The following is a 228,813-nucleotide window of genomic DNA, read 5'->3' as shown; positions in this document are numbered from 1 at the left end:
AATAATCTGGGCGCCACTTTCCACGTTAATACGCGCGGCATCTGCCATCTCTTCAGGCACGCTTCCGGCAATTTGCACGGTGCGGATACCTGGTTCATCAATGTGCACCATCCGTAGGCGGGACTTATCGCTTTCCCAAACCTGCGGGTTAGACGACATCATCTCGGAAACGGTCAGGCCTGCTCCCATCTCGTAACACAGCGTCCTGAACGGCCGGTCGGTAATACCTGCCATTGGGGCTGCGATCAGGCGATTTCTGAGCTGGTGGTGTCCGATGCGCATGAGTTAAGAAATGACCATACTGTGACTGCAAGGCGGCGTATATTACGCATTTTTTGCACGAGATGAAAGGCCAAACTTTGAACAATCCTCTGTTGTAGATCAAGGAATCGCCAGTCATTCTTTTTGGATAAGATTATTCGCTATTTAAATCATTGTGTTATGAATAAATGAACATTTTGTGGGCGCTTACAATTTCCCGTAACTTCTCATCATTTCTGAATAAATGAATCAATTGTCCGGGATAATCTGCTGCTATAAGCAGCAGATTATGGCGCTTCTTTGCGATCTGCGTCGCATTTCAGCACAGGATATCAGCGTAAAAAAATCGACTTATTCAACAACCAGACGGCCATGAAGCGGTTGAACCGGGCGGCTGTTTTCATGGTGCATGGTGTGAGTGAATTTTTGCAGCTGTTCAGCAGAGACGGTCAGCGGGTGCTTGAGCACCAGCCATGTCACCCCTTCTGAACATGGTGGCGTGGTCAGAGAGCCGCTAAAACGCCAGTAGGTTTTATCCGTGGGCAGTAATTTATTCATATCGAGGGTTGGCTTAATCGTGACGTTCTGGTCAACCTGTCCAGGCATCACGCCCCAGAGTTTATCCAGTTCAGTGTTTGCCGCGCCCTGATCGAACATAACGGCAACGACCGTCAGTTCGCCGTCAGCGTTTTTATGGACCAGATGCATTTCCATTGCGTATTTTTTACCGTGCACCGTGTTTTCGGATGGCGCATGGAAATGGAACTGCTGTAACGTCCAGCGCTGTTTATCAAGCGTGATGCTGTCGCGTGTATCGGCATTTTCACTTGCCTGGATAGTATGGCCGTTGTTTGTCAGAATGACCGGGCCGTCGATATAGTGCGTTTCCAGCGGAGAGATGTGGGCTTTGACCGTGTTATCTATGTTGACCGGCGACTGATACATTCCGCTTTTACACGTCTTGTACGCCTCGTCCAGTTCGCCCCAGTGTTCCGGTGCGCCTTCTCCCTGATAGCTCCAGTGTGATGCGTAAGCCGTAGCCGAAATCATGCTCAGCGCCAGCAGCGCTGCCTTGCCTGAAATGTGTTTCATCATATTCTTCCTGTGAATTTTATTATCCAAATCAACAATTAACATTATGATTTGTGCGGTTATTTTATCGAAGAAAGCAAGAAGGCGGGAGAAAAAACCGAAGGGAAAAGGCGTGGTCAGACGACCACGCCAAACGCTTATTTTTTACGGCCGGTGATGCGACACCACTCTTCTTTTTCGACCACCGGGTCGAGCGCGAAGAGATCGGCGTAGGCTTCACAGACGCTGTCTGCCTGGCTGGCAAGGATACCGGACAGGCCCAGCAGACCGCCTTCAACCGGCAGCACGCTGATTAACGGCGCCAGCTCGCGTAACGGGCCAGCCAGGATATTCGCGACCACAACATCGGCTTTCATCGCCTCTGGCTGTGCATCGGGCAAATACAGTTCAAGGCGATCGGAAACGCCATTACGCTCGGCGTTATCACGGCTGGCCTGAATCGCCTGCGGATCGATGTCGATCCCGATGGCTTTTGCCGCGCCCAGTTTCAGCGCCGCGATAGCAAGGATCCCGGATCCGCAACCGAAGTCGATCACGGTTTTGCCTTCCAGATCCAGGCCATCCAGCCATTGCAGGCACAGGGAGGTTGTCGGGTGGGTGCCGGTGCCGAACGCCAGACCCGGATCCAGCATCACGTTGACGGCGTTTTTATCGGGAACTTCACGCCAGCTTGGGCAGATCCACAGACGCTGACCAAACTGCATCGGATGGAAGTTGTCCATCCACTCGCGTTCCCAGTCTTTGTCTTCCAGCTGTTCAATTTTATGCGCGAAACCCACGCCCAGCAGCGGATGGTTTTCCAGAATCGCCACGACCTCTTTCATGTCGGTTTCTGCATCGAACAGGCCGATAACGTCCGTATCACCCCACAGGCGCGTTTCGCCTGGCAGCGGCTCAAAGACCGGCGTGTCATGCGTGTCCTGGAAGGTGATAGAGACCGAACCGGCCTCCATCAGCGCATCACTCAGTTCTTCGGCGTTCGCGCCGGTTGTGTTCAGTTTTAATTGGATCCACGGCATGGCAAAACTCTTTATTTATCAGTAGAAATCAGGGCAGTTTGTGGCACCGGTCGACCAAAACGGTTTCCCACCACAAACGCCAGTAAACTTACCAGTAACGAAGGCACGATCGGATGGAAGCCCAGATACTGAATTTTAAACGTGGCGAGAACGGCATACAGGACGCCCCCGACAATCATGCCGCTTAATGCACCCGCGGCATTCGCGCGTTCCCAGTAGAGCCCCAGCACCAGCGGCCACAGGAAAACGGCCTCCAGCCCACCAAAGGCGAGCAGGTTCAACCAGATGATCATCTCCGGTGGACGCCACGCGGCCAGCAGCAGCAACGCCCCCAGCACCAGGGTAATCACCGCCGACATGCGCTTGAGGCGTCGCTCATTTTCGACCTGTTCAGGACGCAAATTCAGATAGAGATCTTTAATGATCGTAGCGGAACTTTGCAGCAACTGAGCGTTGATGGTCGACATAATGGCCGCCATGGGTGCGGCGAGGAAAATCCCGGCGGCAAACGGCGGAAGCACTTTCACCATCAGGGTCGGAATGACCAGATCCGGTACGGTAAGGTCAGGGATCACCGCGCGTCCCAGCGCGCCCGCCAGATGCATACCGAACATCAGGATCGCCACCACAATTGTCCCGATAATGATCCCGCGGTGCACCGCTTTGCTGTCTTTATATGAGATGCAGCGCACGGCAGTATGGGGCAGGCCAATCACGCCAAAGCACACCAGTACCCAGAACGAGGTCATAAAGGTTGGAGAGAGGATGTCATCCGCCCCCTGCGGTGAGACCAGTTTCGGATCGATCGCTTCCAGGGTTTCAACCGCATGGCTCAGGCCTCCTGCGGCATGCACGATACCTACCAGCAGAACGAGGGTGCCAATGAGCATCACCATCCCCTGCATTGTGTCGTTGAGTACGCTGGCGCGGAACCCGCCAAACGCGGTATACAGCGCGATACTCACACCGAAAATGACCAGACCTGTTTCATAGGGGATACCGGCTGCCGTCTCCAGCAGACGTGCGCCGCCGATAAACTGCACCGTCATTGCGCCAATAAACGCCACCAGCAGACTCAGGCTTGCCAGCCATACCAGCAAGCGACTCTGATAGCGGGCAAACAGCATATCGTTCAGCGTTACGGCATTGTAGCGACGGGCCAGAATGGCAAACTTTTTACCCAGTATGCCCAGAGAGAGCCAGATGGCAGGCAGCTGGATCATTGCCAGCAGTACCCAACCCAGCCCGTACTTATAAGCGGCGCCGGGGCCACCAATAAACGAACTGGCGCTGATGTACGTGGCGGTCAGCGTCATGGCCAGCACGACGCCACCCATAGAGCGGCTCCCGAGGAAATACTCGTTCAGAAAGGTGCCGGTCGAACGTTTACGCATCGCATAAACCGACAGGCCAAACACCAGGAACAGGTAAGCGATAAGGGGCAGAATGACTTCAAGCTGCATCATCGTCCTCCAGTGATATATCGCGATAGATGAATTTCACCATCGCCCAGCACAGCAGGATAAACACCAGCGGCAGCAGCAGGCAGGCCATTTCAAACCAGTGCGGGAGGCCGGTAATGCCAATCGCCGAATCAGGTAAGTAAGCAGTTACTAACCACGCGGCGAGATAGAGAAGGGTCAGCCACAGCGCCCAGCGCGCTTCTTTATGGGCCTGAACAAAACGTTTGTCCATTTTTTGTCCCTTGTGGATGAAGAAAGCGGGGATTGTACATGATGGGGCTTAGCGATCCCCAGAAATAAAAAAGGCCGGATAATCCGGCCTTTTAGCAACACTGGTCTCTTACTTCTCGTTTAGACCGAGTTTTTTCTCCAGGTAGTGGATGTTAGTCCCACCATTCTGGAAGTGCTCGTCGCTCATAATGCGCATCTGGAGATCAACGTTGGTTTTGATCCCGTCGATGATCAGCTCCTGAAGGGCGTTCTTCATGCGGGCAATGGCCACGTCACGGTTTTCGCCGTAGCAGATCAGCTTACCGATCATTGAGTCATAATACGGCGGTACGGTGTAACCGGCGTAGATATGGGACTCCCAGCGCACACCAAAGCCACCCGGCGCGTGGAAACGCGTGATTTTACCCGGGCTTGGCAGGAAGGTATTCGGGTCTTCGGCGTTGATACGGCACTCTACCGCATGGCCTTTAACCACAACTTCTTCCTGTTTGATGGACAGCGGCTGACCGGCTGCGATACGCAGCTGTTCTTTGATCAGGTCAACGCCGGTGATCATTTCGGTAACCGGGTGTTCAACCTGAATACGGGTGTTCATCTCGATGAAATAGAACTCGCCGTTTTCGAACAGGAACTCAAAGGTACCCGCCCCGCGATAGCCGATATCGACACACGCTTTGGCGCAACGCTCGCCGATGTAGCGACGCAGTTCCGGCGTAATGCCCGGCGCTGGCGCTTCTTCGACCACTTTCTGGTGACGACGCTGCATGGAGCAGTCACGTTCTGCCAGATAGATCGCGTTGCCCTGACCGTCAGCCAGCACCTGAATTTCGATGTGGCGTGGGTTTTCCAGGTATTTTTCCATGTACACCATGTCATTACTGAAAGCCGCTTTCGCTTCCGCTTTGGTCATGGAGATGGACTGCGCCAGTTCAGCATCGCTGCGTACAACGCGCATACCGCGACCGCCGCCGCCGCCGGACGCTTTGATGATCACCGGATAGCCAATGCGTTTAGCATGGGCGCGGTTAGCATCCATATCGTCGGTCAGCGGGCCGTCAGAGCCCGGTACGGTTGGCACGCCGGCTTTTTTCATCGCGGTGATGGCAGACACTTTGTCACCCATCAGGCGAATGGTGTCGGCTTTCGGGCCAATGAAGATAAAGCCAGAGCGTTCAACCTGCTCAGCAAAGTTGGCGTTCTCAGAGAGGAAACCATAACCCGGGTGAATCGCGACCGCGCCAGTGATTTCGGCGGCGCTGATGATCGCCGGGATGTTCAGATAGCTTTTTACGGACGGAGCCGGACCGATACAGACCGTCTCATCCGCCAGCAATACGTGTTTTAAATCGCGATCCGCGCTTGAGTGCACGGCCACGGTCTTGATGCCCAGTTCTTTACAGGCACGAAGAATACGCAGTGCAATCTCGCCACGGTTGGCGATAACAATTTTATCCAGCATGTTCGCCTCGTTACTCGATGACGACCAGCGGCTCGTCAAATTCTACCGGCTGACCACTTTCGACCAGGATCGCTTTCACAGTACCTGATTTGTCTGCTTCGATCTGGTTCATCATTTTCATGGCTTCAACGATGCACAGGGTATCGCCTACGTTGACTTTCTGACCCACTTCGATGAACGCCTTCGCGTCCGGGCTCGGGGTGCGGTAGAAAGTACCAACCATTGGGGAACGTACGATGTGACCACTGATTTCTGTTGCAGCCGCAGGTGCCGCTTCTGCTGCCACTGGTGCAACGGCTGCGGAGAGCGCAGGCTGCTGCACTGGCGCAGCGTAAGCTTGCTGCATTACCGGGAAGCTAGCGGCCGGAGCTGCACGGCTGATGCGTACAGACTCTTCGCCTTCAGAAATTTCCAGTTCGGAGATGCCTGATTCTTCAACCAGCTCGATCAGTTTTTTAATCTTACGAATATCCATGAGTGGGTTCCGTACTCTTGTTTAGTGTGATTGTGACAAGCGTTTTACCGCTGTCTGTAAAGCGTATGAATAGCCGTCTGCACCCAGCCCACAAATCACGCCAGCGGCGATATCTGACAGGTAGGAATGGTGGCGGAACGGCTCTCGGGCGTGCACGTTACTCAGGTGGATCTCGATAAACGGGATACTCACCGCGAGCAGTGCGTCGCGTATAGCAACACTGGTGTGCGTAAACGCGGCCGGATTGATCAGGATATAGTCCACAGTGTCTTTAGCCTGATGAATACGGTCGATGATTGCGTACTCCGCGTTTGACTGAAAATGGTCCAAATCCACATTCAGCGGGGCTGCTTCCGTACTCAGACGGTTAACAATTTCGCTCAATGTCAGCGTGCCGTACTTCTCTGGCTCACGGGTGCCGAGCATGTTCAGGTTCGGACCGTTCAATACTAAAATTTGGAATTTGTCAGGCATTGTGCCGCTATCTCCTGCGATTTTCGGGTAAAAAACAACATATACCCTCAAAGCGCAATTGTCACCCTTTCAGAGGCCTAAAACCCCTGTCCGGAAAACCGAAGTCGCACATTATAACGATTTCGTAGCATTTGGCAGCTAAATACTGGTCTTATCAGGGAAGATTATCAACCGCTATCCGAAAAAGATTCGCGGTTGATAAATAATCTGCGGGAAAACGCACAGTTTCGTGAACTATCGCAACCACTGGCGGAACTTCTTGTAACGCCACGCTAAAAGGGCCAGGGCCAGCAGGGCGTAGATGACCGGCTGAGGGGATAAAATCTTCACCGACCACAGGTAATGAATCGGGGCGAGGATCGCGACAAGATAGACGAAGTTGTGCAGCAGTTGCCAGCGTCGACCCAGTTTTCGCTGCGCATACTGCGTGGATGTCAGCGTCAGCGCCAGTAAAACCAGCCAGCTTACGATACCCAGCGTCAGATAGGGACGCGTCACCAGTTCGCTGCCAAGGAGTGCCAGGTTGTTAATGCCCAGTTCCAGCAGGGCATAACTGGTGAGATGCAGCGTCGCCCAGGCAAAACACCATAGCCCTAAAAGCCGACGGGTGCGTATCAATAATGGCTGTTTAGCGTAGCGCGCCAGCGGTGAGACGAGCAAGGTCGCCAGCAAAAATTTCAGAGCCATCCGACCCGTAAAATGCTGAATATCTTTCGCCGGATCGGCACTGAACTGTCCCTGGCTAGCTGCCCAGAAGAGCCAGATAAAGGGGAGCAATCCTGCTAAATGCAGGAGTACCTTCAGCCAGGTTATCTGCTTTGCCGTTAAACGCACTTAGAAGTTCTCCCGTAAATTCAGCCCACGGTAGAGGGATGCCACCTCATCCGCATAGCCGTTAAACAGCAGCGTTGGCTGGCGTTTAACATCCAGCGCGCCGCCGGAGCCGATAAAACGTTCCGTTGCCTGCGACCAGCGCGGATGGTCAACGTGCGGGTTAACGTTGGCAAAAAAACCATACTCGTCAGGCGCTGCCAGGTTCCAGGTGGTGGGGGGGCGTTCACGGGTGAGCTTAATGCTGACGATCGATTTGATGCCCTTGAAACCGTATTTCCACGGTACGGTCAGGCGAATGGGCGCCCCGTTTTGCGGCGGTAGCGCTTTGCCATAAACCCCGACGGTGAGCAGCGTAAGCGGATGCATGGCTTCGTCGAGACGTAAACCTTCAACGTAGGGATACTCCAGCCCGCCGCCGATAAACCGATCCTTCTGGCCTGGCATCTCGTCCGGGGCGTAGCGCGTCTGGAAGGAAACATACTTCGCGTTGCTGTTGGGCTCAACCAGCGCCAGCAGTTTATGCAAAGGGAAACCTACCCACGGCACCACCATCGACCAGGCTTCCACACAGCGCATACGGTAAATGCGTTCTTCAAGTGGGAAGCGGGTGGTGAGGTCATGATGATCCAGCGTCAGCGGTTTTGCCACCTCGCCATCTATCTTCAGCGTCCAGGGATCGGTTTTCATGCTCCCGGCGTTGGCGGCAGGATCGGCCTTATCGAGACCAAACTCATAGAAGTTGTTATAGCCGGTGACTTTATCTTCCGGCGTCAGCGCCAGTTTATTCTGCCACTGCGCCGGTTTGGTGAAGTTAAGCGGTGCGCCGGAGGGGGCTTTCGGGCGATCGTTGCCCTTAAACCAGTCGAGCAGATCGGCATGGGCCGCAGGGGTGAGCGTCAGGGCGGTGGCGCTGATGCCAAGCATTTTCAGGATCTGGCGGCGCTGTAGCATAAAGACAGATTCAGACGTTACGTCGGCTTCCGTCAGTTTTCGGGTTTTCATGGCATCCTCCGTCAGGCGTTTTTCTAAGCATGACGGAGGAGGAGGGTTAGCGCGAATATGTCACGAAAATTTGAAGATTAGGCGATTTTAACCAGCGCACGACCGTGGAACTGGTTGTCCATGATTTTACTGGCGAACTCTGGCGCCTGGCTCAGGGTAATCTCAGTGGCGCTCTGGTCAAAGAATGAGGCTGGCAGATCCTGCACCAGACGTTCCCAGGCCTCAGCTCGCCGCTCGGCTGGGGTCATGACCGAATCGACACCCTGAAGACGCACGTTACGCAGAATAAATGGCATCACCGTCGTCGGCAGGGCAAAACCGCCCGCCAGACCACAGGCCGCCACGCAGCCGCCGTAATTCATTTGCGCCAGCACCTTCGCCAGCACTTTGTCGCCGACGGTATCTACTGCGCCAGCCCAGACCTGTTTTTCCAGCGGGCGGGTCTCGGCAAATTCGTCGCGGCTCAGAATGCGGCTTGCGCCCAATTGACGTAGATAATCATGCGTACTTTCGCGGCCTGAGACGGCAGCAACCTGATACCCCAGCTTGTGCAGCAGCGTGACGGCCGTGCTGCCCACGCCGCCGCTGGCGCCGGTGACGACAATTTCGCCAGAGTCAGGGCGGATCCCGGCCTCTTCCAGCGCCATCACGCACAGCATGGCGGTGAAACCTGCCGTGCCGATGATCATCGCCTTACGACCGTCCAGGCCTTTCGGCATCGGGACCAGCCAGTCACCTTTTACGCGCGCCTGCGCTGCCAGTCCGCCCCAGTGGTTTTCACCTACGCCCCAGCCGGTGAGCAGCACCTGCTGTCCGGCGTGAAAACGTGGATCTTCACTGGTATGTACGCGGCCTGCAAAGTCGATTCCTGGCACCATCGGGAAATTTCGGATGATTTTACCTTTTCCCGTAATGGCCAGCGCATCCTTATAGTTCAGGCTGGACCAGTCGATATCTACGGTCACGTCGCCCTCCGGCAGGCGGCTCTCCTCGATGGCTTGCACTGAGGCAACGGTTTTGCCGTCCTGCTGTTCTAAGATCAAAGCCTGCATACTGGGTCCTCACTAGGTTTGATGATGGGAAAATATGTTCTGATGACTATACTCGCTCAATGAAACGCAGTGCCGATTTAACGCAATAAATTGCCAGATACGCCAGGTTTGGTAGTATGCCGCATTTGAAATGCAAGTTAGTGCTCACTTGCACCCCCCTTCAACCCACGGAGTAATCTCAAGGATGCGATTAACGACGAAGTTCTCAGCTTTTATCACCTTGCTGACGGGGCTGACCATATTTGTCACGCTAATCGGCTGCTCGCTGAGCTTTTACAATGCCATCCAGGATAAGCTGGTTAACCGGGTTGAATCGGTTGCATCGGTTATCGACACTCGCCTGATTGCAACCTCCTTCCCGGCGCTTTCGCGTGAGCTGGATGAGTTAATGGTGCCTGTGGATATCGTGCAGATCGACATTAAACAGGGGAAGCAGACCGTTTTCAGCCATACCCGCCAGGGCAGCTATCGTCCTGCCGGCACGGTAGATCAGTATCGGAACGTCACGGTTAATTCACTTAAACATCCGGGTATGACAATTCATCTGATGTACCAGGATCCGATGAGCAACTATTTACGCTCGCTTATGACCACCGCGCCCTTAACCATCGCCGTTGCCTTTATCGTACTGCTGATTTTCCTCGCCGTTCGCTGGCAGCGTCGTCAACTTTCCGGCCAGGAACTGCTGGAAACACGCTCCGTGCGGATACTGAATGGCGAACGGGGTCCACAGGTGCGGGGATCGGTTTATGAATGGCCATCACGCACCAGTAGCGCCCTGGACGTGCTGCTCTCCGAAATCCAGTTTGCCAGCGATCAGCGTAGCCGTATGGACACATTGATTCGCTCTTACGCCGCGCAGGATAACAAAACGGGCCTCAACAACCGTCTCTTCTTTGATAATCAGCTGGCTACCCTTCTTGATGACCCCGAAAAGGTGGGTACGCATGGCGTGGTAATGATGATTCGCCTGCCCGACTTCGATCTGCTCCGTGATACCTGGGGTCAGCGCGTGGCGGAAGAGAACCTCTTTACGCTGATTAACCTGCTGTCCACCTTTATTATGCGCTACCCCGGCGCGTTACTGGCACGCTACCACCGCAGCGATTTTGCCGTCTTGCTGCCGCATCGCACCTTAAAGGAGTCCGAGAGTATCGCCAGCCAGCTGCTGAAAGCCGTCGATGCGCTGCCCCAGAGCAAAATGCTCGACAGAGACGATATGGTGCATATGGGCATCTGTGCCTGGCGCGGCGGTCAGTCGACGGAGCAGGTGATGGAACATGCGGAAGCGGCCACGCGTAACGCCGTATTGCAGGGGGCGAACGGCTGGGCAGTCTATGATGATACGCTGCCGGAGAAAGGGCGCGGCAACGTGCGCTGGCGAACCCTGATTGAACAGATGCTGAGCCGGGGCGGACCGCGCATCTATCAAAAACCGGCGGTCATGAAGAATGGTCATGTTCATCATCGTGAGCTGATGTGCCGTATTTTTGATGGCACTGAAGAGGTTATCTCCGCGGAATATCTGCCCATGGTGTTGCAATTCGGATTGTCCGAAGAGTATGACCGTCAGCAAATCACCCGTCTCATTCCGTTTTTATCGTACTGGCCTGAAGAAAATCTGGCTTTACAGGTGACCGTCGAATCGCTGATCCGTCCGCGTTTCCAGCGCTGGTTACGTGACACGTTAATGCAATGCGAAAAATCGCAACGCAAACGCATTATTTTTGAACTTGCAGAGGCAGATGTAGGTCAACACATCAGCCGGTTGCGCCCGGTAGTGCGTTTAATCAATGCGCTTGGGGCTCGCGTGGCGGTAACCCAGGCGGGTTTGACGCTGGTGAGCACCCGCTGGATCAAAGAGCTGGATGTTGAATTATTGAAGCTGCATCCGGGTCTGGTAAGGAATATTGAAAAACGCACGGAAAACCAGCTGCTGGTACAAAGCCTGGTGGAAGCGTGCAAAGGAACGCAAACGCAAGTATTTGCCACAGGCGTACGTTCACGTAGTGAATGGCAGATGTTGACAGAGCGCGGCGTGACGGGCGGTCAGGGGGATTTTTTTGCCGCCTCTCAGCCGCTTGACACCAATGTGAAAAAATATTTGCAAAGATACTCTGTTTGACCTGCCGTTTACTTTGTTTTCACGTAGAATATCGCGCCTGTAGCTTTGAGTAAGACGAGCATAAAAGCCAGTGAACGACCTTTAGTGGGTTACAAGTGAAAGTGAGGGACGCTGCTGTTTACTCAGCCCTGAGGGATTCAGGGGATGAATTTGTAACAAAGGAAACGTGCTGCACTAATTTTCACCGTAGCAGACGATTTTTGCGCCTTGTCGCTGCTGCGTGTGGTTGGTAAAGTAAGCGGATTTTGTTTTCCGCCCCAGCTTTCAGGATTATCCCTTAGTATGTTGAAAAAATTTCGTGGCATGTTTTCCAATGACCTGTCCATTGACCTGGGTACCGCGAATACCCTTATTTATGTAAAAGGACAAGGCATCGTATTGAATGAGCCTTCCGTTGTGGCCATTCGTCAGGATCGTGCCGGCTCGCCAAAAAGCGTGGCCGCAGTAGGTCATGATGCGAAGCAGATGCTGGGCCGTACGCCGGGCAACATCGCCGCGATCCGCCCAATGAAAGACGGCGTTATTGCTGACTTCTTCGTGACCGAAAAAATGCTTCAGCACTTCATTAAGCAGGTTCACAGCAACAGCTTCATGCGCCCAAGCCCGCGCGTGCTGGTGTGTGTGCCGGTTGGCGCGACCCAGGTTGAACGTCGTGCGATCCGTGAATCCGCTCAGGGCGCCGGTGCGCGTGAAGTGTTCCTGATTGAAGAACCGATGGCTGCGGCAATTGGTGCGGGTCTGCCGGTTTCTGAAGCTACCGGTTCTATGGTGGTGGATATCGGTGGCGGTACCACTGAAGTGGCCGTTATCTCCCTGAACGGTGTGGTCTACTCCTCTTCCGTGCGTATCGGCGGCGACCGTTTCGACGAAGCCATCATCAACTACGTTCGTCGTAACTACGGCTCTCTGATCGGTGAAGCAACCGCAGAGCGCATCAAGCATGAAATCGGTTCTGCCTATCCGGGTGATGAAGTACGCGAGATCGAAGTTCGCGGTCGTAACCTGGCTGAAGGCGTGCCACGCGGATTCACCCTGAACTCCAACGAAATCCTGGAAGCGTTGCAGGAGCCGCTGACCGGCATCGTGAGCGCGGTGATGGTTGCGCTGGAACAGTGCCCGCCAGAGCTGGCTTCCGATATCTCCGAGCGCGGTATGGTTCTGACCGGTGGTGGTGCGCTGCTGCGTAACCTCGACCGCCTGTTAATGGAAGAGACAGGTATTCCTGTCGTAGTTGCAGAAGATCCACTGACTTGCGTCGCCCGTGGTGGTGGCAAGGCGCTGGAAATGATCGACATGCACGGCGGCGACTTGTTTAGCGAAGAGTAGTCGGGTGTGAGAGGGTAGCAATTCGCTACCCTTTCTCTCTGACGCGAGAATACGCATAGCCTATGAAGCCAATTTTTAGCCGTGGCCCGTCGCTACAGTTTCGCCTGATCCTGGCGGTTCTGGTTGCGCTCGGGGTCATTATTGCCGATAGCCGCCTCGGTACGTTCAGCCAGATCCGAACGTACATGGATACCGCCGTCAGTCCTTTCTACTTTATTTCAAATGGTCCCCGTGAACTGCTCGACTCCGTGTCGCAAACGCTCTCATCGCGTGACCAGCTCGAACTCGAAAACCGTGCGTTACGCCAGGAACTGCTGCTGAAAAATAGCGAGCTGCTGATGCTGGGGCAATATAAGCAGGAAAACGCCCGTCTGCGCGAACTGCTCGGCTCGCCGCTGCGCCAGGATGAACAGAAAATGGTCACCCAGGTGATCTCCACCGTAAACGATCCGTACAGCGATCAGGTGGTGATTGATAAAGGCAGCGTGAACGGCGTATACGAAGGTCAGCCTGTCATCAGCGATAAGGGCGTCGTGGGCCAGGTTGTGGCGGTTGCCAAACTGACCAGCCGCGTGTTGCTGATTTGCGATGCCACCCATGCACTGCCGATTCAGGTGCTGCGTAACGATATTCGCGTGATTGCCGCCGGTAATGGCTGCACGGACGATCTGCAACTGGAACACCTGCCTGCCAACACGGATATCCGCGTGGGCGACGTGCTGGTGACGTCCGGTCTGGGCGGTCGTTTCCCTGAGGGCTACCCGGTTGCGGTTGTCTCTTCCGTGAAGCTCGACACTCAGCGTGCCTACACCGTGATTCAGGCGCGTCCAACGGCCGGCTTGCAGCGTTTGCGCTACCTGTTGCTGCTGTGGGGCGCCGATCGTAACGGCGCTAACCCGATGACCCCGGAAGATGTGCATCGCGTGGCCAACGAACGCCTGATGCAGATGATGCCGCAGGTGCTGCCTGCGCCGGATGCGATGGGACCACCTGCACCCGTACCGGCTCCGGCGACGGGGTTAACGCAGCCGCTGCCGGATGCGCCCCCACCGCCGCAAGTCTCGGGTGGAGGGCAGTAGTGGCCAGTTATCGTAGCCAGGGGCGCTGGGTAATCTGGCTCTCATTCCTCGTTGCACTGTTGCTGCAAATTATGCCCTGGCCGGACGACATTCTTGTTTTCCGGCCAAACTGGGTATTGCTCATTTTGCTCTACTGGATCCTTGCCCTGCCGCACCGCGTAAATGTCGGCACAGGTTTTGTGATGGGTGCCATACTGGATCTTATCAGTGGCTCTACGCTTGGCGTCCGTGCCTTATCCATGAGCATTATTGCGTATCTCGTCGCACTCAAATTCCAGCTCTTTCGTAACCTTGCGCTCTGGCAACAGGCGCTGGTAGTGATGTTGTTGTCGCTCGCTGCGGATATCGTTGTTTTCTGGGCAGAGTTTTTAGTGATCAACGTCTCTTTCCGACCGGAAGTGTTCTGGAGTAGTGTAGTAAACGGTGTGCTCTGGCCGTGGCTGTTCCTGCTGATGCGTAAAATTCGCCAGCAGTTTGCCGTGCAATAAAAGGTTTCTATGACGTCTTTGTATCTTGCCTCCGGTTCTCCGCGTCGCCAGGAACTGCTCGCGCAGTTGGGTGTCTCCTTCGAACGCATCGTTACCGGTATCGAAGAAAAACGTGCTGAGGGTGAAAGCGCTCAGCAGTATGTCTCTCGTCTGGCGCGTGAAAAAGCGCAGGCGGGCGTTGCATGCGTGCCGCGTGACTTACCGGTGCTGGGTGCGGATACCATCGTTATTCTCAATGGTGAGGTGCTTGAGAAACCCCGCGACGCAGACCATGCGGCGCGGATGCTGCGTAATATGTCCGGACAAACCCATCAGGTGATGACGGCGGTAGCGCTGGCAGATAGCCAGTACGTTCTGGATTGCCTTGTGGTAACGGAAGTGACGTTCAGAGTCCTCACCGACGAGGAGATCGCCGGCTATATCGCCAGCGGTGAACCTATGGATAAAGCAGGTGCATACGGTATTCAAGGGTTGGGTGGCTGTTTTGTCAGGAAGATAAATGGCAGCTATCACGCCGTAGTCGGCTTACCGCTGGTGGAAACGTATGAGTTGCTGAGCAATTTTAACTCACTGCGTGAGGGAAGGGATAATTATGACGGCTGAATTGTTGGTAAACGTAACGCCATCGGAAACCCGTGTGGCCTACATTGATGGTGGCATTCTCCAGGAAATTCATATTGAGCGTGAAGCGCGACGCGGAATCGTAGGCAATATCTACAAAGGTCGTGTCAGTCGTGTCCTGCCGGGTATGCAGGCGGCTTTTGTAGATATTGGGCTCGATAAGGCGGCGTTTTTACATGCCTCCGATATCATGCCGCACACCGAATGTGTGGCAGGCGAAGAGCAAAAGCAATTTGCCGTGCGCGACATCTCTGAGCTGGTGCGTCAGGGCCAGGATCTGATGGTACAGGTGGTAAAAGATCCGCTTGGCACCAAAGGCGCGCGTCTGACCACCGACATCACCCTGCCTTCACGCTATCTGGTCTTTATGCCGGGGGCGTCGCACGTCGGCGTGTCACAGCGTATTGAGAGCGAAAGCGAGCGTGAGCGCCTGAAAAAAGTGGTCAGCGCCTACTGCGACGAGCAGGGCGGGTTTATTATCCGTACCGCGGCGGAAGGGATCAGCGAAGAAGATCTGGCCTCGGATGCGGCCTACCTGAAGCGCGTCTGGACCAAAGTGATGGAGCGTAAAAAACGCAACCAGACCCGCTACCGGCTGTACGGTGAGCTGGCGCTCGCTCAGCGCGTATTACGTGATTTCGCCGACGCCCAGCTTGACCGCATCCGCGTGGACTCCCGTCTGACGTACGAAGCCTTACTGGAGTTCACCGCCGAATACATCCCGGAAATGCCGGGTCTGCTGGAGCATTACACCGGACGCCAGCCAATATTTGACCTCTATGACGTTGAAAACGAAATCCAGCGTGCGCTGGAGCGTAAGGTTGAGCTGAAATCGGGTGGCTATCTGATCATCGATCAAACCGAAGCGATGACCACCGTCGACATCAACACCGGCGCGTTTGTCGGACATCGCAACCTCGATGACACCATCTTCAACACCAACATAGAAGCGACGCAGGCCATCGCGCGTCAGCTTCGTCTGCGTAATCTGGGCGGCATTATCATCATCGACTTTATCGATATGAACAATGAAGATCACCGCCGTCGCGTGCTGCACTCACTGGAGCAGGCGCTGAGTAAGGACCGCGTGAAAACCAGCATCAATGGCTTCTCGCAGCTCGGTCTGGTGGAAATGACCCGGAAACGGACCCGCGAAAGCGTGGAACATGTCCTGTGTAATGAGTGTCCAACCTGCCATGGACGCGGAACGGTAAAGACGGTGGAGACGGTCTGCTACGAGATCATGCGTGAGATTGTCCGTGTCCATCATGCCTACGACTCAGACCGTTTTCTGGTCTATGCTTCCCCTGCGGTGGCGGAGGCCCTGAAAGGGGAAGAGTCGCACGCGCTGGCAGAAGTGGAAATCTTTGTCGGCAAACAGGTAAAAGTGCAAATTGAGCCGCTCTATAACCAGGAGCAGTTCGACGTCGTCATGATGTAAACGCAGTTCGCTGCGAGTTTTAAGGCTGACAAGGAGAGACGCGTGAGGCGATTGCCGGGGATTTTACTGCTTACAGGGGCAACGCTGGTCGTGATTGTCGCGTTGCTCGTGAGCGGGCTGCGTCTCGCCTTGCCGCATCTGGACAGCTGGCGTCCGCAGATCCTGGCAAAAATCGAATCCGCCACTGGCCTGCCGGTGGACGTGAGTCATATCGAGGCAAGCTGGCAGAACTTTGGCCCGACGCTAGATGCCCGGGATATCAGCGCCGGCCTGAAAGATGGCGGCCACCTCAAAATCAAACGCGTCACCCTGGCGCTGGATGTCTGGCAAAGCCTGCTGCATCTGCGCTGGCAGTTTCGCGATCTCACCTTCTGGCAACTTCAGCTGATGACTAACACGCCGCTGCGAAGCGGCGACAGCGATCGGGGGCTGGAAACCAGCCGTATCAGCGATCTGTTCCTGCGGCAGTTCGATCATTTCGATCTGCGCGACAGCGAAGTGAGCTTTATTACTCTTTCCGGCCAGCGCGCTGAGCTGGCGATCCCACAGCTGACATGGTTAAACGGGAAAGATCGCCACCGCGCCGAGGGGAAGGTGAATCTCTCCAGCCTGAACGGGCAGCACGGCGTTATGCATGTGCGGATGGATCTGCGTGACGACAATGGCTTGCTGAACAACGGCAGGGTGTGGCTACAGGCGGACGACGTGGACGTGAAGCCGTGGCTCGGTGAGTGGCTACAGCAGAACATGCAGCTGGAGACCGCGCGCTTCAGCCTGGAAGGCTGGATGACCCTGACGAACGGGACGTTCGCCAGCGGCGATATCTGGCTTAAGCAGGGGGGCGCGAGCTGGAAAGGGGAAAACCATCAGCATCAACTTTCCGTCGATAACCTCACCGCACACGTGACGCAGGATAAAGGCGGCTGGCAGTTCGCTATTCCGGATACGCGCATCTCCATGGATAACAAACCCTGGCCGCGCGGCGCGCTGACGCTGGCGTGGATGCCGGAGCAGGACGTCGGCGGGATAAACGGTAAACGCAGCGACGAGCTGCGTATCCGCGCCAGTAACCTGGATCTGACGGCGATCGAAGGGCTGCGTTCAATGGCCGCAAAACTCTCCCCGGAGCTGGGCGAAATCTGGCTGGCGACGCAGCCGAGCGGGCAGATAAACCGGCTGGCGCTGGATATTCCGCTCCAGGCTACGGAAAAGACGCGTTTTCAGGCGGCATGGAAAAATCTCGCATGGAAACAGTGGAAACTGCTGCCGGGTGCCGAGCACTTCAGCGGTAAACTGGAAGGAAGCGTGGAAAACGGCAGGCTGACGGCAGAAATGCAGGACGCGAAAATGCCGTACGAAACGGTCTTCCGTGCGCCACTGGAGATCGAAAAGGGAAATGCCACCCTCAACTGGCTGAAAAATGACAAAGGTTTTCAGCTCGATGGCCGCGATATCGATGTGAAAGCCAAAGCGGTACATGCCCGCGGTAATTTCCGTTATCTACAGCCTGAAGGCGATGAGCCGTGGTTGGGTATTCTGGCGGGCATCAGCACGGATGACGGTTCGCAGGCGTGGCGCTACTTCCCGGAAAACCTGATGGGGAAAGCGCTGGTGGACTATCTCAGCGGCGCTATTCAGGGCGGCCAGGCGGATAACGCCACGCTGGTCTACGGCGGCAACCCGCACCTGTTCCCGTATAAGCACAACGAAGGCCAGTTCCAGGTTCTGGTGCCTCTGCGCAACGCCACCTATGCCTTCCAGCCGGACTGGCCGGCGCTGAAGAATCTGGATATTGAACTCAACTTCCTGAATGACGGCCTGTGGATGAAGACGGACAGCGTTGCGCTGGGCGGCGTAACGGCAAGCAACCTGACGGCAAACATCCCGGATTACTCCAAAGAGAAACTGCTGATTGATGCGGATATTAAGGGGCCAGGTAAAGCGGTTGGCCCGTACTTTGTAGATACGCCGCTGAATGACTCCCTGGCAGCCACCCTTCAGCAGTTGCAGTTAGATGGCGATGTGAATGCTCGCTTACATCTGGATATCCCGCTGGACGGTGAAATGACCACCGCCAAAGGCGACGTTAGCCTTAATAACAACAGCCTCTATATCAAGCCGCTGGACAGCACGCTGAAAAACCTCAGCGGTCAGTTCAGCTTTGTTAACGGCACGCTGAAAAGTGAGCCGCTGAAAGCGACCTGGTTCAATCAACCCGTCAATATCGATTTCTCCACCACCGAGGGCGATAAAGCCTACCAGGTGGCGGTCAATATGGACGCGAACTGGCAGCCGTCACGCATGGATGTTCTGCCGAAGCCGATTGAGAATGCGGTGGACGGCGCGGTGTCATGGAATGGCAAGGTCGCCATCGACCTGCCTTATCATGCCGGTGCGCGCTATAACGTCGACATTACGGGCGATCTGAAAAACCTCAGCAGCCAACTTCCCGCGCCGCTGAATAAGAAAAGCGGTGAAGCATTGCCCGTCAATGTTAAGGTTGCGGGCAACCTTAACAGCTTCGATTTAACCGGAAACGCTGGTGGAACAAACCACTTCAACAGCCGCTGGCTGCTTAACCGCAAGCTGACGCTGGACAGAGCGATCTGGACGACGGACAGCCGTACCACGCCGCCGCTGCCGGAGCAGGCGGGCGTTGAACTGAATCTCCCGCCGATGGATGGCGCAGAGTGGCTGGCACTGTTCCAGAAAGGTGTCGGGCAAAACGTCGACCAAACGGCGCAGTTCCCGCAGTCCATTACCTTGCGCACGCCTGCGCTGACGCTGGGCGGGCAGCAGTGGAACAACCTGAGTATTGTCTCCCGGCCGACGGTAAACGGCTCAAAGGTCGAGGCGCAGGGGCGTGAGATCAACGGTTCGTTGACCATGCGCGATCACGCGCCATGGCAGGCGGCTATCCGTTACCTCTATTACAATCCGACCTTTACGGCGTCTAAAGCAGAGTCGACAAGCGCTTCTCCTGTCAGTGGCAGTGGGACGTCGCGCGTGGATTTCAGCGGCTGGCCCGATCTCCAGTTGCGCTGTGCGGAATGCTGGCTGTGGGGGCAAAAATATGGCCGTATCGACGGTGATTTTGCTATTCAGGGCAATACGCTGAGCCTCTCTGGTGGGCTGGTGGATACCGGCTTTGGCCGCATGACTGCCGCTGGCGAATGGGTGAACAAACCGGGTGAACAGCGCACCTCGCTGAAAGGCGATATTAAAGGCAACAAGCTGGACGCCGCAGCTAACTTCTTCGGCATTAGCACGCCGCTTCGCGGATCGTCCTTCGATGTGAATTACGATCTGCACTGGCGCGCAGCGCCATGGACACCCGATGAAGCTTCGCTTAACGGCATCCTGAAAACCCACTTCGGTAAGGGTGAGATTGCCGATGTGAGCACGGGGCGCGCCGGGCAGATCCTGCGTCTGCTGAGTTTTGACGCGCTGCTGCGCAAGCTGCGCTTCGACTTTAGCGACACCTTCAGCGAAGGTTTCTACTACGATTCCATTCGCAGCACGGCGTGGATCAAAGACGGCGTTCTGCACACCGACGACACGCTGGTGGACGGCCTGGAAGCGGATATCGCGATGAAAGGGTCAGTGGATCTCGTGCGCCGCGAGTTGGATATGGAAGCCGTGGTGGCGCCGGAGATTTCCGCAAGCGTGGGCGTTGCGGCAGCCTTTGTGGTCAATCCGATCGTCGGGGCGGCGGTGTTTGCGGCCAGTAAAGTGCTGGGACCGCTCTGGAGCAAAGTCTCGATTCTGCGCTATCGCATCACCGGGCCGGTTGATAAACCACAGATTAATGAGGTGCTGCGCCAGCCGCGCAAAGAAGCACAGCAATGATTTGACGTGGGCAGGTAATTGCCTCACTCTCAATAAATACGATCTTTATACCGCCACAGGCGGCAACGAACGAGTAGCAATAGATGAGTCTGAACCTGGTAAGTGAACATTTGCTCGCAGCGAACGGCCTGAGCCATCAGGACCTGTTCTCCATTCTTGGTCAACTGACCGAACGCCGCCTCGACTACGGCGATCTCTATTTCCAGTCGAGCTATCACGAATCCTGGGTTTTAGAAGACAGCATCATTAAAGATGGCTCTTATAACATTGACCAGGGCGTCGGCGTGCGCGCCGTCAGCGGCGAAAAAACCGGTTTTGCCTATGCAGACCAGATAAGCCTGGCCGCGCTGGAGCAGAGCGCGCAGGCGGCGCGAACCATTGTGCGCGATACGGGCGACGGACGGGTGAAAACGCTGGGTGAAGTGCAGCACGCTGCGCTCTATACCAGCATCGACCCGCTGCAAAGCATGAGCCGCGAAGAGAAGCTGGACATCCTGCGTCGCGTGGACAAAGTGGCTCGCGCGGCGGATAAACGCGTGCAGGAAGTCTCTGCCAGCCTGACCGGTGTTTATGAACTGATCCTGGTGGCGGCGACGGACGGTACCCTGGCGGCGGATGTTCGCCCGCTGGTGCGTCTCTCTATCAGCGTGCAGGTTGAAGACGACGGTAAGCGCGAGCGCGGCTCCAGCGGTGGCGGCGGTCGTTTTGGTTATGACTGGTTCCTGGGTGATGTCGACGGCGAAGCCCGTGCGGATGCATGGGCAAAAGAAGCCGTGCGCATGGCGCTGGTCAACCTGTCTGCCGTGGCTGCACCCGCCGGTACGTTGCCGGTGGTACTGGGCGCAGGCTGGCCGGGCGTGCTGCTGCACGAAGCGGTCGGTCACGGCCTGGAAGGTGATTTCAACCGTCGCGGGACGTCCGTATTCAGCGGTCAGATGGGGCAGCTTGTCTCCTCAGAGCTGTGTACCGTGGTGGATGATGGCACCATGCTCGACCGTCGCGGCTCGATTTCTATCGACGATGAAGGTACGCCGGGTCAGTACAACGTGCTGATCGAAAACGGCGTACTGAAAGGCTACATGCAGGACAAGCTTAACGCGCGCCTGATGGGCGTTGCGCCGACGGGTAACGGCCGTCGTGAATCCTACGCACATCTGCCGATGCCGCGCATGACCAATACTTACATGCTGCCGGGCCAGTCCACGCCGCAGGAGATTATCGAATCCGTTGATTACGGTATCTTTGCGCCAAACTTTGGCGGCGGTCAGGTGGATATCACCTCCGGCAAATTTGTCTTCTCTACCTCAGAGGCGTATCTGATTGAGAAGGGCAAAGTGACCAAAGCGGTGAAGGGCGCAACCCTGATTGGCTCCGGCATTGAGGCCATGCAGCAGATTTCCATGGTCGGTAACGACCTGAAACTGGATAACGGCGTGGGCGTTTGCGGCAAAGAGGGCCAGAGCCTGCCTGTGGGCGTCGGTCAGCCTACGTTGAAAGTGGATAATCTGACGGTGGGCGGCACGGCGTAAATTTTCCCCCGCACTCTAACCCTCTCCCCAACGGGGAGAGGGGAAAAGCCTACTCTTTCCTTCTACCTCGCATGCCCTGAAACAGCTCCGCCACTTCCACAAAATAGTCCGTCAGATAGTTAATACAGACCTGCACCTTCAGCGGCAGCTTGTCCTTTTCGGTATAGAGCGCGTACACCGGACGCGGATCGGACTGGTAGCGCGGGAAGAGGATCTCCAGCACGCCACTGTTGATCTCGTTGATCACCCACATCAGCGGTACGTAGGCGATCCCGGCCCCGGCCACCAGCCAGCGTGAGATGGTCATCGGATCGTTGGTCACGAAGCGGCCTTCAGGCAGCAGTTTAGTGGAAAGCCCTTCCGGCGCGATCAGTTCAAATTCGTTATCTGGCCGAACGCTGTATTCCAGCCACGAGTGGTTGCTCAGGTCGGCAGGTTTTTCCGGCACGCCATACTGTGCCAGATAGCTTTTCGAAGCGCAGACCACCATCGGCATGCTGCCCAGTCGACGCGAGAATAGGCTCGAGTCCTGCAACGCGCCAACGCGGATCACCACGTCTAACCCATCGGCAATCAGGTCCGGTGCCGGAATGCCCGTTACCAGATTAACGGTTAAACCGGGATACTCTTTCAGCATTTCCGCCGTCATGGCAGCGAGAACATTTTGTGCCATAGTTGAAGAACAACCGATACGCAGCGTGCCGATAGGCGTGTTGTTAAAGGCATAGAGCTGCTCGTGAACATCCTGCACCTCATGCAGCATTCGACGGCAGCCCTGATAGTAAATTTTACCCGCTTCCGTCAGCCCAATGCTGCGGGTGCTGCGGTTGAGCAGCTTCACCTGGAGCTCATCTTCCAGTTTTGACACTGTCTGGCTAATGGATGAGACGCTCATTTGTAGCTGACGTGCTGCGGCGGTAAAAGAGCCTTGCTCAACCACTTTCGCAAAGACGGACATGCGTTTTAGACGTTCCATTATTCACTCTGGCTTAAAAGTGATTTAGATCACATATGATAGATAACAGCATAACAGTTACGTTAATATATTATTAATTACATAACGGCTGCGCCACTCTCGCCCGGCAATTCTTGCTCTCCTGCGGCGGCGCGAGCTTAAAAATCCAGTAACCTGCACTCTCTTTAATCAAGGTCAACATGAGTCTGTTTCCCGTTATCGTGGTGTTCGGTTTGTCGTTCCCACCGATATTTTTCGAGCTTCTTTTATCACTGGCGATCTTCTGGCTGGTGCGCAAGGTGCTGGTCCCTACCGGGATTTATGATTTCGTCTGGCATCCTGCATTGTTCAATACCGCGCTGTATTGCTGCCTGTTCTATTTAATATCGCGCATGTTTGTCTGAGGTTGATGTGAAAACGCTAACAAGAAAAATCTCCCGCACTGCCATCACTATGGCGCTGGTCATCCTGGCGTTCATCGCTATTTTTCGCGCCTGGGTTTATTACACCGAATCCCCGTGGACGCGCGATGCGCGTTTCAGCGCGGAGGTGGTCGCGATAGCGCCCGATGTCGCCGGTCTCATTACGGCGGTCAACGTCCACGATAACCAACTGGTGAAAAAAGATCAGGTGCTGTTCACCATCGACCAGCCGCGCTATCAAAAAGCGCTGGAAGAAGCGGAAGCCGACGTGGCGTATTACAACGCGCTGGCCGCTGAAAAACGCCGTGAAGCAGGTCGCCGTAACAAGCTGGGCATCCAGGCTATGTCCCGGGAAGAGATTGACCAGTCTAATAACGTGCTGCAAACCGTGCTGCATCAGCTGGCAAAAGCGCAGGCGACGCGCGATCTGGCGAAGCTCGATCTGGAACGTACCGTTATCCGCGCGCCGTCCGATGGCTGGGTGACCAACCTCAACGTCTATGCGGGTGAGTTTATCACGCGCGGCTCAACTGCCGTGGCGCTGGTGAAACAGAACTCCTTCTACGTCCTCGCCTATATGGAAGAGACCAAGCTGGAAGGCGTGCGTCCGGGCTATCGCGCCGAAATCACGCCGCTCGGCAGCAACCGGGTCCTGAAGGGAACCGTGGACAGCGTGGCCGCGGGGGTGACCAACTCCAGCAGTACCAATGATACAAAAGGGATGGCGACCGTCGATTCTAACCTCGAGTGGGTTCGCCTGGCGCAGCGCGTACCGGTACGCATTCGTCTGGATGAGCAGCAGAGCAACCTCTGGCCCGCAGGCACCACCGCGACGGTGGTGATCACGGGTGAAAAAGACCGTGATGCCAGCCAGGATTCTATCTTCCGTCAAATCGCCCATCGCCTGCGCGAGTTTGGTTGATCGCTATGGGCATTTTTTCCATCGCCAGCCAGCACATCCGCTTCGCCGTGAAGCTGGCATGCGCCATTGTGCTGGCGCTGTTTGTTGGCTTCCATTTCCAGCTTGAAACACCGCGCTGGGCCGTTCTGACCGCCGCGATCGTCGCCGCCGGTCCTGCCTTCGCGGCGGGTGGCGAACCTTACTCCGGGGCAATTCGCTATCGCGGGATGCTGCGTATTATCGGCACCTTTATCGGCTGTATCGCCGCTCTGACCATTATCATCCTGATGATCCGTACGCCGCTGCTGATGCTGATTGTGTGCTGTATCTGGGCGGGTTTTTGCACCTGGGTCTCTTCGCTGGTGAAGGTGGAGAACTCGTACGCCTGGGGCCTGGCGGGATATACCGCGCTGATTATTATCATCACCATTCAGAGTGAACCGCTGCTTGCTCCGCAGTTCGCCGTCGAACGTTGTAGCGAGATTGTCATTGGTATCGTCTGCGCGATTGTCGCAGATCTGCTCTTCTCTCCGCGATCCATCAAGCAGGAAGTCGATCGTGAGCTGGACGCGCTGATTGTTGCTCAGTACCAGCTTATGCAGCTGTGCATTAAGCACGGCGACAGCGAAGAGGTCGACAAGGCCTGGAGCGCGCTGGTGCGCCGCACGCAGGCGCTGGAAGGGATGCGCAGTAATCTCAACATGGAGTCTTCCCGCTGGGAGCGGGCCAATCGTCGTCTGAAAGCGATCAATACCGTCTCGTTAACGCTGATCACCCAGGCGTGTGAAACCTACCTGATTCAGAACACCCGCCCCGAAGTGGTAACGGATACTTTCCGCGAACTGTTTGATGAGCCCGTGGAGACGGTGCAGGACGTGCATCGACAGCTTAAACGCATGCGTCGTGTGATTGCCTGGACAGGAGAACGGGATACGCCAGTCACCATTTATACCTGGGTAGGCGCCGCAACGCGCTACCTGCTCCTGAAACGCGGCGTGATTAGCAACACCAAAATCAGTGCGGCGGAAGAAGAGGTATTGCAGGGCGAAGTGGTGATCAAACCGGAGTCCGCCGAGCGCCACCATGCGATGGTTAATTTCTGGCGTACCACCCTGGCTTGTATACTCGGCACGCTGTTCTGGCTGTGGACCGGCTGGACGTCCGGCAGCGGCGCGATGGTGATGATTGCCGTCGTCACCGCGCTGGCGATGCGTCTGCCCAACCCGCGCATGGTCGCGATCGATTTTCTGTACGGCACCATTGCGGCGTTACCCATTGGTGCGCTCTACTTCCTGGTGATTATTCCCTCGACGCAGCAAAGCATGCTTTTGCTCTGCATCAGCCTGGCGGTGATGGCGTTCTTTATCGGGATTGAGGTACAAAAACGCCGTCTGGGATCGTTGGGTGCGCTGGCGAGCACGATTAACATCATCGTGCTGGATAACCCGATGACCTTCCATTTCAGCCAGTTCCTGGATAGCGCATTAGGTCAGCTGGTGGGCTGTTTCCTGGCGATGATGGTGATCCTGCTGGTGCGGGATAACTCTCAGGCGCGGACAGGGCGTGTGCTGCTGAATCAGTTTGTGTCGGCCGCCGTATCGTCATTGACTACCAACACCGCGCGGCGCAAGGAGAACCACCTGCCGGCGCTCTATCAACAGCTGTTCCTGTTGCTGAATAAATTCCCGGGCGATGTCGCCCGCTTCCGCCTGGCGTTAACCATGATTATCGCGCACCAGCGTCTGCGGAACGCGCCAGTGCCGATCAACGACGATTTGTCCGCCTACCACCGCCAGCTACGGCGAACGGCGGACCATGTGATATCGGCATCCAGTGATGACAAACGTCGCCGCTACTTTAAGCAACTGCTGGAGGAACTGGATATCTACCAGGAGAAACTGCGGATCTGGGAAGCGCCGCCGCAGGTTACCGAGCCGGTAGAGCGGCTGGTGTTTATGCTGCACCGCTACCAGAATGCGCTGACAGACAGCTAACGAAGAGAAAACCGACGCCAAAAGCGTCGGTTTTTTTGTGGCTATACTTATTCTTGCAGGTTCAAACATTCAGGAAGGGAGGACACATGACAACCCAGGCTCTTCAGGACAGTATCCTTTTTCAGACCGGGTATCTGGTTAACGGTATCTGGAAAACACTCGACACCACGTTTGATGTGCTAAACCCGGCCACGGGCGAGGTGGTCGCGAAAGTGGCGAAAGCAGGGAAAGCCGAAACCGAAGAGGCCATTGCGGCCGCGACGAAGGCCTTTCCCGCATGGCGCGCAAAAACGGCAAAAGAGCGCTCCACGATCCTCTATCGCTGGTATGAACTGATTATCGAGAATAAAAGCTGGCTCGGGCGACTGATGACTACCGAGCAGGGCAAGCCGCTGAAAGAGGCTGAAGGTGAGGTGGACTACGCTGCCAGCTTCATTCAGTGGTTTGCCGAGCAGGCCAAGCGCGCCAACGGTGAAATCATTCCTCCGGTTAAACCCGGCTCCCGTATTCTGGCCACTCGTGAACCTGTCGGGGTGGTTGCTGCTATCACGCCATGGAATTTCCCGATGGCCATGCTCACCCGTAAGCTCGGCCCGGCGCTGGCAGCAGGATGTACCGGCGTCATCAAGCCTGCAAACAACACGCCGCTGAGCGCCTTTGCGCTGCTGACGCTGGCGAAGCAGGCCGGTGTGCCGGATGGTGTGCTGAATGCGGTCGCGGGGAGCACCTCAGAAATTAGTGACGCCATTATGGCCAGCCATGACGTGCGCAAAATCTCGTTTACCGGATCAACCGCCGTCGGGAAAACGCTGGTTCGCAATTCCGCAGAGACCATGAAAAAGGTATCGATGGAGCTGGGCGGTAATGCGCCATATATCGTTTTCGAGGACGCGGATATTGAGGCCGCCGTCAAAGGCGCGATCGCCAATAAGTTCCGTAACGCTGGGCAGGTCTGCGTCAGCGTAAACCGTTTCTATATTCAGGAGACGGTCTATGACAAGTTTGTCAATCAACTTGCCGATGCGGTGAAGGCGCTGAAGGTGGGGAACGGTCTGGACGAGGGCGTCGTTGTCGGCCCGCTGATTGAGCCTTCGGCTGTCGAAAAAGTCCGTGAGCACGTCGAAGATGCGGTAGCGAAGGGCGCCACGGTGCTGGCTGGGGGTAAACCGCACGAACTTGGCGGCAACTTCTGGATGCCAACCGTACTCGGTGACTGCCATGAAGGCATGAAGCTGGCAGAAGAGGAGACCTTTGGTCCCGTTGCCGCCTGCTTCCGCTTCACGTCGGAAGACGAAGTGGTTATGCGCGCTAACAATACGCCTTACGGGCTGGCAGCCTACTTTTATACCCAGAATCTCTCGCGCGTGTTCCGCGTCTCGCAGGCCATTGAGAGCGGCATGATCGGAATTAATGAATGTGCGGTCTCGACCGAGCTGGGTCCGTTTGGGGGCGTAAAAGAGTCCGGGCTGGGCCGCGAAGGGTCCGTGCTGGGGCTGGAGGAGTTTCTGGAAGTCAAAACCCTGCATATCGGGGGATTATAATAGACAGGGCGGCATTTGCCGCCCGCCTGTACCGGGTGGCTGGCAATGAAAATTTATACCTTTGATTTTGACGAAATTGAGAGTCAGGAAGACTTCTATCGCGAGTTTATTCGGGCGTTCGACCTGGAGCGGGGCAGCGTAAGCAATCTTGATATGCTGTGGGATGTGGTTACCGGCGATCGTCTGCCGTTACCGCTGGAAATCGAATTTACCCATCTGCCTGAAAAACTACGCAGACGCTTTGGTGCATTGATTTTATTGTTTGATGAAGCGGAGGAGGAGCTGGAAGGGCAACTGCGTTTCAACGTGCGCCAGTGATAAAAAAGCCCCTGACCGGGAGGTCAGGGGCAAGTCGTATGATGAGATACGACGAGGGTTTATTTGTACAGTTCTGCGGTAGCGTGCCAGTGGTCGCCACTGCGCGCTTCGATGATGCGATAGGATGACGCACCCTGTTCTTCCGCTTTTTTGTTCAGCATTTCGTGCATGTCCATCGGAGACGTACCGATGGCGCCAACAGAAACAGTCCCGATAGCCTGACGGGATTGTGCCTGTTCAGCATTGATGGTGTCGGCTGCAAACGCACCGAATGACAGGACTGACAGTACGCTCAGGGCAGCTACAGTGGTTTTAATTTTCATGATTATTTACCTCGTCAATTATTTTACTGGGGTCTTTGTTCTGTGACCCTCATCACAAAATCAAGTATACACTAATCACGCAAAAAATTAATACCAGACTAATGGTTTCGTCTGTTATTACGCGTTAAAAAATTCATTTTTTATAACGAGAATGCATAAAAAAGGGCGTCACAATGCGAGGTTTGTGGTTTTTTCTTATTTAAATCAAATGGGTATGGTAATTTGATTTTTTGTGCGATTTTGCGGCAGATCATTAACTGAATGAATGTTAACAGGCGGTAAAAAGCACTATTTGCAAAAGTAGCAGGCAGAGAAAAGCAGGGTAAAACGCGGTAAAAGCAGAATGATCCCCGCAGCCAGGCGCTACGGGGCAGACAATTACAGCTCCTGTTCGAACAGGACCAGAATCGCTTCGTAGAGGTCTTTCACCGAGAAACCATTTGCCGGGGTGGTAAAAATGGTGTCATCGCCGGCGATGGTCCCGAGGATCCCCTCTGCTTTACCCAGCGAGTCCAGCAGGCGGGCAATCAGCTGGGCTGCGCCCGGGCTGGTGTGGATCACGACCACGGCATCGTTATAGTCGATGTCCAGAACCAGGTTTTTCAGCGGGCTGGAGGTCGTTGGCACGCCAAGTTCAGCAGGCAGGCAATAAACCATTTCCATTTTGGCGTTGCGCGTACGCACCGCACCAAACTTGGTTAACATGCGAGAGACCTTCGACTGGTTGATGTTGTCGAAGCCTTGTTCCTGCAACGCCTGAACAATTTCTCCCTGAGAACTGAATTTCTCTTCTTTGAGTAGCGCTTTAAACGCCTTCACTAATTCTTCTTGCTTAGACGAGCTTCGCATAAGTCACCCGGAATATGACGATAGAAACAACATTATTATGCATGTGGATGAATTTTTATGCAAATTATCTACCTGGCACCAGGCTGAAATAATGTTATGAAAGGGAGAGATTTTATCAGATTTCGTTATCGGAAAACATGCCTGGGTCACGCCGCGCAAATAAGCTTAAAAGTAAATTAAATGTTATCAAAATGATGTTGTTTTGGTGGCGTGGCAGGGTGTATTGTAACCCCCTCTTAATTCGTTGTTGCCTGCATCCCGATAGTATTCAGGTGAAGGCGAAAGACGTGCGACCTCAAATTCTTTAGCGATGAAAATTGTAATTAATGACGTGCTGAATTATGGTCGCCGCAACGGAGTTACAGATACTTAAGTTAACCATAATAAGGAGTTTAGGATGAAAGTCGCAGTCCTCGGCGCTGCTGGTGGTATCGGCCAGGCGCTTGCCCTACTACTGAAAACCCAACTGCCTTCAGGCTCAGAACTCTCCCTGTACGATATTGCTCCGGTAACCCCAGGTGTGGCGGTTGACCTGAGCCACATCCCGACAGCTGTGAAAATCAAAGGCTTCTCCGGTGAAGATGCGCGTCCTGCGTTGCAGGGTGCCGACGTGGTGCTGATCTCCGCGGGTGTTGCGCGTAAACCGGGTATGGATCGTTCAGACCTGTTCAACGTCAACGCGGGCATCGTGAAAAACCTGGTTCAGCAGATTGCTGAAACCTGCCCGAAAGCGTGCATCGGGATCATCACCAACCCGGTGAACACCACCGTTGCTATCGCAGCAGAAGTGCTGAAGAAAGCGGGCGTTTACGACAAGAACAAACTGTTCGGCGTAACTACGCTGGATATCATCCGCTCCAATACCTTCGTGGCTGAGCTGAAAGGCAAGCAGCCAACGGAAGTGGAAGTGCCGGTTATCGGCGGTCATTCTGGCGTGACCATCCTGCCTCTGCTGTCGCAGATCCCGGGCGTGAGCTTCACCGAGCAGGAAGTGGCTGACCTGACCAAACGTATTCAGAACGCAGGCACCGAAGTGGTGGAAGCGAAGGCGGGTGGCGGTTCTGCAACCCTGTCTATGGGCCAGGCGGCGGCACGTTTCGGCCTGTCTCTGGTTCGCGCGTTGCAGGGCGAAAAAGGCGTTGTTGAATGCGCCTATGTTGAAGGCGACGGTGAACACGCGCGCTTCTTCTCTCAGCCGCTGCTGCTGGGTAAAAACGGTGTTGAAGAGCGTAAGTCTATCGGCACGCTGAGCGCGTTTGAGCAAAACGCGATGGAAGGCATGCTGGATACGCTGAAGAAAGACATTACGCTGGGCGAAGAGTTCGTTAACAAGTGATCTTATCCCGGTAAAAAAAACGGAGCGTTAAGCTCCGTTTTTTTATGCCCGTCAGTTAGTGGCCGGGTATTCCTGGATGGTGACCTGAATCGTCAGCTTCTTGTCATTACGCATGACTTCAACAGGGATGATGGAGCCCGGGCGAATCTCAGCCACCTGGTCCATGGTTTCCAGCGCAGAGACCGCTGGCGTACCGTTGACGGAAAGGATAACGTCGTTCACCTGGATACCTGCGTTGGCCGCCGGGCCGCCAGGCGCCACTTCGTTGACCACAATCCCCTGGATCTGATCGATACCACCGCCCTGCGTATGCATCGGCGCGATTTCACGCCCGCCAATACCGATGTAGCCACGGATCACGCGGCCATCACGGATCAGCTTGTCCATGATCTTGGTCGCCAGCTGGAACGGAATGGCAAAGCCAATCCCTTCCGGCGTTTCGCCGTCGTTGCTCTTGTCGAAGGAGAGGGTGTTAATGCCCATCAGTTCGCCCAGAGAGTTCACCAGCGCACCGCCGGAGTTACCGTGGTTGATCGAGGCATCGGTTTGCAGGAAGTTCTGCCGCCCTGACGGGTTCAGGCCGATACGACCGGTCGCGCTGATGATCCCCTGAGTGATGGTCTGGCCCAGGTTGTACGGGTTACCGATCGCCAGCACCACATCGCCGATGTGCGGCGTGCGTTTGCGATTAATCGGGATTGTCGGCAGACCGCCCGTGGCGTTGATCTTCAGCACCGCCAGGTCGGTAAGGCTGTCCGACCCCACCAGCAGGGCTTCAAACACGCGGCCATCCTGTAAGGCGACGATAATCTGGTCGGCATCGTTAATGACGTGTTTATTGGTGATGATGTAGCCCCGGTCATCCATGATCACACCGGAACCGAGCGTGCGGATCTCCAGCTGGTTATGAGCGGAACTGTTAAGCCCGCGGTTATAGACGTTAACCACGGCGGGGGCGGCACGGCGTACCGCCTGATTGTACGTCGCAGGCGTTTCATCCGTGCTGTCGAACTGAGGAGCCGACAGTTTGTTGAACTGGCGTAAAGATGGCATAGCCACCAGCAGCAGACCGGCAACGATCAAACCAATGACAATTGAACGAAAGAGCTTTAAAAGCATGATGCGTGTGTCGTTAAAAAAGGAACGGTTTGCAGCATAACATGAGTTATCCGGACATCACACGCAGCGGCGATGTCCGGAGTCGCAAATGGTTAACGCAGTAAAATGTAGAGGGTGTCGTTGCCACGGATAATTTGCAGGGCAATGACCGCCGGTTTACTCTCCAGCACCTTACGCATTTCGGCAATAGACTGCACGCGAGTGCGGTTCACGCCCACGATCACGTCGTCCTGATGTAAACCTGCCTGCGCGGCCGGGCTGCTCTTCTCAACGGTAGTGACAGAAATGCCTTTCGTGCCGTTTTTAAGCTGACCGTCGCTCAGCGTAGCGCCCTGTAGAGCCGGGGAGATCTGTTCTGCGCTGGCGGAAGAGGAGGTGCTCTTGTCCAGCGTCACTTCCACAGTCAGCGGTTTGCCCTCACGGATCAGGCCCAGCTTCACTTTAGCGCCCGGCTCCGTGGTGGCAATACGTGATCGTAATTCAGCGAAGCTGCTCAGCGGTTTATCGTTCAGGCTGACAATAATGTCGCCGGATTTCACGCCCGCTTTCGCAGAGCCTGAGTTGGGCAGCACTTCGCTGACAAACGCCCCGCGCTGGACGTTGAGCTTAAAGGCTTTGGCGATATCGGCGCTCATCTCCATGCCTTTGATGCCCAGCAGACCGCGCTTAACCTCGCCAAATTGAATCAGCTGTTGAGACAGGGTTTTCGCCATGTTACTCGGAATGGCAAAACCAATCCCGATGCTGCCGCCGCCTGGCGCGAGGATAGCGGTGTTGATGCCGATCAGCTCGCCGTTCAGATTAAGCAGCGCACCGCCGGAGTTGCCCCGGTTGATGGAGGCATCGGTCTGGATGAAGTTTTCCAGCCCTTCGAGATTCAGGCCGCTGCGCCCCAGGGCGGAGACAATCCCGGAGGTGGCGGTCTGGCCTAAACCGAACGGGTTACCGACCGCGACGGCAAAATCACCGACGCGCAGCTTATCGGAATCTGCAATGGCGATCTGGGTCAGGTTGCTGGGGTTTTGCACCTGTAGCAGGGCGATATCACTCTGATCGTCACCGCCGATCAGTTTGGCGTCAAACTCCCGACCATCGTTCAGCTGAACGCTGATTTTATCGGCCTGGCTGATCACGTGGTTATTGGTCAGGATATAGCCCTTAGCCGCGTCGATAATCACCCCTGAGCCCAGGCCTTCAAACGGCTGAGCCTGCTGATCCGGCGCATCTTCGCCAAAATATTTCTTCAGCTCTTCAGGAATACGCTGGCTTTGGCGTGCCGTCCCTTCCACCTGAACGCTGACTACCGCAGGCAGGACTTTTTCAAGCATCGGCGCAAGGCTGGGAATGGCTTCTTGTCCAGGCACCTGCGAAGGCAGTGCCGCACTGGCGGGGAAGGACGCCGAGAGAGATAACCCGACACTTAACGCTAAGGCGCTCAACAGCTGGTTTTTTTTCTTCATTGATGCTGACTCTCGTATCCTGGAATGAAAAAGAACGGCCCCAAAAACATCTTGATGTTATTGAATTTTCAACCGCTGAACAATGAGGTGTTTGACTAAATAATAGCTGGGGACGGGAAGAAAGGATGGGCGCATAAGGTGCGCCCGTAAAATTTATTCAGGTTGTGCGATTAATCGCGTTTTACGCCACCGCGCAGCAGGCCGGACGCGCCGTCTGAATAGTCGCGTGGCATCTGAACCGGAGCCTGATCGTTACCGGCTTCAGAATCAGCCAGACGATTGCGGAAGGGGTTGGTCTCCGCGGTCATTTCCGGCAGCAGGCTGCTGGAGCTTTTCGCCATGTGCTGGTAGAGCTGGCGATAATCTGTCGCCATGTTGTCCAGCAGCTCAGCGCTACGGGCAAAGTGGCTGACCAGCTCTTCGCGATATTCTTCCAGTTCGGCTTTGTTCTTTTCCAGTTCGTATTGCAGTGACTGCTGCTGACGCAATTTGCGGTTACCGAAACGCATGGCCACAGCACCAATGATGATGCCGACGACTAAACCGATTAGCGCATATTCCCAGGTCATGAACTTCTCCCGTTGTCTTGTTGTTCCGTAGGGTGTTGGCTCGGCTCCTGCCTGTGCCTGATTATGCCACTATAACCGCTATTTCCGCAGAAGTGGAATCCTGACGTATCATCGCGTAGTGTAGAACGGCCTTTTTTTCATCAGCCACGCGCGCTGGTGAGGTTTAACTAAAGGAATAACAACAACATCATGCAAAACCTGTCCCCTTCATCGCGTTACCAACTGGCCCTGAGCGAGGGCACACACCAGCCGGATGATGTCCAGCGTGAAGCGGTTAACCGCCTGGACACGATTTATCAGGAACTTCTGGCGAAACCCGCCGATGCGGTGCAGAGCAGTGGGCTGAAGGCGGCATTCGGCCGTTTACTGGGCAAAAAAGAGCCCACGGTAAACGCACCGGTTCGTGGCTTATATATGTGGGGCGGCGTTGGGCGGGGTAAGACCTGGCTGATGGACATGTTCTACCAGAGCCTGCCCGGCACGCGTAAGCAGCGCCTGCACTTTCACCGTTTTATGCTGCGGGTCCATGAAGAGCTGACGGCGCTCCAGGGCGAAACCGACCCGCTGGACATTGTGGCCGATCGCTTTAAGGCGGAAACGGACGTGCTCTGCTTCGACGAGTTCTTTGTTTCCGATATTACGGATGCCATGCTGTTGGGGGGCCTCATGAAAGCGCTGTTTGCGCGTGGGATCACTCTGGTGGCGACCTCCAATATCCCGCCGGATGAGCTTTATCGCAATGGTCTCCAGCGGGCGCGTTTCCTGCCGGCCATTGATGCTATCAAACAGCACTGCGACATCATGAACGTCGATGCCGGCGTCGATTATCGACTGCGCACATTAACGCAGGCACACCTGTGGCTTTCGCCGTTGAACGCCGACACAGCCCGCGAGATGGATAAACTGTGGCTGGCGCTGGCGGGAGCGCCGCGGGATAACGCGCCAGCGCTGGAGATTAATCATCGTCCGTTGCCGACGCTTGGCGTAGAAAACCAGACGCTAGCCGTCTCGTTTGCAACGCTCTGCGTGGACGCCCGCAGCCAGCATGACTACATTGCGCTTTCGCGTCTGTTCCATACCGTTATGTTGTGGGATGTGCCCGTTATGACCCCACTCATGGAGAGCGAAGCGCGCCGCTTCATCGCGCTGGTAGATGAGTTTTACGAGCGCCACGTTAAGCTGGTGGTCAGCGCCGAGGTGCCTTTATATGAGGTTTATCAGGGCGAGCGCCTGAAGTTTGAGTTCCAGCGCTGCCTGTCGCGCCTGCAAGAGATGCAGAGCGAAGAGTACCTCAAGCGTGAGCATATGCCGTAATAAATGCTCCCCTCTCCCCGTGGGAGAGGGGCTGGGGGTGAGGGCACCAGACCGCACAATACCTGACCCCGAAAAACCCATTCCAAATCACATTTAAGGGTCGATCTTTGACCTCAACTTCTCTATAATCTTGCGACCCCACGTTACGAGAAGGTTTTTTTCCCGAAACTTTCTATGTGTCGGCATGTGCTATTCGAAGGGGTAGGTTTGCCGGACTTTGTCGTGTGAACCTCAACTGACTAAACGTTTGGGTGTTCACCAACGTGTAACTTATTATTTGGGTAAGCTTTTAATGAAAACTTTTACAGCTAAACCAGAAACCGTACAGCGCGACTGGTATGTTGTTGACGCGACCGGTAAAACTCTGGGCCGTCTGGCTACTGAACTGGCTCGTCGCCTGCGCGGTAAGCATAAAGCGGAATACACTCCGCACGTTGATACCGGTGATTACATCATCGTTCTGAACGCTGACAAAGTTGCTGTTACCGGCAACAAGCGTACTGACAAAATGTACTACCACCACACCGGCCACATCGGTGGTATCAAAGAAGCGACCTTTGAAGAGATGATTGCCCGCCGTCCTGAGCGTGTGATTGAAATCGCGGTTAAAGGCATGCTGCCAAAAGGCCCGCTGGGTCGTGCTATGTTCCGTAAACTGAAAGTTTACGCAGGCAACGAGCACAACCACGCGGCACAGCAACCGCAAGTTCTTGACATCTAATCGGGATTATAGGCAATGGCTGAAAATCAATACTACGGCACTGGTCGCCGCAAAAGTTCCGCAGCTCGCGTTTTCATCAAACCGGGCAGTGGTAAAATCGTAATCAACCAGCGTTCTCTGGAACAATACTTCGGTCGCGAAACTGCCCGCATGGTAGTTCGCCAGCCGCTGGAACTGGTTGATATGGTAGAAAAACTGGATCTGTACATCACCGTTAAAGGTGGTGGTATCTCCGGTCAGGCAGGTGCGATCCGTCACGGTATCACCCGCGCGCTGATGGAGTACGACGAATCCCTGCGTTCTGAACTGCGTAAAGCTGGCTTCGTTACTCGTGACGCTCGTCAGGTTGAACGTAAGAAAGTGGGTCTGCGTAAAGCACGTCGTCGTCCACAGTTCTCCAAACGTTGATCCATTCTGCTTACGCAGAACGATTGGCGAAAAACCCGCTTCGGCGGGTTTTTTTATGGATAATGCGCAGGTTATCCACAGTAACATTTCATATATCTTCTCTTTTTCCACATTTCCGGAATCCCCTCACCACAAAGCCATCAAAATCTGGTAAACTATCATCCAATTTTCTGCCCAAATATCGGTGAATACTCGATTTTTGTTCGATTCTTGAACAATGTGTCTTCTCTGGGATGGGCGATACATCATCTGGCTGGCCCCGTTGGGCTGGTAGCAGTAAAAATTCTGAATATACCTGGAGGTTTTCATGGCTGTCGCTGCCAACAAACGTTCGGTAATGACGCTGTTTTCTGGTCCTACTGACATTTATAGCCATCAGGTTCGTATCGTGCTGGCCGAGAAGGGTGTCAGTTTTGAGATCGAGCATGTGGAAAAGGATAACCCGCCTCAGGATCTGATCGATCTCAACCCGAGCCAAAGCGTACCGACGCTGGTGGATCGCGAGCTGACCCTGTGGGAATCCCGTATCATTATGGAATACCTGGATGAGCGTTTCCCGCATCCGCCGCTGATGCCTGTTTATCCTGTTGCGCGTGGTGAAAGCCGCCTGTACATGCAGCGTATCGAGAAAGACTGGTACTCGCTGATGAACGTTATCGTCAACGGTTCCTCTTCTGAAGCGGATGCTGCACGTAAACAGCTGCGTGAAGAGCTGCTGGCGATTGCGCCGGTATTTGGTCAAAAGCCTTTCTTCCTGAGCGACGAGTTCAGCCTGGTGGATTGCTACCTGGCTCCGTTGCTGTGGCGTCTGCCAACCCTGGGCGTAGAGTTCAGCGGCCCTGGCGCGAAAGAGCTGAAAGGCTACATGACTCGCGTCTTTGAGCGCGACTCTTTCCTGGCATCTTTAACTGAACCGGAACGTGAAATGCGTCTCGGCCGAGGCTAATGACTGTGGAAATGTCACAACTTTCACCACGCCGTCCGTATCTGCTGCGCGCCTTCTATGAATGGCTGCTGGATAACCAGCTCACGCCGCACCTGGTTGTGGATGTGACGTTGCCGGGCGTGCTGGTTCCAATGGAATACGCGCGCGACGGACAGATTGTACTGAATATTGCGCCACGCGCAGTGGGTAACCTGGAGCTGGCGAACGACGAAGTGCGCTTTAATGCGCGCTTCGGCGGCGTGCCGCGTCAGGTTTCCGTGCCGCTGGCAGCTGTGCTGGCTATCTACGCCCGTGAAAACGGTGCGGGCACCATGTTTGAGCCGGAAGCGGCTTATGATGAAGAGGTTGCCAGCCTGAATGATGATGAGGCATCCGATGAACGCGAAAGCGACACGGTAATGTCTGTCATCGATGGCGATAAGCCCGATCATAATGACGACACCGATCCGGATGACGAGCCACCACCACGCGGTGGTCGTCCTGCACTGCGCGTTGTGAAATAAACAAACAGGCCCGACGGGCCTGTTTTGCTTTCGGTCCCTTTTCGCCCCCTCTAATTTCCTGTGTTATGATGAACTGTTTTCCTTCAATGGCACCGGACTGCAATGAAACCGACTGATCTTAAAGCTGAAAACTCTGATGAAACCATTGGTCGCAGCCTGCGCCGTCGGCCGCTGGCGCGCAAAAAACTGTCTGATATGGTGGAAGAAGAGCTGGAGCAGATGATCCGTCGGAAGGAATTTGCCCAGGGAGAGCAGTTACCCTCCGAGCGCGAACTGATGGAGTTCTTCAACGTGGGTCGCCCCTCGGTGCGCGAAGCGCTGGCGGCGCTAAAGCGTAAAGGGCTGGTGCAGATTAACAACGGTGAACGTGCCCGCGTAACCATGCCGTCTGCCGATACCATCATCAGTGAATTGTCGGGAATGGCGAAAGACTTTCTGACCCAGCCCGGCGGTATTGCCCATTTCGAGCAGCTTCGCCTGTTCTTTGAATCCAGCCTTGTTCGTTATGCCGCAGAATATGCCACTGACGATCAGATTGCGCAGCTCACGAAAGCCCTGGAGATCAACAGCCAGTCCCTGGATGACAACACGCTATTTATTCGTTCCGATGTCGATTTTCACCGCGTGCTGGCGGAGATCCCCGGCAATCCGATCTTCAATGCGATCCACGTTGCGCTGCTTGACTGGTTAATTGCGGCGCGTCCTAAAGTGCCGGACGCAGAGCTTTATCAGCATAATGAAGTCAGCTATCGCCAGCATATCGCAATTGTGGATGCGATCCGCCGCCGCGATCCCGATGAAGCGGATCGGGCGTTGCAAACTCACCTTAACAGCGTCTCCGCCACCTGGCACGCTTTCGGCCAGCATTCAAAAGCCAAAAAATAACGATCCTTTAGTGAAGCAGATCGCAATATAAGCGTTCTGTATTCTACTGCTGCTTAATTGATCTGGTATAACAGGTATAAAGGTATGTCGTTATAACAAACACACGATCGATTGAGGTAACTATGGCAACGCAATTACGCGGCGTAATGGCCGCACTCCTGACCCCGTTTAACTCTGAGCAGATGCTGGATAAAGAAAGCCTGCGCCGTCTGGTGCGGTTCAATATTGAACAGGGTATCGATGGGCTGTACGTCGGCGGTTCAACGGGAGAGGCCTTTGTACAGAGCCTTTCGGAACGAGAGCAGGTGATGGAGATTGTGGCGGAAGAGGCGAAGGGGAAAATCACGCTCATCGCCCATGTTGGCTGCGTCAGCACGGCGGAAAGCCAGCAGTTAGCCATGGCCGCCGCCCGCGTCGGTTTTGACGCTGTATCCGCCGTCACACCGTTTTACTATCCCTTTAGCTTTGAAGAACATTGCGACCACTATCGTGCAATTATTGACTCCGCGGAGGGGTTGCCGATGGTGGTTTATAACATCCCTGCGCTAAGCGGCGTTAAGTTAACGCTGGATCAGATCAACACGCTGGTAACGCTGCCTGGCGTCGGCGCGCTGAAGCAAACCTCCGGCGATCTCTTCCAGATGGAGCAGATCCGTCGTGAACATCCGGATCTGGTGCTCTACAACGGCTATGACGAGATCTTCGCCTCCGGCCTGCTGGCCGGCGCGGACGGGGGGATCGGCAGCACCTACAACATTATGGGCTGGCGCTACCAGGCGATCGCTAAAGCGGTTCGTGAAGGGGATAACGCCACCGCACAGCGCCTGCAAAGCGAATGCAACACGGTGATCGATCTGCTGATTAAAGCCGGGGTGTTCCGTGGTCTGAAAACGGTTCTGCACTATATGGACGTGGTATCCGTGCCGCTGTGCCGTAAGCCGTTTGCCCCTGTGGATGAAAAATTCGTGCCAGCGCTGAAAGCGCTGGCGGAGCAGCTAATGGCGGAAAAACGCTAACGCATAGCCGGGGGCGCTTCGCCTTATCCGGCCTACAAAAACATGCTACGTAGGCCGGATAAGGCGCAGCCGCCATCCGGCAAAACGACAGAGAAATCGTCGGGAGAGTGAAATGAGTAAGTCTACCCAAAGCATCCCGTGGTACCGCCATCTTACCCGTCCTCAGTGGCGCGCCTTCTCCGCCGCCTGGCTGGGATATCTGCTTGATGGCTTCGATTTTGTATTGATAGCCTTAGTCCTGACAGAAATAAAAAGCGAGTTTGCCCTGACGACAGTGGAAGCGGCGAGCCTGATTTCGGCGGCCTTTATATCGCGCTGGTTCGGCGGCCTGCTGCTGGGCGCCATGGGCGACCGCTATGGCCGCAAGCTGGCGATGATCACCAGCATCGTGCTCTTTTCCTGCGGTACGCTGGCCTGCGGTTTTGCGCCGGGTTACGTCACCCTGTTTATCGCCCGCATGGTGATAGGCATGGGGATGGCGGGGGAATATGGCTCCAGCGCAACCTATGTGATTGAAAGCTGGCCAAAGCACCTGCGCAACAAGGCGAGTGGTTTTCTGATTTCCGGTTTCTCCGTCGGCGCCGTGGTTGCGGCCCAGGTCTACAGCCTTGTCGTGCCCGTCTGGGGCTGGCGGGCGCTGTTCTTTATCGGCATTCTGCCCATCGTCTTTGCCCTGTGGCTGCGGAAAAATATTCCGGAAGCTGAGGACTGGAAAGCGAAGCACGAAGGCAAAGCCCCGGTGCGCACCATGGTTGATATTCTGTATCGCGGCAAATACCGCGTCATCAATATGGCGATGACGCTGTTTGCCGGTACGGCGCTGTGGTTCTGTTTTGCAGGCGAACTCAACAACGCGGGGCTGGTCGTTATTCTCGGCCTGCTGTGCGCCATCGTCTTTATCAGCTTTATGGTGCAAAGCAGCGGTAAACGCTGGCCGACGGGCGTCACGTTGATGGTTGTCGTGCTCTTCGCCTTTCTCTACTCCTGGCCGATTCAGGCGCTATTACCCACTTATCTGAAAACCGACCTGGCCTATGATCCGTCAACGGTGGCGAAGGTGCTGTTCTTTAGCGGCTTCGGTGCGGCGGTAGGCTGCTGCGTGGGTGGTTTTCTCGGTGACTGGCTTGGCACCCGCAAGGCCTATGTCTGTAGCCTGTTGGCCTCACAGCTCCTGATTGTTCCCGTCTTTGCGATCGGCGGCGCCAATGTCTGGGTGTTGGGCTTGTTACTCTTTTTCCAGCAGATGCTGGGGCAGGGGATCTCCGGGATCTTACCCAAACTCATCGGCGGCTATTTCGATACCGACCAGCGTGCGGCGGGTCTGGGCTTTACCTACAACGTTGGCGCGTTGGGCGGCGCGATTGCCCCGGTGATTGGCGCGCTGCTGTCGCAGGATATGGCGCTGGGCACGGCCCTGGGATCGCTCTCTTTTGGCCTGACGTTTGTGGTGATCTTGCTTATTGGTCTGGATATGCCCTCCCGCGTTCAGCGCTGGATCAGGCCAGAAGCCCTGCGTACGCATGACGCTATTGACGGTAAACCTTTCAGCGGAGCCGTCCCGTTTGGCGGCGATAAAAGCGCTTTAGCGAAAAGCAAAAGTTAATCCGCTTGCCCGGACCTGTACCGGGCACATTCGTAAGGGATGAGGTATGTCACAACGGGATAAAAACATTTCCGAGCGGGGCGGTGCTATGACGACACTGGCGATAGACATAGGTGGAACTAAACTTGCCGCCGCCCTGGTGGATGACGGTTTACAGATCCACGCGCGACGCGAATGCCCTACGCCCGCCAGTAAGACGCCTGACGCACTGCGTGAGGCGCTGGCTGAGCTGGTCAAGCCGTTACAGACCCAGGCAACGCGTGCGGCCATTGCCTCAACCGGAATCATTCAGGACGGCAATCTGCTGGCGATTAACCCGCAAAATCTCGGAGGATTGCACCATTTTCCGCTGGTGCAGACGCTCGAAGACATTGCTGGTTTGCCGACCCTGGCGATCAATGATGCTCAGGCTGCGGCATGGGCGGAATATCACGTTAGTGCGAAGGAAATTAAAGACATGGTATTCCTGACTGTTTCAACGGGCGTGGGGGGCGGCGTAGTCAGTAACGGGAAACTCGTGACCGGAAGCGGCGGACTGGCTGGGCATCTTGGGCATACGCTCGCCGATCCAAACGGCCCGCAATGCGGCTGTGGTCGCGTGGGGTGCGTGGAAGCCATCGCGTCTGGTCGCGGTATTGCCGCCGCAGCCAGGGGAGAGCTTGCAGGATGCGATGCAAAAACGATTTTTGCGCGCGCGGCAGAGGGAAATAAACAGGCGGCGGAACTGGTCCAGCGTTCTGCACAGGTACTGGCGCGGCTTATTGCCGACACGAAAGCGGTGATGGACTGCCAGCGCGTGGTGATTGGCGGCAGCATCGGGCTGGCAGGAGGGTATCTGGCGCGGGTCCGCGCGTATCTTGAGGAGCATCCTTCTGTTTATCACGTTGAATTAACCGCCGCGCACTATCGACACGATGCGGGCTTACTGGGCGCGGCGCTGTTGGCTCAGGGAGAAAGATGATGTTTTTTGGTGAGATTCGGACGCTTCCCTCCACGGGGTTGCATCCCGTTCTTCTGGAGGCGCTAACCCTCGCGCTGGCTGCCCGTCCGCTGGAAAAAGCGGCAGGACGTTATGAGCTTCGCGGTGAGGATATCTTCATGAACGTGATGACGTTTGCCACGCAGTTTCCAGACCAGAAGAAAGCGGAACTGCATGAGCAATATATTGATATCCAGGTGTTATTGACGGGAGAAGAGCGCATCCTCTTTGGCGTGACGGGCTCGGCACGCCAGCGTGAAGATTTTCATCCTGAAGAAGATTATCAGTTGTGCAGTGAGATTGCAGGTGAACAGTGTGTCACCCTCCGGCCGGGGATGTGCGCCGTATTTATGCCGGGAGAGCCACATAAGCCAGGATGCGCAATCCTTGAGCCAGGCGAGATAAAGAAAGTCGTGGTGAAGGTACGCGCCCGCTTGCTGGATACGTAGTTTATAGGCCTGATGGCGCTTCGCTTATCAGGCCTGCGGGCATAACGTAATTTGCAGGCCGGATAAGGCGCAGCCGCCATCCGGCAATGTTATTCGATATTCTGGCGCTTAAACGTCACCGCTTCCGGCTGCGTCAGGTGCAAGGTTGTCTGGCTGGGCACCGTCTCGGCAATCACCTTGCCGTGGCGAACAGAGTATCGTGCCGGCGTCTGGCGACGAACTGCATCAAACCCATTCTCTGCCGGGAGAATCACCAGGTTTGCTGTATTCCCAACGCGCACGCCATAGTCCTGCAAATCGAGCGTTTTCGCGCTGTGGGTAGTGATCAGGTTAAGCCCATCATTTATTTGCCCGTAACCCATCAGTTGGCAAACGTGCAGCCCCATATGCAGAACCTGAAGCATATTCGCGGTTCCCAGCGGATACCACGGATCGAAAACGTCGTCATGACCAAAGCAGACGTTGATCTCCGCTTCCAGCATTTCTTTGACGCGTGTGATGCCTCGGCGTTTGGGATAGGTATCGAAACGGCCCTGCAAATGCGTGTTAACCAGCGGGTTTGCCACGAAGTTAATGCCTGACATTTTTAACAGGCGGAACAGTCGGGACGTATACGCGCCATTATAGGAGTGCATCGCCGTGGTATGGCTGGCGGTCACGCGTGAACCCATTCCGTCACGATGTGCCAGTGCGGCAACGGTTTCAACGAAGCGCGATTGTTCATCATCAATTTCATCACAGTGGACATCGATCAGTCGGTCGTACTTTCTGGCCAGGGAAAACGTTTTATGCAGCGACTCAACGCCATATTCACGCGTAAATTCAAAGTGGGGGATTGCGCCGATGACATCCGCCCCTAAACGCACGGCTTCCTCAAGCAGTTCTTCACCGTTCGGATAAGAAAGAATGCCTTCCTGCGGGAATGCCACAATTTGCATATCGACCCACGGGGCGACTTCCTGCTTCACCTCCAGCATGGCTTTCAGTGCCGTAAGGGTGGGGTCCGAGACGTCAACGTGTGTACGTACGTACTGAATGCCGTTGGCGATTTGCCACTTCAGGGTCTGCATCGCGCGAGTTTTAACGTCTTCGTGGGTAAGCATCGCCTTGCGTTCGGCCCAGCGCTCGATTCCCTCGAAAAGCGTGCCGGACTGGTTCCAGTTCGGTTCACCCGCCGTTTGCGTTGTATCCAGATGGATATGCGGCTCGATGAAAGGAGGGATAACCAGCCCGCATTCGGCGTCCAGCACCTGACCGACTGGCGCAGAGGCGGTTTCCTGAGGATCGATACGGCTGAAGCGTCCGTCCTCAATCGTGATTTGCCATAAACCCTCTTGCCCCTGCAAACGGGCCTGACGGATAGTGAGGGAATTATTCTGCATGGGAAACCTCCGAAGGATTAGCAAGGGTACGTTTGGCGAATGGGTTTAACACCAAATAGCTGAAGACGCCACCCAATACTGCGTTAACGGGGACAATTCCCGGAATGTAGTGCCCGGCAGCAACACCCAGGGCGACCGAGAAAATGGCAATCCAGTTAACGGACACAAATTTTGCGTGGTCGAAGCTGGCATAGCGGCGGCGATTAATCAGGTAGTCGGCGATAATCACCCCGCCAACCGGCGGAATCGCTGCCGACAAAAAGGTCAGCCAGCCAACGAAGTTGTTGTATAGCCACAGCGCGCACAGCGTACCGATAATGCCATTAACCACCGACAGCGTACGGCTGGAAAGACCAGTAATATTGGCGAAACCCAGACCAGAGGCGTACAACGCGTTGTCATTGGTGGTCCAGATATTCAGGCCAAGAACGACAATGGCCGGCAGCAGCAGTCCCTGGGCGATCATCACGTCAGAAATATCGGCCTGTCCTACGGCGGCAGCGCCTGCCGCACCGAAGATAAACATCAGCGAGTTGCCAAGGAAAAATGCCACCATCGCCACCAGAACGGCACCTTTGGCATTGCGGCCAAAGCGGACGAAGTCGGCGGTCAGCGTGCCTGCGCTGATAAACGAGCCTACGACCAGCGCCAGCGCGCTGGAAAAGTTGAGCGGCGTCTGCGGCACAATGGATTTGAGGTGGTCCAATCCTCCCACGCCGTCCACCGCCAGCCAGACGGAGTAGCTACCCAGGATGACGATAGCGGGTACGGCGATGATGGATAAAATCGTCAGTGCCGAGATGCCAAAAAAAATGGTTAACGTCATCAACAGGCCGGAAACTGCAATCAGGATGTTCACGTCGATGCCCGTGGCTTTACTCACCGGGATGGCAAACATCGCTACGCCGACGCCAAACCACCCTACCTGCGTACCGCCTAAAAGCATGGAGGGAAGCCAGGAACCTTTTATACCGAACGAGTAACGCGCAAGAAGATGGGTTGAGAGGCCGGTTTTTGCGCCAATGTAGCCAAGAAAAGCAGTGTAAATACCGAGGAGGAGATTGCCGAAGAGAACTGCGAGGAAGAAATCATTATAGGAAAGACCGGTACCGAGCGTGCCTCCGGTCCACATACTGGCGGAAAAAAACGTTAACCCTAACATCACAAAAGTGAGTGGAACCACGCCTTTCCGCGCCGCCAGAGGGACGGGGCCCTGGCTATAATTGTTATCTTGCGACACAACGCCTCCTTGAATTTTGGCCAAAAAATCCGCCGCATAATATACATTTTTTTCACGAAAGCAAACGTTTACGTCGGGATTTACGCTGCTTTTTTGCTTAAAAAGGCACCATTAACTTAAGGGTAGGCTACTGAAAACAGGCTCCCCAGCGTTCCGCTTTATGCTTCTGCCGGGGAGTCAGAGGGGCTTACACTTCCAGGAAGTTCATGATCCCGTCAGCCGCTTTACGGCCTTCGGCAATCGCCGTGACCACCAGGTCAGAGCCGCGAACGATGTCGCCACCGGCGAAGATTTTCGGGTTGCTGGTCTGGAACGCGTTATCGCTGCCTTCTGGCGCAATGATGCGGCCCTGAGAGTCCAGCTCTACGCTGTGCTTCGCCAGCCACTCCATGCTGTGAGGACGGAAACCAAACGCCATCACCACGGCGTCAGCCGGGATCACGTGTTCAGAACCGGCCACGATCTCCGCGCGACGACGGCCTTTCGCATCTGGCGCACCCATCTCCGTGCGCGCCATCTTCACGCCGCTCACTTTACCGTTGGCATTCACTTCAATACCCAGAGGCTGGATGTTGAACTGGAACTCGACGCCCTCTTCACGTGCGTTTTTCACTTCGCGCTTAGAGCCCGGCATGTTCTCTTCGTCACGACGGTAGGCACAGATGACATGCGCCGCATTCTGGCGAATGGAGGTACGCACGCAGTCCATCGCGGTATCACCGCCGCCCAGCACCACCACGCGTTTGCCTTCCATGCTGACGAACGGCTCATCGGCGGTCTCGCCGTAGCCCATTAGCTGTTTGGTATTCGCAATCAGGAACGGCAGCGCGTCGTACACGCCTGGCGCATCTTCGTTCTCCAGACCACCGCGCATGGACTGATAAGTGCCTACGCCCAGGAACACGGCGTCGTAATCTTTCAGCAGGTCGTCGAGCTGCACGTCGCGGCCCACTTCGGTGTTGAGTTTGAACTCAATGCCCATGCCGGTGAAGATTTCGCGGCGGCGGGTCATCACCTCTTTCTCCAGCTTGAAGGCCGGGATACCGAAGGTCAGCAGGCCGCCAATCTCCGGGTGGCGATCAAAGACCACCGCCTTCACGCCGTTACGGGTCAGCACGTCCGCACAGGCCAGGCCTGCCGGGCCCGCGCCGATAATCGCTACGCGCTTGTCGGTTTGACGCACACCGGTCATATCCGGGCGCCAGCCCATCTCGAACGCTTTATCGTTGATATAGCGTTCGATGTTGCCGATGGTTACCGCGCCAAACTCGTCGTTCAGCGTACAGGAGCCTTCACACAGGCGATCCTGAGGGCACACGCGGCCGCACACTTCCGGCAGGGTGTTGGTCTGATGAGACAGCTCGGCGGCTTCAAAAATACGCCCTTCGTTGGCCAGCTTCAGCCAGTTCGGGATGTAGTTATGGACCGGACACTTCCATTCGCAGTAAGGGTTACCGCAGGACAGGCAGCGGTCTGCCTGTGCTTTGGCCTGGCCTTCTGAAAACGGCTCATAGATTTCAACAAATTCAATTTTACGGATCTTCAGCGGTTTCTTTGGCGGATCAACACGCTGAAGGTCGATAAACTGGTAAACGTTCTGGCTCATCTGAATTCCTTACTGCGCCTGCACGCGCAGCTCTGCTGCGCTACGACTACGGTGACCCAACAGGGCTTTAACATCGCTGGACTTCGGCTTCACCAGCGCGAATTTCGCAGAGAACGCCGGCCAGTTGGCCAGGATCTCTTCGCCGCGCGAAGAACCGGTATGCTGCACGTGTTCGGTAATTAAACCGCGCAGGTGTTCTTCGTGGATGGCCAGCGTATCAACGTCCAGCACTTCCACCAGCTCCGGGTTCACGCGTTTGCGGAACTCACCGTCTTCATCCAGGACGTAGGCAAAACCGCCCGTCATGCCCGCGCCAAAGTTCACGCCGGTTTTACCCAGGACGCACACAATTCCGCCCGTCATGTATTCACAGCCGTTATCGCCGATGCCTTCCACCACGGTGATGGCGCCGGAGTTACGCACCGCAAAACGTTCGCCCGCACGGCCCGCGGCAAACAGACGACCGCCGGTTGCGCCGTACAGACAGGTATTGCCGATGATGCTCGCTTCATGGCTGCGGAAGGCTGAACCAACCGGAGGACGCACCGCCAGCAGACCGCCCGCCATGCCTTTTCCGACGTAGTCGTTGGCATCGCCGGTCAGGTATAACTCAACTCCGCCTGCGTTCCACACGCCGAAGCTCTGACCCGCGGTACCGCTGAAATGCGCGGTAATCGGATCCGACGCCAGACCCTGGTCACCGTGCGTTTGCGCGATGTAACCGGAGAGGGACGCACCCACGGAACGGTCGGTGTTGCGGATATCAAACCAGAACGTTTTGCTCTGCTTCTCATCCACATACGGCTTCGCCTGTTGCAGCAGCTGTGCGTTCAGCACGCCGTTGTCGAACGGCGGGTTGTTCTCGGTACAGTAAACTGCTTTGCCAGGATGCGGCTGAGCGGTTTCCAGCAGCTTAGACAGCTCCAGCTTCTGCTGCTTGGCCGTGAAGCCCTCAAGCTCTTTCAGCAGGTCGGTACGGCCAATCAGGTCTACCAGACGCTTCACGCCCAGCTGCGCCATCAGCTCGCGGGTTTCACGGGCGATGAAGTCAAAGTAGTTGGTCACTTTGAACGGCAGGCCGTGGTAGTGATTTTTACGCAGCTTTTCGTCCTGGGTAGCAACGCCCGTTGCACAGTTGTTCAGGTGGCAAATACGCAGGTATTTACAGCCGAGCGCAACCATCGGGCCGGTACCAAAGCCGAAGCTTTCCGCTCCCAGAATCGCCGCTTTGATGATGTCGAGGCCAGTTTTCAGTCCGCCGTCCACCTGCAAACGGATCTTGTGACGCAGGCCGTTAGCGACCAGCGCCTGCTGGGTTTCCACCAGGCCAAGCTCCCACGGACAACCCGCGTATTTCACGGAGGAGAGCGGGCTTGCGCCGGTGCCGCCGTCGTAACCGGCGATGGTGATCAGATCCGCATAAGCTTTCGCCACGCCGGTGGCAATGGTGCCAACGCCCGGTTCGGAAACCAGCTTCACGGAGATCATCGCTTTCGGGTTGACCTGTTTCAGGTCGAAAATCAGCTGCGCCAGATCCTCGATAGAGTAGATATCGTGGTGCGGCGGCGGGGAGATCAGCGTCACGCCCGGCACTGAATAACGAAGCTTAGCGATGTATGGGGTGACTTTATCACCCGGCAGCTGACCGCCTTCACCCGGTTTCGCACCCTGCGCGACTTTAATCTGAATCACGTCGGCGTTAACCAGGTACGCAGGCGTTACGCCAAAGCGACCAGACGCCACCTGCTTAATACGGGACACTTTATTGGTGCCATAGCGGGCCGGATCTTCACCGCCTTCCCCGGAGTTGGAGTTGCCGCCGATGCTGTTCATGGCTTCCGCCAGCGCTTCGTGCGCTTCCGGGCTCAGCGCGCCGATAGACATCGCCGCGGTGTCGAAACGTTTGAACAGCTCAGACGCGGGTTCAACCTCGTCAATGCTGACCGCTTCATCACCCGGATTGAGGGCAATGAGATCGCGCAGCGTCGCTGCCGGACGGTTGTTCACCAGCTCTGCATACTGCTGATAATCGCTGTACTCGCCGCTCTGCACCGCCTGTTGCAGCGTGCGCACCACGTCCGGGTTATAAGCGTGATACTCACCCCCGTGGACATATTTCAGCAGACCGCCCTGTTCCAGCGGCTTACGTGCCAGCCAGGCGCGCTTCGAGAGGTTCACCAGATCCTGCTGGAAGTCAGCAAAACCGGCACCGCCGATACGGCTGACCACGCCCTGGAAGCAGAGATTCGCGACCTCGTCATGCAGACCGACCGCTTCAAACAGCTTCGAGCAGCGGTAAGAGGCGATGGTCGAGATGCCCATTTTGGACATGATTTTGTACAGACCTTTGTTGATGCCGTTACGGTAGTTCAGCATCACGGCGCGGTAGTCTTTGTCGATCGCGCGGGTATCTACCAGGCGGGCCAGCGTTTCGTAGGCCAGATACGGGTAGATTGCCGTGGCGCCAAAGCCTAACAGCACCGCAAAGTGGTGCGGGTCGCGCGCGCTCGCGGTTTCAACGATGATGTTGGCGTCGCAGCGCAGGCTCTTGTCCACCAGACGCGTCTGGATAGCCCCCACCGCCATGGGTGCAGGCACCGGCAGACGGTTTTTCGCGATGTTGCGGTCAGACAGCACCAGCAGAACGGTGCCGTTACGCACCATCTGCTCGGCTTTATCGCACAGCGCGTTCACCGTCTCTTCGAGGCTCGTTTCGGTCACGTCGAAGGTGATATCGAGCGTGTCGGCGCGATAGTGCTCCTCGGTCATGGTGGTGAGCTGTTTGAAATCGGAGTACAGCAGGATCGGTGATTTAAAGGTCAGACGGTGCGCCTGGCCTTCAGCTTCACAGAAGACGTTCATCTCACGGCCGATGCTGGTGGCCAGCGACATGACGTGGGCTTCGCGCAGCGGATCGATTGGCGGGTTAGTGACCTGCGCAAACTGCTGACGGAAGTAGTCATAAATAATGCGTGGCTGGCTGGAGAGCACGGCAAACGGGGTATCGTCACCCATTGAGCCGACCGCTTCCTGGCCGTTTTCGCCGAGCACGCGGATAACCGAGTCCAGCTCTTCCGCGCTGTAGTTAAACTGCTTCTGGAAGCTCGCGAGGGTGTCATCGTCCAGCTCGCGGCTGCCCACTTCTTCGTCCGACAGATCTTCAAACGGCACCAGACGACGCACGTTTTTCTCCATCCACTCTTTGTACGGATGGCGGCTCTTCAGATCGTTGTCGGTTTCGGCGGAATGCAGAATACGCCCACCGCGGGTGTCGATCACCATCAGCTCGCCCGGACCGACGCGGCCTTTCTCGACCACTTCGTCAGGCTGGTAATCCCAGATCCCGACTTCAGAGGCACAGGTGATGAGCTTGTCTTTGGTAATGACGTAGCGTGCCGGACGCAGACCGTTACGGTCCAGGTTACAGGCGGCAAAACGACCGTCGGACATAACGATGCCCGCCGGGCCGTCCCACGGCTCCATGTGCATGGAGTTAAAGTCGAAGAACGCGCGCAGCTCAGGGTCCATATCCGGGTTGTTCTGCCAGGCCGGTGGCACGAGCAGACGCATGGCGCGCACAATATCCATCCCGCCCGCCAGCAGCAGTTCCAGCATGTTATCCATGGAGCTGGAGTCCGAGCCGGTTTCGTTCACGAACGGCGCGGCATCGTGCAGGTCCGGGATCAGCGGTGTCTGGAATTTATAGGTACGGGCGCGGGCCCACTGGCGGTTGCCGGTGATGGTGTTGATCTCGCCGTTATGCGCCAGGTAGCGGAACGGCTGCGCCAGCGGCCAGCGTGGAACGGTGTTGGTGGAGAAGCGCTGGTGGAACAGGCAAATGGCCGATTCCAGACGCAGGTCCGCCAGGTCCAGGTAGAAGCGCGGCAGGTCAGCCGGCATACACAGACCTTTATAGATGTTCACCAGGTTAGAGAGGCTACAGACGTAGAACTCTTTATCGTCCTGAAGACGTTTTTCAATGCGGCGGCGGGCGATAAACAGACGGCGTTCCATATCACGCGGACGCCAGCCCGCAGGCGCGTTGACAAAAATCTGTTCAATACGAGGCAGCGAGGAGAGGGCGATTTCACCGAGCACCCCTTCGTTGGTTGGCACATCGCGCCAGCCGACGATCGACAGGGTTTCACGCTGAAGTTCTTCTTCAACGATGCGGCGTGAGGCGGCAGCTTTTTCAGGATCCTGATTCAGGAACAGCATACCGACAGCGTAGTTTTTGGCTAAACGCCAGCCGCGCTCTTCCGCTACGATACGGAAGAAACGATCCGGTTTTTGCAGCAGCAGGCCGCAACCGTCGCCGGTTTTACCATCGGCAAGGATGGCGCCACGGTGCTGCATACGGGCCAGTGCGTGAATAGCAGTACGCACTACCTTGTGGCTAGGTTCGCCTTCTATGTGGGCGATCAGGCCGAAACCACAGTTATCCTTCTCAAGGGATTTATCGTACAACATATCAGTGAACCTCCCCAGGCTCGTCGGGCTTCCCACTGAACTTTACCGTGGCGCACAGGCGCAGAAAGAGCATGGCGACGGGGTTAGCGTTTCATACGCGGACCTCGCATTCGCCCTCTTTTTCATCCTTTCGCGCAGGTAAACAAGTTTGAGGACTTGCTTCAGAGGGAATCTCAATTACTGCATAAATATGATGAGCAGGCCGCTCATCCAGAAAGCTTCCAGCGGATTTCCAACTTATCGGGAATTGGTACACAGGTCAAATGGCAATCTTATTTATACAAAAATGTGCTAAAGCGTAGTTATCTTTTTGTTTTTAATATGTATTTAACTATTTTTACAACCACTTAAAGCACCGGGGAGGTGCAGGGGAGTGTGATCTGACTCACTATATGAAAGCGGTATTATCGATGCAGCGTGCTGAAATGCAGATTTATAGCAGAATATTAATCTGGTGTTGCATTCAAACCCGCATAAAATCACTGTTTTTCAGTCCTGGCGCTATAAATGAAAAAAACCATCAGAACATAAGGAAAAGTAATTACGTACAGGGTGAATGAAATCTCGGTAATCGTGATTATTTATTCAAACAGATAAAGGCCGTCCAGGGCGATTGATCCAGGTCATCGCCGACAGAGGCTAAAAATGGCAGGCTTGTCCCCTTTCTTCGGGACGGTCTATCAGATTATGCAGTTACAGAAATTAGTCAATATGTTTGGTGGGGATCTTTTGCAGCGCTACGGACAAAAGGTTCACAAACTGACGCTGCACGGCGGCTTTAGCTGCCCGAATCGCGATGGCACCATCGGGCGTGGTGGCTGCACTTTCTGTAACGTGGCCTCGTTTGCTGACGAGGCCCAGCAGCATAAATCTATCGCTGAACAGCTCGCCCATCAGGCGAGTCTGGTGAACCGCGCGAAGCAATATCTGGCCTATTTCCAGGCCTACACCAGCACGTGGGCTGAGGTGCAGGTGCTGCGCTCGATGTATCAGCAGGCGGTTGCTCAAGCGAACATTGTCGGGCTGTGCGTGGGGACGCGTCCGGACTGCGTGCCGGAGGCCGTGCTGGATTTACTTAGTGAGTACAAAGAGAAGGGCTACGAGATCTGGCTGGAGCTGGGCTTGCAGACCGCGCATGACAAAACCCTGCACCGTATCAATCGCGGGCATGATTTCGCCTGCTACCAGCGCACCACGCGTCTCGCCCGTGAGCGTGGATTAAAAGTCTGCTCGCATCTGATTGTCGGCTTGCCAGGAGAAGGGCAGCAGCACGGGCTGGAAACGCTGGAAAAAGTCGTCGAGACCGGCGTGGATGGCATTAAGCTGCATCCGCTGCATATCGTGAAGGGCAGCATAATGGCGAAAGCATGGGAAGCGGGGCGGTTAAGTGGTATCGAACTCGACGACTATACGGTGACGGCGGGGGAGATGATTCGCCACACGCCTCCGGAGATTGTTTACCACCGCATCTCGGCCAGCGCCCGCCGCCCAACGCTTCTGGCACCGCTCTGGTGTGAGAACCGCTGGACGGGGATGCTGGAAATCGACCGCTATCTACAGGAGAACGGCGTACAGGGGTCGGCGCTTGGCCGCCCGTGGGTTCCCCCGCTACCGGCGACGGCCGCCTAGCAGACTTCCCAGCATGCCGCGTACTATCTGGTTGGTAATCTGACGCGTCGCACTTTTTGCCATGGTCTGAACCACGCCATCGCGTTTGCCGCCGCGTGGCCCGGTGCTGCCGAACAGAATATCTTTCAGCCCGCCGAGAATGCCGTCGTCCACGGCAACAGATTGCCCTTTTGCGGCAGGGGCATCCTGCGATTCGGCAGCCGCCTGCACCCCTTTTTGCAGCATCTCGAACGCGGATTCGCGATCCACCTCGTCTTCATACTTCCCGTACACCGGGGAGTGATTAATCAGGGCGTTGCGTTCATCGTCCGTTACCGGCCCCATGCGCGAGCAGGGCGCAATCACCATCGCACGCTCGACAACTGTCGGGCTGCCTTTTGCATCGAGGAACGAAATCAGCGCTTCACCGGTACCCAGCGCCTGAATGGCGGTTTCGGTATCAAAGGCCGGATTGGCGCGCATGGTTTGCGCCGCGGCTTTCACCGCTTTCTGATCTTTCGGGGTAAAGGCGCGCAGGGCGTGCTGCACGCGGTTACCCAACTGCCCCAGTACGTTGTCCGGAATATCCGACGGGTTTTGCGACACAAACCAGACCCCGACGCCTTTGGAGCGGATCAGGCGGATAACCTGTTCAATTTTATCCAGCAGCACCTGCGGCGCGTCGTTAAACAACAGGTGCGCTTCGTCAAAGAAGAACACCAGTTTGGGTTTTTCCAGATCGCCTGCTTCCGGCAGTTGTTCGTACAGTTCAGAGAGCATCCACAGCAGGCTGGCGGCGTAAAGCTTCGGCATCTGGTAGAGCTTCTCTGCGCTCAGAATGTTGATGATGCCTTTGCCGCTGCTGTCGGTACGCATCCAGTCTTTGATATCCAGCATTGGCTCGCCGAAGAAGTGTTCGGCACCCTGTTGCTCCAGCGTCAGGAGCCCACGCTGAATGGCGCCCACCGAGGCGCTGCTGATATTGCCGTACTGGTTCTGGAAGGATTTGGCGTTATCGCCAATGTACTGGGTGATGGCGCGCAGATCTTTGAAGTCGAGCAGCAGTAGCCCCTGATCGTCGGCGATACGGAAGATAATGTTCAGTACCCCGGACTGCACGTCGTTGAGGTTAAGCAGACGGGCCAGCAGCAGCGGGCCGAGGTCGGAGACGGTGGCGCGCACCGGATGGCCTTTTTCGCCGAAGATATCCCAGGCCACCACCGGATTACCGTGCGGCGTCCAGTCGGTGATGCCGATATTTTTCAGGCGCTCGAGGAGTTTTTCTGACGCTGCACCTTCCTGAGCCACCCCGGTTAAATCGCCCTTCACGTCAGCCATAAAAACCGGCACGCCAGTCTCTGACAACGACTCAGCCAGCTTTTGCAGGGTGACGGTTTTTCCCGTCCCGGTCGCGCCGGTGATCAGGCCATGACGGTTCGCCATCGCGGGCAGTAAAAACAGCTCTTTTTCCAGCGTCCTGGCGATTAACAATGGTGTACTCATGATGCACGTCCTCTCGTAGTCCTGGGTGGAGTATAGGCAACCTGACGGCAAAATGTCTGCGTAAATTCCTCACTTTGCGGCGCATTATCCAGTGCGGACTATGCTTTTGCATACGGTAAACAAAATTTTGGGAAACTATGTCCAGATTCTTTTTTAACGACCGCAAACAGCTTGTCAACGATGCCATTGAAGGCATACTTCTCTCCGCGCCGCACGGTAATCTCGTCAAACTGGATATCGATCCGGCCATCCGCGTGGTGGCTCGCGGCGACTGGGATAAAAGCCGCGTGGCGGTGATCTCCGGTGGCGGCTCCGGCCATGAACCGGCACATGCCGGGTTCGTCGGTAAAGGCATGCTTACCGCAGCGGTGTGTGGCGATCTGTTCGCTTCCCCAAGCGTCGATGCGGTCCTCAATGCCATTGTGGCGGTGACGGGCGATCGTGGCTGCCTGCTGATTGTGAAAAACTACACCGGTGACCGGCTTAACTTTGGCCTGGCGGCGGAAAAAGCCAAACGCTACGGCCTGAAGGTCGAGATGGTTATCGTGGCGGATGATATCGCCCTACCGGATAACAAGCAGCCGCGTGGTATCGCGGGAACGGCGCTGGTGCATAAGATTGCGGGATATGCGGCAGAACAGGGGAAATCGCTAAACGACGTGCGGGATATTGCGCAACAGGCCTGCGATAACCTCTGGAGCCTGGGGGTTGCGATGCAAACCTGTAACCTGCCGGGTAGCGATGATGAAGAAGGACGCATCAGGCAAGGCCACGTGGAGCTGGGGCTCGGGATTCACGGCGAGCCGGGGGCATCGGTGGTGGATACGCAGAACAGCAGGGCGATTATCGATACGCTGGTGACGCCGCTAAAAGCCCAGGCGGGTGACGGGCGCTTTGCGGTGCTGATCAACAACCTCGGCGGCGTGTCAGCGCTGGAGATGGCTCTGCTCACCAAAGAGCTGGCGCATTCGGCGTTGAAAGAGAACATTGCGTATCTGATTGGCCCGGCGCCGCTGGTGAGTGCTCTGGATATGAAAGGCTTTTCGCTAACGCTGTTAAAGCTCAACGATTTCTTCGAGAAGGCGATTCACGCCGAGGTCGAGACGCTGGGCTGGCAGAAGCCCGTCGCGTTCGCGCCCCTGCGTACCGTCCCCCATAGCGCCCTTCATGATCGCGTGGAATATACCCCGTCGGACAATCCGCAGGTGAGCGAGGCCGTCGCCTCGGTAACGAAAACATTGATCCAGCTGGAAAATCGCCTTAACGCGCTGGATGCCAAAGTAGGCGATGGCGATACGGGCTCCACCTTTGCGCAAGGGGCGCGGGATATTGCGCAGCGACTTGAGGAGAACAACCTGCCCCTTAACGACGTGCCGACATTACTCCTGCTGGTGGGGGAGCGGCTGGCAACGGTGATGGGCGGATCGAGCGGCGTATTGATGTCGATCTTCTTCACGGCGGCAGGACAAAAGCTTCACGATGGACAGTCGCTACCTGAAGCATTGCTGAGCGGACTGGCGCAGATGAAGCAGTATGGCGGTGCAGATCTCGGCGATCGTACGCTGATCGATGCCCTGCAACCGGCGCTGGAGGCGTTACAGAAAGGCAATATTCAGGCGGCAGCGCAGGCCGCGCAGCAAGGGGCTGAAGCAACGGCGAAAATGGCGAAAGCCGGCGCGGGACGCTCGTCGTACGTGAATAAAGAGAATCTGGACGGGGTGATGGATCCGGGGGCGGTCGCGGTGGCGGAAGTGTTTAAGACCATGGTAGATGCAAAACGGTAACAACCGTTACCGTTTTTAGTGTTTGCGCCCTCTCCCTGTGGGAGAGGGTTGGGGTGAGGGCATCAGGCCGCACATTCCCCGGCAATCTCACATCAGAAATCCGCTTTCAACACCACGCGGTAGCGGGCTTTGCCGTCGCGCACGTGCTGGATCGCTTCGTTGATTTTTGACATCGGATACAGCTCGGTGGTGGGTGCCACTTTTGTGCGTCCGGCAAACTTCATCAGCTTGCGCAGCTCGTACGGTGTACCGGTCGCGGAGCCTGACACGCTGCGATCCCCGCCGATCAGGGTAAACGCCGGAACCGGCAGCGGCTTCATCACCGCACCCACGGTGTGGAAGTTACCGCCGTAGGCCAGGGCTTCAAAGTACGGCTGCCAGTCGAGATCGACGTTCACGGTGTTGATGATCAGGTCAAACTGGCCTGCCAGAGCGGTGAGCGCCTGGGGATCGCGACTGTTCACCACTTTATCCGCACCCATCGCCAGCACTTCCTGCTCTTTCGCCGGGTTAGAGCTAAACGCCGTGACTTCACAGCCCATCGCGTGCAGCAGCTTGATGGCGATATGGCCCAGACCGCCAATCCCGATCACGCCCACGCGGCTGGTGGCGGTGACGTGATGCATCAGCAGCGGTTTAAAGACGGTGATACCGCCACACAGCAGCGGACCGGCGGATTCGATATCAATGCTGTCCGGCAGCGGGATAACCCATTGCCAGTCGGCGCGCAGCTTATCGGCGAAACCTCCCTTGTTCAGGATGGTCGGCGTTGCGCCCTCAAGGCAGTTGATCTGGTTGCCGCTGATACAGGCGTCGCAGTGGCCGCAGCTGCGTGCCGTCCAGCCGATACCCACGCGCTGGCCCACTTTCAGCCCTTTGTCCTGCGCGGCGCTGCCGAGCGCCACGACGCGGCCAATGACTTCGTGCCCGGCCACCAGCGGATAGCTGGAGAAGCCCCATTCGTTATCGATCATCGAGAGATCTGAGTGGCAGATCCCGCAGTAATCAACCTGTACTTCGACGTCTTCCGCTTTTAGTTCGCCCGCATCGTACTCGTACAGCTCAAGTTCTGCACCCGCCTGCGGTGCGGCGTAGCTTTTTATCTTCGACATCGCATTTCCCCTGTTTTGGTGTGAACTGTGAGTGTAGAGCATTCAGTTTACAGACGCTTAACAGAAGACGGCAGGAACAAAACTTACAGACTTTTCAGCATCCTGACTTCGCAGTCCACGTGGCCCGTGCAGCCCAGTGGCGCATCGATATGCTCAAAGCCGAGATGTTCATACAGGCCAATGGCCTCTTTAAGGAAAGCGGTGGTTTCAAGGTAGCAACGTTTAAAGCCCTGTGAGCGTGCATGTTCCAGGGCGACCAGCGCCAGCTTTTTCGCCAGGCCTTGTCCGCGTATCGTTGGCAGGAAATACATTTTCTGGAGTTCACAGATATCCGGCTCGCTGCAAAGCAGTGGGGCAATGCCGCCGCCGCCCACGACCTGGCCGTCCTGCTCGATGACCCAGTAGGCATGACCCGGCTGGCTGTACAGCTGAAAAAGTTCGTCCAGATTTGGGTCGGCCACGGTGTAGCCTTTGTCGGCGGTCAGGCCATATTCGGCAGAAACCGTGCGGATAACGGCGGCGATAGCCGGGTTGTCCTGCTCAGTGATCCGACGCATTGTCGTCGCGACGGGGGTAATCACGCTCATAGCATTACTCATGACAAAAATTGACACACAACTGCTGTTAATAGCACCGCAGAAAGGGGAGTGCAAGCGAGGAGTTTTCAGGAAGGATACCCCTTACGCCCTGAAGCGTAAGGGGTAAAAGCATTACAGCGCCGCGATAACCGCCTGCTGCTCGATCAGTTTGGTCTTCGCATCGGCGAAGGCAACCAGACGCTCACGCTCTTTGGCGATGACCGCTTCCGGCGCGCGGGCCACAAAGCCCTCGTTCGCCAGTTTGCTTTCGATTTTGCCAATTTCCACGTCGACTTTCGCCACTTCTTTCGCCAGACGCGCCAGCTCCGCATCTTTGTCGATCAGGCCCGCCATCGGGATCAGCAGCTCCGCGCCGTCGATGATTTTGGTCACGGAAACCGGACCTTTGTCATCGGCAGGCAGCACGGTGATGCTTTCCAGACGCGCCATGGTTTTCAGGAAGGTGTTGTTCTCGGTGACGCGACGAACGGCAGCTTCGCTGCAACCGCGCAGCAGCAGCTCCAGTGGTTTACCCGGAGCGATGTTCATTTCCGCGCGGATGTTACGTACCGCAACGATCGCCTGCTTCAGCCACTCGGTATCCGCAGACGCGGCTTCATCCACTTTCGCGGCGTCGAATGCCGGGAACGGCTGGAGCATGATGGTATCGGCATTAATACCGGCAATCACCTTCACGCGCTGCCAGATGGTTTCGGTGATGAACGGAATGATCGGGTGCGCAAGGCGCAGCAGACCTTCCAGAACGGTAATCAGCGTATTACGCGTGCCGCGCAGTTCCGCTTCAGAACCGCCGTTCATGACCGGCTTCGCCAGCTCCAGGTACCAGTCGCAGAACTGGTTCCAGGTGAATTCGTACAGAATGCCTGCCGCGATGTCGAAGCGGTAGCTGTCCAGCGCGTCGCGGAATGCTTTCACCGTCTGGTTAAATTCCGCCAGGATCCAGCGGTCTGCCAGAGACAGGGTCATTTCGCCGCCGTTAAAGCCGCAATCCTGATCTTCGGTGTTCATCAGCACGAAGCGGCTGGCGTTCCACAGCTTGTTACAGAAGTTACGGTAACCTTCCAGACGCTTCATATCCCAGTTGATGTCACGACCGGTGGAGGCCAGCGCCGCCAGGGTGAAGCGCAGGGCGTCGGTACCGTGAGATTCGATCCCGTTCGGGAACTGCTTCTCGGTACGCTTGCGGATTTTCTCCGCCAGCTGCGGCTGCATCATGTTGCCGGTACGTTTTTCCAGCAGCTCTTCCAGAGAGATACCGTCCACCATATCCAGCGGGTCGATAACGTTACCCTTGGATTTGGACATCTTCTGGCCTTCGTCGTCGCGGATCAGGCCGGTCATGTAGACGGTATGGAACGGAACCTGCGGCTTGCCGTCTTCGTCTTTGATGAAGTGCATGGTCATCATGATCATGCGGGCGATCCAGAAGAAGATGATGTCGAAGCCGGATACCATCACGCTGGTTGGATGGAACTGACGCAGCGCGTCGGTGTTTTCCGGCCAGCCGAGGGTAGAGAAGGTCCACAGTGCGGAGGAGAACCAGGTATCCAGCACGTCTTCGTCCTGGCGCAGGGCAACGTCAGCGCCCAGGTTGTTTTCCTGACGCACTTCCTCTTCGGTGCGGCCAACGTAGACATTGCCTTCGTTGTCGTACCACGCCGGGATACGGTGACCCCACCACAGCTGACGGGAAATACACCAGTCCTGAATATCGCGCATCCAGGAGAAGTACATGTTTTCGTACTGCTTAGGCACGAACTGAATGCTGCCGTTTTCAACCGCTTCCACAGCCGGTTTCGCCAGCACGTCGGCACGCACGTACCACTGGTCGGTCAGCATTGGCTCGATAACCACGCCGCCACGGTCGCCGTACGGCACGGTCAGATCGTGAGGTTTAATCTCTTCCAGCAGGCCGAGTGCGTCAACGGCGGCTACGATGGCTTTACGCGCGGCAAAGCGCTCCAGCTTCTGGAACTCAGCCGGGATGTCGCTGGAATAAACGTCGGATTCGTTGCCTTTGGTGTCATACACTTCTGCGCTTTCGCGGATATCGCCGTCGAAGGTCAGAATGTTGATCATCGGAAGTTGATGACGACGACCGACTTCATAGTCGTTGAAGTCATGCGCCGGGGTGATTTTCACGCAGCCGGTGCCTTTTTCCATGTCGGCGTGTTCGTCGCCCACAATCGGAATACGGCGGTTCACCAGCGGCAGCACCACGAATTTGCCGATCAGATCTTTATAACGCGGATCTTCCGGGTTAACGGCCACGCCGGTATCGCCCAGCAGGGTTTCCGGACGGGTGGTCGCCACCACCAGGTAATCTTTACCGTCGGCGGTTTTTGCGCCGTCGGCCAGCGGATAGCGGATGTGCCACATGGAGCCTTTAGACTCGCGGTTTTCCACTTCCAGGTCAGAGATGGCGGTGCGCAGTTTCGGGTCCCAGTTGACCAGGCGCTTGCCACGATAAATCAGGTCTTCTTTGTACAGGCGCACAAAGACTTCTTTCACGGCGTTGGACAGGCCTTCATCCATGGTGAAGCGCTCGCGCTCCCAGTCTACGGAGTTGCCGAGACGGCGCATCTGACGGGTAATGGTGCCGCCGGATTCTGCCTTCCACTGCCAGATTTTGTCGATGAACGCGTCGCGACCGTAGTCGTGGCGGGTTTTACCCTCTTCAGCGGCAATTTTACGCTCAACCACCATCTGGGTCGCGATACCCGCGTGGTCAGTCCCCGCCTGCCACAGGGTATTTTTGCCCTGCATGCGCTGGTAGCGGATCATGGTATCCATGATGGTCTGCTGGAAAGCATGCCCCATATGCAAACTGCCGGTGACGTTCGGCGGCGGGATCATGATGCAGAAGGACTCTTTGCTTTCGTCGCCGTTAGGCTTGAAATAGCCCTGCTGTTCCCAGTGCTCGTAAAGCGGCTGTTCGATATCGCGTGGGTTATATGTCTTTTCCATTATTTCCAGGTTGCCGTATTCAGGTTAAAACCGGCCAGGCGGTACGCTTTGTAGCGTTCGCGCGCCAGTTGTTTCAAGGATTCTTCGTAAGGGACAAAGTCTACCACTTCTGTGAAAGCGGTGGCAAAATCTGCAAAGTCTGTCCGCAGGCTAATGAGAATGTCGCGCGCGCTGCTGTTGCGTTTTTGCGGCCAGGCAATCTCCACCGGTGCCCCGCCGCGTGGACCTTCGCCCGACAGGTTATGCGGAACAAAACTCTCCGGCGGGCGCGCCCATAGCGCTTCATCCAGGCGAATCGCCTGCTGCTCATCTTCACAGGCAATCAGGACGCGTTTACCTGCGCGCCAACGTTCTGCGGCAATTTCACACACCAGCTGTTCAACGGCGCTGAGGCCATCCTGATGGGTGTCATTGTCCAGAAGGTAGAACGTTGCATTCTTCATAATATATGGGGCTTCTTGTCGTGGATTTAAATGCAAAGCCGGGTGGCGCTTCGCTTACCCGGCCTACGGTTGAGTGGCGTGTAGGCCGGGTAAGGCGTAGCCGCCACCCGGCGTTTTACATCACTCGTCGCCGTTAAAACCCGCACGATTGAGCAGGAACTGCGACAGCAGCGCCACCGGACGTCCGGTCGCGCCTTTGGCTTTACCGGAGCGCCATGCGGTCCCCGCGATGTCCAGGTGCGCCCAGTTGTACTTGCGGGTAAAGCGCGCCAGGAAGCAGCCCGCGGTAATTGCTCCGCCAGGACGACCGCCGATGTTCGCCATGTCTGCGAAGTTAGACTCCAGCTGTTCCTGGAACTCGTCCCCCAGCGGCAGACGCCACGCGCGGTCGCCGGCCTGCTCGGACGCGCCGATCAGCTCATGCGCCAGCGGGTTGTGGTTCGACATCAGGCCGGTGATGTGGTGGCCCAGCGCAATCACGCAGGCGCCGGTCAGCGTTGCCACGTCGATCACCGCTTCAGGTTCGAAGCGCTCAACGTAGGTCAGCACGTCGCACAGCACCAGACGGCCTTCGGCGTCGGTGTTCAGCACCTCAACGGTCTGGCCGGACATGGTGGTCAGCACATCACCCGGACGATAAGCGCGGCCGCCAGGCATGTTTTCGCAGCCCGCCAGCACGCCGATCACGTTGATGGGCAACTGAAGTTCCGCGACCATGCGCATGACGCCGTAAACCGCCGCCGCGCCGCACATGTCGTATTTCATCTCATCCATGCCTTCTGAAGGCTTGATGGAGATACCGCCGGAGTCGAAGGTCAGCCCTTTACCGACGAGCACGATGGGACGCGCATCTTCAGACGGATTACCCTTGTACTCAATGACCGACATCAGGGATTCGTTCTGGGAGCCGTTACCGACCGCCAGATAAGAGTGCATCCCCAGCTCTTTCATCTGCTGTTCGCCGATAACGCGGGTGATGACGTTCTTGCTGTAGGCGTCAGCCAGCTGGCGCGCCTGAGATGCCAGGTACGCGGCGTTACAGATGTTTGGCGGCATATTGCCAAGATCTTTTGCCGCTTTAATACCGGCGGCAATGGCCAGACCGTGCTGAATAGCGCGCTCGCCGCTGGTCAGCTCGCGACGGGTTGGCACGTTAAAGACCATTTTACGCAGCGGGCGACGCGGCTCGCTTTTGGTGGTCTTCAGCTGATCAAAGCTGTAGAGGCTCTCTTTTGCGGTTTCGACGGCCTGACGCACTTTCCAGTACGTGTTGCGGCCCTTAACGTGCAGCTCCGTCAGGAAGCAGACGGCTTCCATCGAACCAGTATCATTCAGTGTATTAATGGTTTTCTGAATAACCTGCTTGTACTGGCGCTCATCAAGCTCACGTTCTTTACCACAGCCAATCAGCAGAATACGCTCGGACAGGACGTTCGGAACATGGTGCAGCAACAGGGTCTGCCCTGGTTTGCCTTCCAGTTCGCCACGGCGCAGCAGGGCGCTGATATAGCCGTCGCTGATTTTATCGAGTTGCTCGGCGATCGGGGAGAGTCGGCGTGGTTCAAAGACGCCCACAACGATGCAGGCACTCCGCTGTTTCTCCGGGCTACCGCTTTTTACACTGAACTCCATGCACTACGCTCCTGAATCTTAAAGACAACGGCGGCGGCTACGGATAGAATTGAAACCTTTCGTAACTCATGTCCGCCGTTGTGGTGACTTCGTGTTAATCTTACGTTACTACGGTTTCGACACGTCAATAAATGTCATGAAGCGCGAATCCGCCGGGTTTTTTAATCTTAGCGATGATTTCGACGACTCAAGAGAATAAATGACGTTTAAGCCATGAAACAAGCTAAATTCCTGCATAAGACGAGTTTTAACGGGCGTATTTAAAGTGATAATCATAAGATATCTGGTTCGGGAGACGCTGAAGAGCCAACTGGCGATCCTCTTTATCCTCCTTCTGATCTTTTTCTGTCAGAAGCTGGTCAGGATCCTCGGCGCGGCGGTTGATGGCGAAATCCCAACGAATCTGGTGCTTTCCCTGCTCGGGCTTGGCGTGCCGGAAATGGCGCAGCTTATCCTGCCGTTAAGCCTGTTCCTTGGTCTGCTGATGACCCTGGGTAAGCTCTATACCGAAAGTGAAATCACCGTGATGCATGCCTGCGGCCTCAGTAAAGCCGTACTGGTAAAAGCAGCCATGGTGCTGGCGCTGTTTACGGGCATTGTTGCCGCGGTTAACGTCATGTGGGCGGGGCCGACCTCCTCTCGTCATCAGGATGAGGTGCTGGCGGAAGCAAAAGCTAACCCGGGGCTGGCGGCGCTGGCGCAGGGGCAGTTCCAGCAGGCTACCGACGGTAACTCCGTGCTGTTTATCGAAAGCGTCGATGGCAACCGCTTCAATGACGTGTTTCTTGCTCAACTGCGCCCGAAAGGTAACGCTCGGCCTTCTGTGGTGGTGGCGGACTCCGGTCAGCTGTCTCAGCGTAAAGACGGCTCTCAGGTTGTCACGCTGAACAAAGGAACGCGTTTCGAAGGCACGGCTATGCTGCGCGACTTCCGTATTACCGATTTTCAGAACTACCAGGCCATCATTGGCCATCAGGCCGTCGCGCTCGATCCCACGGATACTGAGCAGATGGATATGCGCACCTTAATGAATACCGATACCGATCGTGCGCGTGCTGAACTGCACTGGCGTATCACGCTGGTATTCACCGTATTTATGATGGCGCTGATGGTGGTTCCGCTGAGCGTGGTAAACCCGCGCCAGGGCCGCGTGCTGTCGATGCTGCCAGCGATGCTGCTGTATCTGGTGTTCTTCCTGCTGCAAACCTCAATCAAGTCTAACGGCGGGAAAGGAAAAATTGACCCGATGATCTGGACCTGGGTCGTGAATGGTTTGTATCTGCTGCTGGCAGTCGGACTCAACTTGTGGGACACGGTGCCTGTGCGTCGTCTTCGTGCCCGGTTTACGCGTAAAGGAGCCATCTAATGCAGGCGTTTGGCGTACTTGACCGCTATATCGGTAAAACGATTTTCACCACCATCATGATGACCCTGTTCATGCTGGTGTCGCTCTCGGGCATTATCAAATTTGTCGACCAGCTGAAAAAAGCCGGGCAGGGGAGTTATGACGCGTTGGGCGCCGGGATGTATACCCTGCTCAGCGTACCAAAAGATGTGCAGATCTTCTTCCCGATGGCGGCCCTGTTGGGGGCGCTGCTGGGCCTGGGGATGCTGGCTCAGCGTAGCGAGCTGGTGGTGATGCAGGCATCGGGTTTTACCCGTATGCAGGTTGCGCTGTCGGTGATGAAAACCGCGATCCCGCTGGTGCTGTTGACCATGGCGATTGGCGAATGGGTCGCGCCGCAGGGCGAACAGATGGCGCGTAACTACCGTGCTCAGGCTATGTACGGCGGTTCACTGCTCTCCACGCAGCAGGGATTATGGGCGAAAGATGGTCAGAACTTTGTCTATATCGAACGCGTGAAAGGGGACGATGAACTGGGCGGCGTGAGTATCTATGCCTTCAATAACGATCGTCGTTTACAGTCGGTGCGTTATGCCGCCTCCGCTAAATTTGATGCGAACAACAAGCTGTGGCGGTTATCCCAGGTTGATGAATCTGACCTGACGAACCCGAAACAGATCACCGGTTCGCAGACCGTTAGCGGTACCTGGAAAACCAACCTGACGCCGGACAAGCTTGGGGTGGTAGCGCTCGATCCCGATGCGCTCTCCATCAGCGGTCTGCATAATTACGTGAAGTATCTGAAATCGAGCGGACAGGATGCGGGGCGTTACCAGCTCAACATGTGGAGCAAAATCTTCCAGCCGCTGTCCGTGGCCGTGATGATGCTGATGGCGCTATCGTTCATCTTTGGACCGCTGCGTAGCGTGCCGATGGGGGTTCGCGTGGTAACCGGTATCAGCTTTGGTTTTGTGTTCTACGTCCTCGATCAGATTTTCGGTCCGCTGACGCTGGTGTATGGCATTCCGCCAATTATCGGCGCACTGTTGCCGAGCGCCAGTTTCTTCCTGATCAGCCTCTGGATGCTGCTAAAACGCTCCTGATAAACCTTCTTCCTCGCTCCCGGTTGCCCGGGGGCGAGGCTAATCTCCTGTTTCACCCCGCACTTTTTCTCACAACCTTCAACGCCTCGCCGTGAATTTGAGTATTATTGAGCGATAAAGTCGTGAAGGGATCCTCTATGAAGCAAATTCGAATGCTGGCCCAGTACTACGTCGACCTGATGATGAAGCTCGGGCTGGTGCGTTTTTCCATGCTGCTGGCGCTGGCGCTGGTCGTTCTGGCCATCGTCGTGCAAATGGCCGTGACCATGGTTCTGCATGGTCAGGTCGAGAGCATCGACGTGATCCGCTCTATTTTCTTTGGCCTGCTGATTACCCCATGGGCGGTCTATTTTCTCTCCGTGGTGGTTGAGCAGCTGGAGGAGTCCCGACAGCGTTTATCGAAACTGGTGGATAAGCTGGAAGAGATGCGCGAGCGCGATCTCAAACTCAACGTCCAGCTCAAGGACAACATTGCCCAGCTGAATCAGGAAATTTCAGACCGTGAGAAGGCGGAAGCCGAGCGTCAGACCACGCTTGAGCAGCTAAAAGTTGAGATGAAAGAGCGTGAAGTGACGCAGATCCAGCTTGAACAGCAATCCTCTTTCCTGCGCTCGTTCCTCGATGCGTCGCCGGATCTGGTGTTCTACCGTAATGAAGATAAAGAGTTCTCCGGCTGTAACCGGGCCATGGAACTGTTGACCGGGAAAAGCGAAAAGCAGCTGATCCACCTGAAACCTCAGGATGTCTATTCCGAAGAGGCGGCAGCAAAAGTGATGGAGACGGATGAAAAGGTCTTCCGCCATAACGTTTCGCTGACCTATGAGCAGTGGCTGGACTATCCTGACGGGCGCAAAGCCTGCTTTGAGATCCGCAAAGTGCCTTATTACGACCGGGTGGGGAAACGTCATGGTCTGATGGGCTTTGGCCGCGATATCACCGAGCGTAAGCGCTATCAGGATGCGCTGGAGCGCGCCAGCCGGGATAAAACAACCTTCATCTCCACCATCAGCCATGAACTGCGCACCCCGCTGAATGGCATTGTGGGGCTGAGCCGCATTCTGCTGGATACCGAGCTGACCAGCGAGCAGGAAAAATACCTGAAAACGATCCACGTCTCGGCGGTCACGCTGGGCAATATCTTCAATGATATTATCGACATGGATAAGATGGAACGCCGTAAAGTTCAGCTCGACAACCAGCCGGTTGATTTTACCGGTTTCCTCGCGGACCTGGAAAACCTGTCAGGTTTACAGGCTCAGCAAAAAGGGTTGAGCTTTGTGATGGAGCCAACGCTGCCATTGCCGCATAAAGTGGTGACGGACGGCACACGTCTGCGGCAGATCTTGTGGAACCTCATCAGCAACGCCGTGAAGTTTACCCAGAAGGGGCAGGTTGCGGTGCGCATTCGCTATGACGAAGGCGACATGCTGCACTTTGAAGTTGAGGACTCGGGTATCGGCATTCCTCAGGAGGAGCAGGATAAGATCTTCGCCATGTATTATCAGGTTAAAGACAGCCACGGCGGTAAACCGGCGACCGGTACGGGCATTGGACTGGCGGTGTCGAAACGTCTGGCGAAAAGTATGGGCGGGGATATCACCGTTGCCAGCCAGCCGGGTAAAGGCTCCACCTTTACGCTTACCGTCCACGCGCCTGCCGTGGCGGAAGAGGTGGAAGATACGTTTGAGAACGACGATATGCCGCTGCCAGCCCTGCACGTCCTGCTGGTGGAAGATATTGAGCTGAACGTCATTGTCGCCCGGTCGGTACTGGAAAAACTCGGTAACAGCGTGGATGTGGCGATGACCGGCAAAGCCGCGCTGGAGATGTTCACGCCGGGCGAGTATGACCTGGTGCTGCTCGATATTCAGCTACCGGACATGACCGGGCTGGATATCTCCCGCGAGCTGACGCGTAAATATGCTCCTGACGAGCTGCCGCCGCTGGTGGCGTTGACCGCAAACGTGTTGAAAGATAAAAAAGAGTATCTCGAGGCCGGTATGGACGATGTGCTCAGCAAGCCGCTGGCGGTACCCGCCCTGACGGCGATGATCAAGAAGTTCTGGGATACCTGTGATGAAGAGGAGAGCACCATGACGTCTGTTGATAGCGCTAAAGCCCAAACGATACTGGATACCGCCATGCTGGAGCAGTATATCGATCTGGTGGGACCAAAACTGATCACCGATGGCCTCGCCGTGTTCGAAAAAATGATGCCGGGCTATCTGAACGTGCTCGAATCCAACCTGACGGCGCGTGACCAGAAGGGCATCGTCGAAGAGGGACATAAAATCAAAGGCGCGGCAGGATCTGTCGGGTTACGCCATCTCCAGCAGCTGGGCCAACAGATTCAGTCTCCTGATTTACCTGCCTGGGAAGATAACGTAGGTGATTGGGTCGAAGAGATGAAACAAGAGTGGCAAAACGATGTGGCAGTGCTGAAAGCCTGGGTGGATGCCAGAAAAAAATGACCCCGGCTATACCGGGGTGCGCGAATACTGCGCCAACACCAGGGAAATCGTGGCTGCGCCTGATTTTTATGGGTTGTTTTCGCATGGACGCCGCCTGAAAATTGAGGCCGCACGCAGATAAGATAGCAAATCTTAAACAGTTTGTTACATGAATCAGTGAAATGTGTGAAGCATAGCGTTTTAATCAGAATTTTTAATGTGCTTCAGCGAGTTGCATAGAAGGATCGTCAGAATGAAAAAGATTGGTGTCGTGCTGAGCGGATGTGGTGTTTACGATGGTTCAGAGATACATGAAACCGTATTAACGCTGCTGGCATTATCGCGCCAGGGGGCAGACGTTATCTGCTTCGCCCCGGATAAAACCCAGGCAGACGTGATTAATCATCTCACCGGCGAGCCAATGGCGGAAAGCCGTAACGTGCTGATTGAAGCGGCGCGTATTGTGCGCGGCGATATTCACCCGCTGGCACAGGCCGATGCCGCTGAGCTTGATGCGCTCATCGTGCCGGGCGGTTTTGGCGCGGCGAAAAACCTGAGCACGTTTGCAACGGAAGGCACGGCGTGTCATGTCGATCCCGATTTGAAAGCGCTATCGCTGGCGATGCATGCGGCAGGTAAGCCGCAGGGCTTTATCTGCATTGCGCCGGCCATGCTGCCGAAAATTTTTGATTTCCCGCTGCGGCTCACGATCGGAACCGACATTGATACCGCTGAGATTGTCGAGGATATGGGCGGCGAACACGTGCCATGTCCGGTAGACGACATTGTGGTGGACGAGGACAACAAGATCATCACCACGCCAGCGTATATGCTGGCGCAGAACATCGCCGAGGCTGCCGCAGGCATTGAAAAGCTGGTGGACAGAGTGCTGGTCCTGACCGAATGAGTCGTAAATTCTCCCCCGGCGGGTGGTTAAAACGGATCCTGCTGCGTATTGTGCTGGTCCTGGCCGTGTTCTGGGGCGGCGGTATTGCGCTGTTCAGCATCCTGCCCGTCCCGTTCTCGGCCGTGATGGCAGAGCGGCAGATTAGCGCCTGGCTCTCTGGGGATTTTGGCTATGTTGCCCATTCTGACTGGGTCAGCATGGATGCAATCTCGCCGTGGATGGGGCTGGCGGTCATTGCGGCAGAAGATCAGAAATTCCCGGAGCACTGGGGTTTTGACGTGGCGGCTATCGAGAAGGCGCTGGATCATAATGAACGTCATGAAAACCGCGTCCGCGGCGCATCGACGCTTTCTCAGCAGACGGTAAAAAACCTGTTCTTATGGGACGGTCGCAGCTGGGTGAGAAAAGGGCTGGAGGCCGGGCTGACGCTGGGCGTCGAGACGGTGTGGAGCAAAAAACGCATTTTAACCGTCTACCTGAATATCGCGGAATTTGGTGACGGCGTATTTGGTGTCGAAGCGGCATCGCAGCGCTATTTTGGCAAGCCCGCCAGCAGGCTGACTATGTCCGAAGCGGCACTGCTTGCCGCCGTGCTGCCGAACCCGCTGCGTTTTAAGGCCAGCGCCCCGTCAGGCTACGTGCGAAGCCGCCAGGCGTGGATTATGCGCCAGATGCGTCAGCTGGGTGGGGAAGGGTTTATGGAGCGAAATAATCTTAGGTAGGGCGGGTAAGCGCAGCGCTACCCGCCGACATGGCGAACGTTAGTCTTCGTCAAACCCGGCGTTGAACAGGGCAATCACTGCCGCCAGCGCTTCTTCTTCCTGCGGGCCGGTGGCTTCAACTTCAATCTGACGGCCTTTGGCAGAATCCAGCATCAGTAGCGCAATCACGCTGTTGGCTTCTGCCTCGGTTCCCTCGTCGTTGCGCAGCAGCACCTCAGCATCAAAACCCTGCATCAGTTCAAACAGCTTCATCGCCGGGCGCGCATGCATGCCCAGCTTGTTGGTGATTTCGACGGTCTGTTTTACGGTCATGTTTTGCGTTTTTCCAGCGTGCGATGACGGGACTGAACGTTCTTCCCGCGTGAGCGGAAGTAATCGGCCAGCTGTTCGGCAATGTAGACCGAACGATGTTTACCGCCGGTACAGCCAATCGCCACCGTCAGGTAGCTGCGATTGTTTGTTTCCAGCATAGGTAACCATAGCTCAAGGTAGCTTCGCGTCTGGTAGATAAAATTGTGTACTTCTGTGTGTCTGTCGAGGAACGCTGCCACCGGCTTATCCAGACCGGTCATCGGACGCAGTTTCGGATCCCAGTGTGGGTTCGGCAGGAAACGCACATCAAAAACGTAATCCGCATCGATAGGTATGCCGTGCTTAAAGCCGAAGGATTCAAACACCATCGTCAGTTCGCGCTCGCGCTTGCCGAGTAAGCGCGTACGCAGCATTTCCGCCAGCTCGTGGACGGACATTTCGGAAGTGTCGACAATCAGGTCGGCCCGGGAACGCAGCGGCTCAAGCAGATCGCTCTCTTTATCGATGGCGCTTTCCAGCGAAAGATTTTTACTGGAGAGCGGATGCAAACGACGTGTATCGCTGTAGCGACGGATCAGCGTGTTGCGGTCAGCATCCAGGAACAAGAGCTGAGGCGAGAAGCATTCCGGCAGGCTGTTCATTGCCTGCTCGAAGATTTCCGGCGATTCCGGCATGTTACGCACGTCGATACTGACGGCGGCAGAGATTTGCCTGTCCGCCAGCGTCCGCGCCAGATCGGGTAACAACACTACCGGCAGGTTATCTACACAGTAAAATCCCATGTCTTCCAGCGCGCGCAGGGCCACGGACTTCCCGGACCCCGAACGACCGCTGACGATCATCAGCACCATGTTCCGTTTCTCCTCAGGGCAGCCGTACTGAAGGCCCTTTCCCGATTATGCCTCATCCTGATTGCCTTCTGCTTCAGTGATAATTTGATAAAGCTCTTCATCACTTTGGGCTGAGCGCAGTCGACGACAAATGGTTTTATCCGCCAGACGTTTGGCAACCAGCGACAGCGTGTGCAGGTGGGTTTTGGTCTGATCGGCAGGAACCAGCAGCGCGAAAAGCAGATCCACAGGCTGGTTATCGATGGCGTCAAAAGCGATAGGCGTTTCCAGTTGCACAAACACCCCCACGGCACGCAGCGTATCTTCTTCCAGCTTGCCATGCGGGATCGCAATGCCATTGCCGATGCCGGTACTGCCCATTTTTTCACGGGTCAGAATGGCTTCAAACACGATCTGCGGCGGCAGACCCAGCTGTTTTGCGGCCAGCTCACTGATGATTTCCAGCGCACGTTTTTTGCTCTGGCAGTGAACGCCACTGCGGGTACAATCCTGGTTAAGGACATTGCTCAGTTGAAGAGCGGAATCGTTGTTTATCATAATTTCACCTAAGCGCTAACTGTACAAATGGCCTGTTGTGTTTCACAACAGGCCGTCCTGCACCCGTTAACTGCCCGGACAATTAGTGTTGTTTCAGTTTATCTTTATGTTTATTGAGCTGTCTCGCAAGCTTATCAATCAAGCCGTCGATAGCCGCGTACATGTCTTGCCCTTCCGCACTGGCATGGAGTTCCCCTCCGTTGACGTGCAGGGTCGCATCCGAGATATGCGTCACTTTCTCCACTTTCAACACAACATAGACCTGGTTGATCCTCTCGAAATACTGCTCGAGTTTCGCAAACTTAGTGTTTACAAAATCGCGTAAAGCCTCAGTAATCTCGACGTTATGTCCGGTGATATTGAGCTGCATAGTGTCTTCCTTATCGGTTGTGTCAAACCAGTTGTTTACGCTGGTTAGACGGCGGAATGGATAAAGACTCTCGATACTTCGCGACAGTACGACGTGCCACCATAATACCCTGATCGGACAGCATGGTGGTTAACTTACTGTCACTGAGTGGCTTCGCGGGGTTCTCCGCGGCGATCAACTTCTTCACCAGTGCGCGAATAGCCGTTGACGAGGCTTCGCCGCCGCCTTCGGTGTTCACGTGGCTGGAGAAGAAATACTTAAGCTCAAAAATACCGCGTGGGCTGTGCAGATATTTCTGCGTGGTCACGCGGGAAATGGTTGATTCATGCATCTCGACGGCCTGGGCGATGTCTGCCAGCACCATCGGTTTCATAAACTCTTCGCCCTGCTCAAAGAACGCCTGCTGCTGTTCGACAATACAGCGGCTGACGCGCAGCAGCGTGTCATTACGGCTCTCCAGGCTCTTGATCAACCAGCGTGCTTCCTGAAGGTTGCTGCGAATGTATTGATTATCAGCGTCGTTACGGGCGCTGGTGCACATGGAGGCGTATTGCTGGTTGATTTGCAGGCGAGGAATGCTGTCGGCGTTCAGTTCAACGACCCAGCGGCCATTGTGTTTTCTCACCAGCACATCAGGAATGACATATTCCGGTTCGCTGGTCTGGATCGACTGCCCCGGACGCGGATCGAGCGACTGGATCAGATTCACCGCTTCCTTCAGCACCTCTTCTTTCAGGCGTGTGACGCGCATCAGGGTGCGGAAGTCGTGATTCGCCAGCAGATCCAGATGATCGCTGATGATGAGCCGGGCTTCGTCAATCCACGGTGTCTCTTTGGCAAACTGCGAAAGCTGGATCAGAAGGCAGTCGCGCAGATCTTTCGCGGCGACACCTATCGGGTCGAAACGCTGAACGCGTTTCAGAACGGCTTCGATCTCTTCCAGTTCAATCTCGTCATCGCCGATGCTTTCAAGAATCTCGTCCAGCGTCACGGTCAAATAGCCCGTGTCGTCAACGGCATCGACAATCGAGGTGGCAATGGCGCGATCGGTATCGGAGAAAGGAGTCAGCTCTACCTGCCACATCAGGTAGTCCTGAAGCGACTGGGTGGTTTCGCCCTGGTAGACCGGGAGTTCATCGTCCTGGTAGTCTGCGCGCGTCCCGGAAGGGGTACCCGCGGTGTAGATTTCGTCCCAGCTGGCATCCAGCGGCAGTTCGTCCGGCATCTCTTTCTGTTCGAGCGCATCTACGGAGTCGAGCGTTTCTGTGTCCTGCGTCTGCTGGGCGTCTACCTCGTCATGAAGATCGGTTTGCTCCAGCAGCGGATTGCTGTCCAGCGCCTGCTGGAGCTCCTGCTGGAGTTCTAACGTGGACAGCTGCAACAGACGGATTGCCTGCTGTAGCTGCGGCGTCATGGCCAGTTGCTGGCTGAGCCGTAATTGCAAACCTTGCTTCATGTTCAGAGCGTTTTTCTCCGGTTCGGCGTGACTTAACCTCTACCCTATCAGAGTCTGAAGTCTTCCCCAAGGTACACGCGCTTAACATGCTCATCTTCGAGGATTTGCTGCGGCGTACCGTGGGCAATCAGATGGCCCTGGCTCACTATGTAGGCGCGCTCACACACGGCCAGCGTTTCACGAACGTTGTGGTCCGTGATCAGTACGCCAAGCCCGCTGTCGCGCAGGTGCTCAATGATACGTTTGATATCGATAACGGAGATGGGGTCAACGCCCGCAAACGGTTCATCCAGCAGGATGAATTTTGGGTTTGCTGCCAGCGCGCGCGCAATCTCAACGCGGCGGCGTTCACCACCGGACAGCGCCTGGCCGAGGCTGTCACGCAGATGTTCGATATGAAACTCTTCCATCAGCTCGTTCGCACGGTCAGAGCGCTGCTCGCTGGTCAGATCGTCACGGATCTGGAGCACGGCCATCAGGTTGTCGAACACGCTTAAGCGGCGGAAAATAGACGCTTCCTGCGGCAAATAGCCGATGCCACGACGCGCGCGGGCATGCAGCGGCAGCAGGCTGATATCTTCATCATCGATGATGATGTTGCCGGCGTCACGCGGGACGATGCCCACCACCATGTAGAAGGTCGTGGTTTTACCCGCCCCGTTAGGGCCAAGCAAACCCACGATTTCGCCGGAGTTGACGGTCAGACTGACATCTTCGACGACGCGGCGGCCCTTATACGCTTTCGCGAGGTTTTTTGCAGTTAAAGTTGCCATAACGAATTAGTTACTCTTTTTCTGTGCCGGAGCCTGACCGTTGTTCTTGTCCTGCAACTGCGAAGGCACAAGCACGGTCGTGACGCGTTTGCCTTTTTCGCTGGAGGCCTGCATTTTCTGCTCTTTCACCAGATAGGTGATCTTGTCGCCTTTGATATTGCTGTCCAGCTGTTCCAGGTAAGCATTACCGGTCAGGATGACCAGATCCTTCGCCAGTTCATAGTGCATATGCGAGGCATGGCCTTTCACCGGCTTGCCGTTGTCCTGCATCTGGTAGAAGGTGGCCGGGTTGCCATAACCATCGATAATCTCTTTGCCCTGCTCGCCGCCCGGACGGGTAACGACCACTTTGTCGGCGTTGATTTTAATGGTGCCCTGGGTCATGACGACGTTGCCGGTAAAGGTGACGACGTTACCCTGCATATCCAGAGACTGGGTATCGGATTCAATATGAATCGGCTGTTCGGTGTCGCCAGTCACAGCAAGCGCGGGAAGACTGGCCGCCAGCAGCGCGCTGGCGATAACAACTTTAAGGCTGAGTTTGTTTGTTTTGAATTTCATAGGAGGTTCTAACCTTTTCAATCAGCTCGGCGTTTTTGCTGCGTAAGTTCCCGCGCATTCTTAAACCGCTGGAATTAAATGTTGTGCCATACAGGGTGACTAGATCCTGCGACGTGACATCCTGGGTGACCAGGTTGATCTGGGCGTTATCCGTCGTAATTTTTCGCAGTTGCGCGTCAGCGGTCAGGGCGTTGACTTCAACGTGACCATACAGGTAAAGCATACGGTCATTTGTCAGTTTTGCCCGGTCAGACTTGATAGACCACGTCGGCACTTTGTCCGTATCAAAGGTGGTCATGACCGGTTGGGTAAACCACGAGGTACCGTCATCTGAAAAATATTCTACATGCTGAGCAACGAGGCGATAGTTCAGCGCGCCTTCCGGGCTATAGACCACGGTGTCGCTGTGATCGCTTTTGTAGGTCGGGTCGCTCGTGTTAACCACTTCCGCTTGCGTATCATCGCGGTCAGCGAGGTTGACGCCAATCAGTACCAGGGCGACAAGCGCAAGCAGAATGATAACCCAACGTCTGGTTTTACTCATATCGATTGCCCTTTCGCCTCATCAAGCTTGCCCTGCGACAGCAGAAGCAGATCGCAGACTTCACGGACGGCGCCGCGGCCACCGTGAATATGGGTAACGTAATCAGCACGCGGGATCAGCAGCGGGTGCGCGTCAGCCACGGCGATGCTCAGACCCACCTCCGCCATCACTGGCCAGTCGATCAAATCATCCCCGACGTATGCCACATTCTCTGGTGCAATGGCCAGTTTTCCCAGCAGATCCCGGAAAGCTACCATCTTATCAGACTGCCCCTGATAGAGATGGGTAATGCCCAGCGTTTCACACCGATCTTCTACCAGTTTAGCTTTCCGCCCGGTGATGATAGCAACTTCAATACCGGACGTGAGCGCACAGCGGATACCGTAACCGTCGCGAACGTTAAAGGCTTTCAGCTCTTCGCCGTTATTGCCCATATAAATCAGACCGTCGGAGAGCACACCATCCACATCGAGGATCAACAGGCGGATATTTTCCGCCTTTGCCATCATGTGGGCGCTCACCGGGCCATAACAGGTTGCAAGGGATGCACCCGCATTACTCATTGTCTTATCCTTCATTACACTACGCCAGCGCGCAGCAGATCATGCATATGTACCACACCCAGCAGTTGGTCGCCATCGGCAACCATCACTGAGGTAATATGACGGGACTGCATCAGGTTCAGCACATCTACCGCCAGCGTGCCCGGACGGACGCGGATCCCGCCTGGCGTCATCACATCAGCAATGCCCAGCGTTCGGACATCCACACCCATATCGAATACCCGGCGCAGGTCGCCGTCGGTGAAAATGCCCTGAATCTTCATCAGATCGTCGCAGATAACCGTCATGCCCAGGTTTTTACGGGTGATCTCCAGTAACGCGTCGCGCAAAGAGGCCTCTTTGCTCACGTGCGGGATCTCATCTCCGGTGTGCATAATATCGTTAACCCGCAGCAGCAGTTTGCGCCCGAGCGCGCCGCCGGGATGAGACAGGGCAAAATCTTCAGGCGTAAAACCGCGGGCTTCCAGCAGCGCAACGGCAAGGGCATCGCCCATCACCAGCGCGGCGGTTGTGCTGGAGGTCGGCGCCAGCCCCAGCGGACAGGCTTCTTTAGGCACTTTCACGCACAGGTGAATATCCGCCGCACGCGCCATGCTGCTTTCCGGTCGGCTGGTCATGCAAATCAGCGGTACGTGCAGACGCTTCAGCACCGGGATCAACGCCAGGATTTCATTCGATTCCCCGGAGTTGGACAGCGCAATAACCACGTCCTGCGGCGTAACCATGCCGAGGTCACCGTGCGCGGCTTCACCGGGATGAACGAAGAATGACGACGTGCCGGTACTGGCAAAGGTCGCCGCCATTTTGCGTCCGATATGGCCGGATTTGCCCATCCCCATCACCACGACTTTGCCGGCACAGTAGAACATCTTCTCACAGGCCAGACTAAAATCCTGATTAATGTACTGATCTAACTGCGCCAGACCTTCACGTTCAATCTCCAGAACGTCTTTGCCTGCTTTCTGAAAGTCAAAACCCGGCTGCAATTCTATTTGCGACATAATGCGTTTCCGTTTACCCAGAGAGAAGAGGCGAAAGCCAGTACAGCATCGCCAGCCATACGATAAATCCACCCGTCAGCAGCGCGCCTGCGCCTTTGCCGATCTGCTCTTTTCGCCGCCAGCAGAGCAGGGCGAAAATCACGCTGACCAGCAGCATCACACCGTAATCGCGCGTGAAAACCATAGGGTTAAACGGCCCCGGCGAGATTAGCGCCGGCAGCCCCGTCACGATTGCGATATTGAAAATATTCGAGCCGATGATATTGCCGATGGCGATATCATCTTCCCCTTTACGCGCCCCGGCGATGGCGGTGGCCAGCTCTGGCAGGCTGGTGCCGATGGCGATTACCGTCAGACCGATTGTCAGTTCGCTCATCGCAAACGCGTTCGCCAGCACCGTCGCGTTATCGACCACCATCCGCGTGGCCATTGGCATGATGATTAGCGCGACGCCCAACCACAGCAGGGCGACGGGTAAGGTTCCTTCCCGGGGCAGCTCGGCGAGATGCTCACGCGTGAGGCTATCGTTACCCTGTTTTTCCGCCAGACGTGCGATCTTCACGCTGTAAAGCAACCAGATCACGGCCAGGGCGAGCAGGAATATACCGTCACCGACGCTCAGCACCCCGTCATAAAGTACGTAGCCTGCCAGCAGACTGACGACTAACATTAACGGCAATTCCCGGCGCAAAACATCAGAATGCACGCGAAATGGATGCAGTAATGCGGCTAAGCCTAAAATCAGTAAGATATTGACGATGTTAGAGCCAATCGCGGTGCCGATAGCGAGGTCGACCTGCCCATGCAGCGAGGCTGAAACAGAAACGATGATTTCAGGAAGCGATGTGCCTACACTGACCACCGTCATGCCGATAATGATGGGCGGCATGCCAATGAGTCGACAGAGAATGGATGCGGCAAAGACCAAACGGTCAGCACTGTAGACCACCAACAGTAAACCAATTATTAACAGTGCTGTTGCTAAAAGCATCAAAAGTCCTTTCTTCAGGTATACTCGCTGGTCCACTGCGCACGAATGTTGGCGCCAGATGAAGTCTGAGACGTAACGAATTCCTAATTTTGACTTTATGCGCCGGAAAAGTAAAACAAATGCCAGCTTTCGCTAACCCCAATAGTGAATATTCTGTAAAAATGCGGGGTTTAGGGCTGATTTACGCTTCATGCCAGCCGTGAAGCAAGGTAAGTAAGGAACCATAAATGAGCCAAACGATGGCGAATATAGTCGATGTCCGGGGCGTCAGTTTTTCTCGCGGCAACCGGTTAATATTTGATGATATTTCGCTGACCGTGCCGCGCGGTAAAATCACCGCCATCATGGGGCCGTCAGGGATCGGTAAAACCACGTTGCTGCGTCTTATCGGCGGGCAAATCCCCCCTGACAGCGGCGAAATTCTCTTCGACGGCGAAAATGTCCCGGCGATGTCTCGCTCGCGCCTCTACACGGTTCGCAAACGGATGAGCATGCTCTTTCAGTCGGGCGCGCTGTTCACGGATATGAACGTTTTTGACAACGTGGCCTATCCGTTGCGTGAGCACACCCATCTTCCTCCTGAGCTGTTGCACAGTACGGTGATGATGAAGCTTGAAGCCGTGGGGCTGCGGGGGGCTGCGAAACTCATGCCGTCCGAACTCTCGGGTGGGATGGCGCGCCGCGCCGCGCTGGCGCGTGCTATTGCCCTGGAACCCGATTTAATCATGTTCGATGAACCGTTCGTCGGGCAGGACCCCATCACCATGGGCGTGCTGGTGAAGTTAATTTCGGAGCTGAACAGCGCCCTTGGCGTCACCTGCGTGGTGGTTTCCCACGACGTGCCGGAAGTGCTGAGTATCGCTGATTACGCCTATATTGTGGCTGACAAAAAGATCGTCGCCCACGGCAGCGCGCAGGCGTTGCAGGAGAATGGCGATCCGCGCGTGCGGCAGTTCCTGGACGGTATCGCAGATGGGCCGGTGCCTTTCCGCTATCCGGCGGGCGACTATCATGACGATTTACTCGGAATAGGGAGTTAAGCCACTCATGCTGTTAAATGCGTTGGCGGGTCTTGGACACCGTGGCCTAAAAACCATCAGTACGTTCGGGCGTGCCGGATTAATGTTGTTCAACGCGCTGGTCGGCAAACCGGAGTTCCGCAAGCATGCGCCGTTACTGGTACGGCAGCTTTATAACGTCGGCGTGCTGTCGATGCTTATCATCATCGTGTCGGGTCTGTTTATTGGCATGGTGCTGGGGTTGCAGGGGTATCTGGTGCTGACAACCTACAGCGCGGAAACCAGCCTTGGCATGCTGGTGGCGCTCTCGCTGCTGCGTGAACTCGGGCCGGTGGTTGCCGCGCTGCTGTTCGCCGGGCGTGCCGGGTCAGCGTTGACGGCGGAAATTGGCCTGATGCGCGCCACCGAGCAGCTCTCCAGTATGGAGATGATGGCAGTCGATCCGCTGCGCCGGGTAATCTCGCCGCGCTTCTGGGCCGGGGTTATCTCCTTGCCGTTACTGACTATCCTCTTTGTGGCGGTAGGTATCTGGGGAGGCGCGCTGGTTGGCGTTAACTGGAAAGGCATTGATGCCGGATTCTTCTGGTCTGCCATGCAGGACGCCATCGATCTGCGGATGGATCTAGTGAACTGTCTGATCAAGAGCGTGGTTTTCGCTGTGACGGTTACCTGGATTGCGTTGTTTAATGGTTACGATGCCATTCCGACGTCGGCGGGCATTAGCCGTGCAACGACGCGTACTGTCGTACATTCGTCGCTGGCCGTTTTAGGTCTGGATTTTGTGCTCACCGCACTGATGTTTGGGAATTGAGTTCATGCAAACGAGAAAAAATGAAATTTGGGTTGGCGTGTTTCTGCTTCTGGCGCTGCTGGCCGCGCTGTTCATCTGCCTGCGAGCGGCGGACATCACCTCTGTTCGCGCCGAGCCGACGTATCGTGTCTACGCGACTTTCGATAACATCGGCGGCCTGAAAGCGCGCTCACCGGTGCGTATTGGTGGCGTCGTTATCGGACGTGTCGCTGACATTACGCTTGATGAGAAAACCTATCTGCCGCGCGTCGCGATGGATATCGAAGAGCGCTATAACCACATTCCGGACACCAGCTCGCTTTCTATCCGCACCTCTGGCCTGCTGGGGGAGCAATATCTGGCCCTTAACGTTGGTTTTGAAGATCCTGAGCTGGGAACGACTATCCTTAAAGACGGTAGCGTAATCCAGGATACCAAGTCAGCGATGGTGCTGGAAGATATGATTGGTCAGTTCCTTTACAACAGTAAAGGGGATGATAAAAAGTCTGACGATGCCCCTGCGCAGAGTGAAGACCACACCAACGTCGAACCGACGCCAGGCGCGACGAATTAATTTCAGGAGAAGTCATTCATGTTTAAACGACTGTTAATGGTTGCCATGCTGGTCATTGCCCCTCTTACCGCGGCGCACGCTGCGGATCAGAGTAACCCGTACAAACTGATGGATGAGGCCGCGAAGAAAACCTTCGACCGTCTTAAAAACGAACAGCCAAAAATCCGTTCTAACCCTGATTATCTGCGTGATGTGGTGGATCAGGAACTGCTGCCGTATGTGCAGATCAAGTATGCGGGCGCACTGGTGCTGGGCCGTTACTACAAAGATGCGACCCCTGCACAGCGCGAGGCTTACTTTGCGGCGTTCCGTGAATACCTGAAACAGGCTTACGGCCAGGCGCTGGCGATGTACCACGGGCAGACCTATCAGATTGCCCCTGAACAGCCGCTGGGCGATGCCACTATCATTCCTATTCGCGTGACGATTATCGATCCAAACGGTCGTCCACCGGTTCGTCTGGACTTCCAGTGGCGTAAAAACAGCCAGACCGGAAACTGGCAGGCGTACGACATGATCGCTGAAGGCGTCAGCATGATCACCACTAAACAGAACGAGTGGAGCGATCTGCTGCGCACTAAAGGCATCGATGGCCTGACGGCTCAGCTTCAGTCCATCTCTCGTCAGAAAATTACCCTGGACGAGAAGAAGTAATGTCACAGCAGCTTAGCTGGGCGCGTGACGGCGAGACGTTGACGCTGACGGGAGAGCTGGATCAGGATCTGCTTAACCCGCTGTGGGACGCTCGCCATAACGCGATGCAGGGCGTGACGCTGATTGATCTCCATGGCGTTACGCGGGTAGATACCGCCGGTATCGCCCTGCTGGCGCACCTGGTGGCCACGGGCAAAAAGCAGGGGAGTGGCGTTACCCTGACGGGGGTAAGCGATAACGTGATTACCCTTGCACAGCTTTACAATTTGCCCGAAGACGTATTACCTCGCTAATTTTTTCAGTACGTTACTTCTGAAAGCCCCGACAGTTTACGCGTCGGGGCTTTTTGCTTGTTTAAGACCGCGCCACTTTGCTCTAAGATGTTGAGCTTGTTTTCACTATCAGATGATGTAGACCCCATGGAAAATAATGAAATCCAGACTGTGCTGATGAATGCACTCTCCCTTCAGGAAGCCCACGTCTCTGGCGATGGCAGTCACTTCCAGGTTATTGCTGTGGGTGAGATGTTCGACGGAATGAGTCGCGTGAAGAAACAGCAGGCTGTGTACGCGCCGCTGATGGAATACATTGCGGATAACCGCATCCACGCCCTGTCGATTAAAGCGTTCACCCCACAGGAGTGGGCACGCGATCGCAAACTAAACGGTTTTTGAGCTGAGGGCGAAACGCCCGCAGCACGGTTGAATTTATAAGAGAGCAAACGATGGATAAATTTCGTGTACAGGGACCCACGCGTCTCCAGGGCGAAGTCACAATTTCTGGCGCTAAAAACGCCGCGCTGCCCATTCTTTTCGCTGCGCTGCTCGCAGAAGAGCCGGTAGAGATCCAGAACGTACCGAAGCTGAAAGATATCGACACGACCATGAAGTTGCTCGGCCAGTTGGGCACCAAAGTGGAGCGTAACGGTTCCGTCTGGATCGATGCCAGCAACGTGAACAACTTCTCAGCGCCGTATGAGCTGGTGAAAACCATGCGTGCTTCCATCTGGGCGCTTGGTCCGCTGGTGGCGCGTTTCGGTCAGGGACAGGTTTCACTGCCGGGCGGATGCGCTATCGGCGCGCGTCCCGTTGACCTGCATATCTTCGGCCTGGAAAAACTCGGCGCGGAGATCAAGCTGGAAGAGGGTTACGTTAAAGCGTCCGTCAATGGTCGTCTGAAAGGCGCGCACATTGTCATGGACAAAGTGAGCGTGGGCGCAACGGTCACCATCATGTCGGCTGCTACGCTGGCAGAAGGCACTACCATCATCGAAAACGCCGCCCGTGAGCCGGAGATCGTGGATACCGCGAACTTCCTGGTCGCGCTGGGAGCGAAGATCAGCGGGCAGGGCACAGACCGTATCACCATCGAAGGCGTTGAACGTCTGGGTGGTGGTGTGTATCGCGTACTGCCAGATCGTATCGAAACCGGTACTTTCCTGGTGGCCGCGGCCATTTCTGGCGGTAAGATTGTCTGCCGTAACGCCCAGCCAGATACCCTGGATGCGGTGCTGGCGAAACTGCGCGATGCGGGTGCGGATATCGAAATCGGTGAAGACTGGATCAGCCTCGATATGCACGGGCAGCGTCCTAAAGCCGTTAACGTGCGTACTGCGCCACATCCGGCATTCCCGACGGATATGCAGGCACAGTTCACGCTGTTGAACCTGGTGGCCGAAGGCACGGGCTTCATCACGGAAACTATCTTCGAAAACCGTTTCATGCACGTACCGGAACTGATCCGTATGGGTGCGCATGCTGAGATTGAAAGCAACACGGTAATTTGCCACGGCGTTGAAAAACTGTCCGGTGCGCAGGTGATGGCGACCGATCTGCGCGCGTCTGCGAGCCTCGTATTGGCAGGTTGTATTGCGGAAGGGACTACCGTTGTCGATCGTATCTACCACATCGATCGTGGTTACGAGCGTATTGAGGACAAACTGCGCGCGCTGGGTGCAAATATCGAGCGTGTGAAGGGCGAGTAATCGTTCCGGCACCCCCCTGCCATAACAGGCCGGGGGATTGCTGTTCCTGTCAATCCTGGTGCATCAGTCCTGATGTGCTTTCTTCGTTTTGCCCTGGCGCATCATGCGCGTTCTGTCGATAAATTCATGGGTAATAGGATCGTGGTAGCGTGACGGCCATATCACCCACGGATGCGTATCCAGCGCCGTCGCGATAATCAGTTCCCCCTTCGGCCATGGGCGGGTCAGGGCGTTTGCCAGCGTCGACGAGCTTAGCCCATGACGACGTGATTCGGCAGCCAGCGATGTTCCTTTTTTACGCAGTGCCGCAATAATGTCAGCAGAATGCCAGTCGATGAATTTTGTATCCATAATGCTGTCCTTGTGTTCGTTATCGTCCACGTCGTTTCGTGTGAAAAGACAGCATTACTATACTCACTTCGAACATGTGTTCTAAAAAGTTCATGTTACGAGAGGCAATATTCAGAATAAGGCACGGCTTTATACATGCGGCCTGTAACCCGACGGGCTTACGCGGAAATGTAATTTATTGGTGTGTACTGGAATCTCCCTGCGTGGGCGCAGGGAGATGAGGAGGGGATTATCGGTCGCGCTGGACGGCGATGTGCGCGAGGCCGATTAGCGCATCACGCCATGGGCTGTCGGGAATGACCTGAATGGCGGCGATGGCTTTGTCCGCTTCTTCTTCAGCGCGCTGACGCGTCCATTCCAGGGAGCCGCAGATAGCCATTGTTTCCAGTACCGGTTCCAGAAGATGGCGTCCATTTCCCTGCTCGATAGCCTCCCGGATCATTTTCGCCTGCTCTGGTGTGCCATTGCGCATCGCGTGGAGCAGCGGCAGCGTTGGCTTGCCTTCGTTCAGGTCATCGCCGACGTTTTTACCGAGCGTTTCGCCATCCGCGCTGTAGTCCAGCAAATCATCAATCAGCTGGAACGCGGTGCCGAGGTAACGGCCATAGTCCTGAAGGCCCTTTTCCTGAGCTTCGCTACAGCCTGCCAGAATGCCGGAGCATTGCGCGGCGGCTTCGAACAGACGTGCGGTCTTGCTATAAATCACCCGCATATAGTTTTCTTCGGTGATGTCCGGGTCGTTGACGTTCATCAGCTGTAGGACTTCACCTTCAGCGATAACGTTCACGGCTTCTGACATCACTTCCAGCACCTTCAGCGAGCCAAGGCTGGTCATCATCTGGAAGGCTCGGGTATAGATAAAATCGCCTACCAGAACGCTTGCCGCATTACCAAACGCGGCGTTGGCGGTGGCTTTACCACGACGCATGTCTGATTCATCCACAACATCGTCGTGAAGCAGGGTGGCGGTGTGGATAAATTCGATCAGCGCCGCGATCGTGACGTGGGCATTTCCCTGATAGCCAACCGCGCGTGCGGCCAGAATGGCAATCATCGGACGAATACGTTTACCGCCGCCGCTGACGATGTAATAGCCCAACTGATTGATCAGCTGAACGTCAGAGTTGAGTTGCTCCAGGATTGCTGCATTCACACCCGCCATATCTTGCGCGGTTAACTCATTGATTTTTTCTAAATTCATCGCAAAAGCCGGGCTTTTTATCCTGTTTATCCCACACGAGATGGGTACACAAAGGGTTTCGGTTTATAAATAGTATTGCTGATTGTACTGAAAAAACGGCTCAGATAAACGTTACCGTACGTGTTGTGTTTTTTTTCTTCATGTATTGATGGTAGCACTTGTCAAAGGCTCGCGTTTTGCGTAATATTCGCGCCCTATTGTGAATATTTATAGCGCACTCTGAATCATACGAGGATGTGCGCGGAAGCGGAGTTTATATGTACGCGGTTTTCCAAAGTGGTGGTAAACAACACCGAGTAAGCGAAGGTCAGACCGTTCGCCTGGAAAAGCTGGACATCGCAACTGGCGAATCTGTTGAGTTCGCTGAAGTTCTGATGATCGCAAACGGTGAAGAAGTCAAAATCGGCGTTCCTTTCGTTGATGGCGGCGTTATCAAAGCTGAAGTTGTTGCTCACGGTCGTGGCGAGAAAGTTAAAATCGTTAAGTTTCGTCGTCGTAAACACTATCGTAAGCAGCAGGGCCACCGTCAGTGGTTCACTGATGTGAAAATTACTGGCATCAGCGCCTAAGACCTGAGGAGAGATTTAAATGGCACATAAAAAGGCTGGCGGCTCCACACGTAACGGTCGCGATTCAGAAGCTAAACGCCTGGGCGTTAAGCGTTTCGGTGGCGAATCCGTTCTGGCGGGTAGCATCATCGTTCGTCAGCGTGGCACCAAGTTCCACGCGGGTACCAACGTAGGTTGCGGTCGTGACCACACTCTGTTTGCTAAAGCAGACGGTAAAGTGAAATTTGAAGTTAAAGGCCCGAACAACCGTAAATACATCAGCATCGTTGCTGAGTAAGGTTTTCTCGGTCCGGTAACGGATTAAAGCCCCGCAACGTGTTGCGGGGCTTTTTACATTGGAAACCCGGAAAATTTTCTGTAGGGAAAACGGGCATGAAGCAGCAGGCCGGCATGGGTATTCTTTTGGCGCTCACTACCGCAATGTGCTGGGGTGCGCTGCCAATTGCAATGAAGCAGGTACTGGAAGTCATGGAGCCACCGACGGTGGTGTTTTATCGCTTCCTGATGGCAAGCATAGGCTTGGGCGCCATTCTGGCCGTCAAAGGTAAGCTGCCACCGCTGCGCATCTTCCGAAAACCGCGTTGGCTGGTGTTACTGGCTATCGCGACGGGCGGTCTGTTCGGTAACTTCATTCTGTTCAGCTCTTCCCTGCAATATCTTAGCCCTACAGCGTCGCAGGTGATTGGTCAGCTTTCACCGGTCGGCATGATGGTCGCCAGCGTATTCATCCTCAAGGAGAAGATGCGCGGCACGCAGATCATCGGGGCAAGCATGCTGCTTTGCGGGCTGGTGATGTTCTTTAACACCAGCCTGATTGAGATTTTTACCCGCCTGACGGATTACACCTGGGGTGTCATTTTTGGGGTGGGTGCAGCAACGGTCTGGGTGAGTTATGGCGTCGCGCAAAAGGTGTTATTGCGCCGTCTTGCCTCACAGCAGATCCTCTTTTTGCTGTACACTTTGTGTACACTGGCATTATTGCCTTTAGCGAAGCCGGGTGTAATTACCCAGCTCAGCGACTGGCAACTGGCGTGCCTCATTTTTTGTGGGCTGAATACGCTGGTCGGTTATGGCGCTCTGGCTGAAGCCATGGCGCGCTGGCAGGCAGCACAGGTGAGCGCCTTAATCACGCTTACCCCGCTGTTTACGCTGTTATTTTCAGATTTGTTATCAATGGCCTGGCCCGATGTCTTCGTCAAGCCGATGCTCAACCTGTTGGGTTATCTCGGTGCGTTTGTCGTGGTTGCGGGCGCGATGTATTCCGCCATTGGTCATCGTCTCTGGGGGCGTTGGCGCAAAAATGAAGCGGTTGTAATAGTCCCCCGCTCAGGCGAATGAGTTACGGAGAGTAAAATGAAGTTTGTTGATGAAGCGACGATTTTGGTCGTGGCAGGTGATGGCGGTAACGGTTGTGTAAGCTTCCGCCGTGAAAAATATATTCCTCGTGGCGGTCCTGACGGCGGTGACGGTGGGGACGGTGGCGACGTGTGGCTGGAGGCGGATGAAAACCTCAACACGCTGATCGACTACCGTTTCGAAAAATCTTTCCGCGCCGAGCGTGGCCAGAACGGCCAGAGCCGCGACTGTACCGGTAAACGCGGTAAAGACGTGACGATCAAAGTGCCGGTGGGTACGCGTGTCATCGATCAGGGCACGGGCGAAACCATGGGTGATATGACCAAACACGGTCAGCGCCTGATGGTGGCGAAAGGCGGCTGGCATGGTCTGGGTAACAGCCGTTTCAAATCTTCCGTTAACCGTACCCCGCGTCAGAAAACCATGGGTACCCCGGGTGATAAGCGCGACCTGCAACTGGAACTGATGCTGCTGGCGGATGTGGGGATGCTGGGTATGCCAAACGCCGGTAAATCGACGTTTATCCGTGCGGTCTCTGCGGCGAAACCCAAAGTAGCGGATTATCCGTTTACGACGCTGGTGCCGAGCCTGGGCGTTGTCCGTATGGATAACGAGAAGAGCTTTGTGGTCGCTGACATCCCGGGTCTGATTGAAGGGGCAGCAGAAGGCGCCGGTCTGGGTATTCGCTTCCTGAAGCACCTTGAGCGTTGTCGCGTACTGTTGCACCTCATCGACATCGATCCAATCGACGGTTCCGATCCGGTTGAAAACGCCCGTATTATTATCGGCGAGCTGGAGAAATACAGTGAAAAACTGGCGCAAAAACCGCGCTGGCTGGTATTCAACAAGATCGACCTGATGGACAAAGCGGAAGCTGAAGCGAAAGCTAAAGCGATTGCCGAAGCGATGGGTTGGGAAGATAAGTACTATCTGATCTCTGCCGCCAGCCAGGTTGGCGTGAAAGATCTCTGCTGGGATGTGATGACCTTTATCATCGAGAATCCGGTTGTTCAGGCAGAAGAGGCGAAACAGCCTGAAAAAGTCGAATTCATGTGGGATGACTACCACCGCCAGCAGCTCGAAGAGCTGGAAGCGGAAGAAGATGATGAAGACTGGGACGATGACTGGGATGAAGACGACGAAGAAGGCGTCGAGTTCATCTACAAGCACTAACCCCTGTATAAAGCCCCTAAACGGGGCTTTTTTTTATCCTATTTTCGCCGGTAACCAACAGCTGGCGATGAGGCCGCTCTCAGCGCAGTTCTCCAGCGTTAAATGGCCATGATGGAGCTGTACGATACGCTGTACGATGCTCAGCCCAAGGCCGCTGCCGCCGTAGCGCTGGTCGAGACGTCGGAAAGGTTCGGTGATCGACTGGCGGTGCGCCTCATCAATACCCGGCCCCTGATCGGTAACGCTCACCCGGGTACCGCCCTCCGTCGCTGTTAATGCCACTTCAATGGTTGTGCCTGCCGGGCTGTAGCGGGCGGCATTCTCCAGAAGGTTCCTTAGCATCAGACGTAACAGGACGGCGTCCCCCTGAACCGTCAGCGCGCTGTGGGCCGGCCATATTACCGTATGCTCGTTGGCTTCATGCTCCAGGCTGAGCGGAGCAATGATCGTCTCTGTCCAGTTCACGGTATCGTAATGGCCGCTGGCCATCGCCTGCCCGGCACGCGCCAGCATCAGCAGCTGTTCCACCGTGTGCATCAACTGATCGATACGGCTTATCAGTGGCGTGGCCTGCGGGGAACCGGACTGAGCCATCAGTTCCAGATGGAGCCTGATCCCCGCAAGCGGCGTACGTAACTCGTGTGCCGCATCGGCGGTAAACAGGCGTTCCTGTTGAATAGTGTGGTCCAGCCGGGCGAGGAGTTGATTGAGCGAGGTGGTCACAGCGCCTATCTCTTCCATATCGGAATACATCGGCAGGGGAGTCAGATTATCCGCCGAACGGTTCGCAAGGCTGGCGCGAAGTTTGTTGAGTGGTCGGGTGATCCAGGTGACGGCCCAGAATGAGAAGAGCAAGGTAAAACCGACCATCACCAGAGAAGGGACCAGCAGGGAGGCAATGGCTTCGCGGATCTCTTTTTCGACATGGTTGTTGCGCGCTTTGGCGGACAATGTTTCGTTCACCAGAAAACCGATTTGCTCGCGGCTCTCATGCCACAGCCAGACTACGCTAATGAGTTGAAAAAATAGCAGAATAACCGCCAGCAACACCATTAATCGCCGGCGCATACTGTTCATTTCTGGCTCTCCAGACGGTAACCCACGCCGCGTACGGTTTTGATGCGATCTTTACCGAGCTTGCGCCGCAGATTATGAATGTGAACTTCAAGCGTGTTTGATCCTGGATCGTCCTGCCAGGAGTAGATGTCCTGTTGCAGCGTTTCGCGGTGCACGGTCTGCCCGCTGCGCATGATCAGGCGCGTCAGCAGAGCGAACTCTTTTGGCGTCACTTCCACAGGCTGAGACTGGCGCAGCACCTGCTGAGTTTGCAGATTGAGGGTGATATCTCCGTCCGTCAGCAGGTTGTCGCTGTGGCCCTGATAGCGGCGGATCAACGCCCGTACGCGAGCCTGTAGCTCGGCAAGGGCGAAGGGTTTTACCAGATAATCATCAGCGCCAGAATCCAGCCCGTTAATTCTGTCTTCAATGGCATCGCGGGCGGTGAGAATCAATACGGGATTCTCAACCCCGCGACGACGCCACTGGCAGAGCAGCGTCGCGCCGTCTTTATCCGGCAGCCCTAAATCCAGGATCACGAGGCTGTATTCACCGCTCTGGATCAGGGCATCTGCTTCAGCGGCCGTGGTGGCACAATCCAGGGCGTAGCCTTCATTCCCCAGCGCCAGCGCTAACCCTTCCTGCAATAACAGATCGTCTTCAACTATCAGTAGTTTCATCGCTAGTTATTCTGGTAGATGTCCTTATAGAGCCTGCTTTCGAAACGCACCAGTGGAATACGGCGATTGCGCTGGTCAGCCGGTTCGACGGCATAGCCGGAAAGATACTGCACAAATGCCATGCGTTGTCCGCTGGCGGTAGTGATAAAACCGGCAAGGTTGTAAACGCCTTGCAGGGAACCCGTTTTGGCTGACACTTTGCCATCCACGCCCGCAGCGTGAAGGCCCGCGCGGTACTGAAGAGAGCCGTCGTGTCCGGCAAGCGGCAGCATCGTAATAAAGTTTAGCTCAGCGTCATGCTGAGCAATGTACTGCAACACCTGCATCATGGTGGCCGGCGAGATCAGGTTATGACGCGATAAACCGGAACCATCAACGGCGATCGTATTGCCCAGATCGATACCCGCCTGCTGGCGCAGGATCTGACGTACGGCATCAGAACCGGCCCGCCAGGTGCCCGGCACACCAAATCGCGCGTGCCCAATCATGCGGAACACCGTGTCGGCAATCATGTTATCCGACTTTTTCAGCATAATCTTAAGCAAATCATGCAGTGGCGCGGACTGTTTGCTGGCGATCACCGTGCCTGGCTCATTCACCTGCGTCTGGCGCAGCAGCGTTCCGGTGTAGGTTATGCCCGCCTGCTTCAGTTCATCTTTAAAAATGGCACCGGCATAGCCCGCGCCATCCTGAATGGCAAAGGCCAGCGGGAGGGGATCGGACCGCTGGGTCAGGCAGCCGGTGAGCGTATAGCGATTGAGATCGCCCGGTACCACGTCCAGCTCGCAATACTGCGCCTCCGGGGAGCCTTTCGCCAGCGTCCGCACCTGGCTGAACATCGTGACCGGGTAGTATGAGGCCACGCGGATAAAAGCTAAGTCATTTGGTTTTGGCGCGCTGTAAAGCGATACGGAGAAGCAGTTACGGTCAACGATGGCGGCGGCTGGCGGGGCGCTAAAGCACTGCGTCATGTCGTTCCACGGCCAGCCAGGCGCTTTATCGTGGCTGGCGAAAATGGAGGTGTCGATCAGCACGTTGCCATCAATTTTTGTTACGCCGGATTTTTTCAGTACCGCCACCATATTGCGGACATCCTGGCGCTTAAAGGTGGGATCGCCACCAAAACGGGCGATAAGATCGCCTTTCAGTTCGCCACCCTCAACGTTACCTCTGGTTTCAAGGGTGGTAGTAAAACGGAAGTCAGGCCCGAGCTGGAGCAGGGCGGCGAGGGCAGTGATCACCTTCTGGGTACTGGCAGGCAGCGCCATCTGTTGACTGTGATAGTCAATCTCGGGAGCCTGCGCGCCAACCTTCTGCACCATCAGGGCAAGGTTCGCGCCGGCGGGCAGTTGATTAATGTACTCATCAACATTCGCGGCCTGAACGGTGAACGTTATACTGGTAGTCAATCCGATGATAAAACTGGAAAATCGCATAATCTCGCGCTAACAACCCGAAAACAAACCGTCATACTACGGTGCATGGCACTGTAAAGTAAACGATGACCCATAGTGAACTTCGCGGTAAAATACGTATCAAATTGAAAAATTGCTGCTGACCTGGGGCGTTGCTCCCGGGTCGGTTTTCTTTTTGCTTCTGGCCTGTTCAGGTGGGCTGGAGCAGGGAACACTGCTCCCAACAGGAATGTTTAAGAGGTATAACAAATGCAAGCTATTCCGATGACCTTACGTGGTGCCGAAAAACTGCGCGAAGAGCTGGATTTTCTCAAATCCGTGCGTCGCCCTGAAATCATCGCCGCTATCGCGGAAGCGCGTGAGCATGGCGACCTGAAAGAGAATGCTGAATACCACGCGGCGCGTGAGCAGCAGGGTTTCTGTGAGGGGCGCATTAAAGATATCGAGGCGAAACTGTCTAACGCGCAGGTTATCGATATCACCAAAATGCCAAATAATGGCCGTGTGATCTTCGGCTCTACCGTCAGCGTCCTGAATCTGGACAACGACGAAGAGCAGACCTATCGCATCGTGGGTGATGATGAAGCGGACTTCAAACAGAACCTGATTTCGGTGAACTCGCCGATTGCTCGTGGCCTGATTGGCAAAGAGCAGGACGATGTGGTCACCATCCGCACCCCTGGTGGTGAAGTGGAATACGAAATTATTAAGGTTGAATACCTGTAATTCGCTTCTCTACTAAGATGTTGATACATTGTAAAGAAAAGAAAAAGGCCGCATAGCGGCCTTTTATCAACTCAAGGAGCATGGCATTTTGCTCGCCTGCTGAAAGAAATCCCTCGTTTCACACACAAAATGTGTTCGATTCAGGATATCCTTAACGTGGCAGCGAGATTTTGCGCTCTTTTGATGGGCGATAGAGCACCAGCGTTTTACCGATGACCTGTACATTACAGGCGCCGGTTTCGCGCACGATGGCTTCCACGATCAGGTTTTTAGTGTCTCTGTCTTCAGAGGCGATTTTCACCTTGATCAGCTCGTGGTGTTCCAGCGCTTGTTCAATCTCGGCAAGCACCCCTTCGGTCAAACCATTGTTGCCAAGCATCACTACAGGCTTGAGCGGATGTGCCAGACCTTTAAGGTGCTGTTTTTGTTTAGTACTCAGATTCATCGTATATTTTTGCTTACGTTGGGATTGAAAACGGTTCATTCTACCGCCATCTCCCTAATATCGCCAAATAGCTGCGTAGAAATTTACGTCACAGGCAAGCAACGATGAACCAGGACGGAAATGTTAAATGACAGGTAAAAAGCGTTCTGCCAGCTCCAGCCGCTGGCTTCAGGAACACTTTAGCGATAAATATGTTCAACAGGCGCAGAAAAAGGGGTTGCGTTCCCGCGCCTGGTTTAAACTTGATGAAATACAGCAAAGTGACAAACTTTTTAAACCGGGAATGACGGTGGTCGACCTCGGTGCGGCACCTGGCGGATGGTCCCAGTATGCGGTTACGCAGATCGGCGGAACGGGCCGAATCATCGCATGCGATCTTTTACCAATGGATCCCATCGTCGGTGTCGACTTCCTTCAGGGCGACTTTCGTGATGAATTAGTGCTTAAAGCACTACTTGATCGTGTAGGTGACAGTAAGGTCCAGGTTGTCATGTCGGATATGGCGCCAAATATGTGTGGAACACCGGCGGTGGATATCCCCCGCGCCATGTATCTGGTGGAACTAGCGTTAGAAATGTGTCGTGATGTACTAGCGCCTGGTGGTAGTTTTGTTGTGAAGGTGTTTCAGGGCGAAGGTTTCGAGGAGTATCTTAAGGAAATTCGCTCCCTGTTTGCGAAGGTCAAAGTTCGTAAGCCGGACTCTTCCCGGGCCCGTTCCCGTGAAGTGTATATTGTAGCGACCGGGCGAAAATGATAACCGGTAGATTTCAGGCGAAAGTTTGAATGAAACTGGATATAGAGTATCCTGACGCTGTTTTTAACACAGTTGTAATATGAGGTTAATCCCTTGAGTGACATGGCGAAAAACCTAATACTCTGGCTGGTCATTGCCGTTGTGCTGATGTCAGTATTCCAGAGCTTTGGGCCCAGCGAGTCGAATGGCCGCAAGGTGGATTATTCTACCTTCCTGCAAGAGGTCAATCAGGACCAGGTTCGCGAAGCGCGTATCAACGGACGTGAGATCAACGTTACCAAGAAAGATAGTAACCGTTACACGACTTACATCCCGGTGAACGATCCTAAGCTGCTTGATAACCTTCTGACCAAAAACGTCAAAGTGGTAGGCGAGCCGCCGGAAGAACCAAGCCTGCTGGCTTCTATCTTCATTTCCTGGTTCCCGATGCTGCTTCTTATCGGCGTCTGGATCTTCTTTATGCGCCAGATGCAGGGCGGTGGTGGCAAAGGTGCCATGTCGTTCGGTAAGAGCAAGGCGCGTATGCTGACGGAAGACCAGATCAAGACCACGTTTGCTGACGTAGCAGGTTGTGACGAAGCAAAAGAAGAGGTGGGTGAACTGGTTGAATACCTGCGCGAGCCGAGCCGTTTCCAAAAACTGGGCGGTAAGATCCCGAAAGGCGTCCTGATGGTCGGCCCTCCGGGTACCGGTAAAACCCTGCTGGCAAAAGCCATCGCGGGTGAAGCGAAGGTGCCGTTCTTTACTATTTCAGGTTCTGACTTCGTTGAAATGTTCGTGGGTGTCGGTGCATCTCGTGTGCGTGACATGTTCGAGCAGGCTAAGAAGGCAGCACCGTGCATCATCTTCATCGATGAAATCGACGCCGTAGGCCGCCAGCGTGGCGCAGGCCTGGGTGGTGGTCACGATGAACGTGAGCAGACGCTGAACCAGATGCTGGTTGAGATGGACGGCTTCGAAGGTAACGAAGGTATCATCGTTATCGCGGCAACTAACCGTCCGGACGTACTCGACCCTGCGCTGCTGCGTCCAGGCCGTTTTGACCGTCAGGTTGTGGTCGGTCTGCCGGATGTTCGCGGTCGTGAACAGATTCTGAAAGTGCATATGCGACGCGTACCGCTGGCGCCAGATATCGACGCGGCAATCATTGCGCGTGGTACTCCAGGCTTCTCCGGTGCGGATCTGGCTAACCTGGTCAACGAAGCAGCACTGTTTGCCGCTCGCGGTAACAAGCGCGTGGTGTCCATGGTGGAATTCGAGAAAGCGAAAGACAAAATCATGATGGGGGCGGAACGTCGCTCCATGGTGATGACGGAAGCGCAGAAAGAGTCCACGGCATATCACGAAGCGGGCCACGCGATTATCGGTCGTCTGGTGCCGGAACACGATCCCGTACACAAGGTGACGATTATTCCGCGCGGTCGTGCGCTGGGTGTGACCTTCTTCCTGCCTGAAGGCGACGCGATCAGCGCCAGCCGTCAGAAGCTGGAAAGCCAGATTTCAACCCTGTACGGCGGTCGTCTGGCTGAAGAGATTATCTACGGTGCGGAACATGTTTCCACCGGTGCGTCGAACGATATTAAAGTGGCGACAAACCTGGCGCGTAACATGGTGACTCAGTGGGGCTTCTCCGACAAACTCGGTCCGCTGCTGTATGCAGAGGAAGAGGGCGAAGTATTCCTGGGCCGCTCTGTGGCAAAAGCGAAACATATGTCCGATGAAACGGCACGTATCATCGACCAGGAAGTGAAAGCGCTGATTGAACGTAACTACGCTCGCGCCCGTCAGATCCTGAACGACAATATGGACATCCTGCATTCGATGAAAGATGCACTCATGAAATATGAGACCATCGATGCACCGCAGATTGACGACCTGATGGCGCGCCGCGAAGTGCGTCCGCCGGCAGGCTGGGAAGACCCAGGCGCGTCTAACAATTCTGACAACAATGGCACCCCGCGTGCGCCGCGTCCGGTCGATGAACCGCGTACGCCAAACCCGGGCAACACCATGTCAGAGCAGTTGGGCGACAAGTAAGTCACTGCTGTTGAAGCGTTTGTCTGTATCTCAAACCCTGGAGCTTGCTCCGGGGTTTTTCTTATCTGTTTAACCACATTAATCCCAGGGACTTCACCATGAAACTATTCGCCCAGGACTCGCATCTCGACCTTTCACATCCCCATGTGATGGGTATCCTGAATGTCACGCCTGATTCCTTCTCTGACGGCGGCACGCATAATTCGCTTATCGACGCGGTTAAACACGCGAATTTAATGATTAACGCGGGTGCCACCATCATTGACGTTGGAGGGGAGTCAACGCGGCCTGGCGCGGCGGAGGTTTCGGTGGAAGAAGAGCTGGCGCGCGTGGTGCCGGTGGTAGAGGCTATCGCCCGGCGCTTTGAAGTGTGGATCTCCGTTGATACCTCCAAACCCGAAGTGATCCGTGAAGTGGCGAGAGTGGGTGCTCACATTATCAATGATATCCGCTCGCTGACCGAGCCGGGCGCGATTGAAGCCGCCGCAGAAACCGGGCTACCGGTGTGTCTGATGCATATGCAGGGTCAGCCTAAGACAATGCAGGAGGCGCCAAAATATGAAGATGTGTTTGCCGACGTCACCCGCTTCTTTATTGAGCATATCGAACGCTGTGAACGTGCGGGTATCGCAAAAGAGAAATTGCTGCTCGACCCGGGCTTCGGTTTCGGTAAAAATCTCTCACACAATTACGCGTTGCTTGCGCGCTTATCAGAGTTTCATCAGTTCGGCCTGCCACTGCTGGTGGGAATGTCGAGAAAATCGATGATTGGTCAGTTGTTGAATGTCGGGCCGAGCGAACGTCTGAGCGGCAGTCTGGCCTGCGCGGTGATTGCCGCGATGCAAGGTGCACACATCATTCGCGTCCATGACGTAAAAGAAACAGTAGAAGCCATGCGTGTGGTGGAAGCCACACTGGCAGCGAAGGAAAACAAACGCTATGAGTAATCGTAAATATTTTGGTACCGATGGCATCCGTGGGCGCGTAGGCGATGCGCCAATTACCCCTGACTTTGTCCTGAAGCTGGGCTGGGCAGCGGGGAAAGTGCTGGCGCGTCATGGCTCCCGTAAGATCATTATTGGGAAAGATACCCGTATTTCGGGTTATATGCTGGAGTCCGCGCTGGAAGCCGGGCTGGCGGCGGCGGGGCTTTCAGCTTCCTTTACGGGGCCAATGCCGACCCCTGCTGTTGCCTATCTGACCCGCACCTTCCGTGCGGAAGCGGGCATCGTCATTTCAGCTTCCCATAATCCGTTCTATGACAACGGTATCAAATTCTTCTCCATCGACGGCACCAAACTGCCGGATGACGTGGAAGAGGCGATTGAAGCGGAAATGGAAAAAGAGATCACCTGTGTTGACTCCGCTGAGCTGGGTAAAGCAAACCGTATTGTCGATGCCGCAGGCCGCTACATTGAATTCTGCAAAGGCACTTTCCCGAATGAGCTGAGCCTGGCACACCTCAAAATTGTGGTGGACTGTGCCAACGGTGCGACTTACCACATTGCGCCGAATGTGTTCCGCGAGCTGGGTGCGAAAGTGATCACTATCGGCTGCGAGCCGGACGGTCTGAACATCAACGAAGAAGTTGGCGCGACAGACGTGCGTGCCTTGCAGGCGCGTGTGCTGGCTGAAAAGGCCGATCTGGGTATTGCCCTGGATGGCGATGGTGACCGTGTGATCATGGTTGACCACGAAGGTAACAAGGTCGATGGCGATCAGATCCTCTACATCATTGCGCGTGAAGGCCTGCGTCAGGGGCAGCTGCGCGGTGGCGCGGTCGGTACGCTTATGAGCAACATGGGACTCGAACTGGCGCTGAAACAGCTGGGCATCCCGTTTGTTCGTGCGAAAGTGGGTGACCGCTACGTGCTGGAAAAACTTCAGGAGAAAGGCTGGCGTATTGGCGCGGAAAACTCCGGCCACGTGATCCTGCTTGATAAAACCACCACCGGTGACGGTATTGTGGCGGCGCTTCAGGTTGTTGCCGCGATGGCGCGTAACCATATGAGCCTGCACGATCTGTGCAGCGGCATGAAAATGTTCCCGCAGATTCTGGTTAATGTGCGTTTCACCGCGGGTAAAGGCGACCCGCTGGAAAATGATAACGTGAAAGCGGTGATGGCAGAGGTGGAAGCGACTCTTGGCAGCCGTGGGCGCGTCCTGCTGCGTAAGTCGGGTACCGAGCCGCTGATCCGCGTGATGGTGGAAGGCGAAGACGAAGCGCAGGTAACTGAATTTGCGCACCGCATTGCGGATGCAGTCAAAGCTGCATAATCTTTCAGAATAAGTGTTTAAAAAGGCGGCGTTTGCCGCCTTTGTTTTAAGCAATGAATGGCTTTTTGCTGTTTTTTTCCGCAGTTGATACAATGCCTCGAAAATGCCCTTGCGAAGGTGATTCGCTTTGGTTAGTATTCACACCCGCTTCAGTGGGAAACAAAATCCTGCTAATTGGTCGAAGCATTGGTATGCGGCAAATCCGCAAGGAACAGGTTGATTATGTACGAAGCTCTTTTAGTTATTTTCCTTATTGTAGCCATCGCTCTCGTAGCGCTGATTATGCTACAGCAAGGTAAAGGCGCTGATATGGGAGCCTCCTTCGGAGCAGGCGCTTCCGGTACGCTGTTCGGTTCAAGTGGTTCTGCGAACTTCATGACCCGTACGACGGCGATTCTGGCTACGCTGTTCTTCATCATCAGTCTGGTGCTGGGCAATATCAACAGCAACAAGACCAGTAAAGGAAGCGAGTGGGAAAATCTGAGCGCGCCAGCAAAAACTGAGCAAACTCAGCCAGCTGCACCGGCTAAGCCAACCAGCGATATCCCGCAGTAAGTATTCCGTACCGAGGTGGTGGAATTGGTAGACACGCTACCTTGAGGTGGTAGTGCCCTAACGGGCTTGTGGGTTCGAGTCCCATCCTCGGTACCAATATTCCAGAAGAAAGACGTCGCAAGACGTCTTTTTTTTCGTCTGTACATTCTGTGTATCCGATCTTTTGTAGGGCGGGTAAGCGCAGCGCCACCCGCCGTTTTGCCCGGTGGCGCTGCGCTTACCGGGCCTACGAAGAGCATAAAAAAGGCGCCCAATGGGCGCCTTTTGCATGACTTGCTGTCGATTATTTCTTATCGCTGTGTTCCAGGTTCTCAACCTGAGGGAGGCCATTACCGGAACTGGCGGAGAGCAGGCCATTCTCAACATAGTTGAACAGCTTCTCACGGGTATCGGTGATGTCCAGGTTACGCATGGTCAGCTGGCCAATACGATCGTCCGGAGAGAACACTGACTCACCTTTCTCCATGGTCAGACGCTCTGCTTTATAGGTCAGGTTGTCAGACACGGTATTGAGGATGGAGTAATCATTGCCGCGACGCAGTTCCAGCGTCACTTCGCCGGTGATTGCGCTTGCCACCCAACGTTGCAGGGCGTCACGCAGCATCAGCGCCTGTGGATCAAACCAGCGACCCTGATACAGCAGTTTGCCCAGCTGACGGCCATGAGAGTGATACTGCTCGATGGTGTCTTCGTTGTGAATACCGGTCAGCAGACGCTCGTAAGCGATGTGCAGCAGCGCCATCCCCGGCGCTTCGTAAATGCCACGGCTTTTCGCTTCGATGATACGGTTTTCGATCTGATCGCTCATACCCAGACCGTGACGACCGCCGATGCGGTTTGCTTCCAGCATCAGTTCAACATCGTCGGAGAAGGTTTTACCGTTCAGGGCAACCGGATGACCACGTTCGAAACGCACGGTCACTTCTTCCGCCGGGATCTTCACGTTCTCATCCCAGAACTTCACGCCCATGATCGGGTTAACAATTTTTACGCTGGAGTTCAGGAATTCCAGGTCTTTCGCTTCGTGCGTCGCACCCAGCATGTTGGAGTCGGTAGAGTAGGCTTTCTCAACGGACATCTTGTAGTCAAAGCCGCAGGCAATCATAAACTCAGACATTTCATGACGGCCACCCAGCTCGTCGATGAAGTCGGTATCCAGCCACGGTTTGTAGATCTGCAACTCGGCGTTGGTCAGCAGGCCATAACGATAGAAACGTTCAATATCGTTGCCTTTATAGGTGCTACCGTCCCCCCAGATGTTCACGCCATCTTCTTTCATGGCGGCAACCAGCATAGTGCCGGTGACGGCACGACCCAGCGGGGTGGTATTGAAATAGGTCAGGCCGCCGGTCGTATTATGGAAAGCACCGCACTGGATTGCGGCAATCCCTTCGGCAACCAGCTGCTTACGGCAGTCGATCAGACGTGCGTTCTCTGCGCCATATTCCATGGCACGACGAGGGATCGCGTCATAATCTTCCTCGTCCGGCTGACCCAGGTTCGCAGTATATGCATAAGGAACCGCTCCCTTCTGGCGCATCCACAGCAGTGCAGCGCTGGTATCCAGGCCGCCAGAAAAAGCGATGCCAATACGTTGTCCTACCGGGAGATGCTTGAGAATCGTCGTCATATAATAAAACCCTGCTTGATTGACTGATTAGAGACCGCTTTCGCTCTCGATGCATGTTTATGCAAAATAAGTGAGTATTCATTTAATCATCTTTTATCGACGACCGAAAGAGACGTGTGCGTTTTTTGTAAAAATTTCCCTTTTATTGCCCTGGCTGAAGTTGGGTTGACAGGTGGGGTCAACTATCAATATACTGAACGCCGATTTTACGTCCCGTCTTCGGTACCAAATCCCAGCATTATTTGCAAATTCTGTCCAAAACGCGTAGAATTTGCCACGTTTCAGGCGCGGGGTGGAGCAGCCTGGTAGCTCGTCGGGCTCATAACCCGAAGGTCGTCGGTTCAAATCCGGCCCCCGCAACCACTTTCCCATAAAGTTCTTTTTCAAATATACTGTGAAGACTTAGAGCCTTCGTAGCTGGATTTGAAAAAATGCTTTCGGAGAGTGCTCCAGGCCACAGTTGTGGCTATAGGGTTCAGTTATCTAAAGCCCCGATTTATCGGGGTTTTTTGTTATCTGACTACAGAATAACTGGGCTTTACGCCCTTTTTTTATGTCTTGGGGGTGGGCTTGTCCACATTAGAGCAAAAATTAACAGAGATGATTACTGCGCCGGTCGAAGCACTGGGCTACGAACTGGTCGGCATCGAATTCGTTCGCGGCCGTACATCCACACTGCGCATCTATATTGATAGTGAAGATGGCATCAATGTTGATGATTGTGCTGATGTCAGCCACCAGGTGAGTGCGGTTCTTGATGTTGAAGATCCGATTACCGTTGCGTACAACCTGGAAGTTTCCTCACCTGGCCTCGATCGTCCGATGTTCACGGCCGAGCACTACGTGCGCTTTACCGGTGAAGAAGTGGCTCTCGTTCTGCGTATGGCCGTACAGAACCGCCGTAAATGGCAGGGAATTATCAAAGCCGTTGATGGTGAAATGATCACGGTGACAGTCGAAGGCAAAGATGAAGTGTTCGCGCTGAGTAATATCCAGAAGGCGAACCTGGTTCCCCACTTTTAACAGTCTGGATTGAGGTGAAAAGCCCGCGATGAACAAAGAAATTTTGGCTGTTGTTGAAGCCGTCTCCAACGAGAAATCACTGCCGCGTGAGAAGATTTTCGAAGCGCTGGAAAGTGCACTGGCTACAGCAACCAAGAAAAAATACGAACAAGAGATCGATGTTCGCGTAGAAATCGATCGTAAAAGCGGTGACTTCGATACATTCCGTCGTTGGGTAATCGTAGAAGAAGTGACCCAACCGACCAAAGAGATCACGCTGGAAGCGGCACGTTTTGAAGACGAAAGTCTGAACGTGGGTGACTACGTTGAAGATCAGATTGAATCTGTTACCTTCGACCGTATCACCACCCAGACCGCGAAGCAGGTTATCGTGCAGAAAGTTCGCGAAGCCGAGCGCGCGCTGGTTGTCGATCAGTTCCGCGATCAGGAAGGCGAAATCATCACTGGTGTGGTGAAGAAAGTGAACCGCGACAACATCTCTCTGGAGATCAAATCCGAAGGGCTGCCGGGTAACGCTGAAGCCGTGATCCTGCGTGAAGACATGCTGCCGCGTGAAAACTTCCGCCCAGGCGACCGTATTCGTGGTGTGCTGTATGCCGTACGTCCTGAAGCGCGTGGTGCACAGCTGTTCGTGACGCGTTCTAAACCAGAAATGCTGGTTGAACTGTTCCGTATCGAAGTGCCGGAAATCGGCGAAGAAGTTATCGAAATCAAAGCGGCGGCCCGCGATCCGGGTTCCCGTGCGAAAATTGCGGTGAAAACCAACGACAAGCGTATCGACCCGGTCGGTGCTTGCGTCGGTATGCGTGGCGCACGTGTTCAGGCGGTTTCTACCGAACTGGGCGGCGAGCGCATTGATATCGTTCTGTGGGACGATAACCCGGCGCAGTTCGTGATCAACGCAATGGCACCGGCTGATGTGGCGTCTATCGTTGTTGACGAAGACAAACACACCATGGATATCGCTGTAGAAGCGGGCAACCTGGCGCAGGCGATTGGCCGTAACGGTCAGAACGTACGTCTGGCGTCACAGCTGAGCGGCTGGGAACTCAACGTGATGACCGTTGATGACCTTCAGGCCAAGCATCAGGCTGAAGCCCACGCGGCGATCGATACCTTCACCAAATACCTGGACATTGACGAAGACTTCGCCACTGTGCTGGTTGAAGAAGGTTTCTCTACGCTGGAAGAACTGGCCTACGTGCCAATGAAAGAGCTGCTGGAAATTGACGGTCTGGATGAACCAACCGTTGAAGCCCTGCGTGAACGCGCTAAAAACGCACTGACCACCCTGGCGCTGGCTCAGGAAGAAAGCCTTGGCGATAAGAAGCCGGCTGATGACCTGCTGAATCTGGAAGGTCTTGATCGTGCGATTGCGTTCAAGCTGGCTGCCCGTGGTGTTTGTACGCTGGAAGATCTCGCTGAGCAAGGCGTTGATGACCTGGCCGATATCGAAGGTTTAACCGACGAGAAAGCCGGCGAACTCATCATGGCCGCACGTAATATTTGCTGGTTCGGCGACGAAGCGTAATAAACTGTAGCAGGAAGGAACAGCATGACTGATGTAACTGTAAAATCGCTGGCTGCTGAGATTCAGACCTCCGTGGACCGCCTGGTACAGCAATTTGCTGATGCAGGGATCCCGAAGTCCGCTGATGACTCGGTGACCGCGCAAGAAAAACAAACCTTGTTAGCGCACCTGAACCGTGAACACGGCTCTACGCCTGACAAGTTAACGCTACAGCGTAAAACGCGTAGCACGTTGAACATCCCTGGTACCGGTGGCAAAAGCAAGTCGGTACAAATTGAAGTCCGCAAGACGCGCACCTTTGTAAAACGTGATCCGCAAGAGGCAGAACGCCTTGCCGCGGAAGAGCAGGCACAGCGTGAAGCGGAAGAACAAGCTCAGCGTGAGGCAGAAGCCACTGCCAAACGTGAAGCAGAATTAAAAGCTGAACGTGAGGCCGCAGAAAAAGCGAAACGCGACGCCGGTGAAAAAGCGAAGCGTGACGCTGCGGAAAAAGACAAAGTGAGCAATCAACAGACTGACGAAATGACCAAAACTGCCCAGGCTGAAAAAGCCCGCCGTGAAAATGAAGCTGCCGAGCTGAAGCGTAAAGCGGAAGAAGAAGCCCGCCGCAAGCTTGAAGAAGAAGCTCGCCGCGTCGCCGAAGAAGCGCGTCGCATGGCAGAAGAAAACGAGAAGAACGGTGTGAATACCGCTGAACCAACTGAAGATACCAGCGATTATCACGTCACCACGTCTCAGCATGCGCGTCAGGCAGAAGACGACAACGACCGCGAAGTTGAAGGTGGTCGTGGCCGTACTCGCAGTGCAAAAGCTGCGCGTCCTGCGAAAAAAGGTAACAAACACGCTGAATCAAAAGCTGACCGTGAAGAAGCGCGTGCAGCGGTTCGCGGCGGTAAAGGCGGCAAGCGTAAAGGTTCCGCTCTCCAGCAGGGCTTCCAGAAGCCTGCTCAGGCCGTTAACCGTGACGTTGTGATCGGCGAAACCATCACCGTTGGCGAACTGGCTAACAAGATGGCGGTGAAAGGCTCTCAGGTCATCAAAGCGATGATGAAACTGGGCGCAATGGCCACCATCAACCAGGTCATCGACCAGGAAACCGCACAGCTGGTTGCCGAAGAGATGGGTCACAAAGTTATCCTGCGTCGTGAAAACGAGCTGGAAGAAGCAGTAATGAGCGACCGTGATACGGGCGCAGCGGCTGAACCGCGCGCACCGGTCGTGACCATCATGGGTCACGTTGACCACGGTAAAACCTCTCTGCTTGACTACATTCGTTCTACTAAGGTTGCCTCCGGCGAAGCGGGTGGTATTACCCAGCACATCGGTGCTTACCACGTAGAAACCGAAAACGGCATGATCACCTTCCTGGATACCCCAGGCCACGCAGCGTTTACTTCAATGCGTGCTCGTGGTGCTCAGGCAACGGATATCGTTGTTCTGGTTGTTGCTGCCGACGATGGCGTGATGCCACAGACCATTGAAGCTATCCAGCACGCGAAAGCGGCGCAGGTGCCTCTGGTTGTCGCAGTTAACAAAATCGATAAGCCAGAAGCCGATATGGATCGCGTGAAGAACGAACTGTCCCAGTACGGCGTTATGCCGGAAGAGTGGGGCGGTGAAGCGCAGTTCATCCCTGTATCTGCAAAAGCAGGTACCGGTATCGACGACCTGCTGAACGCTATCCTGCTTCAGGCTGAAGTTCTGGAGCTGAAAGCGGTTCGTAAAGGTATGGCGAGCGGCGCGGTAATCGAATCCTTCCTGGATAAAGGTCGTGGTCCGGTTGCAACCGTTCTGGTTCGCGAAGGTACTCTGCACAAGGGCGACATCGTTCTGTGTGGTTTCGAATACGGTCGCGTTCGTGCGATGCGTAACGAACTGGGTCAGGAAGTGCTGGAAGCGGGTCCGTCCATTCCAGTGGAAATTCTCGGCCTGTCCGGTGTTCCGGCTGCCGGTGACGAAGTCACCGTGGTACGTGACGAGAAGAAAGCGCGTGAAGTCGCTCTGTATCGTCAGGGTAAATTCCGTGAAGTGAAGCTGGCTCGTCAGCAGAAATCTAAACTCGAGAACATGTTTGCCAACATGACCGAAGGCGAAGTTCACGAAGTGAACATCGTTCTGAAAGCGGACGTTCAGGGTTCTGTGGAAGCGATCTCCGACTCCTTGCTGAAACTGTCTACCGACGAAGTGAAAGTGAAGATCATCGGTTCTGGCGTAGGTGGTATCACCGAAACCGACGCAACCCTGGCAGCAGCGTCTAACGCGATCCTGGTTGGCTTCAACGTTCGTGCTGACGCATCTGCGCGTAAAGTGATTGATGCTGAAAGCCTGGATCTGCGTTACTACTCCGTCATCTATAACCTGATTGACGAAGTGAAAGCAGCGATGAGCGGCATGCTGTCTCCTGAGCTGAAACAGCAGATCATCGGTCTGGCTGAAGTACGTGACGTGTTCAAATCACCGAAATTCGGTGCGATCGCGGGCTGTATGGTTACCGAAGGGATCATCAAGCGTCACAACCCAATCCGCGTACTGCGTGACAACGTGGTTATCTACGAAGGTGAGCTGGAATCCCTGCGCCGCTTCAAAGATGACGTTAACGAAGTCCGTAACGGCATGGAATGTGGTATCGGCGTGAAGAACTACAACGACGTTCGCGTTGGCGATATGATCGAAGTGTTCGAGATCATCGAAATTCAGCGTACCATCGCGTAATCTTCGTCAACTGAAGATTAATTAGCGTAGGCCGGGTAAGCGAAGCGCCACCCGGCAGTAATTTTAAAAAGGGGCTTAAGCCCCTTTTTTGTCTGGAGAATTTATTATGGCGAAAGAATTTGGTCGCCCACAGCGCGTCGCGCAGGAGATGCAGAAAGAGATCGCTCTCATTCTGCAACGTGAAATCAAAGATCCACGCGTGGGTATGATGACCACCGTGTCTGGCGTGGAAATGTCCCGCGACCTGGCGTACGCCAAAGTGTTTGTTACTTTCCTGAATGACCAGGATGAAGACGCCGTGAAGAACGGCATTAAAGCGTTGCAGGAAGCCTCTGGTTTCATCCGCTCTCTGCTTGGCAAAGCAATGCGCCTGCGTATCGTGCCAGAGCTGACCTTCTTCTACGACAACTCGCTGGTTGAAGGTATGCGTATGTCCAACCTGGTGACCAGCGTGGTGAAACATGACGATGAGCGTCGTGTTAACCCGGCGGACGACAGCAAGGAGGACTGATGAGTCGTCCTCGTCGTCGCGGTCGTGACGTGCATGGCGTGCTGTTGCTGGATAAACCACAGGGCGCATCCAGCAACGACGTGCTGCAAAAAGTGAAGCGTATTTATAACGCCAACCGTGCAGGGCACACTGGCGCGCTGGATCCGCTGGCAACTGGCATGCTGCCGATCTGCCTGGGGGAAGCGACAAAGTTTTCCCAGTACCTGCTGGATTCGGATAAGCGCTACCGCGTGATTGCCAAACTGGGCCAGCGCACGGATACCTCCGATGCAGATGGCCTGGTGGTGGAAGAGCGCCCGGTGACCTTCAGCGCGGAGCAACTTGATGCGGCGCTGGACAGCTTCCGTGGTGATACGCTACAGGTGCCGTCGATGTATTCGGCGCTGAAATATCAGGGCAAAAAGCTCTACGAATATGCGCGTCAGGGCATTGAGGTTCCGCGTGAAGCTCGTCCGATTACCGTGTATGAGTTGCTGTTCATTCGCCACGAAGGTGATGAACTCGAGCTGGAAGTACACTGTTCGAAAGGGACCTATATCCGCACCATCATTGATGACCTCGGTGAAAAGCTGGGCTGCGGCGCGCATGTGATTTATCTGCGTCGTCTGGCGGTCAGCAAATATCCGGTCGAACGCATGGTGACGCTTGAGCATCTGCACGCCCTGGTTGAGCAGGCGCAAGCGCAGGGCGTTGCGCCAGCCGATCTGCTGGACCCGCTGCTGATGCCAATGGACAGTCCGGCAGTGGACTTCCCGGTTGTTAATCTTCCTTTAACATCGTCCGTTTACTTTAAGAACGGAAACCCGGTTCGCACATCGGGGGCGCCGCTTGAGGGCCTGGTACGCGTGACGGAAGGTGACGAAGGGAAATTCATCGGTATGGGCGAAATGGACGGCGAAGGGCGTGTGGCGCCGCGTCGTCTGGTCGTCGAATATCCGGTCGAAGCGTGACGGTGATAACGCCTCACCTTGCGATAAGCAGGGGAGACGAGTAGAATATCGCCGCTTAACGCCTGGTAAATTGTTTAACAATCTGCGGGGCGTACATGGGATAGCTGAATTAGAGATCGGCATCCTTACATTCTTTATACTTTGGAGTTTGAAAATGTCTCTAAGCGTTGAAGCTAAAGCTAAAATCGTTTCTGAGTTTGGTCGTGGTACTAACGACAGCGGTTCTACCGAAGTTCAGGTTGCACTGCTGACTGCACAGATTAACCACCTGCAAGGTCACTTTGCAGAGCACAAAAAAGATCACCACAGCCGTCGTGGTCTGCTGCGTATGGTTTCTCAGCGTCGTAAACTGCTCGACTACCTGAAGCGTAAAGATGTTGCACGCTACACCGCGCTGATCGAGCGTCTGGGCCTGCGTCGCTAATTCTTGCGAGTTTCAGAAAAGGGGGCCTGATGGCCCCTTTTTTCAACCAGACGGCAGCAATTCAATGGAAACTATTGTATTGTTGCTATAAATGATCTTCATTGCAGAGGTTCGCGCGGCTAATGAGAGGCTTCACCCATGGGGGTGTCGGTTGTCATTAGTCGCGAGGATGCGAAGAAGGTCGGGTTAAATCGTCAGCACACCTGAGGTGTGCTTTCAAACATTTAAGAAAGGACAGAATTTTGCTGAATCCGATCGTTCGTAAATTCCAGTATGGTCAGCATACCGTCACGCTGGAAACCGGCATGATGGCGCGTCAGGCTACTGCTGCCGTTATGGTAAGCATGGATGACACCGCTGTATTCGTTACCGTAGTTGGCCAGAAAAAAGCTAAACCAGGTCAGGACTTCTTCCCACTGACCGTTAACTACCAGGAGCGTACCTACGCTGCCGGTAAAATCCCGGGTGGCTTCTTCCGTCGTGAAGGCCGTCCAAGCGAAGGCGAAACCCTGATCGCGCGTCTGATTGACCGCCCGGTTCGTCCGCTGTTCCCGGAAGGCTTCGTAAACGAAGTTCAGGTTATTGCGACCGTTGTTTCCGTTAACCCACAGGTTAACCCGGACATCGTTGCTATGATCGGCGCATCTGCGGCCCTGTCACTGTCTGGTATTCCATTCAATGGCCCAATCGGTTCCGCGCGCGTTGGCTACATCAACGACCAGTACGTACTGAACCCAACTCAGGAAGAGCTGAAAGAGAGTAAGCTGGACCTGGTTGTTGCCGGTACTGAAGCAGCGGTTCTGATGGTTGAATCCGAAGCTGAACTGCTGAGCGAAGATCAGATGCTGGGCGCTGTGGTATTTGGCCACGAGCAGCAGCAGGTTGTTATCCAGAACATCAACGATCTGGTGAAAGAAGCCGGTAAACCACGTTGGGACTGGCAGCCAGAAGCGGTGAACGAGGCGCTGAACGCACGCGTTGCTGCACTGGCAGAATCTCGTCTGAGCGACGCATACCGCATCACCGACAAACAGGAGCGCTATGCTCAGGTTGATGTGATCAAATCTGAAGTGACCGCGACCCTGGTTGCCGAAGACGAAACGCTGGACGCTAACGAGATTGGCGAAATCCTGCACGCCATTGAGAAAAACGTTGTTCGTAGCCGCGTCCTGGCAGGCGAGCCGCGTATCGATGGCCGTGAAAAAGACATGATCCGTGGTCTGGACGTGCGTACTGGCGTACTGCCACGTACTCACGGTTCTGCGCTGTTCACCCGTGGTGAAACGCAGGCGCTGGTAACCGCGACCCTGGGTACCGCACGTGACGCACAGATCATCGACGAACTGATGGGCGAGCGTACTGACAGCTTCCTGTTCCACTACAACTTCCCTCCGTACTCTGTGGGCGAAACCGGTATGGTTGGCTCACCGAAGCGTCGTGAAATTGGTCACGGTCGTCTGGCGAAGCGCGGCGTGCTGGCAGTGATGCCAGAAGCAGACAAATTCCCGTACACCGTACGTGTGGTGTCTGAAATCACCGAATCCAACGGTTCCTCTTCTATGGCTTCCGTGTGTGGTGCCTCTCTGGCGCTGATGGATGCAGGCGTGCCAATTAAAGCCGCCGTTGCGGGTATCGCAATGGGTCTGGTGAAAGAGGGCGACAACTACGTTGTTCTGTCTGACATTCTGGGCGACGAAGACCACCTGGGCGATATGGACTTCAAAGTAGCGGGTTCCCGTGACGGTATCTCTGCCTTGCAGATGGATATCAAAATTGAAGGTATCACCAAAGAGATCATGCAGGTTGCTCTGAACCAGGCTAAAGGTGCGCGTCTGCACATCCTGGGCGTGATGGAACAGGCGATTAATGCGCCGCGTGGCGACATTTCTCAGTTCGCTCCACGTATCCACACCATCAAGATCAATCCAGACAAGATCAAAGATGTTATCGGTAAGGGCGGTTCTGTTATCCGTGCACTGACCGAAGAAACGGGCACCACCATCGAAATCGAAGATGACGGTACTGTGAAAATCGCAGCAACCGACGGCGAGAAAGCGAAATACGCTATCCGTCGTATCGAAGAGATCACGGCAGAAATCGAAGTGGGCCGTATCTACAATGGTAAAGTGACCCGTATCGTTGACTTTGGCGCATTCGTTGCCATCGGTGGCGGTAAAGAAGGTCTGGTACACATCTCTCAGATCGCTGACAAGCGCGTTGAGAAAGTGACCGATTACCTGCAAATGGGTCAGGAAGTACCGGTGAAAGTTCTGGAAGTTGACCGCCAGGGCCGTATCCGTCTGAGCATTAAAGAAGCAACCGAGCAGTCTCAGCCTGCTGCGGCACCGGAAGCCCCGGCTGCTGAACAGCAAGGCGAGTAAGGTTGCCATTTGCCCTCCGCGCAGGCGGAGGGCTTATTATCAGGCAGGACGCCTTGTTAAGCCGCCGGGGGACAGGACGTTCATCAATAGTTGTCTTCGGGAGTGGGAAATGAAGCCTTTTTGGCGCTGGTGTTTCGTTGCGACAGCTTTAACGCTGGCAGGATGCAGCAACTCTGCCTGGCGTAAGAGCGAAGTCCTCGCAGTGCCATTGCAACCGACTTTGCAGCAGGAAGTCATTCTGGCACGCATGGAACAAATACTTGCCAGTCGGGCTTTAACCGATGACGAACGCGCACAGCTTTTATATGAGCGCGGAGTGTTGTATGATAGTCTCGGTCTGAGGGCACTGGCGCGAAATGATTTTTCACAAGCGCTGGCGATTCGACCTGATATGCCTGAAGTATTCAATTACTTAGGCATTTATTTAACGCAGGCAGGCAATTTTGATGCTGCCTATGAAGCGTTTGATTCTGTACTTGAGCTTGATCCAACTTACAACTACGCGCACTTGAATCGCGGTATCGCATTGTATTACGGCGGTCGTGATAAGTTAGCGCAAGATGATCTGCTGGCGTTTTATCAAGACGATCCTAATGATCCTTTCCGCAGCCTGTGGCTTTACATCGTTGAGCAGAAGCTCGATGAGAAGCAGGCCAAAGAAGCACTGAAACAGCGCTTCGAGAAATCGGACAAGGAACAGTGGGGATGGAACATTGTCGAGTTCTACCTAGGCAACATTAGCGAAGCAACGCTGATGGAACGCCTCAAGGCGGACGCAACGGATAACACCTCGCTCGCTGAGCATCTCAGTGAAACCAACTTCTATTTAGGTAAGTACTACCTAAGTCTGGGGGATATGGACAGCGCTACGGCACTGTTCAAATTAGCGGTTGCTAACAACGTACATAACTTCGTTGAGCACCGTTATGCATTGTTGGAATTATCGCTCTTGGGCCAGGAGCAAGACGACCTGGCAGAATCGGACCAGCAATAGCTGACGACATAAACATCAGCCCGTAATCTTTTGATTGCCATCACCTTCACTGGTGAGGGCGTTGTTGTTCGTCAATACACCTAATTTGAGCCGGTTCACACTTTTCAATGAAAATTGCTAATCATTTTCACGATGAGCTAAGTAGACTGGCCGCCATTAATATCGAGGCACTTGTACTACATGGCTGAATTCGAAACCACTTTTGCAGATCTGGGCCTGAAGGCTCCTATCCTTGAAGCCCTTAACGATCTGGGTTACGAAAAACCATCTCCGATCCAGGCTGAGTGTATCCCACACCTGCTTTCTGGTCGTGACGTGCTGGGCATGGCCCAGACTGGTAGCGGTAAAACCGCAGCATTCTCGCTGCCGCTGCTGAACAACATTGATCCGGACCTGCGCGCGCCGCAGATCCTCGTCCTGGCTCCAACCCGTGAACTGGCTGTTCAGGTTGCTGAAGCTATGACGGAATTCTCTAAACATATGCGCGGCGTAAACGTGGTAGCCCTGTACGGCGGCCAGCGTTATGACGTGCAGTTACGCGCCCTGCGCCAGGGCCCACAGATTGTTGTCGGTACGCCGGGCCGTCTGCTGGATCACCTGAAGCGCGGTACCCTGGATCTCTCTAAACTGAGCGGCCTGGTACTGGACGAAGCCGATGAAATGCTGCGTATGGGCTTCATCGAAGACGTAGAAACCATCATGGCGCAGATCCCGGAAGGTCATCAGACCGCTCTGTTCTCTGCAACTATGCCAGAAGCGATCCGTCGCATTACCCGCCGCTTCATGAAAGAGCCGCAGGAAGTGCGCATTCAGTCCAGCGTGACCACTCGTCCGGACATCAGCCAGAGCTACTGGTCTGTATACGGCATGCGCAAAAACGAAGCGCTGGTGCGTTTCCTGGAAGCAGAAGATTTTGATGCGGCGATTATCTTTGTTCGTACCAAAAACGCGACCCTGGAAGTGGCTGAAGCCCTGGAGCGTAGCGGCTACAACAGCGCAGCGCTGAACGGCGACATGAACCAGGCCCTGCGTGAGCAGACTCTGGAGCGTCTGAAAGACGGTCGTCTGGATATCCTGATTGCAACCGACGTGGCAGCACGTGGCCTGGACGTTGAGCGTATCAGCCTGGTTGTGAACTACGATATCCCGATGGACTCCGAGTCTTACGTTCACCGTATCGGCCGTACCGGTCGTGCGGGTCGCGCGGGTCGTGCGCTGCTGTTCGTTGAGAACCGCGAGCGTCGTCTGCTGCGTAACATTGAACGCACCATGAAGCTGACCATTCCAGAAGCCGAGCTGCCAAACGCAGAACTGCTGGGCAAACGCCGTCTGGAAAAATTTGCCGCGAAAGTACAGCAGCAGCTGGAAAGCAGCGATCTGGATCAGTACCGTGCGCTGCTGTCCCAGATCCAGCCTGTCGCTGAAGGCGAAGAGCTGGACATGGAAACCCTGGCCGCAGCACTGCTGAAAATGGCTCAGGGCGAACGTAGCCTGATCGTGCCACCTGATGCGCCGATGCGTCCTAAGCGTGAGTTCCGTGACCGTGACGATCGTTTCGAACGTCGTGGCGACCGTAACGATCGTGGTCCACGCGGTGACCGTCCAGAGCGTGGTGGTGAAGACCGTCCACGTCGCGAGCGTCGTGACGCTGGCGAAATGGAACTGTATCGCATTGAAGTGGGCCGTGATGATGGTGTTGAAGTTCGTCACATCGTTGGCGCGATCGCTAACGAAGGCGACATCAGCAGCCGTTACATTGGTAACATCAAGCTGTTCGGTTCCCACTCCACCATCGAGCTGCCAAAAGGCATGCCGGGCGAAGTACTGCAACACTTTACTCGCACCCGCATCCTGAACAAGCCGATGAACATGCAGCTGCTGGGCGATGCACAGCCACGTCCTGACCGTGGCGGCGAACGTCGTGGCGGTGGTCGCGGTTTCGGTGGCGAGCGTCGTGAAGGCGGTCGCAGCGAAGGTCGCGGGGGTGAAGGCCGTCGTTTCTCCGGTGAGCGCCGCGAAAACCGTGGTCCACGCCGTGAAGAAGGCGCCAGCCGTCGTCGTTTCGGTGACGCGTAAGCCTTTCGCTTCTGACGTAAAGTAAAATATACAGCCCCGATAGTTGCTATCGGGGCTTTTTTTATTCCTTTTGTACTCTTGTACTGGTACAGTGCAGCACACTAAAATGCAGAACCACATTTTTCACTGGAGATAAGGCCGCATGGCAACACTAACCACCACCCAAACGTCACCTTCGCTGCTTGGCGGCGTGGTGATCATCGGCGGAACCATCATTGGTGCCGGGATGTTTTCCCTGCCTGTGGTCATGTCCGGTGCGTGGTTCTTCTGGTCGCTGGCGGCGCTGGTTTTCACCTGGTTCTGCATGCTCCATTCCGGGCTGATGATCCTTGAAGCAAACCTGAACTACCGCATTGGCTCCAGCTTCGACACCATCACCCGGGATCTGTTGGGCAAAGGCTGGAACCTGGTGAACGGGCTGTCCATCGCGTTTGTACTCTATATCCTGACCTACGCGTACATTTCAGCGAGCGGGTCGATTCTGCATCACACCTTCTCAGAGATGTCGCTGAACGTTCCGGCGCGTCTGGCGGGTCTCTGCTTCGCGCTGGGCGTGGCGTTTATCGTCTGGATGAGCACCAAAGCGGTCAGCCGCATGACGGCGATCGTGCTGGGCGCAAAGGTCATCACCTTCTTTCTGACCTTCGGCAGCCTGCTGGGGCACGTCACGCCAGCCACGTTGTTTAACGTTGCCGAAGTGAACACCTCCTACACGCCGTACCTGCTGATGACGCTGCCATTCTGTCTGGCGTCGTTCGGCTACCACGGCAACGTACCGAGCCTGATGAAGTACTACGGCAAGGATCCGCGCACCATCGTGAAATGCCTGGTTTACGGCACGCTGCTGGCGCTGGGGCTGTATGTTATCTGGCTGCTGGGAACGATGGGTAACATCCCGCGTCCGGAATTTATCGGCATTGCGCAGAAGGGTGGTAACATTGATGTGCTGGTACAGGCGCTGAGCGGCGTGCTGAACAGCCGCAGTCTGGATCTGCTTCTGGTGGTCTTCTCGAACTTTGCGGTGGCGAGTTCATTCCTCGGCGTGACGCTGGGCCTGTTTGACTATCTGGCGGATCTGTTTGGTTTTGATGACTCTGCGATGGGGCGCTTCAAAACCGCGCTGTTGACCTTCCTGCCGCCGATTGTGGGCGGCCTGCTGTGGCCGAACGGCTTCCTGTACGCCATCGGCTATGCAGGACTGGCGGCCACCATCTGGGCGGCGATTGTACCGGCGCTGCTGGCGCGCAAATCACGTAAGCGCTTCGGCAGCCCGAAATTCCGCGTCTGGGGCGGAAAACCGATGATTGCGCTGATTCTGGTATTTGGTATCGGCAACGCGGTGGTCCACGTGCTGTCGAGTTTTAATCTGTTGCCGGTATATCAGTAAGTTTTTGTGCCGGATGGCGGCTACGCCTTATCCGGCCTACGCGATCCCGTAGGCCCGGTAAGCGAAGCGCCACCGGGCAAAGCAAAAAACTACCCCACCAACTCCTCTTTCACCTGCATCGCCAAATCAAACGAATGCAGACGCGCCTGGTGATCGAAAATCTGGCCGTTAACCATAATCTCATCCGCCTGCGTTTCACGCAGCACCGCCTCCAGCCCGTGACGCACTTTCGCCTTATCACCCACCAGCGACATACTCAGAGCCTGCTGCACGCCATACTGCTCGGAGGCCGACCACAGCTGATGCATATTCTCTACCGGCGGTGGAAGCTGGCCCGTCTCACCGCGACGCAGCTTCACAAATGCCTGCTGCATAGAGGTAAACAGGAATTCCGCGTCGCGGTTGCTGTCGGCGGCAATGATATTGATACACACCATCGCATACGGCTTCTCCAGACGTTCAGACGGTTTGAAGTGCGTACGATAAAGATGCAGCGCCTGATGCAGCATATCCGGCGCGAAGTGGGAAGCGAACGCGAACGGCAGCCCCAGCTGAGCGGCGAGCTGCGCGCTGTACAGGCTTGAGCCTAACAGCCATACCGGGATCTTTTCCCCGTACCCCGGCACAGGACGCACGTGCGGGTTCGGATCCCGCGCATCAAACCAGTCCACCAGCTCGGCCACATCGCGCGGGAAGTTATCGATATCGCCGCTCATATGGCGACGCAGGGCGCGCATGGTCGGCTGGTCGCTGCCCGGCGCGCGGCCAAGCCCTAGATCAATACGGCCCGGATAAAGGGTATTCAGCGTCCCGAACTGCTCGGCAATCACCAGCGGGGCGTGGTTCGGCAGCATCACACCGCCGGAGCCCAGGTGCAGAGTGGTGGTATTCGCCGCCAGATAGCCAATCAGCACCGAGGTGGCGGCGCTGGCGATGCCCACCATATTGTGGTGCTCCGCCAGCCAGTAGCGGTGATAGCCGCGCTTTTCGGCAAGCTGAGCAAGATCGAGAGAGTGCGTGAAGGCTTCTCTGGCCGAGGAGCCTTGTGGGATCGGCGCCAGATCCAGCACCGAAAACGGAATGGTTTTGTCAGTCATAACAGCTCACTTTGTCGACGGTCAATCTTTAATACTGCATTAAAAAATGATAACCGTTGTTAACAAAGTGAGCCTTTTTTACGCCTGCAATTCCAGCCCGGCGAGACGTCGCCAGTAACCGTTGCAGTCGCTGTTTGCGGTCAACGGTAGCGGCGAGGCGCCGTTTTCGTTGGCGCGGAAGGCGTCCAGCATCGCGAAAACACCGGTATCAAGCGGCGAAAGACGCACCATATCCACCAGCCCGTGCATTGACGCCAGTTCGTTGCCGAGGTTATAGACGTAACCGCTCATGGTCTGAATGCCGTTGAGGACAAACACCTGCTGGTTCTCCTGCGACAGCATACTGCGGCCGTTCGGGTACTTAATGCAGCAGGTTTCGCACTCGTCTTTCGGGCGATCTTCGGAACGTGCGGTGAAGCAGCGGGCAGAGTAGGCCAGCGGCAGATGCCCATAGCTCAGGACTTCCACTTCAAACTTGTTGCGAATGCCCAGCTCTTCGCACTGTGTGAGCAGGTTGGCCAGCCAGTCGCGGGAGAGCTCAACCGGCATGCACCAGCGGGTCATCCCCTGTTTGAGCAACAGGCGCAGGGTCACGGCGTTATAGCAGTTCAGCGCATGTCCGGCGACAAACGGCAGCTTACGCTCGGCGCACAGGTTTACCACGCCCAGGTCGCTCGCCTCCAGCAGGAACTCACCGTTTTCGACGTAGCGCTTCAGCTCGCCCAGTTCAGAGGACGCCTGCACCAGCGCCAGCGTCGAGAGCACCACCTGCTTGCCGCTGCCGGCCAGGTTTTTCGCCATATCCAGCCAGTCGCCCACTTTGGTGGCGCGGCGCTTGCTGCACACCGCTTCGCCGAGGTAAATCACATCGGCGCTGCTGTTAGCCGCCTGCTGGTAAAAATCTTCCAGCGTCTCTTTTGGCCAGTAGTAAAGCACCGGCCCTAATGAATATTTCATGATTATCTCACTGCCATTTACGGTGGTACGCGCCGAGCGTAGTTTGGGTGCCTTCAGACATCGCGCCGAGCGTCTCCATCCAGGCCGCTTGTGGAGCATAGTTTTGCGGGTCCGCCATGCAGCGGTCGATGGCCTGACGCCACACCTTCGCCACCTGGCTCACGTAGGCCGGGCTGCGCTGGCGGCCTTCGATTTTCACCGAGGCAATATTGGCGGCCAGCAGTTCCGGCAGCAATTCCAGCGTGTTGAGGCTTGTGGGCTCCTCCAGCGCGTGGTAGCGCTCGCCGTCCACCAGATAGCGGCCCTTACACAGTGTCGGATACCCCGCGTTTTCACCGTCCTGATAGCGGTCAATTAACACGTCATTCAGGCGTGACTCCAGTCCCTGCGGCGTTTGCTGCCAGCGAACGAAGCGGGCAGGCGAGCAGGCGCCGACGGTATTTGGCGATTCCCCGGTGAGATAGGAAGAAAGATAGCAGCGGCCTTCGGCCATGATGCACAGGCTGCCGAAGGCAAAAACCTCCAGCGGCACTGGCGTGACGCGCGCCAGTTGCTTAACCTGATGAATAGAGAGCACGCGCGGCAGCACCACGCGGGCTACGTCAAAGTGTCGATGATAAAAACGCACGGCCTCTTCATTGGTGGCCGATGCCTGAACAGAGACGTGGCGCTCAATATGCGGATAACGTTCTGCCGCATACTCAAGCATGGCGAGGTCGGCCAGGATCAGCGCATCGGCGCCCAGCTGGGCCGCCATATCCACGGCGCGCTGCCAGCGGGCATAGCCATCAGGATGGGCAAAGGTATTGATGGCGATGTGCAGTTTGCGCCGGTGCTGGTGAACGAAGTTAACGGCTTCCTGAAGCTTTTTCTCCGTAAAGTTAAGACCCGCAAAATGGCGGGCGTTGGTATCATCTTTCAGCCCGATATAGACCGCATCGGCCCCATTTTCGATGGCCGCCTTAAGCGCCGGAAGGTTTCCGGCAGGGCAGAGCAGCTCCATAATTTATCCCGATGTTGTCGATCGCAGGGATCGTAAAAAATGTTAACGAGCTGGGATTTTAATTAACCCATACGCGACAATTTTTGATTTAAGGCAGCTAATGGCGTATTGATGGCACCAATAATGAGGTATACCGGACAACGGTTTGTTGATTTACGCCGCTATCTTCTTGTCGGGATATGGCAAAATAGCAGGACTATAGCTATCAGGGAGTAAAGCTCGTGCTGGATAAACTGCGTTCACGTCTCGTACAATTTGGTCCATCAATGCTGAGCGTGCCGGTAAAACTGGCGCCGTTCGCGCTTAAACGCCAGGTGCTGGAACAGGTACTGAGCTGGCAGTTCCGCCAGGCGCTACAGGACGGTGAGCTGGAGTTTCTGGAAGGCCGCTGGTTAAAGATTGAAGTGCGCGATATCGGGTTGCGCTGGTTTACTTCCGTTGAGAACGATCGGCTGATCGTCCGTGAAACCGCCGAGGCGGATGTCAGCTTTAGCGCGGATGCCAGCGATCTGCTGATGATCGCCGCGCGCAAACAGGATCCGGACACCCTCTTCTTCCAGCGTCGTCTGGTGATTGAAGGCGACACGGAGCTCGGTCTGTACGTCAAAAATTTAATGGATGCCATTGAGCTGGAGCAGATGCCGAAAGCGCTGCGTATGATGTTGATGCAAATGGCAGATTTCGTTGAGGCCGGGCTAAAAACCCCGCCGGACAGTAAACACACTTCAGTAGGTGAGCCATGCTGATTCGAGTCGAAATTGGGATTGATGCGCCGGGTATCGATGCGTTGTTACGCCGCTCTTTTGCAGGCGACGCCGAAGCCCAACTGGTTCACGATCTTCGCGAAGATGGCCTGATTACGCTGGGCCTGGTTGCCACCGACGATGAAGGGCAGGTGGTCGGCTACGTGGCCTTCAGCCCGGTGATTGTGCAGGGTGAAGAGTTACAGTGGGTCGGCATGGCGCCGCTGGCGGTGGATGAAAACTACCGTGGCCAGGGCCTGGCGCGCCAGCTGGTCTATGAAGGGCTGGATTCACTGAATGAATTTGGCTATGCCGCTGTCGTCGTTCTGGGCGATCCGGCGTTCTACGAACGTTTAGGTTTTGAGCCAGCGTCCAGATACGATCTGCGCTGCCACTGGCCGGGCACGGAAACGTCTTTCCTGGTGCATCCTCTGGCGGATGATGCGCTCGACGGCGTTACCGGTCTGGTGGAGTACCACGATCATTTCAATCGTTTTTAAGCAGGCTTTCGCGTAGCGCCTCGAAAGAGCCGTCCCCGTTGACGAGACGCTCTTTCTGGCGCTTCGTCAGCTGCTTGATGCGGTATTCCAGCCTGAGCGCCAGGGATCTGTCGCCCACGGCGGCTGAAAACGCTAACTGAAGTTCACCTTTCCCCCGCAGCGCCTTCGCCCCTTTCCCCGTTTGATGTTGTAAAAAACGCCGTGCCACATCGGTAGTGATCCCGGTGTAGAGTGCGTTATCAGCGGTTCGGACAAGATAGAGAAACCAGCACACGGTAAACAGATTCAGTATGTTAAGGTGAACGCACCATAGCATGAGAGAGAGCGAAAATGGAAACACTGGCCGCCATTAACCGCTGGCTGGCAAAGCAGCATGTCGTGACCTGGTGCGTCTGTAAAGACGAGGAGATGTGGTGCGCAAATGCCTTTTATTACTACGATCCCGAGCGCGTGGCCTTTTACGTGATGAGCGAAGATAAAACGCGGCATGCGCAGATGACGGGCCAGCGGGCAAAAGTGGCGGGCACGGTAAACGGTCAGCCTAAAACCGTTGCGCTGATCCGCGGGGTCCAGTTTAAAGGCGAAATTCGTCGCCTGGAAGGTGAGGAGAGCGACGCGCAACGTAAACGCTATACGCGCCGCTTCCCGGTGGCCGCGGCACTAAAAGCCCCGGTGTGGGAAATCCGCCTTGATGAGCTGAAATTTACCGACAACACCCTGGGCTTTGGCAAGAAGCTGCACTGGTTACGCGCCGAGCAGGCGTAGCGCTTCACGGTTAAACGCTGGCAGATCGTCCGGTGTACGGCTGGTGATCAGCTGATCGTTATCGTTCACCACTTCCTGATCGTAGAACTCGGCTCCCGCGTTTTTCAGATCGATAACGATCGGCTTCACCGCGGTGAGCTTACGCCCGCGTACCACCTCGGCGCTGATCAGCAGCTGCGGACCGTGGCAAATGGCAAATACCGGTTTACCGGTGCCGACGAAGTCACGGGTAAAGGTGACGAAACGCTCGTCTCCGCGCAGGGAATCCGGTGAATGACCGCCCGGTAACAGCAGGGCGTCGAAATCCGACGGGCTGACGTTATCAATGGATTCGTCAATGGTCACGCTGGCTTCGCCCTTATGGCCCTTCACGGTTTTACCCGCTTCTTTCTCGATGGTGACCACCTCGTGGCCCGCCTTGCGGAATGCCTCTGCTGGCGACGTAAATTCTGAATCTTCAAACTCGTCGGTAATCAAGACTGCGATTTTTTTACCCATGCTTCCTCCGTTGTTTTCGCTTCAGACTGTTTTTTTCCCGTTTGTGGTAAATACTTACCGGTAACAGACTTTTAAGTGTGGTAGAGCAGGCCCAGAACGCAAACGGACAATTCTGTAAAGGGGATAAGATGAGTCAGGTACTGATTACCGGCGCAACCGGGCTGGTGGGTGGACATCTGCTGCGGCTGCTGATCCAGGATCGGCATATCAATTATATCGCCGCCCCGACGCGTCGCCCGCTGTTGGATATCACCGGCGTCTATAACCCGCACGATCCACAGCTCACCGACGCGCTGGCGCAGGTGCAGGATCCCATTGATATCGCCTTTTGCTGCCTTGGCACCACCCGACGGGAAGCGGGTAGTAAAGAAGCTTTTGTCCATGCGGATTACACACTGGTGGTGGATACCGCCCTGACGGCGAAAAAGCTGGGCGCAAAACATTTCCTGGTGGTCAGCGCGCACGGCGCGAACGCAGGCTCGCCGTTTTTTTACAACCAGGTGAAGGGCAAAATGGAAGAGGCGTTAATCGCGCAGAAATGGGAGCGCCTGACCATCGCGCGACCTTCCATGCTGATGGGGCACCGTGACGAACGTCGTTTTAACGAGTCTTTTTTCGCTCCGCTGTTTCGCATTCTGCCGGGTAACTGGAAGTCCATCGAGGCACGGGATGTCGCGCTGGCGATGCTAAAAGAGGCGCTGGCTCCGTCGCAGGAGGGGGTTAATATTATCCCTTCGGCAAAACTGCGTGAAATCGCGCAGGGCGAGGCGTAAACTTCCCCGGCTTATTAAATAACACCTTCCGGGGAATGGTATGACTGGTCAGTCTTCATCTCAGGCGGCAACACCTGTTCAGTGGTGGAAGCCCGCACTCTTCTTTCTCGTGGTCATCATTGGCCTCTGGTATGTGAAATGGCAGCCGTACTACGGTAAAGCCTTCACCGCCGCCGACACCCACAGCATCGGTAAATCGATTCTCGCGCAGGCCGATTCCAGCCCGCTACGCGCGGCGTGGGATTACGCCATGGTCTATTTTCTTGCCGTCTGGAAAGCGGCGGTATTGGGCGTATTGCTGGGCTCGCTGATTCAGGTACTTATCCCGCGTAACTGGCTGGTGAAAACCCTGGGACAGCCGCGCTTGCAGGGCACGCTGCTGGGGACGATTTTCTCCCTGCCGGGCATGATGTGCTCCTGCTGCGCCGCACCGGTGGCGGCGGGTATGCGCCGACAGCGTGTGTCGATGGGCGGCGCGCTTGCCTTCTGGATGGGTAACCCCCTGCTGAACCCGGCAACGCTGGTGTTTATGGGCTTCGTTCTCGGCTGGCATTTTGCGTTTATCCGTCTGGCGGCTGGCCTGCTGACGGTGGTGCTTGTCGCTACGCTGGTGCAGCACCTGGTGAAAGACAACGAGGCCGGGCCTGCCTCCGTTGAGCTGGACGTCAGCGAGCCGCAGGGCAGTTTCTTAGCTCGCTGGGGCAAAGCGCTGTGGCAGCTTTTCTGGAGCACCATTCCGGTCTATATCCTGGCCGTACTGGTGCTGGGGGCAGCGCGTGTCTGGCTGTTCCCGCATGCGGATGGCGCTATCGACAACACGCTGATGTGGGTGATTGCGATGGCGGTGGCCGGGTGCCTGTTTGTGATCCCAACCGCGGCGGAGATCCCGATTATTCAGACCATGATGATGGCCGGTATGGGGACCGCACCGGCGCTGGCGCTGCTCATCACGCTGCCGGCGGTGAGCCTGCCGTCGCTTATCATGCTGCGTAAGTCATTCCCGGCGAAAGCGCTGTGGCTGACTGCGGGGCTGGTGGCGTTAAGCGGAGTGATTGTGGGGAGTATGGCGCTTGTGTGAAAAAAAGCCCGGTGGCGCTAGCGCTTACCGGGCCTGTAGCCAGGTGGGAATTACTTAATGTAAGTAAAGGCGGTGGTGACGTGTTTCACGCCGCTCACCCGGCTGGCGATATCCGCTGCCGCTTTCCCTTCACGTTCCGTCACCAGACCCAGCAGGAACACTTCGCCGTTCTCCGTGGTCACTTTCACGTTTGAGGATTTTACCTGGTCGGTACCCAGCAGTTGGGAACGCACTTTGGTGGTGATCCAGGTATCAGATGACGCGGTGCCGAGACCAATCGGCTGGCCTTGGCGGATCTCGTTAAACACTTCCGCCGTGCCTTCCACACCCATCGCGATCTGTTTGGCGCGCGAGGCGAGTTCAGGATTTGGCGCCTGGCCTGCCAGCAGCACTTTGCCCTGATAAGCCGTCACGTTGATGCGTGCTTCCTTCTTGATCTGTTCGTCTTTCGACAGCGCACTGTTTACGCGCAGCTCAAGCGTACCGTCATCCACCTGCGTCCCAACGGTGCGCGGATCGGTCGCTGCTTTGGTGCCGACCGCTGCGGTGCCGACTACAGCGGCAGCGATGCATCCCTGAAGCAGTAATGCAGACATCACGACTGCAAGGGCCGATAAAACCTTCATGAGAACTCCTTAATCATCCTGGTGAGGGAAAAGCGTGTTATCGATCAGATCGCATAAGCAGTTCACCGTGAGCATATGCATCTCCTGGATGCGGGCGCTACGGTGCGAAGGAATGCGGATCTCCACATCCTGCGGCCCCAGCAGGCCAGCCAGCTCTCCGCCGTCGTAACCGGTCAGGGCGACAATCGTCATATCCCGGGTCACGGCCGCTTCAACCGCTTTAACGATATCCCGGCTGTTACCGCGCGTGGAGATCGCCAGCAGCACGTCTCCGGCATGGCCTAAGGCGCGCACCTGCTTGGCGTAGATTTCGTCATGCAGACGATCGTTGGCAATCGCAGTTAAGACCACGTTATCGGTGTTTAGTGCAATGGCAGGTAAACTCGGGCGCTCGGTTTCGAAGCGATTGATCATGCTGGCAGCAAAATGCTGTGCGTTGGCGGCGGACGTGCCATTGCCACAACAGAGGATTTTGTTGCCGTTGAGCAGCGACTGAACCAGCGTCATCGCTGCACGCGAGATCGCGTCCGGGAGGGCTTCCGCCGCGGCAATCTGCGTTTGAATGCTTTCTGTGAAGCACACTTTAATTCGTTCGAGCACGGTATCCCTTTAAAATCTTATTTATGCGTCTTCGCCAAACGCGTTTTTAAGCCAGTCGATCGCATTTCCGGTGAAGGCTACCACATCGAAACGGCAATCCACAGTATCAAAACTCCCATTATGGCGGGCAAGCCACAAGTGGGCAGTCTGTAATAATTTTTGTTGTTTGGCGAGCGTCACGCTGGCGGCAGCACCGCCAAAACGGGACGACTGTCGGAAGCGAACTTCAACAAACACGATGGTCTGACCGTCTTTCATGATCAGGTCAATCTCGCCGCCGCGCCCGCGAACGTTGGCGGCGACAAAGCGCAGTCCTTTGCCTTCAAGCCAGCGTCGCGCCTTTAACTCCCACGCGTCGCCGGTCTGTTTACGGCTTAACTGGCCGGGACAATCTGCCCCTGCTGGTATTTGAGCCATGATAACTTCCTGTTAATCACACAATCCTGATCGGCGGTCAGATCGCCGGTATTCCCGTTAAGCTCGAAGCCCGGTACCTGACGCATCTGGGTGAAGTGGTTTGCCAGCGCCCAGGCATCGACGCCCATCGCGTACAGACGCGCCAGGGAATAGTCATTGCGCACCGCGCCCAGCGCCTGCTGCATCAACTGCGGGTTGCTGCCTGCCAGCATGGGGATCTCGCTGTATTGCAGTCCTTCCATTTCCAGACGGAAATCCGGGCCTGCGGTACCCTGTGCGCTGCGTGAGCTGGCGTAGAGCGTTGCACCGCTCTGGCTGCCGTTACGCATGGCGATCATCGGTTTGATAAAGGCGATCTCTTCCGGCGTAGCGACGATGTACGCCGAATCCACTTTACCGCCGCCGCTGATTTGCGCGTCGGTAGGTGGTGCCGGGATCGTCAGACCGCCGATGGTGACGCTCTGCTGCTGCGGCAGGCTGGCGGATACCGGGCTACCGTTGAGGGCAATACCTGCCCCGCCGTTCACGCCCGCTCTCAGTTCGGAAGCTGAGCCAAATTTCTGCTGCAACACCACGCCACCGCCAAGGGTCTGCCACTCTTGCGCAAACGCGTTGGCAACGCGATCGCCCAGCGTGCTGCGTGGGATCAGCAGCAGCGGCGCCTGCTTGCCCTGCTCGTGAATATGGCGGGCCGCATCGCGGGCTTCATCCTCCGGAGAGAGGGCGAAGTAACAGATATTGGCGCGGTTCTGAACCTGCTCAGGCTGATTAAGCGCCAGCACGTTCAGCGTGGTGTTGCTCTTCATCAGCGCTTCCACGTTGTTTTTCAACAGCGGGCCGACAACGATGCTGGCCCCGTCCTGCTGAACCTGCGCCAGCACCTGGTCAAGCGGCTGGGCGCTGGTGTCGTAGATTTTCAACTCTGCACCAGGATTAGCGCTGGTGGTGGCCACAGCCTGCGGCTGGGTTGCTGGCTGCTGTTCCGGCTGCGCGGTTTGCGGCTGAGGTTGTTCTGCCGTCGCGGGCGCCGGTGTTTCAGCCGGGGCCTGTGTTGCCGCAGGCGCTGGGGTAGCAGGCTGCGTCGTTGGGGCGGTAACCGGATTCTGCATGGTGCCCTGCGCAGGGGTTTGCGCGGTGGTCAGGTCGCTGGTTTCGGCGGCGGACGGGCTGACAACGTCATTCACATTCGCCGCCTGTGCAGCCTGCGCCGGAACCGCGCTGCCGCTGACGGCGGTGGTGCCGTTTTTCGCGGCTTCAAAACCTTGCTGAATGGCGCGACCAAACACCGCAGCCTGACCGTTTAACGGCAGCAGCAGGGCGATTTTGCTGGTGGAGGCGGGCTTAAAGTTTTGCACGTTCACCAGCTGCGTTGGCAGCATTTTCGCTCCCGGGTTTTGCGGGTAACGCTTTTGCCAGTCGGTAATGCCAGCTTTCAGCATGTTCGGATCGCTGCGGTTGTTGAACCACATCTGTTGCAGATCCAGCCAGCCTTGCAGGACATTTTCATCGGCGTTGATTACCAGCGCCTTGGCCTGATCCTGGGTCATGGAGGCGAGCGCCTGCCAGGTTGCGTCAATATTTTTTTGCTTGTCCGCACCCGCGAGCAGAGGCTCCTGGGCAATCAGCGCGCGGAGTAGCGTCAGGGAAGGGCGACCCTGCTCAGCGGTGATACCGGCCTGCCAGAAACGGGCCTGCTGGTTTTTATGCAGCGTGCTGAGATCGATGGTGCCGAGGATCTTCTTCGCGCCGTCGTAATCTTTTTGCGCGACCTTCAGTTCTGCCGACAGCAGCGTCTGCTCATGGCGCTGAGTGTCGTTAAGATCCTGCGGCAGCTGGCTGAACAGCTCGGCGGCCTGCTGGGTTTTCCCTTCTTTCAGCAGTGCACGAATGGCGAGTAATTGCCAGTTGATCCTGGTATCATTTGTACTCTGCGACATTTGTTGCAGATAAAAGCCGGAATCAGCCTGAGCGGATCCCTGCATATGAGCAGTGCTCTGGTCAGGTGCCTGGGTGCCGCAGCCGGTAAAGATCAGGGCTGCCAGCAGGAGGGGCACGCTGTGCGCGGCTTTTTTTCGAAGAAACGTTAACGGTACCATACTGTATCCAGTGATTTTTTTACGCAATGCTCAATATTAAATCGGCAATACGGACGAAACAATGAAACAACACGAAACGGCAGATAATTCTCAAGGCCAGCTTTATATTGTACCTACTCCTATCGGGAATTTGTCTGATATTACCCAACGTGCGCTCACCGTATTGCAAGCTGTTGATTTAATTGCGGCTGAAGACACCCGTCATACCGGTTTACTGCTACAACACTTTGCCATCAACGCCCGTTTGTTTGCCCTGCACGATCACAATGAGCAACAAAAAGCCGAAACGCTGGTGGCGAAGCTTAAAGAAGGGCAGAACATCGCGCTGGTCTCCGATGCGGGAACGCCGCTGATCAACGATCCGGGCTACCATCTGGTACGCACCTGCCGGGAAGCTGGCATCCGCGTTGTGCCGCTGCCGGGGCCGTGCGCGGCGATTGCGGCGTTAAGCGCTGCGGGTCTGCCGTCCGATCGTTTCTGCTACGAAGGTTTCCTGCCAGCTAAATCCAAAGGTCGCCGCGATGTATTAAAGGATCTGGAAGCCGAACCGCGTACGTTGATCTTCTACGAATCCACTCACCGTCTGCTGGAAAGCCTGGAGGATATGGTGACCGTCTGGGGCGAAGGGCGCTACGTGGTGCTGGCGCGCGAGCTGACCAAAACGTGGGAAACCATTCACGGTGCGCCGGTCGGCGAACTGCTGGCGTGGGTGAAAGAAGACGAAAACCGCCGCAAGGGCGAAATGGTGCTGATTGTCGAAGGCCACAAAGCGCAGGAAGACGCTCTGCCTGCCGATGCGCTGCGTACGCTGGCCCTGCTACAGGCTGAACTTCCTCTGAAAAAAGCGGCGGCGCTGGCGGCGGAGATCCACGGCGTGAAGAAAAATGCGCTGTATAAATATGCGCTGGAGCAGCAGGGGGAGTAAGACCCTGCCGCCTGTTTTGCCGGGTGGCGGCTTCGCCTTACCCGGCCTACACCGTGTCAAAGCCTCACTATTTCTCCGGCATCGCCTCAAACACCAGCGTTTCCAGCGGTTGCAGCGTAATCACCACAGCGTTTTTATACTCCTCTGGTACGGTCGAATTACTGCCGTACACGGCTTTCAGGGTAAACTGCGAACGCTCTCCTGCCGGGATCTCAAAATCTTTGGTTAAATCCAGGAAGTAACGTTGCGGCTTATCCGATGGGTTGCGTAAGCCAAAAATCGCTTTGTCTTTACTCCATGAGGCCCAGCCGTAAACCTCAAGCGAAGTTGGGTCACCGCCAATCCAGTGAGTATCCACCAGCACGCTGGCATTCTCACGCGACCATTTCGCCGCCTGCGCCAGGGTATCCCACTTCGCCTTATTCAGCATGGACGGCGTGATGTACAGCTCCTGAAGCTGAGTTCCGGTTGCGAAGTAGCTCCAGACCTGATCGGCAAAATCGCTGTCTGTTTGCACTTTCTCGAGTCCATAGTAAGCGTTCTCTGCGCTGACGATCCCGTGGTACATCAGTGAGTTAAGCGGGAACAGCGGACCTTTACGCACGATGGATCGCCAGGTTTCGGCATCGCGGTAGGTCATCCACTGCTGCACTGGCGTGCCGGGGCCGTACAGGTTGATATCATCGCCCTGACGCCAGATTGAATCAGCATAGAACAGCCAGGACGGGCTGGCGTCGGTGCCGGTGGTCAGGTTGATAAACAGGTTCGGATTTGCGCTGCGCATGTTGTGCAGCAGGGCAATGGACGCGTCAAAATCCGATGCAAATGGGCTGCCCTTGATATGCGAATTGGCGTTACCCATTCCGTCGAGCTTGAACGAGGTAATATGCTCGTTTTTGATCAGCTTGATGATCTGATCGTTAAAGTTTTTAAAATAGTTCGGCCCTGACAGCGCCAGCTTGCCGTCTACGGTTTCGAAACCATACTCTTTTGCATGCGAGACGCGAATATCGCGCGGCTTGTTGTAACCGCCCCACGGTGAAAGCCACAGCCCAACCGAGCTATGCAGGCTGTCGGCTTTTTCCCTGACTTTGCCAAAACCGTTGCTGAATGCCGGGCCAAACAGCCAGCGTCCGGTGCGATCGTCCCAGCCATCGTCCAGCAGGAACGCGTCCAGCGCCACCCCGCGTCCGGCAATAAATTCTTTATTCCATTCGTCCATCCGCCCAATGACATCCTGCTCGGAGTAAGGGGTAAAGAAGCCGATGTCCATCCAGCTGTTGTAGTGCAGGTAAGGCTTATAAGGCCGCGGACGCACGGCATCGATAAACTGGTTTACGCTGCGGCGCAGCTGATTAGTTTCCGGGAAAGTGCCGAACCAGGTGGTAAAACTAACCGGTGTCTCAGGCAGAATTGGCGTTTTCAGCTCCACGTTGAGGTTCGTGGTGGCTTCATAAGCGTAAGTATTCACAATCGGTTTGTCTGGCAGGATGAAGAACGAGTCGGCCACGATTGGCGAGCTGTTAATCGCCCCGTCAACGTAAGGTGCCTGAGACTGCTTCTTCGTCGGGAAGAAGGTAATTTTCGCTACGTCCCGCGGCTGCCCGACGGCGGCGATGGTGTAGCCAATGCTGGCGTATTTTCCCTTCACCAGGTTCAGTTTCACCGTTACGATAAAATCCGGATGCGTAAAGTCGATGACTATCGCATTGTCCTGCTTTTCGACGTGCTTGATTTTGAAATCAGCGGTGTGGATTTTTGTTTCATCCGGTAGCGTCAGAAAGAACAACTCCTGGGGCGTGAGTGGATGGTTAGCTTTGCTGTCCGTTACCACTACCGTTGCGTTTGCATCATCAAACGAAAGGGCAATATTGTCGTTACTGAGTGCGTAGTTTGCTGCCGCCGCACCATGAGAAACACAGAGAGTCAGCAGCGAGAGAGTGAGCATTTTTTTCATCGGGTAAGATCCTTATCAGTAATGCTTCAGCATTCGGTTGATGGACTGTTCCAGCCAGTAGCGCTGGGTGCCGAAGTTAATACGCAGGTAGTTTTCGCCTTTTTGTACGTAGTGGCTGCCATCTTCAATGACCACGCCAGCCTGTTTTGCGAAATGTTGAGTTAGCGCCGTCGCACTGCGATCGTCCGCACTGACGTCTATCCAGGCGAGATACGACGACTCCGGGTTCATCATCTTCCATGCAGGGAAATGGGTATGGATGGCATCCGCAAGGTAGCGGGCATTGCCGCGCAGATAACCATTCAGCGCGTCGAGCCATGGCAGACCTTGCTGATAAGCCAGAATAATTCCCCACACGCCGAAGATATTGGGCGAGGTAATGGAGTTCTTCTCCAGTTGCTGGCGGAAACGCTGGCGCAGCGAATCGTCTGGAATCATTGAGTAGGATGTTTTTAGCCCGCCAAGGTTGAAGGCTTTATTGGGGGAGGTCAGCACAATCAGGTTGTCCTGGGCGGCACAGCCCGAAGTCAGACAACTGACGAATGTACCGTCCAGAATGTGCTCGGCGTGAACCTCATCAACCACCAGAATCGTGCCGTAGCGCTTACAGAGATCGGACACCTGACGTATCTCATCCGCGCGCCAGATTCGGCCCGAGGGGTTATGCGGCGAGCAGAAGAACCACAGTTTTGGACGGTGAGTTTTGAGCTGAACTTCAATCAGATTAAAATCCAGCTGATAGCGGTTTTCCTTCACGCTCAGCGGATTTGCAAGCACCCGCACGCCCTGTCGCTGTGTCGCCATCGCAAACGGGTCATACACCGGGGTATTCATCATCACGCAGTCGCCGGGTTTGCAGAACGCCTGAACCGTATAGTGCAGCGTGGAAACGGTACCGTAGGTCAGGGTGATCCATGACTTATGCACCTCAACCTGATGACGGGTGCGCTGGAAGGCGATGACCGCATCGTAGAATTCGTCGAAGCACCAGGTGTAACCGAAGGTACCATGCTCCACGATGCGCTGGAAGCCTTCAATCACGGCGGGTGGCGAGGTGAAATCCATGTCTGCTATCCACAGCGGGATAAATCCCTCCGGGACATCACCGAAACGCGAGCACACATACGTATGATCCCATTTACGGCATTTATCGCTTTTACGCTCAATGATTCTGTCGAAATCAAACACAACGACCCCCTGTTAAATTAAGGCTTCAATGCCGGATTTGACGCTCTGCACCTGCGGACCGATGATCACCTGAACGCTGTGGGCATCAAGCACCACTACTGACAAGGCGCCCGCGGCCTTCAGCGCCTGCTGGTCGATAAGCCCCATATCTTTTACCACCAGACGTAAGCGGGTAATGCAGTTGTCGAGCGACTCAATATTCTCTTTACCGCCAAGCGCGCGAAGAATAAGCCCATGATCGTATTTCGATTTTCCACGTGCCCGGGTATTGGCTTCCACCGCCTGGAGCGCACCCTGCGCGTCAACCTCACGGCCCGGCGTTTTTATATCGTGCCTGAGGATGTACCAGCGGAAGACGAAGAAGTAGATAGCAAACCAGGCAATACCCACCGGGAACAGCAGATACCATTTGGTCGACATCCCCTGCATGACGCCGAAGATCAGCAGATCCAGAATGCCGCCGTCGGTGTTGCCGATGGTGACGCCGAGCAGCGCCATCACCATCAGCGCCAGGCCAGACATAACAATATGAAACGCGTAAAGCACAGGGGCAATAAACAGGAACAGGAACTCAATCGGCTCTGAAATACCCGTGACCACTGAAACCAGCACGCCTGAAAGCAGCAGCCCTTTAATCACCGGACGGTTTTCCGGGCGCGCGGTGCGGTAGATAGCGTAAGCTACGGCAGGCAGGCCGAAGATAAAGGTCGGCATAAACCCTTGCGATAAAAATGCCGTAACGTGCGGGCTAAACGGCAGGCCAGCTTTCAGCTCGGCGTAGAAAATGTTCAGCGCACCGGCCACTTCCTGGCCGTTAACCATCTCAATGCCGCCCGCCGGGGTGAAGCGCACCATCGCCAGCAGGATGTGGTGCAGGCCAAAAGGTTTGAGCAGCAGTACGCCCACGCCATACAGGAACGGCCCAAAGACGCTGGTGCTCTGGATGATATGACCAATCCCGGCAATGCCCATTGCCACATATTCCCACAGCAGGGGGATAAACAAGCCGACCAGCGACAGGGTGAGGGCGGTAATAATCGGTACAAAACGAATGCCGCTAAAGAAGGCAAACGCGTCGTGCAGCACCGTGTCCTGAAAACGTTCGTGCAGGAAGTAGGTGATCACCCCTACCACAATGCCGCCGAGCACGCCCATCTCCAGCGTTTGAATGCCAAGCACGATGGATTGTCCCACCTGTCTCATGGTGGCGGCATCCGCAAGCTGGTGGGTGGCGGTCAGGTAGTAGTTGATGCTCATGTTCATCAGCATGTAGCCAACGAATCCGGCAAAAGCGCCCACCGCTTTATTACGTCTGGCAAGGCCCATCGGGATTGCCATGGCAAACATCAGCGGCAGATAGGTAAAAGCAAAGCCGCCGACCATGGCGATAAAACCAAAGGTGAGCTGCGTTAACTCGCCGCCCAGAAAGGGAAAACTTTTGATGGTGGAAGGGCTGGTGACAGAACTACCGATACCTAACAACAACCCCATAAAGGCCAACAGCGAGACCGGGAACATAAACGTCTTTCCCAGGCTCTGGAAAAACTCCCACGCTTTCGATTTAAACGACTTTTCCTGTGTCATGTAGGGACTCCTCGGATTTTTAGGATAATGGAAGGCGCTGTCAGGCTTAAGGACGCGCCTTCATATTTGCGAGGCTTATAGTTATTTTTTAGGTACTAACGTTATGCGCGATGGGTTCAGGCTTCAGCCGGAAGCAGCAGCCGGTTCGCCGAGCCGCAAACGGTGATTTTGCTTCTGACCACCTCTTTCATGGCATCCATGCCGACGCGCATGTAGAAGCGCGGATCGTTGCCCTGTGGGTTCTCGGCAAACCAGGCTTTGACTGCGTCAGAGAAGGCGATTTTCAGCTCTGTTGCGACGTTAACTTTGCAGACGCCCAGCTCAATGGTGCGGCGCACATCATCATCCGGCACATCACTCGCACCGTGCAGCACCAGCGGCACTGTCACTACCTCGCGGATCTCGGCCAGCCGCTGGAAGTCGATTTTTGGCCGTTTGGTATAGAGACCGTGTGCGGTACCGATGGCAACGGCGAGGCTGTCGACGCCTGTCAGTTCGACAAAGCGTTTTGCTTCCTGCGGGTCGGTCAGGAACGCGCTTTCGGCGTCGACGCTCATGTCATCTTCCACCCCACCCAGTCGGCCCAGTTCGGCCTCGACGCTACAGTCGTTGAGGTGGCAGAAATCGACGACCGATTTCACCAGCTTGACGTTTTGTTCGAAGGGGTAATGGCTACCGTCGATCATTGCGCTACGTACGCCGGCATGGACTTTGCGGCGAATGTCGTCCAGCGATTCGTGGTGATCGAGGTGTAGCGCCAGCGGCATGTCATAAGTCAGAGAATATGCGCTGCACAAGGCGTAGATCTCTTCCAGCGCAATATGTTTAAACGTCCCCGGCGTACCCGCGAGGATCACCGGCGATCGCATTTCGCTACAGACTTCGAGGATCGCCTGGATCGTCTCGGCGTTATGGATGTTAAAGGCCGGAACGGCATAGCCCTTCGCCTGTGCGTCCTGCAAAAGATATTTAGTAGAAATAATACTCATGAGCCTGTCCTCTTAAGCCTGCCACGGATGAATAACGACGCCCTGGACCACACGGTTAACCGTACCGCTGGCGGATGGCGTATCCGGCGTATTGCCAACGTGCAGAGACTGGGTCAGTGCGAAGACCTGGGCGTACATCAGGAAGCAGAACGCCTGCTCCATATCGTTAAATGAACGTGAAGGCGGCAGCAGGATATGCGGGCCAGCTTCAATGACCGGATCCGTTTCGGCTGCAATGGCTACCACGCGCATAGCCTGACGATCGCGTCGCAGCTCGGCGAGCAGATCCCGATCGTACTGACGCGTATACGGATGGCTGGAGACAAACACGACGACCAGCGTTTCGTTGTCTACCAGCGACTTAGGCCCGTGACGGAAACCCGTGGGCGAATCGTAGAATGCCGCCAGCTTGCCGGCGGTCAGCTCCAGCACCTTCAGCGCAGACTCCCGTGCGGCGCCCTGTAATCCACCGCTGCCCAGATAAACAATGCGTTTCCACGGTTCGTTACCAAAGACGCCGGGACTGAAATCGCCAAGCGATGTGAGGATCGCCTGACAGCGATCGGACACGTCGCGGAACGTTTTGCTGTTGATCGTTTCCGGTGCGAATACCGCCAGGCAGCTCGCCATCATGGTGGTGATGCTGCTTGTCATCGCGAACCCGCGATCGTGCGTTTCGGCTGGCATGAGCAGAGCGCAGGCGTTATCGCTGTCGACGGCATTCTGGTACAGGCTGCCTGCTTCATTACAGGTGATCGACAGGTGGTAGCACTCCGGTACAAACTGATTCGCCAGCTCAACGGCGGCGACGCTCTCCGGGCTATTGCCAGAACGGGCGAAAGAGACCAGCAGCAGCGGGTGCGAAGGGCTGAAATAATCCATCGGGTTGGTGACCAGATCGGTCGTAGGTATCGCGGTGATGTTTTTCCCCGTGTGGCTGGCAAGCCATGGCGCAATGATGTCGCCGATAAAAGCGGACGTGCCCGCGCCGGTCAGAACGATCCGCAGATCGGGCTTGCGCAACAGTGGCGTCAGAAAACTGTCGATCGACGCGCGTAGATTATCAATATTGTTGAGCGAGCGAAGCCAGCTGGCTGGCTGCTGGCGGATCTCTTTTTCGGTCCAGGTGCCGGTGGTGGCGATAGTGGTTTGTGGCATAACTCAGTCCTTAGTCGTGTGAATTCCACATCAGACGCTGGCAAATGTGTCGCTATCTTTCGTTTCGTTTCACTTGTTCACTTTAGCAGTTAAAGAAAATCTATAGAAAAGAAATCGAAAGTTCAATGGCGAAAAAGAAATAAAACGAAAAGTGTGATCGCGAAAGGAAAGGCGAAAATCAAGGAAAGGAAAAGAAAGGCCTTACGATCGTCTTCCGTAAGGCCAACAGGGCACACTGTGAAGGGGCTACAGGGAAAGAGCCTGACCCTGGATCCAGATCTGCCGGAGGTGTAAACCCGCATCCAGCGCAAGAACATTGGCGCGTTTGCCTGGCGCTAACGTTCCAAGCAGGTGATCCATCCCGAGCAGACGGGCAGGATGCAGCGAGGCCATATGGATTGCGTTTTCTGGGGCGATCCCCGTATGCTCCACCATATTTCGCACGGCGGCATCCAGCGCGAGCGTGCTGCCCGCCAGCCCGCCTGAGGCCGTGCGGACAACGCCGCCCTGCATCTCGACATTTTCACCACACAACGTATAGCGCCCATCAGGCATACCCGCCGCCTGCATGGCATCGGTAATCAGCACCGTACGATCCTTCGCGCAGCAACAACATAGCCGCATGGCTCCAGGATGAACGTGATGCCCGTCGGCAATAAGCTCCAGCCACGCGCGTGGGTCCGTAAGCCCGGCGCCAACCATGCCGGGCTCCCGGTGGTGTAACCCCGTCATGCCGTTGTAGCAGTGCACCAGCCCGGCTGCGCCTGCATCAAATGCGGCGAGGGTTTGCGCGTATGTAGCGGCGCTGTGGCCCAGCATGACGCGTATCCCTTTTTGCTTGAGGTGATGGATCGCCTTCAGGGCATCCACTTTTTCCGGAGCAAGCGCCACCACCCGCAGCGTGTTCTGCGAAACCGCAATCAGCTCATCAAGTTCCGCGAGATCCAGTTCGCGAAACAGTTCTGGCGGGTGCGCCCCTTTGTTCTGCGGTGTAAAGTACGGGCCTTCCAGATAGCTGCCCAGGATCTGCGCGCCGGGGCCACCGGCATGACAGCGCCGGGCAATGCGCCGTAACGCGCCATGGATCGCCTCCAGCGGAGCGGTGACGGTGGTAGGCAGAAACGCCCCCACGCCTTCACGCGCTTTGTGCACGGCTAACCGGTCCAGCACGTCGGGCGCATCATCCATCACATCCACACCCGCGCCGCCGTGGACGTGGATATCAATGTATGCCGGGCAAAGCAGGTCTGCCTCGCGGGTATTAACCCCTGCCGGAATCGGCTCGATGGCGGTGATGACGCCTCTATCCATACGCAGCTGATGGTCATCCAGCCAGCCCTGCCCGGTAAGCAGACGACGCGCGCGCAGCAGTTGCCTCATATCCCTTCCTCGGCGGGCGCTTCCTCGCGACAGCGTGCAAGTTCATCCACCAGGCTGGTCAGGCCGCGATGGCCGCACTCCAGCGCCTGCAAACGAAAGGCTTCACTGCTTAACCCGTCGCGCTCCAGAACCATCTCCAGCAAAAGCTGGAGATTGGTGCCGGTGATCACTTCGCTGCCGGGGCGCTGCATCGCGAGGGTAGAGGCCACACGAAACGGCGTACCGCCGAGAAGATCGGTGAGAAACACGATATCGTGCTCTGCATCCAGTTCATTCACTGCCTGCTCAAGCTGCGCGGTCAGCCGCGCAGTGGTGGAGCTTTCCGGAAAATCGATGGCGATAAACTGCGGCTGTTCGCCGAGGATTTGCTTCATCGCCTGTTCCAGCCCGCTGGCAAAACCGCCGTGACCCGTCAAAATAATGCCTAACATCGCAACCTCTTTGCTTATTACAGGAAGTGACAGAATTTACCGACAACGCCCAGCACCACGGTGATACCAATCAGGCGCAGCGGGCTCCAGCCACGGCGTACCAGCCAGAACATGGTCAGGGTATAGACCAGCGGCAGAAAGGCGGGCATCAGTTTGTCGATCACATCGGTTTGCAGTTTGACGACTGCATCCCCGGCTTTAATCTCGAGTGTGGTATTCAGGCGCACGTAGGTAGCGACCAGCGCGCCGATCACTGTCATCCCGACAATGGACGCAGCATGACCAACCTTTTTGGTGTTGGCCTTGATCAGAGGGATCGCGGCGACACCCATTCGGTACGCATAGTGCGCCAGACCAAAACGCAGGCCGAGATGCACCACGTTAAACAGCACGATAAAGACCACCGCGCCAAGAATGGAGCCCTGTAGCGCAAGGCTGGCGCCAATCCCCCCGCAGATGGGCAGCAGGGTCAGCCAGAACATGGCGTCACCAATGCCACCGAGCGGTGCGCCGACGGCAATTTTAGTGCTCTGGATGCTGTTCACATCCTGTTTGGAACGCTCCATTGCCAGAATAATGCCGATGACGAAGGTCACCAGGAACGGGTGGGTGTTAAAGAAACCCATATGACCTTTCATGGCGCGCGCCAGGTCCCGCTTATTGGTGTGGATCTTTTTCAGCGCGGGCAGTAGCCCATACAGCCAGCCGGAGGCCTGCATACGCTCGTAGTTAAACGAGGCCTGTAGCAGCATGGAACGCCAGGCGACACGGTTAATATCCTTTTTCGTTAGTTCAGCGCCAATACGCTGGTCTTCGTAGACGTTTTCATTCACGCCGGTCAGCAGTGTCTCTTCACTTTCAGACACGCCCGGCAGGGTGGTGTGATTAGATGCCATCTTCAAATTCCTCTTTCTGGGCCGCAGGCGCCGTGGGTTCAGGCGATTTGCGCAGCAGGTCGATCAGCGCCATCGCCAGCGCAGCCGCGGCAATCGCCAGCACCGGGAGTTTCAGCCAGGCCGCGGCGACAAAGCCGATAATGAAGTAAGGGATGTAAACGTTTTTCATCATGATCTTCAGCAGCACGGCGAAGCCGATCGCTGGCATAATGCCGCCCGCGACGCCGAGACCGTCGATCAGACGTTCCGGCAGCACGTCAATGGCGGTTTTCGCATGTTCAGCCCCGAAGTAGATGGGCAGAAACGCGCACAGGAAGTAGAAGACGCCGAGCGCCAGCAGTGCCAGATAGTTGACCCGTTCAATACCACGGGTGTCTGCGTTAGCCGCCATGCGATCGCAGCGGGACATCACGCCGGACATCACCGAGAAGAGGAAAGTGATCCCCATCTGAACCGCCACGGCAAACGGCACGGCGACCCCAACGGCGACATCCGGCTTCACGCCTGTAGTAATGGCAAATGTGGTGCCAACGATGGTGCCGATAATCACGTTTGGCGGCTGCGCGCCCGCCAGCGGCGCGAGTCCCATCCAGACCAGTTCTAACGTACCGCCGGTCAGAATTCCGGTGTGCAAATCGCCCAGAATCAGGCCAACCAGTGGCCCGAGCACCACCGGACGGTGCATGTGTGTTAAGCCGTTAAACATATCCAGGCCCGCTATAAAGGCGAGAAGCCCCAGCGCGAAAGCCTGCAACAGACTGATTTCCATTGTGAATCCCTCAGAGCAGTTTAAAGAGATCCAAAGCAGTCTCTGTTGGAACGCCCTGAACGAAGCATTCCACTCCGGCCGCCTTCAGGCCGTTAAACGCGGCGATATCGTTCGCGTCTACAGATACCGTTTTGGCAATTTGCTGTTTGCCACTGGCGTAATGCATATTTCCGACGTTAATACGGGTGATGGGCACGCCGCCCTCGACCAGCGTTAAAAAATCAGCCGGTGTTTTACAGACCAGCAGAATTTTCTGCCGGTCGGCGGCGCGATGAATGTTGTCGATCACTTTTTGCAGGGACCAGAAACGCACGGCGATGCCTTCCGCCAGCACCATCTCCATCAGGTTTTGCTGAACCGGATCGTCTGCAACCTCGTCATTTGCCACCAGCACCAGGTTCGCCCCCGCAAACCCCACCCACTGTACGCCCACCTGACCGTGGATCAGGCGTTCATCAATGCGGCATAAGACAATGTTTGGCATAGCGTTTTCCTCTTTTTAATTATGCGTGTTGAGTCGTTACGCCTTCGCAGGCGGCATGGTACTGCTGGAGTATGTCCTGAATGTGGTCGAGGATGAGTTCCCGTGGTGTGGACCTGAGAGCGCCATCGCGAACTTTGCTGTACTGCAACGGCAGATACTGGCTGATCAGCGGCAGCGGGATCGGTTCATCCGCCAGGTTGCGTACCAGCCGCTCAAAGGCGTCGTCAATCTGGCTGTCTGGCCAGTAATAGCGCACGCGGTCGGAATAGCTGTAACCGCGCGCCAGGCGACGGGCATTGCCGTCGCCGTGATAGTGGCTTTGCCAGTATTCCGGGCGATCGAGCATCACGTTTTCCAGGACGTGACGCAGCCCTGAGCAGGCTTTTGCCGGCAGCAGCTCTTCTTCAATTGCTGCCAGTGAGAACAGCGCTTCGCGCAGCGCGAAGGTTAGCGCAGGGCCGACTTTCAGAATGGCGAAGTGATCTTTCACCAACTGGCGCAGCGCCTGCGGCGTCTGGTAATCGGTAGAGTGTGCTTCAAATACAAGCGTGTCGTAGGCTTCAACCATCTCGCTCAGCGCGACGGCTTTATGCGGTTGATAGTCACAAACCTGCGCATGGTCGAACTCAACGCCAGGCTGAACCACCAGGCCAATAATGCGCGGCCAGATGTCGCTTAACCCTTCCTTCTCGAATGCGTGGCGGTGTGCCTCAAGCGTGGCGCGTGCCGCCTCTGGCGTGGTGACCTCAAGCTCGGTCAGCGTCTCGTGTGCCCCACCGGGAACCGGAACTTCCGTGCCGATAACGTAGACCAGATCGGCTACGCCAAATTGCTCGAGACAGGTGGTTTCGGCAATTTTAGCCAGCCGAGCGGCACGCCCGGCAACGATTGCATCGGTTAACGGAACCGGGTCGTCTTCGCAGGACATGCTGCAATCGAGGTGAATTTTTTTAAATCCGGCCGCCACGTAGCTTCTGATCAGATCGTCGGCGTTCGCCATCGCCTGCGAAGCCGGCAGGTTTTGCCAGCGGTTTGGACCTAAATGATCGCCGCCAAGGATCAGCTGCGAGGTGGGGAAACCAAGAGATCCCGCCAGCTTGCAGACAAACCCATAAAAATCGGCGGGCGTCATACCGGTATAACCGCCAAACTGATCCACCTGGTTTGAGGTGGCTTCTATCAGCAGGGGCGTCTGTTGTGAATGGGCGTAACGTAGTGCAGCTTCAAGTACCAGTGGATGTGCGGAACAGACGGCATAAATCCCGTTTGTATTCCCCCGTTTATGTTGTTCCACCATTTCTGTCAGATGTTTCACTTTCCTCTCCATTTCGGATGGTGTTGGTATTCATCTTTCGTTTTGTTTCATTTGATACTGCATTATGGTGAGGTAAAAATAAAACGAAAGATAATAGTTTTCCGATCTGTTTCACAAAAGAAACATAATGAAAGGTTTCAGCGGCGGTTAAGCTTGCGTCCGCACACCATACAGGGCTTGCATTCCCTCAAAAGAAAGGCGTTAATAAGCAAAACGAAATGAAACGAAAGTGTATTTACTAAGGAGCTCGTATGAGCAGCACCGATTCATCCGCAGAGAAGCGCATCACCGGCACCAGTGAAAGGCGAGAGCAGATCATTCAGCGGTTGCGGGCGCAGGGAAGCGTGCAGGTTAACGATCTTTCTCTTTTATTCGGCGTGTCGACGGTGACGATCCGTAACGATCTGGCCTTTCTGGAAAAGCAGGGAATTGCCGTTCGCGCTTACGGCGGCGCGCTGATTTGCGAAGGCAATGCCCCCGGCGTGGAGCCGTCCGTTGAGGACAAAAGTTCCCTTAATACGGCAGTGAAGCGCAGCATCGCGCAGGCGGCGGCTGAACTGGTGAAGCCGGGTCACCGCATTATTCTGGACTCCGGCACCACAACCTTTGAAATTGCCCGCATGCTGCGCCAGCACACCGATGTCATTGCCATGACCAACGGGATGAACGTGGCAAACGCGCTGCTGGAAGCGGAGGGCGTAGAGCTGCTGATGACCGGCGGGCACTTGCGCCGTCAGTCGCAGTCCTTCTACGGCGACCAGGCGGAGCAGTCCTTACAGAATTACCATTTTGACCTGCTGTTCCTGGGCGTCGATGCCATCGATCTCGACCGGGGGGTGAGTACGCACAACGAGGATGAAGCCCGTCTGAACCGCAAAATGTGCGAGGTGGCGGAGCGTATTATCGTTGTCACTGACTCCAGCAAGTTTAACCGTTCAAGCCTGCATAAAATCATTGATACTCAGCGGATCGACATGATTATCGTTGATGAAGGCATTCCGGCGGAAAGCCTTGAAGGATTACGCAAAAGCGGGATCGATGTGGTGCTGGTCTAAAGAGGCTTTTCCCCTCTCCCTAACCCTCTCCCCATAGGGAGAGGGTTCCCCAGTAATTTGAAAGCAAAAGCGATAACGTTGCCTCAGAATAACTGAGGGCTTTCAGCGATGCCTCGGTCCGGCTGTAAATCGCTGAGGCGTTTCCTGTAGGCCGGGGCGAGGCGCAGGGATGTTACCTCCGCCCGTCCCCGATAAGCCGGAAGGAATAAGCCGAAGGCACCGCGAAGCGGCGATTTTCCGCCGGAAGCCCGGGTCGCCAGGGTGGTGGCGACTGAGCCACCCTGGCACGTTCACCGGTCATGTCGTGACAGAGTAGCAAGGAACATAAAGTGAACGGAATGACCACCAGAGCCGTATGTTCCCCCTCACCCCAGCCCTCTCCCTCAAGGGAGAGGGGGCCGTCTGTGCAGGCATTATTTTGTGGGGAACCCACAGCTCCATAGGGGAGAGGGGACTGCCCGGTGCGGTTTTTTACCCTCTCCCTGGTGGGGAGAGGACAGGGTGAGGGGCCATCACGTCACCGGCGCCGGGTTAAACACCGCCAGCGAGTTATGCAATCCCCATTGATCGGAGAAGGTTTTCTTCCGCCCGCTTGCCACATCCAGAATGAAGTGGAACAGCTTCCAGCCCACCTCTTCAATACTCTCTTCCCCGGTGGCGATGGTGCCCGCGTTGATATCCATTAAGTCATACCAGCGGTTTGCCAGCTCGGTGCGGGTCGCCATTTTGATCACCGGTACCGCCATCAGGCCGTACGGCGTGCCGCGCCCGGTGGTAAAGACCTGTACCGTAATGCCGGACGCTACCTGCTGGGTGCCGCAAACGAAATCACTGGCAGGCGTTGCCGCGTAGATCAGACCGCGTTTGGTTGGTCGCTGGCCAGGGGAGAGCACTTCCACAATCGCGCTCTGACCGGATTTGGCTATCGACCCGAGGGCCTTTTCCACCACGTTGGCCAGGCCGCCTTTCTTGTTACCTGGAGACGGGTTGGCGCTGCGGTCGGTTTTGCCCATGTCGAGATAGTTATCGTACCAGGCCATCTCCTCCAGCAGGCGTTTGCCCACCTCTTCGTTGACGGCGCGCGGCGTGAGCAGGTGGATAGCATCACGTACTTCGGTGACTTCGGAGAACATCACCGTGGCGCCGCAGCGCACGAACAGATCGGAGGCATAACCGACTGCCGGGTTGGCGGTGACGCCGGAAAACGCATCGCTGCCGCCACACTGTGTCCCAACGACCAGTTCAGAGGCCGGGCAGGTTTCACGCTGGCGTTTGTTCAGCTTCTCCAGATGGTGCTCTGCCACCTGTAAAATGTCGTCGACCATCGATCTGAAGCCGACATGGTGTTCATCCTGAAGTCGCACAACACTGGCATCGTCAACCGGAATGGCTTTCACATCCTCAGTACCCTGCAACAGGCGTTCTGGCTGCAATTTTTCACAGCCGAGACCAATCACCATGACCTCACCGCCAAAGTTTGGGTTAAGGGCGATATTGTGAATCGTGCGGATCGGCACGACCGCTGCGGGCGCGTTGATCGCCACGCCGCAGCCGTACAGGTGGTTAAGACCCACCACGCCGTCAACGTTGGGGTATTTCGGCAACAGATCGCGCTCAATAATTTTCACCACATAATCCACTACGCCCGCCACGCAATGCACGCTGGTGGTGATGCCAAGCAGGTTTTTGGTTCCCACGCTGCCATCAGCGTTGCGGTAACCCTCGAAGGTATAACCCTCCAGCGGAGGCAACGGCTCAGGGACGCGGGTAGCCAGCGGCAACGACTCCAGCGGCGGGGCGGTGGGCAGCTCAACCAGCGACTCCTCAATCCAGCTACCCTGCGGGATAGCGCGCACCGCATAGCCGATGACTTCGCCGTAGCGCACGATTTCGCCCTGCGCCGGGATATCGACCAGTGCGACTTTATGCCCCTGCGGAATGTGCTCAATCAGCTCCAGGCCATCCGGAAAGCGGGTGCCAGCTTTTAGGCCATTGTCGTTGACAATAATCGCCACGTTATCGGTATCGTGCACTTTTATATAGAACGCCGTCGGCGACGCCTGTCGAATTTCAATATCGGCCATTGTTCACTCTTCTCCAGCAAAATATCTGATACTAAATATAGCCAGATGGTTAATTGTTTCTTATTGAGGAAATAAAGAATGCCAGGAGAGGAAAGGTGAGAATGTGATCGCGATCGCTCCCGAACCACTAATCGTTGATTCTGTGCATCAGCGCCCACTGTGTTGGGCATATGCTCAAAATAGCGTGCCACTCCCGTTGGATAATTGAGCATTGAGACAATGTGCTGCCGGGTGGTGACGATTATACTGAATGACGATTTTATAACGCCAAAATTCAGTCAGGAAAATAAATATAACGCTGACGCTGAGTCGGAATAAATAAGAAAAGCTACTGGCTAAAACTGCGGAATTAAAAAAGGTATAAGTAATGAGTAACGACATCTTCCCGAATAAATTTAAAGCGGCCCTCGCGGCGCACCAGATTCAGATTGGCTGCTGGTCTGCGCTGGCCAACCCCATCAGCACCGAAGTGCTGGGCCTGGCCGGGTTCGACTGGCTGGTGCTGGACGGCGAACATGCGCCAAACGATATCAACACGTTTATTCCGCAGCTGATGGCGCTGAAAGGCAGCCACAGCGCGCCGGTGGTGCGTGTGCCCACCAACGAGCCGGTGATCATCAAGCGTCTGCTGGATATCGGCTTCTACAACTTCCTGATCCCGTTTGTTGAAACGGAAGAAGATGCGGTGCTGGCCGTGGCGGCGACCCGCTATCCACCGGAAGGGATCCGCGGCGTGTCCGTCTCGCACCGCGCCAACATGTTTGGCACCGTGCCGGACTATTTCGCTCAGTCCAACAAGAACATCACCATTCTGGTTCAGATCGAGAGCCAGCAGGGGGTCGATAACGTCGACGCTATTGCCGCGACGGAGGGGGTAGACGGCATTTTCGTCGGCCCGAGCGATCTGGCGGCCGCCTTTGGTCATCTGGGCAACGCCAGCCATCCGGACGTGCAGCGCGCAATTCAGCACATTTTTGCCCGTGCCAAAGCGCACGGTAAACCGTGCGGCATTCTGGCGCCAGTGGAAGCCGATGCCCGCCGCTACCTGGAGTGGGGCGCAACGTTTGTCGCCGTCGGCAGCGATCTCGGCGTATTCCGCGCCGCCACGCAGAAATTAGCGGACGCTTTTAAAAAATAACCATCATTGAGGAAACAGATTATGACGCTGAAAGTGGGTTTTATTGGCCTGGGTATCATGGGCAAACCAATGAGCAAAAACCTCATCAAAGCAGGTTACTCACTGGTGGTTTTAGATCGTAATTCAGACGCGGTGGCAGAGGTGATTGCGGCTGGCGCAGAAACGGCGACAACCGCAAAAGCGATTGCTGAGCAGTGCGACGTGATTATCACCATGCTGCCAAACTCCCCGCACGTGAAAGAGGTGGCGCTGGGTGAGAACGGCATTATCGACGGCGCGAAGCCGGGTCTGGTGGTGATCGACATGAGTTCTATCGCACCGCTGGCAAGCCGCGAAATCAGCGAGGCGCTGAAAGTGAAAGGCGTGGAAATGCTGGATGCGCCGGTCAGCGGCGGCGAACCGAAAGCCATCGACGGCACCCTGTCGGTGATGGTGGGGGGCGATAAAGCTGTGTTCGACAAATACTACGACCTGATGAAAGCCATGGCTGGCTCCGTGGTGCACACCGGTGAAATTGGTGCAGGCAACGTCACCAAGCTGGCAAACCAGGTGATTGTGGCGTTGAACATCGCGGCCATGTCCGAAGCGCTGACGCTGGCCACCAAAGCGGGCGTTAATCCGGATCTGGTCTATCAGGCCATTCGCGGTGGTCTGGCGGGCAGCACCGTGCTGGATGCCAAGGCGCCGATGGTGATGGATCGTAACTTCAGGCCGGGTTTCCGCATCGATCTGCACATTAAGGATCTGGCGAATGCGCTGGATACCTCCCACGGCGTGGGCGCGCAGCTGCCGCTGACTGCCGCCGTCATGGAGATGATGCAGGCGCTGCGTGCGGACGGTCTGGGCACCGCCGATCACAGCGCGTTAGCGTGCTATTACGAAAAACTGGCGAAGGTTGAAATTGCTCGCTAATGACGTCCTGCCCGGTGGCGTTACGCTTACCGGGCCTACGGCTCAGGCATACAACTATGAAAATCGTAATCGCGCCAGACTCTTATAAAGAAAGCCTGTCTGCCACCGAGGTGGCGCAGGCGATAGAAAAAGGATTTCGGGAAATTTTCCCCGATGCTCATTACGTGTCTGTTCCCGTTGCTGACGGCGGAGAAGGTACGGTTGAAGCGATGATCGCTGCGACGCAGGGCACCTGGCAGCAGGCTGTCGTCACCGGCCCGTTAGGGGAAAAGGTGAAGGCCAGCTGGGGGATCTCGGGCGACGGTACCACCGCGTTTATCGAGATGGCCGCCGCCAGCGGCCTGGTGCTTGTTCCTCCCGCGCAGCGTAACCCGCTGGTCACGACGTCGCGCGGGACGGGGGAGCTGATCCTCAGCGCGCTGGATAAAGGCGCGCGCAACATCATTATCGGTATCGGCGGGAGCGCAACCAACGATGGGGGCGCGGGTATGATGCAGGCGCTGGGCGCGAAGTTTACGGATGCGAACGGGACGGAGATCGGCTACGGCGGCGGCAGCCTGATGGCGCTTAACCGGATTGATATTTCCGATCTCGATCCGCGTCTTCAGGGATGCGCAATCCGCGTCGCCTGTGACGTGACGAATCCGCTGGTCGGTGAAAGCGGCGCGTCGCGTATCTTTGGCCCGCAAAAAGGCGCCACGGAGGAGATGATCCTCGAACTCGACGCCAATCTTAGCCACTACGCCGGGGTGATCAAAAAATCGCTGCGCATTGACGTCAACCGGGTTCCGGGGGCTGGCGCCGCGGGCGGCATGGGCGCAGCGCTGATGGCCTTCCTGGGCGCTGAGCTGAAAAGCGGCATCGAGATTGTCACTCAGGCGCTCAATCTTGAAGAACATATTCACGACTGCACGTGGGTGCTGACCGGGGAAGGGCGCATCGACAGCCAGAGCATTAATGGCAAAGTGCCCGTCGGTGTGGCGAGCGTCGCCAAAAAATACCATAAGCCGGTGATCGGGATTGCCGGAAGTCTGACGCAGGATGTGGGTGTGGTGCATCAGTACGGCATCGACGCGGTGTTCAGCGTACTGACCCGCATCGGTTCACTGGAAGAGGCGTTCCAGGGAGCGTATGACAACATTTACCGCGCCTCGCGGAATATCGCGGCCACATTGCAGGTAGGCATGCGTAGCCAGGGGTGACAGCGGCGCGCAAACCCTCTATACTGCGCGCCGAAGCTGACCAGACAGTCGCCGCTTCGTCGTCGTCCCTTTCGGGGGAGACGGGCGGAGGGGAGGAAAGTCCGGGCTCCACAGGGCAGGGTGCCAGGTAACGCCTGGGGGGGAAACCCACGACCAGTGCAACAGAGAGCAAACCGCCGATGGCCCGCGCAAGCGGGATCAGGTAAGGGTGAAAGGGTGCGGTAAGAGCGCACCGCGCGGCTGGTAACAGTCCGTGGCACGGTAAACTCCACCCGGAGCAAGGCCAAATAGGGGTTCACATGGTACGGCCCGTACTGAACCCGGGTAGGCTGCTTGAGCCAGTGAGCGATTGCTGGCCTAGATGAATGACTGTCCACGACAGAACCCGGCTTATCGGTCAGCTTCAACTTCTTACGAAACCCCGCTTCGGCGGGGTTTTTGCTTTCTGAAGGTTGCAGGCCGGGTAAGCGAAGCGCCAAACGACATCAATTCTCAATTTTGCGACGCTAAGCACATTTCACTATTTGCCTGACTGTGTGTTCCTCTCATCTGCTGCGCATGATCGTAATCACAAAATTTAACGCTGTAAAATTAGAAAATTTTAGTGTTGAGAAGATGTTGTAAATGTTTAGTCAGTGATGCCGAATGTTATTCATTTGATAATTTAATATTGAATCTAAAAACATTCTTCTGGTGAATGTGTGATATATCCCACTCTTTAACCGGAAAGTGAATAAATATTCCTGGTAAAGTTGATAAACCACAAAAATGTTTTAAAGGAATAATGGTGTTTTATTAACCTTTAATTGCCTGAAAGATAGCCTTTATTAATATTTTTAAAGCAAAAAAATTCACGCTGGTTATTGCCATAAAATAAATTTATTACCGCGTTTTTTATTGATCAATATCAGCGTAAATGCGTATTTTTATTGTGATAAGCATTTGATTTATAAAGACATAAATAGATTTCTGGTGCGATTGAAAACAGAGCGTCCTGGCAAATTGTGAGTAACAGCACATACCCCCTGAAACAATATTGGGTAGAATCCGCTGCGTCATAGGGAAATAAGCGCAGAATATTATGAATACTATTATTCTACCGAAAACACAGCACCTCGTGGTATTTCAGGAAGTCATCAAAAGTGGCTCCATAGGTTCTGCTGCAAGACAACTGGGGCTGACGCAACCTGCCGTCAGCAAAATCATCAGCGACATCGAATCCTACTTTGGGGTGGAAGTGATGGTGCGTAAGAACACCGGCGTAAAACTCACTGCCGCCGGTCAGGTGCTGCTGTCCTACGCTGAGTCGATCACCCGCGAAATGAAAAACATGGTGAGCGAGATTAACAGCCTCAGTTTCAGTACCGTCATGGACGTCTCTTTTGGCTATCCGTCGCTGATTGGCTTCACCTTCCTGTCCGGGATGATCAAAAAATTCAAGGAAGTGTTCCCGAAAGCGCGCGTCTCAATGTATGAAGCGCAGCTCTCTTCATTCCTGCCCGCCATTCGCGATGGCCGGCTGGATTTCGCCATCGGCACGCTGAGCGACGGGATGCAGCTTCAGGATCTTCACGTTGAGCCACTGTTTGAATCCGAGTTTGTGCTGGTGGCGAGTAAATCACGAACGTGCACCGGCCCGACCAGACTGGCATCGCTCACGCACGAGCAGTGGGTGATGCCGCAAACCGATATGGGCTACTACAACGAACTCCTGACCACCCTGCAAGACAACCACATAAGCATTGAAAACATCGTCCAGACCGATTCCGTCGTCACCATCTATAACCTTGTCCTCAATGCCGATTACCTGACGGTGATCCCCCGTGACATGATTGCGCCATTCGGCTCGGACCAGTTTATTGTTCTGCCGGTGGAAGATGAATTACCCGTGGCGCGTTATGCCGCCGTGTGGTCAAAAAATTACAGTATTAAAAAATCGGCGTCAGTATTAGTTGAACTGGCAAAACAATATTCGTCGATGAATATCGAAAAACGACGATAGAAATAATGATGATTTAAAACACCCGGAGCGACGCTTTTTAACGCTCTGATACCCTGACTTTGCCTGAAAACAATGAATTATTATAACGAGGATATTATGCACATTACTTACGATCTCCCGGTGACCATTGAAGATATTCAGGACGCCAGAAAAAGACTGGCGGGAAAGATCTATAAAACCGGTATGCCGCGCTCGAATTATCTGAGCGAACGGTGTAAGGGTGAGATATTCCTGAAATTTGAAAATATGCAGCGTACCGGTTCGTTTAAAATACGTGGGGCATTTAATAAATTAAGCTCGCTGACTGATGCGGAAAAACGCAAGGGCGTGGTGGCCTGTTCCGCAGGGAACCACGCGCAGGGGGTCTCTCTCTCCTGCGCCATGCTCGGCATCGACGGCAAAGTGGTCATGCCGATGGGCGCGCCGAAATCCAAGGTTGCCGCCACGCGCGACTACTCCGCCGAAGTGGTGCTGCACGGCGAAAACTTTAACGACACCATCGCCAAAGTGAGCGAAATCGTCGAGATGGAAGGGCGCATTTTTATCCCGCCTTACGACGATCCGAAAGTCATTGCCGGCCAGGGCACCATCGGCCTGGAAATCCTCGAAGATTTATATGACGTGGATAACGTGATTGTCCCCATCGGCGGCGGCGGTTTAATTGCCGGTATTGCGACAGCAATTAAATCCATCAACCCAACTATCAATATTATCGGCGTGCAGTCTGAAAATGTGCACGGAATGGCCGCATCGTATCAGGCCGGAGAAATAACCAGTCATCGTGTTACCGGCACATTAGCTGACGGCTGCGACGTGTCTCGCCCAGGTAATTTAACCTTCGAAATTGTTCGTGAATTAGTCGATGACATTGTGCTGGTCAGCGAAGACGAGATTCGCAACAGCATGATCGCGCTTATTCAGCGAAATAAGGTGGTCACGGAAGGTGCCGGTGCGCTGGCGTGCGCGGCGTTATTAAGCGGCAAGCTGGACCACTATATTCAGGGCCGAAAAACCGTCTGCATTATTTCCGGCGGCAATATTGATCTCTCCCGTGTTTCCCAAATTACCGGCTTCGTTGACGCATAAAGGATGACTTATGAGCAACACAGAAAGCATTATCGTTGGCCAGACTAAAACGTCCACCTGGCGTAAATCGGATACTACCTGGACGCTCGGCCTGTTTGGTACAGCCATTGGCGCAGGCGTGCTGTTCTTCCCTATCCGTGCAGGCTTTGGCGGCCTGATCCCTATCCTGCTGATGCTGGTACTCGCGTTCCCGATTGCGTTTTACTGCCACCGCGCGCTGGCGCGTCTGTGTTTGTCCGGCAGTAACGTCTCCGGCAACATCACCGAAACGGTGGAGGAGCATTTTGGTAAGACCGGCGGGGTGGTGATCACCTTCCTCTACTTCTTTGCCATTTGCCCGCTGCTGTGGATTTACGGCGTCACCATTACCAACACCTTTATGACCTTCTGGGAAAACCAGCTCCAGATGCCCGCCCTGAACCGCGGCGTGGTGGCGCTATTCCTGCTGCTGCTGATGGCTTTTGTTATCTGGTTCGGTAAAGACCTGATGGTGAAAGTGATGAGCTACCTTGTGTTCCCGTTCATCGCCAGCCTGGTGTTGATTTCTCTCTCGCTGATCCCGTACTGGAACTCGGCGGTGATCGACCAGGTTAACCTGAGCGATATCGCCTTCACCGGTCATGACGGCATTCTGGTCACGGTGTGGCTGGGGATCTCCATCATGGTCTTCTCCTTCAACTTCTCGCCTATCGTCTCCTCGTTTGTGGTCTCCAAACGCGAAGAGTACGAACCAGAGTTCGGGAAAGAGTTTACCGAGCAGAAATGTTCCAAAATCATTGGTCGCGCCAGCCTGCTGATGGTGGCGGTGGTGATGTTCTTCGCCTTTAGCTGCCTGTTTACGCTCTCTCCGCAGAACATGGCGGACGCCAAAGCGCAGAACATTCCGGTGCTCTCTTACCTGGCGAACCACTTCGCGTCGATGTCAGGCAGTAAATCCACGTTCGCCACGGTGCTGGAATACGGCGCCTCCATCATCGCGCTGGTCGCTATCTTTAAATCCTTCTTCGGCCACTATCTGGGCACGCTGGAGGGGCTGAACGGTCTGATCCTCAAGTTCGGTTACAAGGGCGACAAGAAGAAAGTCTCCGTGGGCAAGCTGAACACCATCAGCATGGTCTTCATCATGGGCTCCACCTGGATTGCGGCCTACGCCAACCCGAACATCCTGGACCTTATTGAAGCCATGGGCGCGCCAATTATCGCCTCTCTGCTGTGCCTGCTGCCGATGTACGCCATCCGCAAGGCGCCTGCGCTGGCGAAATACAAAGGCCGGACCGAGAACATCTTCGTAACCGTGGTCGGCCTGCTGACCATTCTGAACATCGTGTACAAACTGTTTTAAACCAAAGCTCAGGAAGAGCGGAGCCATACCATGATTGAGTTTCCGGTAGTACTGGTCATTAACTGCGGATCGTCCTCCGTTAAGTTCTCGGTGCTGGACGCCGCAGGCTGCGATGCCCTGATGACGGGCATTGCGGACGGCATCAACACAGAAAAAGCCTTTATTTCCGTGAATGGGGGGGAGCCGGTCAGACTGGCTCACCAGGACTACGAAGGGGCGCTGGCCGCCATCGCCCTGGAGCTGGAGAAACGCAACCTGATGGGCAGCGTGGCCTTGATTGGCCATCGCATTGCCCACGGCGGCGACCTCTTCAGCGAGTCGACCCTGATCACGGAAGAGGTGATGGCGCAGATCCGCGAGGTCTCCCCGCTGGCGCCGCTGCATAACTACGCCAACCTGAGCGGCGTGGAAGCCGCCGGGCGCCTGTTCCCCGGCGTGCAGCAGGTGGCGGTATTTGATACCAGCTTCCACCAGACCATGGCGCCGCAGGCGTATTTGTACGGCTTGCCGTACCGCTATTTTGAAGAGCTGGGCGTGCGCCGCTACGGTTTCCACGGCACCTCTCACCGCTACGTGTCGGCGCAGGCGCACGCGCTGCTCGGGCTCTCTCCCGATGACAGCGGCCTGGTGATTGCCCATCTCGGCAACGGGGCGTCCATCTGCGCGGTGCGTAACGGCGTAAGCGTGGACACGTCCATGGGGATGACGCCGCTTGAAGGACTGGTGATGGGCACGCGCTGCGGCGACGTGGATTTTGGCGCGATGGCGTGGATTGCCCGGCAGACCGGCCAGTCGTTCGAGGATCTGGAGCGCGTGGTCAACAAAGAGTCCGGGCTGCTGGGGATCTCTGGCATCTCCTCCGATTTGCGCGCGCTGGAGAAAGCCTGGCATGACGGCAACGAGCGGGCGCGGCTGGCAATAAAGACCTTTGTCCACCGGATTGCGCGACATATCGCCGGTCATGCCGCGTCCCTGCACCGTCTGGATGGCGTGGTGTTTACCGGCGGGATCGGTGAGAACTCCGTGCTTATCCGCGCGCTGGTGGTGGACCACCTGAAGGTGTTTGGCATCATCCTCGACGAGTCCAAAAATGCCCTGCCGGGCAGCGCGGGCGAGCGCGTGATCTCCACCGAGTCGTCCCGCGCGGCCTGCGCGGTGATCCCTACCAATGAAGAAAAAATGATCGCACTGGACGCCCTCCGTCTTGGGAAGGTTACTCCGGCTGCGGCTTACGCCTGATAAAGCGAGAATCTGATGAAAGTAACAATCGATACGGGCGTCGCGCCTTACAGCGACGCATGGGCCGGCTTTCGCGGTGAAGAATGGAAAAACGCCATTAACGTGCGCGATTTTATTCAGCATAACTACACCCCTTATGAAGGCGATGAAGCTTTCCTCGCGCAGGCGACGCCAGCAACGACGGCGCTGTGGCAGAAGGTGATGGTCGGCATTCGTCAGGAGAATGCTACTCACGCTCCGGTGGATTTTGACACCAACATCGCCACTACTATTACCGCGCACGGGCCGGGCTATATTGATCAGGAGCTGGAGACGATCGTTGGCCTGCAAACCGACAAGCCGCTCAAGCGCGCCCTGCATCCGTACGGCGGGATCAACATGATCCGCAGCTCGTTCGAAGCCTACGGTCGCGAGATGGATCCGCAGTTTGAATATCTCTTCACAGACCTGCGCAAAACCCACAACCAGGGCGTGTTTGACGTTTACTCCCCGGAGATGATGCGCTGCCGCAAATCGGGGGTGCTGACCGGTCTGCCGGACGGCTACGGGCGCGGACGCATCATCGGCGACTACCGTCGCGTGGCGCTGTACGGCATCAGCTATCTGGTGCGCGAGCGTGAACTTCAGTTCGCCGATCTCCAGGGGAAACTGGAGCGCGGAGAAGATCTGGAGGCCACGATCCGCCTGCGCGAGGAGCTGGCGGAGCATAAACGTGCGTTGCTCCAGATCCAGCAGATGGCGGCGAACTATGGCTTTGATATTTCACGTCCGGCGATGAATGCGCAGGAAGCGGTGCAGTGGGTCTACTTTGCCTACCTTGCCGCAGTGAAATCCCAGAATGGCGGGGCGATGTCGCTGGGGCGCACGGCCTCGTTCCTTGATATCTACATTGAACGCGACATGCAGGCAGGACGGCTGAATGAGGTGCAGGCCCAGGAGCTGATCGACCACTTCATCATGAAGATCCGCATGGTACGCTTCCTGCGCACGCCGGAGTTCGACACGCTCTTCTCCGGCGATCCGATCTGGGCCACGGAAGTGATTGGCGGCATGGGGCTGGATGGCCGCACGCTGGTGACCAAAAACAGCTTCCGCTACCTGCATACCCTGCACACCATGGGGCCTGCGCCGGAGCCAAACCTGACGATCCTCTGGTCCGAACAACTGCCGATCGCGTTCAAGAAATACGCCGCGCAGGTGTCGATCGTCACCTCCTCGCTGCAATACGAGAACGACGATCTGATGCGCGCCGACTTCAACAGCGACGACTACGCCATTGCCTGCTGCGTCAGCCCGATGGTGATCGGCAAGCAGATGCAGTTCTTCGGCGCACGCGCCAACCTGGCGAAAACGCTGCTGTACGCAATCAACGGCGGGGTGGATGAAAAGCTGAAGATCCAGGTGGGGCCGAAAACCGAGCCGCTGCTGGATGAGGTGCTGGATTACGACACCGTAATGGCGAGCCTCGATCACTTCATGGACTGGCTGGCGGTGCAGTACATCAGCGCGCTGAATCTCATTCACTACATGCATGATAAATACAGCTACGAAGCCTCGCTGATGGCGCTGCACGACCGGGACGTCTACCGCACCATGGCCTGCGGCATTGCCGGGCTGTCGGTGGCGGCGGATTCCCTGTCGGCCATCAAGTACGCCACGGTAAAACCGGTGCGCGACCACACTGGTCTGGCGGTCGATTTCGTCATCGAAGGCGACTATCCACAGTACGGCAACAACGACGATCGCGTGGACAGTATCGCCTGCGATCTGGTTGAGCGCTTTATGAAGAAAATCCAGGCGCTGCCGACGTACCGCAACGCGGTACCGACGCAGTCGATCCTGACCATCACCTCCAACGTGGTTTACGGGCAGAAGACCGGCAACACGCCGGACGGACGTCGCGGCGGCACGCCGTTTGCGCCTGGCGCCAACCCGATGCACGGGCGCGACAGAAAAGGGGCGGTGGCGTCGTTAACCTCGGTCGCCAAGCTGCCGTTCACCTACGCCAAAGACGGGATCTCCTACACCTTCTCCATCGTGCCGCAGGCACTGGGCAAGGACGAGCCGGTGCGCAAAACCAACCTTGTCGGGCTGCTGGACGGATACTTCCACCACGAAGCGACCATTGAGGGCGGGCAACACCTGAACGTCAACGTGATGAACCGGGAGATGCTGCTGGATGCCGTCGCCCATCCGGAGAACTATCCGAACCTGACGATCCGCGTTTCAGGTTATGCGGTGCGGTTTAACGCCCTGACGCGCGAGCAGCAGCAGGACGTGATTTCGAGGACGTTTACGCAGGCGATGTAATACAGGCTTCATCTTCAGCCTCCTCAAATGGGGAGGCTTTTAATTTTGTGAACGTCGTCAATTTTAGAAAACTTACTCTCCTTTCTGCTATCCCGGAGTAATATTATTCTCTCGCTTTAGAAAATCCCTATAAAAGTTGTGACTTTTTTCTCCCGCGCTCCGGATATGATCTTCCCATATCAATAACTCACACCTGCACCCTCTGACTCGCAATCGCTGGCGATCGGAACCTTATAAAAACAACCAGTTACCCTACAAAATAAGCGAGTGCCCAATGAATATGGCAACAAACAGCAGTGTGATTGTGAGTGATTCCCCTGCGGCAAGGCGGGCGGGAATGAGCGAAAGCGAATGGCGAGAGGCGATCAAATTCGACAGCACCGATACGGGCTGGGTCATCATGAGTATCGGGATGGCTATCGGCGCGGGCATCGTTTTTCTTCCTGTGCAGGTCGGGTTAATGGGGCTGTGGGTGTTTTTACTCTCGTCGATAATTGGTTATCCGGCTATGTACCTGTTCCAGCGCCTGTTTATTAATACGCTGGCGGAATCACCGGAATGCAAAGATTACCCGAGCGTCATTAGCGGTTATTTAGGTAAAAACTGGGGCATCTTATTGGGTGCGCTTTATTTCGTGATGCTGGTGATCTGGATGTTTGTCTATTCCACGGCTATCACCAACGACAGCGCATCCTACCTACACACCTTCGGCGTAACCGACGGTTTGCTGTCGGAAAATCCGTTCTACGGCTTATTCCTGATCTGCATTCTGGTCGCCATTTCGTCGCGCGGTGAAAAACTGCTGTTTAAAGTCTCCAGCCTGATGGTGCTGACCAAATTATTTGTGGTGGCGGCGCTGGGGCTTTCGATGATTGGCCTCTGGCATTTAGCCAATGTCGGTATGCTGCCGCCGATGGGCCTGCTGATTAAAAACGCCATTATTACGCTGCCTTTCACCTTAACCTCCATTCTGTTTATTCAGACATTAAGCCCGATGGTGATTTCCTATCGTTCACGGGAAAAATCCGTTGAGGTGGCGCGTCATAAAGCGCTGCGGGCAATGAATATCGCCTTTGGCGTGCTGTTTGTGACGGTCTTTTTCTACGCGGTCTCCTTTACGCTGGCGATGGGGCACGACGAGGCGGTAAAAGCCTACGAGCAGAATATTTCCGCCCTGGCAATCGCAGCACAGTTCATCAGCGGTGACGGTGCGGGCTGGGTCAAAATCGTCAGCGTGATCCTCAACATTTTTGCCGTGATGACCGCGTTCTTTGGCGTCTATCTCGGCTTTCGTGAGGCGACGCAGGGCATCGTGATGAACATCCTGCGCCGCAAAATGCCGGCGGAGAAAATCAATGAAAGCACCGTCCAGCGCGGGATTATGCTGTTCGCTATCCTGCTGGCCTGGAGCGCGATTGTGTTAAACGCGCCGGTGCTGAGCTTCACCTCCATCTGTAGCCCTATTTTCGGGATGGTGGGCTGCTTAATTCCGGCGTGGCTGGTCTACAAAGTGCCCGCACTTCATAAATATAAAGGCGTATCGCTGGTGATTATTGTGATTACCGGGCTGCTGCTTTGTGTTTCTCCTTTCCTCGCCTTCTCATGAGGTTAAATAAGGTCGTAACGATGTCTGAGCAAATTAATCCTTTATGGAACCATTTTATTCGCGCTGTGCAGGAAGAGGTAAAGCCTGCGCTGGGCTGTACCGAACCCGTCTCGCTGGCGCTGGCGTGCGCGATGGCTGCCGGACAGCTTGACGGCGAGGTGACGCGTATCGAGGCGTGGGTATCGCCGAACCTGATGAAAAACGGGCTTGGCGTAACGGTGCCCGGCACCGGTATGGTCGGTTTACCCATCGCAGCCGCGCTGGGGGCGACAGGCGGTAATGCACACGCCGGGCTGGAGGTGTTGAAAGACGCGTCGGCCGAGGCGCTAACGCGCGCCAAAGCACTGCTGAACGCGGGTCTGGTGCAGGTGAAATTGCAGGAGCCGTGCGAGGAGATCCTCTATTCACGCGCCTGCGTTTACGTCGGTGAATCCTCGGCGATGGTGACCATCGCTGGCGGACACACTCGCGTGGTGGAGGTAGTTTGTCAGGGCGAAACGCGCTTCAGGCTTGACGATCGTCAGAGCCAGAACAACGACGATCCGCTGGCGGTGCTCTCGACCACCACGCTGTCGCAGATCCTTGAGTTTGTAGAGCAGGTGCCGTTCGACGCGATCCGCTTTATCCTCGATGCGGGGCGGCTGAACGATGCGCTCTCCCGCGAAGGTTTGCGTGGCAACTGGGGGCTGCATATTGGCGCGACGCTCGATAAACAGCGCGCACGCGGCTGGATGGCGCAGGATCTGGGATCAGACATTATTATCCGCACCAGCGCAGCCTCGGATGCCCGCATGGGAGGCGCGACGCTGCCGGCGATGAGCAACTCGGGTTCCGGGAATCAGGGCATCACCGCCACCATGCCGGTAGTGGTGGTGGCTGAGCACGTTCAGGCCGATGACGAACGGCTGGCGCGGGCGCTGATGCTCTCGCATCTGTCGGCTATCTATATCCACTACCAGCTTCCGCGCTTGTCCGCGTTGTGCGCGGCGACAACGGCCGGAATGGGGGCTGCGGCGGGGATGGCGTGGCTGATGGGCGGATCTTACCAGACCATTGCCATGGCGATCGGCAGTATGATCGGCGACGTGAGCGGGATGATCTGCGATGGGGCCTCTAACAGCTGCGCAATGAAGGTCTCGACCAGCGTCACCAGCGCCTGGAAAGCCGTGATGATGGCGCTGGATGATACTGCGGTGACGGGTAACGAGGGGATTGTGGCGCACGACGTGGAACAGTCTATCTCTAACCTGTGCGCCCTGGCGTGCCGCTCAATGCAGGCGACGGACCGGCAGATCATTGAGATTATGGCGAGTAAGGTGTTGTGATTTAATCCAACCCGTTACCCCTGACCCTAACCCTCTCCCATAGGGAGAGGGAACCGATCGAGCGAGGGGGCGTGTTGATCTTAAACCGGCAAATCAATCAGCAGCGCGCGCAGCGGCGTATCGGCAACCAGGGTGATATTCGCTTCGTCACGAATAAACGCCCCGTCACCGCAGGTGAGCGCTTCTTTCTCTTCCGTATGCGTGACCGCATGCACCGTTCCGTGAATGGACTGCAAATAGGCACGCGGGCCATGAAGCTGGAAGCTCGCCTGTTCACCTTTTTTCAGTTCGATATGGTGCAACCACACCTGCTGGCGCAACTGCAAGCTGCCTTTGCTGCCGTCTGGCGAGGCAATCAGCTGCTGTTTACCGCCCTTCAGATCGATTTTTTGCACCAGCGGATTTTCCCGCTCCGGACAGGCATCCAGCCACAGCTGCATGCGGGTCAGCGTTTTATCTTTGCTGAGGTTATGCTCGCTGTAGCTAATACCTGGCTGCGTGGAAATTAACAGCGCCTCGCCAGCCTTCGCCTGGACATGATTGCCCTCGCTATCGCGGTATTCTGCCTCGCCTTCCAGGATCAGGTTCAGGATATCGACTTTAGGGTACGTGCGCGGCTGGAAGGACGCGCCCGGGGCGAGCACTTCCTGATTCAATACGCGCAGTGAAGCGTAACCGAGGAGTTTAGGGTCAAAGTAGTGTCCAAAGGAAAAGGTGTAGCGGGCCTGCAACCAACCGAAATCGGCTTGTCCGCACTGTTTCGCTGTTCTTGTCGTAATCATAAACTTGACCTCTCTTTACACTAAATCAATGGTAAAGGTATGGACGCTGCATTGTTAGCCAGATATTCTGCCTGGTATGTTCAAATTTCCTGAATGAGAACGAGATGGCTAAAGAGAGAGCATTGACGCTTGAGGCGCTTCGCGTCATGGACGCGATTGACAGGCGCGGCAGCTTTGCCGCGGCGGCAGATGAACTGGGGCGCGTTCCGTCTGCCCTGAGCTACACCATGCAAAAGCTGGAAGAGGAGCTGGATGTTGTGCTCTTCGATCGCTCCGGTCATCGAACAAAATTCACCAACGTTGGGCGGATGCTGCTGGAGCGCGGCCGCGTATTGCTGGAAGCGGCGGATAAGCTGACGACCGATGCCGAAGCGCTGGCCCGCGGCTGGGAAACCCATCTGACGCTGGTGACCGAAGCGCTGGTGCCCACCGAGGCGCTGTTCCCGCTGGTGGACAGACTGGCCGCGAAAGCCAATACCCAGCTGTCGATCATCACCGAGGTGCTGGCCGGGGCGTGGGAGCGTCTTGAGACGGGCAGGGCGGATATCGTGATTGCGCCGGACATGCATTTCCGCTCATCTTCAGAAATCAATTCGCGCAAACTGTACAGCGTGATGAACGTCTACGTCGCCGCCCCGGATCACCCGATCCATCAGGAGCCGGAGCCGCTCTCTGAGGTCACGCGCGTGAAATACCGCGGCGTGGCGGTCGCGGATACCGCCCGAGAGCGCCCGGTGTTAACGGTACAGTTGCTGGATAAACAGCCGCGACTGACGGTAACGTCGCTGGAAGATAAGCGACAGGCACTCCTGGCGGGGCTGGGCGTGGCGACTATGCCGTATCCGTTTGTCGAAAAGGACATTGCAGAAGGGCGGCTGCGCGTCGTCAGCCCGGAATACACCAGCGAAGTGGATATCATTATGGCGTGGCGTCGCGACAGCATGGGCGAAGCCAAATCGTGGTGTTTGCGTGAAATTCCCAAGCTCTTTGCCCACCACAACAAATAAGCGTAGGCCCGGTAAGCGTATGCGCCACCGGGCAGAATTTACGCGCTTGCCTTAGGATCCGGACCAAAGCGGTTTTCGCCCGGCGTTCCGCTCTGACAGTTGAAAATCAAAATCACGATCCAGCCGATAAGCGGGATCAACAGCAACAGCAGCCACCACGCCGAACGATCGGTGTCGTGAAGACGACGAAACAGTACGGCCCATGATGGCAGCAGAACTAACACACCATAAATGGTGGTGAGAATGCCTTCACCCCCCTCGCGTTCCCAGCCGAGGATCTTGTCCACAATGCCCAGCACCATAATCAGGACGAAGTTCACCAGAACGAACATCCAGTACTCTTTACGGCGGGCACGGCCACCAAATCCAACGTAGTTGCGCAGTACTTTTAAATACCAGTCCATTTTTCCTTGCCTCTTAATCAGTCAATCACTTGTTTTCTAAGCGATCGAGGTAAGGATAGATGTATGCTGTGAATTAAAAAAGGGAATCAATTGATTCCCTAAATAATTATCCGAAACGCACGTCGCGCCCGTGCGGTTCATCCAGGTCCTGCCACGGGCCAATGGAGATAATGCCCGTTGGGTTGATGGTCTTATGACTGCGGAAATAGTGGGTGCGAATATGATCAAAATTGACCGTCTCCGCAATCCCCGGCATCTGATAGATGTCGCGCAGGAAACCGTGCAGGTTCAGGTAATCACTGATGCGATGCTTGTCGCACTTGAAGTGGGTGACATATACCGGATCAAAGCGGATCAGCGTCGTCCACAGGCGGATGTCTGCTTCGGTGAGGCGATCGCCCGCTAAATAACGATGCTGGCCGAGGATCTGCTCCAGGCGCTCCAGGGATCCAAACACGTTGCCGACCGCTTCGTCGTACGCTTCCTGACTGGTGGCAAAGCCCGCTTTGTAGACGCCGTTGTTAACGTTGTCGTAGATCCAGCCGTTCAGCTCGTCAATTTTCTCGCGCAGCTCAACCGGGTAGTAATCCCCGGCGCGGGCACCGTGCGCGTCAAACGCGGTATTGAACATGCGAATGATTTCAGCGGATTCATTGCTGACGATCGTCTGGTTTTTCTTGTCCCACAGCACAGGCACCGTTACGCGTCCGGTGTAGTGCGGATCGGCGCGCAGATAGAGCTGATACAGGAAATCGTGATGATAAAGCTCATCACCCGTCGCGGCCGGGAAGCCACTGTCGAACGTCCAGCCGTTTTCCAGCATCAGCGGGTTGACCACCGAAACCGGAATTAACGATTCGAGACCTTTAAGTTTGCGCACAATCAGCGTGCGGTGCGCCCACGGACAGGCGAGAGAAACATACAGATGATAACGATCTTTTTCCGCCGCAAAGCCCCCTTCGCCACTCGGGCCGGGTGCGCCGTCGGCGGTCAGCCAGTTACGGAAGGCCGAAACAGAGCGCTTAAAGCGTCCACCGGTGGATTTGGTGTCATACCAGACATCCTGCCAGACGCCGTCTACGAGTTGTCCCATTTTTTACTCCTCCGTCAGATAGCAAAAGCGAGGAGATGTCTCCTCGCTTTGAATGTAATCAGTATAGCCTGCTTACCACTTCTTATTCAGAAGACGGTCGATGCTGTAGGCGCCCGGACCCGTGATAGCCAGCAGCAGGAAGCCGCCCGCGATGGTCAGGTTTTTCATGAACATCAGGGAGTTCACGCCTTCCGCAAAGTTGCTGTGGAAGATGAACGCGGTCAGCAGGGTAAAGCCTGCGGTGAACAGCGCCGTAGTGCGGGTCAGGAAACCGAACAGCACTGCCAGGCCGCCGCCGAACTCAAGCAGAATGGTCAGTGGCAGCAGGAACCCCGGCACGCCCATCGCTTCCATATACTGCTGAGTACCCGCATAGCCGGTAATTTTGCCCCAGCCTGCGGTGATGAACAGAACAGGCATCAGAATACGCGCTACCAGTACACCAACATCTTCTAATTTTTTCATTTTACTCTCCAGGAAACCACATCAGCGGCTAAACGTTATTTGCTTGCAAATTCGGGTAGATACCGCGTCTTTGCTGTCGATGGAGAGGAGTGTAAACGGGGCGGATGGCAAATGTTAGCAAGGAAAACTGTTAATCTTCTTCAAAGATATTGAGTAAGGGAGGGGGTTTTGCCGGGTAAGGCGTAGCCGTCACCCGGCAAGAAGGCTAGCGCAACTGCTGTTGTCGCAGCGTGGTTTTCACCAGACGCCAGGCGCTCCAGGCGCCAAAGCCGCGGCGTGCCCAGCGGATCAGCATGTTAGGATGCCGAACCGACCAGATCGCCATCACGCTGCTGCCGACCAGCGCCCATGAGCGCAGGCTCAGGACCGTGTTCCAGCCACGGTCAAACCGATGCGTGGCTTCAACCCAGTCTCGACGGCTGGCAGACAAATCCAGCCGCTGCTGCTGGATTTGGCTCAACAGATACGCTTTCCGCTTTTGACGTTCGGCTTTGTCGCTCACGACTTATCATCCTCCAGCAGGGCGCGGTCGTTGGCCAGCTCCTGGCGCGTATGGCGCAGGAAGGTCGACGTGCGCGCTTTATGCAGGGTCCAGATACCGCCTATCAGCGCCGCCACCAGCAGAACCACGGTAGTCGCAATCATCGCGTTCAGACGATACTGTGGATCGATAGCCCAGATGATTAACACCATCAGGCTCATCAGACCAAACGCGGCAAAGAGCATCGTAAGCCCAAGCATGAGCAGCATCTGGAAGAGGTTGGCTTTCTCCTCTTCCAGCTCCACTACCGCAAGCCGGACGCGCGTTTCGGCAATCCCGACCAGCGTCGTAAGAATACGCTGGCCGATGCCGAGGACGTTTTTAGCAGGCCCTTGTGCGTGACGTGGATCTTCCATAATCAACGACGCGTCAGCAGGACACCCAGCACCACACCCACTGCGGCGCCAATACCTACACCCGTCCATGGATTATCACGTACATATTCGTCTGCGCGCGCTGCCGCTTCGCGGGTTTGTTTCGCCAGCGCGTCACCGGTTTCGCCCAGACGGTAACGGCTCTCTTTCAGTGCCTGCTCCGCTTTGCTGCGCAGTTTACTTACTTCTTCTTTCGATTTATCCGCAGAAGAGTTCAGCACCTCTTCCAGGGTGTCCGCCAGGGATTTCAGTTCAGCGCGCAGATTTTCTGAAGTTGTATCTTTTGACATGATTCTCTCCTGTTGAGATTTCCGTTAACTCAATAATCGCGAGCTTCCAGCGCTTTCAGTTCGTCCTGCGCCTCTTGCAACTTCCTCTCGCGCTTGGCAATTTTTTCCGCATCACCTTTCTCTTTCGCTTCCTGTAGGTCTTGACGGCGCTCGGCTATCTCGTCCTTCTGTTCAGCGATTTTTTCCTGATGATCGGCACGCAGCTTGCTGTCCGTACAGTTGTCTTTCACTTCGCTCAACGCTTTTTTCAGCCCGTCGATCCGGTGCTGATTGTTATGCTTTTCGGCATAACTGATTTCGCGTTGGATATCCTGTTCTTTCTCCTGACAAAGAGACATAGCGAAGGAAGCTGTGCTTAAAGAAAAAAGGGCCAGAGCCAGAGTGATGCGGTATTTCATTATAGAAACCTTCCATTGTGTTACGGCGTAAACCGTGTTCCAGAACTATGCGGAGAACATCTGAGGGGTGCTCCGCGTACTTAAGCATAGTAAGTAAACGGGAGTTTCACCAAAGTAGGTGAAAATATTCGGAATCTTAGTCGTTAACCAAATCGATGCGACGTGTCGCGTAACCGTGACATCCAGGAGGCTACGTGGCTGTCATCATCCTGTTGCGCAATGATGTAACCCTGCGGCAGCGTGCGGTCCAGCACGGCTTTCGCCGCGGCGCTTTGCGCACTGGAGTCAAATTTTATCAGCAGCACATCGTCTTGCGGCGTGATGCTCTTAAAGCGGATCCCGTTTGCGTCCAGATGATGCCAGATGGAAAAACCATCCGGCACGCTGGTTCCCTGGCTCACAGGACGGATAGCCAGCGTCGACTCCTGATGCTGTAGCGCAGACCACAGCAGGATAAGAGCGCTGAACATCATCAGCGCGACGATAGCGTAAGAGAAGCGGCGCAGCGCGAGCGGGGAGATGACCATCGTTAACCCCTGGCTCCGTATTTCTTCTTCCACAGTACGACCAGGGACCCGACCAGGCCAAACACCAGCAGAACGACGGGCAGCAGCATCAGGCAAGACATCAGCTGATCTTCATATTTCATAAAGACCGGCGTTTTACCCAGCGCGTAGCCGAGCGTGGTCAGGATCAGCACCCACAGCAAGCCGCTCATCCAGTTAAAGAACTGGAAGCGCGTACTGCTCAGGCCGGACAAGCCCGCAATGGTGGGCAGCAGGGTGCGTACGAATGCGATAAAGCGGCCGATCAGTAAGGCGGAAAGCCCATGCTTATGGAAAAGGTGGTGCGCTCGCTGGTGGTAATGGGCCGGAAGGTGCGAAAGCCAGTTCTGAACGATTCGCGTGTTACCCAGCCATCGCCCCTGAATGTAACTCACCCAGCAGCCCAGGCTGGCGGCAATGGTCAAAAGCAGGACCGTTTGCGGGAAAGCCATCGCCCCTTTTGCACAGAGCACCCCGACCAGCACCAGCAGGCTGTCGCCGGGTAAAAAGGCAGCAGGCAGCAGACCGTTCTCAAGGAACAGGATCATAAATAACACAAAGTAGAGCATGCCAATCATGGACGGGTTGGCCAGCGTTTCGAAATCCTGAGCCCAGAGGGCGTTCAGTAGTTGGGTCAAAAGTTCCATTCAGTGTTCCTGGAAATCGGTTAACGTCACGCCTGTCATTCGGGAAAACAGCACGGCGACATTGTTATGATTTCATTATGGTCGCTCGCGGACACATTGATGTGTGGCCAACACTGTTCCCTGTTAATTGGCTGGTTAGCAAGCACTAACTTACAAAATAACGAAGTGAATCCAATTGTAACAAAGCCCGACGTTCTGCGTCACAGAATTTGAGGGGAAACACGATTTTGGCGTAAGCCACGGAGGGGAGCGAGAAATTTTACAAAGGCTGACACTATAGAGGTTTTCTTACCCTGTCTGGCCGGAAGGCGCGGCGGTGCGCCTGCCAGCCGTTCGGGGGATTATTTTGCGAGATTGGTCGCGGTATCGAGGTGAACGACCGGATTATCGGCAAAAAGGTAGCGGTCAGCGTTAAATTCAAAGTCATCACTTGTTTCATTAAACAGCATCTGTTTGGTGTTCTCCAGGTGCTGCCACATTGCCAGTTTCGCCGCATGCGGATCTTTACGAATCAGAGCCTTAAGAATCTGGTCGTGGTCGTCACACCAGTTATCTACCGTGCGGGAATCAATGTGATCGTGTAATTTCTTCCAGTACGGGTTGTGAACGCGCTGAGTCCACATTTTTTCAACGATTGCCGCCAGCGCCGTGTTCTGAGTCGCAAGGGCGACCTGGACGTGGAATTGCAGGTCCCATTCGGAATCGCGGAAACATTTTTCTTTACGCGCGTGATCCTGGATTTCCATCAGCTTCATGATGTCCTGTTTGGTCACCTGCGTCGCAGCAAATTCCGCAATGTTGCTTTCAATCAGCTGGCGAGCCTGGAGAAGCTCAAACGGACCGTAGCTGGCAAACTCCAGACTTTCGTCCGGGGTGGGGGAGTGTTTCGCCTGGCTGGAAATCACATGAATGCCGGAACCTTTGCGTACCTCAACATATCCTTCCACTTCCAGCATGATGATGGCTTCGCGGACCACCGTACGGCTGACGCTTTTTTCATCCGCAATGAAACGCTCAGCGGGAAGTTTATCACCGACAAGATAGACCCCTTGCTCGATGCGATCTTTCAGCTCGGCGGCAAGTTGTTGATATAAACGACGTGATTCGGTGATTTCCATATGCGCTCCAGGCAGGGTACGGCGAATGATTTGTTATACCACTTTTGCGTGCCACTCTCCAGATTTCGCCATGAAAAAAGCCGCCCGGAGGCGGCTTTTGAGAAGATTTTGCCGGGTGGCGCTGCGCTTGCGCGGGCCTATGGGTTTTGTAGGCCGGGTAAGGCGTAGCCGCCACCCGGCACAACAACGCTAACTCTGCGTCGCCGGTCCCCCAAGGGACTCTTTCGCCAGTTCATCGGCGGATTTGCTCTTCAGCACCGTCCAGATAACCACCGCACCCATCAGGTCGAAGATAGCCAGTACCGCGAACAGCGGGCTGAAACCAATCGTATCTGCCAGCGCGCCGACCACCAGCGCAAACAGGGTACTTGCGGTCCAGGCGGCCATCCCGGTCAGGCCGTTGGCGGTAGCGACTTCGTTACGACCAAACACGTCGGACGAGAGCGTAATAAGCGCACCGGAAAGAGACTGGTGAGCAAAGCCCCCGATACACAGTAGGGCGATAGCCACGTAAGGGCTGGTGAACAGGCCGATCATGCCCGGGCCGATCATCAGCAAGGCGCCCATGGTGACCACCATCTTACGGGACACAATCAGGTTCACGCCAAACCAGCGCTGGAACAGCGGTGGCAGGTAGCCGCCGACGATACAGCCCAGGTCTGCAAACAGCATTGGCATCCAGGCGAACATCGCGATCTCTTTCAGGTTAAAGCCGTAAACTTTAAACATGAACAGCGGGATCCAGGCGTTAAACGTACCCCAGGCCGGTTCTGCCAGGAAGCGTGGCAGAGCGATACCCCAGAACTGACGGGTGCCCAGGATCTGCCAGACGGACATCTTTTTGCCGTTGTCGGTCTGATGCTGAGATTCCTGACCATTAATAATGTAGTCACGTTCTTCGTCAGACAGCTTTTTCTGATCGCGCGGGTGTTTATAGAAGATCAGCCACGCCATGGCCCAGGCAAAGCTCAGCACACCGGAGATGATGAACGCCATCTGCCAGCTGTGCATCACAATCGCCCACACCACCAGTGGCGGAGCAATCATCGCCCCGATGGAGGAGCCCACGTTGAAGTAACCGACAGCGATTGAACGCTCTTTTGCCGGGAACCATTCAGAGCTGGCTTTCAGTCCCGCGGGGATCATCGCTGCTTCGGCAGCACCTACCGCACCACGCGCCAGCGCCAGTCCGCCCCAGCTGCCGGCCAGCGCGGTCGCCCCACAGAAGACGGCCCAGGCTACAGCGAAGAAGGCATAACCAATTTTTGTACCCAGAATATCAAGAACATAACCTGCAACAGGCTGCATTACGGTGTAAGCGGCAGAGTAAGCCGCAATGATGTAAGAGTATTGCTGCGTGGAGATATGTAACTCTTCCATCAACGTTGGCGCCGCTGCTGCCACGGTGTTACGTGTCAGGTAGCCCAGCACGGTGCCGAGCGTCACCAGTGCGATCATGTACCAACGTAACCCTTTAATTTTACGCATGTAAAACCTCATCGTTATGTTATTTCCGTGTCGGGACACGGCAACAACTCAACCGTTGCCGGGAGTTGTTCTGTAACGGGAGGGGCGTAACCGGGAACCTGTCCCGGAACGGCCCGAACCTTGCCATAAGTAATCGTGCTAAGTCGGCTTCCGTACCGTTAAATCCGATGTATCAAACACCGGTAATGCATTCCGTCGGCTTATAGTTTGCGACGGCGAAAAGATAACTTGTCATACAACTTTAAAAGGTGAGTGACATCACAAAAGTGTGAATCTTTGTAGGGACATTATGCGGCGTGCGCAAAGCCAGAACTGGCGCGGTCTGCGAGAGGGTTTACCCCTTTGAGGGTAATTTATTTGTCGACGTTTATTGATCTAACTCACGAAAAAAACGTCGGACTCTGGAAATTGGTGTGATAACTTTGCAGCATCTGAACATAAGCTTTCTGACGCTCCCGTAATGAGGAAGACGATAATGACACCGTTTATGACCGACGATTTTCTGCTAGATACCGAATTTGCTCGCCGCCTGTACCACGACTACGCAAAAGACCAGCCGATTTTCGACTACCACTGCCATTTACCGCCGCAGCAGGTTGCCGAAAATTACCGTTTCAAAAACCTGTATGATATCTGGCTGAAGGGTGACCACTATAAATGGCGTGCAATGCGCACCAACGGCGTGGCCGAGCGCCTGTGTACCGGCGACGCGACCGATCGCGAGAAGTTTGACGCCTGGGCCGCTACCGTTCCTCACACCATCGGTAACCCGTTATACCACTGGACGCACCTCGAACTGCGTCGTCCGTTTGGTATCACCGGCAAGCTGCTCTCTCCCGCCACGGCGGATGAAATCTGGGATCAGTGCAACGAACTGCTGGCGCAGGATAGCTTCTCGGCGCGCGGCATCATGCAGCAGATGAACGTGAAGATGGTGGGCACCACCGACGATCCGGTCGACTCTCTGGAACATCACGCGGTTGTCGCGAAGGACAGCACGTTTGACATCAAAGTGCTGCCAAGCTGGCGCCCGGATAAAGCCTTCAACATCGAGCTGCCGACCTTTAACGACTACATGGCGAAGCTGGCGGAAGTTTCGGATACCGACATTCGTCGCTTTGGCGATCTGCAAACCGCGCTGACCAAACGTCTGGATCACTTTGCCGCACACGGCTGTAAAGTGTCTGACCACGCGCTGGACGTAGTGCTGTTCGCGGAATCCAGTGAAGCTGAGCTGGACAGTATTCTGGCGCGTCGTCTCTCCGGCGAAGCCCTGAGCGAGCACGAAGTGGCGCAGTTTAAAACCGCGGTGCTGGTGTTCCTCGGTGCGGAATATGCCCGTCGCGGCTGGGTTCAGCAGTATCACATCGGCGCGCTGCGTAATAACAACCAGCGTCAGTTCAAACTGCTGGGCGCGGACGTAGGCTTTGACTCCATCAACGACCGTCCGATGGCGGAAGAGCTGTCAAAACTGCTGAGCAAACAGAACGAGCAAAACCTGCTGCCAAAAACCATTCTGTACTGCCTGAACCCGCGCGATAACGAAGTGCTGGGCACTATGATCGGCAACTTCCAGGGCGAAGGGATGCCGGGCAAGATGCAGTTCGGTTCCGGCTGGTGGTTTAACGATCAGAAAGACGGCATGGAGCGTCAGATGACGCAGCTGGCGCAGCTCGGCCTGCTGAGCCGCTTCGTTGGCATGCTGACCGACAGCCGCAGTTTCCTCTCCTATACCCGCCATGAATATTTCCGCCGCATTCTGTGCCAGATGATTGGCCGCTGGGTGCACGCGGGCGAAGCGCCAGCGGATATCCAGCTGCTGGGCGAAATGGTGAGAAACATCTGCTTTAACAATGCGCGTGACTACTTCGCCATTGAACTGAACTAAGGCCGTTTGAGGTTGATATGCAATACATCAAAATCCATTCGCTGGATAACGTTGCCGTCGCGCTGGCCGATTTAGCCGAAGGGACGGAAGTGACCTTCGACAACCAGTCGGTGACGTTACGCCAGGCCATTGGACGTGGACATAAGTTTGCCCTGATCCCCATCGCGAAAGGGGAGAACGTGGTGAAGTACGGTTTGCCCATCGGTCATGCGCTGGCGGATATTGCGCCGGGTGAATACATTCATTCCCACAATACCCGCACCAATCTCAGCGATCTGGACGAGTACAGCTATCAACCTGACTTCCAGGCAGAAGAAGGACAGGCGGCCGATCGTGAGGTGCAGATCTACCGCCGCGCCAGCGGGGAGGTGGGGATCCGCAATGAACTGTGGATCCTCCCGACCGTCGGCTGCGTGAACGGGATCGCGCGTCAAATTCAGACGCGTTTCCTGAAAGAGACCAACAATGCTGAAGGCACCGACGGCGTGCATCTGTTCAGCCATACCTACGGTTGTTCCCAGCTGGGCGACGACCACATCAATACCCGCACCATGCTGCAAAATATGGTGCGTCACCCGAACGCGGGGGCGGTGCTGGTGATTGGCCTCGGCTGTGAAAACAATCAGGTCGACGCCTTCCGCGACACGCTGGGCGAGTTCGATCCTGAGCGCGTGCACTTTATGGTGTGTCAGCACCAGGACGACGAAGTGGAAGCGGGCGTTGAACAGCTGCACCAGCTGTATGAGGTGATGCGTCACGACAAGCGCGAGCCGGGCAAGCTGAGTGAACTGAAGTTTGGCCTGGAGTGCGGCGGATCTGACGGGCTTTCCGGCATTACCGCTAACCCGATGCTGGGCCGCTTCTCAGATTACGTGATTGCCAACGGTGGCACGACAGTGCTGACCGAAGTGCCGGAGATGTTCGGCGCAGAGCGCATTCTGATGAGCCACTGCCGCGACGAAGAGACCTTTGAGAAGACCGTCACCATGGTCAACGATTTCAAACAGTACTTCATCGCCCATAACCAGCCGATTTATGAGAACCCGTCGCCGGGTAACAAGGCGGGAGGGATCACCACGCTGGAAGAGAAATCCCTGGGCTGCACCCAGAAAGCGGGCGCCAGCCAGGTAGTGGACGTGCTGCGCTACGGTGAACGGCTGAAAACGCACGGTCTGAACCTGCTGAGCGCACCGGGCAACGATGCGGTCGCCACCAGTGCGCTGGCGGGAGCGGGCTGTCACATGGTGCTGTTCAGTACCGGGCGCGGCACGCCGTACGGCGGATTTGTGCCAACGGTGAAAATCGCCACTAACAGCGAGCTGGCGGCGAAGAAAAAACACTGGATCGACTTTGATGCCGGCCAGCTGATCCACGGCAAAGCGATGCCGCAGCTGCTGAGCGAATTCGTGGACACGATTGTGGAATTTGCCAGCGGCAGGCAGACCTGCAACGAGAAGAACGACTTCCGCGAGCTGGCGATCTTTAAGAGTGGTGTGACGCTATAAGTGCTTTGTCGGGTGGCGCTAGCGCTTACCCGACCTACTGAACCCTGTAGGCCCGGTAAGGCGTAGCCGCCACCGGGCTTTTCTTTTTAACTGCGCAGCGCGTTCTTCGCTAAACGCGCATCTTCCGCCTGACAGGCCGCCGCGGTAAACAGCACGTCGGTAGAGGAGTTCAGCGCGGTTTCGCAGGAATCCTGCAATACGCCGATAATGAAGCCGACCGCGACAACCTGCATGGCAATCTCGTTCGGAATACCGAACATGTTACAGGCCAGCGGGATCAGCAGCAGCGAGCCGCCCGCCACGCCGGAGGCGCCACAGGCACACAGTGATGCAACGACGCTCAGCAGCAGCGCGGTTGGCAGATCCACCGGAATGCCCAGCGTATGCACCGCCGCCAGCGTCAGCACGGTGATGGTGATCGCCGCACCTGCCATGTTCACGGTTGCACCCAGAGGAATCGACACCGAATAGGTATCGCGATCCAGATTCAGCTTCTCCGCCAGCGCCATGTTGACCGGAATGTTTGCCGCCGAGCTGCGGGTGAAGAAGGCATACACGCCGCTTTCACGCAGGCAGGTCAGCACCAGCGGATACGGGTTGCGGCGGATCTGCCAGAACACCAGCAGCGGGTTGATCACCAGCGCCACCAGCAGCATACAGCCGACCAGGACGACCAGCAGCTGCGCGTAGCCCCACAGTGCATCGAAACCGGTGGTTGCCAGCGTGGAGGAGACCAGACCAAAGATCCCGACTGGCGCAAAGCGAATCACCAGCTTCACCATAAAGGTGACAGCGTTGGACATATCGTTCACCAGGTTTTTCGTGGTCTCGTTACCATGACGCAGCGCGAAGCCCAGACCGATCGCCCAGACCAGGATGCCGATGTAGTTCGCGTTCATCAGCGCGGTGACGGGGTTAGAGACCATGCTCATCAGCAGACCGCGAAGCACTTCCACAATCCCGGACGGCGGGGTGATATCACCGGCCGCGCTGGTCAGGTGCAGCGTGGACGGGAACAGGAAGCTAAACACCACGGCCGTTAAGGCAGCAGAGAAGGTTCCCAGCAGATACAGGAACAGAATAGGGCGAATGTTGGTTTTTTGTCCGTGCTGGTGGTTGGCAATCGACGCCATCACCAGCATCAGCACCAGTACCGGGGCGACGGCCTTCAGTGCGCCAACGAAAAGGGTGCCGAGCAGCCCCGTCGCTTCCGCGGCAGGTTTTGACACCATCGCCAGCAGAATACCCAGTACCAACCCGACCAGAATTTGTTTTACAAGACTGCCCTGCGCCAGGCGCGCGAACAGACCGCGTGATTGTGTGCTCATACGTTATTCCTGAGTGAAATTGCGTTCCATCCTGGATGTGCTCTAAGTCACATTTGTGTCCGGATGTAAGTATTTGTTTGCCTGGTTGAGTATCAGGGAAAGCAGCGAAAGGCGGAAGCGTAAAATGCTGGATTTTACGTGTTGCGTCATGTTTTTTAACTATTGGTTAACGAAAGTGCCGGGTGGCGCTGCGCTTACCCGGCCTACGGGGTGACGTTGTAGGCCCGGTAAGCGTAGCGCCACCGGGCAAAACGCACTAAGCCTGCTGCTTCTTATCGTGCTGGCGGTTAACCCAGGTATTGATAATCAGCGTCACCAGCAGAATGCCAAACACCACGCCGAGCGAAATGGCGATCGGAATATGGTAGAAATCGACGATCAGCATCTTGATACCGATAAACACCAGAATCACCGACAGACCGTACTTCAGCATTGAGAAGCGCTCTGCCGCACCCGCCAGCAGGAAGTACATCGCACGCAGGCCGAGGATGGCGAACAGGTTTGAGGTCAGCACGATGAACGGGTCGGTAGTGACCGCGAAGATAGCCGGGATACTGTCCACCGCGAAAATCACGTCGCTCAGTTCGACCAGAATCAGCACCAGCAGCAGCGGGGTGGCGAACAGCAGGCCGTTCTTACGCACGAAGAAATGCTCGCTCTCGATCTTGTCCGTCATGCGCAGATGACCCCGGATCCACTTCACCAGCGGCTTATCACCGATCCCGGTATCGTCTTCTTTCGCCAGCGCCATTTTTACCCCGGTGAACAGCAGGAACGCGCCAAATACATACAGCAGCCATTCGAACTGGGTAATCAGCCAGCTACCGGCGAAGATCATGATGGTACGCAGGACAATAGCGCCCAGCACGCCGTACACCAGCACGCGACGTTGCAGAGCCGCAGGCACGGCGAAGTAGCTGAACAGCATCAGCCAGACGAAGACGTTATCAACCGCCAGCGCTTTTTCAATCAGATAGCCGGTGAGGAAGGCGAGTGCCTGAGGATCGGCCACCGCGCGGCCTTCGGTTGAGGCCAGATACCACCAGAAGGCGGCGCAGAAGAGGAGTGAGAGGGTAACCCATACCAGCGACCAGACGGCGGCTTGCTTGACGCTCATGCCGTGCTCGCCGCGACGACCCTGCAAAAAGAGGTCGATTGCCAGCATGATGAGCACGACAACCGCGAATCCGCCCCACAGCATTGGAGTGCCGACAGAATGCATACTATTTTCCTTAAACATAAAAAACAAAAACGGCCATGGTCAGAAGACGATAGCCGTTAGCTTTTTATGCATAGACCTCGCCTTCCGGCAAGGTCTCACTTACAACCACGAAGGTTGCCCGGCGACCGGATGCGGTTTTGCACGCATCGTAATGACGATCCACCGGCGAAGAAGTTACTCCCCTTTGCAGGTAACAAATTATGTCAGACCATCGGTTTCGTCAATGGTCTGCACGATTTCATTACACAGTTTTACGCGACGGCTTCCACATTCACGCCGTCTGCGGGGAAGATCACGCCAGTCTGTCGGCGGATCTCCGTTTGCAGCTTCGCCGTGGTGCGGCTGATCGCCAGCCCCGGGTGGTTCACTTCGTTGTCTTCTACCAGACGGGCGAAGACCTCTGCCTCATAGAGCATAGTGTTAATATGCTGAGGCTGCGTCAGCTCCTGCGCTTTGCCGCCGCGGGGAACGATGCTTAGCTTCTGGCATTCGGAGATTTTTTCGATCACCAGCGAGCCGTCTTCGCCCTGAATTTCGCTTGGCAGTACGGAGTCACTGACCTTCGAGTGCTGCAACGTCACGCTAAAATCACCGTAGTCCAGCACCACAACGCCGTGTGCATCCACGCCGCTTTCCAGCAGGCTGGCGGTGGCGGTTACGCCGTGCGGTTCACCCCACAGGGCGACCGCAGAGGCCAGGCAGTAAAAACCGATATCCATAATCGAGCCATTCGAGAAGGCCGGGTTAAAGGTGTTCGGGTTTTCGCCGTCCAGGTAGCGCTGGTAGCGCGAGGAATACTGGCAGTAGTTGATAAAGGCTTTACGCACTTTGCCAATTTTCGGCAGCGATTGCTGCAACAGCAGGAAGTTCGGCAGGCTGGCGGTTTTGAACGCTTCAAACAGCACCACCTGGTTTTCGCGGGCAAGCGCAATGGCGGCTTCCACTTCCTCAATATTCGAGGCGAGCGGCTTCTCGCAGATCACATGCTTTTTGTGGCTGAGGAACAGCTTCGTTTGCGGGAAGTGCAGAGAATTCGGGCTGGCGATATAGACCGCGTCAATGGCGTCGCTTTGCGCCATCTCATCGAGCGAGGTGAACAGATGTTCAACCAGGTAGTCATTCGCAAAACTCTGCGCCTGCTCAAGGCTGCGGGAATAGACTGCGGTGAGCTTATATTTGCCGGTTTCGTGGGCGGCGTCGACGAACTGGCGCGTGATCCAGTTCGTACCGATGACTGCGAAACGTATCATAAACGTTTACGTACTCCGTAGCAGGGAACCTAAAGCCACTGTAGCACGTCATCATGACATTTCGCGTGCGCTACTGCGCATTACTCTTTAACGATAAATGCGTCAGCCACAAACGGGTATCAAACTCCAGCTGGTGGTACTGCGGCTCCATATGGCAGCACAGTGAGTAGAACGCTTTGTCGTGCTCTTTCTCTTTCAGGTGCGCCAGCTCGTGCACCACGATCATCCGCAGAAAGGCTTCCGGCGCATTGCGAAAGGCGGTCGCGACGCGGATCTCCGCTTTGGCCTTCAGCTTGCCGCCCTGTACGCGGGAGATGGCGGTATGCAGGCCGAGCGCGTTTTTCAGCACGTGGATCTTATTGTCGTACATCACCTTGTTGATCGGCGGAGCGCTCTTAAGATACTGGTTTTTCAGATCCTGCGTATACTGCCAGAGGGCTTTGTCAGTCGCGAAATCATGCGTGCCCGGGTAGCGTTTTTCCAGCACCGCACCGAGCTTTCCCGCGGCAATCAGGTCACGAACCTGGGAAAGTAAATGCTCCGGATAGCCCTGGAGATAAGTCAGCTGGTTCATCAAAACCCCAAAATAGTGTGAAAACGGGTATACTCACGCACCCTTTTCAGGGATACGCCAAATTTTACCATTCAGGAGGGCCGATGAGCCACTTAGACAACGGTTTCCGTTCACTCAACCTTAAACGTTTCCCGGAAACGGACGACGTTAACCCGCTTCAGGCGTGGGAAGCGGCGGATGAATATCTGCTGCAACAGTTGGATGGGACTGAAATCAGCGGCCCGGTTCTGATCCTGAATGACGCGTTTGGCGCGCTGGCCTGCGCGCTGGCGGAACATGCGCCTTACAGTATCGGCGATTCTTACTTAAGCGAGCTGGCGACGCGTGAAAACCTGCGTCACAACGATATCGACGAATCCAGCGTGAAGTTCCTCGACAGCACCGCGGACTACCCGCAGGCGCCGGGCGTGGTGCTGATTAAAGTGCCCAAAACCATGGCGCTGCTGGAGCAGCAGCTTCGCGCGCTGCGTAAGGTCGTCACGCCGGATACGCGTATTATCGCGGGTGCCAAAGCGCGCGATATTCACACCTCGACGCTGGAATTGTTCGAGAAAGTGCTCGGCCCGACCACCACTACGCTTGCCTGGAAAAAAGCGCGCCTGATCAACTGTACCTTCAGCGCACCGGCGCTGGCCGACGCGCCGGAGACGCTGAGCTGGAAACTGGAAGGTACCGACTGGACCATCCACAACCACGCGAACGTTTTCTCCCGCACCGGTCTGGATATCGGCGCACGCTTCTTTATGGAACACCTGCCGGAAAACCTGGAAGGGGAAATCGTTGATCTCGGCTGCGGTAACGGCGTGATTGGCCTGACGCTGCTGGCGAAGAACCCGGAGGCCAGCGTGGTGTTCAGCGACGAATCGCCAATGGCGGTGGCGTCCAGCCGTCTGAACGTGGAAACCAACCTGCCGGAGGCACTGGATCGCTGCGAGTTTATGATCAATAACGCGCTGTCGGGCGTAGAGCCTTTCCGCTTCAACGCGGTATTCTGTAACCCGCCGTTCCACCAGAAGCACGCCCTGACGGATAACGTCGCGTGGGAGATGTTCCACCACGCGCGCCGCTGCCTGAAAATCAACGGCGAGCTGTATATCGTGGCCAACCGCCACCTGGACTACTTCCACAAGCTGAAGAAGATTTTCGGCAACTGCGTCACCATTGCCACCAATAACAAATTCGTGGTGCTGAAATCGGTGAAGCTGGGGCGTCGTCGGTAAGATTGGGTATGTGCGGCCTGATGCCCGGTGGCGCTTCGCTTACCGGGCCTACAATGGCCTCTAGCCCGTAGGCCGGGCAAGCGAAGCGCCGCCCGGCAATGCCCTAGATCGCCAGAGCTAACTTCGTCCCCTGCGCAATTGCCCGCCGCGCATCCAGCTCCATCGCTACATCGCACCCGCCGATCAAATGCACCGTTTTCCCCGCCTCACGCAGCGGATCCGCCAGATCCCGCTTCGGCTCCTGCCCGGCGCACAAAATCACATGATCCACGCGCAGCAGTTGCGGTTCGCCGCCGATCAGCACGTGCAGCCCGTCGTCGTCGATCTTCTGGTAGCTCACCCCCGGGATCATCTTCACCCCGCGCGAGAGCAGGGTGGCGCGGTGGATCCAGCCCGTGGTTTTCCCCAGCCCTTCACCCGGCTTGCTGGCTTTACGCTGGAGCATCACGATCTGACGCGGGCTTTTCGGCAGCTGCGGACCTTCCGGGCGTAAACCACCGGACTGACTGAGGCTGGTATCAATGCCCCATTCCACGCAGAACTCAGCGATGTTCTGGCTGGTGGCTTCGCCCGGCTGGCTTAAATACATCGCGGTATCAAAACCGATCCCGCCGCAGCCGATGATCGCCACCTTCTCGCCAACCGGCGCTTTGTCCCTTAATACATCCAGATAGCTCAATACCTTCGGATGATCGATGCCTTCGATCGCTGGCGTGCGCGGGGCGATCCCACTCGCGAGGATCACCTCGTCGAAACCGATCAGATCCGCCGCGCTGACAAACTGTTTAAGCCGCAGATCGACGCCCGTCACCTCGATCATCCGGCGGTAATAGCGCAGCGTTTCGTAGAACTCCTCTTTGCCGGGGATCTGTCTGGCGATAGTAAACTGCCCGCCGATTTCCGCCAGCGCATCAAACAGCGTCACGCTGTGCCCGCGCGAGGCGGCATTGACTGCAAACGCCAGGCCCGCCGGCCCTGCACCCACCACGGCCAGACGCTTCTTGTTGACCGCAGGAACGATCGGCATTTTGGTTTCATGGCAGGCGCGGGGGTTAACGAGGCAGGAGGTGACCTTGCCGACGAAGATCTGATCCAGACACGCCTGGTTGCAGCCGATGCAGGTATTAATCTCGTCCGCACGGCCGCTTTGCGCTTTGGAGAGCAGTTCGGCATCCGCGAGGAACGGGCGCGCCATCGATACCATATCGGCATCGCCGCGTGAGATCACATCCTCCGCCACCTGCGGATCGTTAATGCGGTTGGTGGTGACCAGTGGAACGGAGACTATGCCTTTCAGCTTGCGCGTTACCCAGCTGAACGCCGCGCGCGGCACCGGCGTAGCGATGGTCGGGATGCGCGCTTCGTGCCAGCCAATCCCGGTGTTGATGATGGTGGCGCCAGCGGCTTCAATCGCCTGCGCCAGCTGCACGGTTTCGTCGAACGTGCCGCCGCCCTCCACCAGGTCGAGCATCGACAGGCGGAAGATGATAATAAAATCCGCACCCGCACGTTCACGCACCGCGCGCACCACCTCCACGGCAAAACGCATCCGGCGGGCATAGTCGCCACCCCATTCGTCGTCGCGCTGGTTGGTGCGTGCGGCGAGGAATTCGTTGATCAGATAGCCTTCCGAGCCCATCACCTCAACGCCGTCGTAGCCCGCTTCCCGCGCCAGCGCCGCGCAGCGGGCAAAATCGTCTATCAGCGCCAGGATCTCGTCGTGGCTGAGGGCATGGGGAGTAAAGCGGTTAATCGGCGCCTGAATAGCCGAGGGGGCAACCAGGTTCGGCTGATAGCTGTAGCGTCCAGTATGCAGAATTTGCAGGGCGATTTTGCCGCCCTCGCGGTGGACCGCGTCGGTCACAATGCGGTGGTGCGGCAGCTGTGACGCATCGTTCAACACCGCGCCGCCCTCCATCGTCACCCCGGTAGGAGCAGGGGCTACGCCGCCGGTGACAATCAGCGCCACCCCGTGGCGCGCGCGCTCGGCATAGAAGGCTGCCAGACGTTCAGACCCGTCCGGACGCTCCTCCAGCCCGGTGTGCATTGAGCCCATTAACACGCGGTTTTTAAGGGTGGTAAACCCAAGATCGAGGGGGGCGAATAGCGACGGGTAGCGGCTCATAGTCTCTTCCAGTGTAAAATTATTGTTATGTGGTCGGATGAGTTACTAATTTAGCCAGCGGGGAGTAAAAGGGAAAAGGGGAATGCAGTGAATGTGATGGGATTCAAATATTGGTGTGGCCTGATGCCCTCACCCTAACCCTCTCCCACAGGGAGAGGGGACTTAATCTCCCTCTCCCTTAGGGAGAGGGCCGGGGTGAGGGGGATGCCCGCACCAGCCCCGGTGCCTGCCACATCGACGTCGTCAGCCCGCTGTCCACCAGCCCAAGCTGGTCGGCATACACCGCCTGCCATTTCTGCATCATGCCGTCGTACAGCTCGCGGTGCTGCGGGTTCGGCGTGAACTCGCGGCTCCACTTCACCAGCCGCTCGCCCGTCGAAGCCATATCCGCAAACAACCCCGCGCCAGCACCTGCCGCAATCGCGCAACCCAGCGCCGTTGCTTCCTTCACTTCCGGCACGCGCACCGGCAGCCCGGTAACGTCGCTTAAAATCTGGCTCCACAGGGCGCCTTTGGCCCCGCCTCCCGCAAACACCAGGCTCTCAAACGTCACGCCGGAGAAGTGGGAAATCTGCGCCAGGTTGCAGGCCGAGACGATGGCCGCGTTCTCTTCCAGCGCGCGGAACAGCGTCGCTTTGTTGCACTTTTCCGGGTCGATGGAGAGGTTAATAAACGACGGCGCTGCGTGATACCACTGCTTAAAATGCATCGCGTCGGAGAAGATCGGCATCACGCCGTGGGAGCCCGCCGGGACGCGGCTCGCCATCTCTTCGAGCAGGGAGTAGGTGTCCATTCCCATTCGTTCGGCAATCAGCTTCTCTTCGGCGCAGAAGGCGTCGCGGAACCAGCGCATGGTTAGCCCGGTAAAGAAGCTGATCGACTCCGCCTGCGCCATGCCGGGGATGACGTGCGGGTTTACGCGGATGTTCATCTCAGGGTCGGTGCGCACCTGCGGCAGATTCACCACCTGCTGCCAGAAGGTGCCGCCGAGAACCGCCGTTTGTCCGGCGCGCACCACGCCCAGCCCCAGACAGCCCAGCTGCACGTCGCCGCCGCCCATCACCACCGGTGTGCCTTCGCGCAGGCCGCTCTGCTGCGCGGCCTCTTTGGTGACAGCGCCCAGCACGGTGCCGGTCTCTTTCACCGGGGAGAGGATATCGGCGCGCAGCCCGGCCATGTCGAGCAGCGCCGGACGCCAGTCGCGGGAGAAGAGATCCAGCATGCCGGTGGTGCCCGCATTGGACGGATCGACCGCCAGCTCACCGGAGAGCTTCGCCGCCAGCCAGTCGCTGATCATGGTGATGGTGGCGGCTTTACGATAAATATCCGGACGATGGTGCGCCAGCCACAGCAGGCGCGGCATGGCGCTGAGGGCAAGCGTCTGGCCGGAAACATCATACACTTCGGATTCAAACCGGTAGTCGTGGATCTCTTTGAGTTCAGCCACCTCGCGGCTGGCGCGGGCGTCGACGTTGGCGCAGGCCCAGATAGCCTCGCCGTTGCGGTCGTACAGCACAATCCCTTCGCGCATCGAGCAGCAGGCGACGGACTGAATATCCGCCGCGCTCAGGCGTGCGCGCTCCAGCGCCTGATGAATACACCGGCAGGCCAGCCGCCAGTTGGTGTCGAGGTCGAACTCCATCGAGCCCGGCACGTTCTCCACGCTCAGGTGCTTCCACTCGGCCTGGCCAACGGCAATCTGGTTGCCCTGTAAATCAAAAATCACGGCGCGAACGCTGCCTGTCCCTGCATCTAACGCTAAAAGGTAACTCATGAGCTTGCCTCGTGTCAGGCGCAGGGCTGCTCTTATCCGGCCAGAGCCAGCACCGCGCGGGCTGTCGTCTCTTCCGTCACCAGGCCATTAATACGGCGACCTTTCAGTGCGGCATAAATCGCATCGGCTTTCTCTTCCCCTCCGGCCACGCCTACGATGGTGGGCAGCTGCGCCAGTTCATCGAGCGTGACGCCCAGTAATTCTTTGTGGATCTCCAGCTCCTCAACGCATTCCCCTTCGGCATTGAGGAAATAGCCAAGGATATCGCCCACCGCGCCTTTACGGGCGTACATCAGCTGTTCACCTTCGCTGATATAGCCGGAGCGCAGTATCGTCGCGTCACGGCGCTGGTTTACCGAGCCAATCCCGACCACCGCCACGTCAGCCGCGGTGGCGGCGAGGATCACGTCCCGCACGCTGGTTTCGCGCTTTAAGATCCCGGCGACTTCAGCGGATGACACGCGAAGCGGGGCGGGGATCATGCTGACGCTACAGGCTGCATCCAGCTGGCCGATACCGGTCATATACGGCCCGACGCCGCCGGAGAGCGTCACCAGGCGGATCTGCTGCGAGCTGATAAAGCCGCTTAAGTGTTGCAGACTGCTCATGGTGGTTTCACCGAAGCCCACCGCTAACAGCTGGCCGGGTTGCAGTACGCCCATCAGCGACTGTGCCGCGCCAATGCCCAGCCGCACGTTCATCGGCGGCGTATTCAGGGCGGGCATCACGCGCACCAGCTTCAGGCCAAATCGTTGTTGCAGCTCGGTTTCCAGCGCCAGGCAGCCCTCGTAGCGGGAGTTGATCTGCACGCGGATCACCCCGGACTGACGGCCTTTCTCCAGCAGGCGGGAGATCTTCAGGCGCGGCAGCCCGAGCCGTTCGCCGATGTCGTTCTGGGTCAGCCCGTCGTGGTAGTAGCACCAGGCCACGCGCGCCACCAGCTCCTCTTCCGCCAGTGCCAGCCCGGCAAACCGTCCTTCTTCCGCAGTGCGTTTATCGCTCATAATTGAACTCTTATAAAAATTTAGATCATATGTTCGTGATGGTGCGACGTGAAAATGTGAGCCACGCGACAAAACGGATCTTTTCGATCGTTTCCGCTTTATCTGAATCTCAATCGATAAAACTGTGATCCCTGCACGGTTGTAAATATAGTTCACCGTCTACGCTTTTGAACATTATTAAATCTAAAAATCATTTGTTCAATAGCGGAGCGATGATGACACCACTTCTCGACGCGCGTGATATCAGCAAGCAGTTTTCAGGCGTACCGGTCTTAAAAGGCATTGATTTCACGCTGCTTGCGGGGCAGGTGCATGCGCTGATGGGCGGTAACGGCGCGGGAAAATCGACGCTGATGAAGATCATCGCCGGGGTAGAAACCCCGGATAGCGGTGAACTTTCGGTGGCGGGTGAGTCTTTTGCACGGCTTACCCCGGCGCAGGCGCACAGGTTAGGCATTTATCTGGTGCCGCAGGAGCCGCTGCTATTTCCCAACCTGACGGTGCGGGAAAACATCCTGTTTCGTCTGCCGCGAGAGCGCGATCGGGAAAAACGCCTGGCGGAAAAACTCCGGCAGCTGCAATGCCAGCTTAACCTCGACGCTACCGCCAGCACCCTCGAGGTGGCGGACCAGCAGATGGTGGAGATCCTGCGCGGGCTGATGCGCAACGCCAGAATTCTGATCCTTGATGAACCCACGGCCTCGCTGACGCCCGGTGAAACCGAACGGCTGTTTCGCCAGATCCGCGCCTTGCAGGATCTTGGCGTCGGGATTGTTTTTATCTCGCATAAGCTGCCGGAGATTCGACAGCTGGCGAGTCACGTCTCAGTGATGCGCGACGGCGCGGTGGTGCTCAGCGGCGAAACTGCGCATTTTGACGATAACGCCCTGATCGCCGCCATGACGCCGGTAAGCCGGGAGACATCCCTGAGCGATACGCAAAAGCTGTGGCTGGCGCTGCCGGGCAACCGCCGCACCCAGGCGCAGGATTTTCCCGTGCTGCGCGTGGAAGCGCTCACCGGGGAGGGCTTTATCGATCTCAGCCTTGAGATTTACGCCGGGGAGATTGTCGGTCTGGCCGGGCTGGTGGGGTCCGGGCGCACCGAGTTTGCCGAAACGCTCTACGGCCTGCGTCCGGTTCGCGGCGGGCGGGTGTGGCTGGAGAGCCAGGAGATCACCGCCGATCCGGTCAGTTCACGCCTGCAAAAAGGGCTGGTCTATCTGCCGGAAGACAGGCAGGTGTCCGGCCTGTTTCTCGACGCGCCGATCCGCTGGAACACCGTGGCGCTGAACGAGCCGTCGCTCTGGCAGCAGCGAAAGCGGGAGTCTGCGGTAGTGGAACGCTATCACCGGGCGCTGGGGATCAAGCTCAACCATGCGGATCAAACCGTGCGCACGCTCTCCGGTGGTAATCAGCAGAAGGTGCTGCTGGCGCGCTGTCTTGAGGCCAATCCGCTGCTGCTGATCGTCGATGAACCGACGCGCGGCGTGGACGTATCGGCGCGCGCCGATATCTATCAGCTGCTGAAAAGCGTGGCGGCGCAGAACGTGGCGGTGCTGATGATCTCAAGCGATCTCGATGAGTTTCCCGGCCTCGCGGATCGGGTGCTGGTAATGCATCAGGGCGTACTCAGCGGCGAGCTGCCGCGCCAGGCCGTCAGCCTCGACCGGATGATGGCGCTGGCGTTTGGAGGGCAATCATGAAGATCTTACTGAAAAACCGCGAGCTGAGCGCGTTTCTCGCCATTCTGGCGCTGTTCGCCGTGCTGGTGGCGCTCAATCCGTCCTACCTGAGCTTACAGACGCTGGGGATGATCTTCGCCAGCTCGCAGATCCTGATCCTGCTGGCCATCGGCGCGGCGCTGGTGATGCTGACCCGCAATATTGACGTCTCCGTCGGCTCCACGGTCGGGCTGTCCGCCATTGCCGTCGGCGTGGCGCTCAACGGCGGCTACAGCCTGCCCGTTTCTATTCTCTTCGCGCTGTCGATCGGCGCGCTGGCCGGGGCGTTCAACGGTTTTCTGGTGGTGGGCCTGCGCATTCCGGCGATTGTCGCCACCCTCGGCACGCTGGGGCTGTATCGCGGGGCAATGCTGCTGTGGACCGGCGGGAAGTGGATTGAAGGGCTGCCGCCGGGGCTGAAATCCCTCTCTGAGCCCGCCGCCGTCGGCATTTCGCCGCTCGGCATGCTGGTGTTGATTATCGCGGCCATCGGCGCGTGGACGCTGTCGCGCACCGCCTTTGGACGTGATTTTTACGCCGTGGGGGATAACCTCGCCGCCGCGCGCCAGCTGGGCGTGGCGGTGAACCGCACCCGCATGATCGCCTTTACCCTCAACGGCATGCTGGCGGCCTGCGCCGGGATTGTGTTTGCCTCACAGATTGGCTTCGTGCCGAACCAGACCGGCAGCGGGCTGGAGATGAAGGCCATCGCCGCCTGCGTGCTCGGTGGCATCTCGCTGCTGGGCGGCACCGGCACGCTGGTCGGCGCCTTCCTCGGCGCGTTCTTCCTCACCCAAATCGATACCGTGCTGGTGCTGTTCAGGCTCCCGGCGTGGTGGAACGACTTTATCGCCGGGCTGGTGCTGCTGGGTGTGCTGGTGCTCGACGGGCGGCTGCGTCAGGCGCTCTCACGGCATCAGCGGGCGCTGAAATACAGCCGTTTCCAGCCGGGTAACAAAGGGGGAAAGCACGTTACCCCGTTTCCGAAACGCAAAAAAGAGGTGGCGTAAATGAGGCTTAACTGGGAAAGCGCGCTGCTGATTTTACTGGTGCTGGAGATCCTGCTCTTCGGCGCCATCAACCCGCGCATGCTTGATATCAACATGCTGCTGTTCAGCACCAGCGACTTTATCTGCATTGGCATCGTGGCGCTGCCGCTTACGCTTGTGATTATCAGCGGCGGGATCGATATTTCCCTCGGCTCAACCATCGGCCTGTGCGCCATCGCGCTGGGGGTGATGATGCAGGCAGGGTGGCCGATGGCGGTTGCCATCCCTCTGACGCTGCTGCTCGGCCTGCTGTGCGGGCTGGTGAATGCGGCGCTGATCCACTACACCGGCATCAGCCCGTTGGTCATTACCCTCGGCACGCTCTACCTCTACGGCGGCGGGGCGCTGCTGCTCTCCGGCATGGCGGGGGCGACGGGCTACGAGGGGATCGGCGGCTTCCCGGACAGCTTTACCACCTTCGCTAACCTCACGGTGGTGGGCCTGCCGATCCCGCTGGTGCTGTTCGCGGTGATTACCGCTTTCTTCTGGCTGATTACCCACCGCGGGCGCTTTGGTCGGCATCTGTTTTTAATCGGCCAGAATCCGCGTGCGGCGCGCTATGCGGCGCTGTCGGTGAACGGCATGCCGTACGCGCTGTACGGCCTGGTGGGGGTAGCCTCGGCGGTTGCCGCGCTGGTGATGGTTTCCTATTTCGGTTCCGCGCGCTCGGATCTGGGGCGCGATTTACTCATGCCCGCGCTCACCGCCGCCGTACTCGGCGGGGCAAATATCTACGGCGGGTCAGGTTCGGTTGTCGGTACGGCGCTGGCGGCGTTGCTGGTGGGGTACCTGCAACAGGGTTTACAGATGGTCGGCATCCCCAACCAGGTGTCGAGCGCGCTGTCAGGGGCGCTGCTGGTTGTGGTGGTGATGGGGCGTTCGCTGAGTCTGCACCGCGAATGGGTGCGTTCTCTCTTCAGAAAACTATCCGGAGCGTAAGATGAAAACAAAACTGCTCGTCCTGGCAATGGCCCTCAGCTTCGCTTCGGCGCAGGCGGCGGACCGCATTGCCTTTATCCCGAAGCTGGTGGGCGTGGGCTTCTTCACCAGCGGCGGCAACGGCGCGAAAGAGGCGGGGAAAGATCTTGGCGTGGACGTGACCTACGACGGCCCGACCGAGCCGAGCGTCTCCGGCCAGGTGCAACTGATCAATAACTTCGTTAACCAGGGCTATAACGCCATCATCGTCTCCGCCGTGTCGCCGGACGGTCTCTGCCCGGCGCTGAAGCGCGCGATGCAGCGCGGCGTGAAGGTCCTGACCTGGGACTCCGACACCAAACCGGAGTGCCGCAGCATCTATATCAACCAGGGCACGCCGGAACAGCTCGGCGGCCTGCTGGTGGACATGGCGGGCAAGCAGGTCACCAAACCGAACGCGAAAGTGGCGTTCTTCTACTCCAGCCCGACCGTTACCGACCAGAACCAGTGGGTGAAAGAGGCGAAGGCCAAAATCGAGAAAGATCATCCTCAGTGGCAGATTGTGACAACTCAGTTTGGCTATAACGACGCCACCAAATCTCTGCAAACCGCCGAGGGGATCTTAAAAGCCTATCCGGATCTGGATGCGATTATCGCCCCGGACGCCAACGCGCTTCCTGCTGCCGCGCAGGCGGCAGAAAACCTGAAACGGGAAGGGGTGGCGATTGTCGGCTTCAGCACGCCGAACGTGATGCGTCCATATGTTGAGCGCGGCACGGTGAAAGCCTTCGGCCTGTGGGACGTGGTGCAACAGGGCAAAATTGCGGTCAATGTCGCCGTTCGTTTACTGAAAAAGGGCGATCTTAACCCTGGCGACAGCGTCGACGTGAAAGATATCGGAACGCTGAAGGTCGAGCCGAACAGCGTGCAGGGCTACCAGTATGAGGCGAAGGGCAACGGCATCGTGCTGCTGCCGGAGCGGGTGGTGTTCACCAAAGAGAACATCAACAAATACGATTTCTGACGGGGGAGCAAATGGCTGATTTAGACGACATCAAAGACGGCAAGGATTTTGGCATCGGTACGCCGCAGCAGAATGTGACGTACACCCTGAAGGGCTGCGGCTCGCTGGACTGGGGCATGCAGTCGAGGCTTTCGCACATCTTTAATCCGCAGAGCAACCGCACGGTGATGCTGGCCTTTGACCACGGCTACTTTCAGGGGCCGACCACCGGTCTTGAGCGTATCGACCTCTCCATCGCGCCGCTGTTTGGTGAAACCGACGTGCTGATGTGCACCCGCGGCATCCTCAGGAGCCAGGTGCCAGCCGCCACGAACAAACCGGTGGTGCTGCGCGCCTCCGGCGGTAACTCGATTCTGGGCGAGCTGTCCAACGAGTGCGTGGCGGTGGCGATGGAGGACGCGCTGCGCCTGAACGTCTGCGCGGTGGCGGCGCAGGTGTATATCGGAAGCCCGTTTGAGCATCAGTCGATCAACAACATCATCAAGCTGGTGGATGCGGGGGCGCGCTACGGCATGCCGACGCTGGCGGTGACGGGCGTGGGGAAAGAGATGGCGCGTGACGCGCGCTATTTCTCGCTTGCCAGCCGCATCGCCGCCGAAATGGGAGCGCAGTTCGTCAAAACCTACTACGTGGACGAGGGCTTTGAAAAAGTGACCGCCAGCTGCCCGGTGCCGATTGTTATCGCCGGGGGCAAAAAGCTGCCGGAGCACGAGGCGCTGGAGATGTGCTGGCGGGCGATTGACCAGGGCGCATCCGGCGTGGACATGGGGCGCAACATCTTCCAGTCCAGCGCGCCGCTCGCCATGCTGAAGGCGGTAAAAAAAGTGGTTCACGAGAACTGGAATGCACGCGATGCGTTCCAGTTCTGGCAGGAAGAGAAACAGGGAGAAGCAAAATGAACGTGACGCTGGTGGTGATTAATATTAAACCCGAGCGGGTAGACGAGTTTCTGGAGGTATTTCGCGCCAACCACGAGGGGGCCATCAAGGAGCCGGGAAACCTGCGCTTTGATGTCTTGCAGGACCCGCGGGTGAAAACCCGCTTCTTTATCTACGAAGCCTATAAGGACGAAGCGGCGGTGCTGGCGCATAAGCAAACGCCACACTATCTGGCGTGCGTGGATAAGCTTGAAGAGCTGATGTCAGAGCCGCGCAAAAAACGCTGTTTTGTGGGGTTGTTGCCGGAGTAGCGGCTTTGCCCGGTGGCGCTGCGCTTACCGGGCCTACGGGGGATGGTGCGGTGTTTGCCCGGTGGCGCTGCGCTTACCGGGCCTACATATGCAGTATTTGTAGGCCGGGTAAGCGAAGCGCCACCCGGCGTTGTTCACGCCAGCTCCAGCAACTGAATACGCGCCGTCGCGCCCGGCATCAGCTTTTGCAGATTGCTCACCAGCTCATCGCCAGCTTCCTGTAATGCCGCCAGCGGCATCGACGGCAGGCTTTCGAGAATAAACCACATGGACTGCGCCTGACTGTCCAGACGCGTGCGTACCCCCTGTCGCCAGTTCCAGCGGCGGCAGGTGACGCCGAGATCGTCACGCCAGATAACTTCGCCTGGCTCCGGATTTTCTACAACCGGCTCACCTTCTTTAAAGGTATCAAACGGCTCGCTGCCGTCGGCCAGCGTCAGGCGCGGCGCTCCCGAGTAAGCCGCCAGATTTTCTCCCCCTACCGGAATAGCGTAGCGGATACTGATGGCATTATAGATATCCACCACCGGGTCGAGCGGCGGCAGCGAACCGTCTCTCATCACGCGCTTGCGCAGGGCCGAGGCCGAGCAGGGCGTACGTTTGGGTTTTGCACCAAAGGCTTTAAACACCTCATCCCAGGCGGCGAGATGATTTTCTGCCCAGGGCACATCATCATTGAGCATCTGCTGGCAGGCCTGCGCCAGCGCAGCGGGCGCAACTTCCGGTTGGGTAATCGGGGCAGCTTCAACCAGAATGCTCAGCGCCCGAAAGCCGGGCGCGATCCCGACAAGTCGCGAATCTATTGACGGTGTTAGAAGAGACATAAATAATCCTGTATTGACTGTTTTATACCATGGTAGTGACCAATGACTGATAAAGTCAATATAATGACCGATGCGGGCGCCGATGTTGCCCAGGTAAGCCTGGCCGTGGCGAACCGTATCCGCAGCTGGCGGAAAGAGAAAAAGCTGTCGCTGGACGAGCTTTCCCGCCGCGCCAGCGTCAGCAAAGGCATGCTGGTGGAGATCGAAAAAGGGGCTGCCAACCCCAGCATTGCCATTCTGTGCAAACTGGCCGCCGCGCTTGGCGTCTCGGTGGCAGACATCGTTAACGTCTCCAGCGAGCCGCAGATACACATTATTCAGGAAGAGGCGATCCCGGTTCTGTGGCAGGGCGCACAGGGCGGTTATGCCAGATTGCTGGCAGGCACCGCAGGACCGGACATGATTGAGCTGTGGCAGTGGGAGATGCAGCCGGGAGAGCGCTTTACCTCTTCGGGGCATCCGGCGGGAACCTTTGAGCTGCTGCACGTGAACGAAGGCATGTTAACCCTGACGGTGGACGAGACGGTGGTACAGGTTAATGCTGGCGCGTCGGCGGTGGCGAAAACGGAAGCCGCGCACGGCTATGCCAATGAGGGAGAAAAAGTGCTGCGCTTTACCATGACGGTAGCGGAGTTTCACCGCTAGTGTCGGTCCGCTGCCAGGATACCCCCGCGAGCAATTATTTCACCGTGCGGGCGATCGAGGGCAATATCCGCCCCTCGTCGCTCAGCGACTGCCAGGTGAGCTGGCACCTGGCAGTCCCTTTACACCAGTCCGTTTGTCGCTGGCTCAGAGGGGCGACAACGCCGGCGTTATCCACCCGCGTTCCGTTTACGGAAAGCTGATACAGCGTGACGTAATAAGGCGACGGGTTTTCAACCGTCAGCCCGTCGGCGGTCAGCTGCCAGCGTAGCTGACGATAGGCCAGCGCCGGTTCGCCCTGAAGCCCCTCCGGGCGATAGATAAACTTCATGCTGGAACGTACCGCCATCTGAACGTTATCGCTGTGACGCTGGCTGGCCGGAATGGAGGCAATGCTTAGCGTGAAAAGCGTTTCGCGATCGGCAGGAAGCGGCGCATCGGCGCGAAACAGACGGATCTTATTCTCACGTCCGGGCTGGAGTGCAAAAAGTGGCGGCGTCGCGGTAAACCACGCGGTGGCCGCTTCGGGGGGCTGCTGCGCCCCCGGCCATCGGCCGCCGCGATAAATTTTTGTGCCAATCAGATACGGCAGTGAGGACTTATTGCGCACGGTGACGCTGATAGCGCGCTGATCCTGAGGATAAACAAACCGCGTGCCGCCAATCACCACCCCGGCCTGAGCAGGCAAGAGCCAGAAAGACGCGGCGGTCAGCAGGGCTATCCCCGCTTTTTTCAGCAGGCTGGCCTCACGCATAGGTCAGCACAAAGGTGGCGGCAGCGTTAGCCACCCCCGGCGTAACGGCGTTCGTCACGGCGAGGTAGCGGGCGTAAAAATGCAGCGCCAGGGTGGTCTGGTCATTGCTTAGCGCGAACGGCAGGCTTTCATCCCCCATGGCGATCAGCGATTTATCAGGATTATAGAGGCCGATAGCCACGCCGGTTGCATAGTCCGGCCCGCCGGTCAGGGCCAGCAGATCGCTATTGTTACCGTCCGGCGTGCCTTCAAAATGGGTGCTGATGGCGGATAACCCGGCGCCGCAGGCTTCAAGGTTAATAGTGAACGGCTCATAGGGCGTTTCGTTTTTTTGCCCGGCCAGCTGGCGGGCCGCCACATCATGCATCTCCACTACCAGCTGTTCCGAGTCGGGGGAGACAATACAGGTTTTGCCTTTCACCACGCCGGTAATATAGACCGTGCCGTCATGGGCGAGCGTCTTGCCTGACAACAGCAGCGCGCAACAGATAAATAACCTGTTCAGGATCGTCATTCTGTCTCCTTACTGGTAAAGCAGATCGAAATACATCACGGCGGTGGCGTTGCCGGTGGTGACCGTCGGCAGCGTAGATTTATAGCGCAGGAAGAAGGTCAGCGTGTTATCGCCCGGCAGCAGGGGATATAGCGGCGACTCGGTATTATTGATCGGGACAGACGCCCGCGCGCTGTCGAGCAGCTCGACTGCCAGTCCGGTCGCCATCATGTGCTGCGTCCCTTTTCCCGTATCTGATAAGGCAAGCAGCTTGGGATCGTTGGCGTCCGCGTCGCCGGTAAACCAGACGGTCGTGCCGCCGATTGCGCGGGTGCAGTTTTTGAGCGTGATGGCAAACTGCTTTTCCGGTGTCGTGGCGCCCACGCGCGGAAATTCCTCTGTCGTAAATTCACCCAGGTCGATCGTTTGCTCTGCGCTGTTAGTATCGACGTTACAGGATTCCCCAACGATGGTGCCGATAAACTGCACGTTAAAGCTTGTGTCGTCAGCCTTCACCAGCGGCGGGTTTAACAGGGCCACGCTCAGCCATACGGTGTTTTTCCATGAAATGGTCATTACGCTTCCTCAGGCGAAATCAATGCGTAACAGCGCCAGCGCCCTGAAGACGCCCAGCTCTGGCGACTGTCCGGTGGTGCTGATGGGGTAGGCTTGCAGCGTCACGTCCGCGCGTCCTGACATATCCGTGGTAAAGGGGACGCTGCTTGAGAACACGTTTGGCCGCAGGATCTCGCCCTGCGGGCTGGTCACGACGACGGCCACGTCCGGGTTATCCGTCGCCAGCGCGTTGGCGAAACGAGCGTCTGCCGTCCCCTGTACCCGTAGGGTGAGCTGCGCCGGTGAGTTGACATCAGCGTTGCATTCGATCGGCACGGTAAAGGTTTTTGGCGCTACGCTGTCGGGTCGCTGTCCGGCCTGGGTGAAATCGCCGTGGTAGAGTGCCCCAAAATCGACGGTGACGGTTTGCCCGGCGTTAATCACGCAGTTTTGCGGGACGGTTATTACGCCGCTGTAGGTGATCTGATATACGATTACGGTGGGCCGGTCATTTTCCGTCGTGGTGACATAGACGTTAAACATCAGTTTCGGCGGGATCACGACCGAGCCGATGAACGGCCTGACAATCTGTATTTTGAAGGTCAGATTGCTGTCGTTCACCGGGAAGACGCCGCCCGTATCCACCTCTTCGTGCCCCCCCATGTGGACATACTCCACCGGCGGATAAAAATCGCCGATGGTGGCATCATGGATTTTCATCGCACCGATAATATAATCCGGATCAAGCTGTAAATATTTCCACTCGCCTTCCGTTTTGACCACGGGGAAAGGTGAGATATAGGTACGATAGGTGCGCTTCTCCCAGTTGCCTGGGGGACAGGTGGCGTTGACGTGGATATCCTGGGTTCGGTTCAGCTCTGTACCGTTGCCCTTGATGTTTTGATCCGTGGTGAGCGTGGTGGTCAGATCGTAATTCACCATGGAAATTCCGCCGTTAGCGTTTTTGCACGTTGCGGCCAGGCTGCTCAGCGAAAAAAGTAGCCCAGCGGCAGAGAGAAGCATCATCCTTAATTTCATTTATGAACACTCCATGGTGATCCGCAGCAGCGGCTGTTTGCTTTCAGGTAAGTGGTAGTTGGCCGTACAGCGCTTATCCGCCCCTTCTCCCCATTGCGCCTTCAACACTCCCTTTTGGCTCAGGCCGGAGAGGTAGGTTTCGCCTTCTTCGCCTACGATGGTGTCGCTGCCGTTATCGTCGCGGGAAACCATGGCGCCAAACGGCACCGGCTTGCCGTGGTAGCGCAGCGTTACCAGCGCGCGTGCGCCCAGACGGGCGTTAAACGTGGCGCGCACGATGGCGCCGTGGGTCGGCACCACGCTGGTGACGGCATCATCGATATCCATGGCGTCTGAGAGGGAGTTAATGTCCAGCGCCATCCTGTTCAGATGGTAGGCCGAGGCGTAAGGCACCACCGCATAGCCGCGTCCGTCGGTATGGATACCGGGTTCATTCTCGACGCTGACGTCCGCTGCGCCCGGTACGGCAATCAGCACGTTGGTATCACCCAGTGGCTGGCTTAAGGTGATGCCGTTGCGGTGGGCTACCACGCCTCCGCTCAGGCCGTAGGTCACTTCCCGATAATCGCCGTTATCGCTGTAGTTGTAGCCCAGGCTGGCGTTGCCGTAGGCGGCATCGTATTCCAGACTGGCGGAACCTTGCGAGCCAGCCCCCTGGCTGGCATAACCTTCCTGCACGTTGTAGTTAAGGTTGTTCTCCGCCAGCAGCGTGCCGTTAATCCCCGCGTTCTGAGATGTTTCTCCATGTTTATTGGCGCTCATGCCGTAGGTGGCATAGGCGTAGTTCCGCTTCTGACTGACGTCATTGGCAGGTGAAAGCCACTGGCTAAGCGGGAAGGAAAGGTTAATCGCATAAATCTCATCGCTATCCGACATGCCCGGCGATTTGTTGTAGTTGTAGGTCAGGCTGTATGAGATCCCGGCCCAGGTACCGCTGTATCCCACCTGGACGAGCGTGTTTTTGTCGTCCGTGTGCCAGTAGCTCTGCTGGCTTCCGGTCACGAACAGCGAGCCGAGCCCGCCTAGCTGCTGCGAAATATTGAATTGAAGCTTGCCGCGTTTAGTCCAGTTGAGGTTGTAGTAGTCCAGCCAGTTAGTGGCCTCATTCGCGTCATCCTGCTCCGCATCGCCCGTATAGCCCTGCATATGTGTGTAGGTTGTCTCATCCAGGTTATAGAACCCGGACGTGGAGTAGCGGTAGCCCAGCAGCTGGAAGTTCGTACCCATCTTGTTGAGGGATTTGGCATACAGGAAACGAAGAGACTGCCCCGTATGGCTGGTGTCGTCGGCCAGCGTACTGCGCGCGTGGGTAACGTCGAAAGAGACGGCGCCAAAGTTGCCCATATTGAGGCCAGCGCCAAGAGCCAGCGCGTAATAATCGCCGGAAAGCTGTGAGCCGCCATAGACGGTTACGCCCTGCGGTAGCCCCCAAATCAGCGTGCCCTGGGCAAAATTCACCTCGTCCTGCTGACCGTTATTGCTGCGGTACTGTGCCGCCGTCAGGGCATACTTCACCCGCCCTTCGCGCTGGAGGAGCGGTACGGCGGAGTAAGGAACGGAATAGCGGGAGATACTGCCGTCCGTCTCCTTCACTTCCACCGTGAGGTCGCCGCTGGAGGAGGTTGGGAAGAGATCGTTAATGGCGAAGGCGCCGGGCGGAACGTAGCTCTGGTAAAGACTATAGCCGTTCTGCTTGATGGTGACCTGCGCGTTGCTTTTGGCAATCCCGCGAATGGTGGGCGCAAAGCCTTTCATGCTGTCTGGCAGCATGTTGTCGTCCGAGGCGATCTGCGCGCCGCGAAAGGGAAGGCTGTCGAAAATTTCCGACGAGGTATAGCTATCGCCCACCGTCAGTCTGCCCTTTAGCGGAATCACCGTCCGCTCAAGATAGGTGTTGATATGTTCCCATTCGCTATGGCGGTTCTCGTCGCTGTTATAGTAGTTCCACGTCGAGTAGTCCCGCAGACGCCACGCACCAAGATTCACCCCGCTGTTCAGGCCGAGGAAATAGCTTTTGTGGGTTGTGCCGTTTTCGCTGCGATCGCGGCTGTATGAGCCGCTAAAGTTATAGTTCAGCAGCAGAGCGTTAATACCTTCATCCCACTGCTCTGGCGGGATATAGCCGCGCGCGTTGTTGCGTAATGCGGCCTGCGGAATGCTGATTTCCAGACGCTGCTGTTCGAAATTAAAGAGAGTGGCAGCGGCCGGAATAATGGCGGCAATGTCCACGCAGCTGTCGGCTTTCGCGGCGGCCAGCGCCGGGAATGCCTGAACGTTGACGCCCAGGTTTTCATACGCTTTGGGCGTCAGGCAGGCCATTAGCCCCGTGTCGTCGCCCTGTACGGCTCCGTCCGTTACGGTTCTGGCGAGAAAGTTGATATCGCGGGTGGTGACAAATGTTCCATTCAGCCAGAGATCCACGCGATAGACGCCCGGCGCCTGGCCATTTGTTGAAAAACGGGAGAGATCCGCCACGGCGGAAGGATCGCTCGACAAAAATGCCGGGTTAAAAAAATACTCCGCGCGCACGGTGATGGACGAAAGGAGTCCCGCAATCGTCAACGCCAGCGGCGTTAGCGACGCTCTGACGAGCGCGTTAAATCTTCGTGGCTGAACACGCTTCATGTCTTCCCTTACCTGCGAGGCTTTTAATGACAAAACGTCATACGTAACGCCGTATACGACTTATTTCGCGCATGACTGAACGGGCGTGTTGGCACCAAAGTCATTAACGGTCTGAAACCTCACGCTGCCAGTGCCGCCACCGGGGATCTCCACCACCAGGTTATTTTTGGGTGCTACCATGTTATTTGCCAGTTGCGTGTTGCCGACGAAAAACTGAACCAACGAAACGTAATAAGGCGATGGATTGGTAATAGTGACTTTTCCATTGGTGACTGAGCAGGTTAATGTTTTGGGCGCATCAATAGAGAGCGACGGCAATTTTTTCGGCCGGATAAAAAGTTTAATAACGCTCTGGGTGGCAATTTGTAGCGTATTACCGGAAAGCTTATTTTTCTCGACGGAAGGAATGGCTTTGCTGTTCAGATAAAAAACGCTTTCACGATCGACAGGCAGATCGGGGCCCACGTACATAATACGCAGGGTATTCTCTTTTTTAGGATGGATAACGAACAGCGGCGGCGTAATGACAAAATCCGCTGATTTTGCCCCTTCGGCGTTGGACACCCAGCTCTGAATTAAAAAAGTGGTATTCGTTGAAGAGTTAATAATGGCTAATGAAGCCTGCTTATCACCCTGGGGATAAATCACCCGGGTTCCCCCGAGCGCGATACCGCCTGCGCTGGCAGAACCGGCCATCCCCATCGCGAACAGAGCCGTTAGCGCGCCAGCTATCAGACGAGTCAGTTTACAGCGTGATGTAATGATACGCATTGTTCCCTCAGTTTCTCATGTGTCAGGCTTCTTGCCTGTGAGTCAGTTATTGGTAAAAAACGATGAACCAGACCTGCGCGTTCGCGGTACCAGCGTTGACGCTATCTTCGGTGGCGCGATACCTGGCGATATAGCTCAGCCGGTTTTCACCGTCCTGCAAAGGTCTGTACCAGGGGGGCGCGGTGTCTGGCTTTACCAGGTTCCCCATCGCATCGAATAGACCGATACCAATCCCGGTGGCGGCGCCAGGCCCATAGCCCGCGCGAAAAACCTGGGGATCGTTGCCGTCAGACTCGCCGCTAAACAGCACCCCGGCGCGCTGGCTTACGCTGGTGTCGCATGCTTCCAGCGTGATGAAGAAGGGTACCGGTTTGGCCCAGTCACCGGCGGCGATGAACTGGCTATTGCGTACCTGTCCCATATGCACGATTTGATCCTGGGAATCCATGCTGACGGAACAGGCCGCATTGACGACCTGACCCTGAAAGGTCACGCTTCCATCGTCCTTTGCCGCGGCTGGCAATACGGCAAAAAGCGCAGTGCCGGCTATCAGCAGCGCCCGATTTATGGATTGCTGCATTGCGAACTCTCTAACGCTTGCCGGACAACGCTTCTCCGCCCGCAGGCGAAGAAGCGAGATCGGCTAACGAATCAGGAATAAACCATCTGGAACGTTGCGACGGAGGAGACGTTGCCCGGCTCGGCCGCGCCTGTGGCCACGTAATCCACGCTCAGCGGGATGATGTTTTCGCCGTTGATCAGCTTAACGTTGGAGGAGGTATCGCCAATGTTAAGCGCCTGGCCGTCCGGCCCGAACAGTTGCAGCGCAACGTTTTTGGCCGAGCCTGCGCCAGCGGTGTTCGCCAGGCTGCCTTCTACAGCAGGGTCCTGCTGGCCGTTAAAGATCACGGCGGCATTCTGGCTAACGGTGGCGTCGCAATCTTCCAGAACGATTTTAAAATCTTCTTTCTGGTTGGCCTGCATGCCGACCGTTGTCAGCTTGACGGTACGCACCTGGCTCAGGGTAACTGTCTGGTCTACGGAGTCAGCCGCGACGGAACAGGCGGCGTTTACCACCTGGCCGACAAAGTTGACGGTCCCGCCGGAAACGGTAACGGTATCGGCCTGCGCATTAATTGCCATGCCACCAGCCAGCGCGCCGGCAACAGCCATTGCTATAACTTGCTTTTTCATACAAATCCTTTTTAGATAAACATCATGCTGTCAATTGAAATAATATATTCACAATGTCATGTGAATCTTTTTTCGAGGCAGTGGTATAGGATATGTTTTTAGATTAATATATTATTTTTACCCAGGGCGTTGTTACTGGTTTTATATCATCCGCCACTGCGCTGATGAATGAGGGGATTCTACGGATTAAATAATATTATATCAATGTGATAATGGGTTGATGTTTTATTAGTTTTACTAAATATAAAATTAACTCATAATTTATTTGTTTGAATGATATTGCACGCCGTCAGAACCGCATTTCTATTCGCTGGTCGGTTTTATTAATGTCTGCGATGAATGTCATCGTGGTTTTGTTAATAATGCAAGACGTTACGGCTGTCATTATTCGGACATGCGTTGGTAATGCGGTGGTGTTATTATCCGGCTGCTTTTACAATCTGATATTACATAAAGAAATATTTTAAATTTATATGATGAACCGTGTTTGCACTTATGCACATTATTCCTCAGTCTGACTGCATAAAGAAATCCCTGGCGTATCCCAGGGATTTCTTTGCATATCGCCCTGATACTGCTAAAAGGGCAGGAAAAATAAATGTTCAGGCGGATGTTACGGCAATACGTAATGCCGCCAGCGCTTTACGCGCCGCCTTCAGCACCTGCTCACACTGCTCAATGGTAAGCGTCAACGGTGGCTCAATGCGGATGGTTTTCGAGTTGTTAAGCGTTCCCGCCACCAGTACCCGCTGGCGGAACATCTCGCTTGCGAAGCTATAACCGGTTTCGTTATCAACGAACTCAATCGCCATCAGCATCCCTTTCCCGCGCGCATCCTGTACCAGATCCGGATATTCCCGGCCCAACTGACGGAAGCCGTCCAGCAGCATGTCGCCTTTCTGCTCCGCTTGCGCGGGCAGGTTTTGCTCCAGCAGCACGTTGATGACGGCCAGCGCCGCCGCACAGGCCAGCGGGTTACCGCCAAAGGTGGTGGTATGTAAGAACGGGTTATCGAACAGCACCGAGAAGACCTCCTCAGTGGCGACCGTTGCGCCAATCGGCATCACGCCGCCACCGAGCGCTTTCGCCAGGCACAGAATGTCAGGCTGAACGTTCTCGTGCTCGCAGGCGAACATCTTGCCGGTGCGCCCCATCCCGGTCTGCACTTCGTCGAAGATCAGCAGCGCGCCGAACTCATCGCACAGTTGACGCACGGCGGGCAGATAGCCCTGCGGCGGGAGGATCACGCCGCCTTCACCCTGAATCGGCTCCAGGATCACCGCCGCCACGTCGTCGCCGGTTTTACGGCATTCACTCAGCACGGTGCGCATGGCGTTGATGTCGCCAAATGGCACGTGGCGGAAGCCCGGCAGCAGCGGCATAAACGGTTTGCGGAAGGTTGATTTAGCGGTCGCCGACAGTGCGCCCAGGGATTTCCCGTGGAACGCGCCGCTGGTGGCGATAAAGGTAAATTTCCCGCGCGGCGACTGGTACGCTTTGGCGAGTTTAATCGCCGCTTCGACCGATTCGGTGCCGCTGTTGCTGAAGAAGCTGTATTTCAGCTTACCGGGCGTTAAGGCTGCCAGCGTTTTCGCGAGCATGGCGCGAAGCGGATCGAGCAGTTCCTGGCTATGGAGAGGTTGTTTCGCAAGTTGATTCTGTACGGCGGAAACCACAACTGGATTACGGTGCCCCACGTTGAAAATACCAAAACCCCCCAGGCAATCGATAAACTCCTGTCCCTGGGTGTCGACAAGCGTATTCAGACTGCCCGCTTGCCACTCTACGGCTCCGTAATCCCCGCCGGCGGTAACAGATTTGCGATACTCCAGAAAACCTGGATTCACATGCTCCTTAAAGTAATCAATGACCTCACGGTTAAGTTGTTTCATCTCCTCATGATCAAGCGTTCGCTTCTCAATGAGATTCAGTGCGTGCGCGGTACAGGCAAGAGCCGAGGCGCTGGAAGGTAACCTGTTCAAAATATGCTCCCGGGGATCGCGTATCACATGATACTGAGTTAAGTATTGCAGGGATTACGCCACCTCAGATGCCTTAACAAAAATCGGGATAAACGCCAGGTGAAATCAAAGTTGCACAATATTTAATCATGCCATCGCGCGCCGCACGGGATAAGGGATAACGAGCCGGGGATGGGGTGTCGTCAATTGCACTGCTCCAGGGCAGGGAATGCGCCTTAAGTGTGCACCGGGGTATCATGCTTTGTAGGTAGTTTCATGCCGAAAGTATTTTAAATCAATTAATTAGAAAAACGCACGAAAAGTGCGGTTTAACCGAGATTTGCGATCTCAATCATATTTAACAACTAAAGATAAATTTTTTATCGCCGAAAAAACATAAGCCACAAAATTAACATTCAAATAACCTGCAAGGGATGCTCACTATGTCCTCTCCTGACTATGTCACCCAGAATGAATATCCGCTGGACGATGACACCACGCTTATGTCGACCACCGACCTCCACAGCTACATGACCCACACTAACGACACCTTTGTGCAAGTGAGCGGCTTTACGCTCCAGGAGCTGCTCGGGCAACCGCACAACATTGTGCGTCATCCGGATATGCCGAAAGCGGCTTTTGCCGACATGTGGTACACGCTGCAAAAGGGCGAACCCTGGAGCGGGATTGTCAAAAACCGACGTAAAAATGGCGATCACTATTGGGTACGTGCCAATGCGGTACCAATGGTGCGTAACGGCCAGATGACGGGCTATATGTCCATTCGTACCCGCGCCACGCAGGACGAGGTCGCCGCGGTGGAGCCGCTTTATAAGGCGCTCAACGAAGGACGCTGCAAAAAACGCATTCATAAAGGGCTGGTGGTGCGCAAAGGCTGGCTCGGCAAATTACCGGCGATGCCGCTGCGCTGGCGCGTGCGTAGCGTAATGGCGGTACTTTTCGCGGTGATGGCCGCAACGCTGGTTGCCAGTGCCGCGGGCTGGGCTTCGCTGGCGGCGGCAGCCGTGGTGATGCTGCTTGGCACCCTGGTGTTTGAGCAACAGATTGTCCGCCCGGTGGAAAACGTCGCACGGCAGGCGCTCAGGGTCGCTACCGGAGAGCGTAACAGCGTGCAGCATCTTAACCGCAGCGATGAACTGGGGCTGACGCTGCGGGCCGTCGGACAGCTGGGGCTGATGTGCCGCTGGCTGATCAACGACGTCTCCAGCCAGGTGGTGAGCGTGCGCGACGGTAGCGACAGGCTGGCGCAGGGCAATGAAGATCTCAACGACCGCACGCGCCAGACCGTGGCTAACGTGCAGCAGACCGTGGCAACAATGAATCAGATGGCGGCGTCGGTGCAGAGTAACTCTGAGACCGCAGCCGAAGTCGACAAGCTGTCGATGGCTGCCAGCAGCGCGGCCACGCAGGGGGGCACCGTGATGCAGACCGTGGTGAAAACCATGGATGACATTGCCGACAGTACCCAGCGCATTGGCTCTATTACCTCGCTTATCAATGACATCGCCTTCCAGACCAATATTCTGGCGCTGAACGCTGCGGTTGAGGCGGCACGCGCGGGCGAGCAGGGGAAAGGCTTTGCGGTGGTGGCGGGCGAAGTGCGTCATCTTGCCAGCCGCAGCGCGAACGCGGCTAACGATATTCGCAAGCTGATCGACGCCAGCGCCAGCAAAGTGCAGTCGGGCGCCGAGCAGGTCCACGCCGCGGGACGTACTATGGATGATATTGTCGAGCAGGTGAAAAACGTCACGCAGCTCATCGCGCAGATCAGTCACGCCACCTCAGAGCAGGCGACAGGCCTGACAGAGCTGACCCGTGCCGTGGCAGAGCTGGACAGCATTACGCAGAAAAATGCTGACCTGGTCGAAGAGAGCGCGCAGATTTCCGCGATGGTTAAGCACCGGGCCGGACGCCTTGAAGATGCGGTTACCGTGCTGCATTAAGAAATGCATGCTTCGATAAAGCCGTTTATTCCTCCTGGGTAAACGGCTTTTTTGTTTTTCAGAATAAGTTATGTTGTTAATGAAATATTAAGTAACTAAAAAAAGCGCCCGGTTTTTAATTGTTACGATCCAGATTCATTGAGAGTGAAAAATAAAAAAACGATCAAAGTCATAAAGTTAGCGTGTTTCCTGTCGATAACAGCGATCGTCTGAGAAATAATCACATCGATGGGGTAAATATGTTCATACATGACGTAAAGATCGGCACGAAATTATTTCTGGCGTTTGGATTATTTATTGTCCTGATGGTCGTCAGCGCAAGCTTGTCTCTGATGAGCCTGAATCGGGCAAACAATGGAATGCAAACCATCCTTACCAGCGACTATCCAACGACGGTAAAAGCGAACCAGTTAATCGACAACTTCCAGGAATTTATAAGCACGCAGCAGCTCATGCTGCTGGACGAACAGGGGACGTACACGGCGCAATCAGAGCAGCGTCTGAAGGCGATCAGCGAGCGCATCTCCGCAATCCTGAGCGAGCTGGACAACGCTCTCAAGGATAAAAAATCCCAACAGGTGCTGGCCGATATCCACGGCGTACGCCAGCAATATCTTGACTCGCGCTACCGCATTTTGCAGGCCGTGCAGAATAACGACCGTGCGGGCGCGATAAACGAAATGATGACCAACACCCTGAATCTGCAACAGTCCTACAAAGCGAAAGTGCAGGCGCTGATTGCGATCCAGGACCATGAAATGCAGAGTGCGGGCGAGCAGGTGGAAGGCGATTTCCGCACCAATCGTCTCCTGCTGGTCCTGATTACGCTTTTCAGCGTCGCGGCAGCCAGCCTGACTGGCTGGTTCATTGTGCGATCCATTACCCGACCGCTGAACGACGCGGTGAATTTTGCGGAGGCCATTGCCGATGGCGATCTCACCGGCAGCATTACCTCGCACGGTAAAGATGAAACCGGACTGCTACTCACCGCACTGATGGAGATGAAAACGCGCCTGCTGGAGATTGTGCAGCAGGTGCAAACCGGATCGGAAAACATCTCCAGCGCCGCCGCGCAAATTGTCGCGGGCAACCAGGATCTGGCTGCCCGCACGGAGGAGCAGGCCAGTTCCGTTGAACAAACAGCTGCGTCGATGGAGCAGATCACCGCTACGGTGAAGAACACCGCGTCCCACACCGGAGAAGCGACGAACCTGTCTGCCGATGCGGCTGCTGTGGTCAAAAACAACGGCGAGATGATGAAGCAGGTCACCAGCAAGATGCGACTGATTAACGAAACATCGAACAGGATGTCCGACATTATCGACCTGATCGACGCCATTGCCTTCCAGACTAATATTCTGGCGCTGAATGCGGCGGTCGAAGCGGCGCGCGCGGGTGAGCATGGTCGTGGCTTTGCGGTGGTGGCGGGCGAGGTACGCCAGCTCGCGCAGAAAAGTGCAACATCTGCGAGTGAGATCCGCCAGCTGATTGAAAGCTCCACAAGCCAGACGCAGGACGGCATGAACCTTGTGGAGAAGGCCAGCGGGCTTATCAACGGCATGGTCGGCAACGTAGAGGAGATGGACGTAATCCTGCGTGAGATTCGCCAGGCCAGCCACGAACAGACGGAAGGCATCTCGCAGATCAACAGCGCGATTGGCCTGATAGACGCCACCACCCAGCAGAACTCCGCGCTGGTGGAGGAGTCCGTTGCGGCGGCGGCATCCCTTAACGAACAGGCCATGCACCTGAAAGAGCTGGTCCGCGTTTTCCGCGTGAGCGACGGCGTGCTGGCTTAATCCAGCTGGGAGATCTCCAGCGCCGCGCGGTCAATCACGCCGATAATCTGTTTCAACTGCGCGTCGCTGAGCTCTCCCTGATTAACCTTCAGATCCAGTACCGCTTTGAAGTTATCCAGCGCCCGCTTCATCTGCGGGTTTTTGCGCAGCTGGAAACCGACGGAGCGCGCCTTGATACGCGTCTGGATCTGCTCCAGCTGTTCCCGGTTATTTTCCAGCCACTGTTCTCCGGCGGCGTTAATCGCAATCCGCTTACGGCCGTTCTCTTCTTCGGTAATGGTGATAAGCGCCTGATCCTGCAAGTAATCCAGCGTCGGATAGATCACGCCAGGGCTTGGCGTGTAATGTCCCTGCGTCAGGTTTTCGATCTCTTTAATCAGCTCGTAACCATGGCTCGCGTTGCGGGTCAGGATATCCAGGATCACCAGCCGCAAATCGCCATGACCAAAAAATCGTGGCCGGCGTCCGCCGCCGTCGTGTTCGTGTCGCATGTTTTTCCCTCAATTTGATATATCTAAACTATATCTAAGATATATTCAGATGTAATCTAAAAAATCTTGATTTCTTAGTTAATAGCAATCATTATCATTAAAAATTCATTCCGATATATCGTATTCACCTGAGAAGGGCATCAACATGGCATCTACCCGTTACCCTCAACGTGTCCGCAATGACCTGCGTTTTCGTGAGCTGAACGTGCTGCGCACTGAGCGAGTCAGCGCAGGATTTCAGCGCATTGTGCTAGGCGGCGAGGCGCTGGAGGGCTTTAGCTCTCGCGGCTTTGACGACCATACCAAAGTCTTTTTCCCGGCACCGGGCACCACTTTCGTGCCGCCTGTGGTGACCGATGAAGGCATCGACTGGGGCGACGGCACGCGTCCGCAGGCACGTGACTATACCCCGCTGTACGATGACGAAAAACATGAGCTGGCGCTCGATTTCTTCGTTCATGATGGCGGCATTGCCAGCAACTGGGCGGTAGAGGCTAAGGTGGGCGACAAGCTGACCATCGGCGGGCCGCGCGGTTCGCTGGTGGTGCCGGAAGATTACGCCTGGCAGCTGTACGTGTGCGACGAGTCGGGGATGCCCGCGCTGCGCCGCCGTTTAGAAGGCATCGCAAAACTGCCTGTTCGCCCGGCGATCCACGCCATCGTCACCGTGGGCGATGCGGCGTATCAGGACTATCTGGCACACCTGAGCGGGTTCAACATCACCTGGGTTATCGGCCACAACGAGCAGGCGATGGCCGACCATCTTGCCGCGCTGGCCGTGCCGGAAGAGGATTACTTTATCTGGCTGACCGGGGAGGGGAAGGTGGTGAAACGCCTGAGCCGTCAGTTTGAAAGCGACGCAATTGACCCGCAGCTGGTGCGTGCCAGCGCGTACTGGCACGCCAAATAATCAGGCAGCGGGATCCAGCTGCGCTTCGCTCACCTGATGTTCGAGCGAGGCGCATACCTCTTTCAGCGCTTTCTCCTGCTGGGCAAAGTAGGCTTCCATATTGCTGAGCGACGAGACGAGCAGCCAGGACTCTTCCTTCTCCAGCTCTGCCAGCTCGTTCACCAGGGTGTCGATTTGCTCACGCACCTGCGCCATCTTTTTACGAATACGTTCAAGGTCGTTCAGCCTGTCGCTCGCCATCATTGGTTCGAATCCTTGTTGCAGACGGGCGACCAGCGAGCGAATGGCCTTCACGTCGCCGCGCTGTTTGGCCTGGTTGAGTTGCACCATCATCCTGTTGGCTTCCTCTTTTAAATCATCGGCAACCAGATCCGGGTGGCATAGCTTGCTCGCCTGACGCCAGAGCCGCTTCAGCTCGTTCCGATCCTCTTCAGAGAGATCCTTGCCTTTACGCAGGCGAACTTCGGCATCATGATGCTGTTCGCGATACTTCTTGTACTCTTCGTTGGCCTCATCGCGCGCCTGACGTGCCGGCTCTTCTTCACGCGTTAAACCGGTCTCCAGCTCCATTGCTTCGGCCAGCAGGTTGGCAATCAGATTGCTTTGCTGCTGAAGATGTTTGCGCGCCTCTGCCGCCTGAACGGAATCCGCAGGCAGATCTCGCCAGCGCCGGGTGAGCGTTGTCAGAACCTCTACGGCCTGCGCCATATAGTCCTGGCAGCGGCGGTAATCCTCTTCCCGACGACGCGTCTCCGCCTGCTGACGACGCAGGTTAAGCTCCGCCAGCGTTTTACGCAGGGCGAGGATCTGCTGCATCAACGGCCCGAGGCGGGAGAAATAAAGATCGTTGAACTCATCTAGCTGCTGTACCCGGGCGTTACGGCGATCAATCAGATCGCGCAGACGCTCTTCCAGGGCTTTCAGCTCCAGCTTGCTGGCCGCCAGCTGTGGGTCACGCCATGGGGTAACGGCGCGCTGGCTTTGCAGCCAGGCGGTGATAGCGCGAAGGGCTGCGGTATAATTTTTCTGCTCAAGCGCCGCGACGATGGACAGGAGTTCATCGTCAAAGGCTTCCTCTTTGAGACGTTTCAGCTGGCTCCGGATGATGTCGTCATCTTCCAGCTCAATGGCATTTTTAATGATTTCTAGCCGTTTGATCGGTGTGCTCATGATGCCTTTCGCTCTGGAGCTTAAGTATTTGAGTTAAGGTTAGTTGTTGTAAAAGCTACAGGAAATAATACACACGGATGATGATCGGCGCGATGGGGGATTTCTTTAGTTTTTAGGGTTTGTGAAAGAGTGAGAGTTATTGAATCTTCCTTCTGGAACGGGGAGCTCGGGGTTAAATGTGACCTTAGAGTTCACTTTTGAATGCGTGAACCGAGAAACTCGAAAATTTGGGGTTCTGGAGGCGTGCAGCGGCAGCGGTACGCCGCAATAACTGCCAGAGAATGCTTAACAGCATTAAGCATGATTAAAATATCCCAAATGTATAAGAAGTGCGGAGAGCTGGAACCGGGTTATCTTGCCGGTGTTGTTATCGGTCGGAACTAACAAGCCGTGACTAAAAGAGAGGATCTCTATACTACCTTCTCTATTTTGAACATTCACAGATCCCTTAATCGGGTTGCCGCCATCATCCTTAAGCCATAGATAAGCAGGAATAGCCATTTTTAAAACTCCATTTCCATTGAGGGTAAACCCTCATTAATGACTAAATACGGATCGCAGGTGATACAAATTGTGTTATAGGTTCGTGTTATTTAATTTCGTTACTTATTGATGTTGCAAATAAAATTAATAAATTGATCTTCAGCAGTACGCATTACCGTTATTGCTCTTATGTTGCCCTTTTTGCCTGGCAGAAAGGAAGAACGATGGCATGTATACCGATTTATCCACCCCGCGGGCTGGAGATATTGCGCGAACACATAAGGCTCGCGCGGGCGCGTCACGAAGTCCAGAATATGGCCGCCCCGCTTACGTATACGTGGTTTTATGAGCGAGTAAGAAACGGCGGGCCGTGGGATTACAAACAACATAAACGGGCTTATGCTGACTTCGGGAATTTCCATTACGGCGCTGTGGGTTATGCAGCGTGCATCCCTGCAAAGATTTTGCTTATTGCTGCCGGCGCGGCGCAGTGGAAAGCCGGCACATCAAGACCCGAATGGGGTAATTTCACGGGGACCCCGCCGTTTGGTGATGATCCGATTGACCAATTTTGGATAAAGCAAGGCATCGACTATGTTAAACAGCATCACTTTTAGGACGCTGCACTGGATCGCCACTATTCTTATGGCCCTGGCGGTCGCGGGGTACTGTTATTTCCAACATATACAGCGTTTAACTGTTAGTGATCGGCTATATCAAGTTCGCCAGCTCACGCCCCGGACCTGGTTATACATTACTGAGTATGACGGCTCGAACATGACCACCGGGGAAGTGTATCGTTATTTTTTAGCGAGTAAGATTGACGGTGATCCGCTGGTGGCTCTCGAAAAACAACATATCGCGCCCACGCTTACAGCGAATACCGCCCGCGCAAAAGTTGAAGGCATAGGCAACAATATCTCATTTACTGTTCACGGCACTGTGTACAGCTTTACAACGTCCGCATTTTTTTATGATGCTGAGGGAATAGCGGCCGCGCCGTCAATTGACTTAACGGCCCGTGGCGAGAGCTGGGACAAGGGGAAATTTAGTCGATAGATAAATATTTATTTAAAAATCCCTTGCGGTCGGGTCAATGACCCGATGAGCCGCGTGTAAGTTTTCACGGCGTACCCGTGCGATATTGGGAAACAGCTGCATCCACCGGGCAAAGGTCTGCCCCATATCAGCCAGGCGATTCAGCAGCGGATACGCGCTATCAGCGGCGCTCTGGCGCGTTCAGCCTTTTCGCACACTCAGAGCCACCCTTAAAACAGATCGTGCGCACAGCAGGGCGCTGGCGCGTCACAGCATGACCAAAAAAATTTTTCGCAGACCAAAATCGCACTACACCGCACCCGCCTGTGGTTTTTGGATCATAAAATTTTTTCAGTTTTATTTTTCTACAAACCAGACTGCCAGACCTCGCCGGTGCTGGCGGCTTTGCGGAAAACCAGAACTGAAAAGATTGAAAAGAATTTCAGGGTTTTTCACTTTTATGGATCTGCGGAGTATTTAATGAAATTTGTAACTATCAGATAATTAATGATATTTTAGACTTTGTGAGAAAAAAGAAGATCAAAATATAGGAGGCAAGAAGTTCAGGGAAAACCCGCACGGTGAGAGCTGGCGCGGGTTTGGGGGCAGGAAATCACTTTAAAAAACTGAAACGTGTAGCAGTGCCTGTTTCATGCTGCATGTAATTTGTTAGGTATGACATGCAAAGTTTTTTCGCTATAGACAGTGGTGTTGCTGGGAATGTCTTTGTTCACAAATGACATAGCGCCGATTACAACGTTGTCACCGATGCGAATCTTATCTGCGATGATGCAGGAACCCGCGCCAATGCTGACATTGTTGCCAATAACAATGGATATCGGCTCTTTATGGACATTCGCACCGGTAATGCCAACCGTTATGTTCTGCCTGATACGCAAAGAGTGTCCGATGACAGCGGAGCCGTTTATCACTATCCCTTGATGGTGGGAAATCACCATTCCGGGTCCGATGTGTGCGCCCAACTGAATATCAGTTCCATATTTGAAAATGAGGTTTCTGTTTATCTTAGTAGCTCGTTTTTTCAGGAAGTTACTGTCTGAATGATGCCAGTATGAAGCAATGCGCCACCAGAAGTGGAAACGGCGATTAGGGCATTTGATAGCTTTATGCAGCACCCCGAACCACGAAAACTTCTTAGAACTCATCATTACTTCCTGGCGTAAGCATTCACGTAAATGATTTGCTCTGGCTTGTTTATCCATTACTTATCTTTCCCTTTCATTTGTCGCGGGAATTTAAAGTCAAAAGTCTATGGAAAGCAACTTTTTGGCCTATTAGTCATGTGGACAGGGCTTTATCAAAACTTTGATGAGCGGGAGACTCTCTTACTTTCGTGCGACACTCATGTATTGAGTAACAAAAAAGCCACTCAATTGAGTGGCTTAACTGGATGATTCTAAAGCTAAAATTTGGTGGCCCCTGCTGGACTTGAACCAGCGACCAAGCGATTATGAGTCGCCTGCTCTAACCACTGAGCTAAGGGGCCGTGGCGGTGAATTATAAAGTAACTCCCCTCAGCAATCCAGCCATTCACACCTGCCTGCTGTTTTTATAAACAACGCATAATCAATCCTTTATACTTACCTTAAGATGCATAGACAGGAGTAGAGATGATCAACGATATTCTGGCCCCTGGCCTGCGGGTGGTGTTCTGCGGTATCAATCCGGGTAAGTCATCGGCGCACACCGGTTTTCACTTTGCTCATCCGGGAAATCGCTTCTGGAAGGTGATCCACCAGGCCGGATTTACCGACAAACAGCTTAAGCCGGAAGAAGAGCAGCAGCTGCTGGATACGCGCTGTGGCATCACCATGCTGGTCGAGCGGCCCACGGTACAGGCAAGCGAAGTAAATCTGCATGAGCTGCGCGCTGGCGGGCGTGAGCTGATCGCGAAAATTGAAGACTATCAGCCCGCTGCGCTGGCGATCCTCGGCAAGCAGGCCTACGAGCAGGCGTTCAGCCAGCGCGGCGCCAGGTGGGGTAAGCAGAACATTACCATTGGTGTAACGCAGGTGTGGGTACTGCCGAACCCGAGCGGGCTGAACAGGGCGACGCTGGACAAGCTGGTGGAGGCGTATCGGGAACTTGATGAGGCACTGGTGGTGAGGGGGCTTTAGCTCCTCTGCGGCCTGATGCCCTCACCTACAGAGAGAGGGCATAAACAAAAAAAAAGCTCCCGCTTGGGAGCTTTTTCATTTCAGGACCGATTAATCGTCCAGGAAGCTACGCAGCACTTCAGAGCGGCTTGGGTGACGCAGCTTACGCAGCGCCTTCGCTTCGATCTGACGGATACGTTCGCGGGTAACGTCAAACTGTTTACCCACTTCTTCCAGCGTGTGGTCGGTGTTCATGTCGATACCGAAACGCATACGCAGCACTTTGGCTTCACGGGCGGTCAGGCCAGCCAGCACGTCGTGCGTAGCGGCACGCAGGCTCTCGGTGGTGGCAGAGTCCAGCGGCAGCTCGAGGGTGGTATCCTCGATGAAATCACCCAGATGCGAATCTTCATCATCACCGATTGGCGTTTCCATGGAGATTGGCTCTTTAGCGATTTTCAGCACTTTACGGATCTTGTCTTCCGGCATCAGCATGCGTTCAGCCAGCTCTTCCGGCGTCGGCTCGCGGCCCATCTCCTGCAACATCTGGCGAGAGATACGGTTGAGTTTGTTGATGGTCTCAATCATATGCACCGGAATACGGATGGTGCGCGCCTGGTCTGCGATAGAGCGGGTGATCGCCTGACGGATCCACCAGGTAGCATAGGTGGAGAACTTGTAACCACGACGGTATTCAAACTTATCTACCGCTTTCATCAGACCGATGTTGCCTTCCTGAATCAGATCCAGGAATTGCAGGCCACGGTTGGTGTATTTCTTGGCGATAGAGATAACCAGACGTAAGTTCGCTTCAACCATCTCTTTCTTCGCACGGCGGGCTTTCGCTTCACCGATGGACATACGACGGTTGATGTCTTTCACCTGCTCGATGGTCAGGCCGGTCTCTTCTTCAATCTGATGCAGTTTTTGCAGGCCGCGCTGTACGTCTTCTTTCACGTCGTGCAGCTTTTCAGACCACGGCTTGTTCATCGCGATAGCGGCGTTGAACCAGGTTTCGCTGGTTTCATTGCCGGTGAAGAGGGTAATGAAGTTCTTCTTCGGCATTTTGCACTGTTCAACGCACAGCTTCATGATGATACGTTCCTGGGTACGTACGCGATCCATCATCACGCGCATGCTGTTCACCAGGTAGTCGAACTGTTTTGGCACCAGGCGGAACTGTTTGAACACTTCAGACAGCTTCAGGATCTCTTCCTGAGCGGCGGCATGGCTGCGGCCTTTCGCTTTGATGGTGTCACGCGTCACTTCGTACTGGGTACGCAGCTCGGCAAACTTCTCACGCGCCAGTTCAGGGTCGATGCTGTTGTCATCGTCGCTGCTGTCGTCCTCTTCTTCTTCATCTTCGTCTTCGTCGTCATCCATCTCTTCCTGAGACAGCTCAGAACCGACGTGAGTGGCGGTTGGCGCCATATCTTCTTCAGCGTTCGGGTCGACAAAGCCAGTGATCAGATCGGACAGACGCGCTTCTTCCGCTTCGACGCGATCGTACTGCTCCAGCAGATAGGTAATCGCTTCCGGGTATTCGGCAACAGAGCACTGAACCTGGTTGATCCCGTCTTCGATGCGTTTTGCGATGTCAATTTCGCCTTCGCGGGTCAATAGTTCAACGGTACCCATTTCGCGCATGTACATACGGACCGGGTCAGTGGTACGCCCGATTTCAGATTCCACGCTGGACAGGACCTGTGCAGCAGCTTCTTCCGCATCTTCGTCAGTGTTGTTGGAGGTTTCAGCCAGCAACAGATCATCGGCATCCGGTGCTTCTTCCATCACCTGAATGCCCATGTCATTGATCATTTGGATGATATCTTCGATCTGATCTGAATCGACGATATCTTCCGGCAGATGGTCATTGACCTCGGCATAGGTCAGATAGCCTTGCTCCTTACCGCGTTGGACAAGAAGTTTCAGCTGTGACTGCGGGTTTTGCTCCATAAGACGGTATCCACACTTAATTCGTTTGATTGGTGTCGGCGATGGGCTGCCAACCTTTAAAGCGAGGGCGTACTTATATTTTTGCCGCTGCCTCTCAGTGCGGCTGCCGGGGGCTTCCCGATCGATATTCGGCACTTAAGCCGTTAAATTTTTTATTTCTTCGCCAGTTCCTGGTTAATCATCCAGAGCTCCCGGCGTTCTTCGCTGCTCAGGCCATGGGTGCGCTCGCGAGCTATCAACTCTTCCTGGCGCAACTCAAGCATCGAATCAAACATATGGTTGAGCGAGTCGGTGAACGTTTTTTCTGCGATATCCTTATCTGCTATATCGTCCCACATCGACAGTTTTTCAAGGGTAGCGGCCTCTTTTGTGCCGCGATAATGCTCTAAAAGTTGTCCGGTGGTCAGACCTGGCTGAGACAAACAAGTGTTGACCAATTCTGAAAATAAGCCAAGCCCGGGCAATTTTTCGTGGTTCAAACCCGCCAGCGACGGCACTTGCGGAGCAAGTTCGGGGTTTTGCACCAGCAACCCTATCAGTATACGCATGGTTGTGCGTTTTAGCTGAGGCGCGGGGCGAACCGTACCGTTTTCAGCCTGTTTCGGCATTAAACGTTCAAGCTGGCTGTCATCCAGAATGCCGAGCTTGTTGCCTAACTCCTGACGCAGATAGATGCGCAGCGTTTCGCCGGGCACCTGGCTGATTAACGGCAGCGCCAGCGTGCTGAGCTGCGCGCGCCCGTCAGGGGTACTCAAATCAACCTGCGGCATCAGGCTGTTAAACAGAAACGTGGAGAGCGGCTGAGCCTGCTCCATCCGCGCTTCAAACGCCGCTTTGCCCTCTTTACGCACCAGCGTATCCGGGTCTTCACCGTCGGGCAGGAACATAAAGCGTAGCTGACGCCCGTCGGTCATATACGGCAACGCGGTTTCCAGCGCTCGCCAGGCGGCGTCGCGTCCTGCGCGGTCACCGTCGTAACAGCAAATCACGTTGTTGGTGACGCGGAACAGCAGCTGGATATGGTCCGCCGTGGTGGACGTTCCCAGCGACGCAACGGCATAGTTAATGTCGTACTGCGCCAGCGCAACAACATCCATATAGCCTTCGACGACCAGAAGACGCGGAGGTTCCGCATTATCCTGCTGTGCCTCATAAAGACCGTAAAGCTGGCGGCCCTTATGGAAAATATCGGTTTCCGGGGAGTTAAGGTATTTCGGCAGGGCATCACCCAGCACGCGACCACCAAAACCTATCACCCGGCCACGCTTGTCGCGGATCGGGAACATCACCCGTTCACGGAAGCGGTCGTAGCTTCGTCCCTGGTCGTTGGTGACCAGCATGCCTGCGTCGATGAGGGATTTACGATCTTCGCTATTGCCGCCAAAACGCTTTAACACGTTGTCCCAGCCGGGCGGGGCGTAACCAATAGCGAAACGCGCAATCACATCGTCACTCAGTCCGCGCTTGTTCAGATACTGACGCGCAGGCTCAGCCGCAGAGTGCTTAAGAGACTGTTGGTAAAACGAATTCAGGCCATCCATCAGTTGGTACAGCGTTTGCCGCTGATGGCGCTCGATCTGACTTGGCCCACTGCCTGCTTCATACGGCACTTCAAGGTTATGCATCGCCGCCAGCTCTTCGACGGTTTCAACGAACTCGAGCTTGTCGTAGTTCATCAAAAAATCGACGGCATTACCGTGTGCGCCACAGCCGAAGCAATGGTAGAACTGTTTTTCACCGTTTACGGTGAAAGAGGGGGTTTTTTCGTTATGGAACGGACAGCACGCATGGTAGTTCTTGCCCTGCTTTTTTAGCTTCACCCGCGCGTCGATGAGATCGACGATGTCGGTTCTGGCAAGCAGGTCATTGATGAAAACGCGTGGGATTCTTCCGGCCATATGCCCCAAAAATTTAAGCGACTTATAAACGAAAACAAGCCGCGCATTCCTTCCGGAAGCACGGCCTTACGACTACAACTCTGTCTGTCAATTGAGGGCTGTGGCCCTCAACAGATTAGTACAGACGAGTACGGCGTGCGTTTTCGCGAGCCAGTTTCTTCGCGTGACGTTTCACAGCGGAAGCTTTAGCGCGCTTACGTTCGGTCGTTGGTTTTTCATAAAACTCACGACGACGAACTTCAGCCAGAACACCTGCTTTCTCGCATGAACGTTTGAAGCGACGCAGTGCTACGTCGAACGGCTCGTTTTCACGTACTTTAATTACCGGCATGTAACTCTCACCTTTAATAAATTCGGTTTGCCGCTGGCATCAACGCCAGCTTATTTCAAAATGGTGCGGAATTTTACTGCAAATGCTGCTGCTTTGTAAAGCACCGATGCGATTTTGAAAGGGACTTTAATAAGGGTGAGGAGTATACACGAGGCTTCTTCCTGGGGCGAACAAAGTTTTACAACAATCCGCCCAGGCTCTACACTGCGCGGTATTGAAACGAGGTAAAACAAGTCATGCGTGTACTGGGTATTGAAACATCCTGCGATGAAACCGGCATCGCGATTTACGACGACGAAAAAGGGCTTCTGGCCAACCAGCTGTATAGTCAGGTGAAATTGCACGCTGATTACGGCGGCGTCGTGCCTGAACTGGCCTCTCGTGACCACGTGCGTAAAACGGTTCCCCTGATTCAGGCGGCGCTTAAAGAGGCCGGGTTGAGTGCAAAAGATATTGATGCCGTGGCCTATACCGCAGGGCCGGGCCTGGTCGGCGCGCTGCTGGTCGGCGCAACGGTAGGGCGTTCGCTGGCCTTCGCGTGGGATGTTCCGGCCATTCCGGTTCACCATATGGAAGGGCATCTTCTGGCGCCGATGCTGGAAGACAATCCGCCAGAGTTCCCGTTTGTGGCGCTCCTGGTTTCCGGTGGGCATACCCAGCTGATTAGCGTAACGGGCATTGGCAAGTACGCGCTGCTGGGCGAGTCGATCGACGATGCTGCCGGTGAAGCCTTCGACAAAACCGCCAAGCTGCTGGGGCTGGATTACCCGGGTGGCCCGATGCTGTCGAAAATGGCGTCGCAGGGAACGGAAGGGCGCTTTGTCTTCCCGCGGCCGATGACCGACCGTCCGGGGCTGGATTTCAGCTTCTCTGGCCTGAAAACTTTCGCGGCGAATACGATCCGTAATAACGATGACAGCGAGCAGACCCGCGCCGATATCGCCCGTGCGTTCGAAGACGCGGTGGTGGATACGCTGATGATCAAGTGCAAGCGCGCGCTGGATCAGACCGGCTTTAAGCGTCTGGTGATGGCGGGCGGCGTGAGCGCTAACCGTACGCTGCGTGCGAAGCTTGCTGAGATGATGCAAAAGCGTCGCGGGGAAGTGTTCTACGCGCGTCCTGAATTTTGCACCGATAACGGGGCGATGATCGCCTACGCCGGGATGGTGCGTCTGAACGCCGGCGCAACGGCTGACCTGAGCGTGTCTGTGCGTCCGCGCTGGCCGCTGGCGGAACTGCCTGAGGCGTGAGTTTCTTTGCCCGGTGGCGCTGCGCTTACCGGGCCTACAAGATCCACGTGTGCTAACGTGCAATAAACCACCCTACACCCGCAACATTCCTTTCTCTTCCAGAAACGCAATAATCGTCGCTAAACCGTCACCCGCTTTCAGGTTGGTAAACGTCCACGGACGCTCGCCGCGCATGCGATTAGTGTCGCGCTCCATTACCTCCAGCGACGCCCCCACGTACGGCGCGAGGTCGGTTTTGTTGATCACCAGAAAATCGGATTTGGTGATCCCCGGCCCGCCCTTGCGCGGGATTTTTTCCCCTTCGGCCACGTCGATGACGTAGATGGTGAGGTCCGCCAGCTCCGGGCTGAAGGTCGCGCTCAGGTTATCCCCGCCGCTTTCCACGAAGATCAGATCCAGATTGCCGAACTTCTCGCTGAGTGCTTCCACCGCCGCCAGGTTCATTGAGGCATCTTCGCGGATGGCGGTGTGCGGACAGCCGCCCGTTTCCACCCCCACGATGCGCTCTGGCTCCAGCGCACCCGCCTCGGTCAGGATGCGCTGATCCTCTTTGGTGTAGATATCGTTGGTCACCACCGCCAGGTGATAGGTGTCGCGCATCGCCTTGCAGAGCGCTTCCAGCAGGGCGGTTTTGCCCGACCCTACCGGGCCGCCCACGCCAACGCGCAGGGGATGTTTGTAATCAGCCATGTTGACTCCTCAGGAACGGAATAGTCGTGAATATTGGGTTTCATGGCGCGCGGAGGCGATGGCCGACAGCGGCGTAGCGGCCCCCAGCGCGTCGTCGCCACGTAAAAATGCCTGTTCAAACCCGGCGGCAAAATGGTCGCTCAGGTCGATAATCAGCTGTTGTGCGGCCTGCTGCCCAAACGGTACCAGCTTGACGCCCGCCATCACCGCGCTCTCTATCCAGCTGTAGCCCAGGCTCAGCGCCAGCTCGCGCGCGTTAATGCCCCAGCGCACGCCGAGCCACGCCATGCCGCCGAGCTGGCTTCGCATCAACAGCGGCAGCCATTCTGGCGGGCAGTCAGGTTCCCAGCTCTTAATCAGCCGCGTAAAGGCTGCCCCACGGTTGCGTTCTTCATCGCGCAGCTCGCGCGTTTCCCGGCAGGCGAGCAGGTATGCCGTCCAGCGTTTTGCTGCCGCGATGTCCTGCTTCGCGCAGGCACAATACAGGCGGATAAACAGCGGAAGGTCGACGCAGAAAAAGCTCTGCTCCATCTGCTGGATCTGCCAGCGCCTGAAGGCCTCAGCGTCCGTGACCCACCCGGCCTCAACGGCCCACTCCAGCCCCTGCGACCAGGTAAACGATCCGACCGGCAGGCTACTGCTGGAGAGCTGCATCAGGCGCAGCCGCTGGCGGGCGTGCTCCATCAGCTCATCAGCGCCAGCAGGGCGGAGACGATCAGCCCGCCGCCGAAGGTTTTACGCAGGCCGTCGTGACGGCGCAGCAGCAGCCCTGCCGCGAAGCTGGCACACAGCACCGTGGCGCTGGCTAACATAAACCCGCTGGTGAAGAGCCAGAAGCTGTGGCCGGACATCTCCACGCCGTGCGCCCAGCCGTGGAACATCGCCAGGGCTGGCACCGCCAGCAGCAGGCGATTTTCAGTCTTAAACATCATCACGCCGCAGACCGCCAGCGAGGCGATAATCAGCATCTCCATGCCGCTAAAGCCGCCGAGCAGGCTGCCCGCAACGGCACCAGCAAGCATCATGCCGAGCGTCGCTAACGGCAACAGCAGCTTGCGGCCGCTCAGGGCGGAGAGCACGCCAGCCCCCGTCAGCATCAGCAGGTGATCCAGCCCGGTCAGCGGATGGAGAAATCCGGCCTGGAAGCTGTCGGTCCCGTGGCCGGGATGGGCGAGCGCGGGAACGGAAAAAGCCAGCAGTAACAGCGGTAAGTACTTGCGCATGATGAGTCCTTAATGTGAATGAGCGTGAGAGTGGCTATGGCTGTGGGCATCGCTGGTGTAAGCGCCCGCTTCCGGTTCAAATGGCAGGCTGGCGAAGGTCACCTCCAGCCCGAACTGACGCAGCATATCGTCGAGGACGTGGTCGTGGTGGTAGCGCAGTTCGCCAGGCATTATTTGCAGCGGTACGTGACGATTGCCCAGGTGATAACAGGCGCGGGCGAGCAGGAACGGGTCGGCGCAGCGCACCACGGAAACCGACTCTGGGGCGGCGATCACTTCGATCACCTCGCTGCCATCGTCGGTAGTCAGCAGGTCGCCCCCGCGCAGCAGCAGGCCGCGCGGCAGCATTAGCCCGGCTTCGCGGCCGTCGTTCAGCGCCACGCGGGCGCGGCTTTTTACCCGCACATCAATCGGTAGCGTGACGCTGGCGGTAATCGGATGCGCATGGTCCAGGCGTTGGGTTAAATAGATCATCATGACTCCTCAAAACAGAAAATAGCGTTGCGCCATCGGCAAAACCTCTGCCGGTTCGCTGGTGATCAATTCGCCGTCGACGCGTACCTCATAGGTTTGCGCGTCAACGGTGATATTCGGCTGTAAATCGTTGTGGATCATGTCGGCCTTTTTCACCGACCGGCAGCCTCTCACCACCGCGGTGGCGCTTTGCAGTCCGAGCCGTTGCGGAATGCCGCTGGCATCAGCAGCCTGAGAGACAAACGTCAGCCGCGTGGCGTGGCGTGCGGCACCAAGGGCACCAAACATCGGGCGGTAATGTACCGGCTGCGGCGTGGGGATCGAGGCGTTGATGTCGCCCATCGGCGCGCAGGCGATCATCCCGCCTTTGACGATGGTGGCGGGTTTGACGCCAAAGAAGGCGGGGGACCAGACCACCAGATCCGCCAGCTTGCCCGCCTCAATAGAACCGACCTCATGGGCGATGCCGTGGGTCAGCGCCGGGTTGATGGTGTATTTGGCGACATAGCGCTTCACGCGGAAGTTATCGTTATCGCCGGTCTCTTCCGGCAGTGCGCCGCGCTGCACCTTCATGCGGTGCGCCACCTGCCAGGTGCGGATAATCACTTCCCCCACGCGGCCCATTGCCTGTGAATCTGACGAGGTGAGCGAGAACGCGCCGATATCGTGCAGCACGTCTTCGGCGGCGATGGTCTCCCGGCGAATGCGGGATTCGGCAAACGCCACGTCCTCGGCGATATCCGGGTCGAGGTGATGGCAAACCATCAGCATGTCTAGGTGCTCGTCGATGGTGTTGACCGTGTAGGGCAGCGTCGGGTTGGTGGAGGAGGGCAGAATATTCGGGTGCGCGCAGGCGGTGATGATATCCGGCGCATGGCCGCCGCCCGCCCCTTCGGTGTGGAAGGTGTGGATGGTGCGCCCGGCGATGGCGGCCAGCGTGTCTTCGACAAAACCGGACTCGTTCAGCGTGTCGCTGTGCAGCGCCACCTGAATATCCATCTCTTCAGCGACCTCCAGCGAACAGTTGATGGCCGCAGGCGTCGCGCCCCAGTCTTCGTGGATCTTAAGCCCGATGGCACCTGCGGCGATCTGCTCGCGCAGCGCGTCCGGGTTGGAGCCGTTCCCTTTACCCAGCAGGCCAATATTCACCGGTAGCGTATCGGCTGCCTGCAACATGCGGGCGATATACCACGGCCCCGGTGTGCAGGTGGTGGCGTTTGTGCCTGCCGCAGGCCCGGTGCCGCCGCCGATCATGGTGGTGACGCCAGACACCAGCGCCTCTTCCGCCTGCTGCGGACAGATCCAGTGGATGTGGGTGTCGATCCCGCCGGCGGTGACAATCCTCCCTTCGGCGGCGATCACTTCCGTTGCCGCGCCAATCGGGATCGTCACGCCGGGCTGGATGTCCGGGTTTCCGGCTTTGCCGACGGCGAAGATCCGCCCATCTTTTACGCCGATATCCGCTTTCACGATCCCCCAGTGATCGACGATCAGCGCGTTGGTGAGCACCAGATCCACGCAGTCGTCGGCGGTCATCTGCCCCTGTCCCATGCCGTCGCGGATCACTTTTCCGCCGCCGAATTTAACCTCTTCGCCGTAGATCGTGAGATCGTCTTCCACTTCGATCCACAGCTCGCTGTCGGCCAGCCGCACTTTATCCCCGGTAGTGGGGCCGAACATATCGGCATACGCCCGGCGTGAAATCTCAGCCATGTTTCACCTCGCCCATGACCTCGCCGCGAAAACCGAAAATGCGCTGTGCGCCCGTCACCTGCACCAGCGTCACTTCCCGCTTCTGGCCGGGCTCGAAGCGCACGGCAGTGCCGGCAGGGATGTTCAGCCGGTAACCTCGGGTGGCTTCGCGATCGAACTTCAGCGCCGGGTTGACCTCGTAAAAGTGGTAGTGCGATCCCACCTGGATCGGCCTGTCGCCGTGGTTTTCCACGATCACACTTCGGGTTTCGCGCCCGACGTTGAGAGCAATGTTGCCGGACTGGATCCGGTATTCGCCTGGGATCATCACGCGCTCCTTACACGATCGGGTTGTGGACGGTGACGAGCTTGGATCCGTCCGGAAAGGTGGCTTCCACCTGGATATCCGGGATCATCTCCGGCACGCCTTCCATCACCTGATCGCGCGTCAGGACGTGGCGGCCGGCTTCCATCAGCGAGGCGACGGTTTCGCCATCGCGCGCGCCTTCCATAATAAAGGCGCTGATCAGCGCGACCGATTCCGGGTAATTGAGCTTTACCCCGCGCGCGAGGCGGCGTTCGGCAACCAGCGCGGCGGTGAACAGCAACAGCTTGTCTTTTTCTCTGGGAGTCAGTTCCATAGCGTTTCTCTTATGTTTGCCAGATGCGCGGCGAACAGGCGGTTTTGGAAGTTAAAAGCGGGCGAAGCGACTGCCAGATATCGCGCATCACCCGCTGACAAATCAGGTTGTCGTGGGAGAGAAAACGCACCGACAGCAGATCGTCGGTGAGCGTCGCCCCGCCAACGTTTTCCAGCGGGGCGAGAAGCGCACGCACCGCGTCGAGAAGTGCTTCCCGGGCCGGATAGAACAGCAGCGTGCCGACCCACGGATGGTCCGCGACGGGCGTCAGATCGCCACCGCTGAGATGCAGTCGCTCAATCAGACGCGGCTCGCCATCCACCCACACCTCAAGGCGGTTCTCCAGCGTGCCGTGGCTGAAGGTTTCGTTTATCACCGGACGGCCCAGACAGTACAGCTCCCACGCCAGCAGCGTGCTGGTGGCGTGCAGGTGAAAGACGGAACGCAGCGCGGCGTTAGCGCCGGGGAAAATAATGGTGTCCTGCGGCAGCCACTCCAGCGTGGCCTCTTCGTCGAGGTAAAAATGCTGACTGAGGCAGGCCAGCGGGCCGTTGCTGCGATAGAACTTACTGGCGCCGGGCATGGTGATGAGGGCATGGCTTTTGGCGTCGAGCCGCACGGAAATATCCAGCGTATCTCCGCCCACAATTCCGCCTGGCGGGTGCAGCAGGTAAAGGTGGCAGGTTTCCCCTTCGGGATAAAACGGACGCTGAACGGTGAGCGGCCCGCTGTGACGCGCGGAATGGAGAAGGGTTTTCTCAGGGGTATGACAAAACTGGAGGGCAAGCGAGGCCTGCCAGCCTTTGTATGAATTATCAGTGACCTGAGTTGCTAACATGGTGCTTCCATTTCCACACTATCGGGGTACGTTTCAGTATGCCCTGGCGTAAATGAAGGCTGTCATATGAGTCGCTTATGGATAAAAAAACGGCTCATGTGAGCCGGTTTCAGTAATGCAGGCCGGGTAAGCGCAGCGCCACCCGGCAAGAAAGGCTAGCGATAATCCTCTGCATCCACATCATACCCCGACGGCTCCCAGCGGATCGCCAGCAGCGACGCCAGACCGATAAACGGCGCCAGCGCAATCACCCAGAACACGGCGGTATCCAGCGAGGCGACCAGCAGCGGGAACAGAAACAGTGACAGCGTTGAACTGCTGCGCATCAGCGTCTGGTTAAGCCCCACACCCACGCCGCGCAGCGAGGTCGGGTAGCTCAGGGAGGCAAACGTCATGGTATGCGCACCTGGACCAAAACCCTGACCAAACAGGAACAGCGCCAGCATCGCGACGGCGACCACGCCTTCCGTAGCCCCGTCAGGGCGGCCAATCAGCGCCAGGCCGAGCAGTGCCGCAAGCTGGCACGCATAACCCGCCAGTGACATCCGCCATGCGCCGAAGCGCGGAACATAGCGCACCGCCAGCAGCCCGCCGACAAATGCGAACAGCAGGTTAAGCGCCAGCGAGATCAGAATGGTGGTCAGCATCGACTGCACAAAGAAGCTGGAGATGATCACCGGCAGGCCAAAGGCTACGGCGTTATAGGCGAACGAGGAGACCACTGACAGCAGCGTGGCGAGCGTGGTACGCCGCAGATAGATACCGCGGAACAGGTTCAGGTAGTTCGACCATTTTGCCTTGTTCACGACAGGCGCGGGCTGGTCGAGCGCATCCTGCGGTACGTGGGCATTAATGTTGTAAGACTGCCGCAGGATGGACGCCGCCTCCTTCAGATTGCCCTGATTCGCCGCCCAGACCGGGGATTCGCTCATATAGCGGCTGCGGATGGCGATAATCACCAGCGCGGGCACCGCGCCAAAGCCAAGGATCAGGCGCCAGAGCCAGTCGCTGTGGCTTTCCGGCAGCACGGCGTAAAAGAAGAGCACCAGAAGATAAGAGATGCTGATGGCCGCATACCAGGTGGGGCACCACATTGCGACGCTGGAGGCTTTATTCCCCGGGCCTTTCAGCCTGGCGAACTCGCTGAGAAATGCCATCGCCACGGGAAGGTCGATCCCCACGCCAAGACCCATCACAAAGCGCGCGCCCGCCAGCACATATTCGTTCGGGGCCAGCGCACAGGCGATGGCGGCCACCACGAAGAACACCATGTCGGCCATAAAGACGCGGTAGCGCCCGATTTTATCCGTAAGATAGCCGCCGAGCAGCGCCCCGACAATCGCACCAAACGTAATGGCTGAAGCCACCATGCCGGTACCGGCGGGCGTCAGGTTAAATTCGCGGGTGATGTCTTTGATGCCGAATGCCAGCGCGCCGAGATCGTAGGCATCGAGGAAAATTCCCCCGAGCGCGATACCGACCACGATGCGGGCATTGGCCCGGCCCTGAGAGCCGTCATTAACGAGACGTGAAACGTCCGATGCGCTGCGTACCCACCTGATGTCGCCATCCGGGGTATTTCCTGCCGCTGGAAGGGGAGTTGAATCTGTGATTTCTGCCATTTTCTTTTTTGTGTGGTTGTGTTGTGTCTCTAACAGTTACCACAGGCAGAAGGTGACAAAAATCACATTTGGTTATAAGGCATAACGAACGGTTTACTGAGCGTCTTTCTTTTTACGCCTGAGCTTCGTCCAGATCTTCGTTTCCTGACGACGCCACAGGCGCTGAATGTTGTCGTGGTGGCGCAACAGGATCAGACACGAGAGCATCGACACCGGGAAGGTAAACTGCGGTTTAAACCACCAGACATAGAACGGGGCGATCAGCGCGCTGACGATGGCGCCCAGCGACGAATAACCGCTCAGCAGGATGGTCAGCAGCCAGGTGCCCGCCATCACGCCGGTGAGATCCCAGCCGATCGGCGCAATCGCGCCAAACGCGGTGGCCACGCCTTTACCGCCTTTAAAACCAAAGAAAACAGGCCAGATGTGGCCGACGCAGGCGGCGATGGCAATCAGCCCCAGCCAGAAGGGTGTGACGCCGAGCGCATACGCGCCCCAGACGGGAAGCATTCCTTTCAGAACATCAAAAATCAAAACCGCTACGGCTGCTCCCTTGCCGCCAATTCGTAGTACATTGGTCGCCCCCGGATTCCCGGAACCACTTTCACGCGGGTCAGGCAACCCGGCGATGCGGCAGACCAGAATGGCGCTGGAGATTGAGCCGCAAAGGTAGGCGAGGATAATCATTCCAGGCGCGATTGCACTCATAACGCTGTTCCGTTTTGAAAATGTATCTGTATTCTCAGCATCTGTGGATAATACGCATAATTCGCCGGAAGTGGTATCCGGTTTAGCCAAAAAGCAGGCAGGTCGTGATGGATATTGTATTTATAGAGCAACTTTCGGTAATCACCACAATTGGTGTTTACGACTGGGAACAGACCATCGAGCAGAAACTGGTGTTCGATATCGAAATGGGCTGGGACAACCGCAAGTCAGCAAAAAGCGATGATGTGAATGACTGTCTGAGCTACGCCGACATCAGTGAAACGGTCATCGCCCATGTGGAAGGGCAACGTTTTGCGCTGGTAGAACGCGTGGCGGAAGAGGTAGCAGACCTGCTGCTGAGCAGATTTAACTCCCCATGGGTGCGCATTAAGCTAAGCAAGCCGGGAGCGGTGGCGCGCGCCGCCAATGTAGGCGTGATCATCGAGCGTGGCACAAATCTGAAAGGAAAGATTTAACGTCATAATAGCTAAACCATTTTAGGTTATATCGGTCTTAAAGCTGTATCTTTCACGGTTGTCCGCGTGGGACACCGTTTTTTTATATCTTTTTAGGGGTTTATAGATGAGCGATATGCACTCGCTGCTGGTGGCGGCAATACTGGGTGTGGTCGAAGGATTGACGGAGTTTTTGCCGGTGTCCAGTACGGGCCATATGATTATCGTTGGCCATCTCCTGGGCTTTGAAGGCGATACCGCAAAGACGTTTGAGGTGGTTATTCAGCTGGGCTCTATCCTGGCGGTGGTCGTGATGTTCTGGCGACGTCTGTTTGGTCTGATCGGTATCCACTTCGGGCGTTTGCCGCAGCGTGAAGGAGAGGGCAAAGGGCGCCTGACGCTGATTCATATTCTGCTCGGGATGATCCCGGCGGTGGTGCTGGGGCTGGTGTTCCACGACACCATTAAATCGCTCTTCAACCCGATTAACGTGATGTACGCGCTGGTTGTCGGCGGCTTCCTGCTGATTGCCGCCGAAGTGCTGAAGCCAAAAACCCCGCGTGCGGAAGGTCTGGACGATATGACGTATCGCCAGGCGTTTATGATTGGCTGCTTCCAGTGTCTGGCGCTGTGGCCGGGCTTCTCCCGTTCAGGGGCAACCATTTCCGGCGGGATGCTGATGGGCGTGAGCCGTTACGCGGCGTCTGAGTTCTCGTTCCTGCTGGCGGTGCCGATGATGATGGGCGCCACCGCGCTGGATCTCTACAAAAGCATCGGCTTCCTGACCGTGGGCGACATTCCGATGTTCGCCGTGGGCTTTATCACCGCCTTTATCGTGGCGCTGATCGCCATCAAAACCTTCCTGCAACTGATTAAGCGTATTTCGTTTATTCCGTTCGCGATCTACCGCTTTATCGTCGCGGCTGCCGTGTACGTGGTCTTCTTCTGATGACCGACCGCCCTCAGTCTTTCGGCTGAGGGCAACGTTTTTCCTTCCACGCTGCAACCGCATCAATCCGCCGCTTCGTCAGCTCTTCGCGGATCGCCGGGCCTTTAAATCCTGCCTCCACCACCTCTTTTGTTGGCACCGCTTTCGCCACGTCCCACGCCTCACGCAGCAAACGACCTTGTGGATAATCGGACGCTTCAAACCCGGTGCGGCCGCGCACGTCGGCTTCGCTGGTCAGCGCAATTTGCTCCACGCGCTGCGGTTTGCGCCAGGCGTCGATGTTATCAAACAGCCTGACGATGGTGGCGGGTTTCAGGATCGGGAAGGTGTGGATCAGGTCGTGAAACTCGGCCACCAGTTTTGCCAGATCGCGAATGTCATTCGGCACGCGCAGGCGCTGGCAAAGCCCTTCAACCAGCTTCACGCCAGCCGGACCGTGCCCGTGGTGGCGTGGCCACAACTCCTTTGGCGTTAACCCTTTGCCGAGGTCATGGCAGAGGGTGGAAAAGCGCACGTCCACCTCCGGGCTGAGCATGGCGGCCATGCTCAGCGTCATCAGGGTGTGAATGCCGGTATCAATTTCCGGGTGCCATTTCGCCGGGGCGGGCACGCCAAACAGCGCATCTATTTCCGGGAATAGCACTTTCAGCGCCCCGCAGTCGCGCAGTACCTGGAAAAAGACCTGTGGATTGCGGGTAGTCAGGGCGTTTTCGGTCTCTTTCCAGACGCGTTCTGGCGTCAGATGTTCCAGCTCGCCCGCGTCGGTCATGGCCGTCATCAGCGCCATCGTCTCGTCGGCGATGCGGAAGCTGAGATGGGCATAACGGGCGGCAAAACGCGCCACGCGCAGTACGCGTAACGGATCTTCAGAAAAGGCGGGGGAAATATGGCGTAAAAGACGGTCGCGCAGATCGTTCTGGCCGCCGTAGACGTCGATAATATGGCCTTTTTCGTCCTGCGCCAGGGCATTAATGGTGAGATCGCGGCGCAGTAAGTCCTGCTCCAGCGTCACATCCGGCGCGGCATAGCAGGTGAAGCCGGTATAACCGGAACCGGATTTCCGTTCGGTACGCGCCAGGGCGTACTCTTCCCGGCTTTTCGGATGGAGGAACACAGGAAAATCGCGGCCTACCTGCTGGTAGCCCGCGTCAATCATCGCTTCGGGCGTGGCACCGACCACGACCCAGTCTTTATCTTTGACCGGCAGACCTAATAACGCATCACGTACCGCACCACCGACCAGATAACTCTTCACGCCAACACTCCCGTTTTCTCTTTTCGCAAGATGATACGTAAGTGTGGCAGAGAAGACGAGTTAGTTCATCCAGCGGTCTTTACGTTTACGGCTCGGGATAAGGTGAGGAAGCACCAGACCCAGCACCAGACCGACGCCAAGCACCCCGCCGCCATACATAAACCACTGCATGATGATGGTGCGTTGTTTGTCATCCAGCTGTAGATTCGCGGCGTTCACTTTCTTCTGCGCGACGATGAGCTCATTTTTCAGCTTCTGATTTTCATCTTTCAGACCGGCGATCACGCTGTCGCTTTGCGCCACTTTCTGCTGCATCTCTGCGGTGCGCTGGTTCCAGGTGCCGTCAATGTTGTTCAGCTTATCGGTCAGGGTTTTCACCTGATTTTCCAGGTCCGGCACGCGGGTGCGCAGGCTTGGCACCGTGCTCAGCTCTTTCAGCGGGATCCATGAGGTGCGGCCAGAGCTGTCACGAACCTGACCGTAATTGGTGTCTGCATTGGTTTGCAGCAGAGTCACTTCCTCGCCGGCATTTACCGTACCCACGAGGCGATAATTGTCTCCAGGGCCGCTGCGTACCCAGGTATTCAGTTCATCAGAAACGTAACGTTTCTCTTCAGCGTGGACCGCGGTTGCGGCGCTAAAAGCGAGTAAAGTAAGTCCAATCAGGCGTAATTTAAGCATATCAGTCGTTATTTTCATAAAAAGTGGAACGATAGTAGTGGTATCAGTGTCGCTACGCAAAGGATTCATCATCAATCGGAATCATCTGTGTCATGATTTCCACCGCTTTAAACTTTTACGCCCGTCAAATTGCTCATTGCGTGGCAATTTGGCGCAAAATACTATGTACTGACAAACAAATGGCGAGGAAGTTCGCCTTCATCGACGCGTCTGTGACGCACGCAAAAGTACAAGGCTATGGCACAAGAGATCGAATTAAAGTTTATCGTCGAAAAAGACAGCGCTGACGCGCTCCGCCAGCATCTGAACACGCTGTCCGGCGAGCACCATGAACCCGTACAGCTGCTCAACATCTATTACGAAACGCCGGACAACTGGCTGCGCAACCACGATATGGGCCTGCGCATCCGGGGTGCGAACGGGCGCTACGAGATGACGATGAAAATCGCCGGTCGCGTGGTGGGCGGTTTGCACCAGCGTCCGGAATACAATATCGACATCAGTAAGCCAGAACTTGAGCTGGATCGTTTTCCGGCGGAAGTGTGGCCGGAAGGGACGCTGCCCGCAACGCTGTCGGCAGAGGCGCAACCGCTGTTCAGCACCGATTTCTGGCGCGAAAAATGGCTGGTGTCGGAAGGCAAGAGCCGCATTGAGATCGCGTTCGATCGGGGTGAAATTAAGGCGGGTGAAGAGCAGGAGCCGATCTGCGAATTGGAACTCGAACTGCTGGAAGGCGAGGCGAGCGACGTGCTGAAGCTGGCGCACAAGCTGGTGAACCAGCCTGGCCTGCGTCAGGGCAGCCTGAGTAAAGCGGCACGCGGCTATCACCTGGCCGCCGGGAATGCGCCGCGCGTGCTGCGAGAAACCCCGATTCTGCGCGTTGTGCCGAAAGCCTCCGTTGAGCAGGGCATGGAAGCGGCGCTGGAGCTGGCGCTCTCTCAGTGGCAGTACCACGAGGAGCTGTGGGCGCGTAACGTGAAAAATGCCAAAAAACAGGTGCTGGCCGCTATGGGGCTGGTGCGTCATACCCTGACGCTCTTTGGCGGCATTGTACCGCGTAAAGCCAGCACTCACTTACGTGATTTGCTCACTCAAACCGAAACGCTGATGCTTTCCGACGTGTCGGCACAAACGGCGATCTACAGCCCGCAAAACGCCGGCGCGAAACTGGCGCTGACCGAGTTTCTGGTGACGCGCGGCTGGCGCACGTTCCTCGATGCGAAAGGGCAGACCAAAATTGCGGAAAACTTCAAACGTTTTGCGGATATCCACCTCTCCCGTCACGCGGCCGAGCTGAGAACCACCTTTGCGCATCCGCTGGGCGACCAGTATGGCGATCAGCTTCCCCGCCTGGCGCGTAACATCGACAGCATGTTGCTGCTGTCAGGTGCGTATGAGGGCGTTAAGGCGCAGGCCTGGCTGGAGAACTGGCAGGGGCTGAAGCATGCCATCGAGACCCGTCAGCAGATCGAAATCGAGCATTTCCGCAACGAGGCCATTTCGCAGGATCCGTACTGGCTGCACAGCGGAAAACGTTAATTCTGGCAAGGAAACTCTGATATGCCGCTTTCTTCGCAGTTACAGCAGCACTGGCAGACCGTTTGCGAACGCCTGCCTGAGTCGTTACCCGCGTCATCGTTAAGCGAGCAGGCGAAAAGCGTGCTCACGTTCAGTGATTTTGTGCAGGAGAGCGTCAGCGCCAACCCGGACTGGCTGGCAGAGCTGGAAAGCGCGCCGCCGCAGGCTGACGAGTGGCGGCATTATGCTGGCTGGCTGCAAACCGCGCTGGCAGAGGTGGCAGATGAAGCCACGCTGATGCGCGTTCTGCGTCAGTTCCGCCGCCGGGTGATGGTACGCATTGCCTGGGCGCAGGCGCTGGAGCTGGTGAGCGAAGAGAGCACCTTGCAGCAGTTGAGCGAACTGGCGCAGACGCTGATTGTCGCCGCGCGGGACTGGCTCTACGCCGCCTGCTGTAAAGAGTGGGGCACGCCGTGCAACGACGAAGGGGTTCCGCAACCGCTGTTGATTCTGGGGATGGGCAAGCTGGGCGGCTGCGAGCTTAATTTCTCCTCAGACATCGATCTGATTTTTGCCTGGCCGGAGAACGGCTCCACGCGCGGCGGTCGTCGCGAGCTGGACAACGCCCAGTTCTTTACTCGCCTGGGGCAGCGGCTGATTAAGGCACTGGATCAGCCCACCCAGGATGGTTTTGTCTACCGCGTGGATATGCGTTTGCGTCCGTTTGGCGACAGCGGTCCGCTGGTGCTGAGCTTTGCCGCGCTGGAAGATTATTACCAGGAGCAGGGTCGCGACTGGGAGCGTTACGCGATGGTCAAAGCGCGGATCATGGGTGACAGCGACGATGCCTGGGCCAACGAGCTGCGCGCCATGCTGCGCCCGTTTGTGTTCCGCCGCTACATCGACTTCAGCGTGATCCAGTCCCTGCGAAATATGAAAGGGATGATTGCCCGCGAGGTGCGTCGCCGTGGTCTGAAGGACAATATCAAGCTCGGCGCGGGCGGTATTCGTGAGATCGAATTTATCGTCCAGGTCTTTCAGCTGATACGCGGTGGGCGTGAACCTTCTCTGCAATCCCGCTCGCTGCTGCCGACGCTGAGCGCTATCGAGCAGCTGCATCTGCTGCCGGAAGGCGATGCGCAAACGCTGCGTGACTCTTATCTCTTCCTGCGTCGTCTGGAAAATTTGCTGCAAAGTATCAACGACGAACAGACCCAGACGTTACCGGGCGACGAGCTGAACCGGGCGCGTCTGGCCTGGGGGATGCGGGTGGATGACTGGGCGGCGCTGGCGCAACGGCTGGAAGCGCATATGGCGGGCGTGCGCCGCATCTTTAACGATCTGATCGGCGACGACGAAAGCGAATCGCAGGACGATGCGCTCTCCGAGCACTGGCGCGAGCTGTGGCAGGACGCGCTCCAGGAAGATGACACCACGCCGGTGCTGGCGCACTTAAGCGACGATGCCCGCCATCGCGTGGTGGCGCTGATTGCCGATTTCCGCTTCGAACTGAACAAACGCGCCATTGGCCCACGCGGTCGTCAGGTGCTGGATCATCTGATGCCGCATCTGCTGAGCGATGTATGCTCCCGCGAGGATGCGCCGGTGCCGCTGTCGCGCATGATGCCGCTGCTGAGCGGGATCGTCACGCGTACCACTTACCTTGAACTGTTAAGCGAGTTTCCCGGCGCGCTGAAGCACCTGATTTCTCTCTGCGCCGCCTCGCCGATGGTGGCGAACAAGCTGGCGCGTTATCCGCTGCTGCTGGACGAACTGCTCGACCCGAATACGCTGTATCAGCCGACGGCGACGGACGCCTACCGCGACGAGCTGCGTCAGTATCTGCTGCGCGTACCGGAAGAGGACGAAGAGCAACAGCTTGAGGCGCTGCGTCAGTTTAAGCAGGCGCAGATGCTGCGCGTGGCGGCGGCAGATATCGCCGGCACCCTGCCGGTAATGAAAGTGAGCGATCACTTAACCTGGCTGGCGGAAGCGATCATCGACGCGGTTGTCCATCAGGCGTGGGTGCAGATGGTGGCCCGCTACGGGCAGCCGAAACACCTTGCAGAGCGCGAAGGCCGCGGTTTTGCGGTGGTGGGTTACGGCAAGCTGGGCGGCTGGGAGCTGGGCTACAGCTCCGATCTGGATCTGATTTTCCTCCACGACTGTCCGGCAGACGTCATGACCGACGGCGAACGTGAGATTGACGGGCGGCAGTTCTACCTGCGTCTGGCCCAGCGCATTATGCACCTGTTCAGCACCCGCACCTCATCCGGCATTCTGTATGAAGTGGATGCGCGTCTGCGCCCGTCCGGCGCGGCAGGCATGCTGGTCACCTCGACGGAGGCTTTCGCCGACTATCAGAAGAACGAAGCCTGGACGTGGGAGCATCAGGCGCTGGTGCGCGCCCGCGTGGTATACGGCGATCCGCAGCTCAAAACGCAGTTCGATGCGATCCGCAAGGCGGTCATGACGACCCCGCGCGAGGGCAGTACGCTGCAAACCGAAGTGCGGGAAATGCGGGAGAAGATGCGCGCGCACCTTGGCAACAAACATCGCGATCGCTTTGATATTAAAGCCGATGAAGGCGGCATTACCGATATCGAGTTTATCACTCAGTACCTGGTGCTGCTGCACGCGCACGATAAGCCGAAGCTGACCCGCTGGTCGGATAACGTGCGCATACTGGAACTGCTGGCGCAGAACGACATTATGGATGAGCAGGAGGCGCAGGCATTAACCCGCGCCTACACCACGCTGCGTGATGAGTTGCACCATCTGGCCTTACAGGAACAGCCGGGCCATGTGGCGCTGGACTGTTTCGCCGATGAACGCGCGCAGGTGACCACAAGCTGGCAGAAGTGGCTGGTGGAACCGTGCGTAACAAAACAAGTGTGATATTATCGCGCGCAAATTGTGAATCTTTCTGGAGTCAGGAATGAAAGTAACACTGCCAGAGTTTGAACGTGCTGGAGTTATGGTTGTCGGTGATGTGATGCTGGATCGCTACTGGTATGGGCCGACCAGCCGTATCTCTCCGGAAGCGCCGGTGCCGGTAGTTAAGGTCGACACCATTGAAGAGCGTCCAGGCGGCGCGGCAAACGTGGCGATGAACATAGCCTCGCTGGGCGCGCATTCGCGTCTGGTGGGCCTGACCGGCATTGACGATGCGGCGCGTGCCCTGAGTCAGTCGCTGGCGGACGTGAACGTGAAGTGCGACTTCGTTTCTGTTCCGACACACCCGACCATCACCAAGCTGCGCGTGCTGTCGCGTAACCAGCAGCTGATCCGCCTCGATTTCGAAGAAGGATTCGAAGGCGTTGATCCTGAGCCTCTGCACGAGCGTATTAGCCAGGCGCTGGGCAATATCGGCGCGCTGGTGCTGTCTGATTATGCCAAAGGCGCGCTGGCGAGCGTGCAGACCATGATCCAGCTGGCGCGTAAAGCCAGCGTACCGGTGCTGATCGATCCGAAAGGCACCGATTTCGAGCGCTATCGCGGCGCAACCCTGCTGACGCCAAACCTCTCTGAGTTCGAAGCGGTGGCGGGCAAGTGCAAAACTGAAGAAGAGCTGGTTGAGCGCGGCATGAAAATCATCGCTGATTTCGAGCTGTCTGCGCTGCTGGTGACCCGTTCCGAGCAGGGCATGACGCTGCTGCAACCGGGCAAGGCGCCGCTGCATATGCCAACCCAGGCGCAGGAAGTGTACGACGTGACCGGTGCCGGTGATACGGTGATTGGCGTGCTGGCGGCGACGCTGGCGGCGGGTAACTCCCTGGAAGAAGCGTGCTACTTCGCGAACGCCGCGGCGGGCGTGGTCGTTGGTAAACTCGGGACCTCCACCGTTTCGCCAATCGAGCTGGAAAACGCGGTGCGTGGGCGTGCGGATACCGGCTTTGGCGTCATGACCGAAGACGAGCTGAAAGTGGCCGTTGCTGCCGCGCGCAAACGCGGTGAAAAAGTAGTGATGACTAACGGTGTGTTCGACATCCTGCATGCGGGTCATGTCTCGTATCTGGCGAATGCGCGTAAGCTGGGCGATCGCCTGATTGTGGCGGTCAACAGCGATGCCTCAACCAAACGTCTGAAGGGTGAAACACGTCCGGTGAACCCGCTGGAGCAGCGCATGATAGTGCTCGGCGCGCTGGAAGCGGTGGACTGGGTGGTCTCATTTGAAGAAGACACCCCGCAGCGCCTGATTGCCGGAATTCTGCCTGACCTGCTGGTGAAGGGCGGTGATTACAAACCAGAGCAAATCGCAGGTAGCGAAGAGGTCTGGGCGAATGGCGGTGAAGTGATGGTGCTCAACTTTGAGGACGGGTGTTCAACCACCAACATCATTAAGAAGATCCAGAAAGACAGTCAGTAAAAAACGGGCCAACAGGCCCGTTTTTTTATGTCGGGTGGCGGCTGCGCCTTACCCGACCTACGCGTTCATGTAGCCGCCACCGGGCACAGCAGGCCGCACTTATGCCTGGTCATCCACCGGTGGAATAGCTGGCGCTGGCTTCACTTCTTCCGGCGCATTGCGGCTCTCCAGCTCGCTCAGACGTTGCTCCAGCAGCGCCAGCTTCTCGCGGGTGCGCAGCAGCACCTGAGTCTGCACATCAAACTCTTCGCGGCTGACTAAATCAAGGCGAACCAACTGTGCCTGCAACGTCTGGCGGATTTTCTTCTCAACGTCATCACCAAACTCACGAATACCTTTCGGCATGGACTCATGAACCTGACGCGCGATCTGCTCAATTTTCTTTGGGTCAATCATTGTCGTTTCCCTTGATGAAAAGGTGTTAGTGCCTATTGTAGCGCGTCATGCCGTGGGTTAAACAAAATTGTTTGAAGCTTATGCATTGCCCAGGGTAATCAATAGCGTTATAGTTATCTCGCTTATTCTCAGGGCGGGGCGAAATTCCCCACCGGCGGTAAATCAGCTTAACGCTGAAAGCCCGCGAGCGCTTTGGGTGAATTCTCAAAGGTCAGCAGATCCGGTGTAATTCCGGGGCCGACGGTTAGAGTCCGGATGGGAGAGAGTAACGATCCAGTCGGGCATGGCCCGCTCACGTTATTTTTTTGCCGCTAGTACGGCGCTCCTAAGACTGCCCTGATTCTGGTAACCATAAAGTTAATGAGGTTTTTTTACCATGAATCAGACGCTACTTTCCTCTTTTGGCACTTCAACTCAACGTGTTGAACATGCACTGGATGCACTGCGCGAAGGCCGCGGTGTGATGGTGCTTGACGATGAAAACCGTGAAAACGAAGGCGACATGATTTTTGCCGCCGAGAACATGACCGTTGAGCAGATGGCGCTGACCATCCGTCACGGTAGCGGCATCGTATGCCTGTGCATCACCGAAGACCGTCGCAAGCAGCTTGATCTGCCGATGATGGTTGAAAACAACACCAGCGCCTTTGGTACCGGCTTCACCGTGACCATTGAAGCAGCGCATGGCGTAACCACCGGTGTGTCGGCGGCTGACCGCCTGACTACCGTGCGTGCAGCGATTGCTGATGGTGCGAAACCATCCGATCTGCACCGCCCTGGTCACGTCTTCCCGCTGCGCGCGCAGCCGGGCGGCGTGCTGACCCGTGGTGGTCATACCGAAGCGACCATCGATCTGGTGACGCTGGCTGGCTTCAAACCCGCAGGCGTGCTGTGCGAACTGACCAACGATGATGGCACCATGGCGCGCGCGCCGGAGTGCATCACCTTTGCGCGACTGCACAATATGCCAGTGGTGACGATTGAAGATCTGGTTGAGTACCGCCGGGCGCACGAGCGCAAAGCCAGCTAAACATGCTGATGTGAAAAAGCCGGGGAAACCCGGCTTTTTTGTTTCTAGTGGTAGTTAATTTTGAACAGTACCACGGTTTCAAACGGCCCGGACTGAATCGCTTTCCCTTCTTCCCGTGAAAGTTCAGCCGTGTAGTTTTGCTCAACATTCATCGTATCGCCCGTAAAATCGGCGTACTCCTTGTACTGGTTGAAGGTGTAAGGCTCCGTTCCGTTAAGAATACGCAGCTTTAACCCATTCCCTATCAGTACCGCGGTGTCGTCTGCGCTAAGCGTTTCGGTTGTGTAAAACGACGAGTCCATCTTAAATCCGTCCGAGCACTGGGCATCCTGCACTTTGGTGGTTCGTATTGAAAACGTGCGCATACGCGTCTGCTGATTCACAATGTCGCGCGCGCTGAAGGCGCCGAAGTCGATCTCCTGATTTTCAGGGAAAATGCTAAACGTCGCTCCACAATCAAGCACCGTAATGTTTTGCAGTCCGTTGATGTGATACTTGAGGTTCTTCGCGTCGGCCATCTGATTAACGCCACCCTTACCGTCAAACTGCACAACGATGTAATCGCTGAGCGAACTGAAATAACCATGTGGCGGCATAGCCTTAATTCGCACGAAAAGTCGTAATCGGGCGACGAACGTGCGTGAAATATGGATATCATCCGGATTGCCGGAGCAGATGCGATTCTCCCAACCCATCTGGCGGATTTGATCCGCGGTGTAAATGGTGATGTTATCGTTGTCCAGGCACTGGCGGGTATCCACGCCGTTGGGCTGGCCCGTGGCATCGTAATCTATGCCTTCATAGGTGACGCCCAGTTCATAATAGGGATCGGTTGCGGCAGGATAAGGGTTCACCCATGCAAAGACATCTTCCGGCTCAAAATTGCTCGTGACGTTGTTATCACACGTCACCGGAATTTTAATGTCATCAGACTCCCATATTTTTTGACCAACCTGAGCGTTGCTGGGTATCGCAAAAGGGGTGATCGTTTTTGTCTCCTCGACGGGGCCGCCAGATCCACCCAGATAGCAGTTAAG

Annotated in this window: 215 protein-coding genes, 3 tRNA genes, 1 other RNA gene, 1 pseudogene and 1 riboswitch (2 of these 221 running past the window's edge); of the genes and pseudogenes, 103 read left to right on the top strand and 117 right to left on the bottom strand. The window is 56.1% G+C overall.

What is annotated here, in order from left to right; all coding sequences use genetic code 11:
• The 11 genes from dusB to acuI form a co-directional block, all read right to left on the bottom strand.
• Positions 1-282, bottom strand: partial view of a tRNA dihydrouridine synthase DusB gene (gene dusB / locus O1721_RS01360; RefSeq protein WP_015572023.1) — the beginning only. Its footprint begins 684 nt before the window's first position; 282 of the gene's 966 nt are visible here — the first part of the coding sequence; it begins with the start codon at positions 280-282; its stop codon lies off the left edge, out of view.
• 330 nt (positions 283-612) lie between these two features.
• Complete coding sequence (locus O1721_RS01355) at positions 613-1,353, bottom strand: carbonic anhydrase (protein ID WP_017382702.1); 741 nt, start codon at positions 1,351-1,353, stop codon at positions 613-615.
• A 137-nt stretch (positions 1,354-1,490) separates the two neighbouring features.
• The gene (gene prmA, locus O1721_RS01350) at positions 1,491-2,372 is read right to left on the bottom strand and encodes a 50S ribosomal protein L11 methyltransferase (RefSeq protein WP_015572021.1); all 882 of its coding nucleotides are present in this window, start codon (positions 2,370-2,372) and stop codon (positions 1,491-1,493) included.
• An 11-nt stretch (positions 2,373-2,383) separates the two neighbouring features.
• Positions 2,384-3,835 (bottom strand): sodium/pantothenate symporter, encoded by a 1,452-nt coding sequence (panF, locus tag O1721_RS01345; RefSeq protein ID WP_023304508.1) that lies wholly within the window; start codon positions 3,833-3,835, stop codon positions 2,384-2,386.
• A complete protein-coding gene (locus O1721_RS01340; protein WP_003860385.1) occupies positions 3,825-4,067 on the bottom strand; it encodes a YhdT family protein in 243 nt (80 codons plus the stop codon). The genes panF and O1721_RS01340 overlap by 11 nt, the downstream gene beginning before the upstream one ends.
• A gap of 108 nt (positions 4,068-4,175) precedes the next feature.
• Positions 4,176-5,525: an acetyl-CoA carboxylase biotin carboxylase subunit gene (gene accC, locus O1721_RS01335; protein WP_003860388.1), complete on the bottom strand. Its 1,350-nt coding sequence runs from the start codon at positions 5,523-5,525 to the stop codon at positions 4,176-4,178.
• A 10-nt stretch (positions 5,526-5,535) separates the two neighbouring features.
• Positions 5,536-6,000: an acetyl-CoA carboxylase biotin carboxyl carrier protein gene (accB, locus tag O1721_RS01330; RefSeq protein ID WP_015572018.1), complete on the bottom strand. Its 465-nt coding sequence runs from the start codon at positions 5,998-6,000 to the stop codon at positions 5,536-5,538.
• Between the two features lie 21 nt (positions 6,001-6,021).
• Positions 6,022-6,474, bottom strand: a complete 453-nt coding sequence (gene aroQ, locus O1721_RS01325) for a type II 3-dehydroquinate dehydratase (RefSeq protein WP_032649680.1) — start codon at positions 6,472-6,474, stop codon at positions 6,022-6,024.
• 234 nt (positions 6,475-6,708) lie between these two features.
• Positions 6,709-7,308 (bottom strand): protein-methionine-sulfoxide reductase heme-binding subunit MsrQ, encoded by a 600-nt coding sequence (msrQ, locus tag O1721_RS01320; RefSeq protein WP_003860393.1) that lies wholly within the window; start codon positions 7,306-7,308, stop codon positions 6,709-6,711.
• Positions 7,309-8,310 (bottom strand): protein-methionine-sulfoxide reductase catalytic subunit MsrP, encoded by a 1,002-nt coding sequence (msrP, locus tag O1721_RS01315; protein ID WP_032649678.1) that lies wholly within the window; start codon positions 8,308-8,310, stop codon positions 7,309-7,311.
• Between the two features lie 77 nt (positions 8,311-8,387).
• Positions 8,388-9,362 (bottom strand): acrylyl-CoA reductase (NADPH), encoded by a 975-nt coding sequence (acuI, locus tag O1721_RS01310; protein ID WP_017382706.1) that lies wholly within the window; start codon positions 9,360-9,362, stop codon positions 8,388-8,390.
• Positions 9,363-9,546: 184 nt separating this feature from the next.
• Between acuI and csrD the strand changes: the two genes are divergently transcribed.
• The 8 genes from csrD to tldD all read left to right on the top strand — a co-directional run bounded on the left by csrD (position 9,547) and on the right by tldD (position 21,820).
• Positions 9,547-11,487, top strand: coding sequence for an RNase E specificity factor CsrD (gene csrD / locus O1721_RS01305; protein WP_017693893.1), 1,941 nt, complete (start codon positions 9,547-9,549; stop codon positions 11,485-11,487).
• 282 nt (positions 11,488-11,769) lie between these two features.
• On the top strand, positions 11,770-12,813 hold the full coding sequence (gene mreB / locus O1721_RS01300; RefSeq protein ID WP_000913396.1) for a rod shape-determining protein MreB: 1,044 nt from the start codon (positions 11,770-11,772) through the stop codon (positions 12,811-12,813).
• A 62-nt stretch (positions 12,814-12,875) separates the two neighbouring features.
• Entirely contained in the window at positions 12,876-13,892 is a 1,017-nt protein-coding gene (gene mreC / locus O1721_RS01295) for a rod shape-determining protein MreC (RefSeq protein ID WP_003860400.1), read from the top strand.
• Positions 13,892-14,380 (top strand): rod shape-determining protein MreD, encoded by a 489-nt coding sequence (mreD, locus tag O1721_RS01290; RefSeq protein ID WP_003860402.1) that lies wholly within the window; start codon positions 13,892-13,894, stop codon positions 14,378-14,380. The genes mreC and mreD overlap by 1 nt, the downstream gene beginning before the upstream one ends.
• A gap of 9 nt (positions 14,381-14,389) precedes the next feature.
• The gene (locus O1721_RS01285; protein ID WP_003860403.1) at positions 14,390-14,983 is read left to right on the top strand and encodes a Maf family protein; all 594 of its coding nucleotides are present in this window, start codon (positions 14,390-14,392) and stop codon (positions 14,981-14,983) included.
• Positions 14,973-16,442 carry a ribonuclease G gene (rng, locus tag O1721_RS01280; protein WP_003860405.1) on the top strand — a complete coding sequence of 490 codons (1,470 nt, stop codon included), beginning with the start codon at positions 14,973-14,975 and terminating at the stop codon, positions 16,440-16,442. Before O1721_RS01285 ends, rng begins: the two co-directional genes overlap by 11 nt.
• A gap of 42 nt (positions 16,443-16,484) precedes the next feature.
• A complete protein-coding gene (yhdP, locus tag O1721_RS01275; protein WP_045324489.1) occupies positions 16,485-20,291 on the top strand; it encodes an AsmA2 domain-containing protein YhdP in 3,807 nt (1,268 codons plus the stop codon).
• Between the two features lie 83 nt (positions 20,292-20,374).
• Positions 20,375-21,820: a metalloprotease TldD gene (gene tldD / locus O1721_RS01270; RefSeq protein ID WP_017382710.1), complete on the top strand. Its 1,446-nt coding sequence runs from the start codon at positions 20,375-20,377 to the stop codon at positions 21,818-21,820.
• A gap of 49 nt (positions 21,821-21,869) precedes the next feature.
• Here the strand turns inward: tldD and aaeR are convergent, their stop codons facing one another.
• Positions 21,870-22,796: an HTH-type transcriptional activator AaeR gene (aaeR, locus tag O1721_RS01265; protein WP_003860415.1), complete on the bottom strand. Its 927-nt coding sequence runs from the start codon at positions 22,794-22,796 to the stop codon at positions 21,870-21,872.
• A 179-nt stretch (positions 22,797-22,975) separates the two neighbouring features.
• On the opposite strand from aaeR, the gene aaeX reads away from it, so the two are divergent.
• From aaeX to O1721_RS01240, 5 genes are all read left to right on the top strand, one after another.
• Positions 22,976-23,179, top strand: a complete 204-nt coding sequence (gene aaeX / locus O1721_RS01260; protein ID WP_003860416.1) for a p-hydroxybenzoic acid efflux pump operon protein AaeX — start codon at positions 22,976-22,978, stop codon at positions 23,177-23,179.
• A 7-nt stretch (positions 23,180-23,186) separates the two neighbouring features.
• Positions 23,187-24,119: a p-hydroxybenzoic acid efflux pump subunit AaeA gene (gene aaeA, locus O1721_RS01255; protein WP_017382713.1), complete on the top strand. Its 933-nt coding sequence runs from the start codon at positions 23,187-23,189 to the stop codon at positions 24,117-24,119.
• A gap of 5 nt (positions 24,120-24,124) precedes the next feature.
• On the top strand, positions 24,125-26,092 hold the full coding sequence (gene aaeB, locus O1721_RS01250; RefSeq protein WP_015572008.1) for a p-hydroxybenzoic acid efflux pump subunit AaeB: 1,968 nt from the start codon (positions 24,125-24,127) through the stop codon (positions 26,090-26,092).
• An 86-nt stretch (positions 26,093-26,178) separates the two neighbouring features.
• Positions 26,179-27,633 carry an NAD-dependent succinate-semialdehyde dehydrogenase gene (locus tag O1721_RS01245; RefSeq protein WP_017382714.1) on the top strand — a complete coding sequence of 485 codons (1,455 nt, stop codon included), beginning with the start codon at positions 26,179-26,181 and terminating at the stop codon, positions 27,631-27,633.
• Between the two features lie 45 nt (positions 27,634-27,678).
• Entirely contained in the window at positions 27,679-27,951 is a 273-nt protein-coding gene (locus O1721_RS01240) for a barstar family protein (protein WP_003860424.1), read from the top strand.
• A 59-nt stretch (positions 27,952-28,010) separates the two neighbouring features.
• Here the strand turns inward: O1721_RS01240 and yhcN are convergent, their stop codons facing one another.
• Both yhcN and argR read right to left on the bottom strand, forming a co-directional pair.
• Positions 28,011-28,274, bottom strand: coding sequence for a peroxide/acid stress response protein YhcN (gene yhcN, locus O1721_RS01235; RefSeq protein WP_006812160.1), 264 nt, complete (start codon positions 28,272-28,274; stop codon positions 28,011-28,013).
• A gap of 378 nt (positions 28,275-28,652) precedes the next feature.
• Entirely contained in the window at positions 28,653-29,123 is a 471-nt protein-coding gene (gene argR / locus O1721_RS01230) for a transcriptional regulator ArgR (protein WP_003860428.1), read from the bottom strand.
• 397 nt (positions 29,124-29,520) lie between these two features.
• Between argR and mdh the strand changes: the two genes are divergently transcribed.
• Positions 29,521-30,459 (top strand): malate dehydrogenase, encoded by a 939-nt coding sequence (mdh, locus tag O1721_RS01225; protein ID WP_003860429.1) that lies wholly within the window; start codon positions 29,521-29,523, stop codon positions 30,457-30,459.
• A 51-nt stretch (positions 30,460-30,510) separates the two neighbouring features.
• On the opposite strand, the gene degS is transcribed toward mdh, so the two are convergent.
• From degS to zapG, 3 genes are all read right to left on the bottom strand, one after another.
• On the bottom strand, positions 30,511-31,578 hold the full coding sequence (degS, locus tag O1721_RS01220; protein WP_003860430.1) for an outer membrane-stress sensor serine endopeptidase DegS: 1,068 nt from the start codon (positions 31,576-31,578) through the stop codon (positions 30,511-30,513).
• Between the two features lie 92 nt (positions 31,579-31,670).
• Entirely contained in the window at positions 31,671-33,038 is a 1,368-nt protein-coding gene (gene degQ, locus O1721_RS01215; protein WP_023295506.1) for a serine endoprotease DegQ, read from the bottom strand.
• Between the two features lie 170 nt (positions 33,039-33,208).
• The gene (gene zapG, locus O1721_RS01210; protein ID WP_003860432.1) at positions 33,209-33,607 is read right to left on the bottom strand and encodes a Z-ring associated protein ZapG; all 399 of its coding nucleotides are present in this window, start codon (positions 33,605-33,607) and stop codon (positions 33,209-33,211) included.
• A 189-nt stretch (positions 33,608-33,796) separates the two neighbouring features.
• Here zapG and zapE point away from each other — a divergent pair, with 189 nt between their 5' ends.
• The 10 genes from zapE to nanQ all read left to right on the top strand — a co-directional run bounded on the left by zapE (position 33,797) and on the right by nanQ (position 42,431).
• Positions 33,797-34,921 (top strand): cell division protein ZapE, encoded by a 1,125-nt coding sequence (zapE, locus tag O1721_RS01205; RefSeq protein ID WP_017693899.1) that lies wholly within the window; start codon positions 33,797-33,799, stop codon positions 34,919-34,921.
• A gap of 292 nt (positions 34,922-35,213) precedes the next feature.
• Positions 35,214-35,642, top strand: a complete 429-nt coding sequence (gene rplM / locus O1721_RS01200; RefSeq protein ID WP_003860434.1) for a 50S ribosomal protein L13 — start codon at positions 35,214-35,216, stop codon at positions 35,640-35,642.
• 15 nt (positions 35,643-35,657) lie between these two features.
• A complete protein-coding gene (rpsI, locus tag O1721_RS01195) occupies positions 35,658-36,050 on the top strand; it encodes a 30S ribosomal protein S9 (protein ID WP_003860436.1) in 393 nt (130 codons plus the stop codon).
• Positions 36,051-36,357: 307 nt separating this feature from the next.
• Positions 36,358-36,996 (top strand): stringent starvation protein SspA, encoded by a 639-nt coding sequence (gene sspA, locus O1721_RS01190; protein ID WP_003860438.1) that lies wholly within the window; start codon positions 36,358-36,360, stop codon positions 36,994-36,996.
• Between the two features lie 5 nt (positions 36,997-37,001).
• Positions 37,002-37,499 carry a ClpXP protease specificity-enhancing factor gene (sspB, locus tag O1721_RS01185; protein ID WP_026080566.1) on the top strand — a complete coding sequence of 166 codons (498 nt, stop codon included), beginning with the start codon at positions 37,002-37,004 and terminating at the stop codon, positions 37,497-37,499.
• Between the two features lie 102 nt (positions 37,500-37,601).
• Positions 37,602-38,384, top strand: coding sequence for a transcriptional regulator NanR (gene nanR / locus O1721_RS01180; RefSeq protein WP_017382717.1), 783 nt, complete (start codon positions 37,602-37,604; stop codon positions 38,382-38,384).
• 122 nt (positions 38,385-38,506) lie between these two features.
• Entirely contained in the window at positions 38,507-39,400 is an 894-nt protein-coding gene (gene nanA / locus O1721_RS01175; RefSeq protein ID WP_017693901.1) for an N-acetylneuraminate lyase, read from the top strand.
• A gap of 112 nt (positions 39,401-39,512) precedes the next feature.
• Positions 39,513-41,003 carry an MFS transporter gene (locus tag O1721_RS01170; protein ID WP_015572000.1) on the top strand — a complete coding sequence of 497 codons (1,491 nt, stop codon included), beginning with the start codon at positions 39,513-39,515 and terminating at the stop codon, positions 41,001-41,003.
• 88 nt (positions 41,004-41,091) lie between these two features.
• Positions 41,092-41,964, top strand: coding sequence for an N-acetylmannosamine kinase (gene nanK, locus O1721_RS01165; RefSeq protein WP_015571999.1), 873 nt, complete (start codon positions 41,092-41,094; stop codon positions 41,962-41,964).
• A complete protein-coding gene (gene nanQ, locus O1721_RS01160; RefSeq protein ID WP_023295505.1) occupies positions 41,964-42,431 on the top strand; it encodes an N-acetylneuraminate anomerase in 468 nt (155 codons plus the stop codon). The genes nanK and nanQ overlap by 1 nt, the downstream gene beginning before the upstream one ends.
• Positions 42,432-42,520: 89 nt before the next feature.
• Here the strand turns inward: nanQ and O1721_RS01155 are convergent, their stop codons facing one another.
• The 4 genes from O1721_RS01155 to gltB form a co-directional block, all read right to left on the bottom strand.
• The gene (locus O1721_RS01155; RefSeq protein WP_015571997.1) at positions 42,521-43,813 is read right to left on the bottom strand and encodes a cytosine deaminase; all 1,293 of its coding nucleotides are present in this window, start codon (positions 43,811-43,813) and stop codon (positions 42,521-42,523) included.
• Positions 43,803-45,053 (bottom strand): cytosine permease, encoded by a 1,251-nt coding sequence (gene codB, locus O1721_RS01150; RefSeq protein ID WP_017693905.1) that lies wholly within the window; start codon positions 45,051-45,053, stop codon positions 43,803-43,805. Before codB ends, O1721_RS01155 begins: the two co-directional genes overlap by 11 nt.
• A gap of 187 nt (positions 45,054-45,240) precedes the next feature.
• Positions 45,241-46,659 carry a glutamate synthase subunit GltD gene (gene gltD, locus O1721_RS01145; RefSeq protein WP_017382721.1) on the bottom strand — a complete coding sequence of 473 codons (1,419 nt, stop codon included), beginning with the start codon at positions 46,657-46,659 and terminating at the stop codon, positions 45,241-45,243.
• A gap of 9 nt (positions 46,660-46,668) precedes the next feature.
• Complete coding sequence (gene gltB / locus O1721_RS01140; protein ID WP_032649671.1) at positions 46,669-51,129, bottom strand: glutamate synthase large subunit; 4,461 nt, start codon at positions 51,127-51,129, stop codon at positions 46,669-46,671.
• A gap of 687 nt (positions 51,130-51,816) precedes the next feature.
• Between gltB and mnmL the strand changes: the two genes are divergently transcribed.
• Positions 51,817-52,758, top strand: coding sequence for a tRNA modification radical SAM protein MnmL/YtqA (mnmL, locus tag O1721_RS01135; protein ID WP_096152317.1), 942 nt, complete (start codon positions 51,817-51,819; stop codon positions 52,756-52,758).
• Here mnmL and O1721_RS01130 read toward each other — a convergent pair.
• Entirely contained in the window at positions 52,738-54,240 is a 1,503-nt protein-coding gene (locus tag O1721_RS01130; RefSeq protein ID WP_032649669.1) for a helicase HerA-like C-terminal domain-containing protein, read from the bottom strand. The genes mnmL and O1721_RS01130 overlap by 21 nt on opposite strands.
• 137 nt (positions 54,241-54,377) lie before the next feature.
• Here O1721_RS01130 and O1721_RS01125 point away from each other — a divergent pair, with 137 nt between their 5' ends.
• The gene (locus O1721_RS01125) at positions 54,378-56,024 is read left to right on the top strand and encodes a dihydroxyacetone kinase subunit DhaK (protein WP_032649667.1); all 1,647 of its coding nucleotides are present in this window, start codon (positions 54,378-54,380) and stop codon (positions 56,022-56,024) included.
• 92 nt (positions 56,025-56,116) lie between these two features.
• Here the strand turns inward: O1721_RS01125 and ahr are convergent, their stop codons facing one another.
• The 5 genes from ahr to pepA all read right to left on the bottom strand — a co-directional run bounded on the left by ahr (position 56,117) and on the right by pepA (position 62,777).
• Entirely contained in the window at positions 56,117-57,136 is a 1,020-nt protein-coding gene (gene ahr, locus O1721_RS01120) for an NADPH-dependent aldehyde reductase Ahr (RefSeq protein WP_017382725.1), read from the bottom strand.
• Positions 57,137-57,219: 83 nt separating this feature from the next.
• The gene (locus O1721_RS01115) at positions 57,220-57,723 is read right to left on the bottom strand and encodes a GNAT family N-acetyltransferase (RefSeq protein WP_003861887.1); all 504 of its coding nucleotides are present in this window, start codon (positions 57,721-57,723) and stop codon (positions 57,220-57,222) included.
• A 123-nt stretch (positions 57,724-57,846) separates the two neighbouring features.
• Entirely contained in the window at positions 57,847-60,702 is a 2,856-nt protein-coding gene (locus O1721_RS01110; protein ID WP_017382726.1) for a valine--tRNA ligase, read from the bottom strand.
• Positions 60,702-61,145, bottom strand: coding sequence for a DNA polymerase III subunit chi (gene holC, locus O1721_RS01105; RefSeq protein WP_003861884.1), 444 nt, complete (start codon positions 61,143-61,145; stop codon positions 60,702-60,704). Before holC ends, O1721_RS01110 begins: the two co-directional genes overlap by 1 nt.
• Positions 61,146-61,265: 120 nt before the next feature.
• Positions 61,266-62,777 carry a leucyl aminopeptidase gene (gene pepA / locus O1721_RS01100; RefSeq protein ID WP_003861882.1) on the bottom strand — a complete coding sequence of 504 codons (1,512 nt, stop codon included), beginning with the start codon at positions 62,775-62,777 and terminating at the stop codon, positions 61,266-61,268.
• A gap of 265 nt (positions 62,778-63,042) precedes the next feature.
• On the opposite strand from pepA, the gene lptF reads away from it, so the two are divergent.
• From lptF to mtgA, 5 genes are all read left to right on the top strand, one after another.
• The gene (gene lptF / locus O1721_RS01095; RefSeq protein ID WP_003861881.1) at positions 63,043-64,143 is read left to right on the top strand and encodes an LPS export ABC transporter permease LptF; all 1,101 of its coding nucleotides are present in this window, start codon (positions 63,043-63,045) and stop codon (positions 64,141-64,143) included.
• Positions 64,143-65,225: an LPS export ABC transporter permease LptG gene (gene lptG, locus O1721_RS01090; protein ID WP_001147540.1), complete on the top strand. Its 1,083-nt coding sequence runs from the start codon at positions 64,143-64,145 to the stop codon at positions 65,223-65,225. Before lptF ends, lptG begins: the two co-directional genes overlap by 1 nt.
• 137 nt (positions 65,226-65,362) lie before the next feature.
• Positions 65,363-67,696, top strand: a complete 2,334-nt coding sequence (arcB, locus tag O1721_RS01085) for an aerobic respiration two-component sensor histidine kinase ArcB (protein ID WP_017382727.1) — start codon at positions 65,363-65,365, stop codon at positions 67,694-67,696.
• Positions 67,697-67,928: 232 nt separating this feature from the next.
• Positions 67,929-68,582: an isoprenoid biosynthesis glyoxalase ElbB gene (elbB, locus tag O1721_RS01080; protein WP_015571987.1), complete on the top strand. Its 654-nt coding sequence runs from the start codon at positions 67,929-67,931 to the stop codon at positions 68,580-68,582.
• Positions 68,579-69,304 (top strand): monofunctional biosynthetic peptidoglycan transglycosylase, encoded by a 726-nt coding sequence (gene mtgA / locus O1721_RS01075; RefSeq protein WP_015571986.1) that lies wholly within the window; start codon positions 68,579-68,581, stop codon positions 69,302-69,304. Before elbB ends, mtgA begins: the two co-directional genes overlap by 4 nt.
• A gap of 39 nt (positions 69,305-69,343) precedes the next feature.
• Here the strand turns inward: mtgA and npr are convergent, their stop codons facing one another.
• The 11 genes from npr to O1721_RS01020 form a co-directional block, all read right to left on the bottom strand.
• On the bottom strand, positions 69,344-69,616 hold the full coding sequence (gene npr / locus O1721_RS01070; protein WP_003861872.1) for a PTS phosphocarrier protein NPr: 273 nt from the start codon (positions 69,614-69,616) through the stop codon (positions 69,344-69,346).
• On the bottom strand, positions 69,613-70,467 hold the full coding sequence (gene rapZ, locus O1721_RS01065) for an RNase adapter RapZ (RefSeq protein ID WP_003861870.1): 855 nt from the start codon (positions 70,465-70,467) through the stop codon (positions 69,613-69,615). The genes npr and rapZ overlap by 4 nt, the downstream gene beginning before the upstream one ends.
• Positions 70,468-70,512: 45 nt before the next feature.
• Positions 70,513-71,004: a PTS IIA-like nitrogen regulatory protein PtsN gene (gene ptsN, locus O1721_RS01060; RefSeq protein ID WP_003861869.1), complete on the bottom strand. Its 492-nt coding sequence runs from the start codon at positions 71,002-71,004 to the stop codon at positions 70,513-70,515.
• Between the two features lie 82 nt (positions 71,005-71,086).
• Positions 71,087-71,374, bottom strand: coding sequence for a ribosome hibernation promoting factor (gene hpf / locus O1721_RS01055; protein WP_003861866.1), 288 nt, complete (start codon positions 71,372-71,374; stop codon positions 71,087-71,089).
• A gap of 22 nt (positions 71,375-71,396) precedes the next feature.
• Positions 71,397-72,830 (bottom strand): RNA polymerase factor sigma-54, encoded by a 1,434-nt coding sequence (gene rpoN, locus O1721_RS01050; RefSeq protein ID WP_003861864.1) that lies wholly within the window; start codon positions 72,828-72,830, stop codon positions 71,397-71,399.
• A 47-nt stretch (positions 72,831-72,877) separates the two neighbouring features.
• Complete coding sequence (gene lptB / locus O1721_RS01045) at positions 72,878-73,603, bottom strand: LPS export ABC transporter ATP-binding protein (protein WP_023304493.1); 726 nt, start codon at positions 73,601-73,603, stop codon at positions 72,878-72,880.
• Positions 73,604-73,609: 6 nt separating this feature from the next.
• Complete coding sequence (gene lptA, locus O1721_RS01040; protein WP_006812136.1) at positions 73,610-74,164, bottom strand: lipopolysaccharide ABC transporter substrate-binding protein LptA; 555 nt, start codon at positions 74,162-74,164, stop codon at positions 73,610-73,612.
• On the bottom strand, positions 74,133-74,708 hold the full coding sequence (lptC, locus tag O1721_RS01035) for an LPS export ABC transporter periplasmic protein LptC (RefSeq protein ID WP_015571983.1): 576 nt from the start codon (positions 74,706-74,708) through the stop codon (positions 74,133-74,135). The genes lptA and lptC overlap by 32 nt, the downstream gene beginning before the upstream one ends.
• Positions 74,705-75,271 carry a 3-deoxy-manno-octulosonate-8-phosphatase KdsC gene (gene kdsC, locus O1721_RS01030; RefSeq protein ID WP_017693909.1) on the bottom strand — a complete coding sequence of 189 codons (567 nt, stop codon included), beginning with the start codon at positions 75,269-75,271 and terminating at the stop codon, positions 74,705-74,707. The genes lptC and kdsC overlap by 4 nt, the downstream gene beginning before the upstream one ends.
• 14 nt (positions 75,272-75,285) lie before the next feature.
• A complete protein-coding gene (kdsD, locus tag O1721_RS01025) occupies positions 75,286-76,272 on the bottom strand; it encodes an arabinose-5-phosphate isomerase KdsD (RefSeq protein WP_003861853.1) in 987 nt (328 codons plus the stop codon).
• Between the two features lie 13 nt (positions 76,273-76,285).
• Positions 76,286-77,263 (bottom strand): calcium/sodium antiporter, encoded by a 978-nt coding sequence (locus O1721_RS01020; protein ID WP_003861852.1) that lies wholly within the window; start codon positions 77,261-77,263, stop codon positions 76,286-76,288.
• A gap of 227 nt (positions 77,264-77,490) precedes the next feature.
• Here O1721_RS01020 and mlaF point away from each other — a divergent pair, with 227 nt between their 5' ends.
• From mlaF to murA, 7 genes are all read left to right on the top strand, one after another.
• Positions 77,491-78,303, top strand: coding sequence for a phospholipid ABC transporter ATP-binding protein MlaF (gene mlaF, locus O1721_RS01015; protein ID WP_017382730.1), 813 nt, complete (start codon positions 77,491-77,493; stop codon positions 78,301-78,303).
• Between the two features lie 7 nt (positions 78,304-78,310).
• Entirely contained in the window at positions 78,311-79,093 is a 783-nt protein-coding gene (gene mlaE / locus O1721_RS01010; protein WP_003861848.1) for a lipid asymmetry maintenance ABC transporter permease subunit MlaE, read from the top strand.
• Positions 79,094-79,097: 4 nt separating this feature from the next.
• Positions 79,098-79,646 (top strand): outer membrane lipid asymmetry maintenance protein MlaD, encoded by a 549-nt coding sequence (gene mlaD, locus O1721_RS01005; protein ID WP_006812131.1) that lies wholly within the window; start codon positions 79,098-79,100, stop codon positions 79,644-79,646.
• An 18-nt stretch (positions 79,647-79,664) separates the two neighbouring features.
• Positions 79,665-80,300: a phospholipid-binding protein MlaC gene (gene mlaC / locus O1721_RS01000; protein ID WP_006812130.1), complete on the top strand. Its 636-nt coding sequence runs from the start codon at positions 79,665-79,667 to the stop codon at positions 80,298-80,300.
• Positions 80,300-80,593 carry a lipid asymmetry maintenance protein MlaB gene (gene mlaB / locus O1721_RS00995; protein ID WP_032649664.1) on the top strand — a complete coding sequence of 98 codons (294 nt, stop codon included), beginning with the start codon at positions 80,300-80,302 and terminating at the stop codon, positions 80,591-80,593. Before mlaC ends, mlaB begins: the two co-directional genes overlap by 1 nt.
• A gap of 126 nt (positions 80,594-80,719) precedes the next feature.
• On the top strand, positions 80,720-80,974 hold the full coding sequence (ibaG, locus tag O1721_RS00990; protein WP_003861840.1) for a BolA family iron metabolism protein IbaG: 255 nt from the start codon (positions 80,720-80,722) through the stop codon (positions 80,972-80,974).
• A 50-nt stretch (positions 80,975-81,024) separates the two neighbouring features.
• On the top strand, positions 81,025-82,284 hold the full coding sequence (gene murA, locus O1721_RS00985) for a UDP-N-acetylglucosamine 1-carboxyvinyltransferase (RefSeq protein ID WP_006812128.1): 1,260 nt from the start codon (positions 81,025-81,027) through the stop codon (positions 82,282-82,284).
• Positions 82,285-82,347: 63 nt separating this feature from the next.
• On the opposite strand, the gene sfsB is transcribed toward murA, so the two are convergent.
• Positions 82,348-82,635: a DNA-binding transcriptional regulator SfsB gene (sfsB, locus tag O1721_RS00980; protein ID WP_020480545.1), complete on the bottom strand. Its 288-nt coding sequence runs from the start codon at positions 82,633-82,635 to the stop codon at positions 82,348-82,350.
• Positions 82,636-82,864: 229 nt separating this feature from the next.
• On the bottom strand, positions 82,865-83,836 hold the full coding sequence (ispB, locus tag O1721_RS00975; RefSeq protein WP_006812126.1) for an octaprenyl diphosphate synthase: 972 nt from the start codon (positions 83,834-83,836) through the stop codon (positions 82,865-82,867).
• Positions 83,837-84,093: 257 nt separating this feature from the next.
• Between ispB and rplU the strand changes: the two genes are divergently transcribed.
• The 4 genes from rplU (at position 84,094) to cgtA (ending at position 86,934) form a co-directional block, all read left to right on the top strand.
• Positions 84,094-84,405 carry a 50S ribosomal protein L21 gene (rplU, locus tag O1721_RS00970; protein ID WP_003025032.1) on the top strand — a complete coding sequence of 104 codons (312 nt, stop codon included), beginning with the start codon at positions 84,094-84,096 and terminating at the stop codon, positions 84,403-84,405.
• Positions 84,406-84,424: 19 nt separating this feature from the next.
• Complete coding sequence (gene rpmA, locus O1721_RS00965; protein ID WP_003861831.1) at positions 84,425-84,682, top strand: 50S ribosomal protein L27; 258 nt, start codon at positions 84,425-84,427, stop codon at positions 84,680-84,682.
• Between the two features lie 95 nt (positions 84,683-84,777).
• The gene (locus O1721_RS00960) at positions 84,778-85,743 is read left to right on the top strand and encodes a DMT family transporter (protein ID WP_015571979.1); all 966 of its coding nucleotides are present in this window, start codon (positions 84,778-84,780) and stop codon (positions 85,741-85,743) included.
• 15 nt (positions 85,744-85,758) lie between these two features.
• Positions 85,759-86,934: an Obg family GTPase CgtA gene (cgtA, locus tag O1721_RS00955; protein ID WP_003861823.1), complete on the top strand. Its 1,176-nt coding sequence runs from the start codon at positions 85,759-85,761 to the stop codon at positions 86,932-86,934.
• A 33-nt stretch (positions 86,935-86,967) separates the two neighbouring features.
• Here the strand turns inward: cgtA and pmrB are convergent, their stop codons facing one another.
• Genes pmrB through dacB form a run of 3 tightly spaced genes read right to left on the bottom strand, consistent with a single transcriptional unit; the run spans position 86,968 to position 90,106 of the window.
• The gene (pmrB, locus tag O1721_RS00950) at positions 86,968-88,011 is read right to left on the bottom strand and encodes a two-component system sensor histidine kinase PmrB (protein WP_045324493.1); all 1,044 of its coding nucleotides are present in this window, start codon (positions 88,009-88,011) and stop codon (positions 86,968-86,970) included.
• Positions 88,008-88,670 (bottom strand): two-component system response regulator PmrA, encoded by a 663-nt coding sequence (gene pmrA, locus O1721_RS00945; RefSeq protein WP_015571977.1) that lies wholly within the window; start codon positions 88,668-88,670, stop codon positions 88,008-88,010. Before pmrA ends, pmrB begins: the two co-directional genes overlap by 4 nt.
• A gap of 2 nt (positions 88,671-88,672) precedes the next feature.
• On the bottom strand, positions 88,673-90,106 hold the full coding sequence (gene dacB / locus O1721_RS00940; protein ID WP_015571976.1) for a serine-type D-Ala-D-Ala carboxypeptidase: 1,434 nt from the start codon (positions 90,104-90,106) through the stop codon (positions 88,673-88,675).
• 228 nt (positions 90,107-90,334) lie between these two features.
• Here dacB and greA point away from each other — a divergent pair, with 228 nt between their 5' ends.
• A complete protein-coding gene (gene greA, locus O1721_RS00935) occupies positions 90,335-90,811 on the top strand; it encodes a transcription elongation factor GreA (RefSeq protein WP_006812122.1) in 477 nt (158 codons plus the stop codon).
• A gap of 151 nt (positions 90,812-90,962) precedes the next feature.
• Here greA and yhbY read toward each other — a convergent pair whose 3' ends face one another.
• On the bottom strand, positions 90,963-91,256 hold the full coding sequence (yhbY, locus tag O1721_RS00930) for a ribosome assembly RNA-binding protein YhbY (protein ID WP_003861814.1): 294 nt from the start codon (positions 91,254-91,256) through the stop codon (positions 90,963-90,965).
• A gap of 127 nt (positions 91,257-91,383) precedes the next feature.
• On the opposite strand from yhbY, the gene rlmE reads away from it, so the two are divergent.
• From rlmE to O1721_RS00900, 6 genes are all read left to right on the top strand, one after another.
• The gene (gene rlmE / locus O1721_RS00925) at positions 91,384-92,010 is read left to right on the top strand and encodes a 23S rRNA (uridine(2552)-2'-O)-methyltransferase RlmE (protein WP_003861812.1); all 627 of its coding nucleotides are present in this window, start codon (positions 91,384-91,386) and stop codon (positions 92,008-92,010) included.
• A 102-nt stretch (positions 92,011-92,112) separates the two neighbouring features.
• Complete coding sequence (ftsH, locus tag O1721_RS00920; protein ID WP_003861810.1) at positions 92,113-94,047, top strand: ATP-dependent zinc metalloprotease FtsH; 1,935 nt, start codon at positions 92,113-92,115, stop codon at positions 94,045-94,047.
• Between the two features lie 98 nt (positions 94,048-94,145).
• Positions 94,146-94,994 (top strand): dihydropteroate synthase, encoded by an 849-nt coding sequence (gene folP, locus O1721_RS00915; protein ID WP_003861807.1) that lies wholly within the window; start codon positions 94,146-94,148, stop codon positions 94,992-94,994.
• Positions 94,987-96,324 (top strand): phosphoglucosamine mutase, encoded by a 1,338-nt coding sequence (gene glmM / locus O1721_RS00910; RefSeq protein ID WP_003861804.1) that lies wholly within the window; start codon positions 94,987-94,989, stop codon positions 96,322-96,324. The genes folP and glmM overlap by 8 nt, the downstream gene beginning before the upstream one ends.
• Before the next feature lie 222 nt (positions 96,325-96,546).
• Entirely contained in the window at positions 96,547-96,879 is a 333-nt protein-coding gene (gene secG, locus O1721_RS00905) for a preprotein translocase subunit SecG (RefSeq protein WP_003861803.1), read from the top strand.
• 9 nt (positions 96,880-96,888) lie between these two features.
• Positions 96,889-96,975: transfer RNA gene (locus tag O1721_RS00900), tRNA-Leu, on the top strand.
• A 187-nt stretch (positions 96,976-97,162) separates the two neighbouring features.
• Here O1721_RS00900 and argG read toward each other — a convergent pair.
• Complete coding sequence (gene argG / locus O1721_RS00895; protein ID WP_015571974.1) at positions 97,163-98,509, bottom strand: argininosuccinate synthase; 1,347 nt, start codon at positions 98,507-98,509, stop codon at positions 97,163-97,165.
• 286 nt (positions 98,510-98,795) lie between these two features.
• Between argG and O1721_RS00890 the strand changes: the two genes are divergently transcribed.
• From O1721_RS00890 to mtr, 12 genes are all read left to right on the top strand, one after another.
• A tRNA-Met gene (locus O1721_RS00890) sits at positions 98,796-98,872 on the top strand.
• Between the two features lie 207 nt (positions 98,873-99,079).
• The gene (gene rimP, locus O1721_RS00885) at positions 99,080-99,532 is read left to right on the top strand and encodes a ribosome maturation factor RimP (RefSeq protein ID WP_014833432.1); all 453 of its coding nucleotides are present in this window, start codon (positions 99,080-99,082) and stop codon (positions 99,530-99,532) included.
• Between the two features lie 28 nt (positions 99,533-99,560).
• Positions 99,561-101,063 (top strand): transcription termination factor NusA, encoded by a 1,503-nt coding sequence (gene nusA, locus O1721_RS00880; protein WP_003861798.1) that lies wholly within the window; start codon positions 99,561-99,563, stop codon positions 101,061-101,063.
• 24 nt (positions 101,064-101,087) lie between these two features.
• On the top strand, positions 101,088-103,775 hold the full coding sequence (gene infB, locus O1721_RS00875) for a translation initiation factor IF-2 (protein WP_032649657.1): 2,688 nt from the start codon (positions 101,088-101,090) through the stop codon (positions 103,773-103,775).
• Positions 103,776-103,881: 106 nt separating this feature from the next.
• Complete coding sequence (gene rbfA, locus O1721_RS00870) at positions 103,882-104,286, top strand: 30S ribosome-binding factor RbfA (protein ID WP_003861793.1); 405 nt, start codon at positions 103,882-103,884, stop codon at positions 104,284-104,286.
• Positions 104,286-105,236 carry a tRNA pseudouridine(55) synthase TruB gene (gene truB, locus O1721_RS00865; protein WP_017693918.1) on the top strand — a complete coding sequence of 317 codons (951 nt, stop codon included), beginning with the start codon at positions 104,286-104,288 and terminating at the stop codon, positions 105,234-105,236. Before rbfA ends, truB begins: the two co-directional genes overlap by 1 nt.
• A 154-nt stretch (positions 105,237-105,390) precedes the next feature.
• The gene (gene rpsO / locus O1721_RS00860) at positions 105,391-105,660 is read left to right on the top strand and encodes a 30S ribosomal protein S15 (RefSeq protein WP_003861789.1); all 270 of its coding nucleotides are present in this window, start codon (positions 105,391-105,393) and stop codon (positions 105,658-105,660) included.
• 242 nt (positions 105,661-105,902) lie between these two features.
• A complete protein-coding gene (pnp, locus tag O1721_RS00855; RefSeq protein ID WP_032649655.1) occupies positions 105,903-108,041 on the top strand; it encodes a polyribonucleotide nucleotidyltransferase in 2,139 nt (712 codons plus the stop codon).
• A gap of 109 nt (positions 108,042-108,150) precedes the next feature.
• Complete coding sequence (nlpI, locus tag O1721_RS00850) at positions 108,151-109,035, top strand: lipoprotein NlpI (protein ID WP_032649653.1); 885 nt, start codon at positions 108,151-108,153, stop codon at positions 109,033-109,035.
• Positions 109,036-109,142: 107 nt separating this feature from the next.
• Entirely contained in the window at positions 109,143-109,223 is an 81-nt protein-coding gene (gene yrbN, locus O1721_RS00845; protein WP_097397692.1) for a protein YrbN, read from the top strand.
• Positions 109,216-111,111 (top strand): DEAD/DEAH family ATP-dependent RNA helicase, encoded by a 1,896-nt coding sequence (locus O1721_RS00840; RefSeq protein ID WP_003861780.1) that lies wholly within the window; start codon positions 109,216-109,218, stop codon positions 111,109-111,111. Before yrbN ends, O1721_RS00840 begins: the two co-directional genes overlap by 8 nt.
• A 142-nt stretch (positions 111,112-111,253) precedes the next feature.
• Entirely contained in the window at positions 111,254-112,498 is a 1,245-nt protein-coding gene (gene mtr / locus O1721_RS00835) for a tryptophan permease (RefSeq protein ID WP_006812114.1), read from the top strand.
• Between the two features lie 89 nt (positions 112,499-112,587).
• Here the strand turns inward: mtr and O1721_RS00830 are convergent, their stop codons facing one another.
• The 3 genes from O1721_RS00830 to ubiU form a co-directional block, all read right to left on the bottom strand.
• Entirely contained in the window at positions 112,588-113,595 is a 1,008-nt protein-coding gene (locus O1721_RS00830) for a luciferase-like monooxygenase (RefSeq protein WP_006812112.1), read from the bottom strand.
• 78 nt (positions 113,596-113,673) lie between these two features.
• The gene (locus tag O1721_RS00825; RefSeq protein WP_023295495.1) at positions 113,674-114,552 is read right to left on the bottom strand and encodes a U32 family peptidase; all 879 of its coding nucleotides are present in this window, start codon (positions 114,550-114,552) and stop codon (positions 113,674-113,676) included.
• Between the two features lie 7 nt (positions 114,553-114,559).
• Positions 114,560-115,555, bottom strand: coding sequence for a ubiquinone anaerobic biosynthesis protein UbiU (gene ubiU, locus O1721_RS00820; RefSeq protein WP_003861773.1), 996 nt, complete (start codon positions 115,553-115,555; stop codon positions 114,560-114,562).
• Positions 115,556-115,776: 221 nt separating this feature from the next.
• Between ubiU and ubiT the strand changes: the two genes are divergently transcribed.
• Both ubiT and O1721_RS00810 read left to right on the top strand, forming a co-directional pair.
• Complete coding sequence (gene ubiT / locus O1721_RS00815; RefSeq protein WP_003861771.1) at positions 115,777-116,301, top strand: ubiquinone anaerobic biosynthesis accessory factor UbiT; 525 nt, start codon at positions 115,777-115,779, stop codon at positions 116,299-116,301.
• Positions 116,295-116,798, top strand: coding sequence for a GNAT family N-acetyltransferase (locus O1721_RS00810; RefSeq protein WP_032649650.1), 504 nt, complete (start codon positions 116,295-116,297; stop codon positions 116,796-116,798). The genes ubiT and O1721_RS00810 overlap by 7 nt, the downstream gene beginning before the upstream one ends.
• Here O1721_RS00810 and O1721_RS00805 read toward each other — a convergent pair.
• Positions 116,785-117,114 carry a GIY-YIG nuclease family protein gene (locus tag O1721_RS00805; RefSeq protein ID WP_003861768.1) on the bottom strand — a complete coding sequence of 110 codons (330 nt, stop codon included), beginning with the start codon at positions 117,112-117,114 and terminating at the stop codon, positions 116,785-116,787. The genes O1721_RS00810 and O1721_RS00805 overlap by 14 nt on opposite strands.
• 14 nt (positions 117,115-117,128) lie before the next feature.
• Here O1721_RS00805 and O1721_RS00800 point away from each other — a divergent pair, with 14 nt between their 5' ends.
• Positions 117,129-117,563, top strand: a complete 435-nt coding sequence (locus O1721_RS00800) for a YhbP family protein (RefSeq protein ID WP_015571966.1) — start codon at positions 117,129-117,131, stop codon at positions 117,561-117,563.
• Here the strand turns inward: O1721_RS00800 and O1721_RS00795 are convergent.
• Positions 117,543-118,061, bottom strand: a complete 519-nt coding sequence (locus O1721_RS00795; RefSeq protein WP_015571965.1) for a type 1 glutamine amidotransferase domain-containing protein — start codon at positions 118,059-118,061, stop codon at positions 117,543-117,545. The genes O1721_RS00800 and O1721_RS00795 overlap by 21 nt on opposite strands.
• A gap of 128 nt (positions 118,062-118,189) precedes the next feature.
• Between O1721_RS00795 and O1721_RS00790 the strand changes: the two genes are divergently transcribed.
• On the top strand, positions 118,190-118,834 hold the full coding sequence (locus O1721_RS00790; RefSeq protein ID WP_023304489.1) for an NAD(P)H-binding protein: 645 nt from the start codon (positions 118,190-118,192) through the stop codon (positions 118,832-118,834).
• A 40-nt stretch (positions 118,835-118,874) separates the two neighbouring features.
• A complete protein-coding gene (locus O1721_RS00785; RefSeq protein WP_032649648.1) occupies positions 118,875-119,912 on the top strand; it encodes a permease in 1,038 nt (345 codons plus the stop codon).
• Positions 119,913-119,962: 50 nt separating this feature from the next.
• On the opposite strand, the gene dolP is transcribed toward O1721_RS00785, so the two are convergent.
• Genes dolP through O1721_RS00765 form a run of 4 tightly spaced genes read right to left on the bottom strand, consistent with a single transcriptional unit; the run spans position 119,963 to position 123,651 of the window.
• Complete coding sequence (dolP, locus tag O1721_RS00780; RefSeq protein ID WP_006812102.1) at positions 119,963-120,538, bottom strand: division/outer membrane stress-associated lipid-binding lipoprotein; 576 nt, start codon at positions 120,536-120,538, stop codon at positions 119,963-119,965.
• 9 nt (positions 120,539-120,547) lie between these two features.
• The gene (diaA, locus tag O1721_RS00775; protein WP_003861754.1) at positions 120,548-121,138 is read right to left on the bottom strand and encodes a DnaA initiator-associating protein DiaA; all 591 of its coding nucleotides are present in this window, start codon (positions 121,136-121,138) and stop codon (positions 120,548-120,550) included.
• Between the two features lie 21 nt (positions 121,139-121,159).
• On the bottom strand, positions 121,160-121,555 hold the full coding sequence (locus O1721_RS00770; RefSeq protein WP_017382447.1) for a YraN family protein: 396 nt from the start codon (positions 121,553-121,555) through the stop codon (positions 121,160-121,162).
• Positions 121,513-123,651 carry a penicillin-binding protein activator gene (locus tag O1721_RS00765; protein ID WP_032649645.1) on the bottom strand — a complete coding sequence of 713 codons (2,139 nt, stop codon included), beginning with the start codon at positions 123,649-123,651 and terminating at the stop codon, positions 121,513-121,515. Before O1721_RS00765 ends, O1721_RS00770 begins: the two co-directional genes overlap by 43 nt.
• Before the next feature lie 61 nt (positions 123,652-123,712).
• Between O1721_RS00765 and rsmI the strand changes: the two genes are divergently transcribed.
• Positions 123,713-124,576 (top strand): 16S rRNA (cytidine(1402)-2'-O)-methyltransferase, encoded by an 864-nt coding sequence (rsmI, locus tag O1721_RS00760; protein ID WP_000809144.1) that lies wholly within the window; start codon positions 123,713-123,715, stop codon positions 124,574-124,576.
• 67 nt (positions 124,577-124,643) lie between these two features.
• Here rsmI and O1721_RS00755 read toward each other — a convergent pair whose 3' ends face one another.
• The 11 genes from O1721_RS00755 to kbaZ all read right to left on the bottom strand — a co-directional run bounded on the left by O1721_RS00755 (position 124,644) and on the right by kbaZ (position 136,739).
• Positions 124,644-126,533 carry an alpha-galactosidase gene (locus tag O1721_RS00755; RefSeq protein ID WP_015571963.1) on the bottom strand — a complete coding sequence of 630 codons (1,890 nt, stop codon included), beginning with the start codon at positions 126,531-126,533 and terminating at the stop codon, positions 124,644-124,646.
• A gap of 15 nt (positions 126,534-126,548) precedes the next feature.
• Positions 126,549-127,721: a MalY/PatB family protein gene (locus O1721_RS00750; RefSeq protein ID WP_032649643.1), complete on the bottom strand. Its 1,173-nt coding sequence runs from the start codon at positions 127,719-127,721 to the stop codon at positions 126,549-126,551.
• A 12-nt stretch (positions 127,722-127,733) separates the two neighbouring features.
• Positions 127,734-129,305, bottom strand: coding sequence for a maltose/glucose-specific PTS transporter subunit IIBC (gene malX / locus O1721_RS00745; RefSeq protein ID WP_017382443.1), 1,572 nt, complete (start codon positions 129,303-129,305; stop codon positions 127,734-127,736).
• Positions 129,306-129,421: 116 nt separating this feature from the next.
• On the bottom strand, positions 129,422-130,294 hold the full coding sequence (kbaY, locus tag O1721_RS00740; protein ID WP_032649641.1) for a tagatose-bisphosphate aldolase subunit KbaY: 873 nt from the start codon (positions 130,292-130,294) through the stop codon (positions 129,422-129,424).
• A gap of 12 nt (positions 130,295-130,306) precedes the next feature.
• Positions 130,307-131,452, bottom strand: coding sequence for an SIS domain-containing protein (locus tag O1721_RS00735; protein WP_015571960.1), 1,146 nt, complete (start codon positions 131,450-131,452; stop codon positions 130,307-130,309).
• A 246-nt stretch (positions 131,453-131,698) separates the two neighbouring features.
• On the bottom strand, positions 131,699-132,832 hold the full coding sequence (gene nagA, locus O1721_RS00730; protein WP_032649638.1) for an N-acetylglucosamine-6-phosphate deacetylase: 1,134 nt from the start codon (positions 132,830-132,832) through the stop codon (positions 131,699-131,701).
• A complete protein-coding gene (gene agaF, locus O1721_RS00725) occupies positions 132,829-133,263 on the bottom strand; it encodes a PTS galactosamine/N-acetylgalactosamine transporter subunit IIA (protein WP_017382441.1) in 435 nt (144 codons plus the stop codon). Before agaF ends, nagA begins: the two co-directional genes overlap by 4 nt.
• A gap of 17 nt (positions 133,264-133,280) precedes the next feature.
• Positions 133,281-134,159, bottom strand: a complete 879-nt coding sequence (gene agaE, locus O1721_RS00720) for a PTS N-acetylgalactosamine transporter subunit IID (protein ID WP_017382440.1) — start codon at positions 134,157-134,159, stop codon at positions 133,281-133,283.
• Entirely contained in the window at positions 134,149-134,928 is a 780-nt protein-coding gene (agaW, locus tag O1721_RS00715; RefSeq protein ID WP_003861730.1) for a PTS N-acetylgalactosamine transporter subunit IIC, read from the bottom strand. Before agaW ends, agaE begins: the two co-directional genes overlap by 11 nt.
• A gap of 10 nt (positions 134,929-134,938) precedes the next feature.
• Positions 134,939-135,412 carry a PTS N-acetylgalactosamine transporter subunit IIB gene (gene agaV, locus O1721_RS00710; RefSeq protein ID WP_003861728.1) on the bottom strand — a complete coding sequence of 158 codons (474 nt, stop codon included), beginning with the start codon at positions 135,410-135,412 and terminating at the stop codon, positions 134,939-134,941.
• 19 nt (positions 135,413-135,431) lie between these two features.
• Positions 135,432-136,739 carry a tagatose-bisphosphate aldolase subunit KbaZ gene (gene kbaZ / locus O1721_RS00705; RefSeq protein WP_032649636.1) on the bottom strand — a complete coding sequence of 436 codons (1,308 nt, stop codon included), beginning with the start codon at positions 136,737-136,739 and terminating at the stop codon, positions 135,432-135,434.
• A gap of 239 nt (positions 136,740-136,978) precedes the next feature.
• On the opposite strand from kbaZ, the gene O1721_RS00700 reads away from it, so the two are divergent.
• Positions 136,979-137,782, top strand: coding sequence for a DeoR family transcriptional regulator (locus O1721_RS00700; protein ID WP_017693937.1), 804 nt, complete (start codon positions 136,979-136,981; stop codon positions 137,780-137,782).
• Positions 137,783-138,294: 512 nt separating this feature from the next.
• Here the strand turns inward: O1721_RS00700 and garD are convergent.
• Positions 138,295-139,866: a galactarate dehydratase gene (gene garD, locus O1721_RS00695; protein WP_015571957.1), complete on the bottom strand. Its 1,572-nt coding sequence runs from the start codon at positions 139,864-139,866 to the stop codon at positions 138,295-138,297.
• A gap of 367 nt (positions 139,867-140,233) precedes the next feature.
• On the opposite strand from garD, the gene garL reads away from it, so the two are divergent.
• From garL to O1721_RS00640, 11 genes are all read left to right on the top strand, one after another.
• A complete protein-coding gene (gene garL / locus O1721_RS00690; protein WP_032649634.1) occupies positions 140,234-141,004 on the top strand; it encodes a 2-dehydro-3-deoxyglucarate aldolase in 771 nt (256 codons plus the stop codon).
• Positions 141,005-141,025: 21 nt separating this feature from the next.
• Positions 141,026-141,916 carry a 2-hydroxy-3-oxopropionate reductase gene (gene garR, locus O1721_RS00685; RefSeq protein ID WP_015571956.1) on the top strand — a complete coding sequence of 297 codons (891 nt, stop codon included), beginning with the start codon at positions 141,026-141,028 and terminating at the stop codon, positions 141,914-141,916.
• Positions 141,917-141,972: 56 nt separating this feature from the next.
• Entirely contained in the window at positions 141,973-143,118 is a 1,146-nt protein-coding gene (garK, locus tag O1721_RS00680) for a glycerate 2-kinase (protein WP_015571955.1), read from the top strand.
• Positions 143,119-143,150: 32 nt separating this feature from the next.
• An RNA gene (gene rnpB / locus O1721_RS00675) (RNase P RNA component class A) lies at positions 143,151-143,527 on the top strand.
• Between the two features lie 672 nt (positions 143,528-144,199).
• Positions 144,200-145,120 (top strand): transcriptional regulator TdcA, encoded by a 921-nt coding sequence (tdcA, locus tag O1721_RS00670; RefSeq protein WP_006812085.1) that lies wholly within the window; start codon positions 144,200-144,202, stop codon positions 145,118-145,120.
• A 96-nt stretch (positions 145,121-145,216) separates the two neighbouring features.
• On the top strand, positions 145,217-146,206 hold the full coding sequence (gene tdcB / locus O1721_RS00665) for a bifunctional threonine ammonia-lyase/L-serine ammonia-lyase TdcB (RefSeq protein WP_023304478.1): 990 nt from the start codon (positions 145,217-145,219) through the stop codon (positions 146,204-146,206).
• Positions 146,207-146,216: 10 nt separating this feature from the next.
• Positions 146,217-147,548, top strand: coding sequence for a threonine/serine transporter TdcC (gene tdcC, locus O1721_RS00660; protein WP_032649632.1), 1,332 nt, complete (start codon positions 146,217-146,219; stop codon positions 147,546-147,548).
• Positions 147,549-147,578: 30 nt separating this feature from the next.
• The gene (gene tdcD, locus O1721_RS00655; RefSeq protein ID WP_017382433.1) at positions 147,579-148,787 is read left to right on the top strand and encodes a propionate kinase; all 1,209 of its coding nucleotides are present in this window, start codon (positions 147,579-147,581) and stop codon (positions 148,785-148,787) included.
• Positions 148,788-148,802: 15 nt separating this feature from the next.
• Positions 148,803-151,097, top strand: a complete 2,295-nt coding sequence (gene pflB, locus O1721_RS00650; protein WP_017693941.1) for a formate C-acetyltransferase — start codon at positions 148,803-148,805, stop codon at positions 151,095-151,097.
• 274 nt (positions 151,098-151,371) lie between these two features.
• Positions 151,372-152,703: an SLC5/6 family protein gene (locus O1721_RS00645; RefSeq protein WP_017693942.1), complete on the top strand. Its 1,332-nt coding sequence runs from the start codon at positions 151,372-151,374 to the stop codon at positions 152,701-152,703.
• Positions 152,704-152,723: 20 nt separating this feature from the next.
• Complete coding sequence (locus O1721_RS00640; protein WP_032649629.1) at positions 152,724-154,028, top strand: L-cysteine desulfidase family protein; 1,305 nt, start codon at positions 152,724-152,726, stop codon at positions 154,026-154,028.
• Positions 154,029-154,108: 80 nt separating this feature from the next.
• Here the strand turns inward: O1721_RS00640 and O1721_RS00635 are convergent, their stop codons facing one another.
• Positions 154,109-154,810 (bottom strand): pirin family protein, encoded by a 702-nt coding sequence (locus O1721_RS00635; RefSeq protein WP_017382430.1) that lies wholly within the window; start codon positions 154,808-154,810, stop codon positions 154,109-154,111.
• A gap of 104 nt (positions 154,811-154,914) precedes the next feature.
• Here O1721_RS00635 and yhaJ point away from each other — a divergent pair, with 104 nt between their 5' ends.
• Positions 154,915-155,817, top strand: coding sequence for a DNA-binding transcriptional regulator YhaJ (yhaJ, locus tag O1721_RS00630; RefSeq protein ID WP_003862655.1), 903 nt, complete (start codon positions 154,915-154,917; stop codon positions 155,815-155,817).
• Positions 155,818-155,855: 38 nt separating this feature from the next.
• Here yhaJ and O1721_RS00625 read toward each other — a convergent pair whose 3' ends face one another.
• The 11 genes from O1721_RS00625 to O1721_RS00575 form a co-directional block, all read right to left on the bottom strand.
• Positions 155,856-156,221 (bottom strand): DUF805 domain-containing protein, encoded by a 366-nt coding sequence (locus O1721_RS00625; protein WP_015571946.1) that lies wholly within the window; start codon positions 156,219-156,221, stop codon positions 155,856-155,858.
• Positions 156,222-156,327: 106 nt separating this feature from the next.
• Positions 156,328-157,314 (bottom strand): glutathione S-transferase family protein, encoded by a 987-nt coding sequence (locus tag O1721_RS00620; RefSeq protein ID WP_017382429.1) that lies wholly within the window; start codon positions 157,312-157,314, stop codon positions 156,328-156,330.
• Between the two features lie 72 nt (positions 157,315-157,386).
• On the bottom strand, positions 157,387-157,779 hold the full coding sequence (locus O1721_RS00615; protein ID WP_006812075.1) for a DoxX family protein: 393 nt from the start codon (positions 157,777-157,779) through the stop codon (positions 157,387-157,389).
• A 205-nt stretch (positions 157,780-157,984) separates the two neighbouring features.
• On the bottom strand, positions 157,985-158,281 hold the full coding sequence (locus O1721_RS00610) for a YqjK-like family protein (protein ID WP_003862649.1): 297 nt from the start codon (positions 158,279-158,281) through the stop codon (positions 157,985-157,987).
• On the bottom strand, positions 158,278-158,676 hold the full coding sequence (locus O1721_RS00605) for a phage holin family protein (protein ID WP_003862647.1): 399 nt from the start codon (positions 158,674-158,676) through the stop codon (positions 158,278-158,280). Before O1721_RS00605 ends, O1721_RS00610 begins: the two co-directional genes overlap by 4 nt.
• Positions 158,677-158,678: 2 nt before the next feature.
• Positions 158,679-158,984: an ElaB/YgaM/YqjD family protein gene (locus O1721_RS00600; protein WP_003862645.1), complete on the bottom strand. Its 306-nt coding sequence runs from the start codon at positions 158,982-158,984 to the stop codon at positions 158,679-158,681.
• A 29-nt stretch (positions 158,985-159,013) separates the two neighbouring features.
• Entirely contained in the window at positions 159,014-159,382 is a 369-nt protein-coding gene (locus O1721_RS00595; protein WP_017382428.1) for a DUF1090 domain-containing protein, read from the bottom strand.
• Positions 159,383-159,525: 143 nt separating this feature from the next.
• Complete coding sequence (mzrA, locus tag O1721_RS00590) at positions 159,526-159,909, bottom strand: EnvZ/OmpR regulon moderator MzrA (protein WP_003862640.1); 384 nt, start codon at positions 159,907-159,909, stop codon at positions 159,526-159,528.
• Between the two features lie 2 nt (positions 159,910-159,911).
• A complete protein-coding gene (yqjA, locus tag O1721_RS00585) occupies positions 159,912-160,574 on the bottom strand; it encodes a DedA family general envelope maintenance protein YqjA (RefSeq protein WP_003862638.1) in 663 nt (220 codons plus the stop codon).
• Between the two features lie 341 nt (positions 160,575-160,915).
• A complete protein-coding gene (exuR, locus tag O1721_RS00580) occupies positions 160,916-161,692 on the bottom strand; it encodes a transcriptional regulator ExuR (RefSeq protein WP_003862635.1) in 777 nt (258 codons plus the stop codon).
• A gap of 189 nt (positions 161,693-161,881) precedes the next feature.
• Complete coding sequence (locus O1721_RS00575; protein ID WP_015571942.1) at positions 161,882-163,180, bottom strand: MFS transporter; 1,299 nt, start codon at positions 163,178-163,180, stop codon at positions 161,882-161,884.
• Between the two features lie 475 nt (positions 163,181-163,655).
• On the opposite strand from O1721_RS00575, the gene uxaC reads away from it, so the two are divergent.
• Complete coding sequence (uxaC, locus tag O1721_RS00570; RefSeq protein ID WP_017382427.1) at positions 163,656-165,068, top strand: glucuronate isomerase; 1,413 nt, start codon at positions 163,656-163,658, stop codon at positions 165,066-165,068.
• 17 nt (positions 165,069-165,085) lie between these two features.
• A complete protein-coding gene (locus O1721_RS00565; protein ID WP_015571940.1) occupies positions 165,086-166,573 on the top strand; it encodes a UxaA family hydrolase in 1,488 nt (495 codons plus the stop codon).
• A gap of 86 nt (positions 166,574-166,659) precedes the next feature.
• Here O1721_RS00565 and sstT read toward each other — a convergent pair whose 3' ends face one another.
• The 4 genes from sstT to O1721_RS00545 all read right to left on the bottom strand — a co-directional run bounded on the left by sstT (position 166,660) and on the right by O1721_RS00545 (position 170,947).
• Complete coding sequence (sstT, locus tag O1721_RS00560; protein ID WP_017382425.1) at positions 166,660-167,901, bottom strand: serine/threonine transporter SstT; 1,242 nt, start codon at positions 167,899-167,901, stop codon at positions 166,660-166,662.
• A gap of 256 nt (positions 167,902-168,157) precedes the next feature.
• Positions 168,158-169,123 carry a TerC family protein gene (locus O1721_RS00555; protein WP_017382424.1) on the bottom strand — a complete coding sequence of 322 codons (966 nt, stop codon included), beginning with the start codon at positions 169,121-169,123 and terminating at the stop codon, positions 168,158-168,160.
• Positions 169,124-169,374: 251 nt separating this feature from the next.
• Positions 169,375-170,373 carry a Gfo/Idh/MocA family protein gene (locus O1721_RS00550; RefSeq protein ID WP_003862623.1) on the bottom strand — a complete coding sequence of 333 codons (999 nt, stop codon included), beginning with the start codon at positions 170,371-170,373 and terminating at the stop codon, positions 169,375-169,377.
• 70 nt (positions 170,374-170,443) lie between these two features.
• Complete coding sequence (locus O1721_RS00545; protein ID WP_017694291.1) at positions 170,444-170,947, bottom strand: YgjP-like metallopeptidase domain-containing protein; 504 nt, start codon at positions 170,945-170,947, stop codon at positions 170,444-170,446.
• 83 nt (positions 170,948-171,030) lie between these two features.
• Here O1721_RS00545 and rlmG point away from each other — a divergent pair, with 83 nt between their 5' ends.
• The gene (rlmG, locus tag O1721_RS00540; protein WP_032649625.1) at positions 171,031-172,167 is read left to right on the top strand and encodes a 23S rRNA (guanine(1835)-N(2))-methyltransferase RlmG; all 1,137 of its coding nucleotides are present in this window, start codon (positions 171,031-171,033) and stop codon (positions 172,165-172,167) included.
• A gap of 103 nt (positions 172,168-172,270) precedes the next feature.
• On the opposite strand, the gene O1721_RS00535 is transcribed toward rlmG, so the two are convergent.
• From O1721_RS00535 to lsrR, 3 genes are all read right to left on the bottom strand, one after another.
• Positions 172,271-174,292: an NADPH-dependent 2,4-dienoyl-CoA reductase gene (locus O1721_RS00535; protein ID WP_032649623.1), complete on the bottom strand. Its 2,022-nt coding sequence runs from the start codon at positions 174,290-174,292 to the stop codon at positions 172,271-172,273.
• A gap of 178 nt (positions 174,293-174,470) precedes the next feature.
• Positions 174,471-176,066: an autoinducer-2 kinase gene (lsrK, locus tag O1721_RS00530; protein WP_032649620.1), complete on the bottom strand. Its 1,596-nt coding sequence runs from the start codon at positions 176,064-176,066 to the stop codon at positions 174,471-174,473.
• A gap of 32 nt (positions 176,067-176,098) precedes the next feature.
• A complete protein-coding gene (lsrR, locus tag O1721_RS00525) occupies positions 176,099-177,070 on the bottom strand; it encodes a transcriptional regulator LsrR (RefSeq protein WP_015571933.1) in 972 nt (323 codons plus the stop codon).
• 215 nt (positions 177,071-177,285) lie between these two features.
• Between lsrR and lsrA the strand changes: the two genes are divergently transcribed.
• From lsrA to lsrG, 6 genes are read left to right on the top strand one after another with little or no spacing between them, the layout of a single operon-like run.
• Complete coding sequence (lsrA, locus tag O1721_RS00520) at positions 177,286-178,773, top strand: autoinducer 2 ABC transporter ATP-binding protein LsrA (RefSeq protein WP_017694295.1); 1,488 nt, start codon at positions 177,286-177,288, stop codon at positions 178,771-178,773.
• On the top strand, positions 178,770-179,801 hold the full coding sequence (gene lsrC, locus O1721_RS00515; RefSeq protein ID WP_017694296.1) for an autoinducer 2 ABC transporter permease LsrC: 1,032 nt from the start codon (positions 178,770-178,772) through the stop codon (positions 179,799-179,801). The genes lsrA and lsrC overlap by 4 nt, the downstream gene beginning before the upstream one ends.
• Positions 179,802-180,779: an autoinducer 2 ABC transporter permease LsrD gene (lsrD, locus tag O1721_RS00510; RefSeq protein ID WP_032103364.1), complete on the top strand. Its 978-nt coding sequence runs from the start codon at positions 179,802-179,804 to the stop codon at positions 180,777-180,779. It abuts the gene before it with no gap.
• Position 180,780: 1 nt separating this feature from the next.
• Positions 180,781-181,782 (top strand): autoinducer 2 ABC transporter substrate-binding protein LsrB, encoded by a 1,002-nt coding sequence (gene lsrB, locus O1721_RS00505; RefSeq protein WP_032649618.1) that lies wholly within the window; start codon positions 180,781-180,783, stop codon positions 181,780-181,782.
• 11 nt (positions 181,783-181,793) lie between these two features.
• Complete coding sequence (gene lsrF, locus O1721_RS00500) at positions 181,794-182,681, top strand: 3-hydroxy-5-phosphonooxypentane-2,4-dione thiolase (protein ID WP_045324827.1); 888 nt, start codon at positions 181,794-181,796, stop codon at positions 182,679-182,681.
• Positions 182,678-182,971, top strand: coding sequence for a (4S)-4-hydroxy-5-phosphonooxypentane-2,3-dione isomerase (gene lsrG, locus O1721_RS00495; protein WP_032649614.1), 294 nt, complete (start codon positions 182,678-182,680; stop codon positions 182,969-182,971). The genes lsrF and lsrG overlap by 4 nt, the downstream gene beginning before the upstream one ends.
• 134 nt (positions 182,972-183,105) lie before the next feature.
• On the opposite strand, the gene O1721_RS00490 is transcribed toward lsrG, so the two are convergent.
• On the bottom strand, positions 183,106-183,795 hold the full coding sequence (locus tag O1721_RS00490) for a B3/B4 domain-containing protein (RefSeq protein ID WP_032649612.1): 690 nt from the start codon (positions 183,793-183,795) through the stop codon (positions 183,106-183,108).
• A gap of 42 nt (positions 183,796-183,837) precedes the next feature.
• Here O1721_RS00490 and O1721_RS00485 point away from each other — a divergent pair, with 42 nt between their 5' ends.
• Positions 183,838-184,440 (top strand): helix-turn-helix domain-containing protein, encoded by a 603-nt coding sequence (locus O1721_RS00485; RefSeq protein ID WP_032649609.1) that lies wholly within the window; start codon positions 183,838-183,840, stop codon positions 184,438-184,440.
• 34 nt (positions 184,441-184,474) lie between these two features.
• On the opposite strand, the gene O1721_RS00480 is transcribed toward O1721_RS00485, so the two are convergent.
• The 9 genes from O1721_RS00480 to ygjG form a co-directional block, all read right to left on the bottom strand.
• Positions 184,475-185,191, bottom strand: a complete 717-nt coding sequence (locus O1721_RS00480) for a fimbria/pilus periplasmic chaperone (RefSeq protein ID WP_023295473.1) — start codon at positions 185,189-185,191, stop codon at positions 184,475-184,477.
• The gene (locus O1721_RS00475) at positions 185,184-185,705 is read right to left on the bottom strand and encodes a fimbrial protein (protein ID WP_032649607.1); all 522 of its coding nucleotides are present in this window, start codon (positions 185,703-185,705) and stop codon (positions 185,184-185,186) included. The genes O1721_RS00480 and O1721_RS00475 overlap by 8 nt, the downstream gene beginning before the upstream one ends.
• 9 nt (positions 185,706-185,714) lie before the next feature.
• Positions 185,715-186,260 (bottom strand): fimbrial protein, encoded by a 546-nt coding sequence (locus O1721_RS00470; RefSeq protein WP_032649605.1) that lies wholly within the window; start codon positions 186,258-186,260, stop codon positions 185,715-185,717.
• A 9-nt stretch (positions 186,261-186,269) separates the two neighbouring features.
• Entirely contained in the window at positions 186,270-187,277 is a 1,008-nt protein-coding gene (locus O1721_RS00465; protein WP_023295472.1) for a fimbrial protein, read from the bottom strand.
• A complete protein-coding gene (locus tag O1721_RS00460) occupies positions 187,278-189,902 on the bottom strand; it encodes a fimbrial biogenesis usher protein (RefSeq protein ID WP_032649602.1) in 2,625 nt (874 codons plus the stop codon).
• 60 nt (positions 189,903-189,962) lie between these two features.
• The gene (locus O1721_RS00455; protein ID WP_017382407.1) at positions 189,963-190,673 is read right to left on the bottom strand and encodes a fimbria/pilus periplasmic chaperone; all 711 of its coding nucleotides are present in this window, start codon (positions 190,671-190,673) and stop codon (positions 189,963-189,965) included.
• Between the two features lie 46 nt (positions 190,674-190,719).
• The gene (locus O1721_RS00450) at positions 190,720-191,253 is read right to left on the bottom strand and encodes a fimbrial protein (RefSeq protein WP_017382406.1); all 534 of its coding nucleotides are present in this window, start codon (positions 191,251-191,253) and stop codon (positions 190,720-190,722) included.
• A 71-nt stretch (positions 191,254-191,324) separates the two neighbouring features.
• Entirely contained in the window at positions 191,325-191,867 is a 543-nt protein-coding gene (locus tag O1721_RS00445) for a fimbrial protein BcfA (protein WP_017382405.1), read from the bottom strand.
• A gap of 602 nt (positions 191,868-192,469) precedes the next feature.
• A complete protein-coding gene (gene ygjG / locus O1721_RS00440) occupies positions 192,470-193,849 on the bottom strand; it encodes a putrescine aminotransferase (protein ID WP_032649599.1) in 1,380 nt (459 codons plus the stop codon).
• A gap of 422 nt (positions 193,850-194,271) precedes the next feature.
• Between ygjG and O1721_RS00435 the strand changes: the two genes are divergently transcribed.
• Positions 194,272-195,792 (top strand): methyl-accepting chemotaxis protein, encoded by a 1,521-nt coding sequence (locus O1721_RS00435; RefSeq protein WP_032649597.1) that lies wholly within the window; start codon positions 194,272-194,274, stop codon positions 195,790-195,792.
• A 239-nt stretch (positions 195,793-196,031) separates the two neighbouring features.
• Entirely contained in the window at positions 196,032-197,591 is a 1,560-nt protein-coding gene (locus O1721_RS00430; RefSeq protein ID WP_017382402.1) for a methyl-accepting chemotaxis protein, read from the top strand.
• On the opposite strand, the gene O1721_RS00425 is transcribed toward O1721_RS00430, so the two are convergent.
• Entirely contained in the window at positions 197,588-198,082 is a 495-nt protein-coding gene (locus tag O1721_RS00425; protein WP_017692641.1) for a PadR family transcriptional regulator, read from the bottom strand. The two genes, O1721_RS00430 and O1721_RS00425, sit on opposite strands and share 4 nt — an antisense overlap.
• 145 nt (positions 198,083-198,227) lie before the next feature.
• On the opposite strand from O1721_RS00425, the gene O1721_RS00420 reads away from it, so the two are divergent.
• Positions 198,228-198,992 carry a siderophore-interacting protein gene (locus tag O1721_RS00420; RefSeq protein ID WP_017692642.1) on the top strand — a complete coding sequence of 255 codons (765 nt, stop codon included), beginning with the start codon at positions 198,228-198,230 and terminating at the stop codon, positions 198,990-198,992.
• Here the strand turns inward: O1721_RS00420 and O1721_RS00415 are convergent, their stop codons facing one another.
• A complete protein-coding gene (locus O1721_RS00415) occupies positions 198,993-200,162 on the bottom strand; it encodes a molecular chaperone DnaJ (protein WP_015571915.1) in 1,170 nt (389 codons plus the stop codon).
• 321 nt (positions 200,163-200,483) lie between these two features.
• Positions 200,484-200,663 (bottom strand): annotated as a pseudogene (locus O1721_RS00410) (type VI secretion system tube protein Hcp); the annotation flags it as partial.
• A gap of 206 nt (positions 200,664-200,869) precedes the next feature.
• Here O1721_RS00410 and O1721_RS00405 point away from each other — a divergent pair.
• Together O1721_RS00405 and O1721_RS00400 are read left to right on the top strand one after the other, a co-directional pair.
• Positions 200,870-201,262, top strand: a complete 393-nt coding sequence (locus tag O1721_RS00405) for a polymorphic toxin type 44 domain-containing protein (RefSeq protein ID WP_017692645.1) — start codon at positions 200,870-200,872, stop codon at positions 201,260-201,262.
• Positions 201,240-201,704 (top strand): hypothetical protein, encoded by a 465-nt coding sequence (locus tag O1721_RS00400; protein ID WP_017692646.1) that lies wholly within the window; start codon positions 201,240-201,242, stop codon positions 201,702-201,704. The genes O1721_RS00405 and O1721_RS00400 overlap by 23 nt, the downstream gene beginning before the upstream one ends.
• Positions 201,705-202,333: 629 nt before the next feature.
• Here O1721_RS00400 and O1721_RS00395 read toward each other — a convergent pair.
• Both O1721_RS00395 and O1721_RS00390 read right to left on the bottom strand, forming a co-directional pair.
• Positions 202,334-202,906: a serine acetyltransferase gene (locus O1721_RS00395; protein WP_032649592.1), complete on the bottom strand. Its 573-nt coding sequence runs from the start codon at positions 202,904-202,906 to the stop codon at positions 202,334-202,336.
• A gap of 208 nt (positions 202,907-203,114) precedes the next feature.
• Positions 203,115-203,190: transfer RNA gene (locus O1721_RS00390), tRNA-Ile, on the bottom strand.
• Positions 203,191-203,314: 124 nt separating this feature from the next.
• Between O1721_RS00390 and mug the strand changes: the two genes are divergently transcribed.
• The gene (gene mug / locus O1721_RS00385; RefSeq protein ID WP_032649590.1) at positions 203,315-203,821 is read left to right on the top strand and encodes a G/U mismatch-specific DNA glycosylase; all 507 of its coding nucleotides are present in this window, start codon (positions 203,315-203,317) and stop codon (positions 203,819-203,821) included.
• 90 nt (positions 203,822-203,911) lie between these two features.
• Here mug and rpoD read toward each other — a convergent pair whose 3' ends face one another.
• From rpoD to rpsU, 3 genes are all read right to left on the bottom strand, one after another.
• On the bottom strand, positions 203,912-205,756 hold the full coding sequence (gene rpoD / locus O1721_RS00380; RefSeq protein WP_015571912.1) for an RNA polymerase sigma factor RpoD: 1,845 nt from the start codon (positions 205,754-205,756) through the stop codon (positions 203,912-203,914).
• A gap of 152 nt (positions 205,757-205,908) precedes the next feature.
• Positions 205,909-207,654 carry a DNA primase gene (gene dnaG / locus O1721_RS00375; RefSeq protein ID WP_003862574.1) on the bottom strand — a complete coding sequence of 582 codons (1,746 nt, stop codon included), beginning with the start codon at positions 207,652-207,654 and terminating at the stop codon, positions 205,909-205,911.
• A 115-nt stretch (positions 207,655-207,769) separates the two neighbouring features.
• Entirely contained in the window at positions 207,770-207,985 is a 216-nt protein-coding gene (gene rpsU, locus O1721_RS00370; RefSeq protein ID WP_001144069.1) for a 30S ribosomal protein S21, read from the bottom strand.
• A 236-nt stretch (positions 207,986-208,221) separates the two neighbouring features.
• Between rpsU and tsaD the strand changes: the two genes are divergently transcribed.
• A complete protein-coding gene (gene tsaD, locus O1721_RS00365) occupies positions 208,222-209,235 on the top strand; it encodes a tRNA (adenosine(37)-N6)-threonylcarbamoyltransferase complex transferase subunit TsaD (RefSeq protein WP_015571911.1) in 1,014 nt (337 codons plus the stop codon).
• 72 nt (positions 209,236-209,307) lie between these two features.
• Here tsaD and ureG read toward each other — a convergent pair whose 3' ends face one another.
• The 10 genes from ureG to plsY form a co-directional block, all read right to left on the bottom strand.
• Entirely contained in the window at positions 209,308-209,925 is a 618-nt protein-coding gene (gene ureG / locus O1721_RS00360) for an urease accessory protein UreG (protein WP_014071813.1), read from the bottom strand.
• Between the two features lie 9 nt (positions 209,926-209,934).
• A complete protein-coding gene (locus tag O1721_RS00355; RefSeq protein WP_032649588.1) occupies positions 209,935-210,609 on the bottom strand; it encodes an urease accessory protein UreF in 675 nt (224 codons plus the stop codon).
• The gene (locus O1721_RS00350; RefSeq protein WP_015571909.1) at positions 210,609-211,148 is read right to left on the bottom strand and encodes a HupE/UreJ family protein; all 540 of its coding nucleotides are present in this window, start codon (positions 211,146-211,148) and stop codon (positions 210,609-210,611) included. The genes O1721_RS00355 and O1721_RS00350 overlap by 1 nt, the downstream gene beginning before the upstream one ends.
• Positions 211,149-211,157: 9 nt before the next feature.
• Positions 211,158-211,622: an urease accessory protein UreE gene (gene ureE, locus O1721_RS00345; RefSeq protein ID WP_017384028.1), complete on the bottom strand. Its 465-nt coding sequence runs from the start codon at positions 211,620-211,622 to the stop codon at positions 211,158-211,160.
• Between the two features lie 9 nt (positions 211,623-211,631).
• Complete coding sequence (gene ureC, locus O1721_RS00340) at positions 211,632-213,335, bottom strand: urease subunit alpha (protein WP_032649586.1); 1,704 nt, start codon at positions 213,333-213,335, stop codon at positions 211,632-211,634.
• Positions 213,328-213,642 (bottom strand): urease subunit beta, encoded by a 315-nt coding sequence (locus tag O1721_RS00335; RefSeq protein WP_015571906.1) that lies wholly within the window; start codon positions 213,640-213,642, stop codon positions 213,328-213,330. The genes ureC and O1721_RS00335 overlap by 8 nt, the downstream gene beginning before the upstream one ends.
• A 10-nt stretch (positions 213,643-213,652) precedes the next feature.
• Positions 213,653-213,955, bottom strand: coding sequence for an urease subunit gamma (locus O1721_RS00330; protein WP_003862556.1), 303 nt, complete (start codon positions 213,953-213,955; stop codon positions 213,653-213,655).
• A gap of 10 nt (positions 213,956-213,965) precedes the next feature.
• The gene (locus O1721_RS00325) at positions 213,966-214,793 is read right to left on the bottom strand and encodes an urease accessory protein UreD (protein WP_015571905.1); all 828 of its coding nucleotides are present in this window, start codon (positions 214,791-214,793) and stop codon (positions 213,966-213,968) included.
• A gap of 155 nt (positions 214,794-214,948) precedes the next feature.
• Positions 214,949-216,415 carry an MFS transporter gene (locus O1721_RS00320; protein WP_032649583.1) on the bottom strand — a complete coding sequence of 489 codons (1,467 nt, stop codon included), beginning with the start codon at positions 216,413-216,415 and terminating at the stop codon, positions 214,949-214,951.
• Between the two features lie 93 nt (positions 216,416-216,508).
• Positions 216,509-217,123 (bottom strand): glycerol-3-phosphate 1-O-acyltransferase PlsY, encoded by a 615-nt coding sequence (plsY, locus tag O1721_RS00315; protein ID WP_003862548.1) that lies wholly within the window; start codon positions 217,121-217,123, stop codon positions 216,509-216,511.
• 107 nt (positions 217,124-217,230) lie between these two features.
• Here plsY and folB point away from each other — a divergent pair, with 107 nt between their 5' ends.
• Together folB and bacA are read left to right on the top strand one after the other, a co-directional pair.
• Positions 217,231-217,599 carry a bifunctional dihydroneopterin aldolase/7,8-dihydroneopterin epimerase gene (gene folB / locus O1721_RS00310; RefSeq protein WP_017384032.1) on the top strand — a complete coding sequence of 123 codons (369 nt, stop codon included), beginning with the start codon at positions 217,231-217,233 and terminating at the stop codon, positions 217,597-217,599.
• A 106-nt stretch (positions 217,600-217,705) separates the two neighbouring features.
• On the top strand, positions 217,706-218,527 hold the full coding sequence (bacA, locus tag O1721_RS00305; protein WP_003862545.1) for an undecaprenyl-diphosphate phosphatase: 822 nt from the start codon (positions 217,706-217,708) through the stop codon (positions 218,525-218,527).
• A gap of 13 nt (positions 218,528-218,540) precedes the next feature.
• Here the strand turns inward: bacA and O1721_RS00300 are convergent, their stop codons facing one another.
• Entirely contained in the window at positions 218,541-219,782 is a 1,242-nt protein-coding gene (locus O1721_RS00300; RefSeq protein ID WP_017384033.1) for a multifunctional CCA addition/repair protein, read from the bottom strand.
• A gap of 60 nt (positions 219,783-219,842) precedes the next feature.
• A complete protein-coding gene (locus tag O1721_RS00295; protein ID WP_001303390.1) occupies positions 219,843-220,463 on the bottom strand; it encodes a TIGR04211 family SH3 domain-containing protein in 621 nt (206 codons plus the stop codon).
• 237 nt (positions 220,464-220,700) lie between these two features.
• On the opposite strand from O1721_RS00295, the gene O1721_RS00290 reads away from it, so the two are divergent.
• From O1721_RS00290 to hldE, 3 genes are read left to right on the top strand one after another with little or no spacing between them, the layout of a single operon-like run.
• Complete coding sequence (locus O1721_RS00290; protein WP_023295460.1) at positions 220,701-222,002, top strand: CYTH domain-containing protein; 1,302 nt, start codon at positions 220,701-220,703, stop codon at positions 222,000-222,002.
• Between the two features lie 21 nt (positions 222,003-222,023).
• Positions 222,024-224,879, top strand: a complete 2,856-nt coding sequence (gene glnE / locus O1721_RS00285; RefSeq protein ID WP_032649580.1) for a bifunctional [glutamate--ammonia ligase]-adenylyl-L-tyrosine phosphorylase/[glutamate--ammonia-ligase] adenylyltransferase — start codon at positions 222,024-222,026, stop codon at positions 224,877-224,879.
• Between the two features lie 40 nt (positions 224,880-224,919).
• Positions 224,920-226,350 carry a bifunctional D-glycero-beta-D-manno-heptose-7-phosphate kinase/D-glycero-beta-D-manno-heptose 1-phosphate adenylyltransferase HldE gene (gene hldE / locus O1721_RS00280; RefSeq protein WP_015571898.1) on the top strand — a complete coding sequence of 477 codons (1,431 nt, stop codon included), beginning with the start codon at positions 224,920-224,922 and terminating at the stop codon, positions 226,348-226,350.
• Between the two features lie 99 nt (positions 226,351-226,449).
• Here the strand turns inward: hldE and ubiK are convergent, their stop codons facing one another.
• Positions 226,450-226,746, bottom strand: coding sequence for a ubiquinone biosynthesis accessory factor UbiK (gene ubiK, locus O1721_RS00275; RefSeq protein ID WP_000566823.1), 297 nt, complete (start codon positions 226,744-226,746; stop codon positions 226,450-226,452).
• Between the two features lie 120 nt (positions 226,747-226,866).
• Positions 226,867-227,017: riboswitch (FMN riboswitch) on the top strand.
• Between the two features lie 105 nt (positions 227,018-227,122).
• On the opposite strand from ubiK, the gene ribB reads away from it, so the two are divergent.
• A complete protein-coding gene (gene ribB / locus O1721_RS00270; RefSeq protein ID WP_015571897.1) occupies positions 227,123-227,776 on the top strand; it encodes a 3,4-dihydroxy-2-butanone-4-phosphate synthase in 654 nt (217 codons plus the stop codon).
• A 44-nt stretch (positions 227,777-227,820) separates the two neighbouring features.
• Here ribB and O1721_RS00265 read toward each other — a convergent pair whose 3' ends face one another.
• Positions 227,821-228,813, bottom strand: partial view of a fimbrial protein gene (locus tag O1721_RS00265; protein ID WP_479953481.1) — the 3' portion only. It continues 69 nt past the right edge of the window; the window shows 993 of its 1,062 coding nt (coding positions 70-1,062); the start codon falls outside the window, past its right edge; its stop codon occupies positions 227,821-227,823.

Source organism: Enterobacter cloacae complex sp. HYC033_NIDB (assembly GCF_056673335.1).
Note: the sequence above shows the minus strand (reverse complement) of the source record. Positions and strands in the feature narration are given on the sequence as shown.

What these genes read in the sequence shown, in the direction of transcription:
- O1721_RS01355 (WP_017382702.1), bottom strand. Translation starts at nt 1,353, where the DNA reads ATGAAACACATTTCAGGCAAGGCAGCGCTGCTGGCGCTGAGCATGATT.
- prmA (WP_015572021.1), bottom strand. Translation starts at nt 2,372, where the DNA reads ATGCCGTGGATCCAATTAAAACTGAACACAACCGGCGCGAACGCCGAA.
- panF (WP_023304508.1), bottom strand. Translation starts at nt 3,835, where the DNA reads ATGCAGCTTGAAGTCATTCTGCCCCTTATCGCTTACCTGTTCCTGGTG.
- O1721_RS01340 (WP_003860385.1), bottom strand. Translation starts at nt 4,067, where the DNA reads ATGGACAAACGTTTTGTTCAGGCCCATAAAGAAGCGCGCTGGGCGCTG.
- accC (WP_003860388.1), bottom strand. Translation starts at nt 5,525, where the DNA reads ATGCTGGATAAAATTGTTATCGCCAACCGTGGCGAGATTGCACTGCGT.
- accB (WP_015572018.1), bottom strand. Translation starts at nt 6,000, where the DNA reads ATGGATATTCGTAAGATTAAAAAACTGATCGAGCTGGTTGAAGAATCA.
- aroQ (WP_032649680.1), bottom strand. Translation starts at nt 6,474, where the DNA reads ATGCCTGACAAATTCCAAATTTTAGTATTGAACGGTCCGAACCTGAAC.
- msrP (WP_032649678.1), bottom strand. Translation starts at nt 8,310, where the DNA reads ATGAAAACCCGAAAACTGACGGAAGCCGACGTAACGTCTGAATCTGTC.
- acuI (WP_017382706.1), bottom strand. Translation starts at nt 9,362, where the DNA reads ATGCAGGCTTTGATCTTAGAACAGCAGGACGGCAAAACCGTTGCCTCA.
- csrD (WP_017693893.1), top strand. Translation starts at nt 9,547, where the DNA reads ATGCGATTAACGACGAAGTTCTCAGCTTTTATCACCTTGCTGACGGGG.
- mreB (WP_000913396.1), top strand. Translation starts at nt 11,770, where the DNA reads ATGTTGAAAAAATTTCGTGGCATGTTTTCCAATGACCTGTCCATTGAC.
- mreC (WP_003860400.1), top strand. Translation starts at nt 12,876, where the DNA reads ATGAAGCCAATTTTTAGCCGTGGCCCGTCGCTACAGTTTCGCCTGATC.
- O1721_RS01285 (WP_003860403.1), top strand. Translation starts at nt 14,390, where the DNA reads ATGACGTCTTTGTATCTTGCCTCCGGTTCTCCGCGTCGCCAGGAACTG.
- rng (WP_003860405.1), top strand. Translation starts at nt 14,973, where the DNA reads ATGACGGCTGAATTGTTGGTAAACGTAACGCCATCGGAAACCCGTGTG.
- tldD (WP_017382710.1), top strand. Translation starts at nt 20,375, where the DNA reads ATGAGTCTGAACCTGGTAAGTGAACATTTGCTCGCAGCGAACGGCCTG.
- aaeR (WP_003860415.1), bottom strand. Translation starts at nt 22,796, where the DNA reads ATGGAACGTCTAAAACGCATGTCCGTCTTTGCGAAAGTGGTTGAGCAA.
- aaeX (WP_003860416.1), top strand. Translation starts at nt 22,976, where the DNA reads ATGAGTCTGTTTCCCGTTATCGTGGTGTTCGGTTTGTCGTTCCCACCG.
- aaeB (WP_015572008.1), top strand. Translation starts at nt 24,125, where the DNA reads ATGGGCATTTTTTCCATCGCCAGCCAGCACATCCGCTTCGCCGTGAAG.
- O1721_RS01245 (WP_017382714.1), top strand. Translation starts at nt 26,179, where the DNA reads ATGACAACCCAGGCTCTTCAGGACAGTATCCTTTTTCAGACCGGGTAT.
- O1721_RS01240 (WP_003860424.1), top strand. Translation starts at nt 27,679, where the DNA reads ATGAAAATTTATACCTTTGATTTTGACGAAATTGAGAGTCAGGAAGAC.
- yhcN (WP_006812160.1), bottom strand. Translation starts at nt 28,274, where the DNA reads ATGAAAATTAAAACCACTGTAGCTGCCCTGAGCGTACTGTCAGTCCTG.
- argR (WP_003860428.1), bottom strand. Translation starts at nt 29,123, where the DNA reads ATGCGAAGCTCGTCTAAGCAAGAAGAATTAGTGAAGGCGTTTAAAGCG.
- mdh (WP_003860429.1), top strand. Translation starts at nt 29,521, where the DNA reads ATGAAAGTCGCAGTCCTCGGCGCTGCTGGTGGTATCGGCCAGGCGCTT.
- degS (WP_003860430.1), bottom strand. Translation starts at nt 31,578, where the DNA reads ATGCTTTTAAAGCTCTTTCGTTCAATTGTCATTGGTTTGATCGTTGCC.
- degQ (WP_023295506.1), bottom strand. Translation starts at nt 33,038, where the DNA reads ATGAAGAAAAAAAACCAGCTGTTGAGCGCCTTAGCGTTAAGTGTCGGG.
- zapG (WP_003860432.1), bottom strand. Translation starts at nt 33,607, where the DNA reads ATGACCTGGGAATATGCGCTAATCGGTTTAGTCGTCGGCATCATCATT.
- zapE (WP_017693899.1), top strand. Translation starts at nt 33,797, where the DNA reads ATGCAAAACCTGTCCCCTTCATCGCGTTACCAACTGGCCCTGAGCGAG.
- rplM (WP_003860434.1), top strand. Translation starts at nt 35,214, where the DNA reads ATGAAAACTTTTACAGCTAAACCAGAAACCGTACAGCGCGACTGGTAT.
- rpsI (WP_003860436.1), top strand. Translation starts at nt 35,658, where the DNA reads ATGGCTGAAAATCAATACTACGGCACTGGTCGCCGCAAAAGTTCCGCA.
- sspA (WP_003860438.1), top strand. Translation starts at nt 36,358, where the DNA reads ATGGCTGTCGCTGCCAACAAACGTTCGGTAATGACGCTGTTTTCTGGT.
- nanR (WP_017382717.1), top strand. Translation starts at nt 37,602, where the DNA reads ATGAAACCGACTGATCTTAAAGCTGAAAACTCTGATGAAACCATTGGT.
- nanA (WP_017693901.1), top strand. Translation starts at nt 38,507, where the DNA reads ATGGCAACGCAATTACGCGGCGTAATGGCCGCACTCCTGACCCCGTTT.
- O1721_RS01170 (WP_015572000.1), top strand. Translation starts at nt 39,513, where the DNA reads ATGAGTAAGTCTACCCAAAGCATCCCGTGGTACCGCCATCTTACCCGT.
- nanK (WP_015571999.1), top strand. Translation starts at nt 41,092, where the DNA reads ATGACGACACTGGCGATAGACATAGGTGGAACTAAACTTGCCGCCGCC.
- nanQ (WP_023295505.1), top strand. Translation starts at nt 41,964, where the DNA reads ATGTTTTTTGGTGAGATTCGGACGCTTCCCTCCACGGGGTTGCATCCC.
- O1721_RS01155 (WP_015571997.1), bottom strand. Translation starts at nt 43,813, where the DNA reads ATGCAGAATAATTCCCTCACTATCCGTCAGGCCCGTTTGCAGGGGCAA.
- gltD (WP_017382721.1), bottom strand. Translation starts at nt 46,659, where the DNA reads ATGAGCCAGAACGTTTACCAGTTTATCGACCTTCAGCGTGTTGATCCG.
- gltB (WP_032649671.1), bottom strand. Translation starts at nt 51,129, where the DNA reads ATGTTGTACGATAAATCCCTTGAGAAGGATAACTGTGGTTTCGGCCTG.
- mnmL (WP_096152317.1), top strand. Translation starts at nt 51,817, where the DNA reads ATGCAGTTACAGAAATTAGTCAATATGTTTGGTGGGGATCTTTTGCAG.
- O1721_RS01130 (WP_032649669.1), bottom strand. Translation starts at nt 54,240, where the DNA reads ATGAGTACACCATTGTTAATCGCCAGGACGCTGGAAAAAGAGCTGTTT.
- O1721_RS01125 (WP_032649667.1), top strand. Translation starts at nt 54,378, where the DNA reads ATGTCCAGATTCTTTTTTAACGACCGCAAACAGCTTGTCAACGATGCC.
- ahr (WP_017382725.1), bottom strand. Translation starts at nt 57,136, where the DNA reads ATGTCGAAGATAAAAAGCTACGCCGCACCGCAGGCGGGTGCAGAACTT.
- O1721_RS01115 (WP_003861887.1), bottom strand. Translation starts at nt 57,723, where the DNA reads ATGAGCGTGATTACCCCCGTCGCGACGACAATGCGTCGGATCACTGAG.
- O1721_RS01110 (WP_017382726.1), bottom strand. Translation starts at nt 60,702, where the DNA reads ATGGAAAAGACATATAACCCACGCGATATCGAACAGCCGCTTTACGAG.
- holC (WP_003861884.1), bottom strand. Translation starts at nt 61,145, where the DNA reads ATGAAGAATGCAACGTTCTACCTTCTGGACAATGACACCCATCAGGAT.
- pepA (WP_003861882.1), bottom strand. Translation starts at nt 62,777, where the DNA reads ATGGAGTTCAGTGTAAAAAGCGGTAGCCCGGAGAAACAGCGGAGTGCC.
- lptG (WP_001147540.1), top strand. Translation starts at nt 64,143, where the DNA reads ATGCAGGCGTTTGGCGTACTTGACCGCTATATCGGTAAAACGATTTTC.
- arcB (WP_017382727.1), top strand. Translation starts at nt 65,363, where the DNA reads ATGAAGCAAATTCGAATGCTGGCCCAGTACTACGTCGACCTGATGATG.
- elbB (WP_015571987.1), top strand. Translation starts at nt 67,929, where the DNA reads ATGAAAAAGATTGGTGTCGTGCTGAGCGGATGTGGTGTTTACGATGGT.
- mtgA (WP_015571986.1), top strand. Translation starts at nt 68,579, where the DNA reads ATGAGTCGTAAATTCTCCCCCGGCGGGTGGTTAAAACGGATCCTGCTG.
- npr (WP_003861872.1), bottom strand. Translation starts at nt 69,616, where the DNA reads ATGACCGTAAAACAGACCGTCGAAATCACCAACAAGCTGGGCATGCAT.
- rapZ (WP_003861870.1), bottom strand. Translation starts at nt 70,467, where the DNA reads ATGGTGCTGATGATCGTCAGCGGTCGTTCGGGGTCCGGGAAGTCCGTG.
- ptsN (WP_003861869.1), bottom strand. Translation starts at nt 71,004, where the DNA reads ATGATAAACAACGATTCCGCTCTTCAACTGAGCAATGTCCTTAACCAG.
- hpf (WP_003861866.1), bottom strand. Translation starts at nt 71,374, where the DNA reads ATGCAGCTCAATATCACCGGACATAACGTCGAGATTACTGAGGCTTTA.
- rpoN (WP_003861864.1), bottom strand. Translation starts at nt 72,830, where the DNA reads ATGAAGCAAGGTTTGCAATTACGGCTCAGCCAGCAACTGGCCATGACG.
- lptB (WP_023304493.1), bottom strand. Translation starts at nt 73,603, where the DNA reads ATGGCAACTTTAACTGCAAAAAACCTCGCGAAAGCGTATAAGGGCCGC.
- lptA (WP_006812136.1), bottom strand. Translation starts at nt 74,164, where the DNA reads ATGAAATTCAAAACAAACAAACTCAGCCTTAAAGTTGTTATCGCCAGC.
- lptC (WP_015571983.1), bottom strand. Translation starts at nt 74,708, where the DNA reads ATGAGTAAAACCAGACGTTGGGTTATCATTCTGCTTGCGCTTGTCGCC.
- kdsC (WP_017693909.1), bottom strand. Translation starts at nt 75,271, where the DNA reads ATGAGTAATGCGGGTGCATCCCTTGCAACCTGTTATGGCCCGGTGAGC.
- kdsD (WP_003861853.1), bottom strand. Translation starts at nt 76,272, where the DNA reads ATGTCGCAAATAGAATTGCAGCCGGGTTTTGACTTTCAGAAAGCAGGC.
- O1721_RS01020 (WP_003861852.1), bottom strand. Translation starts at nt 77,263, where the DNA reads ATGCTTTTAGCAACAGCACTGTTAATAATTGGTTTACTGTTGGTGGTC.
- mlaF (WP_017382730.1), top strand. Translation starts at nt 77,491, where the DNA reads ATGAGCCAAACGATGGCGAATATAGTCGATGTCCGGGGCGTCAGTTTT.
- mlaE (WP_003861848.1), top strand. Translation starts at nt 78,311, where the DNA reads ATGCTGTTAAATGCGTTGGCGGGTCTTGGACACCGTGGCCTAAAAACC.
- mlaD (WP_006812131.1), top strand. Translation starts at nt 79,098, where the DNA reads ATGCAAACGAGAAAAAATGAAATTTGGGTTGGCGTGTTTCTGCTTCTG.
- mlaC (WP_006812130.1), top strand. Translation starts at nt 79,665, where the DNA reads ATGTTTAAACGACTGTTAATGGTTGCCATGCTGGTCATTGCCCCTCTT.
- mlaB (WP_032649664.1), top strand. Translation starts at nt 80,300, where the DNA reads ATGTCACAGCAGCTTAGCTGGGCGCGTGACGGCGAGACGTTGACGCTG.
- ibaG (WP_003861840.1), top strand. Translation starts at nt 80,720, where the DNA reads ATGGAAAATAATGAAATCCAGACTGTGCTGATGAATGCACTCTCCCTT.
- murA (WP_006812128.1), top strand. Translation starts at nt 81,025, where the DNA reads ATGGATAAATTTCGTGTACAGGGACCCACGCGTCTCCAGGGCGAAGTC.
- sfsB (WP_020480545.1), bottom strand. Translation starts at nt 82,635, where the DNA reads ATGGATACAAAATTCATCGACTGGCATTCTGCTGACATTATTGCGGCA.
- ispB (WP_006812126.1), bottom strand. Translation starts at nt 83,836, where the DNA reads ATGAATTTAGAAAAAATCAATGAGTTAACCGCGCAAGATATGGCGGGT.
- rplU (WP_003025032.1), top strand. Translation starts at nt 84,094, where the DNA reads ATGTACGCGGTTTTCCAAAGTGGTGGTAAACAACACCGAGTAAGCGAA.
- rpmA (WP_003861831.1), top strand. Translation starts at nt 84,425, where the DNA reads ATGGCACATAAAAAGGCTGGCGGCTCCACACGTAACGGTCGCGATTCA.
- O1721_RS00960 (WP_015571979.1), top strand. Translation starts at nt 84,778, where the DNA reads ATGAAGCAGCAGGCCGGCATGGGTATTCTTTTGGCGCTCACTACCGCA.
- cgtA (WP_003861823.1), top strand. Translation starts at nt 85,759, where the DNA reads ATGAAGTTTGTTGATGAAGCGACGATTTTGGTCGTGGCAGGTGATGGC.
- pmrB (WP_045324493.1), bottom strand. Translation starts at nt 88,011, where the DNA reads ATGAACAGTATGCGCCGGCGATTAATGGTGTTGCTGGCGGTTATTCTG.
- pmrA (WP_015571977.1), bottom strand. Translation starts at nt 88,670, where the DNA reads ATGAAACTACTGATAGTTGAAGACGATCTGTTATTGCAGGAAGGGTTA.
- dacB (WP_015571976.1), bottom strand. Translation starts at nt 90,106, where the DNA reads ATGCGATTTTCCAGTTTTATCATCGGATTGACTACCAGTATAACGTTC.
- greA (WP_006812122.1), top strand. Translation starts at nt 90,335, where the DNA reads ATGCAAGCTATTCCGATGACCTTACGTGGTGCCGAAAAACTGCGCGAA.
- yhbY (WP_003861814.1), bottom strand. Translation starts at nt 91,256, where the DNA reads ATGAATCTGAGTACTAAACAAAAACAGCACCTTAAAGGTCTGGCACAT.
- rlmE (WP_003861812.1), top strand. Translation starts at nt 91,384, where the DNA reads ATGACAGGTAAAAAGCGTTCTGCCAGCTCCAGCCGCTGGCTTCAGGAA.
- ftsH (WP_003861810.1), top strand. Translation starts at nt 92,113, where the DNA reads ATGGCGAAAAACCTAATACTCTGGCTGGTCATTGCCGTTGTGCTGATG.
- folP (WP_003861807.1), top strand. Translation starts at nt 94,146, where the DNA reads ATGAAACTATTCGCCCAGGACTCGCATCTCGACCTTTCACATCCCCAT.
- glmM (WP_003861804.1), top strand. Translation starts at nt 94,987, where the DNA reads ATGAGTAATCGTAAATATTTTGGTACCGATGGCATCCGTGGGCGCGTA.
- secG (WP_003861803.1), top strand. Translation starts at nt 96,547, where the DNA reads ATGTACGAAGCTCTTTTAGTTATTTTCCTTATTGTAGCCATCGCTCTC.
- argG (WP_015571974.1), bottom strand. Translation starts at nt 98,509, where the DNA reads ATGACGACGATTCTCAAGCATCTCCCGGTAGGACAACGTATTGGCATC.
- nusA (WP_003861798.1), top strand. Translation starts at nt 99,561, where the DNA reads ATGAACAAAGAAATTTTGGCTGTTGTTGAAGCCGTCTCCAACGAGAAA.
- infB (WP_032649657.1), top strand. Translation starts at nt 101,088, where the DNA reads ATGACTGATGTAACTGTAAAATCGCTGGCTGCTGAGATTCAGACCTCC.
- rbfA (WP_003861793.1), top strand. Translation starts at nt 103,882, where the DNA reads ATGGCGAAAGAATTTGGTCGCCCACAGCGCGTCGCGCAGGAGATGCAG.
- truB (WP_017693918.1), top strand. Translation starts at nt 104,286, where the DNA reads ATGAGTCGTCCTCGTCGTCGCGGTCGTGACGTGCATGGCGTGCTGTTG.
- rpsO (WP_003861789.1), top strand. Translation starts at nt 105,391, where the DNA reads ATGTCTCTAAGCGTTGAAGCTAAAGCTAAAATCGTTTCTGAGTTTGGT.
- nlpI (WP_032649653.1), top strand. Translation starts at nt 108,151, where the DNA reads ATGAAGCCTTTTTGGCGCTGGTGTTTCGTTGCGACAGCTTTAACGCTG.
- yrbN (WP_097397692.1), top strand. Translation starts at nt 109,143, where the DNA reads ATGAAAATTGCTAATCATTTTCACGATGAGCTAAGTAGACTGGCCGCC.
- O1721_RS00840 (WP_003861780.1), top strand. Translation starts at nt 109,216, where the DNA reads ATGGCTGAATTCGAAACCACTTTTGCAGATCTGGGCCTGAAGGCTCCT.
- mtr (WP_006812114.1), top strand. Translation starts at nt 111,254, where the DNA reads ATGGCAACACTAACCACCACCCAAACGTCACCTTCGCTGCTTGGCGGC.
- O1721_RS00830 (WP_006812112.1), bottom strand. Translation starts at nt 113,595, where the DNA reads ATGACTGACAAAACCATTCCGTTTTCGGTGCTGGATCTGGCGCCGATC.
- O1721_RS00825 (WP_023295495.1), bottom strand. Translation starts at nt 114,552, where the DNA reads ATGAAATATTCATTAGGGCCGGTGCTTTACTACTGGCCAAAAGAGACG.
- ubiU (WP_003861773.1), bottom strand. Translation starts at nt 115,555, where the DNA reads ATGGAGCTGCTCTGCCCTGCCGGAAACCTTCCGGCGCTTAAGGCGGCC.
- O1721_RS00810 (WP_032649650.1), top strand. Translation starts at nt 116,295, where the DNA reads ATGCTGATTCGAGTCGAAATTGGGATTGATGCGCCGGGTATCGATGCG.
- O1721_RS00805 (WP_003861768.1), bottom strand. Translation starts at nt 117,114, where the DNA reads ATGCTATGGTGCGTTCACCTTAACATACTGAATCTGTTTACCGTGTGC.
- O1721_RS00800 (WP_015571966.1), top strand. Translation starts at nt 117,129, where the DNA reads ATGGAAACACTGGCCGCCATTAACCGCTGGCTGGCAAAGCAGCATGTC.
- O1721_RS00795 (WP_015571965.1), bottom strand. Translation starts at nt 118,061, where the DNA reads ATGGGTAAAAAAATCGCAGTCTTGATTACCGACGAGTTTGAAGATTCA.
- O1721_RS00790 (WP_023304489.1), top strand. Translation starts at nt 118,190, where the DNA reads ATGAGTCAGGTACTGATTACCGGCGCAACCGGGCTGGTGGGTGGACAT.
- O1721_RS00785 (WP_032649648.1), top strand. Translation starts at nt 118,875, where the DNA reads ATGACTGGTCAGTCTTCATCTCAGGCGGCAACACCTGTTCAGTGGTGG.
- dolP (WP_006812102.1), bottom strand. Translation starts at nt 120,538, where the DNA reads ATGAAGGTTTTATCGGCCCTTGCAGTCGTGATGTCTGCATTACTGCTT.
- O1721_RS00770 (WP_017382447.1), bottom strand. Translation starts at nt 121,555, where the DNA reads ATGGCTCAAATACCAGCAGGGGCAGATTGTCCCGGCCAGTTAAGCCGT.
- O1721_RS00765 (WP_032649645.1), bottom strand. Translation starts at nt 123,651, where the DNA reads ATGGTACCGTTAACGTTTCTTCGAAAAAAAGCCGCGCACAGCGTGCCC.
- rsmI (WP_000809144.1), top strand. Translation starts at nt 123,713, where the DNA reads ATGAAACAACACGAAACGGCAGATAATTCTCAAGGCCAGCTTTATATT.
- O1721_RS00755 (WP_015571963.1), bottom strand. Translation starts at nt 126,533, where the DNA reads ATGAAAAAAATGCTCACTCTCTCGCTGCTGACTCTCTGTGTTTCTCAT.
- malX (WP_017382443.1), bottom strand. Translation starts at nt 129,305, where the DNA reads ATGACACAGGAAAAGTCGTTTAAATCGAAAGCGTGGGAGTTTTTCCAG.
- kbaY (WP_032649641.1), bottom strand. Translation starts at nt 130,294, where the DNA reads ATGAGTATTATTTCTACTAAATATCTTTTGCAGGACGCACAGGCGAAG.
- O1721_RS00735 (WP_015571960.1), bottom strand. Translation starts at nt 131,452, where the DNA reads ATGCCACAAACCACTATCGCCACCACCGGCACCTGGACCGAAAAAGAG.
- nagA (WP_032649638.1), bottom strand. Translation starts at nt 132,832, where the DNA reads ATGAGGCAACTGCTGCGCGCGCGTCGTCTGCTTACCGGGCAGGGCTGG.
- agaF (WP_017382441.1), bottom strand. Translation starts at nt 133,263, where the DNA reads ATGTTAGGCATTATTTTGACGGGTCACGGCGGTTTTGCCAGCGGGCTG.
- agaE (WP_017382440.1), bottom strand. Translation starts at nt 134,159, where the DNA reads ATGGCATCTAATCACACCACCCTGCCGGGCGTGTCTGAAAGTGAAGAG.
- agaW (WP_003861730.1), bottom strand. Translation starts at nt 134,928, where the DNA reads ATGGAAATCAGTCTGTTGCAGGCTTTCGCGCTGGGGCTTCTCGCCTTT.
- agaV (WP_003861728.1), bottom strand. Translation starts at nt 135,412, where the DNA reads ATGCCAAACATTGTCTTATGCCGCATTGATGAACGCCTGATCCACGGT.
- kbaZ (WP_032649636.1), bottom strand. Translation starts at nt 136,739, where the DNA reads ATGGAGAGGAAAGTGAAACATCTGACAGAAATGGTGGAACAACATAAA.
- O1721_RS00700 (WP_017693937.1), top strand. Translation starts at nt 136,979, where the DNA reads ATGAGCAGCACCGATTCATCCGCAGAGAAGCGCATCACCGGCACCAGT.
- garD (WP_015571957.1), bottom strand. Translation starts at nt 139,866, where the DNA reads ATGGCCGATATTGAAATTCGACAGGCGTCGCCGACGGCGTTCTATATA.
- garL (WP_032649634.1), top strand. Translation starts at nt 140,234, where the DNA reads ATGAGTAACGACATCTTCCCGAATAAATTTAAAGCGGCCCTCGCGGCG.
- garR (WP_015571956.1), top strand. Translation starts at nt 141,026, where the DNA reads ATGACGCTGAAAGTGGGTTTTATTGGCCTGGGTATCATGGGCAAACCA.
- garK (WP_015571955.1), top strand. Translation starts at nt 141,973, where the DNA reads ATGAAAATCGTAATCGCGCCAGACTCTTATAAAGAAAGCCTGTCTGCC.
- tdcA (WP_006812085.1), top strand. Translation starts at nt 144,200, where the DNA reads ATGAATACTATTATTCTACCGAAAACACAGCACCTCGTGGTATTTCAG.
- tdcB (WP_023304478.1), top strand. Translation starts at nt 145,217, where the DNA reads ATGCACATTACTTACGATCTCCCGGTGACCATTGAAGATATTCAGGAC.
- tdcC (WP_032649632.1), top strand. Translation starts at nt 146,217, where the DNA reads ATGAGCAACACAGAAAGCATTATCGTTGGCCAGACTAAAACGTCCACC.
- tdcD (WP_017382433.1), top strand. Translation starts at nt 147,579, where the DNA reads ATGATTGAGTTTCCGGTAGTACTGGTCATTAACTGCGGATCGTCCTCC.
- pflB (WP_017693941.1), top strand. Translation starts at nt 148,803, where the DNA reads ATGAAAGTAACAATCGATACGGGCGTCGCGCCTTACAGCGACGCATGG.
- O1721_RS00645 (WP_017693942.1), top strand. Translation starts at nt 151,372, where the DNA reads ATGAATATGGCAACAAACAGCAGTGTGATTGTGAGTGATTCCCCTGCG.
- O1721_RS00640 (WP_032649629.1), top strand. Translation starts at nt 152,724, where the DNA reads ATGTCTGAGCAAATTAATCCTTTATGGAACCATTTTATTCGCGCTGTG.
- O1721_RS00635 (WP_017382430.1), bottom strand. Translation starts at nt 154,810, where the DNA reads ATGATTACGACAAGAACAGCGAAACAGTGCGGACAAGCCGATTTCGGT.
- yhaJ (WP_003862655.1), top strand. Translation starts at nt 154,915, where the DNA reads ATGGCTAAAGAGAGAGCATTGACGCTTGAGGCGCTTCGCGTCATGGAC.
- O1721_RS00625 (WP_015571946.1), bottom strand. Translation starts at nt 156,221, where the DNA reads ATGGACTGGTATTTAAAAGTACTGCGCAACTACGTTGGATTTGGTGGC.
- O1721_RS00620 (WP_017382429.1), bottom strand. Translation starts at nt 157,314, where the DNA reads ATGGGACAACTCGTAGACGGCGTCTGGCAGGATGTCTGGTATGACACC.
- O1721_RS00615 (WP_006812075.1), bottom strand. Translation starts at nt 157,779, where the DNA reads ATGAAAAAATTAGAAGATGTTGGTGTACTGGTAGCGCGTATTCTGATG.
- O1721_RS00605 (WP_003862647.1), bottom strand. Translation starts at nt 158,676, where the DNA reads ATGGAAGATCCACGTCACGCACAAGGGCCTGCTAAAAACGTCCTCGGC.
- O1721_RS00600 (WP_003862645.1), bottom strand. Translation starts at nt 158,984, where the DNA reads ATGTCAAAAGATACAACTTCAGAAAATCTGCGCGCTGAACTGAAATCC.
- O1721_RS00595 (WP_017382428.1), bottom strand. Translation starts at nt 159,382, where the DNA reads ATGAAATACCGCATCACTCTGGCTCTGGCCCTTTTTTCTTTAAGCACA.
- mzrA (WP_003862640.1), bottom strand. Translation starts at nt 159,909, where the DNA reads ATGGTCATCTCCCCGCTCGCGCTGCGCCGCTTCTCTTACGCTATCGTC.
- yqjA (WP_003862638.1), bottom strand. Translation starts at nt 160,574, where the DNA reads ATGGAACTTTTGACCCAACTACTGAACGCCCTCTGGGCTCAGGATTTC.
- exuR (WP_003862635.1), bottom strand. Translation starts at nt 161,692, where the DNA reads ATGGAAATCACCGAATCACGTCGTTTATATCAACAACTTGCCGCCGAG.
- O1721_RS00575 (WP_015571942.1), bottom strand. Translation starts at nt 163,180, where the DNA reads ATGCGTAAAATTAAAGGGTTACGTTGGTACATGATCGCACTGGTGACG.
- uxaC (WP_017382427.1), top strand. Translation starts at nt 163,656, where the DNA reads ATGACACCGTTTATGACCGACGATTTTCTGCTAGATACCGAATTTGCT.
- O1721_RS00565 (WP_015571940.1), top strand. Translation starts at nt 165,086, where the DNA reads ATGCAATACATCAAAATCCATTCGCTGGATAACGTTGCCGTCGCGCTG.
- sstT (WP_017382425.1), bottom strand. Translation starts at nt 167,901, where the DNA reads ATGAGCACACAATCACGCGGTCTGTTCGCGCGCCTGGCGCAGGGCAGT.
- O1721_RS00555 (WP_017382424.1), bottom strand. Translation starts at nt 169,123, where the DNA reads ATGCATTCTGTCGGCACTCCAATGCTGTGGGGCGGATTCGCGGTTGTC.
- O1721_RS00550 (WP_003862623.1), bottom strand. Translation starts at nt 170,373, where the DNA reads ATGATACGTTTCGCAGTCATCGGTACGAACTGGATCACGCGCCAGTTC.
- O1721_RS00545 (WP_017694291.1), bottom strand. Translation starts at nt 170,947, where the DNA reads ATGAACCAGCTGACTTATCTCCAGGGCTATCCGGAGCATTTACTTTCC.
- rlmG (WP_032649625.1), top strand. Translation starts at nt 171,031, where the DNA reads ATGAGCCACTTAGACAACGGTTTCCGTTCACTCAACCTTAAACGTTTC.
- O1721_RS00535 (WP_032649623.1), bottom strand. Translation starts at nt 174,292, where the DNA reads ATGAGCCGCTACCCGTCGCTATTCGCCCCCCTCGATCTTGGGTTTACC.
- lsrK (WP_032649620.1), bottom strand. Translation starts at nt 176,066, where the DNA reads ATGAGTTACCTTTTAGCGTTAGATGCAGGGACAGGCAGCGTTCGCGCC.
- lsrR (WP_015571933.1), bottom strand. Translation starts at nt 177,070, where the DNA reads ATGAGCGATAAACGCACTGCGGAAGAAGGACGGTTTGCCGGGCTGGCA.
- lsrA (WP_017694295.1), top strand. Translation starts at nt 177,286, where the DNA reads ATGACACCACTTCTCGACGCGCGTGATATCAGCAAGCAGTTTTCAGGC.
- lsrC (WP_017694296.1), top strand. Translation starts at nt 178,770, where the DNA reads ATGAAGATCTTACTGAAAAACCGCGAGCTGAGCGCGTTTCTCGCCATT.
- lsrD (WP_032103364.1), top strand. Translation starts at nt 179,802, where the DNA reads ATGAGGCTTAACTGGGAAAGCGCGCTGCTGATTTTACTGGTGCTGGAG.
- lsrB (WP_032649618.1), top strand. Translation starts at nt 180,781, where the DNA reads ATGAAAACAAAACTGCTCGTCCTGGCAATGGCCCTCAGCTTCGCTTCG.
- lsrF (WP_045324827.1), top strand. Translation starts at nt 181,794, where the DNA reads ATGGCTGATTTAGACGACATCAAAGACGGCAAGGATTTTGGCATCGGT.
- lsrG (WP_032649614.1), top strand. Translation starts at nt 182,678, where the DNA reads ATGAACGTGACGCTGGTGGTGATTAATATTAAACCCGAGCGGGTAGAC.
- O1721_RS00490 (WP_032649612.1), bottom strand. Translation starts at nt 183,795, where the DNA reads ATGTCTCTTCTAACACCGTCAATAGATTCGCGACTTGTCGGGATCGCG.
- O1721_RS00485 (WP_032649609.1), top strand. Translation starts at nt 183,838, where the DNA reads ATGACTGATAAAGTCAATATAATGACCGATGCGGGCGCCGATGTTGCC.
- O1721_RS00480 (WP_023295473.1), bottom strand. Translation starts at nt 185,191, where the DNA reads ATGCGTGAGGCCAGCCTGCTGAAAAAAGCGGGGATAGCCCTGCTGACC.
- O1721_RS00475 (WP_032649607.1), bottom strand. Translation starts at nt 185,705, where the DNA reads ATGACGATCCTGAACAGGTTATTTATCTGTTGCGCGCTGCTGTTGTCA.
- O1721_RS00470 (WP_032649605.1), bottom strand. Translation starts at nt 186,260, where the DNA reads ATGACCATTTCATGGAAAAACACCGTATGGCTGAGCGTGGCCCTGTTA.
- O1721_RS00465 (WP_023295472.1), bottom strand. Translation starts at nt 187,277, where the DNA reads ATGAAATTAAGGATGATGCTTCTCTCTGCCGCTGGGCTACTTTTTTCG.
- O1721_RS00460 (WP_032649602.1), bottom strand. Translation starts at nt 189,902, where the DNA reads ATGAAGCGTGTTCAGCCACGAAGATTTAACGCGCTCGTCAGAGCGTCG.
- O1721_RS00455 (WP_017382407.1), bottom strand. Translation starts at nt 190,673, where the DNA reads ATGCGTATCATTACATCACGCTGTAAACTGACTCGTCTGATAGCTGGC.
- O1721_RS00450 (WP_017382406.1), bottom strand. Translation starts at nt 191,253, where the DNA reads ATGCAGCAATCCATAAATCGGGCGCTGCTGATAGCCGGCACTGCGCTT.
- O1721_RS00445 (WP_017382405.1), bottom strand. Translation starts at nt 191,867, where the DNA reads ATGAAAAAGCAAGTTATAGCAATGGCTGTTGCCGGCGCGCTGGCTGGT.
- O1721_RS00435 (WP_032649597.1), top strand. Translation starts at nt 194,272, where the DNA reads ATGTCCTCTCCTGACTATGTCACCCAGAATGAATATCCGCTGGACGAT.
- O1721_RS00430 (WP_017382402.1), top strand. Translation starts at nt 196,032, where the DNA reads ATGTTCATACATGACGTAAAGATCGGCACGAAATTATTTCTGGCGTTT.
- O1721_RS00425 (WP_017692641.1), bottom strand. Translation starts at nt 198,082, where the DNA reads ATGCGACACGAACACGACGGCGGCGGACGCCGGCCACGATTTTTTGGT.
- O1721_RS00420 (WP_017692642.1), top strand. Translation starts at nt 198,228, where the DNA reads ATGGCATCTACCCGTTACCCTCAACGTGTCCGCAATGACCTGCGTTTT.
- O1721_RS00415 (WP_015571915.1), bottom strand. Translation starts at nt 200,162, where the DNA reads ATGAGCACACCGATCAAACGGCTAGAAATCATTAAAAATGCCATTGAG.
- O1721_RS00405 (WP_017692645.1), top strand. Translation starts at nt 200,870, where the DNA reads ATGGCATGTATACCGATTTATCCACCCCGCGGGCTGGAGATATTGCGC.
- O1721_RS00400 (WP_017692646.1), top strand. Translation starts at nt 201,240, where the DNA reads ATGTTAAACAGCATCACTTTTAGGACGCTGCACTGGATCGCCACTATT.
- O1721_RS00395 (WP_032649592.1), bottom strand. Translation starts at nt 202,906, where the DNA reads ATGGATAAACAAGCCAGAGCAAATCATTTACGTGAATGCTTACGCCAG.
- mug (WP_032649590.1), top strand. Translation starts at nt 203,315, where the DNA reads ATGATCAACGATATTCTGGCCCCTGGCCTGCGGGTGGTGTTCTGCGGT.
- rpoD (WP_015571912.1), bottom strand. Translation starts at nt 205,756, where the DNA reads ATGGAGCAAAACCCGCAGTCACAGCTGAAACTTCTTGTCCAACGCGGT.
- dnaG (WP_003862574.1), bottom strand. Translation starts at nt 207,654, where the DNA reads ATGGCCGGAAGAATCCCACGCGTTTTCATCAATGACCTGCTTGCCAGA.
- rpsU (WP_001144069.1), bottom strand. Translation starts at nt 207,985, where the DNA reads ATGCCGGTAATTAAAGTACGTGAAAACGAGCCGTTCGACGTAGCACTG.
- tsaD (WP_015571911.1), top strand. Translation starts at nt 208,222, where the DNA reads ATGCGTGTACTGGGTATTGAAACATCCTGCGATGAAACCGGCATCGCG.
- ureG (WP_014071813.1), bottom strand. Translation starts at nt 209,925, where the DNA reads ATGGCTGATTACAAACATCCCCTGCGCGTTGGCGTGGGCGGCCCGGTA.
- O1721_RS00355 (WP_032649588.1), bottom strand. Translation starts at nt 210,609, where the DNA reads ATGGAGCACGCCCGCCAGCGGCTGCGCCTGATGCAGCTCTCCAGCAGT.
- O1721_RS00350 (WP_015571909.1), bottom strand. Translation starts at nt 211,148, where the DNA reads ATGCGCAAGTACTTACCGCTGTTACTGCTGGCTTTTTCCGTTCCCGCG.
- ureE (WP_017384028.1), bottom strand. Translation starts at nt 211,622, where the DNA reads ATGATCTATTTAACCCAACGCCTGGACCATGCGCATCCGATTACCGCC.
- ureC (WP_032649586.1), bottom strand. Translation starts at nt 213,335, where the DNA reads ATGGCTGAGATTTCACGCCGGGCGTATGCCGATATGTTCGGCCCCACT.
- O1721_RS00335 (WP_015571906.1), bottom strand. Translation starts at nt 213,642, where the DNA reads ATGATCCCAGGCGAATACCGGATCCAGTCCGGCAACATTGCTCTCAAC.
- O1721_RS00330 (WP_003862556.1), bottom strand. Translation starts at nt 213,955, where the DNA reads ATGGAACTGACTCCCAGAGAAAAAGACAAGCTGTTGCTGTTCACCGCC.
- O1721_RS00325 (WP_015571905.1), bottom strand. Translation starts at nt 214,793, where the DNA reads ATGTTAGCAACTCAGGTCACTGATAATTCATACAAAGGCTGGCAGGCC.
- O1721_RS00320 (WP_032649583.1), bottom strand. Translation starts at nt 216,415, where the DNA reads ATGGCAGAAATCACAGATTCAACTCCCCTTCCAGCGGCAGGAAATACC.
- plsY (WP_003862548.1), bottom strand. Translation starts at nt 217,123, where the DNA reads ATGAGTGCAATCGCGCCTGGAATGATTATCCTCGCCTACCTTTGCGGC.
- folB (WP_017384032.1), top strand. Translation starts at nt 217,231, where the DNA reads ATGGATATTGTATTTATAGAGCAACTTTCGGTAATCACCACAATTGGT.
- bacA (WP_003862545.1), top strand. Translation starts at nt 217,706, where the DNA reads ATGAGCGATATGCACTCGCTGCTGGTGGCGGCAATACTGGGTGTGGTC.
- O1721_RS00295 (WP_001303390.1), bottom strand. Translation starts at nt 220,463, where the DNA reads ATGCTTAAATTACGCCTGATTGGACTTACTTTACTCGCTTTTAGCGCC.
- O1721_RS00290 (WP_023295460.1), top strand. Translation starts at nt 220,701, where the DNA reads ATGGCACAAGAGATCGAATTAAAGTTTATCGTCGAAAAAGACAGCGCT.
- glnE (WP_032649580.1), top strand. Translation starts at nt 222,024, where the DNA reads ATGCCGCTTTCTTCGCAGTTACAGCAGCACTGGCAGACCGTTTGCGAA.
- hldE (WP_015571898.1), top strand. Translation starts at nt 224,920, where the DNA reads ATGAAAGTAACACTGCCAGAGTTTGAACGTGCTGGAGTTATGGTTGTC.
- ubiK (WP_000566823.1), bottom strand. Translation starts at nt 226,746, where the DNA reads ATGATTGACCCAAAGAAAATTGAGCAGATCGCGCGTCAGGTTCATGAG.
- ribB (WP_015571897.1), top strand. Translation starts at nt 227,123, where the DNA reads ATGAATCAGACGCTACTTTCCTCTTTTGGCACTTCAACTCAACGTGTT.